This window comes from Alloyangia pacifica (assembly GCF_003111685.1).
Taxonomy (GTDB): Bacteria; Pseudomonadota; Alphaproteobacteria; order Rhodobacterales; family Rhodobacteraceae; genus Salipiger; species Salipiger pacificus_A.
The window spans coordinates 520,001-747,554 of the sequence record NZ_CP022190.1 but is presented as its reverse complement, the minus strand read 5'-3'; the positions used below and the strand labels follow the sequence as shown (position 1 = coordinate 747,554).

Here is a 227,554-nt window from a genome sequence, read left to right as displayed (position 1 = left end):
GAAGCCCTTGCCGCTGCGCCGGTCCAGGCCGAGACCCAGTTCAAGGCCTTCCCCCTTGACCAGGCGGCCCGCCAGCGCGCTGCCGAAGCGTGCTTTCCCACCTGGGGTCGACATCTCTCGGGCGGATTCCTGAGCCATGTGGCCGGCAAGCTCTTCTTCCGGCCCGGTACCGAGGGGCTCGACATCCGCATCCACAACGTGAGGCTCGGCGATCAGCTGAATCCCGGCGAGCACCCGCTGCCAGACACCGAACTCGGGCACTTCCACGCGGCCGACTGGGCGCATTTCCTCTCGGCCTACCGTTTCCGGATGGCCAGGGGCTCCTACCGCGCCGAGCTGAAGCCGCAGGCACGCGGCGAGGGTGCGGTCAGCCTCAACACGCTCTTCGCAATGATCGAGAAGGAAGGCGGCGAAGCGGCCCTGCGCAGCTTCTACAACGAGGTCTGCACCGCCACGCCCGAGCTCATCAAGAGGCTCTCGGACCACGGCCTCCTCCGCCGCCGCCACATGAACCTGCCCGCCTTGCGCGCCAGCCATTTTCCTGGCGTCCCCCAGATCTGATGCCCGCCCGACCCACGGCGCCGCAGCCCCCCAACGCGGGCGCCCCGAACGAGACCTCCCATGCTCACCATCCTCACCCATGATATCCTGCCGGTTTTCGCGCTGCTGGCGCTCGGCTTCCTCCTCGGACGCCGCGGGGTCTTCGGTCGGCAGGATGCAGCCTCGGCCAACCGCGTGGCGCTGATGGTGATGCAGCCAGGGCTGATCTTCTTGGTGATCGCGACGGTGCCCTTCGACGACTTCGAGTTGCGCACGCTGCTGACTTACGGCGCCTGCGAGGCGCTGGCCTTCGGCGCCTCCTACGCGCTCGCCCGTCGCGCCTTTGGCTGCGAGACGCTCGAGGCCTGGCTGCTGGCGATGAGCGTGGTCTTCGTCAACTCGCTGCTCTACATCCGGCCGATCGCGCTGCTGCTTTACGGCGAGGACGGAGCGCTGCCAGTGACCGCCGTGGTCGCCTGGGACACCGCCGTCGCCTTTGCCTTCTTCATCATCAGCGCGGACCTCATCGCCCGCCCCTCGGCCGGGCCGCTGCCGGCGCTGAGGCGGCTCGCGGTGAACCCCACGCTGAGCGCCATCCTGCTCGGCGTCGCGGTCAACCTCGCAGGCCTGACGCTGCCCGAGCCGATCCTCACCGCCTGCCGCTTCGCCGGGGCGGCGACCGCGCCGCTGGTGCTCTTCGCGCTCGGCGTGCTTCTCTCGGGGCAGAGCCTGCGGCCCTCGGCGGTGGTGACGACCTACGCGGCCCTGAAGCTGGTCGGCTTCCCGCTGCTGGTTGCGCTGGCGGTCTGGCTCGCCGGAGCGAGCGATCTGTGGCAGGCGCAGGTCTCGCTGCTGGCAGCCGGGCCGTCGGGTGCCATGGCCTTTGCGCTGGCGCTGCTGCATGGCATCCGCACCGACCGGATCGCGGCGGTCACGATCTGGACAAGCGCGCTGTCGCTGCTCTCGCTGGCGGCGCTGGCCTGAGAGTCAGTCCCGGGCCGGGAAGACAAAGCAGCGGTCGCGGCGCACGGTCAGCCAGAGTGGCGTGCCGGGTTTCGGCAGGAAGACATTGGGCACCGTCGCGCGGATCGTGCCGCCGTCGAAATCCATACGGAATTCGACGAGGCTCTCCGAGCCCATGAAGCGCGCCCGCTCCACCACGCCGCGCGCCGGGGTGCCGGCCATCTGCGTCGGATTGGGGCCGCGCCCGCCGCGATCGAAGTCGATGCCGACGTGCTGCGGGCGGAAAACGATGTCGACCTCGCCCCCGTCGGGCACGCCTGGAGCGAGGAAGGGACCAAAGGGCGTATCCGCCAGCGCTCCCTGAACCTTTCCACGCAGAGAGTTGATATCACTGAAGAATGCAACAGAGGCCTTGTCCGCCGGGGCGTTGTATATATTGTAGGGCGCGCCGCGCTGGACGATCTTGCCGTCGCGCATCAGGGCAATCTCGTCGGCCATGCGCATGGCCTCTTCGGGCTCGTGGGTGACAAGCAGGACCGAGGTGCCCTCTTCCTTCAGCACCGCCAGCGTCTCGTCGCGGATACCGTCACGCAGGCGGTTGTCGAGACCGGAGAAGGGCTCGTCCATCAGCATGATGCGTGGCTTGGGCGCCAGCGCGCGGGCCAACGCCACGCGCTGCTGCTCGCCGCCCGAGAGTTGATGCGGGTATTCGTCGACGAAATGCGCCAGCCCCACCCGATCGAGCAGTTCCACCGCGCGGCCCTTCTTGGCGCTGGCGGCGCCCTTGAGACCGAAGGCGACATTCTCGCCCACCGAAAGGTGCGGAAAGAGCGCGAAATCCTGGAACATCAGGCCGATGGCGCGGCGCTCGGGGGGGACGCGGAAGACCGTGTCGCAGATCAGCTTGCCGTCGACAAAGATCGCGCCGCTGTCCTGCATGTCGACCCCGGCGATCATCCGCAACGTCGTCGACTTGCCGCAGCCCGAGGGTCCCAGAAGGCAGGTCACATGTCCCGGCTCGATGGTCAGCGAGACGTCATCGACGACGGCGCGCCCCTCGAACCGCCGCACGAGGTTCCGGATCTCCAAACGGGGGTGCGCCACTGCTGCCTGCCTCGCGTTGTTCCCGAAGTAAAAGCGTCGGGGATTGAGCTTACACGTCCGACTAGCAGCCCGAAAAGCGCCAGACAAGGAGAAGGGCCCAGAGGACCGGGCCGGGTGACGGTCTCAGCCGATGCCGCGCAGGGCACATGCGGCTCGGCGGCAGGGTCCAAAGCAGAAAACCGGCCCGGAAACCACCGGAGTCGGCGCGCGCCCGGCTGCGTCAAATACGCACATAGTCCAATATACCTTAGGTTGCTCGTGTATCCGCCACTCTACCTTAAGAACTTCACGCCTATAGTAACCCCAAGTAACAATCGCAATACTTGGCTCGAATATTTCGACCTGACATTACCGTTAGAATTCGGCTAACTTTCCTGAAATTAACGTCAGTATGGCCGTTTTCGGGTTGTGATATGGTGTGAAATCGGCTGCCTTCTCTCGACGCCGCCAACGACGATCAGGGAGTTCCATGTCACTTTTCATCATTGCGCTCCTACCGTTCCTCGGAGCCCTGCTGCCCGGCCTGATGATTCAGGCCGGTCGACGCGCCTGCGGGATGACGACTCTCTTCGTCACCTTCGCCGCGCTGCTGGGGCTGGTCACCCACCTGCCCGCGATCTGGGCCGGCGAGACGGTCACCGCCTCGGTGGAATGGCTGCCCGCGATCGGGCTGAACGTGACGCTCTTCCTCGACGGGTTGGGGATGATGTTCGCAGCGCTGATCCTCGGGATCGGGGCGCTGGTGATCATCTACGCGCGCTATTACCTGACGCGCGATGACAACATGGGCGAGTTCTACACCTACCTGCTGCTCTTCCAGGGCGCGATGGTTGGGATCGTCCTGTCGAACAACATCCTCCTGCTGCTGATCTTCTGGGAGCTCACCTCGTTGTCGTCCTTCCTGCTGATCGGCTTCTGGAAGCACCTGCCCGAGGGCCGCCAGGGCGCGCGCATGGCGCTCACCGTGACCGGCATGGGCGGTCTGGCGCTGATCGGGGGCATGCTGCTGCTGGGCTCGGCGGCGGGCACCTACGAGATCACCGAGATCCTCGCGCGGCGCGACGTGATCCAGGCCTCGCCCTATTATGTCCCGGCGTTGCTGCTGATCCTGCTCGGCTGCTTCACCAAGTCGGCGCAGTTCCCCTTCCACTTCTGGTTGCCGCACGCCATGGCGGCCCCCACGCCGGTCTCGTCCTACCTGCACTCGGCGACCATGGTGAAGGCGGGCATCTTCCTGATGGCGCGGCTCTGGCCGGCACTCTCGGGCACGCAGGAGTGGTTCTGGATTGTCACCTCGGCGGGTCTGATCACCATGGTCCTTGGCGCCGTGATCGGTCTTTTCAAGCATGACCTCAAGGCTTTGCTGGCCTTCTCGACGGTCTCGCACCTTGGCCTCATCACCATGCTTCTCGGCACAGGCACGGCCTACGGTGCAATGGCAGCGGTGTTCCACATCCTCAACCATGCGGCCTTCAAGTGCTCGCTCTTCATGAGCGCGGGCATTGTCGACCACGAGGCGCACACCCGAGACATCCGCCGCCTCGGCGGGCTGCGCCACCTGATGCCGGTGACCGCGACCATCGCCATCGTCGGCGCATTGGCCATGGCGGGCATCCCTCTGTTCAATGGCTTCCTGTCCAAAGAAATGTTCCTCGAGGAAGCCTCGCACACCGTTCTTTTCGGCTCGCACTGGCTGGTGCCTGTGCTGGCGACCCTTGGGGCGATCTTCTCGGCCGCCTACAGCTTCCGCTTCATCGCGCATGCTTTCCTCGGCAAGACCCGTGACGACTATCCGCACACGCCGCACGACCCGAACTTCGGCATGTGGGGGCCGCCTGCCTTCCTCGGGCTGATCGTGGTCGTCGTGGGCTGTCTGCCCTTCCTCGCGGAACCGGTGGTCAAACTGGTGACCGCCGCGGTGATCGGAGACGTCGCCGAGGTTCCCGGCGCGCATCTCGCGCTCTGGCACGGAGTCACCCCGGCGCTGATCATGTCAATCATCGCCACCGTCGGCGGCCTGATCCTGCTCGCGCTCTTCACCCCGCTGCTCAGGGGCTGGGACGCCGCGCCGCGCCCCGAGGCCAAGCAGATCTTCGACGCCCTCATTGGTCTCTGTGCCCGCGGCGCGGAGCGCCTCACGGGCGGGCTGAACAACGGCAGCTTCTCGCGCTACGCATCGGTCTTCACCGTGACCGTGCTGGTGGTGGCCGCCCACGCCTGGTTCACCGGCACGCTGGGGCCGGTGACGCGCGAGATGCTGCCGATCCAGCCGCTGCCGCTGGCGGGCTGGATCCTCATCGTCAGCGCCACCGGGCTCATCGTGGTCTTCCATCGCAACCGCCTGACGGCGCTGATCCTGATGGGGGTCATCGGCACCATGGTGTCGATCGCCTTCAACTACCTTTCGGCGCCGGATCTTGCGCTGACGCAGATCTCGGTCGAGGTGGTGACGATCATCCTGCTGTTGCTGGCGCTGAACTTCCTGCCCAACACCACGCCCATCGAGTCTCCGATCTCGCGCCGGATGCGCGATGGGATGCTCGCGGTCGTGGCCGGCCTCGGCACCGCGGGGCTCACCTACGCCATCCTGCGCCGCGATTTCGCGATGGGGACGATCTCGGACTACATGCTCGACAACTCCTACGACGGCGGCGGCGGGACCAACGTGGTCAACGTGATCCTCGTGGACTTCCGGGGCTATGATACCTTTGGCGAAATCATCGTGCTCGGCATCGCCGCGCTGGTGATCTACGCGGTGACCGAAGCACTGCTGACCGGGCCGGTGCGCGCGCGCCTGCTCAACCGCGTGCCGGACCGGGAGCAGGCCGGAGACGCCCACCCGCTGATGATGGTGGTGGTCACCCGGCTGATCCTGCCGGTGGTGCTGATGGTCGGCGCCTATATCTTCCTGCGCGGTCACAACGAACCGGGCGGCGGCTTCGTCGCGGGTCTCGTGGTGTCGATCGCCGTGGTCATGCAGTACATGGCCTCGGGCTTCGCATGGGCCAACGAGCGCCAGCGCTACCCCTACCACGGGGTGATCGGCGCGGGCGTGCTGATCGCCGGGCTCACCGGCATCGGCGCCTGGCTCTTCGGGAAACCCTTCCTGACCTCGACCTTCGGCTACGTGACGCTGCCGGGGCTGGAGAAGTTCGAGCTTGCCTCGGCCATGGCCTTCGATCTCGGGGTCTTCCTCGCGGTGGTCGGCGCCGTACTGCTGTCGCTCGAGAGCTTCTCGCGGATGGCACGTCGCTCCGGCGACGAGCCCAGCGAGCATGCGATGGACATCGACCCCTCGCGCGATATCGAAAACGAGGGGGCCTGATCCATGGAATTTCTCATAGCGACCACCATCGGCGTGCTGACCGCCGCGGGCATCTACATGGTGATGCGGCTGCGCACCTTCCCCGTGATCATCGGCACCTCGCTGCTGACCTACGCCGTGAACCTCTTCCTCTTCGCCTCTGGACGGTTGGTGATCAACCAGCCGCCGATCCTGCGCGACGACGTGACGAGCTACACCGACCCGCTGCCGCAGGCGCTGGTGCTGACGGCCATCGTGATCTCCTTCGGCATGACCGCCGTGGTGGTGATGATCGCGCTGGCCTCCTACCTCAACGCCAATGATGACCACGTGGACGAGGCGCGGGACCTGGCCCGCGAGCGCCGCGCCGGAGAAGACCCTGACGCAAGACAGGGCGACGAGAAGGAGTCCCGCGCATGATGCACTGGATTATCGCCCCCGTGCTGCTGCCGGCCATGATGGCCGCCATCATCGTGCTTGCCGCGCGCTTCCACGAAACCCTGCAGCGGATCTTCTCGGTCGCCTCGCTGGTGGCCACGCTTGCCATCGCCATCGGTCTTTACATACAGGCCAGCGATGGCACGGTGACGATCTACCAGCTCGGCAACTGGCAGGCGCCCTTTGGCATCGTGCTGGTGGCGGACCGGCTGGCGACGACCATGGTGCTGCTGACGGCGGTGCTCGCGCTGCCGGTGCTGATCTATGCGATCGGCTCGGGGTGGGACCGCCGCGGACAGCATTTTCACGCGCTCTTCCAGTTCCAGATCATGGGCATCATGGGCGCCTTCCTCACCGGCGATGCCTTCAACCTCTTCGTCTTCTTCGAGGTCCTGCTGATTGCCTCCTACGGGCTCATGGTCCATTCGGGCGGCGCGACGCGGACCCGGGCGGGCGTGCAGTACATGCTCTACAACCTGCTGGGCTCGACGCTCTTCCTCTTCGCGCTCGGCACGCTCTACGCGCAGGCCGGCACGCTCAACATGGCGGACCTGGCGCAGCGCGTGGCCGCGGCAAACGTGGAGAACTCCGCCGGGCTGCGCGTCGCGGCCGTGCTGCTGCTGCTGGTCTTCGCGATCAAGGCGGCGCTTCTGCCGCTGCACTTCTGGCTGCCCTCGAGCTATGCCGAGGCCCCGGCCCCCGTCGCCGCGCTCTTTGCCATCATGACCAAGGTCGGTGCCTATGGCATCATCCGCGTCTATACGATGATCTTCCCGCCCTCGTTGCCTCTTATGTCGGGCGCACACGAGGAATGGCTGCTGCCGCTGGCGCTGATCACCCTCGCGATTGGCATGATCGGGGTGCTCGGCACGCGCGAGATCGGGCGGCTGGTCGCCTTTTCGGTGATCGGCTCGATGGGAATGCTGCTGGCCTCGGTGGCGCAGTTCACCCCGGCGGGTATTTCGGCGGCACTTTACTACGCGCTGCATTCGACGCTGGCGACGGCGGCGCTCTTTCTCGTCGTCGACGTGATCCGCGAGCGCCGCGGCAGCGTCGCAGGAGAGCTCACGGCAGCGCTGCCCATGGCCGGGGGCGCATTGGTCGCGGGGCTCTTCTTCATCGCCTCCATCGCCATGACGGGCCTGCCGCCGCTCTCGGGCTTCCTCGGCAAGCTGCTGATCCTCGAGGCGGCCGAGGGCGGCGCGCTGATGGGCTGGGTCTGGGCGGTGGTGCTGGGCTCGTCGCTGGTGGCCGTGGTGGGCTTTTCCCGCGCGGGCTCGACGATCTTCTGGAAGCCGCACCAGCTCGCGGTCGAGCAATGCGGCTCGGTGGACGATCCCGAGGACGCACAGGGCGCGCGTGAGATCCACGATCCCACGGGCGGCAACCAGCCGCTGCCGATGCTGGCCATCGGAGTGCTGGTAAGCCTGCTGGTGGCGCTGACCGTCTTCGCCGGCCCGGTGACCCGGCAACTCGACGCCACCGCCGCGCAACTCTTTGCGCCGCAGCCCTATATCTCCACCGTGCTCGAGACGCCGGGCAAGGAGATCGAGAAGCACGGCGACGACCACGCCGACCCCCATGAGACCAACGCCGGCGGCCACGAACTGCCCGCCGACGAGTCCCATGAGCCCGGCACCGAGGCAACCACCGACGACGCATTGGGAGGACAGTGATGGCCGCACGTTTCATGCAAAGGCTCTTTCCGCACCCGCTGCTGTCGGTTGCGCTGGTGATCATCTGGCAGTTGCTGGCGAACGAGCCCTCGATCAACAGCCTTGTTTTCGGGATCATCCTCGGCGTGCTTCTGCCCTTCGCCACAGCCGCGTACTGGCCGAACCGGCCGCAGGTGACACGGCCGTGGAGGCTCATCCCCTATGGGCTGATCGTCGCCTGGGACATCATCACGGCCAATGTCACCGTGGCGCTGATCGTGCTCTTCAAGCCCAACCGCAACATCCGCTCGGCCTGGGTGAACATCCCGCTCGACATCCGCACCCCCGAGGCGATCACCGCGCTCGCGGGGACCATCACCCTGACGCCGGGCACGGTCTCGGTCGACCTCTCGGACGAGGGCCACGCGCTGCTGGTGCACGCCCTGCATGCCGAGGACCCAGAGAAGGTCGCTCGCAAGATCAAATCCCGCTACGAACGCCGCCTGAAGGAGATTTTCGAATGATTGTCACCTATGCGCTCATCTTCGCCTTTGCCGCCGTGAGCCTGTCGTTGCTGCTGACGATGATCCGGCTGGTGAAGGGCCCGCGGAGCGGCGACCGCATCCTCGCGCTCGACACGCTGTCGATCAACGCCGTAGCGCTGATCATCCTCGTGGGCATCGCCGGGGCAACGCAGATCTACTTCGAGGCCGCTATGATCATCGCCATGCTCGGCTTCATTTCGACCGTCGCCGTGGCGCGCTTCGTGCTGAGAGGAGACATCATCGAATGAGCCACGACATCCTCGATATCGTCATTGCCGCGGCGCTGGTCATCGGCGGGCTGTTCACTTTGGTGGGCTCGATCGGCCTGCTGAAACTGCAGGCGCCCATGGCCCGGCTGCATGCGCCGACCAAGGCTTCGACGCTGGGGGTGGGTTCGATCCTGCTGGCCTCGGTGCTCTTTGCCTTTGCCTCCGGCGCGCCATCCTACCACGAGCTGTTGATCATTGCCTTCCTGTTCATGACGGCACCGGTCTCGGCCTATTTCATCGGGAAAGTGCACATCCACCTCGGCCAGAACCGCAAGCCGTTGCCGACGCCGGCGCGCGATCGGATCTGGTCCACAAAGGCCAAGCGCGAAGAAGATACGCCGAACGTGCCGGAGATGAAGGCCGACGCGTAAGCGCTCAGCCGGCGGCCTCGAGCGCCTTGCCGAGCCGCGGCAGCCGCGCCTTTTTCAGAAGCCCGCGCAGGGTCCAGTCCTCGCCCGAGAGCCGCCGCGCCTCGGCGAGGACCGCCTCGCAGGCATCTTTGACCTTGCCCGGGTTCGCCTCGCAGAGACCGCGCAGGAAGCCGTCGGCATCCACACGCGAGAGGCCCTCCTCGGCGAGGATGTTGCGCGGGAAATCCTTGGCGTTCTCGGTGACGATGAGGTCGGCGCTTGCCGAGATGGCCGCCGCCAGCACATGCAGGTCCGCCGGGTCGGGCAGCCAGAGCCGGTCTTCAAGGGCGGGCTGGTAGCGCACCTCCGCCCCCGGCCAGGCGGCGCGCACCTGGGCGATCTCACCGCGCGCCTGCATCTCGCCCATCGGGCCGAGCTTGCGCGCCGCGAGCGCCCATTCTTCCAGGATGCGCGCGGACCACAGCGGCTGGAAGAGCCCCTGCGCCGCGACGCCAAGGAGCACCTCGCGCATCACCGTGGGGTAGATGACGCAGGTGTCCAGAAGCACCTTCACAGGCGGAACACCAACGCCTTCAGGTAGCCCGATTCCGCCAGCTGCGGCAGCAGCGGGTGATCCGGCCCGGCAAAGCCGGTGTGCAAGAGCTGCGCCCGGCGCCCGGCCCGGCCGATGCCGCGCAGGCAGGCGCCGGTGAAGCTCGAGAGATCCGCCGCGTGCGAGCACGAGCAGAGCACCAGGTAGCCGCCCTCTTCGACCAGCGGTGCCGAGAGCCGCGCGACCTTCTCATACGCGCGCAGACCTGCTTCCAGCGCGGGTTTGGCCGGGGCGAAGGCGGGAGGGTCGCAGACCACGAGGCCGAAGCGCTCGCCCTCGGTCCCCAATGCCTCGAGCGTGTCGAACGCGTCGCCCTGGCGTGTGGCGAAGCGCTCTGCCGCGCCCATGCGCCTCGCGCCTTCCTCGGCCAATGCCAGCGCCGAAGCCGAGCCGTCGACCGAAAGCGCACTCGCCGCGCCGCCCGCCAGCGCCGCCAGGGCGAAGCCCCCGACGTGGGAGAAGACGTCGAGCATCCTTTGCCCGCTCGCCAGCCGCGCGGCGAAGCCGTGGTTCGGGCGCTGGTCGTAGAAAAGGCCGGTCTTCTGGCCGCCGGTGAGATCGGCCATGTAGGTCGCGCCGTTCATCTCGACCGGCAGCGGCGCCTCGGGCGCCTGGCCCAGCAGCACCGCATCCTGATCGTCGAGCCCCTCCAGCTGGCGGCCCCGGCCGCCGGCGTTCTTGAGGATGTTCGTGACGCCCGAGACCTCGGCGAGCGCCTCGGCCAACTCGGGCAGCAAGAGCTCGGCCCAGGCGGCATTCGGCTGGATCACCGCGGTGTCGCCGAAACGGTCGATGATCACGCCGGGCAGCCCGTCAGCCTCGGCGTGGACCAGCCGGTAGTAGGGCGCCGGGAACAGCCGCTCGCGCAGTTCCAGCGCACGGGTCAGCTTGGCGGCGAGCCAGGCTTTGTCGATCATGGCTTCGGGGTCGCGGTCGAGCATCCGGCAGATGATCTTCGAGCTGGGTGTCACGCCCACCAGCCCGAGCAGCTTGCGGTCGTTGTCCTCGAGCCGCGCAACGGTGCCGGCGGCAAGGTTCCGGGTCCGGCGGTCAACCACCAACTCGTTTGCATAGACCCACGGGTAACCACGGCGCAGCGCCTGCGGTTTGGCCTTGGGAAGGAGACGGACGGTGGGGAGATCGGGCTGTGTCATCTTGCCCCTTTAGCGCCGCGCGGGTGCCTTGGAAAGCATCTTCGCAGCCGCGCTTTGCAGCCCCGCCATGCAAGAGGGGTCAAGAAGACTTGCCACACACGCCGCAAGGCCCGAGAATCGTCCAACCGATCCGAGAAGAGGGCCGCCATGAGACTGACGCTCTATTCCCATCCGCTTGCCTCTTATTGCCACAAGGTCCTGATCGCGCTCTACGAAACAGGGACCGACTTGGAGACCGTCACGGTGGATCTCGGCGATCCGGCCCAGCACGCCCGACTCCACGGTCTCTGGCCGGTCGGCAAGCTGCCGGTACTGCATGACGCCGAGCGGAACCTGATCCTGCCCGAGGCGACGATCATCATCGACTACCTGGAGCGGGTCTGCCCCGGTCCGCAACGGTTGCTCCCCGCCGATCCCGACTCCTGCCTGCAGGCGCGGCTGTGGGACCGGTTCTTCGACCTCTACGTGCAGGGGCCGATGCAGAAGATCGTCTTCGACAGTTTCCGCCCCGAGGATCAGAAGGATCACCTGGGAGTCGCAGAGGCCAAAGAGCAGCTGCGTCAGGCCTACGTGATAATCGAGCAGCACATGACGGGGCGGCTCTGGGCCGCCGGGGACGACTTCTCGCTCGCCGATTGTTCCGCCGCGCCCGCGCTCTTCTTTGCGCGCATCCTGCAGCCCTTCGAGCCCGGGCAGACCGCGCTCGACGGCTACTTCGAGCGGCTCCTCATGCGCCCTTCTTTCTGCCGGGTGCTGATCGAGGCGCAGCCCTGGTTCGAGAGCTTCCCGTTCCACGACCGCATGGACGCGCGCTTCCAATCCCCCGTCCCGAACTGAGACTGGCGCAGGCGCCGCACCGACCGCCCGATAACGTCGCGCGAGGGGAACGCGGCCCGTTCTTGTCCACTGCCGCGACGCGCTGCCCCAATTTCACGCGTTCCCCTCTGCGCGGCCGTCCGCCCAACCCTAGCATCTTTACTGATAGCGCTAACTGAGCTACATGCTGCGCAAGGACGCCAGACCGGGCCGACCCCGGACAGCGAAAGGAGCCCCTCTCATGTCGCTCAACGCCACCATCGCCAAGGTCACCGCCGAGATCGAGGCGCGCTCGGAAAACCTCCGAGGCACCTATCTCGACAGGATGCGCCGCGCCGCCGAGGAAGGTCCGCGCCGCGCCCATCTCACCTGCGGCAACCAGGCGCACGCCTATGCTGCCACCGGGCAGGACCAGCAGGCCCTGGCGACGGGCCGCGCGCCGAACCTCGGCATCGTCACCGCCTACAACGACATGCTCTCGGCCCACCAACCCTATGAGCGCTACCCCGAGCTGCTGCGCACCGCGGCGCGCTCGGTCGGCGGCACGGCGCAGGTGGCGGGCGGCGTTCCGGCCATGTGCGACGGGGTCACGCAGGGCCAGGTCGGCATGGAGCTCTCGCTCTTCTCGCGCGACGTGATCGCGCTGGCCGCCGGGGTTTCGCTCTCGCACAACACCTATGACGCCGCCGTCTACCTCGGCGTCTGCGACAAGATCGTGCCCGGCCTCGTCATCGCCGCGGCCACCTTCGGCTACATCCCCGGCCTCTTCCTGCCCGCCGGCCCGATGACCAGCGGCCTGCCCAACGACGAGAAGGCCAAGGTCCGCCAGCAATACGCCACCGGCGAGGTCGGCCGCGACAAGCTGATGGAAGCCGAGATGAAGAGCTATCACGGCCCCGGCACCTGCACCTTCTACGGCACCGCAAATTCCAACCAGATGCTGATGGAGTTCATGGGTCTGCACCTGCCGGGCAGCTCCTTCATCAACCCCAACACCCCGCTGCGCGACGCGCTGACCGAGGCCGGGGCGAAACGCGCGCTGGCGATCACCGCGCTCGGCAATGAGTACCGTCCGGTCTGCGACGTTCTCGACGCCAAGGCCTTCGTCAACGGCATCGTCGGCCTCATGGCCACCGGCGGGTCGACCAACCTCGTGCTGCACCTGCCGGCCATGGCGCGCGCCGCGGGCGTGGCGCTCGAGCTGTCAGACTTCGACCAGATCTCGCAAGCGGTGCCGCTGATGGCCAAGGTCTATCCCAACGGGCTTGCGGACGTGAACCACTTCCACGCCGCGGGCGGGCTGCAGTACATGATCGGCGAGCTGCTCGACGCGGGCCTCATGCACGAGGACGTCAAGACGGTCGCGGGCGACGGCATGCACCTCTACACGCAGGAACCGAAGCTCAGGGATGGCGCCATCGTCTACGAGGACACCCCGCGCGAGAGCCAGAACGACAAGATCCTCCGCCCCGCCTCGGACCCGTTCCAGAAATCCGGCGGGCTCAAGCAGATGATCGGCAATCTCGGCCACGGCATCATGAAGATCTCGGCGGTGAAGCCCGAGCACCACGTAGTCGAGGCGCCGGTGCGCATCTTCCACGATCAGTCGCAGGTGAAAGACGCCTTCAAGGCCGGCGAGTTCACCTCGGACACCATCGTCGTCGTGCGCTTCCAGGGGCCGAAGTCGAACGGCATGCCCGAGCTGCACAGCCTGACGCCGACCCTCGCCGTGCTGCAGGATCGCGGCCTGAAGGTGGCGCTGGTCACCGACGGGCGGATGTCGGGCGCGTCAGGCAAGGTGCCCTCAGCCATCCACGTGTGCCCCGAGGCCGCAGACGGCGGCCCGCTCGCCAAGCTGCGCGATGGCGACATCGTCCGGCTCGATGCCACCACCGGCACGCTGCAATGCCTGACCGAGGGCTTCGAGGACCGCGAGGCGGTCACCGCCGACCTCACGGGCAACGGCCATGGCGTCGGCCGCGAGCTCTTCGAGGCCTTCCGCCGGAACGTCGGGCTGGCCTCGAATGGCGCGGCGGTTGTCGTCTGACCGCCTGCCGCGCTTGCCCTTCCGGCATTTCGAAAATAACCCTGACGCGACCGCTCCGGTCCCAATGACACCCAGACAAAGGCCCCGCCCATGACCCCCCAGGATGCCAGCCGCGCCAACGAAGCCCTCTGCAAGCTCGCCCCGGTGATCCCGGTTCTGGTGATCGACGATCTCGCCCATGCCCGCCCGCTGGCCGAGGCGCTGGTCGCAGGCGGACTGCCAGTCTTGGAGGTAACCCTGCGCACCCCTGTGGCGCTGGACGCGATCCGCGAGATGGCGCAGGTCGAGGGCGGCGTCGTCGGAGCGGGCACGCTGCTCACCCCTGCGGATGTCGAGGCCGCGGTCGCGGCGGGCGCCAAGTTCGGCGTCTCGCCGGGCGCCACGGACCGGCTGCTCGACGCCTGCGAGGCCGCCGAGCTGCCGCTGCTGCCCGGCGCCGCCACCGCCTCCGAGGCGATGGCCCTGCTCGAGCGCGGCTATACCGTGCAGAAATTCTTCCCCGCCGAGGCCAATGGCGGCGCCCCGGCTCTGAAGGCGATCGGCGCGCCAATTCCCCAGGTGCGCTTCTGCCCCACCGGCGGCGTCAGCATGAAGAACATCGGCGACTACCTCACTCTCAAGAACGTGCTCTGCTGCGGCGGGTCGTGGGTGGCCCCGAAAGAGCTGATGCAGGCCGGGGACTGGGACGGCATCGTCGCGCTGGCGCGCGAAGCGGCGGCGCTGCCGCGCTGAGCGCGGCGCTGCCGGGGGGCGCGCTGCCCCCGGCCTGCGGCTGCTTCTCTTTCCAGATACGCGCGCCTCAGGCGCTCCCGGGACCCCTGCGCTCACAACCGCCGTGCCGCGCGGCCTCCGCGGCGGCGCGGCAAAGCAACTGCGCGGCCCTCGGTCATGACCTGCGTCATCGGGTGCCCCGGCGTGCCATGGCGCGCGAGCAGCCTGTCGAGCGCGGCCCGCGGATCCGCTCCCTCGGGCAGCGACAGCGCCCAGTCCAGAAAGATCGTGCGGCACTCCTCGAGGCTGATGCCCTCGATCCGGTAGGCCTCGGCGATCAGCGCCTTGGGATCGAGCGCGTCGCCCTTCATTCCGCCGGCACCGGTAGGGCGGCACTGATGATCTCGGCGGCGCGGCTGGCCATCTCGTCCAGTTTCGCGCGCAGGGCCTCCGGTCCGTCGACCCCGGCGAGGCTGGTGAGGAAGCTGCAGCCGCCCGCGCCCAGTTGGCCGGGGTCGAGCCGACCCTCGGTGATCAACCGCGCGCCGATCTGCAGCGCCCAGCAGAGGCGATAGGTGGCGGCGAGGTGGTCGGCCTCGGCGCGGCTCAGCCAGCCCTCCTGCGCTGCCGCCGCAAGGCCGCGCGCCGTGCGCCGCGGTGCCTGCCCCGAGAGCAGCGCACCGGCCTGACCGACCAGCTCGATATCCTGCATCCGCCCCTGCCCGAGCTTCGGATCCCAAGGATCGCCGCTGCCCTTTGCGGCGGCAATACGGGCGCGCATCTTCGACAGCTCTCCCAGCACCTTGCCCCGGTCGTGCGGTCCGGCCAGCAGCTCGTGCCGCCACGCCTCGACCTCGGCCGCGAGATCCGCCGGGCCTGCCACCACCCGTGCGCGGGTCAGCGCCAGGTGCTCCCAGACCCAGGCGCCCGTGCGCTGGTACTCGGTGAAGGCGGCGAGCGAGGTCGCCACCGGCCCCTGGTTGCCCGAAGGGCGCAGGCGCATGTCGATCTCGTAGAGCTTGCCCTCGGCCATGGGCGCCGTCATCGCGGTGATCAGCGCCTGGGTCAGCCGGGCGTAATAGGTGCGCGAGGGCAGCGGCCGCTTGCCTTCGGAGGCATCGATGCCATCCGCGTCATAGATCACGATAAGGTCGAGGTCGGAATGCGCGTGCAGCCGCCCCGCCCCCAGACTGCCCATGCCCACCACCACCGCACCACGGCCCGGGGCGTCGCCATGCTTGCGAGCGAATTCGGCCTGCACGACCGGAGCCAGCGCGGCGAGCGTCGCCTCGGCCAGCTCGGCGTAGTGCTTGCCCGCTTCCTGCGGCTCCGAGATTCCGCGCAGCAAGTGCACGCCGATGCGGAAGTGCCACTCGTGCTGCCAGCGCCGCGCCAAATCAAGCTGGCGCTCGTAGTCCTCTTCGCGCGAGAGCACCTCTGCGAGATCGACCGTCAGCGCCGTCACCCCCGGCCAGGGGGCAAAGAAATCGCCGCCGATTACCGCGTCGAAGACCTGGGCGTTGCGCGACAGGTGCAGCGCCAGCTCGGGCGAGACCGAGACGATGTCGACCAGCAGATCGACAAGCTGCGGGTTGGCCTCGAAAAGCGAGAAGAGCTGCACCCCCGCCGGCAGCCCGGCCAGAAAGCCGTCGAAGGCGGTCAGCGCCTCCTCGGGGCGGGCGGCGCGGGCGAGGCGATTGAGGATCTCGGGGCGCAGGCGGTTGAAGATCTCCACCGCGCGGTTCGAACGCAGCGCCGGGTAGCTTGGCCAGCGCGCCACCAGCGGGCTGTCCTCCAGCGGCGAGGCGGCGACGGGCTCGCCACGGCTTTCGGGGGCAAAGAAGCCCTCGGTCAGCTCGTGCACCTCCTCGAGCCGAGCCTCCAGGTCGGACTTCAGCTCGGTCAGATCGCGCCCGCAGAGGGCGGCGAGCCGGGCAAACCCTTCCTCGCTGCCGGGCAGCGCGTGGGTCTGGGCGTCCTGCACCATCTGGATGCGGTGCTCGATCTCGCGGTGCGCGCGGTAGTGCTCCGTCAGCGTCTCGGTGACCGGCTGCGGCACCCAGCCGGTCTCGGCCAGCACCTGCAGCCCCGGCACCGTTCCGCGCACCCTGAGGCGCGGATCCCGGCCCCCGGCGATGATCTGGCGGGTCTGGGTGAAGAACTCGATCTCGCGGATGCCGCCGCGGCCCAGCTTCATGTTGTGCCCCGGCAGGGTGATCGGCCCCGAGAGCCCCTTGGTCTCGCGATAGCGCAAGCGCATGTCGTGGGCATCCTTGATCGCGGCGAAGTCGAGGTGCTTGCGCCACACGAATGGCCGCAGAGACTCAAGAAAACGCGCGCCAGCCTCCGGGTCCCCGGCGCAGGGCCGGGCCTTGATCCAGGCGGCGCGCTCCCAGGCGCGGCCAAGGCTCTCGTAATAGCGCTCGGCGGCCTCCATTGCCATGCAGACCGGGGTGACCGCGGGATCGGGGCGCAGCCGTAGGTCGGTGCGGAAGACGTAGCCCTCGCCGGTCAGGTCGTTGAGCGTGGCACTCATGCGTTTCGTGGCGCGGATGAAGGACGCGCGGGCCTCGTGGAAATCGTCACGCTCGAAGCGGGTTTCGTCGAAGAGACATATGAGATCGATGTCGGAGCTGTAGTTCAGTTCCCCCGCGCCCATCTTGCCCATGGCAAAGACCACCATGCCGCCGGCGGTGGCGACGTCGTCCTCGGTGGCGCCGGGCAGCTTGCCGCGTTTCACCTCGCGGGCGATCGCGTCACGCAGGGCAATCTGCGTTGCGAGGTCGGCGAAATCGGTCAGAGTGCCGGTAACCTGCTCCAGCGGCCAGGCGCCGCCAAGGTCCGCCAGCCCGACCAACAGCGCAACCCGGCGCTTGGCCTCGCGCAGCGGCACGCCGGGGTCGCCCTCGGTGCCGCGCAGCGCCGCGAAGAGCGCCACGAGCGCGTCCTGCGGGGCATCTACTGCGCCCTCGAGCCAGGTGCTTTCCTTGCGGATCAGGCCCGCGAGATAGGGACTGGAGCCGCCCGCCCCCTCGATCAGCTCGGCGATGGGGTTCGAGGCCCAGGGCACGGCGGCGCGGGCCTCTTCTCCGAGGGCGGGCTCGAAAGGGCGGGGCAGTCGGGTGATTGCATCGGCAAGGTTCATGGCGGCAGATGGCCACGCTTGCGCGCTTTGTGCAATGCCAACTGGCATGCGGTGGCTTGCCGCGCCGCCGCGCGGGCGGCTATGCCTCGCGGCGACAGAGACGGGAGACGATCATGAGCAAGAGCCTGAAACGGGTGCGCGCGGCGCTGGAAGAGGCCGGGCTGCCGGTGGAGATCCTCGAGGTGGAAAACGCCCGCACCGCGCGGGAGGCGGCCGACTCGGTGGGCTGCGCGCTCGACCAGATCGCCAAGTCGATCATCTTCCGCGCCGAGCAGAGCGGCGCGGCGGTGCTGTTCCTGACCGCGGGCGGCAACCGGGTCTGCGCCGAGAAAGCCTCGGCCTTGGCGGGCGAGCCGCTGGGCAAGGCGGATGCGGCGCTGATCCGCGGGCAGACCGGGTTTGCCATCGGGGGCGTTTCGCCGGTCGGGCACCTCACGCCGATCCGGGCCTGGATCGATCCGCGGCTGCTGGAGTTTGCGCAGGTCTGGGCGGCGGCGGGCACACCGCGGCACCTTTTTGCGCTCGACGCCCACGTGCTGCCGGGACTCACCGGTGCGGTGGCGGCGGAGTTCACCGAGTGACCGGCATGGCGTTCCTGATCGACGGCGATGGGCCTGACCGCCCGACCCTGCTGCTCGCCCATGGTGCTGGCGCGGCGATGGACAGCGATTTCATGGCGCGGATGGCCGCGCTTCTGGCTCGCGAGGGGCTGCGGGTCGCGCGCTTCGAGTTCGGCTACATGGCGCAGCGCCGCACGGGCGGCTCCAAGCGCCCGCCGCCCAAGATCGAGCTGCTTCAGCAGGAATACCGCGCGGCGATCGAGGCCCTAGCCTGCGATGGTCCGCTCTTCATTGGCGGCAAGTCCATGGGCGGGCGGGTCGCGAGCCTCATTGCCGACGACCTCTTCAAGGCGGGCAAGATTGCCGGGCTGGTTTGCCTCGGTTACCCGTTCCATCCCACCGGCAAGCCCGAAAGGCTGCGCACGGAACACCTTGCGGCGCTGCGCACGCCCGCGCTGATCTGCCAGGGCACCCGCGATCCCTTCGGCACGCGCGAAGAGGTGACGGGCTATGCGCTGTCGGAGAGCATCGCCCTGGACTGGCTCGACGACGGCAATCATGACCTCAAGCCGCGCAAGAGCGTGAGCGGGCAGAGCCACGAGGACAATCTCGCGCGCGCCGCGGCGGCCGTTTCGGACTGGGTGGCACGGACCGTCTAGGCTCCAAGGCCCCTCGTGGCGGACAGCGCATCAAACCGCCCCGCGCGAAAAATGTAAAAACCTTTCACATCACCCCTTGAAGGGGGCCGGGCGAATACCGATCTTCGGTAATGTGAAGACCATTCACATCACACCGAACCGAAAGGACACGACCCATGACCGCCGCCTCGCAGCACTACACCCAGCCCGCCAACCCCGGCTGGCTGCGCCGTGCCGAGTTCTGGCTCGACCAGCGGGGCAAACCCGCGTGGATCGTCGCCATGATCCTCGGTTTCATGATTTTCTGGCCCATCGGCCTCGCCCTTCTTGCCTATATGATCTGGAGCAAACGCATGTTCGGAAAGTCTTGCCGCAATCGTCACAGCAACCGTCACGCCGCGTTCCAGCAGGGCTTCAACGCCATGCGCCCGAGCGGCAACGCCGCCTTCGATGCCTACAAGGCTGACACGCTGCGCCGCCTCGAAGACGAGCAGAAGAGCTTCGAGGACTTCCTGCAGCGCCTGCGCGAAGCACGTGACAAGGCCGAGTTCGACCAGTTCATGGACGACCGCGACCGCAAGGCCCGCGAAGAGCGCGAAACGGGCGAAATCGAAAACGCCTGATCACCAGGATCACACATCGCCATGGCCCAGCACGGGCCATGGCACCGACACCCCACCGGGCTCTGCCCTCTGGATTTCTTCCGGCATCATCCCCACCTGCCCTGTAACCCCGAAACTGCACCCGCCCGAGACGGACAGCCCGAGCGAGAGAGACATGTACCCCAACGCGACTTATTCCCATCTACCCGACCCGGTGCACCAGCGTGCCTTCTACGAGAGTGTCGCGCTCAAGCGCGGCATGGCATGGGTCATCGACACGATGATCGTTGCGGTGCTGGTGTTCATCGCCCTTCTGTTCACTGCTTTCCTTGGCGTGTTCATTTTCTTCGCCATCTGGCTGGTGGTCAGCTTCGGCTACCGGGTGGCGACCCTGACGACCGGCTCGGCAACCTGGGGCATGCGCCTCATGGCGATCGAGTTCCGCGATTGGCAGGGGCAGCGCTTTGGCCTGCCTCAGGCGCTGCTGCACACGCTGGGATACACGGTTTCCGTGTCCTTCGCGCCGCTGCAGATTGTCTCGATCGTCTGCATGCTGGCGACAGAGCGCGGCCAGGGTCTGACCGACCTCGCCCTCGGCACCGTGGCGCTGAACCGACGCGCCGCCTGACACCGGGACAGCTCAAGACGCAAGGGGGCCTCGGCCCCCTTTTCTTTGTCGAAGACATGGGGGGACGGTGCCCTGCGTGCCCCTTTAAGAGCGCCCGGCATCCACGCGACGGCGTGCCCGTTGGCGATCTTTCGCGCGCACCCTTTCCCAAGATCGTGATAGCTGCATATGTAAGATGAGGTGGGGTTGGCGACCGGCCCTTTCGTTGTTACGTTTTTCTTTCAAACAGCCCGGACGGTTCCGAAATGCGCCACTCGCTGCCCCTTGCGCCGCAATTCTACGTCACGGCGCCGCAACCCTGCCCCTATCTGCCGGGCCGGATGGAGCGCAAACTGTTCACCGCGCTGCAGGGGGACAGTGCCGAGAAGCTCAATGACAGCCTCTCGAAGCAGGGATTCCGCCGCTCGCAGAACGTGCTATACCGCCCGTCCTGTTCCGAGTGTTCCGCCTGTCTTTCGGCGCGGATCGACGTGCGCAGCTTCGCCCCGTCCAAGAGCCAGCGCCGGTCGCTGAAGCGCAACGCCCACCTGCACCGCCGGGCGTCGAGCCCCTGGGCCACCGAGGACCAGTTCGAGCTCTTCCGCCGCTACCTCGACGCGCGCCATGCCGATGGCGGCATGGCCGACATGGATATCTTCGAGTTTGCCGCGATGGTCGAGGAGACGCCGATCCGCAGCCGCATCGTCGAATACACCGACGGCGCGCGCGGCGACCTCGCCGCAGTCTGTCTGACCGACGTGCTCGATGACGGGCTGTCGATGGTTTATTCCTTCTACGACCCAGATCTGCCCAAGTCCGGGCTCGGCACCTGGATGATCCTCGATCACATCGACATCGCCCGCGAGGCGGGGCTGCCTTACGTCTATTTGGGCTACTGGGTACCCGGCTCGCCGAAGATGGGCTACAAGGCGCAGTTTTCGGCGCTCGAGATCTACCGCCGCGGTCGCTGGGAGCCGATGCGCGGAGATGACGATTACGCCTCCGAGACCCATCCGCTGAGCACCGACCCGATCGCCGAGCAGGTCGCGAACATCTCGCTGCCCGACAGCCGGGGCTGAAGGCAAGAGCCTCGAGGTCCGGAGGATCGCGGCGCGATCCTGCCTCCGGCACGGATATTTTCCCCCTAGACACAACGCCGGGCGTGGCGCCCGGTCTCCCTGCCGGGTCGCGATCGCCCTTGGCGGGCGTGGGGTGCTTCCCTCGGGCCGAATGTTCTGGCAATGTTCTCACTCTGCCACCCCATATCGACTCTGCTGCACCTGACCCCATGCGTTCCCTGCCCGCCAGCGCGCCTCTTGCCGAGGCCGATCCCCTCGCCCTCTGCCCCGCCCGGGTGCATGAGGCCGAAGGGCGTGCGCGGCGCGGCTTCGCGCTTTTCCAGGCGGCGCGCCACGACGGGCCGCTGATCTGGATCCTGCCACGCCACGCGCCGCAGACCCCGCTGCTGCGCGGCCTGCCCGAGGGCCTGAACGCGCGGCTGCTCTTGGTGCGCACGCAAAGCGAGACCGATCTGCTGTGGACCGCCGAAGAGGCGCTGCGCTGCTCCGCCGTGGGGCTGGTGGTGGCCGAGCCGGGGGAGCTGCTGTCGCTCACCGCCGGGCGGCGGCTGCAGCTGGCGGCGGAGGCCGGGCGGACCACCGGGCTGATGCTCATCCAGAGCGGCCAGGGCAGCAATGCCGCCGAGACACGCTGGGCCTGCGAACAGCGTCCTTCCCCCGCGCCGGACTCGACTCTGCAGCAGTGGGACCTTATAAAGAACAAAAAGGGAACATTGAAACTTTGGACCGTGGATTGGCGTGGCGAGACGTCTGCTTTCCATCTGGTTTCCGCGGCTGGCGAGCGACACGAGCCTGCGGAAACGCCCCGTTGAGGGGCCCTTTGCCCTGACCCTGCGGTCGGGCAATTCCGATCATCTGCACTGCGTCTCGCCGCTGGCGCAGGCGCATGGGCTGGCGCGCGGCATGGCGCTGGCCGACGCCCGCGCCATCTGTCCCGATCTCGCCACCCGCCCCGCCGACCTGGCGCGCGAGGCGGCGGCGCTGGCGGGGCTGCGTCGCTGGGCCGGGCGCTACGCGCCCCTGGTGGCGCGCGACGGCGCCGACGGGCTGATCGCCGACATCACCGGAGTGCCGCATCTCTTCGGCGGCGAGCCGGCCTTGCGCGCCGATCTGCACGACCGGCTGGAGCGCACGGGGCTGGCGGCGCAGAGCGCCATCGCCGGCACCCGGGGCGCGGCGCACGCGCTGGCCCGCCACGGCGGCGGGGTGCTGCCCGAGGGCGCGCTGGCCGAGGGGCTGGGACCGCTGCCGGTCTCGGCCCTGCGCATCGACCACGAGACCGCCGCCACGCTTTGCCGCGCCGGGCTGACCCGCATCGCCGATCTCGTTCACCTGCCCCGCGCGCCGCTGGCCAAGCGCTTCGGCCCGGCGCTGATCACCCGGCTCGATCAGGCGCTCGGCACCCAGCCCGAGCCGGTGGACGCCGAGCGCGAGGCGCCGCATTTCGGCGTGCGCATGACCCTGCCCGAGCCCATCGGCCTGCAGGAGGACGTGATGGCCGGCCTCGCGCGATTGCTCGAGCGGCTCTGCGCCCAGCTCACCCACCACCAGCACGGCGCGCGGCGGGTGCTGCTAGAGCTGCGCCGCGTCGACCGCGAGACCGCCCATGTCCGGGTCGGCCTCGCCCGCCCCATGCGCGACCCCGCCCGCATCGCCGCGCTCTTCGAGAAAGGAGTGGCAGAGGTCGAGGCGGGCTTCGGCATCGACGCGCTGCGGCTCTGCGCCGAGGTGACCGAAAAGCTGCCGCCCGAGCAGCTGGGCCATGGCAGCACTCCGGGCGGCCCGAAGCTGCGCAGCGAGGATGCGCTGGCGGATCTCGTCTCGCGGCTCGGCAACCGGCTCGGCTTCGACGCCGTGCAGCGCCTGCTGCCCGCCGACAGCACCATCCCCGAGCGCAGCTTCCTCATCGCCCCCGCTGCCTACAGCCAAGCCGAAGAGGCGCCGCCCCGGCGCGGCCCGCCGCGACCGCAGGTCCTCTTTCCGCCCGAGATGGTCAGCGGCGCGCGCGGCGCGCAGCCGGGCCATCCCCCCGCGCAGTTCCGCTGGCGCAACATGCGTTTTTCCACCCTGCGCGCCACCGGGCCGGAACGCATCGCCCCTGAGTGGTGGTTCGACGATCCCGCATGGCGCGCAGGGATCCGCGACTACTGGCGGATCGAAACCCGCGAAGGGCCACGGCTCTGGCTGTTCCACACCCCGCAGGTGGCGGGCTGGAACGCCGGCGGCGCGCAGGACTGGTTCGTGCAGGGGGAGTTTGCATGACCCCCTATGCCGAGCTTTGCGTGACCAGCAACTTCACCTTCCTCACCGGGGCCTCGCACCCCGAGGAGCTGGTCACCCGTGCCGCCGAGCTGGGACTCGAGGCGATCGCCATCACCGACCGTAACTCGGTGGCGGGAGTGGTGCGCGCCTTTTCGGCGCTGAAGGAACTGGAGCGGCTGCAAGGCGAGGCCCGCGAGGCCGCCGAGGCGGCGGCGCGTGAGGCCCCGGCGATCCGCTCGCAATCGCTGACCGATCCGTCGAGCCGCCAGCGCGTGGCGCAGGTGCCGCCGGGGGCCGCGCCTCTCCTGCCACCCGAGCGCCCACTGCCCCGGCTCATCGCGGGCGCGCGGCTGGTGCTGACCGACAGCGCGCTGCACTGGATCGCCCTGCCCTGCGACATCGCCGCCTGGGCGCGGCTGACGCGGCTCTTGTCCTTGGGCAAGCGGCGGGCGGAGAAAGGCGCGTGCCACCTCACCCGCGCCGACCTGCACGCCGCCTGCGAGGGGATGATCCTCATCGCGCTGCCGCCAGACCCGCTGGAGCCCGGCGCTCCCCGTGCAAACCCAGACGCCGAGCTGCGCGAGATGCTGCGCCGCTGCCCCGGGCGTAGCTTCCTCGGGGCCGCGCCGGTTTACGACGGGCGCGATCAGATCCGGCTCGACCGGCTGGCGCACCTCTCGCAGCAGACCGGCCTGCCGCTGGTGGCGGTGGGCGATGCGCTCATGCACCGCTCGGCCCGCCGCCCGCTGGCCGACGTGCTGACCTGCCTGCGCGAGGGCTGCACCATCGACAATATCGGCACCCGGCGGCTGACCAACGGCGAGCGGCGGCTGAAGTCCGGCGACGAGATGGCCCGGCTCTTCCACCGCTACCCCGCCGCGCTGCGCCGCACGGTCGAAATCGCCGATCGCTGCGCCTTCCGCCTCGACGAACTGCGCTACCAGTACCCGGACGAGGCGCAAAACGGCGAGCCGGCGCAGGACCGGCTCGCCCGGCTCTCGCGCGAAGGGTTGCACTGGCGTTACCCTTCGGGTCCGCCGCCGAAGATCGTCCACCGGGTGGAAAAGGAACTGCGGCTGATCGGCGAGATGGGCTACGCCTCGTATTTCCTGACGGTGCACGACATCGTCGCCTTCGCCCGCTCGCGCGGCATCCTGTGCCAGGGGCGCGGCTCGGCGGCCAACTCTGTCGTGTGCTACCTGCTCGGCGTCACAGAAGTGCCCCCCGAGAGCATCACGCTGATCTTCGAGCGCTTCATCTCCAAGGAACGCGGCGAGCCGCCCGATATCGACGTCGATTTCGAGCATGAGCGGCGCGAGGAGGTGATCCAGTGGATCTACGAGCGCTACGGGCGCGAGCGCGCCGGGCTGACCGCCACGGTGATCCACTTCCGCTCGCGCGCGGCGATCCGCGAGGTCGGCAAGGTGATGGGGCTGAGCCAGGACGTGATCGCCCGGCTCTCGGGGCAGATCTGGGGCTGGTCGTCGAGCGCCCCGGACGAGGACCGCATGCGCGACGCCGGGATCGATCCCACCGATGACCGGGTGCTGATGACCGCCAAGCTGATCGAGGAGATCATCGGTTTCCCCCGGCATCTGTCGCAGCACGTCGGCGGCTTCGTCATCACCCACGGGCGGCTCGACGAGCTCTGCCCGATCGAGAACGCGGCGATGGACGACCGCACGGTGATCGAATGGGACAAGGACGACATCGACGCGCTGGGGCTTTTGAAGGTCGACATCCTCGCGCTGGGGATGCTGACCTGCATCCGCAAGGCCTTTGGCCTTCTGGTGGAGCACCGCGGCCAGCGCTGGACGCTGGCCAATGTCCCTGCCGAGGACGGCACGGTTTACGACATGCTCTGCCGCGCCGATGCTATCGGGGTATTCCAGGTGGAAAGCCGGGCGCAGCTCAACTTCCTGCCCCGGATGCTGCCCCGGTGCTTCTACGATCTGGTGTGCGAAGTGGCCATCGTGCGCCCCGGCCCCATTCAGGGCGGCATGGTGCATCCCTTCATCAACCGCCGTCAGGGCAAAGAACCGGTCGAGGATCTGGGCCCCGCGATGATGGAGGTGCTGGGCCGCACCTACGGCGTGCCGCTCTTTCAGGAACAGGCGATGCAGATCGCCGTGGTCGCCGCCGGCTTCACCCCCGCCGAGGCCGACCGGCTGCGCCGCAGCCTCGCCACCTTCAAGCGCATGGGCACCATCGGCGCCTTTCGCGACAGGTTCGTGTCTGGAATGCTGGCGCGCGGCTACGACGGGGCCTTCGCCGAGCGCTGCTTTGCCCAGATCGAGGGCTTCGGCAGCTACGGCTTTCCCGAAAGCCACGCCGCCAGCTTCGCGCGGCTGGTCTATATCTCGGCCTGGCTGAAGAAGCACCATCAGGCGATTTTCACCTGTGCGCTGCTCAACTCGCAGCCCATGGGGTTCTACGCCCCCGCCCAGCTGGTGCGCGACGCGCGTGAACATGGCGTCGAGGTGCGGCCGGTCTCGGTGAACCATTCCGAGTGGGACAACACGCTCGAACGCCGCCCCGATGGCAGCCTCGCGCTGCGGCTCGGGCTGCGCCAGATCAAGGGGCTGCGCGAGGAGGACGCGGCGTGGATCGTCGCGGCACGGGCCAACGGCTATCCGGATGTCGAAAGCCTCTGGCGCCGCGCCGGGGTGAAACCCGCCACGCTCGAGCGGCTGGCCGAGGGCGACGGCTTTGCCGCGCTCGGCCTCACCCGGCGCGACGCGCTCTGGGCCGCCAAGGCGCTGCAGGCGCCGAAACCGCTGCCGCTCTTCGGCACCGATGGCGAGGGCGGCATTGAACCCGACGTGATCCTTCCCGCGATGACGCTCGGGCAGGAGGTGGTCGAGGATTACCTCTCGCTGCGCCTGTCGCTGCGGGCACATCCGATGGAGCTGCTGCGCCCGCGCCTGCCGGAAAGCCTGCCGCACAGCGCCTTCGACAAGGTGCCCCACCGCCACCGCATCACCGTCACCGGGCTGGTGATCACCCGCCAGCGCCCCGGCACCGCCTCGGGGGTGATCTTCCTGACGCTGGAGGATGAGACCGGCACCTCGAACGTGGTGGTCTGGACGAAGATCTACGAGACCTTCCGCAAGGCGGTGATCGCCGGACGGCTGCTGCGCGTCACCGGGCGGCTCGAGCGCGAGGGCGTGGTGACCCATCTCATCGCCGAGACGGTCGAGGACCTGTCGGAGCTGCTCTTCGATCTCGGCGGGGCGGTGCCCGTGCTCGGCCCGATCCAGAGCAACGACGGCCGCGCCGATGAGACCCGTCGACCGGCAGGCGGCAGCCGCCGCGGCAGCGCCGCACATCATCCCCGCGAGCAGGCCAAGAAGCTCTTCCCCAGCCGCGACTTCCATTAACGCGCGCCAGGGGCACGCCGGAACCGGGCAGACGGCCACATCAACGACCGGAATTAACCACTGCCACAAATTCAGAATTGCACATGTGGTGCAGGATGCCATAAATTGGCGATCCAAAAATGTTAACAAACCGTAAATCTGCCCACCCAAGCCCGGATCGCGCAATGATTCTAGCCGGAACCAACCTTGAAGCCACGGCCCTCTCCACCGTGATGGACTATCTCGCCCAACGCGCGACGATCTGCGCCAAGGTCCTCGACCGCGGCGGCAAGGTGCTCGCCGTCAACAAGCGTGGACTGGAACTCCTTAACACCGACGCGACCACCATCTGCGGGCAGATCTGGACCGAGTTCTGGCACGGGGCGGAGCGCAAAAAGGCCGAGGCCACTCTAGTCAGCGCCTTCGAGGGCAAGCCCGCAAGCTTCCTCGGGACCTTCGTGCACGAGCACACGGGTGAGAGCACCTGGGACGTGGAGATCGTGCCGCTCGACTGGGAGGACGGCAAAGTCGCCCGCGTGCTCGCCCTGTCCTCCTTCATGTCGGGCACCGCGCCCGACGGGGAGCGCGCCGCCAGAGCCTTCGAGGACCGCAAGATGCTCGGATCGCTGAGCGAACTTTTCCACACGCTCAGCAATCTCACCGCCGTCTCGACCAGCGCCGCCAACATCCTGCGCCGCGGCGTGGATCAGGAGCGCGCGGAGGCGCTCGCCGAGGCGCTGACCGAGGCCGGGCTTCAGGCTGCGCAGGCGGTGGAGAGCCTGCGGCGACAGATCAACGACAGCGCAAGCGACGGTGCGGCGGCCTGAGCCGCCCCGCTCGCCAGACTGCTCGCCAGACTGCTATCCCTCTGCCCGACCCATGAGCCGACCGACTGCCTTGGACAGCGTCTCGATGGTGAAGGGCTTGCTGGTCATCGGCGCGCTGGGAAAGCGCGACAGCCAATCGGACTGCCCCGCATAGCCGCTTGCCAGAACGAAGGGCACGTCTCGCCGCGCCAGCATCTCGGCGACGGGCAGACTGGTTTCGGACCCGAGGTTCACGTCAAGCACCGCCACCGAGATCGGATGCGCGTCGATGATCCGCAGCGCCTCGGCCACAGAGGAGGCGGTGAGCACCGTCCCGGCGCCGAGGTCCGACAGGATGTCGGCCGCGTCCATGGCGATGATCATGTTGTCCTCGACCACCAGCGCGACGCCCGTCAGGCCTTCGGCTTCCCACGCCGCAACCTTCGGCTCCGGCACGCTGGCCGGCGCCTGTTCGGGGGAGTCGCTCACGTAGCGCTCGGGCAGCAGGAACTCGGCGCGTAGACCGGTCACTTCGAAATGCACCTCGGCACTTCCCTTGAGCTCGAAGGGGATGGATTTCTCGATGATCGTGGTGCCGAAGCCGCGCCGCTCGGGCGCGCGCACCACCGGGCCACCACTTTCCGCCCAGCCGATCCGCACCAGCCCGTCGGGCAGCCGCTCGACGGCCACGTCGACGCGACCCACGGGCACCGACAGCGCGCCGTATTTGACCGAGTTGGTGACCAGCTCGTGCAGCACCAGCGCCATCGTCGAGAAGGCGTCGGGCGCCAGCAGCACCGGCGTGCCAGTGACCGACACCCGGTGTTCTTCGCCCGAGATATAGGCACCAAGCTCGACCGCCAACAGCTCGCGCAGTGCCACCGGCTGCCACTGTGTCGAGGTCAGTTGGTCATGCGCCTGCGCCAGCGCGTGGATGCGCCCGTCGACCGCGGCGGTGAATTCCTCGATCGTATGCGCCGACTGCCGCGACTGGCCGACCAGCGAGCGGATCAACCCCAGCACGTTGCGCACCCGGTGATTGAGCTCGGCGATCAGCAATTCCTGTTGATCCTGCGCCCGCTTGCGCTCGGCGTTGACTTCGTCCGAGAGTTTCAGCACCACCTCGAGCAATGTCACCCGGATCGCCTCGGCCGCCTTCAGCACGGTCGGCGACCAGCTCTCGGAGCGGCCCGCCACGTCTTCCTTCCAGAGCTCGAAGCTCTTGCGCGGGGTGAGCCGCGCGCCAAGCGGTCCGACCTCGACCGGCTTGTTGGGATTGCCTGCCCAGTTCACCTGGCGCACCACCTCGGAGCGGAAGAGCACGAGGTAGTCACGCGGCGTGCGCGAGACCGGGATGGCGAGGACCCCCGCGCACTCTTCTTTCAGCGCCTCCATGGAGGGCAGCCGCGCGACGAGGCTGTCGGTGGCATAGACCCGGCTGGCGGCGGCGGTGTTGAGGAACCGCGCGATGGTTTGGAACTCTTCTTTTGAGGGCGCACTGCCCTGCATGACATAGGCCCCGTCGGAATAGAGCGCGATGCCGTCATGCGGGATCACTTTGCCGATTTCATGAGCGATGCTGGGAAAGCTCGCCACCAGCCCCTCACCCGAGCTGATCTGCATCATCAGCCGGTCGTGCAGCCGCTGTGCCCGGCCGACGGTTTCGCTCGCGGCCTTGGCCTCCTGACGTTCCAGCTCGTAGGCAAAGAACTGCGCTAAGAGTTCCACGGCGGTGCGGCGCTCGTAGTCCACGTGCCGCGGCGCGCGGTGATGGCAGGCAAAGAGGCCCCAGAGCTCTCCGCGGATGACGATGGACACCGACATCGACGCGCGCACGCTCATGTTCCGCAGGTATTCTAGATGGATCGGCGAAACCGCCCGCGACATGGCCAGCGACAGATCCAGCGGCTGCCCCTCGGGGCTCTGCGGCGGCACGATGGGAGAAACCTCATCGTCGACGTCGGCGATCAGCCGAAGCAGGCTGCGCTTGTAGAGCGCCCGCGCCTGCCGGGGGATGTCCGATGCCGGGAAATGCAGGCCGAGGTAGGATTCGGAGTCGTTGCCGTCCTTGGCCTCGGCGATCACCGTGCCGTCGCCCTCGGGGCCGAACTGGTAGACCATCACGCGGTCGAAACCGGTGAGCGCACGGAGCTGCCGCGCGGCCTCCTCCGAGGCGCCTGCAAGGTCGCCCTGCGCCGACAGCCGCCGCAGCATGGGGGTCACCTGCGCCAGCTCGTCATGCGCGCCCTCGCGGAGCTTGGGTTCGAACTCGAAGATGAAGCTCGACCCGGACTGATGCGCGCTGACATCGAAGAGCCGCCCGTCGCCGAAGACGTCGAATCCAAAGAGCCGGGCCACGGAGTTCTCGTGGCTGGTGCCACCGAGCTTCTCGCGCAGCTTCGCGACGGTCTCGCGCGGCAGCAGGTCCGAGAAGACCCGGCCGGTGATTTCCTCGGCGTCGAGCCCGAGCAGCGCCCCGGCGTTGCGCGAGACGTGCTGCACGATCCAATCCGCCGAGATCGCGACCAGCGCCGCAAAGCTCTGCACGTTGCCCAGAAGATGGATCGGCTCGCGGTCGCAGTTGGTCAGGTCAACGGGTGTATCGGTCGAGATGAAGGAATCGTTCATAGTGCTCCGTCGGCAAGCGCCGAAAGGAGCGCGCGTGCTTCGTGTTCGAATATGGAAAAGGCGCGGATGGCGTCGCGCAGCACGCGCTGCGCCTCGGGGCCATCGACCGGTTGCGTGGCAAGCCGCTGGCAGAAGGCCCGCCAGGCGCCGCGATCGCCGGTCAACGCGAAAAAGCCGCGAAGGGGCGGTTCAGGCAAGCGGCGGCGCAGCACCGCCGTGCCGAGCTGCGAGCCAAGCATCAGATAGGCCACCGCGTCGCGGTGAAGCGGCAGGTCTAGGCCCGGTCCCGACGCGGGCGCCGAGCCGAGATCGTCGTCGAGCGCCTCGAGCGTGTCGCGCAATGCGGTGGTCGCCTCGGCGGCATCCCAGCCGCAGGCCTCGGCCAGACGCGAAAAACCGCGCCTCTGCACCATGCAGAAGGCCCGGCGGTCCTGGTCGTCTGCCAGGTCCAGACGGGAAAGCTCCACGTCCAGACGCTGGTGCGGGCCGGAGGTGGCGTTGCGCAGCGCATCCCTCAGGTTGCTGTCCCGGAGCACCTCCCGGTCGTCTACAATATCCTTCACCCGGCCTGACCTACTGTCTCTGTTTTGTCCCGATCCCGTACAACGCCCGGCGAGCGGGTTGGTTCCGCGGCCCGGAGAATTTTCCGGTTGCGCCCCGCAGCGTCCTGCTGTCGCCTGCGCCAGACACAGTGCTGCCGGAGAACACCATACTAAAGACCATAGACCCGCTGATGACCGGCGAGCTTCTCGCCATCCTGAGCGACATGGGCCACGGCGACGAGATCGTCCTGGTCGACGCCAATTTCCCCGCCGCGCGGGCCGCGCAGCGGCTGGTGCGCCTGCCCGGGATCGGCATCGACTGCGCCGCAGAGGCGATCCTGTCGCTCTTCCCGCTCGACGATTTCGTCGCGGCCCCCGCCGCGGTCATGGCCTGCCCCAACGGGCGACCCGAGATCTTCGACGACTTCGACCGCCTCCTTGCCGCGGCCGAGGGCAAGCCGGTGACGGTTGCGCAGATCGACCGCTTCGACTTCTACGATCGCGCAGAGCAGGCCTATGCGGTCGTCGCCACAGGAGAAAGGCGGCACTACGCCAACCTCATCCTCAAGAAAGGCGTGCTGCGGGCCTAGCGGCCCGCGAGCCCCTCGATCCGCGTGACGATGAGGTCGTGGTCCGAAAGCGGTGTGCCGTCCGGCCCGAGCGAAGAACGGATCTCCACCGGGCCAAGGCGCAGGCCCCGCGCAAGGAACCAGTCGAGCTTCATCGCCCTTTCCGGCCAGCGGGTGATCAGGCTCGGGCGGGTGGTCGTCTGGTCCTCCCGCCCGCCGTGCACGCTGTAGCCCGCGGCGCGGGCGACGTCGAAGAGCCCCTCCGCGCGCCAATCGCCGCCGGCGTGGTTGCCGGTGTTGAGATCGCCGCCGATCAGCACCGGAAGACCGGGGAACGCGGCATTCAGCGCCGTGATCAGCCCCGCCACCTGCGCTTCGCGGTGCGCAGGGCCGCAGGCACTTTCGAGATGGGTCGAGACGGCGAGGAACGGCCCCTCGGCGGTCTCGATCCGGGCGCCCACCGCGATGCGCTCGCCGAGCCGCGGCTGTTCGTCATCGAAGAACCATTGGCGCCTGCCCCAGAGCCGCAGCGCGAAGGGCGCGTGCAGCACGCCGCGCGCCAAGAGCCCGTTGCCGTGGTAGCCAAGCGCGTTGTGCGCGTCGTCGCAGAACTGGCGCTCGATGGGCGAGCCGAGCCCCAGCTCTAGGAACTCCACCGCGTAGGCATAGGCCATGCCCCGCTCCGCCGCCATGACCGCAGTCGTGTTGCGCTGCTTGGTGCGCGCCATGCCATGGTCCATCTCGGACAGCAGCAGAAGGTCACAGTCGCCGGCATGGGCCGCCGAGGCCTCGGGGAAGAGGCAGCGCTCGAGGTTCCAGGCGCCAACGGTGAGCGGCAGCGCGAGGGGGGCGTTCGGCGCCGCCCCCCCGACCTCGATCAGACCCATACCGGGCACCGTGGCCATATGCGCATCGTGCACCGCGACCTCGCGCGGCAATGCACCGATGGCCAAGTCGTCGGGACCGGGCACCGGCAGTGCGACAGTGGTTTCGGGGATCATTGCGCAGGCTCGGCGATGAGCTCCAGCCGCTTGTCCATCCGGCGCCCGGTGCGCGCGTCGAAGAGATGCAGCTTCGAGGGATCGACCGCGATCCGCACCTCCGGGCCGAGCGGCGCGTCATGCGCGTCGGTGACCGCCAGCGCCTGATCACCGACCATGCCGTGGATGACGCGCTGCGCGCCGAGTTCCTCGACGTAGTCCACCCGCATCGGCAGGCCGGCCGCGGCGATGCGCAGATCCTCTGCGCGCAGGCCAAGCGTGACCGGTCCCGGCGCGTTGCCGAGCGTCGCCAGCGCCTGCCCCTCGAGCAGCAGTCGACCGCCCTCGATGCAGGCGTCGAGAAGGCTCATGGCGGGCGCCCCGATGAAGGAGGCGACAAAGGTCGAGGCGGGCTTGCGGTAGACCTCGAGCGGCGCGCCGATCTGCTCGACGCGGCCCCCGTTCAGCACCACCAAACGATCGGCCAGCGTCATCGCTTCGAGTTGGTCGTGGGTCACGTAGAGCGAGGTCGTCCCGAGCCGTTGCTGCAGCTTGCGAATCTCCATGCGCATCGACACCCGCAGCTTGGCGTCGAGGTTCGACAGCGGCTCGTCGAAGAGAAAGGCCGCGGGCTGGCGCACGATGGCGCGGCCCATGGCCACTCGCTGCCGCTGCCCGCCCGAGAGCGCGCGCGGCTTGCGGTCGAGGTACTGGCCAAGCTCGAGCATCCGCGCCGCCTCGGCCACGCGCTCCTCGATGACCGCCTTGCTCTCGCCGCGGTTCTTGAGCCCATAGGCCATGTTGTCGCGCACCGACATGTGCGGGTAGAGGGCATAGTTCTGGAACACCATGGCGATGTCGCGCTCGGCCGGGTCGAGGTCATTGACCCGCCGACCCCCGATATGCACGTCGCCGCAGGTCACCGTCTCGAGCCCTGCGACCATGCGCAGCAGCGTGGACTTGCCGCAGCCCGACGGGCCGACCAGAACGATGAATTCGCCGTCCGCGATGTCGATGGTCACGTCCGAGACCGCATCGACGCCGCCGGTGTAGGTCTTGCCGACCGACCTGAGAGTAAGTTCAGCCATTATTTATCGCTTTCCGTCAGGCCCTTGATGAACATGCGCTGGAAGATCACCACCACGGCAACCGGGGGGATCATGGCCAGCACCGCGAGGGCAAAGGCTTCGTTGTAATCGGGGATCTGGCTGCCGACCCAGACCTGCAGGATCGACTTGATGCCGCGCATGAGCGTGTAGAAGCTCTCGTCCGTGGTCATCAGCAGCGGCCAGAGGTACTGGTTCCAGCCGTAGATGAACATGATGATGAAGATCGCCGCCATCATGGTTTTCGACAGCGGCACAAGCACGTCGATGAAGAACTTCAACGGCCCTGCCCCGTCGATCCGCGCCGCCTCCAAGAGCTCATCCGGCACCGAGCGGAAGAACTGCCGGAAAAAGAAGGTGCCCGTGGCCGAGGCCAGCAGCGGCACGATGAGTCCGGTGTAGGTGTTGAGCAGGTGCAGTTCGGACATCACCTGATAGGAGGGCATGATCCGCACTTCCAGCGGCAGCAGCAGCGTCGCGAAGATGGCCCAGAAGAGCAGCGTCGCGAAGCGGAAGCGGAAGTAGACCAGCGCGTAGGCGGCCATCATCGACAGCGCGATCTTTCCCACCGCGAAGCCGAGCCCCATGATCAGCGAGTTGCGCAGCATCAAAAGGCCGGTGACGTCGCCGGTGAAGCCGCCCTTGTGGGTCAGCACCTTGGTGTAGGTCTCTACGCCATTGCCGCCGGGCAGCAGCGACAGGCCGTTGGAGTGGATGTCGATCGCCGCATGGGTCGAGGACATCAGCGCCATCACCACCGGTGCGCAGAGAAACAGCACGCCAAGAATGAGGATCAGGTGATCGAAGGGTTTTATCTTCTGCATGGGATCATCCGTAGTGCACGCGGCGTTCGAGGAAGCGGAACTGCAGCACGGTCAGCAGCGCCACGACGCCCATCAAGATCACCGACTGCGCCGAGCTGCCGCCGATGTCATTGCCTTTGAACCCGTCGAGATAGACCTTGTAGACCAGCGTCATCGGGTTGTTGGCGGGCTTGTCCTTCACGATGACGTCGATGATCGGAAAGGTGTCGAACATCGTGTAGGTGATGTTGATCACCAGAAGGAAGAAGGCGGTGGGCGCCAGAAGCGGCAGGGTGATGTCCCAGAACCGCCGCCAGCCCGACTGCGCGTCGATCAGCGCCGCCTCGCGCACCGAGACAGGCACCGACTGCAGCCCCGACAGGAAGAAGATGAAGTTGTAGGGGATCTGTTTCCACACGGCGATCACGATGAGCGCGGTGGCGGTGTCCCAGTAGTTGATGCCGACCTTCAGGTCGTAGCCGAACCAGGCCGCGAGATCCTTCAGCGGCCCCATGTGCATGTCGAAGAACATCATGCCGATGAGCCCGGCGACCGGCGGCGCGATGGCATAGACCGAGATCAGCAGCGTCTTGTAGCTCTCGGCGCCGCGGATCACCTTGTCGGCCTTGACCGCGAGCAAGAGGCCGATGCTCAGCGCCAGCGCGGTGACCACCACGCAGAAAAAGGCCGTGAAGGCGGCTGTGCCAAGGTATTCCGAGCTGTTCAGCGCGTCGGTGTAATTCTCCATCCCAACGAAGGTCGAGCCGAAGCCGAAAGGGTCTTCGAGGTAGAAGGAGGAGGTCACCGCCTGCACTGAAGGCCAGTAGAAGAAGATCACCACCACCGCGAGCTGCGGCAGCAGGAAGAGCCAGGGAGTGAGCGGGCGGTCGAACTGCACGCGCTTGGCGGGATTGGCGGTCTCGCCGGACCACCAGGCGCGGAGGCGCATGACCAGCGTCTGGTCGGCCTCCACCATGTTGAGCGGGGTATCGGTCACGGGCTGTGTCCTGATCGGGAAAGGCGCCGCCGCGCGGCGCGGCAATGGCATCGGGGCCCCGGGCGAATGCCCGGGACCCCGGAACTCGGCGGAGCCGGTCCTTAGTTGGCGGTCTTGGCGAAGCGCGCGAGCAGCGCGTTGCCCTCTTGCTGGATGGTGTCGAAGGCCGCCTTCACCTCGGTCTCGCCCGAGAAGATGCGGTTGAACTCGCGTTCCATCACGGTGCGGATCTGCGGGTAGAAGCCCAGGCGGTAGCCCTTCGACCACTCACCGCCCTCCAGCATCAGCTGCTGGATGCCGACCTCGGCCACCGGCTGCTCGTCGTAATAGCCCTCGCCCTTGGCCATCTCGTAGGCGGCCTCGGTGATCGGCACGTAGCCGGTGTTCTTGTGCCAGTAGACCTGCGTTTCCGGCGAGGTCAGGAAGGAGAAGAACTCAGCCGTGCAGGTGTTCTGCTCTTCCGGCTTGCCGGCCATGGCAAAGAGCGCCGCGCCGCCGATGAAGCTCTGGGTGCCGGCGCCCTCGATGCTGTCCCAATAGGGCATGAAGACCGCGCCGAAGTCGAAATCCGCCGACTTCTGCAGGCCGCCGAAGCTGCCCGAGGAGCCGATCCACATCGCCGCCTCACCCTCTTCGAAGGGCTTGAGGTTGTCGGCCCAGCCGGCGCCGTAGAAGCCGTAGAGCCCCTCGTCGGCCCATGCCTTGAGCTTTTCGAACATCATCACCTGGTTCTCGTCGTTGACGATGATCTCGGTGCCTTGCGCGGAGTCGTAGCCGTTGTTGTTCGTGGCGAACTGCTGGTTGTTCCGCGACTTGAAGTTCTCGACCATCATCCAGGTCAGCTGCGAGGCGGTCATCGGCAGGTAGCCAGCTTCCTTCAGCTTGGGTGCGACCTGCTCGAACTCTTCCCAGGTCTTCGGCGGCTGCACGCCGGCTTTTTCGAAAGCGGCCTTGTTGAAATACATGATCGGCGCCGAGGAGTTGAACGGCATGCCGATAAACTTGCCCTCGCTGTCGGCGTAGAAGTTGCGGACGCCGGCGATGAAGTGCTCGCGGTTGAACTCCTGTCCCGCGCCCTTGATCAGGTCTTCGGCGGGGATCGTCGCGCCCTTGGCGGCGATGATCGTCGCGGCGCCGGCATCGAACACCTGAAGGATGTTCGGCTGCTCGCCAGAGCGGAACGCGGCGATGCCCGAAGAAAGCGCCTCTTCGTAGGTGCCCTTCGAGATCGGGGTGAGGTGGCACTGGTCCTGCGCAGCGTTGAACTGCTGCGAGATCTCGTTGATGACCTCGCCGTTGCGGCCGCCCATGCCGTGCCACCAGGTGATGTCGGTGGCGGCGAAGGCGGTCGAGGCGAGAAGCATCGAGCCGATCGCGACTCCGGTTGTCTTGAACATGTGGTGTCCCCCGTTCTTGTTCGGCGTCGGGGTAAGCGCAATCTGTGACGGTCGTGATACCGCCCGATGACGTTTGCATGACGTTCCGCCCGGTGCGAGTGCGAGTTGCCAACGCACCGAGCCGCAGCGCCTATGCCCCGATCACCAGCGCGTCCGCGGGATTGAGCGCCAGCGAGACGGTCTCGCCCACCTTGGGCGGCGCCTGCCGCGTGGTGTTGAAGAGATCCACCGCCAGCGGCTGCCCGCCCAGATCGATGCGCAGTCGGATGACCGAGCCGAGGAAGTCGAGCTCGGTGATCCTTCCGGTGAGCGCCGCCTCGCCCGGATGCGCGCCAAGGCGCAGCATCTCGGGGCGCAGGCCCAGCAGCGCCTCGCCCGGCGGGATCGCGCGGCCCAGAGTCATCTCGTTCTCGCCCAGTTTCACCCGGCCGATGGCGGGGTCGAGCACCTTGGCATCGAGCGTGTTGAGCGTGCCGACAAAGCCGGCGACGAAGCGCGTGGCGGGCGTGTTGTAGACCTCGAAGGGGGATCCCACCTGCTCGGCCACGCCCTGGTGCATCACCACGATGCGGTCGGACATCGACAGCGCCTCTTCCTGGTCGTGGGTGACGAAGATGGTGGTGATACCAAGCTCGCGCTGGATCGTCCTGATCTCGTTGCGCAGGCTGACCCGCACCTTGGCGTCGAGCGCCGAGAGCGGCTCGTCGAGCAGCAGCACCTGCGGCTTGGGGGCGAGCGCGCGCGCCAGCGCCACGCGCTGCTGCTGCCCGCCCGAAAGCTGGAACGGGTAGCGACTGCCCAGCTCCGGCAGGCCGATCAGCGCCAGCATTTCCTCGACCCGTGCGGCGATCTCGCGCGCGGGCGCGCCCTTGACCCGCATGCCGAAGCCGACGTTCTGCGCCACGGTGAGGTTGGGAAATAGCGCATAGGCCTGGAACACCATGCCGATGTTGCGCTGGTTGGGCTTGAGGCTGGACACCTCGCGCCCCTCGATAGTGATATTCCCGGCGCTCGGGGTCTCGAAGCCCGCCACCATGCGCAGCACCGTGGTCTTGCCGCAGCCCGACGGCCCGAGCAGCGAGATGAACTCGCCCTTCTCGACCTCGAGGTTGAAGTCCTTCACGACGCGGGTGACGCCGAAGCTCTTTTCCAAGTGGGAAATCGTCAGGAAGCTCATCGGCCCGCCTTGTCGTGCTTGGTGAATCTGGTGACCAGCTGGATCAGCCCCATGCAGGCCCAGGTGATGATGAACGCGATGGTGGCGAGCGCAAACGGCTCATAAGCCTTGTTGGCCCCCATCAGCTGCAGGTAGGGCCCAAAGGCCGGTCGGTTGAGCAGCGCCGCCATGGTGAACTCGCCCATGACGATGGCGAAGGTCACGAAGGAGCCCGAGAGCACGGCGACCAGCACGTTCGGCAGGATCAGCTTGACGATGATGGTGACCCAGCCCGCCCCGAGGCTCTGCGCCGCCTCGGTCAGCGTGGCGACGTCGATGGTGCGCAGCCCGGTGTCCACGGCGCGGTACATGTAGGGCAGTGACAGCATGGCGTAGCCGAACATCAGCAGCAGGTTGGTGCCGAAGATCGAACCGGTGAGGGGCAGCCAGCTCGAGGTGTTGTAGAGCCGGATGTAACCGAAGACGGTGACGATGGCCGGGATGACCAGCGGCAACAGGGTGACGAACTCGACCAGCGGCCGCAGGCGCGGCAGTTTCAGCCGCACCCAAAAGGCGGTCGGAACCACCAACAGGATGCCGAAGACGATGGTCAGCAGCGCCATCACCACCGAATAGGAGAAGGTCTCGCGGAACTGCGGGTCGGCCAGCACGGCGGCATAGGCGTCGAAGCTGTATTCGCCCCGCCGCATCGACAGCGAGAATTCGACCATGCCGACGAGCGGCAGGATGAAATAGGTCAGGCCCAGAAGCAGGATGGCCCAGGACGCGGCTTTGGTCATTTCAGCCACCTCTCGGAGCGGATGCGCAGCATGATGTAGATGACGTTGGCGAGCCCTGTCACGAGGATCATCCCGAAGGCCATGGCATAGCCGAGGTGCGGGTTGCCCAGCACGTCGCCGCGGATCTGCGCGAACAGCATGATCGGCACGATGTTGAGCGAGCTGCCGGTGAGCGCGATGGCGGTCGCCACGGCGCCAAATGCATTGGCAAACAGCAGCGCGAAGGTGCCGAGGATGGTCGGGAAGAGGATCGGCAGCGCCACGATGCGCCAGTATTGCGGACCGCTGGCGCCGAGGCAGGACGCCGCCTCGCGCCATTCGCGCTTCAGCCCGTCGAGCGCCGGTGTGATGATCAGGATCATCAGCGGGATCTGGAAGAAGAGGTAAGTGATCGTCAGCCCCCAGAAGCTGAGGATGTTGAACCCCATGGCCCTCAGGTTGATGCCGAACTCGGTGCGCAGGAAAACGGTCACCAGCCCCAGCGGTCCAAGCGTCGCGAGGAAGGCAAAGGCCAGCGGCACCCCGGCAAAGTTGGACGCCACCCCCGAGAAGGTCATCAGCGGCGAACGGATGCCCCGCGGCAACCCGCCCAGAACCATGCCCGCCGCCATCAGGAAACCGATCAGGCAGCCGAAGGCCGAGGAGGCGACGGAGATCTTGATCGAGATCCAGTAGGACGAGAGGATCGACGGCGTGAAGAGCCCGGCGATGTTCTCGAAGGTGAAGCTGCCGTCGGCGCGCTGAAAGGCCCCGAGAACGATCTTCATCGTCGGCATCACGAGAAACAGCAGGATGAACAGCGCGAAGGGCAGCAGGCCCAGCCATGTCAGGCTCGGGCGCCAGCGGCGCTTCGGCGGGGGGGAAGTCACATCAGTCACATGGGGTCCGGACATGGGCAAAACTGGGAACGACGATCCCGTCCCGGCTCGCCCGCAGGCGCCGGGACGGGACAAGGGCCCGCGAAGGGCCCCTGACGCAGGGGTTTACTGGACGTTCGCGCCCACGACGGCATCCCAGCCGCCGACAACCGCTTCCTTGTTGCCCGCCTGCTCGTCGAGCGTCGGGAAGTAGGCGGCCTCGTAGCTCTCTGCCGGCGGCAGCGCCTCGAGCAGCTCGGCCGGGATCTTGTCGGCCGCGGCCATGGCGTTGAAGCGCGCCGGGTGGCAGTAGCCCTTGAGCCACAGGCTCTGGCCTTCGTCGGAGTAGAGATACTCCATCCACAGCTTGGCGGCGTTGGGGTGCGGCGCATGGGCCGAGATGCCCTGCACGTAGACGCCCGCGAGGACGCCCGACTTCGGCACCACCACGTCGACCGGCGGGTTGCCGTTCAGCGTGTCGCGGGCCGCGAGCGCGTTGTAGTCCCACATGATGGTGATCGGGGTCGCGCCCTGCGCCAGCGTGCCGGCCTTGCCGATCACCGGCACGAAGTTACCCGCCTCGTTCATCTGCTTGAAGAACTCGAGCCCCTTCGAGCCTGCGTCCTTGCCGGCGGCACCGCCTTCGGCCATGCCCGCGGCGAGCACCGCGAGAATCGCTTGGTTCGAGGCGCGCGGATCGCCCGCCAGCGCCACCGAGCCGGCGTATTCCGGCTTCAGCAGATCCGACCAGTCCTCGGGGGTGGTGTCGATCAGGTCCTTGTTCACCATGAAGGACATCACGCCGTAATAATCGCCGTACCAGTAGCCGTCGGCGTCCTTGACCGCGTCGGGGATCTCGTCCCAGGTAGAGACCTTGTAGGGCTGCAGCAGGCCTTCTTCCTTGGCTTGCGGGCCGAAGGAGAGGCCCACATCGAGGACGTCGGGCGCCTGCGGGCCGGTGTTGCCCTTGTTGGCGCGCACCGCTTCCAACTCGTCGGCAGACCCCGCGTCGGGGTTGAGCTCGTTGACCTCGATCTCGGGGTATTTCGCCTTGAAGCCGGCGATCACGTCGCCGTAGCCGCACCAGCTGTGCGGCAGGGCGATGGTGGTCAGCATGCCCTCTTCCTTTGCAGCGGCCTCGAGCGCGGCCAGGTCCTGCGCCTGTACCATCGACGTGGTGGCCATCAGCGCCGCGACACCCGCGAGCCAAATCTTTGTATTCGTTTTCACAATCGTATCTCCCCGTTTCCCGGTCCCGGCCGTAGCAGCCGTGACGCGCGTGTAGAATTTGTTTTTGACGGGTTCATGACAGCCAAAATTCAGGCTTACTCCGCGGCGCGAGGGTTGACCGAAAATTGACGTCGCGCAAGCCATGGTTCTCTCGATCCGCAAAGCTTCTCAGGAACGTCTCAGAGGTTTCCGCGCGGAGCGCTCATTTTTGTGCATATTTTCGCACACTTGTGGGCTGCGCAGCGAGGCGGCCCGCGTTGCCGCTGCCCCTCCCTGACATGGCTCCGCCGCACCGTTCCCCTTCCCGAGCGGAGATCGGGCCAGTGTCAAATCGCGGACGGCTCGGCGAAACTGGTCAGCGCTTTTCCTGCCTCGGGTCGCTCAAGCCCAGAGCCGGCGGGGCGGGAGTGGCCGGATACCTCCGACGTCGGGGCGACGCGAACCCGAGAGCGGCTCGACCAGCTGGGGCTGGCGATTGCCGCCGACGCCTGCGACCTCGTCCCGGGCCGGCTCGAGCGCGTCGAGGGCGCAGGTGCCTGCTCGCGCCTCAGGTCTGCCCGCAGAGCGGCCCCTGCCCGGCCCGCGCCGCGCGGCGGGCGGTGATCCACTCGTGCGATTGAACGATGATCATCCCCGCCAGCACGAGCGCCCCTCCCAGAAGGAATTCGGAGCTCAGCGCCTCGCCGAGCAGCAGCCCCCCGCTGGCCACACCGAAAACCGGGGTCATGAAGCTCAGCACCCCGAGCCGCGACGAGCGGTAGATCTGCAGCATGCGGAACCAGACGAGGAAGCTGAGGCTGCAGACGATCAGCGTCTGAAAAGACAGGCTGGCCAGCACCGGTGGCGTGGGCTCGAACGACAGCCGCCCGGTCAGCGCGCAAAAGCCGAGCGCCGCCGCGCCGGCGATGGCCAACTGGTAGAAGAGCGTCTGAGCTGGCGGCGCCTCGGAGATGCGGGTGGTGCGGATCACCACGGTGGTCATCCCCCAGCACAGGCCCGCCCCCAGACCCAGCAGGTCGCCGAGCAGCATCCCGGCGCTTGGTGCCGTGCCCGGCCTGCGCAACTCAGGCAGCACGAAGATCGCGGCGACACCGAAGAAGGTGATCGCCACACCGACCCATTGCACCGCCGCCATGCGCTCGTCCGGCTGCGCCACATGCAGACCGATCGCAGCAAAGATCGGCGCGGTATAGAGAAAGACTGCCATATGCGAGGCGGTGGTCCAGCGCAGCCCCTCGGCAACCAGCAGGAACTCGAGCGCAAAAAGCACCCCCACAAGCAGGCCCGGCCCGAGGAACAGCCCGCGATGCCAGCGGTCGCGCAGGAACACCCGGCTCAGCCCCAGGACGATCACCGCGGCCAAACCCGAGCGCAGGCCGATCTGCAGCATCGGATCGACCGAGCCGGCGACAATCTTCATGGCACTCTGCTGCAGGCCCCAGATCAGGCACAGCAGGACCATCACGGCGAAAGCGGTGGTATCAATGGAACGATTCATGGGGGCACCTGGGCAGGCAAATCATGACCCCTATCTACTCTGGCGGATGGCATATATATAGCTCGGATACGCCAAACGATCGTGACAGACCGCCAGCCATGACACCCGCCCAGAGCCCGCCTCACCTGCGCCATCCGCCATTTCACGATCAGCTGCCCGCTCCGATCTACTTCCGGCTCGAGAGCATGCCCGACAATGCCACCTATCCGGTGATGCAGCACCCGTGGGGGGAATTCGTCTATTCCTTCAGCGGGATTACCGAGCTTCGTCTCGCGGGCGAGCACCTGCTGGCACCGCCGCACATGGGCTTCTGGATCCCGCCCCGCGTGGAGCATGTCGGCTTCAATCGACGCGCCGCGGTGCATTTCTCGGCCTATATCAGCGAGGACCTCTGCGCGCCCATGCCGCAGCGCACCTGCTCGCTCCTGGTGACGCCGCTCTTGCGCGCCATCCTCGACAGCCTCACGGAAACGAGGTTCACCAATACCGAGGCGCAGTCGCGCCTGCTGCGCGTCATGGTCGACGAGATCGCGGCCTGTTCCATGGCCGACAGCTTTGTCCCGGAGACCACCGATGCGCGGCTCGCCCCCGTGCTGGAGGCATTGCGCGACGCGCCGGCCGATCCGCGCAGCACCGCCGAGCTGGCCCGGGCTTTCGGGATGAGCGAGCGGACGCTGGTGCGCCGCTGCACACAGGAACTCGGCATGTCTCTCAGCGAATGGCGCCAGCGCGTGCGCGTGGTCCGCGGCATCTCGCTTCTGCAGGACGGGGCCAGCGTCGAAAGTGTGGCGCTCGACCTTGGCTACGGCACGGCCTCGGCCTTCATCGCCATGTTTCGGCGCATCACCGGCAGCAGCCCGGCGCGGTTCATCGGACGCTAGCGCGGTCTTCTCTCCCGGAGAGCTGGCATCGCGCAAGATCGCGCCTCATTCGGAACTCCAGGTGTATGTGTCCCCCTGTCGAGCTTCGCCGCGGCTCGCTGCCCGAAGCGAAGCCTCGACGCGGGCAGTCCCATCCTTCCGCGCCGAGAGCGACGCGGTTTAGCTCGAATGGCACGGTCGCCTCGCCAGCGCGGGCTGCGACGTGACCGCGGTGATTGACCGGCAGCATGTCAAGGCGATCTATTTCAGCGAACCCGGCGGCGTGCTCTTCGCCTGCGCCACCGACCCGCCCGGTCTTGCCGCGGACGAACCGCCCGAGCGCGCGGTCACAACGGTGAAACGGTCGCGAACCTGCAGAAGGCGGAGCGCAGATCGCGCGGATCAAACTCCAGAGCCAGGAACCCGCCGGATCGGAGGCGGGTCATGACATCAACTTGGCAACGACATCCACCATTGCCTCCGGGCCCATCGCCGCACAGCCGCCATCACCAGCTTTGCACCCGCTGCCGCGAAGGCGCGCACGATGCCCTGCCCCAACAAGGTCGATGCGCCGGTGGCAATAGCCACCTTTCCACTGAACTCGGTCACTTGGAGCTCCTCCAGTCCGGTGTTTTCGCGAAGTCTTTGGGACGGCGTACGGACTTTGGGCAGGCGGAGGAGATCGCCCCGTCACGAATGGCCGCCGAACAAACCCTCGGGTAGCTCCAGAGCAACGAGGTGTAGAGCGCCTGCGCCGCGCACAGCGCGACGCTGTCCAGTCGGCAATAGCGAATGGTGATTGGACGGCTGGCCGCCCCTTCGATCCCGCGCTCGCAATGTGCGACAAAGATGTCGCTGACCAGCGCCCGCGCGCGCTCCGGGTCGCCGCCGTCGGCAAGCAATTGCCCGCTTGCGGCGCGCCCAGCGGCGCGGGATCTGTCGAATGCCGAGCGAAAGCGACCCGAAGCTACGGATTTATGAATCTTGCCAGTCGACCGTGCCAAGCACTCCTGACCTAGCCTCAAAGCAATTTCGACCCTGACTGGACCTTGGACGCCCGACAGGCGAGGGCCCACTATGCAGAACTTTGCTGCCGTGCGCTGCGGCTAGCACGCATGTCCGTGATGCGCAGTTGCCGTCGCGCAAAAAAAAACAGAAGGCAGCGCCTTGCGCTCCGAAAGGAACGCCAGGCGCGGCCCGATTGGTGGGGGGCATCGTTGCACCGCTGCAGCCTCGTCCGACAGTCCCCCGATCGACATGATCGGAGCTCCCGAGACAAGCGCTTGCGCGCGGTTTGGTCAGGAGTCCCGGAGCGCCCCACATGCGAGAAGTGCAATGCCGCGCAAAAGGGTAGGCTTGGCTGACCGGTGCGTCTTGGAAGGTCATGGACCAAGTGCCGGCGCGCGCACCGCCCGGCGCGCCCGCGCTTCGGCCCTGGGTCAGCGCAACATCTCGGTCACCGCGTAGCTGCCCCCGGCGCCCGGCAGATAGCAGGTCGCCGCCGACAGCGGGTAGAATTGCGACAGCACGGGCCGGGTCGCATAAGCTGCCGGGCATTTCGGGATCGTCGCCAACTTGTAGCCCCTGCCCGAGAGGCACTGCGCCTCCGCCCTGGCGCGCAGACTCTCGTTGGCGTCGTAGGAATAGGTTTCCCCGCCATAGATCTCGCCGCCGGTGGTCGTGCAGGTGACGGTGTTGCCCTTGGTCACGCATTGGGTCTCGGTCGGGCTCGAGCGGGTCGGCGTGGTGGTCGTCAGGATTTGTGGCGGCACCCTCTGAGCCGCTTCGATCTGGCAATCGGTCGTATCGTTCTGCAGCCGCGCCGCGGTCACGCCTGACGTGACGGGATAGACGATATCGATCGGCTTGCCCTGCGTGACCAATTGCGCTGTCGTAGGCTCGCATGCCGCGAGGACAGAAAGGGCGCATGCCCCCGCCAGGACTCTTGAAAACACCATGTCACCATTCCCAACAGTGGTTCGAACAAGCCGTAGCGGGAGGCAGGAAATCTGCCTAACGAAAAACACAACTCCCCGAAATGCAGCACGCCCTGTGACCACACTACACCGGCGTCAGGCGTTTCGGCCCCGGTGCCCTGCGGCGCAAAAACCGCGCTCCGGACCTTACGTCAGCCGCCCTGCTTGCGGAAATGGCCAAGCTCGGCGAGGCTGATCCTCCGAGCCCAAGATCCGAGGCCACAATGTTCCGGTTCCTTAGCGCCTTCTTCCTTTGCGTCTTTCTGGCGAGTTGCAGCAGCCAGCTCCCCGAGGGTCCGCGCACCACGAGCGCCGCGCTGACGGCACCGGCCTCTGCCCCGCTCTCGCAGATCACCCGCATGTGGCAGGGCCGCACCGACGGCACGTCCGGCGTGCATATCATCAGCAATGGCATCGACGCGCTGGCGCTGCGGCTGGGCCTTGCCGAGCAGGCGGTGACCAGCATCGACGCCCAATATTACCTGCTGCACAACGACGAGGCGGGCCGGCTCTTTACAGATGCGCTGCTGCGCGCTGCGGACCGCGGCGTGCGGGTGCGGCTGCTGCTCGACGACATGGACACCCGCGGCTACGACGAGGCCACCCATGCGCTCGAAACGCACCCAAACATCGAGATACGGCTGTTCAATCCCTTCGCCCGCTCGCATGGCAAGGCGCTTTCGGCGCTGCTCGAATTCCGCCGGATCAACCGTCGCATGCACAACAAGTCGATGACCTTCGACGGCCGGGTGACCATCGTCGGCGGGCGCAACATTGGCGACGAATATTTCTCGGCGCGCGAGGAATCGAACTACGACGATCTGGACCTGCTGGCCGCCGGCCCCGTGGTGGACGACGTTGGGCGCACCTTCGACAGCTACTGGAACAGCCGCTACGCCGTCCCGGCATCGCAGGTGATCACGCCAAAAGAAGACGGGGCCGACCTCGAAGCGGTGCGCACCGCGCTGGCGCAGCACAGGCAGCGGATCGCGCTGACCCCCTACGGCGGCGCGCTGCTCGATCACATCGCGTCGCTGAAGCGCCAGCCGCTGCAGCTCACCGCCGCGCGGGCGACGCTGCTCGCGGATCCGCCGGAGAAGGCTGCGGGCGAGCTGCCTGCCTCCGAGACCTTTGCCGCCTCGATGCTGCCCTACGTGACCGCGCTTGAAAGCGAGTTCCTCGTTGTCTCGGCCTATTTCGTGCCTCGCGACAGCGGCACGGCGCTGCTCCGCGCTCTCGAGGAGCGCGGAGTCGATGTGACCGTGATGACCAATTCGCTCGACGCCACCGATGTGCCGGCGGTCTACGCGCATTATGCCCACTCGCGCCGCGACCTGCTTGAGGCGGGCGTCGACCTTTGGGAGCTGCGGGCCGAGAAGGAGCGGCCGGACCGTACGTTGTCGGGGCTCGGCCTGTCACGCTCGGCGCTACACGCCAAGGCCTTCGTTCTGGACCGCAAGTTGCTCTTCATCGGCTCATTCAACTGGGACCCGCGCTCTGTGCGGATCAATTCCGAGATGGGGATCCTCGTGGACTCCCCTGCCCTCGCCACGCAGGCCGCGGTGAATTTCAAGAAGCTGCTGCCCGAGGCCGCATTCCACGTGCAAATGGGCGAGGACGGCCGGATGCAATGGCTCGAACATGACGCGGGCAACCGCTGGCGGCTCTACCGTTCCGAGCCGATCCTGTCGCAGATGCGCGCGACCACGGCCTGGCTGACGGGTCTGTTACCGATCGGCGGGCAGCTCTGAGCCTGTCCGCGTTGACTTCCCCGCCCGCATCGTCCCCACTCCGGCGACACCCGCCCGGAGGATGACATGGTGCCGATGAGGGATACGCCGTTCCAGACGCTCGTGCTGTCTACGATCTTCGTGCTGGCAGCCGGGACGCTTCTGGTGCTCGGCCGATCCATCCTGCTGCCGATCGTCACGGCGACGATCCTCGTCTATCTGCTGGAGTCGGTGGCCGGCGCCCTGCGCCGACTGCCGGTGCTTGGGTATCTGCCACTCGGCGCGCTGCGACTGCTTCTGCTGGCTTTCGCGGCGACCGTGGTCTTCGTTCTGGCGGCGGTCTTCTCGGCCACCGTGCGCGAGATCATGGCGGTCGCCCCGACCTACGAGGACAACCTTCGCGCCATGGTCGACGGGGTCGCGGGGTACTTCCATTTCGAGAATGACGAGCTCTGGGAGCGCGTCACCGCCGAGACCGTCGGGCGGATCGACCTGCGGCGCTTTTCGCTGGCGGTGCTGGGCGGTTTCACCAACCTTGGCTCGGTGGTGCTGATGGTGATCATCTACGCCGCTTTCATCACCGCCGAGCGCCGTTCCTTCCAGCGCCGCCTGACCGCCGGGCTGCGCTCGCCCGAGCAAAGCGCGCGCGTGCTCGCCGTGGTCGGCGCGATCAACGAGAAGATCAGCCGCTACCTTGCCTTCAAGACGCTGATCAACATCGTCCTGGGCACGATTTCCTATGCGATCCTCTGGGCTTTCAACGTGGACTTCGCGCTGTTCTGGGCGGTGGTCATCGGCGTGCTCAACTACATCCCCTACCTCGGCTCCCTGCTCGCCGTCGCCTTCCCGGTGGCGCTCTCGCTGGCACAATTCGGCTCGATCGGTCTCACCGTCGGGCTTGGCGCGGCGCTCACCGCGGTGCAGGTGACGCTGGGCAATATCATCGAGCCGCGGCTGATCGGCCGGCAGCTCAATCTCAGCCCGTTCGTCGTGCTGCTCGCTCTGGCGCTCTGGACGACGCTTTGGGGCATTCCCGGCGCGATCCTCGCGGTGCCGCTGACCTCGATCCTCGCCATCGTGCTGGCCAGCTTCGACAAGACCCGCTGGCTCGCCTTGCTTCTGGCCGAGCGCGTCGATGTGCCGCCTGCCGCCGAACCCACCCCCCGGCACGGCGAACTTCCCGAACGTTAACGCGAGATTGACAGAGCCCCGGGGAGGGGCGCACCTTCGAGGCACCGGCCGCGTGCCGGGTGTATTGAGGGAATTTGGAAATGCAGCATTGGCTTATGTGGATCATTCTCGGTATCGCAAGCATCCTCGGCGGGCTGTTCGCGCTTTTTAACCCCTTCGCCGCCTCGATCGCGGCGCAGACCATTGTCGCCTGGTTTTTCCTGATCATCGGCGTGGTGCAGGCCATCAGCATCTTCCGCGTGACCCGCATGAAGGAGCGCCTGCTCGCCATTCTGCTGACGATCATCTACCTCTGGCTGGGCATCAGCTTCCTGGCCAACCCGCTCGAAGGCCTGATCTCGCTGACGCTTGTCGCGGCGATCATGTTCCTCGTCGGCGGCGTCGCCAAGGTGATCTACGGCTTTTCGGTCGCAGAGGGGCGCTACAAGCTGGCGCTGCTGATCAGCGGCGCGATCTCGGTGATCCTGGCACTCATGATCTTCACCAATTTTCCGTCCTCGGCGGCGGTGGTGCTGGGCGTGCTTCTTTCGGTCGAACTGCTCTCGACGGGCGTGGCGCTGGTCGCCTTCGGGATGGTGCTGAAGCAGCACCCGGAACTGCGCAAGCGTGCGGCCTGAGCGACAACCCACTTCGAGACCGCATCCGGCCCCGCGGGGCCGGATCTACCCCTGCGGAGGAGTTTGGGCTGCGACCTCCGCCGGGAACCGCCGACGGCACTCGGCCTGCCCGGCCGCCGCATCGCGTCCGAGCTGTGGCAGCGCCGCCCCGATCTCGTCGAGCCGACGGTGCAACTCGTAGGGACGCACCGGAACGCGACGTGTCACCGGCTCAGACTCCGTCCGCCAGCAATAATGCGGGTGCTCGTAATAGATCCCACAGAGTTGCCAGCGCCGGCGGGTCTCCCATTCGGTCACATAGGTGAAGCCGCGCGCCAGATCTCGCGAGATGCGGCTCTGCTCCTGCAGCGCATCGGCATAGAACCGCGCCGCCTCGCGGTTGCAGCGCTCATAGGGCGTGCCGCAGGCCGCCAGGGCGAGACAGGATATGAGCAAAAACCGGTGCATGCGGAAAAGCCTAGCTGCGAACGCCGCGCCGGTCGAGAGCGACTTTTGCGGCCGATCGGTGCTGGACTGCACGTTGCCGTGACCTACCTGTCGGCGTAGGGAAAGCAAGGAGACAGACGATGTTGGGACGGATTGGGATCGCGCTCGGACTCTGCGCGGGCGTTGCCGGCTGCAGCGAAACCGAGAGCGCCGCCTCCAGTGGTGAAGACAGCTGCGGTGCCGCGGCCTATCAGAGCCAGATCGGCCACGCCGTCGGCGACCTCGAACTCACCCCCGGCGCCAAGCTGCGTATTGTCGGACCCGGTCAGGCGATGACCATGGACTACCGCGCAGACCGGATGAACATCGAGACTGACAGCGCCGGACAGATCCTTCGGGTGTTCTGCGGCTAATCGGAAAATCCGTCAAAACGCTCCGAACAACACATTGGTTCCGAAGAATATTTCTGGAACCATCAAGCCGCCCTCACGGTTCCTTTACCGAAACACCACGGCGCCCAAAGCGCCGGATCAAACCGGAAGGGAACTGAACATGCGTACCGGATCCATCGTTGCCCTCGTTGCCGCCGCCGCTGTCGTGATCGGCGTTGGCGCATACATGATCGATTTTGATGTCACGAAAGAGGGCAGCCTGCCCGACGTTGACGTCTCGGTTGACGGCGGCGAGATGCCCGAGGTCGATGCCGAGGTCGGCTCGGTCGAGGTTGGCACCAAGACCGAGAAAGTCACCGTCCCGGATGTCGATGTCGAGGTCGACACCAAGGAAGCCGAGGTCACCCTGCCCGACATCGATGTGACCCCGCCGGACGAGAAGAACGACGGCTGATCGCTCACGCGGTCACACGGTGAAAACGAAAGCCCCTCTCCACCCACCGTGGAGAGGGGCTTTTTCATGCCGGGGGATGGATGGCCTAGCGCTTCCGACGCTTGACGTTGCCGCCGCGCTGGCCTGGACGGCCGGCCGTCGAGCGCCCCTTCGATTTCACCGCAGCCTCCGACGCCGCCTCGACCGCCGATTGCCGCGCGAGCGGGTCGTCGTGGATCGCCAGATCGACAGCCTCGAGCCGCTTGACCTCGTCGCGCAGGCGCGCGGCCTCTTCGAACTCGAGGTTCTCCGCCGCCTTGCGCATGTCGGCGCGCAGCCCCTCCAGCACCGCCTCGAGGTTCGAGCCCTGCTGCTTGGCGTCGATCGACGCGGTCACGCGGTTCATGTCGACGTCGCCCTGATAGAGACCGGCAAGGATGTCGTCGACGTTCTTCTTGACCGTCGCCGGGGTGATGCCGTGTTCTTCGTTGTAGGCCATCTGCTTCTCGCGGCGGCGCTCGGTTTCGGCCAGCGCCCGCTCCATCGAGCCGGTGACGCGGTCGGCATACATGATCACCCGGCCGTCGGCATTCCGCGCGGCACGGCCGATGGTCTGGATCAGCGAGGTTTCGGAGCGCAGGAAGCCTTCCTTGTCGGCATCGAGAATTGCCACGAGCCCGCATTCGGGGATGTCGAGGCCCTCGCGCAGCAGGTTGATGCCGATCAGCACGTCGAAGGCGCCAAGCCGCAGGTCGCGCAAGATCTCGATCCGCTCGATGGTGTCGATATCCGAGTGCATGTAGCGCACCTTGATGCCCTGCTCATGCAGGTACTCGGTCAGATCCTCGGCCATGCGCTTGGTCAGCACGGTGCAGAGTGTCCGGTAGCCATCTGCCGTCACCTTGCGGATCTCGTCGAGCAGATCGTCCACCTGCATCTTCACCGGGCGGATCTCGACCTGCGGATCGAGAAGTCCCGTCGGGCGGATCACCTGCTCGGCAAAGACGCCGCCCGCCTGCTCAAGCTCCCAGTTCGCAGGGGTCGCCGAGACGAAGACCGACTGCGGCCGCATGGCGTCCCATTCCTCGAACTTGAGGGGTCGGTTGTCCATGCAGGACGGCAGCCGGAAGCCGTGCTCGGCAAGGGTGAACTTGCGCCGGTAGTCGCCCTTGTACATCGCGCCGATCTGCGGAACCGAGACGTGGCTCTCGTCGGCGAAGACGATGGCGTGGTCGGGGATGAACTCAAACAGCGTGGGCGGCGGCTCGCCCGGCGCGCGGCCCGTCAGGTAGCGCGAGTAGTTCTCGATGCCGTTGCAGACCCCTGTGGCCTCGAGCATCTCGATGTCGAAGTTGGTGCGCTGCTCGAGCCGCTGTGCCTCCAGGAGCTTGCCCTCTGCGACAAGCTGGTCGAGCCGCTGGCGCAGCTCCTTCTTGATCTGGATAACCGCCTGCTGCATCGTCGGCTTCGGCGTCACGTAGTGCGAATTTGCATAGACGCGTATGCGATCGAAGCTGCCGGTCTTCTCGCCGGTGAGCGGGTCGAACTCGGTAATACTCTCCAGCTCCTCGCCGAAGAACGAGAGCTTCCACGCCCGGTCTTCAAGGTGGGCGGGCCAGATCTCGAGGCTGTCCCCCCTCACCCGGAAGGCCCCGCGAGAGAAGCCCGCATCGTTGCGCCGATATTGCTGCGCCACCAGATCGGCGATGATCTTGCGCTGGTCGTACTCGCTGCCCGCGTGCAAGTCCTGGGTCATCGCGCCGTAGGTCTCGACCGAGCCGATGCCGTAGATGCAGGAGACCGAGGCGACGATGATCACGTCATCGCGCTCGAGCAGCGCCCGGGTGGCCGAGTGGCGCATCCGGTCGATCTGCTCGTTGATCTGGCTTTCCTTCTCGATGTAGGTGTCCGAGCGGGCCACGTAGGCCTCGGGCTGGTAGTAGTCGTAGTAAGACACGAAATACTCGACCGCGTTGTCCGGGAAGAACCCCTTGAACTCGCCATAGAGCTGCGCCGCCAGCGTCTTGTTGGGCGCGAGGATGATCGCCGGGCGCTGGGTCTCCTCGATGATCTTGGCCATGGTGAAGGTCTTGCCGGTGCCCGTCGCTCCAAGCAACACTTGGCTGCGTTCGCCATCGCGCACCCCCTGCGCAAGTTCGGCGATCGCCGTCGGCTGGTCGCCCGCCGGCGAGAACTCGGTCTGCATGCGGAAGCTGATGCCGCCCTCGAGCTTCTCCCGCGTCCGGACATCCGGCGCGGGGGCGTGCATCATGGGCATCGACTTGTCGGAATGGGCATAGGGCATGTGGTCATCTCCAGGCGCCTGCAAGACGTGTCGCGCCGAACGGCAATTTCAAGGGGTTTCGGGCTCGGTTGGCTGGGGGGACTCGCTCGCGGGCGCATGGCATTTTCACGGAATGTTCCTTTTCTGCGGGCAAGACGCAAGGGTTCGGGAAGATTTGCCGCACCGCCGCGCCGCGATCTCTTGCCCCGGCACTATAAATTCTCGATAACGCCAATGAATGTCAGGAGGGATTCCATGCGTGCACGGATTTACCAGCCGTCTCGGACGGCAATGTCGTCGGGACAAGCCAAGACCAGGGACTGGATTCTCGAATTCTTCCCCGCCTCCCCGCGCGAGGTCGACCCGCTGATGGGCTGGACCTCCTCGTCTGACACCCAGAGCCAGGTCCGTCTGAAGTTCGACAGCAAGGAGGCGGCCCTCGCCTATGCCGCCGAGCACGGCATCGAGGCGCAGGTGAACGAGCCCAACAAGCGCAAGCCCAACCTGCGCGCCCGCGGCTATGCCGAAAATTTCGCGGTGGATCGCCGGAGCGCCTGGACGCACTGAGTGTGTAAATCGGAGCAAAGTTGTCTCAAAATCGGGGCAAGGGTCCCGCGAAGCTAAGCATCGAACAAGATATAGGGCGCCCGCTGGGCGCCTTCTCCATATGTTGATATCGCCCCCGTCTCGGATCGATCGGGGTCAATATTCGGATGAAGAGGACACATGGGGCAGCCAAGGTCTATTTCGAAGGGCTGGGATGCATCCCACCTTCACTCGGCTTTTTAGTCATTCCTCCAGGCAGCCGGTCCAGTGAGGCGCTCGGACCGGCCATAAGATCTCGGATGGGTCCGCTTAGACGGCGCGCAACCTGCGCTTGTTGACGCCACTGGACTGAGAGGCCGATCGCTTTGGCGAGGCGAGAGTCAGAGAAAGCAGATGAATGCGCAAACGGAAGCATAAGTATGCGCAAGGGGGGCGTTGTTGCAGAACGGCGTCCTGAGGCGTGGGGGGCCCTTTCCCCGTCAGGTTCAGGTCACGCGGACGATCTCGGCTGTGCCGAGGGCGTTGAAGCGGTTCATGAGGGCGACGCGGATGTGGAATTCGGCAGTCTGGCGGTCGGGGTCTCTGGCGGCGATGCGCTCGCCGAAGGCCTTCAGGCATCGCATCCTGGCCTCGGCGCGGCTGCGGATATGGTATCCGGTCCACCGCTTCCAGAACGCCCTGCTATAGTGACGTGTGGCGCGCAGGGTTTCGTTGCGCGCCCGGGCAGCTGGGCAGTCGCCTTTCCATGGCCGACCGTTCTTGCGGATCGGGATGATCGCAGTGCCACCGCGTGCGATGATGGCGCTATGGCAGCGGCGGGTGTCGTAGGCGCCGTCTGCGGTCACGGTGCCGATGTCTTCGTCGTCCGGGATCTGGTCCAGCAGGTCTGGCAGGACGGGGCTGTCGCCTTCCCGGCTGGGGGTAAACTCGACCGCGCGGATGTCGGAAGTGGCGGTGTCCATGGCCAGATGGACCTTGCGCCATTGGCGACGGCCTTGCAAACCGTGCTTCCGGGCCTGCCATTCGCCATCGCCGAGGAACTTGATGCCGGTGCTGTCCACCAGCAGGTTCAGCGGCCCACCGGCACGGCGATAGGGGATCTGCACCTTAAGAGTCTTCTGTCGGCGGCACAGCGTGGAGAAGTCTGGAACGGGCCAGTCCAGCCCGGCGAGGCGCAGGAGGCTTGCGACCATCCCGGCAGTCTGCCTGAGCGGCAGCTTGAATAGCACCTTGATCGACAGGGGCGTTGTTGCAGAAATCTCATCGTGAAAGATTCACATCACGAATCCAAGCGGTTAGACGGGCGTCATGAGCAAGCCCGAGCCCAAGCCCGCCCGCTACCGCACGACGAACTGGTCCGCCTACAACGCTGCGCTGACGAAGCGCGGGTCTCTGCTGATCTGGCTGGACAAGGAGATGGCTTGGCACGCGCCGCATGAGGGCCGCCCCGGACGCCCGCCAGTCTTCTCGGATGCGGCGATCCAGTTCTGCCTGTCGATGGCGCTGTTGCACAAATCAGATGATTACCGCAGTTCCCCTTTCCCCGGACACACTTATCCCAGGGCCACGGTGACCGGGATGCCGAGGGCAGTGAAGCGGTTCATCACCGCCGCACGGAGCTGAACTTCGGCAACCTGGCGGTCGAAGTCGCGGGACATCAGCTTCTGTCCGAGTAGCTTTACGCAGTTCATTTTCGTCTCCACCCTGCTACGTCGGTGGTAGCCGCTCCAGTTCCGCCACAGCGCCCGGCCAAGATGCTTTGACGTCCGCAGTATCTCGTTGCGCGCTCGGGCTCCTGCCGTGTCCGGCGTCCAGGGTCTCGCGTTGCGGCGGGGCGGAATGATTGCTGCCGCACCGCGGTCAGCGATGGCGTCGTGGCAGGCGCGCGTGTCGTAGGCACCGTCTGCTGTAACGGTGGCGATCTCCTGATCCGGGGGCAGCTGGGCAAGCAGGTCCGGCAGCATCGGCGCGTCGCCGACATTGCTGGAGGTGACCTCGACCGCCCGGATCTCCAGCGTTTCCTCATCGATCCCGAGGTGGAGCTTGCGCCAGACCCTTCGTTTCGAGCCGCCATGCTTGCGCGTGTGCCACTCGCCTTCGCCTTCCACCTTGATGCCGGTGCTGTCCACGAGCAGATGCAGCGGCCCCTTGGAACCGCGATACGGGATCGTCACGCTCAAAGTCTTCTGGCGACGTGACAGAGTGCTGAAGTCCGGCACGGACCAGCCGAGCCCGGACAGTTCGAGCAGGCTCGCCACGAAACCGGTCGCTTGGCGGAGCGGCAGCCCGAGGAGTGTCTTGAGGGTGAGGCAGGCCTGGATCGCAGCGTCGCTATAGGCCTGCTGACGGCCGCGACGCCCCGACGGAATGGCTTCCCAATGCATCGAGGGATCGAACCAAACGGTCAGTGATCCGCGCTGCCTCAGCGCCTGATTGTAGCTTTGCCAGTTGGTGGTCTTGTAGGTCGTCTTCGGAGGTCTGCTCATACCTTCCGGCTACTACATTGGATTCACGAGGTGAATCCCTCGCCCCTTTGTGCAACAACGCCCCAAGCAACCCCACAGCCACTCACCGATTTAATGAAATATTTATTTTTCTAGAATTGACTCAAAACTCCGTGCGACGTCCCGTCTTTCGAATAACCGTGAAGGATATGTATACCCGATTAATAAATATTCATCCAAATACAATATATCACGCGCCGATACTAAATACCTATGGCATGGCATTGCCGAGTGTCGTCACTCCGAGCCTTGCGCCCTGCACCAGACCCTGAGCACAAGGCGCTGAAAACCATGCCCCAATGAAAGCTATGCCCGCCATGACGACATCCCTTGTCTTTATCATTCCAGTCCGTCATCCCAGATCCGTCACGGATTGGAGCGCGCTGCAGAGCTATCTTCGTCAGACGCTAGCATCTGTTTCGGCGCAGACGTCGACCAACTGGGAATGTGTCGTGGTTGCCAATGCCGGGGCTCCATTGCCGGACATGCCCCGGAACTGCCGCATCGTCAGAGTGGACCTGCCGCTGCCGGACCTGCCCGACAGGAAAGCGAACCGGCAATTGTATTACGACGCCGTTCGCCACGACAAGGGACTACGGATCTACGCCGGATTGAAGGGTATCTCAGACACGTCCTGTGTTATGGTTGTTGATCTTGACGACTTCGTACATTGCGGGTTGGCTGCGTTCGTGGATGCCCACCGCGATGCCCCAGGCTGGAACATCCACGAAGGCTATGTCTGGAGCGGGGGCGGCTGGTGTTTTGCGAAACCCGGATTTCACATGATGTGCGGCACGTCGCATATTATCCGGCGCGACCTGCTGGGTTCGTTTTCCAAGGCCAATGGAGATCCAGACATCGCGGCCATCAAACGCCGCTTGGGCAGTCATATTTTTATCCACGAAGATTTGGCAGCGCAGGGCCATCCGCTGCAGGACTTGCCCTTTGCGGGGGCAGTCTACCGCATTGGCAATCCGCAATCGACCAGCGGCAGCGGGCAATTGGCCGCGGTTATGACGCCGCTTGGCGATATGCTGGCCCATCCGGTCCGATTTTTCCGCAAAGTTCTGCGTTATCGACGTGTCACCCAAGATTTGCGTCGGAAATTCACTTTGCCGGATAATCCTTGGTCCGCCTGCCCTGAGAGATAGCTGAGATAAGCAGGCTTAAGTGTTCAGTCCCGGTGTCCTTTGGATCGGGTTGATAATGTACTCCTACGGCGTGAGGCTGTTGGGCGTTTTGAGGCGGCGGACAAAGGCGGGCCCTGCTGCACTTGTCCCTGCAGCAAAGGCAGATGGCGAGCGCCATGCCCCTAAGCGGGCTTAGGTACGCTCGTGGCGCGATCTCACTACAGACTAACGTGCCTGGCCCCTTGCACTCCACAAAAGAACATCCATATGCCATCCATGCAGATGGAGAAACGATGATGGCCGAGGTAAGACAGCTCAGGGGCAAGCAGCCCGACAACGAGAAGATCACCATCAATCTCGGCTTTGTCGACTTGGGTCGCATTGATCTGCTGGTGCAGGAGGGGTTCTACTCGAACCGCAGCGACTTCATCCGCACGGCGATCCGCAAGCAACTGGATACACATGGAGAGGCTGTCGACCGCTCCATCGAGCGCCACACCATGGAGCTCGGCCTTCGGGATTTCGGCCGGGCGGAGCTCGAACAGCTTCGTGCGGCGGGCGAGGTCCTGCATATCAAGGTCGTGGGCCTCGCCCGCATCGGCTCAGACGTCACGCCCGACCTCGCCCGGGCGACCATCGGCTCGATCACCGTTCTCGGCAGCCTCCAGGCGTCCGCGGACATCAAGAAGGCCCTCGCCGACCGCATCCTGTAGCGTCGGCTCTTACAAGGACGGACCAGATGATCAATCTCAACGCCGGCGCATGGCGCCCGGCGACCGGGCAAACGCGCGCTGCGCGGCTTGCCTCCGCCAACGACCTCGTGACCAGAACCCTCGCCCAGCACGGCCTGACGGCCGGACCGGTGGCCGGGCCGCCCGCCGGTGACGGCAATGAAACGCTGACCTCGGCGCTTTCCGGCCTGATGGCGCGCCTACACCCTGACGGCCGGCCCGCCACGCCGCCCGCCGATCTTCCGGACGGCGCACAATTCGCCGAGGACAGTTTCACCTGCGCCGCCGGAACGCGCCGCTACCGCACCTACGTGCCCGCCTCTGCGCAGGAGGGGATCACCGGCCTCGTGGTGATGCTTCACGGCTGCACCCAGACCCCGGAGAATTTTGCCGCCGGGACCGGCATGAACGCCCTCGCCGAGCAGCATGGGTTCGTTGTGGTCTACCCGCATCAATCGCGCGGCGACAACGCCCAGTCCTGCTGGAACTGGTTCAGCCGCGGTGACCAGACGCGGGATCGGGGCGAGCCAGCGATCCTTGCCGGCCTGACGCGCGAGGTCATCGCGCGCCATGCCATACCGGGGGACAAGGTCTTCGTGGCGGGTCTCTCGGCGGGCGCGGCAATGGCAGTCATCCTTGGCGGCGCCTACCCGGAGCTGTTCAAGGCAGTGGGCGCGCATTCGGGTCTGCCCGCGGGGGCCGCGAAAGATGTGCCCTCGGCCTTTTCGGCCATGGCCGGTCGTGAGGCCGGTAGCGCACCGCGCAAGGCACCCACGCGAACCATCGTCTTTCACGGGGATGCCGATGCCACCGTGCACCCGTCCAACGGCGCAGGTATCGTCCGGCAGGCTCTCGAGGGCGGCCCGGCGCAGAGCCTTCAAACCGAAGCTGCGGGCGCGGCGGGGGGTCGGTCCTATAAACTTGGCACGACCTACGACGGCGCAGGCACGGAAGCGGTCGAACACTGGGTCGTCGAGGGGCTGGGACATGCGTGGTCCGGCGGACAGCCCGCAGGCAGCTATACCGATCCGAAAGGCCCGGATGCGAGCGCCGAGATGGTCCGCTTCTTCTTCAACCTCTCCACGCGGCAGACTGGCTGAAGCGTAGGGTCGCCCCTGATATCGCGTGCAGCAATTGCCACCAGCGCAATTGCTGCAACATCGACCCAAGACATCGGCCCAACGAGCAAAAAAGCTGTCGGGAGGGGTGGGATCAGAGCACATCCTTAATAAATGAACCAATGAGCCCCGGGAACGTTGGTCCTTTATCCCGAGGAGCTCAGATGCCACTAACCGCGGAGACCCCCCGCCAGTTGCCCGCCGAAACCGCCGAGCGACCTGCTCTTATGCACGCTCTTGTTCTGCTGGCGATCTTCGGTTGCGTAGCGCTCGCCACCTCTATCTTGATCGCTGATTTCGTTGTTCCCGACCACGACTGGATTGCGGACACCATCAGTGATCTCGGCGCAGGGCGCTATGAGTTCATCGTCGATACAGGCCTCTACGCCTTTTCCGCGGCATTGATCGGTCTTGCGGTGCTGGCGGCGCATGTCCACCTCGGCGCCTGGGATTGGAGTGTCGGGATCATTGCACTCATCGTCTTTGGCCTTCTGGTTTTCCTCATTGGGGCCCGCAACGAATACGGCGACAATGACAGCGAGGGCTGGGTGATCCACACCTACCTAGTCTATGCGCTGGGTCTCGCCATGGCCACGGCCTGCTTTGCCTTGGCGCGCGGGGCAGCCCGGGTCGGCCCAAGGTATCGCACGATCCTGATTGGTACCGGCGTCGTCTGGTGTGCCTCGGCACCCACCTTCTTCTTTCTGCCCACGGCGGTCGACGGCATCTACGAGCGCTACCTTGGGGCCGTTTCCTACGTGCTGGTCCTGACCCTTGCACACCTCTTCCACCAACGCGCCAAGCAGCGGAAGGCGACCTGATGTTCACGGATATTGCTGCTCTCGATATTGTCCTTCGCGGCACGCTGCTTGCCCTGGTCGGCCTGGCGTGGGTCGTGATCTGCGTTCGGGTCATCGGTTTGCGCGCATTCTCAAAGATGACATCATTCGATTTCGTCACCACGATCGCCATCGGGTCACTTCTGGCCGGATGCGTCCAAGCGACGACCTGGAGCGGGGTCGCGCAGGCTCTCATCGCCGTTTCTGCTCTTCTCGGAATCCAGTATGGCGTCTCGCGGACGCGCGCACGGCGTGACGATTTCGAGGGATTGATCGGCAACACCCCGACCTTGCTCATGCGTGACGGTGAGTTTCAGGAGGCCTCGCTGTTGCGCACGCGAACCTCCCGCAGCGACGTCATCGCAAAACTCCGCGAAGCCAATGTTTTGGACCTCAGGGAAGTTCGTGCGGTCGTGCTCGAATCCACCGGAGACATCTCGGTTCTGCACGGTGAGAGTTTGAACGATATCCTTCTTGAGGGGGTGAGGACAGGCAGATGACGCGCGGCGTCTTCAGAAGAGCACACCACTTCTTGCAGCGCTTGGAGATCTGACAAGCGATCTGGTGCAGGGAATGACCGCTTCGTCCTCGTCCAAGGTTTGTGGCTGCTGGATGCTTGCGATCCAGCGGCGACAAATCTGACAAGGAGCAAAGCGCGGGCAGATTTCGGTGCTATGGGGATTGTGGCTCAGGTCTGGGCCTTGGATGCCTTGGGGTCTGTGCCCTGCACAGCTTCTCTGAACCAATCGGCATCGTAGCCACGATTTCCGAGCAGCCATTTCACGTTGGGCAACCCGCTAGCCAGGGCACGCGCCCCGATATAGTCGCTGACGGGTCCGGCAGTCAGGAACAGGTCGATGAGCCGGTCCTGGCTGCACCTTGGTGACGCCTCGCGCGTGCGAGCGGCCTCGGAAACGAGCCTCGACCCGGTCCTTTCTCCAGGCCCGAGCCTTTGTTCTCTCCCATCGGGCGTCATCCCCAAATGATCGCGAGCTGGCTGAAGAGCGCGGCGACGACCGGAGTCGCCTCGCGTGATTTCAGCGACAACATGACGAGACAGGCGGGAACGCTTTGGGTCTCGCACAGGCTGAGGCCGAAGGAATGCTGCTGGTCCAGAGCTATGGTTTCGCGGCACAGGCACAGGCCCACCCCTGCGCGCACCATCTCCAGCATCGACGCCTCGTGGTCCACCAGCGCGACGACGTTCTGCGTACAGCCATGGTCCGCAAAGATCCGACCCAGAAGCCGGTTGTGGACAGAGGCCGCGGTCGTTCCGATCCACGGCAATTTCGCCAAGTCGCTCCAATCGGCTGTGGCGACACGGGAATCCCAGCCGACCGGGGCGATGATGCGGTAGGTGAATGTGGCGAGCTGCTTCACGTGCATGGCGTCTTGCGACGCAAGCGCGTCAACCGCGCCAGGGTCCGTCAGGTAGAACCCGGCGTCGATCTGGCGGCGATGCAGCTTCTCGAGGATTTCGCCGCTAATGCCATGCACCAGTTCCGTGGTGATGCCGGGATGCGCCGCGCCCAACTGGCTCAGGAGGCGGCCGAGCCGGATGAACTCGGGGTCCACGATCGTCCCGATGCGGAGCGCCCCGGAGACTTGCCCGACCCGCCCGATGGCGTGTTGCCGGAAGTCTGCCATGGCGTTCAGGACGGCTTCGGCCTTCGGCAACAACGCCTTGCCGTCCGGCGTCAGGTCGAGCCCATGCGGCGCGCGCTTGAAGTAGGTGACGCCGGTTTCTTCACCGAGGCGCCTGATCTGATGGCTGATCGCGGGCTGCGTCAGGTTCAGCACTTCGGCGGCACGCGAAACGCTGCCCACCCGCGCGACAGTGACGAAGGCCAGAAGGCCATTGAGATTGAAAATCCGTTCCATATTAAGAATCTTAATATCAGTCACAGAAATTAGTCATTGGGAAAACGCATCCGGCCTTTTTAACCTCGATCCACAGAAGCGCAGGGAGGAGCCTTCGACCCAATCGTCCGCCGTCGCGGCGCGATGCAGGGCGGGGTGCATGTCCTGCCGAACGGCGAGGGACATCATGGCTAAACCTGCATCCGAATTTGATTTCATCGTGATTGGCGGCGGATCCGCAGGCTGCCTCCTGGCCAACCGCCTGTCTGCCGACCCGCAGAACCGCGTGCTGCTGCTCGAAGCGGGCAAACCTGATAATTACCACTGGATCCACGTCCCCGTGGGCTACCTCTATTGCATCGGGAACCCGCGCACCGACTGGATGTACAACACCGAAGCCGACAAGGGCCTGAACGGGCGGACCCTGCGCTACCCCCGAGGCAAGACGCTGGGCGGCTGCTCCTCGATCAACGGCATGATCTACATGCGGGGTCAGGCCCGCGACTACGACAACTGGGCTGCCCTGACTGGCGAAGAAGACTGGTCATGGGATAGCTCGCTGAACGATTTCAAGGCGCATGAGGATCACTACAAGCTGGACGGCGGTGCAGATCCGAAGACGGGCGACAACGAGCGGTTCTCCGACATGCACGGTCATGGCGGGGAGTGGCGTGTCGAAAAGCAGCGCTTGCGGTGGGATGTGCTCGACAGCTTCGCCAATGCCGCCGAAGAGGCCGGCATCGAGAAGACCGACGACTTCAACAGCGGTGACAACGCGGGGGTCGGCTATTTCGACGTCAACCAGCGGTCTGGGTGGCGGTGGAACACCTCCAAGGCGTTCCTGCGGCCCGCGCGGCAGCGCCGCAACCTGACGGTCTGGACCGAGGCCCAGGCCGAGAAGCTGACCTTCGAGACCGGACCGGATGGCGTTGCCCGGTGCACCGGCGTTCGGGTCAGCCACAAGGGCCGGACAGTGAGCGTGACCGCGCCGCGCGAGACCGTCCTGTCGGCCGGTGCAATCAACTCGCCGCAGATCCTGCAGCTTTCCGGGATCGGGCCGGCAGGTCTGCTGCGCACCCATGGCATCGAGGTCCTGCGCGATGCCCCGGTGGGAGAGAACCTGCAGGACCACCTGCAAATCCGCGCGGTCTACAAGGTCACCGGCACGCGGACGCTGAATGCCCTCGCCAGCACGCTGTTCGGCAAGGCGAACATCGGCATGGAATATGCCTTCCGGCGCTCCGGCCCGATGAGCATGGCACCCAGCCAGCTCGGCGCCTTCACCCGCTCCGACGAGACGCGGGCGCACGCCAACCTCGAGTATCACGTCCAGCCGCTCAGTCTCGACGCCTTCGGGGAACCTCTGCACGCCTTCCCCGCCATCACGGTCAGCGTCTGCAACCTCAACCCCAGCAGCCGTGGCACCGTGCGCCTCCGCTCCGCCAATTTCCGCGATGCGCCAATGATCTCGCCGAATTATCTGGACACCGAGGACGACCGCAAGGTCGCGGCGGACAGCCTTCGCCAGGTGCGGCGGATCATGGCGCAGCCTGCGATGGCGGGCTACCGCCCCGAGGAATTCAAACCCGGCATCCAGTACCAGAGCGACGACGACCTCGCGAAGCTGGCCGGGGACATCGCCAACACGATCTTTCACCCGGTCGGCACCGTGAAAATGGGCCGCGACGACGATGACACCGCCGTGCTCGACCCGCACCTGAGGGTGAAGGGCGTCAACGGCCTGCGGGTGGTCGATGCCAGCATCATGCCGGAAATCACCAGCGGCAACACCAACTCGCCGACGCTGATGATCGCGGAAAAAGCAGCACGCTGGATCCTGGCCGGCCAATGACACCTGCGTTCAACCGCGGAGGAACCATGCGCACTTCTTTCTCGAACCTGCCCCTGACCGGGGTCAAAGTGGTCGATTTCGGGCAATATATCGCGGGCCCCGCCGTGGCGATGCTGCTCGGCGATCTGGGCGCGACGGTCATCCACGTCGATCCGCTGGACGGCCCGATGTGGGACAGCCCGGCCAATGCCACGCTGATGCGCAACAAGCTGATCGTGAACCTCGACCTCAAGTCCGAACAGGGACTGGCCGAGGCGCGGGCGCTCTGTGCCGAGGCCGACATTATCGTCGAGAATTTCCGCCCCGGAAAACTTGCCGCGCTGGGGCTCGATTTTGCCGAGATGCGCAAGGAGCGCCCCGAGTTGATCACGGTTTCCCTGCCGGGCTTTGCGTCGAACGACGCAGAGCGCCGCGAGCAGCGCGCCTTCGAAAGCGTTGTCGCCGCCAGCTCGGGGGTCTTCACCGACATGGGGCTGAACCGCGTACTTATGGGTCTGAATCCCTCGTTCTCGCCGCTGCCTCTGGCTTCGGCCTATGCCTCGCAGATCGCCGCTTCGGCGACGGTTCTGGCCCTGCAGTCGCGGCAACTGACCGGCCTCGGCGACCAGATCGAAGTGCCCTTGGCGGCGGCGGTGATGGAGGGACTGTGCTACAACTCCATCAAGGTCGGCGACATGCCGGAGCGCTACCTGACCCAGCGTGAGATCGAGATCGAGCGACGCCGCATCGAAGGCCTGCCGATGAACGTCTCCTACCAGGATCTGCAGGAACTGCTCGATCCCTTCTTCCGCAGCTACATGTGCAAGGACGGGCGCGGCTTCTACGTCGTCTGCCCGAGCCACAAGCATCACGCGCGCCGCTGCCTCGAGGTTCTGGGGCTCTATGAAGAGATGGTCGCGGAGGGTCTTCAGGAAGAGGACGACACCTACAAGCCCCAGTCCGAGTGGGTCTCGGATACATCGCTCGGGGTCTATCCGATGCCGAAGTTCTGGGCCGACAAGATCGCGGCGCGGATGAAGGAGGTTTTCATGACCCGAACCTCCCACGAGTGGAAGCGGATGTTCGGCCGGGCTGGCATCCCCGGAGCGCCGCAGCGTTGGCTTCAGGAATGGATCAACGACGAATACGCCGAGACCTCGGGCCTGATGATCGACGTCTGGGATCCGGAGTACGGCGAGATGATCCAGCCCGGCCCGGTGGTCTGGATGGAAGAAAGCGGCGAGGAGGCCCTGAGCCCCGCACCGCGCCGCTGGGTGACGGTCGAGGAGGCGCTGAAGGTGCTGCGCAAGCTGCGCACCGAGATCCCGGATGCCGAAGACGGCATCGAACAGGAGGGGTGGCTCTCGGGCGTGCGCGTGCTCGACATGTGCAACGTCATCGCCGGCCCGCATTCCGCCAGCTACCTCGCGCGCTTTGGTGCCGAGGTCATCAAGATCGACCCGGCGCAACCCCTCTATGACAGTTGGAGCACGGTGATCTACGGCCTCAGCCAGGGCCGGGGCAAGAAGTCGATCCTTGCCGACGCAAAGTCGGAGCACGGGCGCAAGGTCTTCGAAGACCTCGTGAAATCCGTCGACGTGATCTTCTGGAACGCCCCGGACAGCCAGATCAGGCGCATGGGGCTGGACGCGGAAAGCCTGCGCAAGCTGAACCCCGAGGCGATCTTCTGCAAGCTCGACTGCTTCGGCGGCGTGCGGCGCGGCACGCGCACCGATTACATCGGCTATGATGACCTCGTGCAGGCCACCACCGGGATCATGCTGCGCTTCGGCGGCTCGATGGACCGCCCCGAGGAACACGCCCACGTCGGCACGATCGACGTGATGTGTGGCTTCGGCGGGGCGCTGGCCGTGGCCGCCGCGCTCTACCAGAAGAACCGCTTTGGCCGGATCGGGCGCGGCCGGACGTCGCTGTCAGCGAACAGCGGCCTGCTGCAGGTGCCCTTCGCCTATGACTTCCGCGGCAGGGGTCTCTTCGACGAGCCCTCCGGTCCGGAGGTCAACGGCTACGATTCACTGTCCCGTTTCTACAGCACGGCGTCCGGCATCTACATCCTGCTCTGCGCCTACGAACGCGACCTCCCCCGTTTCCGCAATGTCGAGGATCTGTCAGACCTGCCGGACCTGCCCGCGGACGACCGGGCGGCCTACCTGGCCGGGGCGTTCCAGATGCATCCGGCGTCAGAATGGATCACCCGGTTGCGCGCGGCGGACATCGGCTGCGCGATCTGCAACAACATCGACGCATTGCGCTCCGAGAACACGCGCGAACCGGACGGCACGCCCGGCACCGATCGCGGCAGCTATTCCTTCTCGCACTACAGCGACCATCCCAGCGGCCACGAGGTGACTCAGCTTGATCCCTACGCCGTGCGTCCGACACGCGGAAAGGTCTTCGCGCTGTCGCCCACGGAGAAGTTCGGCGCGTCCACGCGCGCCATCCTGACCGACCTCGGCTACTCCGAGGCGGCCATCGAGAAGATGTTGAAATCCGGACAGCTCAGCGAAAGCTGGAGCACGGAATACCTGCCCAGCTGAGGGCAGTTCGGGGCGGGCAGAGATGCCCGCCCCTGCCTTGCGGTGCGCCGCATTCTCCCAATGGCCCGGTCCAGTCCTGTCGCGCTGCCCTGCGCGGCAAACGGAGGAGGCTGCCCGGTCCCCATTTGTCTGAACGGAGGAGAGATGACAAACAAACCCCCTTTGATGGAACTGGATATCCCGACTGCGGACCGCGGGGTCTACTGGGGCTTCGCCAAGAGCTGTGGATCCCGCCCAAGCTGCTGGTCAGCGCGCTGATCGACTTCAGATGAAGACGTTTCGATCCATTTCGGGGTCTACACCTGTTTCTCATCGCAGACAGTGCGGCGTTGACCCGCCGCGCTTCCATGCAGACCGTTTCGAACTTCGTTCCCGGCGATAGACGGCGTCCACGGGCCGCGCAGCGCGGCCCGTGGTGGGGATCAGGGCGCGGTCAGAGGAAGGCCTGCGCCACGATGGCCGATCCGACGTAGGTGCCGGTCATCACCAGCACGGCGACCACGGCGATCTTCCAGCCCGAGGTCTTGGCGATCTCGATCTCGCGCCGGGCAATCGCGATGCCCGCATAGGCAAGGCAGGGCGTCGCCAGCGTCAGGAAATTGACGTGGCTGACCTTGTCGAGGATCCAGGCGCTGCCCGGCGTCCAGGGCATGGTGGCAAGGATGCCGACCAGCGAGATCCAGGCCACCGAGGGCAGCTTGAACGGCACCACCTTGGTCAGCACCATGCCGATCATGCACATCACCCACAGGATGATCAGCCCCACCAGCCCCTGCGGCACGGTGTTCTCGGTCGCCACAGTGTTGCCCACCAGCGCGATCACGCAGACCACCGCCAGCGCCGCGGCATGGGCGCCGAGGCCGAACTTGGGGTCTTCGGTCAGATCGATGTCGTCAGTACGGATATCGCTCATAGCTCAGGCTCCGGCTTTCGAGGGCTCTTTGCGGCCCAGCAGGTCGTAGAGTTTTTCGGTCAGCGGCAGCGCCACGAAGACGCAGAGGTAGAGACCGGTGGCATAGGTCAGCACGTTCGACGCGCCGGCGAGCGCGAGGATCTGCTCCTCCATGTCCGGCACCGCGTGCACCAGCGCCCCCGAGCAGGCCGCCATCATGCTGCCCGAACCGATGCCGCAGGCCATGGCCAGCGCCTCGACCGAGAAGGCCCCGGTGGTGGCGAGGATCGAGGCGAGGATGGCGAAGATGAAGGTGCCGAAGAGCGTGCCGATCACGTAGACACCCATGACGCCTGCACCTTCCTGGCTCTTGAGGCCGTATTTGTCGGCGATGATCGCGATATTGGGCTCGCGCGCTACCGAGAAACAGGCACCGATGGACTCGCGGCCCATGCGCAGCACCAGCACGGCGACCGGGAAGGCCAGCAGGATGGTGCCGAGGTTGCCCAGCTCCTGCAGGATGAGCGCCGGACCGGCGGCGATGATCTGCTCCATCGACGGGCCGATGATCGTGCCGAACTTGGCGATGAAGGGCATGATCGCGATGACGATCAGCGGCGAGGCGGCGTGTACCTCGCGGTCGCGGATCAGGGCGCGCGCACCCGAGATCACGTTGGGGTTGATCAGCAGCCCCAAGACGAAGGCGTAGAGCAGCGGCAAGAGCAGGATCGAGCCGATGCCGATCGGCACGGCGATGACCCCGATAAGCTCGGCAATCACGGTGATGACGAGCACGCTGCCATGCAGCCGCCAGTCCAGAAGGATGTCTTTTATTGGCATGAGGGACCTCTCTGTTGTCACCCCGTTGGGGGGCGCATTGGCCGGGACCGGGCTGCTACCCGGTCCGCGGCAGAAATTGAAGGCGAAACTCCGCCGGTCAGCCCGGCGCGTAGCCGAAGCCCTGCGCGGGGTTTTCCGCGGTCTCGACCCAGACCGATTTCGTCTGGGTGTAGGCGGCCAGCGCCTCGCGTCCCGACGAGCGGCCGTAGCCCGAGCGGCCGAAACCGCCAAAGGGCGACATGACGTTGATCGTCTTGTAGCTGTTGACCCAGAAGGTGCCCGCGCGGACCTGTGCCGCCATGCGATGCGCCCGGCCCACGTCCTGCGTCCAGACCGCGCCCGCCAGCCCGTAGGGCGTCGCATTGGCCAGCGCGATGGCCTCTTCCTCGGTGTCGAAGGGCAGCACCGAGACCACGGGGCCGAAGACTTCTTCGTTGGCGATGGTCATCTGCGGCGTCACCTGGTCGACCACCGTGGGGGCAAAGAAGAAGCCACCGCTCGCCGCCAGCGCCGCGGGTTTTGCGCCGCCGCTGGTGATCTCGGCACCCTGGCTGACCGCTTCACGCACCATCTCGTCGATCTTCGACCATTGCCGCTGGTTGTTCACCGGGCCGATCTGAGTCGCCGGGTCCATCGGCGCGCCGACGGGAATATTGCCAGCCGCAATGCTCAGCTTTTCAACCATTTGCGCATGTACGGAGCGGTGCACCAGCAGACGCGAGCCCGCCACGCAGCTCTGACCGCAGGACGCAAAGATCGCCGCCTGCGCCCCCACCACGGCGCGGTCGAGATCGGCATCGCCGAAGACGATGTTGGCAGATTTGCCGCCCAGTTCCAGCACCGAGGGCACCAGCCGCTTGGCCGCTGCGCCCGCGATCTTGGCTCCCGCCTCGGCGGAGCCGACGAAAACCACCAGCGCCGTCGCCGGGTTCTCGATCATCGCCTGACCCGAGCCCGGACCATCGCCCGCGATGACGTTGACAAGACCCTTCGGCGCGCCCGCTTTCTCGCACAGGATGCCAACCACGATCGACGACAGCGGCGTCAGCTCCGAGGGTTTGATCATCACGCCGTTGCCCGCACAAATCGCCGGGGCGACCTGCCAGCAGCAGGTGAAGAGCGGCGCGTTCCAGGGGGTGATCTGGCTGACCACGCCGAGCGGCTCGTGGCGGGTGTAGTTGAGGTGCGTCGAGGGTACCGGGATCACGTCGCCGGTGATCTTGTCGCACCAGCCCGCGTAATACTCGAACATCTCGGCCATGCGGCCCGGCTCGCCGGTGGTGTCGCGGATCGGGCGACCCGAGGAGAGGGCTTCCAGCTCCGACAGCGCGGTGGCATTGGCGCGCAGTTGCCGGCCAATCTCGAACATGATGCGGCCGCGCTCGGAGGCGGTCTTGGCGAACCATTCCTTCTGCGCGCGGGTTGCGGCGTCGGCGGCCCGCGCCACCACATTGGCGCCTGCGTCCTTGTAGCGGGCAAACACCTCCCCCGTCGCGGGGTCGGTCAGCTCCAGCGCGTGCCCGGTGCCCGGCACCAATTCGCCGCCAACCCAGGAGTGCACCTCGGACGAGCCCGTCAGCTCCTTCAGCAGCTCGGCCACGCGGGCGGCGGTATCGACGATGTCCTTGGCCATCACATCTTTTCCTTCTGGCTCAGGCGGTCCACCGCGGGATCGCCCATATGCATGAAATCATCACCGTCCTTCAGGCCCGAGGTCTCCTCGGCCCAGAGATCGGCCACGAGGTCCGCCACCGGCATGGCGCAGCCGACGCTTTGCGCCAGTTCGCGGGCAAGCCGCACGTCCTTGCGCATCAGACCGGTGCTGAAACCGCTGTCGAAGCTGCGTGGCAGCACCCAGTTGGGGAAGTGGATTTCCGAGATGGCACTGCGGCCCGTCGCTGAGTTGATCACCCGCAGCGCGTCTTCCGCGCCAACGCCCGCCGCCTCTGCGAGCCGCAGCGCCTCGAGCGTGGTGACCATATGGCTGGCCACCAGCATGTTGTTGACCAGCTTGGCGACATTGCCGGCGCCGCTCGGGCCGACGTGGAGGATCTTCGCCGCCATCGCCTCGAGCGCCGGCATCGCTGCGCCGACCCATTTCTCGTCGCCGCCGAGCATCACCGAAAGCTTTCCCGATGCCGCACCCGAGGGACCGCCGCTCACCGGCGCGTCGAGGAAGCCGTGACCCGCCGCATCGAGGGTCGCCGCCAGCTTGCGGCTGACCTCGGCCTCGGAGGTGGAGGTGTCGATGATGACCTTGGTCCCGGCTTCCGCGTCCAGCAGCCCCGCGCCCTGTGCCGCGGCGATGACGCCTTCGACATGCGCCGCCGTGGGCAGCGAAAGCACGATGACGTCCGCTTCGGCGAAGACCTCCTCTGGGCTTGCCTTGGGCGCGATGCCCGCCTCGCGGGCGCGGTCCTGCGCCGCGGGAGATGGATCGTAGCCCGCGACCTCGAACCCGGCGCGGCCAAGGCTCGACGCCATGCCGAAGCCCATCGCCCCAAGTCCGATCACCCCGGCCCGTTTGCCTGTCCCTGTCGCCATGTGATCTCCTGTCGTTGTGCGTCGCCGGCCACGTTCGGCTGGCGTTTCACACAGCTAACCGGAGGAACGGCGTTCACAGGTAGGGGGCACATTGCGCACATTGCGTTGCTCTGAGAGCAACATCAAAGGTCACGGGCGGAAGGCCACCATGCGGTCGGACAGGAAGCTCGCCACCAGGTCCACCGATTTCGGCAGGCGGCGGCGGGCGCGCACCATGAGGTGCGTGCTGACCCGGTGGAGCGCCGGCTCGTCCAGTTCGATCACCGCCAGATCGCCGCGATCCGCCTGAATGGACGCGGAAAATCGCGGCAGGAAGGTCACGCCCATGCCCGCGCTCACGTAACGGATCAACAGCGCGATGGAGGCGGTCTCCACATGCACCCGCAGCGCCAGCCCGCGGTCGGCGGCGACCTGCCCGACGAGGTGCCGGATGGCGTGGCGCGCATCGAGCATGGCGACGGGATGCTCCAGCACCTCGGCCAGCCCGACACTTTGCCGACACGCCAATGACGAATTCGCAGGCACAACCGCGCAGAGCGGCTGACGCCCCATGGCCAGCGAGCGGCTCGCCTCGGTCACCAGCGGGTTGTAGGCGATTCCGATATCGGCCTCTCCCTCGATCACGCGGCGCTGCAACTCGTCGGTGCCGGCGTGGTCGATGGCAAAGCGCAGGTCGGGCTGCAGCCGGCTCAGCTCCGACAGGCCGTTCTCCATCAGGTCGGCGGTGAACCCCTCTCCGAGCGCGATGCGCACGGTCTGCGTGCGTCCTGCGCGGTAGCGGCCGATCTGATCGAGAAGGAAGGTCTGCTCGTCCTGCAGATGCAGCGCGTGCTCGCGCAGGAGTTCCCCGGCCTCGGTCACCGTCACGCCCTTTGAACTGCGCTCGAAGAGCGTCACCCCAAGCCGGGCCTCGGCCTCGGCGATCTTGCGCGAGATCGCCGAGGGCACGACATTCAACCGATCTGCCGCACGGCGGATCGATCCCTCCTGCGCGACCGCGAGGAACTCGCGCAGGAAGCGGCTGTCGAGCGCGTCCATCAGCCCCGCGTGGCGCGGCGGGCGAGGCGCACCCAGAACTCGGCGCCGGCGGGCAGCACCGCGTCGTTGAAGTCGAACTTCGCCGAATGCAGCCCCGGGTTCTCGCCCTCGCGCGCGGCCCCGAGCCAGAGGTAGGCGCCGGGCACCTCGTTCAGCATGAAGGCGAAATCCTCCGAGGCCATGCTTGGGCCGGTCATTGCGGTATCGAGCCCCATCTCCGCCGCCACGTCGCGGGCCAGCGCGGCCTCGGGGGCGGAGTTGATCGTCGCGGGGTAGCGGCGCTGGTAGTCGATGTTGGCGGTACAGCCCTGTGCGGCGGCCTCGGCGGTGGCCACCCGGCGGACACGCTCTTCGATGATGTCACCGGCCTCGGCCCCGAACCAGCGGCAGGTGCCGCTGAGCACGGCGCGGTCGGGGCAGACGTTGTAGGCCGAGCCGCTGTGGATCTGGGTGACCGAAACGACGCCGGGCTCGAGCGGCGAGAGCGCGCGGGCCGGGATCTCTTGCAGCGCCGCGGCGGTGCGCCCGGCGGCGGCGATCACGCCGTCGGATTGCTCGGGCATGGCGCCATGGCCGCCCTTGCCGAGGATCTCGATATCAAAGACCGAGAAGGCCGCCATCATCTTGTCGTCGCGTGCTACGAAGCGCCCCGGTGCGAGGCCGGGCCAGTTGTGGATGCCGAAGACCTTGTCGACGGGAAACTGCGTGAAAAGCCCCTGTTCGACCATGACCCGCGCGCCGCCCTCGCTTTCCTCGGCGGGCTGGAAGATCAGCGTGACGGTGCCTTGCTCGACGCCCTCTGCCGCGATCTGCCGCGCGGCAAGCAGCAGCATGGCGGTGTGCCCGTCGTGGCCGCAGGCGTGCATCTTGCCGGGAATGGTCGAGGCATGGGCCGCGCCCGTCGCCTCTACGATGGGGAGCGCGTCGATGTCGGCGCGCAGACCGATCACCGGCGCGCCCTGCCCCATCTGCGCCACGACGCCGGTGCCCGCCAGACCGCGGTGTACGCGCCAACCCCACTCGGTGAGAAGCCCCGCGATCATCTCCGAGGTCCGGTGTTCCTCGAAGCCCAGCTCGGGATGGCGGTGCAGGTCGTGGCGCCAGGCAATGGCTTCGGCGATGTGGTCTTGGTCGAACATGAGGTCTCCTTGGGGACGCGCTCTCGCGACCCGTCTTAAGTCAGGGCGCCGAGGGCGCCTCCCGAAAGGTCAGCAGGATGCCGCCCAGCCGTGCGTGCTCGGTCAGGACAAGTGCGCCGCCGATCTCATGACTGGCGAACCCGCCCGAGTCCACGAAGGGGCGGACCCGATCCAGCGCCCGGCAGCCGATGTCGAGCGAGATCACCGAGGGCGCGCCGTCCGGAGCAAGGTCTTCGGGCAGCGGGCCAAAGAAGACCCGGGCCGCATCTCGGCTAAGTACCCGCCAGTGCCCCTTGCCGGTGGCGACCGTGAAGCCCCAGCCGGTTTCGGTGACTGCCTCGGGGCCATGCAGTGTGGCGAGCCAGTCCTTTACCGCAGGTTGGTCCACCGGCGCGGCGAGGATCGTGGCAGAGACAAAGCCATGCGCGCCGTTGGGGTGGTCCATCCACTCGGGGAATTCGATGAGGTCGCGCCGGTGCTGCTGGCAGGCGAACATCGACAGCCGCGGCAGGCCGGGCCGGGTGAAGATCTTCAGCGTGGTGGCGGTGCGGTCACGCGCGCCGTCATCGCGGGTCACGTCGCGGCCGAACTCGATGGTGCCCTCGCAGTGACCGCCGCGCGCGACGACGGCCGCTTCATCCGCCGCGGCGTCGCCGGAGTTGAGCGCCGTGAGGGAGACGCCTTCACGCTCGGCCAGCCAGTGCTGCACGTGTCGGCCAAAACGGAAGTCGCCCGCCGGGTGCCCGTCGAGCAGGCTCTTGTCGCCTATCCCCATGAGTTCCAGCAGTTGATTGCGGAAGATCACCAGCGCGGTCGAGGTGCCCCAGGGATGCATTCCCGGAGGCTTCATCAGGAACCCGAGCGAAAGGTAGGTCTCGCGCGCCTCGGCCAGATTGCGCACGCAGACCAACGGATGGTCGATCCCAAGAGGCGTCATTTCGCCCGGCCTTTCAACTCTGCCAGCGTTGCAAAGCCATTGAAACGCCGGGCGCCGCGATCATCGGCGCGGGGGCCGGTCACGACATGGCCGGGCGGGACATCTCTGGTCACGATTGCTCCGGCAGCCACCGTCGCCCCTGCCCCCACCTCGACCGGCCCGAGGATCATCGCGCCCGCCCCAACCACCGCGCCGCGGCGCAGCTTGGGATGCCGCCCCTCCCCCATATCGACAAAGTTCGAACCCAGCGTGACCCCGTGCCAGAGGCTCACATCGTCTTCGATCACCGTGGTCTGGCCGATCACCAGCCCGAGCCCGTGATCGAACCAGACGCCGCGACCGATGGTTGCCTGCGGCCAGATCTCGACCGAGAGCGCCCGGGTGAACTGGCTCTTGACCGCCAGCGCAAGCTCTTCGCGCCCGACCAACCAGAGCGCCCGGCTCACCCTGTAGGACAAGAGCGCGTGATAGCCGTTCGCGAAAAGCAGCACGCGCGGCGCCCCGCCGGGCTGATCGTCGCGCGCGCTGGTGACCAGCAGATCGTCGAGCGCGGTCTCCAACATCTCGGCATCGTGGCGAAACAGTTCCACCGTCAGCCCGCGCAGCCACGCCCGCGCCCTGCCCTCGGGCAGGCAGGCGGTCAGCGCGGCGGCCATCAGGTCGGGCAGATCGGTCAGCTCGCCAGCCTCGATCCCGAGCAACACTGAAAGCCCCGGCTCGTCGGCGAGCAGGCCACGGGTGTCGGGGAGAAGCGTCTGCTGCAGGGAATGTCCGCTCATGGCGCCTCACGGGTGGTCGAAGGATTCCACGAAGCTGCCCCGAGTAGAGTGCTGCGCACAAGAGCGAAAATATCCCCATCGCGTTGCCCTGGGGAGAACGCCAAGTCCGTGGCACAAGGCGCTGCGGGGCGAGGATTCACTTGAGGTCCAATCGCTGCGCGCATGTATGGCCCGCACCCCGAGATTTGCTGCCGCGCGTCGAGAAACCTTCCCCAAATTGCCGGCGTCATCGACGACAGGGTCGGCGGTCTTGATGCCTGGTAGGAGACCGCAAGCCGTGCCGCAGCGATGACAATCTTGTCGAACGGAAGGTCAGGGGCGGGAGTGACCTGGAACTGGGACGGACCAGGTGCTCGGCCCGCTGCGCCGCCCCAGGTGGGCATCGAGCCCGAAGCCGTCGTCGAAAATCTCTTTAATTTCGCAAGCGCAGCGGCGTGCCGATCGAAATGACCAGTTCTATGACCTGCAGCTGGGGGTTGCGCAGTATTCGCCCTTTGTCGATCAGTCTTACCCGAACCGTGTCTTCTGGGGCGACACCCATCTGCACACCTCCTATTCCACCGACGCCGGTATGATCGGGAAGGTCCTCGGCCCGGACGAGGCGTTCCGCTTCGCCCGCGGCGAGAAGGTCCGCGCGTCGGCAGGGACTTTCGCGCAGCTCATTCGTCCACTGGATTTCCTGGTTGTCGCCGACCACGCCGAGAACCTCGGTCTTGCGCCAATGATCTCGGAGTCAAACCCCGGCCTGCTGGCAAATATCTGGGGCCGGAAGCTCCACGATCTCGTCAAGGGCGGAGACCCCATCGGCGCCTACGTCGAGTGGGGCGCTGCCCTCAACGAGGCAACTGACATGATAAACGACGACGGCCTGCAGCGGACCATGTGGAACCGCATCGTCGAGAGCGCCGAGCGGTTCAATCAGCCCGGCACCTTTTCCGCCATCCATGGGTTCGAATGGTCGTCGGGACCGAACGCAAACAATTTGCATCGTGTTGTCATGTTTCGCGACGATGCCGACAAGGTCGAAGACCTCGTGCCCTTTTCCACTTATGACAGCAGCGACCCCGAGGACCTGTGGGACTGGCTTGAACGCTACGAAGAGAAGACCGGCGGTCAGGTCATGGCCTTTGCCCACAATGGCAACCTCTCCAATGGCCTGATGTTCGACAACGAGAAGATGAACGGTGAGCCGATCGACATCGACTACGCCGAGCGGCGCATGCGCTGGGAGCCCGTCTACGAGGTCACGCAGATGAAGGGCGACGGCGAGACGCATCCGATGCTCTCGCCCAACGACGAGTTTGCGGACTACTACACCTGGGACCGTGGGAATTTCGGAACCGAGCTGAAGACCCCCGAGATGCTGCCGCGGGAATATGCGCGGCAGGCGTTGGCGCGAGGGCTTAAGTACGAGCAGGAGATCGGCGCGAACCCTTTCAAATTCGGCATGATCGGCGCGACCGACAGCCATACCTCGCTCGCCACCACCCGCGAGGACAATTTCTTCGGTAAAGCAAGCATCGTCGAGCCGGGCACCGGCGAGAACCGCTATGAGGACTTCATTGTCCAGCCGGTCATTCTTGGCGAGGATATCGCGATCCGGCACTATGAGGCGCTCGCTTCTGGCCTGGCCGGTGTCTGGGCGCGGGAGAACACCCGGGAGGCGATATGGGACGCGTTCAAGCGCAAGGAGGTCTATGCCACCACCGGCTCGCGCATCACCGTGCGCGTTTTCGCCGGCTGGGATTTCGAAGAGGACGAGGTACACCGCCCCGATTTTGCGCAGACGGGCTATGCCCGCGGCGCGCCGATGGGGGCGGACCTCTTCGCCGGACCGGAGGGCGTGGCGCCGAGCTTCATGGTGCGCGCCCTGCGTGATCCCGATGGTGCCAATCTCGACCGCATCCAGATCGTGAAGGGCTGGGTCGATGACGCGGGCGAGCCGCAGACCAAGGTCTTTGACGTGGTCTGGTCCGGGGATCGCGAGCCGGACGCCAAGGGTCAGTTGCCTGCGGTGGGCAGCACCGTCGACGGCGCGGAGTACACCAACACCATCGGCTCGGCGGCGCTCGGAGGTTTCTGGACCGACCCGGAGTTCGATCCGGCCCATGCAGCCTACTATTATGTCCGGGTGCTGGAGATACCTACGCCGTCCTGGCTGGCGTATGACGAGGCGTTTTACGGGCCTCTCGATCTGCCTGAAGATGCGGTGATGGTGCAGCAGGACCGCGCCTATACCTCGCCCATCTGGTACACACCGGGCTGACCAGCTGGCGGCACAGCGGGGCGGCGCGGCTGAACTGGCAGCGTCGGGTTCGGTTGCGCTCACCCTTTCTGGCATCGAGGGCCCGCCTCGCGCAGCTGTGCGTCATTGGACCCGAAGGCACTTTGTCGCGCCGGGTATTTCTGATGGGCTCTACGTTGCGGGCGCCGTTCAACTCCATGCTCCGAACACCGAATGCGTGCGATGCTATCTCGGCCAGGGACGCAAGGTGGACTTGCACGCAGGCCCAAGGGGAGACGTCACTCATGACGGACACGGGATCAGCTCGCAGTCGGTGGCGCGCAGCACTTGCGGGATTTTCGGTGGTCATGGCGCTCTCAGGCTGCGAGCGCGCCGACCTGCCAGCGCCCGTTCGGCAAGCGGTCTCCGATGCGCCGATGGACGCCGCGCTGTTTTCCGGGGACGTGATGTTCAGCCTTGCTGAGCGGATCGAGGCGCAAGACCGCGCACTGCCCGTTACCGCCTATCTCGGGCTGTCCTCGCTTGGCGACACGCGGCTCGGGATCAAGGCCGCCGTCGATCTGCGAGATATCCAGCGCGATCTTCCGTCGCTGCTCTCGGGGCGGCTGGATCCGGATTGCGGGCTGGGGATCGAGCTCGGCCTCACGCAGACGCAGGCCGAGGGCGAGGGCGAGGGCGAGGGCGACGCTGTGCGTGCGCGCGGCACCGTCAAGGCCGATCTCTACCGCTGCAAGGGCCGCGACACCGAGAAGGGGGCGCGCGGCGCCCATCTCTGGACCCAATTGGTCGATTTCGACGCCGTGCTGGGCGCAGGCCTCACCGACGAATGCGTGGGCTTCGAGCTGCGTGAGCTCGCGCTCGATCCGCGTGGGTTCCTCGGTGGGCTGGGCACCGCGTTCGGGATCACCGAAAAGGTCCGCAAAGCCATTCTCGACAAGGGGAACGCGGCCCTGCGCGATACACCGATCTGCCCGGACATGCCGCCGGCGCTCGAACGTTTGTCGCCGGATTTCGGCAGCGGCGGCGCGATCGAGATCGGCGATGGTGGCCTCGGCGCGGCGCTGTCGGGAACGGTGGAAACCGACGCTGAACGTCTGGTCGGGCTCATGGCGCTCTGGCAGGAGAAAGGGTTTCTGCCGGGGGCCGCCGAGGGTTTGTCCCCCTTGCAGCAGGGCGCGGTCACGTTCCGTTTCGACCAGAGTCTCCAAACGCTCGAGCCCCCCCGTGCCCTATCGTCTCGACCTTGGGATGAGCGCCGTGGGCGCCACCCGGATCGGGCTGCGCGCAAGGCTCGACCTGAGCGCGCTGCAAGAGCGTTTGCCCGAGCTTGTCGAGGGCGCTCTGCTGGTCGACGACTGCAGCAGGCGGATCGAGCTGCGCGGTCTTGAGACCATCGCGCAGGCGAAGAGCCTCGTCGCCCTCGCGCGGCTCGAGGCGCGCAGCTTCACCTGCGAGCGCACCGGCGACAGCGCATGGCAGCGCGGCGCGCTGGAGCACTCCGAGGAGGTCGACGTGCGCGCCGAGGTCTCGGCGTCGCTGTCGGACAACTGCGCGGTGTTTGAGCTTTCGGGACCCGCCGCTCCCGGTGATCTCTGAAGGGCGTCAGGGGGCGCGGGCCCAAGCGGCCAGGACGCTGTTCATCGACGCCGTGGATGCCCTGCTCAAGGATCGCCCGCTGTGTCCCGACCTGCCCGAGGAGCTGCGCGTGCTCGACCCGCAGTTCAGCACCGGCGGGCCGGTGGAAATCGGCAACGGCGGTCTTGGCTTCGGACTGGAGGGGTCGGTCGATCTGAGCACCGGCACGATGATCGCCATCCTGACGCTGCTGCAAGAGCGGGGCGTTTTGCCGCCCCGCCCGTAATCGCCTCAGATTACGGCGCGTACCAGATGGGCGAGCTATAGGCGCGCTCCCTGGCCGAGGGTCTCCGCGGCTTTGGAGGTCTCCGCCGCCAGCCCCTCGTGGCGCTGCTGACGCCGAGGGCTTAGCTTGAGGCCGATCTCCCGCCGCTTCGAACCCCGCCCGGTGCGGGTCGCCCGGCGCATTCGAGGAAGATGCGCTTCTCGCAGCTGGCGCAGATACCCGCGTCGAGCTTCGGCACGATCTCGGCTATGGCGTCGCCTTTCGAGAGGTGCAGCCGATCGCGCGTCAAACTGCGCAGCACCTTGAAGCGTGCGAGCTTGGTCAGCGTGCGGGGGGTCTTCACCTGCAGGTGCAGCGCGCCGCCGAGGTGGTCGCGCCGGCGCGCCTCGTCGAGGATGAGGTCCGCGCCCGCCAGATCGATGTCGCCGCCTCCCTTGACGATAAAGAGCATGGTCTTCTGCAGCGGGCGTTCGCGCTCAAGTCGGCGGAACTCGCGCCGAAGGAACTCGACCGATCCGAAGAAGAGTGGCCCGTCGAGACGGCAGACCATCAGCTGCGGGCATTCCTGCAGGCCATTGGGCGCGGCGTGTTTGAAGACGCGCCCCGGGGTTGACGGATCCGGCGCCCCCTGCCCGAGGAAAGGCCGGGCCGCGCCGCGCAGGAAGAAGCCGAGCGACAACAGCACGCCGACGTAGATTGCTGTTTCCAGATCGATCAGCAGCACGGTGACGAAGGTCACCCCCGCGATGATCGTCTCGGTCGAGGAGGAGGAAACAAGGTGGCGGATCTCGCGGAAGTCGATCAGCCGCCAGGCCACCAGCATGATCACCCCGGCGATGCCGGGGATTGGCACCACCGCAAAGGCCGGGGCGACCAGCAGCAGGATCCCGAAGAGAAAGGCCGAGGAGAAGATCGCGGAGAGCGGCGTGCGCGCGCCGGCGTCGTAGTTGATGCCCGAGCGGGTGAACGATGCCGAGCTGGGGTAGCAGCGGAACAAGCTGCCGATGACGTTGGACACGCCCTGGGCGAAGAACTCGCGGTTGCCGTCGATCATCTGCCCCGACCGCAGGGCCAGCGCGCGAGAGACCGAGAGCGCCTCGAGCAGGCCGACGATGGCGATGGCCATGGCCCCGCCGCCGAACTCGCGCAGATCGCCGAGCGAGAGGTCGGGCAAGGCCATACTGGGCACGATCTCTCCCAGCGGGCCGATGGTGGCGATGCCCGCCTCGGCGCCACCGAGCACCAGGCTGAGGCCGGTGGCGAGCATCAGCGCAGCGAGGTAGTTGGGCCAGAGTGGCCGCCAGAGCTTGATCGCGAGCCCGACGCCGAAGGCCGCGCCAGAGATCGCCAGCGCGCGCCAGTCGGCCGCAAGCGCGCCCTCGGGGATGGCAGAGAGAAAGGCGCCGAGATCGCTGGTCGAAGGCAAAGCCACGCCCAGCACATGGCGGATCTGGCTCAGCGCAATGAGGATCGCGGCGCCGGTGACGAAACCGGTCATCACCGAATGCGAGACGAAATCCACCAGCGCGCCGAGCCGCGCGAGGGCAAACGCAAGCTGGATGAGCCCTACCATCAGGCACAGGGTGATCGCGGCGGTTATATACTCGGGCGAACCCGGCACGTAACGCCCAGAGAGCGTCGCGAAGAGCATGATCGACAGCGCGGTGGTGGGCCCCGAGACCGCCTGCCAGCTTGAGCCTAGCAATGCCGCGATCAGGGTCGAGACCATCGCGGTGTAAAAGCCGTATTCCGCCGGCAGCCCGGCGATGGCGGCAAAGGCCACGCCCTGCGGCAGCACAAGCGTCGCGCCGGTGAGCCCCGCCATGAGGTCGGCGCGCAACGTGTGGCGGGAGGTCAGCCCGATCCAATCTGGAACCAACGCGGAGACGCGCGCCCGCAGGGCGCGCGGCGAGGTGCTTGCGTCCATCATCGGATCAGGCGCGGGCGACCGGCGCGGGCGCGGTTTCGGTATGCGCCAGCTCGGCCTGCAGCAGCTGCTCGAGAAGCCGCGCCTTCACCGACGCCGCCTCCGGCGCTTCCCAGAGATTGCGCAGCTCGCCCGGGTCGGCCTCGAGATCGTAGAGCTCGCCCCAGCCCAGCCCCTGGAAGACCGAGAGCCGGTAGCGCGCGTCGCGCAGGCTGTGCACGTTGGGGCAGACCCCAAGCCCGTCCATCTTTGCCTGATGCGCGTATTGGATCAGCACGCCCTCGGGGGCGCTCGTCTCGGACATCAGATCGCGCCCCTGCATGCCCCAGGCCTGCTCGATCCTGGCCCGCTCAAGGATGGTGGCCCCGATGTCCAGCGTCTGGCCGAGCCTGTCACTGCGCGCGCTCTGATCGCGCTGCGGGTCGGCCCAGATGAACGGCACGCGGGTGATCTGCTCGTATTGCTCGGACCCCTTGAAGAGCAGGCGATGATCGCCGAGGTGATCGCCGTGGTCCGAGGTGAAGATGGTGACGGTCTCATCGCCGCGCCCGCTGGTCGCAAGCGCGCCCTGCACCCGGCCCACCGCGTCGTCGATCATCGTGATCATGCCGCAGGTCAGCGCCTGCGCCTCCTGCGCCTCGCGCGCCGAGCAGCCTATGGCGTTCATTCCCTGAAGATTAGCCTTGCCGTCCTCGCGCGCGCCCAGCACGCCTGCCACATGTGGCGGTGGCGTCCAGTCGTTCGAGGTGAAGGCAATGGGCACCGGCATGTCCTCGGGCTTGTACATGTCCCAATAGTCGCCCGGCGGGTTGAACGGGTGGTGCGGGTCGGGCCAGCTCACCATCAGGAAGAACGGCTTGTCGCTGTCGCGGCGCTCTTCGAGCCAGGCGCAGGCACGCTCGGCGATGTAGGAGGTGGAATAGAGCTCGGCCGGGATCGCCGTGCGCACCGCCTGCGGGCAGGTGTAGTCGTGCGGCAACTGGTTCTTGGCCCCCATCTTTGACCCCAGCTCGGGATCGCGCTCGAGCGCCCAGCGGGTGTAGTCGCCACCAACGTGATCGCCGTGGCCGGTGACCAGTTCGACGTGGTTGAAGCCGTAAAAGGGCACCGGCACCGCAGGCATTTCGCCCGACCAGAAGTCCGGCTCCTCGACGTGGTAGACCGGCGTGGCGAAATCGTTGCGCACCGCCTCGCGCAGGGCGCCGTTGGCCTTGTGATAGCCGGGCCGCGCTTCGGGCGGCGTCTGCACCGGCGGAATCCCGGTGAACGTCTGCAGGTGGCTCTTGCCGATCAGCGCCGTGTCATAGCCCGCGTCACGAAGCAGCTCGACAAAGGTCACGTTGCGCTGCGACAGCGGGATGCCGTTGAAGCGCACACCGTGGCCCGAGGGCATGCGCCCCGTCATTAGGCTGGCGCGGTTCGGCATGCAGACGGGGCTCGCCACGTAGAAGCGGTCGAAGGCGGTGCCGCGGGCCGCCATTGCGTCGATGTTCGGCGTGCGCACGATCGGGTGACCGTAGCAGCCGAGGAAATCGGCGCGGTGCTGGTCCGTGATGAACAGGATGAAGCTCGGGCGGTCGGACATCAGATTGCCTCGGCGGGTTGAAGTTTCGCGGTGCGGCGCCAGACGGCGAGCACAACGCCCAGGGCCAGCGCGGCGGTGCCGGCAAGCACGAAGGGCGACAGGAGGGTGAAGGCGCAGGCAAGGCGCAGCAGGCGCTCCCAGAGCGGCAAGCGCTGCTTGTCAAAGCCGATGAGCGCGCTCGAGGCGAGGTAGAGCGAGACCGCCAGCGTCAGCAGAGAGAAGGCGACGAAGCCAAGCGAGGCGCTGGCCGCAGCCTCGGTGCCCAGCAGCAGCGCCGGGTTGTAGACGAAGGCGAAGGGCACGAGGAAGATCATCGCGCCGATCCGCGTCGCCTCGACCGCCGTGCCGATGGGCTTGCCCTTCGAGATCGAGGCCGCCGCATAGGCCGCGATGGCCACCGGCGGGGTGATCACCGAGGCGACGCCGAAGAAGAAGACGAACATATGCGCGGTCAGCAGCTCGACGCCGAAGCCGGTGAGCGTGGGCCCCATCACGGCGACGATGGCGATATAGGCCGGAAGCGTCGGCATCCCCATGCCCAGCACGATGCAGCCGGCGGCAGCGATCAGCAGCGCGGCCATCAGCGAGCTGCTCGCGGCATTGGCCAGCAGCACGGCGAACTTCGTCGGAATGCCGGTGGCATTCAGGGTCGAGACGACGATGCCCACCATGGCGATCGCGATGGCCAGCTGCGCGACGGTCTTGCCGCCCTCGGCCAATGCTTCGATCAGCCTCCACGGCGCGCGGCGGATCTCGGGGTTGATGAAGCTCATCGGGATCAGCAGGAAGATCGCCGCGATGGAGGCCCCGGCCGGCGACAGGCCCGAGACCAGCAGCCAGACGATCAGCGCGATCGGCCCGAAGACCAGCGCGAGGTTAATCCAGTCCTGCCCGGTCGGCGGCTCGATGGCCTCGTCTTCCTCGCGCGCGGTGATGCCGAGCTTCTCGGCCTCGAAGAAGACCGCGAGGAAGAGGCTGACGTAATAGGCGATGGCGGGGATCAGCACGGCGAGGATCACCGCGAGGTAGCTGACGCCGACGATATCGGCCATGACCAGCGCGGCGGCGCCCATGATGGGGGGCAGGATCTGCCCGCCGGTGGAGGCTGCGGCCTCGACCGCGCCGGCGAAGTTGCCGGAAAAGCCGCGCCGGCGGATCATCGGGATGGTGACCACCCCGGTGCCCACGACGTTGGCCACGGCGCTGCCCGAGACCGTGCCGAAAAGCGCCGAGGCGGAGATCGCCGCATAGGCCGGTCCGCCGCGAAAGCGGCGCATCAGGTGGAAGGAGATGCGGATCATCGAGCCGCCCGCGCCGCAGCCTTCGAGCACGGCGCCGAGGATGATGAAGGGCAGCACGGTCGACAGTACGATGCCCATGATGTTGCCCAGGATACCCTGGCTGGCGTCGTACCAGATGTTCTGGGCGATGAACTCGTTCATGTCGCCGACGATGGTCTGGAACACCCCCGGCCAGTAGGGGCCGGTGGCAAGATAGGCAAAGACCACGGCACCGAGGATGGCGATGGGCGCGCCCCAGAGCCGCCAGCAGGCGATGATCGACAGCACGGCGGGGATCGCCGCCATCCAGGCCTCGCGCGCCGAGAAGAACATGAAGCTGTCCTTGAGCACCATCGAAACCTGGTAATAGTCCCAGGACACCCAGCTTATCAGCCCAAGCGCGACGGCGTAGCCGATCAGGTGGAAGACGGTGAGCTTTTCCTCGCGGGTCAGGCGCAGCGCGTCCCAGATCAGGAAGCTGAGGAAGCAGAGCCAGTAGAACAACGGCCGGAACCAGTCGAGCTCGAACGGACCGACGCGCGGCAACACGCCGTAGGTTGGCAGCACATTGGCAAGCCCGGCAAGGGCGATGACAAGTCCAACGGCAAGACCTGCCCAGTGCAAGGTCTTCACCCTGCGTGCGATCGAAACTGTCATGAGGTGTCCTCCTGGCCCGGTACGGGCCCTACGCCGGGGTTCGGCGGTGCCCCGGCCCTTGCGCAGGCCGGGGAAGGTTCAACTGGTCCGGCGGTCCGCCGGGGGCGGGTCACTCGGACTTCAGCGCGTCCGGGATGGTGATCCCCTGTTCCTCGTAGTAGCGCGCCGCGCCCGGGTGCAGCGGCATGTTGGCACCGGCAAAGGGCTCGTCGGTGTTCAGCCGCGCAAGCAAGGCGTTGGACGACTTCATGGCGTCGAGGTTGTCGAAAAACGACTTGGTGAGCGCATAGGCCGCCTCGTCCGAGAGGTCCTTGTTGGCGCCCATCATCATCACCGTCACCATGATGTTCTGGTCGGCATCGCCATTCACCTGGCCTTGGTAGGTGCCGGCCGGCACGACATCGGTGCGCACCGCCTGATCGGCGAGATAGTCGGCCCAACCGTCGCTGGCGACCACCTCGTCCGGCACGCCGAGCACTCGGATCTCGCGCTGCAGGCTCAGCTCTTGCACCGATTGCTGACCGACGGCGGCGGACATGATGAACATGTCGAACTGCCCGTCCTGAAAGGCCTGGCTCGAGGCTTCCCACGGCAGGCGGATGCCTTCGTAGTCGCCGCCATCCTCGAAGCCGCCCGTGGCCTCGCGCACCATGCCGCGGGCCTGGTTGGCGGCGGCGCCGGCGGGCGGACCAACGTAGACGCGCTTGCCCTTGATGTCGTCCCAGCTCTCGATGCCGCTGTCGGCCCAGACGATTGGGTGGAACGAGCCCCCCGGGAAGGTGAACAGCATGCGCATGTTGCCGGCGAAGGCCTGCGCCTGCTCGGCGGTCTTCTCGTAGGGGCCAACGCCGCGCTTCATTGCGCCATAGGCAGGTGGCGGAACCACGGCCAGATCCAGCTGGCCGGCGCCAACTTTCATCACCGAGCGGGTCAGCACCTGACCGAGCGAAACCTGCAGATCATAGCCCGCGTCCGCGGTGAACTGCGCCCAGGTTTGCGGCACAATGCCGGTGAGCGAGGCGCTGCCGCCGCCCTCGATACCCAGGGTCTCGGCGCTGACGGGCAGGCTGGCGCCCGCAAGCATCGCTGCCACGGTCATGAATTTCAGGGTCTTGAACATCCGCTCTCCTCCGGTTCGGATTTCTCCTCTGCGGCCCGAGACTATATCATGCGTGAGGGAATGACCTATTCCTTCTCGGCCCGTTACATACCAATTTCGGTATGAATGGGTGCGCGGGAGAGGCGCTCGCGAACCATGGTCAGCAAGGTCCGCAGCGCCGGACCCTCCTGCGTGCCCGGCACCGTCGTCAGCCCGACCGGCCCCTTCAGCGTCTCGTCCGAGATCGGCAGGATCACCACCTCGCCCGCGGCGCTGGCGTCCGCAACAAGCGCCTCGACCGTCACCACCACGTGGGTCGCGGCGCGGATGGTCTTGATGTTGAACCCCGCGTCGATGGACTCGATGGCGAAGTCGGGAGCGACAAAGCCGCTCTTGACCAAAAAGCGCTCCAGCTCCTGCCGGATGATCGTGCCGGGGATTGGCGCCAGCATGGGCTCTTTCAGCAGCGTGCCCAGATCGACCCGCGCCCCGGGCTGCGCGAGCGGATGCGCGCTGCCCACCGCGAATACGATCGACTCGTCGTAGAGATGCTGGAAGCTCAACCCGTGCATGGCCGTGGAATCCGACAGCCGCCCGATCACCACGTCGAGCGCCCCCTGCCGCAGCCGCGCCAGCAGCTCCGAGTTGGAGCCCGAGACGACGCGCACAGTGGTATGCGGGTAGAGCTGCTGGAAATCATCGACGATCCCCGGAAGCGTCAGCCCGCAGACGTTGGGCAGCGCGCCGATGCGCAAGAGTTCGCGGCTGCCGCCCATGCCCTGTGTCGCCTGCAGCCCCTCGGTCAGCAGCGCCATGGCGGCCTCTGCGGCATCGAAGAGCTTGCGGCCATGCACCGTCAGCACCGCGCCGCGCTGCGAGCGGTCGAAGAGCGTGACATCAAGCGTTGTCTCGAGCTCGCGGATCGAGCGCGAGACGGCAGGCTGGGTCAGCCCCAATACATCTGCGGCAGCCATGAAGCTGCCGCGCTGCGCGACTTCGAGAAAGCAGCGGACCTGGCGAAAGCGAAGCCGGGCGAGAAGGCGTGTGGGATTTTCGATGGTGAGCCTCGCGATACCGTTTGGGATCAGTCTATTCGTGAAAACGAAGCGCGGCCATCTGATCGGCAGGAGCAGCGCCGTCAAGCCAAGCGCAGGCAGAACTCAGGCAGCGGCACAGGGCGCTGGCGACTGGCGCGCTTCGGGACCGGCTGGCACACGCGCCGCTCAGCCCGAACCTCGGTGACCGCCCAGGCGTGAAGTCCGCGAGGATGTGCAAACCGCAGCAGAATGGCCCTCTCGCTGCCCATGGTCGAGAGCTGATCGTCGCCGATGGCGCCTATGGAGGAGCTCCCCCCACCCTCAGCCGCCCTCTCGATGCGGGCGAAAACGCCATGCCCTCCGACAGGACCGGGAGGCGGATCGTCTGGGACATCCGGCCCGAAGCCGCGCGGTGTAGAGCGGGCTGACCGAAGGACGTCAGGCCGCCCCCCGCTCCATCTCAAGCGGTCCCGCTCAGACCAGCCCGAGCATGAGCGGAATCAGCACCAGCGCCGCGAGCGCCGCGGTCTGCACCGCCAGCATCGCGATTGCCGTGCCGCCCACGTCGGCGAGCTTGGCCAGCGAGGTCTTCATGCCAACCGCGGCCACGGCGGTCACCAGCAACGCGCGCGACAGGGTCGAGGCGGGGGCGATCACCGCCTCGGGCACGAGGTGGAACGAATTGAGCGCCGCCAGCACGAGAAAGGCCGCGACGAAGGCCGGCAGCAGCGGCGGGCGTGCCTCGGTCGCGGGCACGTGGCGGCGCATGGCCAGCGCGCCGATCAGCACCACCGGGGCCAGCATGGTCACGCGGATCAGCTTGACCACCGTGGCAATGTCGCCGGTCTCGTCCGAGACCGAGTAGCCCGCTCCCACCACCTGCGCCACGTCGTGAATCGTGCCGCCGAGGAAAAGGCCGGTCAGGTGCTGGTCGAGCCCCAGCGCCTCGGCAAGGATCGGGTAGACGATCATCGCCACCGTGGAGAAGGCGGTGACAGAGATCACGGTGAACGAGAGATCCCGCTCAGCGGTCTCGCGCTGTGGGAGGATCGACGAGATCGCCATCGCCGCCGAGGCGCCGCAGATCGCCACCGAGCCGCCAGTCAGAAAGCCGAAGGCGCGGTCCTTGCCGACAAAGCGCGACAACAGGATCGAGGCGAGGATGGTCACCGCCACGCAGAGCGCGATGATCAGCACAAAGCCCCAGCCGATCTGCCGCACCATGTCGAGCGAGACCCGCAGCCCGAGCAGTGCCACACCGATCCGCAGCAGCCCCTTCGCGGCAAAGGTGATGCCGGGACCGGTGTTTTCATGCTCGGACAGGAAATGGAACGGGATGCCGAGCAGGATCGCCATGAGCATGACCGGCGCGCCGTAGTGGTTCGACAGGAACTGCGCCGCCATCGCCAGCACGATCGCCAGCGCCGTGCCGGGCGCGAGGGCCTTGGCCCGTGCGATGATGCGACGGGGGTCCGAAAGGGTGGCGGTAAGCGCGCTCATGTCCTGTCCTCGGTGTGCTCTGGATTTGTCTTGGGCCGGGCCCGGAGGCCCGCGCCGTGGCGGGCGCGCCCCTTGGAAAGGACGCGCCCGCAAGGGCTTACTGGATGTCGCTGGCGCGCTCGGCGTCAAGCTCTTCCGTCGCGGTCTGCACCGCCGCCTGCATGGCGTTGAAGATCTCTTCGCCGCCCTCGACGTTTGCAGTGAACCACTCGTAGACCGGCTGCGCGGCCTCGGCGAAGGCTTGCTTCTCTTCGGGCGTCGGCACGTAGAGATCGCCGCCGCCGTCGGTGAATTCCTTGTAGGCCGGGATCGACTTGCGCTTGGGCGACGCGAAGGTCGCCTGCTGGAGCTGGTAGAACCCGTCGACCACCACGCGGCGCATGTCCTCGGGCAGGGTCAGGAATTTCTCGTTCGACATCCACCAGAGCGCGCCCATGTAGGCGTGCCCGTCCAGCGTGACATATTGCAGGCCGGCCTCGGGGAACTTCATAGACATGATGTCGGTGATGCCGTTCTTCGTGCCCTCGACCACGCCGGTCTGCAGCGAGGTGAAGAGCTCGGGCCAGGGGATCGGCGTCGGCGCGGCATCGAGGGCGCGCACGAGTTCCTGCGGCAGGTCGGCAACGACCGTGCGGATCTTCATGCCCTTGAGATCCTCCGGGGTCTGGACGCGCTGCTTGGTGTTGGCGAAGTTGCGCCAGCCTCCGGTGTTGCCGATGGTCATCAGGCGGATCATGCCGCCGGAGTCCTCCAGCGCCATCGAGCGCATGGTGCGGGTGAAATCGCCAGAAAGCACCTTCTCGGCGACCCGGTCGTCCTGCATCAGGTAGGGCAGATCGAGCACCTGCACGTAGGGGAACAGCCCCGCCGCGCCGCCGGAGGTCGAGATGTAGACGTCGATCGAGCCATCGGCGACGCCCTGCAGGCATTCCGCCCCGTTCGAGCAGAGCTGCGTGCCCATGTAGATCTCGACCCCGATGGCGCCGTTCGAGGCGCTTTCGACATAGGACTTGAAGACCTCCAGGCCGTCGTAATCCTCGTCATTTTCGTTCGAGTTGGCGACCGCACGGATCGTGTAGTCCTGCGCCATCGCCGGAATGGCGAGGGCCGTAGTAAGGGCCAGCGATGCCGCCAGCGTAAGGGTCTTCCTGAGCATGTTATCCTCCCTGATAGCTCTGGATTTTCTTAATTCGCGAACCCGGTCAGTCGCGGGATCGTCATGGAAATCGCGGGGAAATAGGTGATCAGGAAGATCACCGCGATCTCGACCGCGAGGAATGGCAGGATGGCGCGCGCGATGGTCGTCACCCGCTCGCCCGACACGGCCGAGGCGACGAAGAGCACCAGCCCCATGGGCGGCGTCGCAAGGCCCACGGTCAGGTTCACGCACATGATGATGGCGAAATGCACCGAGTCGACGCCCATGCCGGTGAACACCGGGCCGAGGATCGGGCCAAGGATGATGATCGCCGGCCCGGCATCGAGGAACATGCCCACCGCAAAGAGCAGCAGGTTGATCAGGAACAGCAGCAGCAGCGGGTTCTCGGTCAGCGACAGGATGAAGTCGGCCATCTGCTGCGGCGCGTGCGAGAGCGACACCACGGTCTTGAACGACATCGCCGCACCGACCAGCAACAGCACCACCGCCGAGGTCAGCCCGGCCCGGCCCAGCACATCCGGCAGCTCGGCAAAGCGCAGCGTTTTTAGCACGAAGAGGCTGATGAAAAGCGCGTAGAACACCGCCACCGCCGCCGCCTCGGTCGGGGTGAAGACGCCCGCGAGGATGCCGCCGAGGATGATGACCGGCGTCAGCAGCGGGAAGAAGGCCTTGAGGCTCGCTTGCCCGCGTTCGCCCCAGCTGTATTTGCGCGAGGCGACGGGGAAGTCGTAGCGGTTGGCCATGACCTTGATGAGCAGCATCAGCCCGACGCCGACCAGCACCCCGGGCACCAGCCCGGCAAGGAAGAGCGCGGCGACGCTCTCGCCCATGACATAGGCGTAGATGATCATGATCCCCGAGGGCGGGATGATCGGCCCGATCACCGAGCTCGCGGCGGTGATCGCGGCGGCAAAGCGGCGGGTGTAGCCCTGCTTCTCCATCGCCGGGATCAGCATCGAGCCGAGCGCCGATGTGTCTGCCACCGCCGAGCCCGAGAGCCCGGCAAAGAGCATCGAGGACATCACGTTCACATGCGCCAGCCCGCCGCGCAGATGGCCCATGAAGGCCTGGCTGAATTCCACGAGGCGGTGGGTGATGCCGCCACGGTTCATGATCTCGCCCGCCAGCATGAAGAAGGGGATCGCCATCAGCGGGAAGCTGTCCATGCCGTTGTAAAGATTGCGGTAGAGCAGCGTCAGATCGCGCTCCTGCCCGTTGAGGAACAGCAGGATGCCCGGCGCGGCGAGCAGGCCGAAGAATACCGGCAAGCCGATCATCAGGAAGACGAGGAAGAGCGGAAGGAACCAAATCAGCATGTCATTCGGCTCCCTGCGTGTTCGCCTGAGGCACAATGTCCAGCGCCCGCCCCGAGCAGAGCTCGGCCAGGTTGCGCAGGATCAGCTCGATGTTGACCAGTACCAGCAGCGCCATGCCCACGAGGATCGAGGCCATCATCCAGCTGCGCGGCACCCGGTGCCACTCGCTGAAATCAAAGGCCGTGGGAATGTAGAGCGAGGCCGAGGCGAAGCGCCCGCCGAGCCCGGTGACCTCCTTCCAGCCGATCTGCAGCGCGATGATCAGAACCATCAGGCTGACTGTCAGCAACACGAGGTTGAGCAGGCTCGCCGGGCGGCGCGGCAGGAGCGAAGGCAGGATGTCGATCGCCACGAACCCACCCCGGCGAAAGGCGGTCGGCGCCATGAGCCCGGTCATCCAGAGCATGCAGAAACGCGCGGCCTCGTCCGGCCAGGGCAGCGCGTTGCCCAGCACGTAGCGGCAGAACACCTGCACGAGGGTCACCGCCACCATCACCGCGATGGCCACGACACCGATGCCGCGACCGACCTTCAGAAGGTGGTCGTTGACCCAGGACAGGGGCCGGATCAGCCCGTCGAGTAGCACCATTCTCTCCTCCCCGTCATGCCGCGCCCTCCTCCAGGGCGTCGGCGTGCCGTCAGTTGATGTCGAGCCGCGCGACCCGCCCGGCGAAGAAAGCCAGCGGATCGCCCTGTTGCATGGTGGCGCGCAGGACCTCGCCGACGACGATCGCGTGATCGCCTGCCTCGTGCACGGCGTGGCGGCGGCAGTCGAAGCGTGCAAGGCAACGCTCGAGCACCGGCACGCCGTCTGCGTTCTGCTCCAGCGCCGCGCCGATGAGCGCAGCGCCGTCCTTGGCCACGGCCCACGCCAGCTCCTGCTGGTCGGCGGCGAGCACGTGGATGGCGTAATGCTCGGCCCCGGCAAACAGATCGAAGCGGCTGGAGCTGCGCGCCGGCGACCAGAGCACCAGCGGCGGCTCCATCGAGACCGACGAGAAGCTGTTGGCAGTGATCGCGGCGCAGCCCTCGGGACCGCAGGCGGTGACGATGGTCACCCCCGTGGCAAAAAGCCCGAAGGCATCGCGCAGCGCCCGCCCGTTGCCCGGGTCGGGCACGAAGCTATGGTGCTGCGCCATCTGCATCAGGCCACCTCGCGGCCAAGAGCCGCCTCATAGAGCTGGAACCACTGCACGCGGCTCAGCGCGACCTTGCGGGCGTCCGAGATTTTCGCGATGCGCTCTAGCGAGTTGGTGCCCAGCACCGGCAAGATCGTCGCCGGGTGACGCAGAAGGAAGGCCACGGCGATGGCCGCGCGGTCGACACCGAAGTCTCCGGCCATCGCGTCCATGCGGCGGGTCAGCTCACTCTCGCCGGTCATCAGGCTGCCGCCGCCAAGCGGCGACCAAGCCATCACCGGATCCTTGCGGCGCTGGTGGAACGCCAGATCGCCATCGGTGAAGGGCTCGACGCGGGCCAGCGAGATCTCGATCTGGTTGGTGGCCAGCTTGGTGTCCATCGCGCTCTGCAGCAGCTCGACATCCCACGGCCGGAAGTTCGACACGCCGGCGGCGCGGATCTTGCCCGCCTTCACCAGCCCGTCGAGCGCCGCGCCGGTTTCCTCGTGGTCCATCAGCGGATCGGGGCGGTGGATCAGCAGCAGGTCGATGTAATCGGTGCCGAGATCGCGCAGCGAGCTTTCGACCGACGCCTCGATGTGGGCCTTCGAGGTGTCGTAATGCTTGCAGGCCACATCGGCGTATTTGCCGCAGGGCGCGACGATATCGCACTTGGTGACCACTTCCACCTTCTGGCGGAGCGCGGGGTCGGCCTTGAACGCCTGCCCCAGCACCGCCTCGGCGGTGTACTCGCCGTAGATGTCGGCCTGGTCGAGCGTGGTGATCCCCTGCGCGAGGCAGGCGTCGATCTTGGCGCGCACGTGATCCGCGGATGTGTCGGTGTCATCGCCGATGCGCCACATGCCGTAGACCAGCCTCGAGAAGCTGAGCCCCTCGGCCATGTTCACGCGATCGAGGGTGAAGTCGTTGCGAGTATCCATCAGCGGCGATCTCCTGCGCCGAGCGGCGTCTTCGGAAGGGTTTGCGGGACCCGGCCCCAGGCCTGGTTGAGCTGGCAGGTCTTGAGCTGCGGCAGCACGCGCGAGCCGAAGTGCTCGGCTTCCTCGACGTGCGGGTAGCCCGACAGGACAAAGGCGCGGATGCCCATCTTCTGCAGTTCCTCGAGCTTGCTCAGCACCTGGTCGGTCGAGCCGACGATGGCCGCGCCGCAGCCCGAGCGCGCCCGGCCAATGCCGGTCCAGAGGTTGGGCTCGATATAGCCCTCGAGGTCGGCCAGCTCGCGGTTCCGCGCCTGGTGGCTGACGCCGAGGCTGCCCGCGTCGAGCGCGCGTTCGCGGATCGCCTGCCCCAGTTCGTCGTCGAGCTTGCTGGCGATATAGCGGGCGTACTCCTTGGCCTCGGCCTCGGTGTCGCGGACGATGACATGGCTGCGGAAGCCATAGTCGAGCGTGCGGCCATATTTCTCGGCGGCAGCATTGGCAGCCTTCATGCGGTCCGCGATGTCCTCGGTCTTTTCCGGCCACATCAGGTACACGTCGCAATGCTGACCGCAAAGATCGAGCGCGGCGGGCGAATAGCCGCCGAAATACAGCATCGGCCCGCCCTGCTGGTAGGGCTTGGCGGGATCAGTGGTGAGGCCGGTGAAGTTGTAGACCTCGCCCTCGTAGTTGATCTCGTCGCGGTTCCACGCCTGCTTGAGGATCTCCACCACCTCGCGCGAGCGCTGGTAGCGGTACTGGCTGTCGGCCTTCTCGCCGGGGAAGTCGGACGAGATGATGTTCACCGTCAGCCGCCCCTGCAGCATGTGATCGAGCGTCGCGATGGTGCGCGCCAGCATGATCGGCTGCATCTCGCCGCAGCGCACGGCGGCCAGAAGGTTGATCGCGCTGGTGATCGGCGCGCAGCCCGCCACGAAGCTGAGCGTGTCCTGCCCCACTTGATAGGACGAAGGACACAGGATGTTGCCGAAGCCCTGCGCCTCGGCGGTCTTCACGATTTCCGAGCAATGGTCCCACGACGAGCGCAGGTCGCCGTCGGGCACGCCGAGGAACTGGTAGTCATCCGAGCAGAGCGCCGAGAACCAGGCCACCTCGACCGCGTCGAGATCGGCGGATGTAACGGGTACGACCGTCATGTTTTCCTCCCTGAAAACCTCCGAACTTTCCCTTTCACTACCCGCGTCCTTGATGTAGATCAATGGTGTATCAATTTTTTCGTTCGCAGCATCCGCAGGGGGAGGCGGAAACATGCAGGAAAAAAACAGGAATTCCCTTCACCGGCCCGATGCGCTGCCGATCTACATGCAGATCAGCGAGCTGGTGATCCGCGACATCGCCGCTGGCCGGCTGGTCGACGGCCAGAAGCTGCCGCCCGAGCGCGACTTCGCGAAGGCGCATGGGACAACCGTACGGACCTTGCGCAAAGCCCTGTCAGAGCTAGAGAAAAAGGGGCTTCTGGAGCGCCGGCAGGGCTCCGGCAATTACGTGCGGGCCAGTGGCGAGGTTGAGTCGGTCTACTCGATGTTCCGGCTCGAACACGCACGTGGCGGCGGCGGCTTGCCGACTGCCGATATTCTTTCGGCCGACTATCTGCCCAAGGATGCGCAGCAGCCTGCCTATGGCACGTCCGACCACGGCACCCGCTTCCGCCGCCTACGCTATCTCGACGACGTCATCATCGCGGTCGAGGAGATCTGGCTCGACGGCGGCGCGGGCCGGGTCCCGCGCGAGATGGTGCAGGATTCGCTCTACCTGACCTACAAGCGCGCCCTGCAGCTCTGGATCACCCGCGCCGAGGACCGCGTGGGGATCGGGCAAGTCCCGGACTGGGCCCCTGCGGCCTTTCCGCTAGAACCCGGCACCACCACCGCCTTCATCGAGCGCCTGTCCTGGGCGCAGGGCAGCGAGGCGGTCGAGTTCTCGCGCACCTGGTACGACACGCAAAAGGCGCTTTACGTCCAGCGCCTCATCTGAAGGGAGGAGGATTTCCCTATGACGACCCAGACCCTCGCGCGCAGCGAGACCCGGACCATCACCTACGGCATCATCGGCTGCGGCATGATGGGACAGGAGCATCTGCGCAACATCGCGCTGCTGGAAAACACCGCCGTCGGCGCAATTTTCGAGCCCAACGCCGAGATGCGCGCCCATGCCAGGCAGTTCGCACCAAACGCGCGTTTCGTGGACAGCATCGAGGCGCTGCTGGAGGTGACAGAGATCGACTGCCTGCTCATCGCCAGCCCCAATTTCCGCCATGTGGAGCAGCTGCAAGCCATTGCCGGCAAGCGCCCCCTGCCCGTCCTGGTGGAAAAGCCGCTCTTCACCGACCCGGACCATGCCGCTGCCATCGACGCTTTTGCCGAAAGCTACCCCGCGCCGGTCTGGGTGGCGATGGAATACCGCTATATGCCGCCCGTCGCGAAACTGCTGGAAGAGGCCGAGGCGGCCACCGGCGGGGTCAAGATGCTGACCATCCGCGAGCATCGCTTCCCCTTCCTCGAGAAGGTCGGCGACTGGAACCGCTTCAACCGCTACACCGGCGGCACCTTTGTCGAGAAGTGCTGCCATTTCTTCGACCTCATGCGGCTTACGTTGAAGTCCGATCCGGTGCGCGTGATGGCGATGGGCGGTCAGGCGGTGAACCACCTGGAGGAGGCCTACGCCGGCGAGACGCCGGACATCTTTGACCATGGCTACGTGATGGTCGAATTCGACAGCGGCGTGCGCGCCCTGCTTGAGCTGTGCATGTTCGCCGAGGGATCTCGCTACCAAGAAGAGATCTCGGCAGTCGGCCCCAAGGGCAAGATCGAGGCGCTGGTGCCGGGGCCGGGCCGCTTCTGGCCGGCGCATCTGGGCGCGCCGCCGGTGCCGCAGGTCATCGTCTCGCCGCGCGAGCCGAAGGGTCCCGAGGTGCGCGAGATCCCCGTCGACCCGACGATCCTCGAGGCCGGGGACCACAACGGCTCGACCTTCTACCAGCATCGCGGGTTCCTCGAGCTGGTGCGCGGCGAGCGCAACGCGCCCGAGGTCTCGCTTCAGGATGGCAAGTGGGCGGTCCTCATGGGCCTCGCCGCGCAGCGCTCGATGATAGAGGGACGCGCGGTGGATCTGAGCGAAGTGAACCCCGGCGCCTGACGCGCCACGCGGGAGGGCACCGGCGTGCTCTCCCGTCGCCAAGAAACGAGCGACGTCCTGCTTTCTGCCCGTCGCGCTCCGGGTCCCGTGATCTTGCTGGGGGCAGCACCGGCATCGAGCTCCTGGGCGACGGCGCCTTCGACACGCGCTGGTGCCATGCGGAGACATGGCCGCTCTGGAAGAAGCGACTGTCTCGCTGCACGGGCGCGCAACGACATCCTGCCGGCGACCCGACGCTGGGGCCGAGCGGCGAACATCAGGGCCGACGGGCTGACGGGTCGGGCAGCACGGGCTCCCTGGCCACCGCAAGCCTAGGGGCTCAGGGCCAGAGCAGGTAGAGATAGGCGCCGTACCCGGCGAGAAGCACCAGACCTTCCCACCTGTCGATACGGCGCCCCGTTGCGGCAAGAAGCACGAGCAAGGCACTCACGCCCACCATCAGCGGCGCATCGAAGCTGACGATTTCAGCGGGTACGGCGCTCGGGGCGATCACCGCCGTGGTGCCCCCGATGCCGAGGATGTTGTAGATGTTGGAGCCGACGATATTGCCGAAGGCCACGTCCCCCTGCCGCTTCAGCGCCGCGATGACCGAGGTCACAAGCTCCGGCATCGAGGTCCCGACGGCGACAATGGTCAGCCCGATCACCGTCTCCCCGATGCCGAAGGCACGCGCCAGCGCAACCGCTCCCTCAACCAGCAGCGCGCCGCCAAGCACGACGAGGCCGAGCCCGGCAAGGGCGAGCAGCAGGGGCAGGATCAGCCCTCGGCGACGCGAGGAACGGCGAAGGCCCGGGTCGGCCTGCAGCAATGCCGCGCTCTTGTCGTGGATCGCGCCGTGTTCGCCCGTCGTGCGCTCTTGCCGGATGACCAGCACGATATAGCCCACCAGCCCCGCGACAAAGATCGCGCCGAGAAGGCGCCCCATCGGCATCGCGAAGGCCAGTGCCGCGAAAATCGCCGCCACGCCGAGCATCAGCGCCGCGTCACGGCGGAGCGCCGCCTCTGCGACGATGACCGGGCAGATTAGTGCCGAGATGCCGCCGATAAGCAGAATATTGGCGATGTTGGACCCGACGATATTTCCATAGGCGATGCCGGGCGAGCCGCTGAGCCCGGCCTGCACGGACGTCACAAGCTCCGGCATCGAGGTCCCGAAGCCGACAAGCGTGAGGCCGATGACAAGCGGCGAGACCCCCAGCCGCTCTGCGGCCTGCACCGCCCCCCGTACCAGCAAGTCGCCGCCAGCGACCAGCAGCAGAAACCCCGCGAGGAGCGACCCCCAAGTCTCGATCATGTTGAGCTCCGACGCCGACCATCCGGCGCATTGCGGATGCAAGTGGCGACGCCTGTGACAGGCTTCAAGGTCAGGAAGCGTGCTGGTTACACAATTCTCGCTGCCCCCAAACTCTTACTGCCGAGCCCGACATGCCCCTGTGCGCCTCCGGACGCCCCCTCCGTAGAGAGCGGCGGCGTGTCCGGTTCAAAAATACGCCAACCTGGTGCACGGCGGAGACGCTCGGCATGCGCCATCGTCGGTCGGGCCGACGGCAAGATGCGGCGCATTGGACTTGTCGCGCGCAGGGTCTCGCCGCGCGCCGTGATCATTGCGCCGCTACATGGGGGACTGGCGGATTACTCCGAATAGAACGCCATCCACCGCACCCCCCGAGCCGGCCACGCGTGGCCGGGTCGTCAGTGAGCTTGTCCCGCTGGCGCGAGCACCGCGCCGGAAAGCTCGCTTGGCGACATGAGCCCCAGCAGCCCTATGTCGCGGTGCAACTCCCGCTTCAGGATGCCGATGGCCTTGGTCACGCCGGCCTCGCCTGCGATGACCGCGCCATAGAGCATTGGCCGCCCGACCCAGACGAAATCCGCACCCAGAGCCAGCGCCTTGACCACGTCGGTGCCGCGCCGGATGCCGCCGTCGACCATGAGAGCCATGCTGCCCGCCTCCTCGCGGGCCACCGATAGCGCACGCACGCCGCTGATCGCGTAGTCCAGCTGCCGCCCGCCGTGATTGGACAGGATGACCCCGTCGCAGCCGAGCTTGCGCGCCTCGGTCACATCGAGCGGCGAGAGCAGTCCCTTGATCAGCAGCCGCCCCTTCCACAGATCGCGGATCCGCGCGACGTGCTCCCAGTTCAGATGATCCTTGCGTCCGAAGTCACGTGCAGCCCGCTGCGATACGATCGGCGCGCCCCGTTCGGCAAAGGAATTCTCGAAATGCGGCATTCCGCGCGCCATCAGGCCGCGCAGGAAGGTGCCGAAAACCCAGCGTGGGTGCAGACCAAAGTCCCAGAGCAGCCTTGGGGTGACCCTCAAAGGCGTCGAGAAGCCGGAGCGAATGTTGTTCTCGCGGTTGGCCAGCACCGCGGTGTCCGCGGTGAGCACCAGCGTCTCGTGACCCGCCTTGCGGACCCGCTCGATCAGGGCACGGATACGGTCGTCTTCGCCGGGCAGATAGGCCTGGAACCAGCCTTGCGGATTGGCCTCACGCACCCGCTCGAGCGGGGTCAGAGACGAGCCACTGAGAATGTAGGGAATACCTTCGGCCGCCGCGGCCCGGGCCATCGCCACATCTCCGTCCAGCGCCATGAGCGCAGCGATTCCCATCGGAGCGATCCCGAAAGGCGCCTGCCACTCGCGGCCGAACAGAGGATGCATCAGGCTGCGGCCTTCGACGCCGCGCAGCACGCGGGGCACCAGCCGGTACTCCGAAAACACCGCGCGATTGTCGGCCCGCGCGGCGGTGGTCTCGGTGCCACCGGAAATATAGCCGAACAGCGGCCGCGGCAGGCGCCGCCGCGCCGGGGCTTCGAAATCATTGAGGCTCAGCAGCTTGGTCATCGGGTCCCTCCGTCGCCGCAGAACCTAGGCGGGTTCGAAGAGCAGGAAAACTGCAAAACCAACGTGAGGGGCCAGACTTTTCGACCTTCTGCAGGACGCCCGGCATGCGGACACATGAACTGTGGACTCCCGCCGCCGCCCCTCACGTCGCGCGGGGGCTGAGGCGGAACCTCAGCCCATCCGTTCCGATGCATGCTCCCCGGGGCTTGCCGGGAAGACGACGGTCTTGTCGCCATTGAGGAAGACCCGGCGGTGAATATGCGCGTGAATGGCGCGTGCGAGCACCTGGCTCTCGACGTCGCGGCCCAGGCTGACGTAGTCGTCGGCGCTCTGGGCATGCGTCACGCGGATCGTGTCCTGCTCGATGATCGGCCCCTCGTCGAGATCGGCGGTCACATAGTGCGAGGTGGCCCCGATCAGCTTCACACCGCGCTCGAAGGCCTGCTTGTAAGGGTTCGCGCCCTTGAAGCTGGGCAGGAAAGAATGGTGGATGTTGATGATACGGCCCGACATCTTGCGGCACATCTCGTCCGACAGGATTTGCATGTAGCGGGCGAGGACGATCAGATCCGCGCCCGTATCCTCGACCACGCGCAGGATCGCGGCTTCGGCCTCGGGCTTGTTCTGCTTGGTCACCTTGATGCAGTGGAACGGCAGGTCATGGTTCACAACGACCTTCTGATAGTCCATGTGGTTGGAGATGACCGCCACGATGTCCACCGGCAACGCGCCGATCTGCCAACGGTAGAGCAGATCGTTCAGGCAGTGTCCGAAGCGGCTGACCATGATCACCACCTTCATCTTCTCCGATGGGTCGTGGAAGGCGAAGTCGGCCCCCAGCCGTGCGGCGATCTCGGCAAAGCCATCGCTCAGCGCCTCCTGCGTCACCCCCTGCTCCGACACGAAGCTGAGGCGCATGAAGAAACGGTCATTCTCGATGTCCGAGAACTGCGAGCTGTCATGGATGTTGCAGCCCCGCTCGGCGAGATAGGTGGAGATCGCGGCCACGACGCCAGAGCGGACGGGGCAGGCAACGGTGAGGATGATCTTGGACATGTCTGTTGGACTCTGTTTGAGCATCGGCCCCGATACGGGCCCGGGCGCTTGAGGTTGCGTTCATTGGTCCCGCCCGAACGTGCGGGCGGGACAGGAGCCTTTGCCTGCGATCAGGCCGTGGTCGCGTAGATCGGGAAGTCGTCGCAGAGCGCCTGCACTTCCGCCCGCACCATGGCCTCGACCTCGGCGTTCCCCTCGGGGTCCTGCGCCAAGGCGTCGATGACCCGCAGGATCAGCCCGCCGATCAGCTCGAACTCGGCCTCGCGGAAGCCGCGCGTGGTGCCCGCCGAGGTGCCGAGTCGGATGCCCGAGGTCACGAAGGGCTTCTGCGGATCATTGGGGATCGCGTTCTTGTTGCAGGTCAGCCCTGCCCGTTCGAGCGCGATCTCGGCGACCTTGCCGGTCACCCCTTTGGGCTGAAGGTCGACCAGCACCATATGGCTGTCGGTGCCGCCCGAGACGATGCCCAGCCCGCCGACTATCAGAACGTCGGCCAGCGCCTTGGCGTTCTCGATGACCTGCCCGGCATAGTCGGCAAACTCCGGCTGCAGCGCCTCGCCGAAGGCCACCGCCTTGGCGGCGATCACATGCATCAGCGGGCCGCCCTGATTGCCGGGGAAGACGGCGGAGTTGAGCTTCTTCGCCAGCGCCTCGTCGTTGGTGAGGATGACACCGCCGCGCGGGCCGCGCAGGGTCTTGTGGGTGGTCGAGGTCACGACATGGGCATGGGGCACCGGGTTCGGATACTTGCCGCCGGCGATCAGCCCGGCGTAATGCGCCATGTCGACCATCAGGTAGGCGCCGACCTCGTCGGCGATCTTGCGGAAGCCCTCGAAGTCGATCCGGCGGGGATAGGCCGAGGCGCCCGCCACGATCAGCTTGGGCCTGGTCAACAGCGCCTTTTCGCGCACCTTCTCCATGTCGATCAGGTGGCTGTCTGCATCGACCTCGTAAGAGACCACGTCGAACCACTTGCCCGACATGGTGACCGGCGAGCCGTGCGTCAGGTGGCCGCCATGGGCCAGCGACAGCCCCATGATCCGTTCGCCCGGCTCGAGCAGCGCGAGGAACACCGCCTGGTTGGCCTGCGCGCCGGAATGCGGCTGGACGTTGACGTAGTCCGCGCCGAAGAGCTGCTTGAGACGGTCGATGGCAATCTGCTCGACCGTATCCACGTGCTCGCAGCCGCCGTAGTAGCGCTTGCCGGGATAGCCTTCGGCGTACTTGTTGGTCAGCACCGAGCCTTGCGCCGCCAGGACGTTCGCAGAGACGATGTTCTCCGAAGCGATGAGCTCGATCTGGCTTTGCTGACGGGTCAGTTCCGCGGCGACGGCGGTGGCGATAGCGGCATCCGAAATGCCGCCCTTGGGCAGTCTGTTGAACATGGGATTACCCCTTCAGGTCAGAGAGTTTCAGCGGCAAGTTCGCGTGCTCCGACCTGCAGGAGGTGGAGCAGGTGCGGAGCGAAGCTGTTCCACACGTCGATGCGGAAGCGGGTTTCGGCGTCGCGCCAGAGGATCACGGTGGCGCCGTCGAAGAGCGTGCGGCGGGCGGAGCCGACCGGGATCGCGTCGATGTCGCGGGCGCAGCCGATGGTCATCAGCTCGGCGGCGCGCGGGCCTTCGATGACGAAGCTCACCTCGCGGGCGGTGATCTCCACCAGGCTGTGCGGCAGACGCGCATAGACCCCGGCGCAGGCGTCCACGACCGGCGCGGGATCGGCGGCCAGCACCAGCCATTCGTCGGGACCGAGGCAGGCGAGCTCGACCGCGCCCTTCACGGTCTGCCCGATCGTGCGCGGCAGCGCCACGCCGAGCGCCTGTTCGAGCGGTGCAAGGTCGCCGCGGGCGCGCAGCGAGAAGCGCGGCTTGGGCAGGATCGAGCTGACCTTGGCGGCCGGTGTCTCGACCTGCGTGGCGGGCGGGAAGGCGGAAAGCGGAGCGTTCATCAAGGCCTCCTCAGATCTTCAGGCGGGCGTTTTCGGGATCGACGAAGACCGTCGAGGTGATCTTGGCGGCGATGGTGCGCTCCGGCATCGGGATATGGACGGTCTCGCCCATCCGCCCGTGACCGCCCTGCACCAGCGCCAGCGCGATGGGACGGCCCGCCGCATCGGAGTGGTAGGACGAGGTCACATGGCCGACCATGGTCATCGGGATCGCCTGCTTGGGGTCGAAGACGATCTGCGCCCCCTCCTCGAGCTTGCTGCCATCCTCGGTCAGCAGGCCGACCAGCTGCTTGCGGCCCTCGGCCACCAGGTCGGGCCGCGCCAGCCCGCGCTTGCCGACGAAGTCGGGCTTGGCCTTGCCCACCGCCCAGCCCATGCCCGCGTCGTAAGGCGTGACCGTGCCGTCGGTGTCCTGGCCGACGATGATATAGCCCTTTTCGGCGCGCAGAACGTGCATGGTTTCCGTGCCATAGGCGCAGATGTTAAAGCGCTGCCCGGCCTCCCAGAGCAGCTCCCAGAGCTTGCGGCCCATGGGCGCGGGCACGTTGACCTCGAAGCCGATCTCGCCGGTGAAGCTGACCCGGAAGAGCCGCGCCGGCATGCCCGCCACGGTGCACTCCACGCAGGACATGTGCGGGAAGGCTGCCTCGGTCAGCTCGACGCCCTCGACCAGCGGGGCGAGCAGCTTTGCGGCCTCGGGGCCATTGAGCGCGATGGTCGACCAAGCTTCCGTGGTCGAGGTCAGCCAGACGTCGAGGTCGGGCCATTCGGTCTGCAGGTAGTCCTCCATCATGTTCAGCACCCGCGCCGCGCCGCCCGTGGTGGTGGTGACGTGGAACTTGTCCTGCGCCATGCGGCCGATGACGCCGTCGTCGCGGATGAAGCCGTCGTCGCCGCAGAGCAGCCCGTAGCGGCAGCGGCCCGGGGCGAGCTTGCTCCAGGGGTTGGTGTACATGCGGTTCATGAACTCGACCGCATCGGGGCCGACCACCTCGATCTTGCCCAGCGTCGAGGCGTCGAAGATGCCGACGCCGGCGCGGGTCGCCTTGCACTCGCGGCGCACCGCGGCCTCCATGTCCTCGCCCGGCCTGGGGAAGTACCAGGCCCGGCGCCACTGGCCGACCGGCTCGAAGACCGCGCCCTGCTCCTCGGCCCAGAGGTCGATCTGGGTCTTGCGCGTCACCTCGAAGTGGCCGCCGCGGTGATAGCCCGCGAAGGCGCCGAAGCTGGTCGGCGTATAGGGCGGCCGGAAGGTGGTCAGACCGACCTGCGGCTGTTTCTTTCCAAGCGCATCCGAGGCGATGTTGAGGCCGTTGATGTTGGACATCTTGCCCTGGTCGGTGGCCATGCCGTTGGTGGTGTAGCGCTTGACGTGCTCGATCGAGCGCATGCCCTCGCGCACCGCCAGCCGCAGGTCCTTGGCGGTCACGTCGTTCTGGTAGTCGACGAAGGCCTTGGCCTTGCCGGGGCTGAGGTCGGTCGGCAGCTCCTTGTGCGACACGCCGGTGCCGGCGCGGTCCTGCGCCACGGTGTAGCTGGCCGCGTCGGCGGATGTGCCGAGCGCCAGCGCCACCTCCCGGCCCTTCTCGGCGCCGTCGTTCAGCGCCGCCGCGATGCCCCAGATCCCGCGGCTGGCGCCGGCGATGACGCAGTCCTCGGGGGTGCGCTCGGGCAGGAAGGTGGTGCGGTCCTCGTCCCAGGCCAGCGTGCCCTTGGTGTGCGAGAAAAGATGCAGCGAGGGCGTCCAGCCGCCCGACATCAGCACCGCGTCGCAGGCGATCTCCTCGCCGCTGCCCACCTTGCCGCCCGAGACCGGGTTGAGCCGGATCGAGGCGACCCGCAGGCGGCCCTTGGTGGCTGTGGCGGTGCGGCCGAGCTTGACGGGGATCCCGCGCTGGCGCGCGCCGGTCAGCAGCGCCTCGTCAACGGTTTCGCGCGTGTCGGCGATGGCCTGCACCCTAGCGCCGGCGTCGGCCAGATCGAAGGCGGCGTACCAGGCGCTGTCATGCGAGGTCAGCACCACGGGGCGCTGCCCGACCAGCACGCCGTAGCGGTTGAGGTAGCTCTGCGCCGCGCCCGCCAGCATCACGCCCGGACGGTCGTTGCCGTGGAACACCAGCGGCTTTTCCAGCGCGCCCTGCGCCAGCACCACCTGTTTCGCGCGCACCCGCCACAGCCGCTCGCGCGGGGTGTCGGCGGGCAGATTGGGCAGGTGGTCGGTCAGCCGCTCGCAAAGACCGATGAGGTTCTGGTGGTAATAGCCGATGGCGGTGGTGCGGGTCATGACCCGGACGCCCGCGTCCCGAAGCGCGGCCAGTTCCGAGGCGACCCAGTCCCAGGCGCCAGCGCCGTCGATCTGTGCCTGCGGCTCCGACAGCAGCGTGCCGCCCACTTCCGGGTTCTCGTCGACCAGCACGACCTTCAGGCCCGCCTCTGCCGCCACCCGCGCCGCGGCAAGGCCCGAGGGCCCGGCGCCGACGATCAGCACATCGCAATGCAGGTTGCGCGAGGCGTAGCTGTCGGGGTCTTCCTCGGTGGGGCTGACGCCAAGGCCCGCGGCGGCGCGGATGAAGGGCTCGTAGACCTTGTCCCAGAAGCTGCGCGGCCACATGAAGGTCTTGTAGTAAAACCCTGCCGAGAAGAGCATATAGGCGGCATCGTTCACCGCGCCGACGTCGAACTTCAGGCTCGGGTACTTGTTCTGCGAGCTGGTTTCGAGCCCGCCCCAGATCTCCTGCACCGTGGCGCGGGTGTTGGGCTCAAAGCGGCCCGGGCCGCGGCGGGTGCCGATGAGCGCGTTGGGCTCTTCCGAGCCCGCCGCCACCGGCCCGCGCGGGCGGTGGTACTTGAACGAGCGGCCCATCAGGTGCACGCCATTGGCCAGCAGCGCCGAGGCGACGGTGTCGCCCTCGTAGCCCTGGTAGGTCTTGCCGTCGAAGGTGAAGTTCACCGGGCGGCTCGGGTTGACCCGGCCCTTGCCTTCAACACGGCCGGAAACGCGATGGCTGCTCATTTCAGGCCCTCCTTCAGCGCGGCGAGATCGGGACGGGGCGCGCCCGCCTTGTAGGTGGTGAGGAACTTGTCGGTGATGGTGTTGCGCACGGCGTTGAAAAACCGCCCGCAGCCATGCAGGTGGCGCCAGCGCTCGAAATGGTCGCCCTTGACGTTGGCGCGCATGAAGAGGAACTGCTGCCAGTCCTCGTCGCTCATCTCCGAGGGGGTTTCGGGGCGGGCAATATGCGCCTCGCCGGCATAGGTGAACTCGACCTCGGGCAGCGTCTCGTCACAATAGGGGCAATGAATCAGGAGCATGGGCGTCGTCCTTAATGTGCAGACATCATCGCGCGCAGGTCAGTGCGCGACCGCGGCGGCGGCCGCTTCGTCGATCAGCCGGCCGGTGCGGAACCGGTCGAGGGTGAAGGGCGCGTTGATCGGGTGCGGCTCGTCCTTGGCGATGGTCCAGGCGAAGACATGCGCCGAGCCCGGGGTGGCCTTGAAGCCGCCCGTGCCCCAGCCGCAATTGACGTAGAGGTTCTTCACCGGCGTCTTGCCGATGATCGGCGAGCGGTCGGGGGTGTTGTCGGTGATCCCCGCCCATTTGCGCAGCATCCGCATGCGGTTGAAGATCGGGAAGACCTCGGAGATCGCGGCGATGGTATGCTCGATCAGCGGCAGCCCGCCGCGCTGGGAATAGCTCACGTATTGGTCGGTGCCGCTGCCGATCACCAGCTCGCCCTTGTCCGACTGGCTGCAATAGGCGTGCACGGCGTTGGACATCACCACGCAGGGGAAGATCGGCTTCACCGGCTCCGAGACCAGCGCCTGCAGCGGCATGCTCTCGAGCGGCAGGCGCACGTCGGCGGTGGCCATCACCTGGGTGTTGTGGCCCGAGGCCGAGACCGCGACCTTGCCCGCCTTGATGAAGCCCTTCTCGGTCTCGACGCCCGCCACCGAGCCGTCGGCATTGCGCCGGATCGCGGTCACCGCGCAGTTCTGGATGATGTCGACGCCGCGCGCCGCCGCGCCGCGGGCATAGCCCCAGGCCACGGCGTCGTGCCGTGCGGTGCCCGCCCGCTCCTGCAGCGCGCCGCCCATCACCGGGTAGCGCGCGCCGCGCGAGATGTTGATCGGCGGGCAGTATTCCTTGCACTCCTCCGGCGTCAGCCAGCGGTTGTCGACGCCGTTGAGCCGGTTGGCATGCACGTGGCGCTTGAAGCTCTGCACGTCGTGCACGGTGTGCGCCAGCATCAGCACGCCGCGGTTCGAGTACATGACGTTGTAGTTCAGTTCCTGGCTGAGATTTTGCCAAAGGTCGACCGAATGGTCGAAGAGCCGCGCGCTCTCGTCGTAGAGGTAGTTGGAGCGGATGATCGTGGTGTTGCGCCCGGTGTTGCCGCCGCCGAGCCAACCCTTGTCGATCACCGCGATATTGGTGATCCCGTGCTGGGTGGCAAGGTAATAGGCCGCGCCCAGACCGTGCCCCCCCGCCCCGACGATGACCACGTCGTACGCGGCCTTCGGCTGGCTGTCCGGCCATTGCTCTGTCCAGTCCTTGTGACCGGTCACGGCGTTCTTGAGAAGGGAAAAGGCGTTGAAGCGCGTCATCGGCGGGCCCCGGCTGTGGTGGCTTTTCCCCTTCCTAGCGAGCGCTGCCGAAGGAGGCGTGAGGTTTTGCGACAGTGTGATCGGATCTTTGCGCCGCGCCTCGGGACGCGACGGCACGGCCGGCTTTTCCTTGGGGCAAGGCGACAGGCGAGTGCGCGATTTTGCGCTGACTTCCCAGAGAGGCCGACAAGGCGATCAACCGATGGTATCGATAAATTACATTGATACACAGAGACTTAAGATCACAGGCGCCGCGCGCTGCGCCTGTGATCTCTGCGCCTGCATCCGCGCCACACCATGGCCTATGGATCGGGAACAGCCCCCTACGTCGCGAAGATCCCGGCGCTCTGTCGTTCCGGTTCTGCCCTCCGCGCGCGCTTCGCTGAATAACCTCCGGATCGCAGAGATGCCTGCCGCCTGTCCGGGTGCAGATCCGCTGTAAAGGTCCCTGTCACGCAAGAAGACGCGTCGGCTCAGTACGATTTCCCGCAGTAAGACGGGCAGAGGTCACCGGGCACATACTGGCGAAGGGCTCCTTAACCAGCAGAGGAGAACCTCATTTGACCTATCCCACCGACACCGAGGACAAGGGGCCGGACCTAGGCTCCCCGCCCGCCGAAAGCCTTATCCAGACAGAGTACACCATCGGCCGCGACAATATCGAAGGGTCTGTCGGACCGATCTATTTCGACGTGCACAATCCGGTCTTCGCGATCTCGGCGTTTGCGGTCATCGCCTTTGTGGCCTTCACGCTTGCCCTGCCAGAGCTTGCCGCCACCCTCTTCAGCACGCTCTTCACCGAGGTCACCACGGGCTTTGACTGGCTGTTCCTGGGGGCCGCCGATGTCTTCGTGCTGCTGTGCCTGGTGCTGGTCATCAGCCCCTATGGCAAGGTCCGGCTCGGCGGGCGCGACGCGCGTCCGGATTTCGGCTACCTGAGCTGGTTCTCGATGCTCTTCGCCGCCGGCATGGGCATTGGCCTGATGTTCTACGGCGTCTCAGAGCCGCTCAGCCACTTCGGCTCGTCGCTTGGCGGGACGGCCCTTGGCGACGCCGGGGCGCGCACCGACTGGGCCCCTCTGGGCGCCGCGACAACCCAGGAAGAGGCGGTGCGCCTTGGCATGGCCGCCTCGATCTTCCACTGGGCGCTGCATCCTTGGGCGATCTACGCGGTGGTCGGGCTCAGCCTGGCGCTGTTCAGCTACAACAAGGGGCTTCCGCTGACGATCCGATCCGCCTTCTACCCGATTTTCGGCGAGAAAGTCTGGGGCTGGCCGGGCCACGTCATCGACATCCTTGCGGTCTTCGCCACGCTCTTCGGGCTTGCCACCTCGCTCGGGCTCGGCGCGGCACAGGCCAACGCGGGTTTCAACAAGCTCTTCGGCGTGCCGGTGGGCGAGACGACACAGATCGTGCTGATCATCGGCATCACGGCGATCGCGCTCTTCTCGGTGATCCGCGGGCTCGAAGCCGGGGTGAAGCTGCTTTCCGAGATCAACATGGGGCTCGCGCTGCTGCTGCTGCTCTTCGTGCTCTTCGCAGGGCCGACGCTGCTGCTTCTCACCAACACCGGCGACTACCTGCTGGCCTATCTCGAATACCTGCCCGCGCTGTCCAATCCCGTCGGGCGCGAGGACGTCAACTTCATGCAGGGCTGGACCTCGTTCTACTGGGCGTGGTGGATCAGCTGGTCTCCCTTCGTGGGCATGTTCATTGCCCGTGTCAGCCGCGGCCGCACCGTGCGCGAGTTCCTGATCAGCGTACTGCTGATCCCGAGCCTTGTCTGCGTGATCTGGATGTCCATCTTCGGCGGCGCGGCGATCAGCCAGGTCGTGCGAGAAAGCTACACCGCGGTGCAGGACGCCGATCTGCCGCTGCAGCTCTTCGCCATGCTCGATGACATGCCCCTGTCGGCGATCACCTCGCTTGTCGGCATCGTGCTGGTCATCGTCTTCTTCGTGACCTCCTCCGACTCCGGCTCGCTGGTGATCGACACGATCACCTCGGGCGGCAAGGTCGATGCGCCTGTGCCGCAGCGGGTGTTCTGGTGCGTGTTCGAGGGTGTCGTCGCGGTGGTCCTGTTGCTGTCGGCGGGAGGGCTCAAATCGCTGCAATCCATGGTGATCTCGACCGGCCTGCCCTTCACCATCGTTCTGCTCGTGATGTGCGTCGCGATCTGGCGGGGGCTCGCCAGCGAGCCGCGCTGAGACACACGCCTTGCAGAGACGGAAACGCCGCGGAGGCCCCCTCCGCGGCGTTTCCTTGTCTGGCTGCCGGGATCAGGCCGCCAGGCCCTGCTCCTGCCGAAGCGCCTGCGGGGTGCAGCCAAAGCGCCGCCGGAACATCCGGCTCAGGTGCGACGAGTCGCAAAAGCCGCAATCCACCGCGACCTGCGCGATGGATTTCTCTGCGGTGAGCAGCAGGTGATGCGCCAGCGACAGGCGGATATTGAGGAACGCCGCCTGCGGAGAGATGTCGAGCGCGGTGCGGAAGTGCCGTTCCAGCTGTCGCTTGCTGTGCCCGATCCGCCGCGCGATTTCCTCGACCGAAAGCGGCGTGTCGATGGTCTGCTGCATGAGCTGCAGCGCCCGCAGCACGATCGGGTCGCGGGTCTTGAACCCGAGGGTGATCCCGGGCTGCGGTTTCTCGGGTTGCAGCGCGTCGTCGATGATCATGATGTGCAGGCTCTTGCTGGCCTGCGCCCGGCCCACGTGCTTTTCCACCAGATAGGCCCCAAGGTGCGCCGAGCTGGCACCGCCCGAGCAGGTGAGCCGGTCGCGATCGACCACGAAGATCTGGTCCGCCACGGGATTGAGCCCCTCGAACTGCTCGAGAAAATCCGCGTGATGGAACCAGCTCACGCAGCAGCGGTAGCCCTGCATCAGCCCCGCTTCGTGCAAAAGGAAGGCCCCGGTGCAGACCCCGACCAGAGGCACGCCCGCATCGGCCGCCTGCCGCAGGAACTTCGTGTAGGCCGGGCCGAGAGTCTGCATGTCGTCCATCAGCCCGCCGACCACGACGATATAGTCAAAGCGCGACGGATCGCCGAGCCGCTCCTTGGGCTGCACAGTGATGCCGCTGCTCGAGGGAACCGCGTCCATCGTGTCCGAGAGCACCGTCCATGTGCATAGAATCGGGCGGCTGCGATCGCCCTCGTCCGCCGCGAGCCGCAGAACGTCGACGAAATTGGCAAAGGCACAGAGGGTGAAGCGCTTTGCCAGGATGAAGCCCACCGACAGGCGCGCGTCCTCGGGCCTGCGCCGGATGGCCCGGGAGGAGGCCGCGCGCGAGGTGGCTTTCTGCGGAACGGAGAGAGGGGTCATGCTGGCGCTCCGGCTGCGCGGGAACTCTTGGGCGCCTGTCGTAGCCCTCATCCCCGCGTGACGCATATATCCTGTCTTTTGACAGGGGTTCGTCGCAATACTCTGCGCTACGAATTCGGCATCGACTTCGCCAAACGCGCCTCTGCAAGGCCGAAACGCGACCTCGATACCCATCGGACGAACACTGGCGGAGATTTGCGACGTCCTGACGGCCGTCGCCCCTGTTCTCGGTCATATCGCAGGACCCCCCCGCGGGCGCGGGCAAAAACCCCCGGCGACGCTCGGGTCACGGCAGAGAGGAAACACCATGAAAGTGCTGGTCCCGGTGAAGCGGGTCGTCGACTACAACGTGAAGATCCGCGTCAAGGCGGACGGCACGGGCGTCGATCTGGCCAATGTGAAAATGTCGATGAACCCGTTCGACGAGATCGCCGTCGAAGAGGCCATCCGTCTCAAGGAAGCGGGCAAGGCCGACGAAGTCATCGTCGTGTCGATCGGCCCGGCGCAGGCGCAGGATGTGCTGCGCACGGCGCTCGCCATGGGCGCGGACCGCGCGATCCTGATCACCGCCGAAGGTCCGGTCGAGCCGCTCAGCGTCGCAAAGCTGCTGAAAGCGGTGGTCGCTCAAGAAGATCCCGGCCTCGTAGTGCTGGGCAAGCAGGCCATCGATGACGACAGCAACCAGACCGGCCAGATGCTCGCGGCGCTGCTCGGCTGGAGCCAGGGCACCTTTGCCTCGGCGCTGGAGATCGGCGAGGGCCGTGCCAAGGTCACCCGCGAGGTCGACGGCGGCCTGCAGGCCATCGAGATCGCGCTTCCGGCCATCGTCACCGCCGACCTGCGCCTCAACGAGCCGCGCTACGCCTCGCTGCCGAACATCATGAAGGCCAAGAAGAAACCGCTCGACCAGAAAAGCGCCGAGGACTTCGGCGTCTCGACCGCCCCGCGTCTCAAGGTGCTGCGCGTCGAGGAGCCCGCGGCGCGGGCGGCGGGCGTGAAAGTGGGCAGCGTCGGCGAGTTGCTCGACAAGCTCAAGACCGAAGCCGGCGTCATCTGAGAGCGGGACCCTACACCATGGCAATTCTTCTTTTCGCAGACCACGACAACGGCACGCTCTCGGAGCAGACCGCCAAGGCGCTGACCGCCGCGCTGCAGATCGGCACCGAGGTGGACATCCTGATCGCCGGCAAGGGCGCCGCCCCCGCCGCCGAGGCCGCCGCGCAACTCAGCGGTGTGCGCAGCGTGCTGCAGGCCGAGAGCGAGACGCTCGAGCACCGTCTGGCCGAGGCGAGCGCGGCGCTCATCGTCGGGCTTTCGGAGGGCTACGACACCATCCTCGCCCCCGCCACGACCACCGGCAAGAACGTGCTGCCGCGCGTTGCCGCGTTGCTGGACGTGATGCAGATCTCCGAGATCACCGAGGTTGTTTCCGCCGACACCTTCAAGCGCCCGATCTACGCCGGCAACGCCATCGAGGTGGTGCAGTCGACCGAGGCCAAGAAGGTGCTCACCATCCGCACCGCGGGCTTTGCGGCCGCCGCGTCTGGCGCGGCCGCAGCCCCGGTCCGGGCCATCGAGGCCGGAAACGCGTGCGCCGAGCTGTCGCGCTTCCTCGAAAACATGCTCTCGGCCAGTGACCGCCCCGAGCTCAGTTCGGCCAAGATCATCGTCTCGGGCGGCCGCGCGCTGGGGTCGGAAGAGAAGTTCCGCGAGGTGATCAACCCGCTCGCCGACAAGCTCGGCGCGGCTGTCGGCGCTTCGCGCGCGGCGGTCGATGCGGGCTACGCGCCGAACGATTTCCAGGTCGGCCAGACCGGCAAGGTGGTTGCCCCCGATCTCTACGTCGCCTGCGGGATTTCCGGAGCGATTCAGCACCTCGCGGGGATGAAGGACAGCAAGATCATCGTCGCGATCAACACCGACGAGGACGCACCGATCTTCCAGGTTGCCGACTACGGGCTCGTTGGCGATCTTTTCGATGTCCTGCCGGAACTTGAGCGCCAGCTCTGACGCCACCACCGCGCGGGAGACGGTCGTTTTTCGCGCGGTGAATGCCGGTTCGACGCCATCAGTACGTCGTGCCAGGCCCTATCACTTCGATACTCTCCTCGAACAAGCGGACTGCACCCATGTCTTCCTTTCCTGAACGCGCGAATGTCGTCATCGTCGGTCTCGGCGGCATCGTCGGCGCCTCGGTCGCCCACCACCTGGTAGAGCGCGGCTGGGACAATATCGTCGGCATCGACAAGTCCGGCATCCCCACCGACATCGGTTCGACCGGTCACGCCTCGGACTTCTGCTACTGCACGAGCCATGATCTGCTGAGCACCTGGGCGACCATGTACTCGGTCGATTTCTACGAGAAGATGGGCCACTACTCGCGCATCGGTGGTCTCGAGGTGGCGCGCGTCGGTGACGACCAGCGCATGGAAGAGCTCAAGCGCCGTTGCGACTCGGGCCGCGCTTTCGGCACCAACGTGCGGATGATCTCGGCCGCCGAGGCCAAGGAGAAATTCCCGCTTCTCGAAGAGGATCAGATCCAGGGCGCGATGTGGGACCCGGATGCGGGCCTCGTCATTCCGCGCTCGCAGACCGTCGCCGGAAAGCTGGTCGATCAGGCGGAGAAGTCCGGCAAGCTGCGCGCCTTCGCCAACACCCCGGCGCTGGAGCTGCTCACCGAGAATGGCCGCGTCACCGGTGTGAAGACCTCGCGCGGGACCATCTTGGCCGATCACGTGGTGGTCTGCGCCGGCCTCTGGGGTCGCCTGATCGCCGCCATGGCGGGCGAAGACCTGCCGGTGATGCCGGTCGACCACCCGCTGACCTTCTTCGGACCCTATGACGAGTTTGCCGGCACCGGCCTCGAGATTGGTCGTCCGCTGCTGCGCGACCAGGGCAACTCGGCCTACATGCGCGACACCGGCGATCCCGCGACCACCGAGGGTGGCCAGATGGAATGGGGCTACTACTACGAAAAGGACGTGCGGATGGTGCATCCGCGCGACATCCTCGAGAAGGGCCAGGCGCGCCTCGGGCCGTCGATGCGCGACCTCGTGCTGGAAGACGTGATCGAGCCGCTCGAAAAGGCCATGGAGCTGACCCCGATCCTCGCCGAACTTGGCTTTAACGAGAGCCACTCGTTCAACGGCCTGTTGCAGACCACCACTGACGGCGGGCCGTCGATGGGCGAAAGCCGCAAGCTGCGCGGCCTGTGGTACGCGGTGGCGATCTGGGTCAAGGACGGCCCCGGCATGGGCAAGCTCATCGCCGACTGGATGACCGACGGGCGCACCCACATCGACCATCACGCGATCGACTATTCGCGCTTCCAGGACTTCCAACTGAAAGAAGACTTCATCTGGGGCCGCTGCGAGGAAACCGCTGCCAAGATCTACAACCCGCCCGTCCACCCGCGCGAGCCCTTCGGCAACGCCCGTGGCATCCGCCGCTCGCCCTTCTACGAACGCGAAGTCGAGCTGGGGGGCTACTTCATGGAACTCGGCGGCTGGGAGCGTGCGCATGGCTACGCGGCCAACGAGCACCTGCTCGAGAAATACGCCGACCAGGTGCCGGTGCGTGAAAACGAATGGGACAATCGCCACTTCTGGCGCGTGTCCAACGCCGAGCAGCTGGAGATGAGCGCCGATTGCGGCATCATCAACCTGTCGCACTTCCACATGACCGACATCTCGGGCCCGGACCACGTGGCGCTGATGGAATGGCTCTGCGCCGCGAAGATCGGTGGCGACAACATGGTCGGCAAGGGTATCTACACCCACATGCTCGATGACGAGGGCAACGTGCGGGCGGACTTCACCGTCTTCCGCATGGGCGACCGTTGCCGCCTGGTGAACGGGGCCGACGCCGGTCCGCGTGACCTCGAGTACATGAAGCGCACGGCGATGGACAAAGGCTTCGACGTCACCATCACCGACGTCACCGAGAAGTTCACCACCATCGGCATCTGGGGCCCGAACGCGCGCGAGAACCTCAAGAAGGTGGTCGCGGATCCGGCCGGCCTCGATGTCGAGAACTTCCCCTTCGCGGCCATCAAGCCGATCGAGATCGCCGGCAAGATCGTCACGGCCTTCCGCATCTCCTATGTGGGCGAGCAGGGCTGGGAACTGCACATGCCCTATGAGGACGGTCTTGCCGTCTGGGACGCCCTGCGCGAGGCCGGTGTCATGGCGGTGGGGGTCGAGACCTATGCCAACTCGCGGCGCCTTGAAAAGTCGCTGCGCCTGCAGAACGCCGACCTGCACACGCAGTACAACCTCTACGAGGCCGACCTCTCGCGTCCGAAGGTCAAGGAGGCCGATTTCCGCGGCAAAGAGAAGCACGTCGCGTTCCGCGCCCGCGAGCACCAGCCCGCAATGCTCTGCACGCTGGTGATGAATGACAACGTCGACAGCAAGGGGGTCGCCCGCTACCCGGTCAACACCATGCCCGTGATGGACCCCGACACCGGCGAGGTGCTGATCGACGAGCTTGGCCGCCGCTCCTACACCACCTCGCAGGCCTTCGGCCCCAGCATCGGCAAGAATATCATGCTGGCCTACCTGCCGTGGGACTACTGCGAGGTCGGGCGCAAGCTGCAGGTGACCTATTTCGACGAGCCCTTCGAGGTCGAGGTCGCGGGCGTCGGCTACGCGCCGCTCTACGATCCCGAGAACAGCAAGCCGCGCAGCTGATCTGCTGGGTCACATGAAAATGACAGCGCCGGCGGGTCATCCCCGCCGGCGCTTCGGCTTTTCGGGTTTGCTCTTGAGCCTCACGCGAAGGCCGCCCCGGCCTCCTGCTCCGCGAGCCAATCGGCAAAGAGCTGTGCGTTCGCCGAGGCTCCCGCATGGATGCGCAGGTAGAAGGGATAGGGCGAGTCCATCGCCTCGGGCACCAGCTGCACGAGGCGATGGCTTTCGAGATATCCCTGCAGCAGTCCTTCCCACCCCAGCACCGCGCCGATGCCATCCTCGGCCGCCTTGAGGCCGATAAGGTAGTTGTTCAGCGCGAACTCAGGGCCGGTCGGCGCGGGCAGACCGAGCGAGGCAAACCATTCGTGCCAGCCGGTCCATGCGTTCGCCCCCGAATGAATGCGGATCAACGGCACCTCGGCCAGGTCCGCGACCTGCGCGATCTCGTGCATCTCGGCGAATTGCGCGCTGCCGAGGGCGAGGATCCGGTCCCGGAACAGCAGTCGGGTGTCGTCGTCCTCGCGCGCCGGGTCACCGTAGCGAATGCTCAGGTCCACGCCACTCACCCGCCCGCTGTCCGCGATGACCTGCGAGATCGCGACGCCCGGATGCGCTTTCCAGAAGGCCGCCAGCCGCGGCGTCAGCCACAGGCCACTCATCGCGGTTGTCGCCGCGATCGAAACCGCAGTGCGATCCCGGCGGTTGCGGATGCGCGTTACGCTGTCGGAGATTCCCTCGAACCCGCGTTGCAGCGAGACGAACAGCAAGGCGCCCGCCTCGGTCAGCTCCACCCCGCGGTACTGGCGCGAGAACAAGGCCTGTCCCAGGTCCTGCTCGAGCGCCTTGATCCGGTGGCTGACCGCAGCGGGAGTAACGTTCATCTCGGCAGAGGCCTGCTTGAAGCTCAGGTTCCGGGCTGCCGATTCAAAACAGGCCAAATCGCCTAACGACGGTAGATCATAGGGCTTTTGCATATCGTCAGGTCGCTTTTGTCTGGCAGGAGTCGCAGGTGGAGCATCGCGACGATCAATTTAGCTAGGCTAATCTCAGTTGAGTTTTTTGCCAATTGTCATCTCGCCGACGGAATGGCTTTGTGACGCGAAGCTCACCCTTCCGCGCGAGGATACCCAAGATGGCCAGCCAGCCCGCCCGGCTTTCCGATCTGCTCCGTCAGCACCGCCGCGGCCATGGTCTCCGGCAGCCGTTTTACGGCGCCCCCGAGATCTTCGAGGCGGACCTGCAGGCGATCTTCTACCGCGACTGGCTCTGTGCCTTTCCGGCCTCCATGCCGCTGCTTGACGTCGCGCAGAGCTACACGGTGAACGGCAAGATCGCGGTTCAAAAACGTCCCGGCTATGTCCCCGTGCTCGATGCCGGTGCGCCCTTGCCGTTCAAGTCGTCCACCTGGAACCACTTCCTAACCGATCACTCGATCACCTTCCGCGTGACCCCGATCGGGCCGCAGGAAACCGAGGTGCAGACCACCTCGCTCGTCTACAAGGACGCGGTCGAGGGGGTGGACTACGATCGCGAGACCGTGACCCGGGTCTGGGAGCGCAGCAACGACGAGGACCGCCGCGTGGTCAAAGACAACCAGCAGGGCATCAATTCGCCCGCCTACGAGCCAGGCCCCTATTCGGCCACGCATGAAGACGGCGTGCCGCAATTCGTCAGCTGGTACCTTGACCTGATACGCAGCGCTTATGCCCCCATCGCCCAGGCCGCGGAGTGACGTGATATGGTAACTGCAAGCCCCTCCCCCATGGCCCATTGGACCGACGAAGAACCGCTTGAGTGCGTGTCGATCCTGCCCGAAGCGGCGGATGTCGTCACCGTCTGCTTTCAGGCCCCCTCTGGCCGGCCCTTCCAGTTCGACGCCGGCCAGTTCCTGACGCTGGAGTTGCCGGTGCCCGGCGGACCGCTCTACCGCACATTCACGATCTCCTCCTCGCCGTCGCGCCCAAAATCGCTCACGCTGACGATCAAGGCGCAGCCGGACTCCATCGGGGTGCGATGGATCATCGACGCGCTTCGGCCCGGCATGAAGGTCAAGGCAAATGGTCCCTCCGGCCATTTCACCGCGGTCGCCCACCCGGCCAAGAAGTACCTCTTCATTTCGGCCGGGACGGGCATCACGCCGATGATGTCGATGACGACCGAGATCTACGACCTTGGCAGCCATTGCGACATCGTCTTCGTGAACTGCGCGCGGCGGCCTTCGGAGATCATCTTCAAGCGCCGCCTGGAGCACATGGCGACCCGCATCGCCGGACTCGATCTGAAATGGGTGGTCAGCGCGCCGGACCGCTACCAGCCTTGGACCGGGTATCAGGGGCGTCTCAACCAGCTCATGCTCGGGCTGATGGCGCCCGACTACCTGGAGCGCGAAGTCTTCTGCTGCGGCCCGGAGAGCTTCATGCAGTCGGTGCGCGAGGCACTTGCGGGGCTCGGCTTCGATATGGACCACTACCATCAAGAGAGCTTCCACGCGCCCTCGATTCCCGGACCGCAGCACGTCGAAGCACCCGTGCCCGATGACGACCTGCCGGACGAGGATATCATGGCAGAGGTCACCTTCGGCCGCTCCGGGCTGAAGCAATCCTGCGCGGAAACGGAGACGGTCCTCGCCGTTGCCCGCCAGGCCGGGATCGCCATCCCTACAGGCTGCACTTTCGGCGTTTGCGGCACCTGCAAGACAAAGAAGATCTCGGGCGACGTCTATATGGTCCACAATGGTGGCATCACCGAAGACGAAATCGAAGAGGGCTATTTCCTCGCCTGCTGCTCGAACCCGCGTGGCAAGGTCGAGCTCGACCTCTAGAACCCATGATCGCGGAACGAGCTGACTGGGCCGGGGGCCTCGCCCCCGGAATTCTTCGTTCGAGGGTTGCGTCAGCTGGGCTGACGCCGAGCCTCAAGAAAGCGGCGAGACCACATGCGGGTCAGCGCGCTCATCTGGCGTGATGTCCACAAGACCGCGCGCCCGCGCTTAACGATCGTTGTCCATGTCGTGCAACATCGCCACCCGGCGGCGGAAGTCCTCGTCGGTGGAGAATTCGGCCGTCAGGAATGCGTCGATGAGGTCGAGCGCCAGCCAGGGTCCGACGATCTGCGCACCGATGCAGAGCACGTTCACATCGTCGTGCTCGACGCATTGATGCGCCGAATGGACATCGTGGCCGACCGCGGCGCGGATGCCCTTGACCTTGTTGGCGGCAATCGAGGCGCCGACACCTGTGCCGCACACCAACAGACCCCGCTCGGCCGAGCCGTCGTTGACCGCCCGCGTCACCGCCTGAGCGATCTCCGGGAAATCGACCGGCTTGTCGTCGTAGGAGCCCACATCCCTAACCTCGTGGCCGAGGCGCTGGAGGTGATCGAGGACGGTTGCCTTGAGCGGGAAGCCCGCATGATCGGAGCCAAGGACAAGACGCATTGCAAGAACCTTTCGAGGTGGGGGTTAGCGAAGCAGTTTCGGCAGGGCCAACACGAGCCCGTCGGCAAAAGTGATGATCGCAAGCGTCAGCAGCAAAGGCGCGTAGAAGGGCAGCAGCGCCTTCAGCAGCTGGCGTAGCGTGATCTTGGCAATCGACGACACGAGGAACAGTGACAGACCCATCGGCGGGGTCAGCAGGCCCAACATCAGGTTGAAGATCACGACGATGCCAAGGTGCACCGGATCGATCCCCGCCATGACCATCGGCGGCGCGATCACCGGGACCACCAGCAGCGTCGCGGTGGTGGAATCGAGGAACATGCCGGCGATGAAGAAGATCAGGTTGGCAATCAGCAGGAGCACGAAGGGATCGCTCGAGATTGCCAGGATCAGCTTGGAGAAATCCTGCGGGATCTGCTCGACCGCGAGGATCCAGCCGAAGAGCGAGGCCGCTGCGACGATGATCAGGATCGCGCTGGTGTTGCGCAGCGTGGTCAGCATGGCGGACCACAGGTGGTCGAGCGTCAGTTCTCGGTAGACCAGCCAGCTGATGAGGATCACGTAGACCGCCGTTACCGCGGCCGCCTCGGTCGGGGTGAAAAGCCCCAGCAGCATGCCCGAGATCATCAGCACCGGGGCCAGCAGCGCCGGAAGCGCCGGCAGCAGGCTTTCGCCCACTTCGCGCGGGCTCGCCCATCGCTCGGCGCGCGGCATGTCCTTGCGGATGGCGATGATGGCAGCGGTGACCATCAGCAGCAGGATGCAAATCAACGCGGGCACGATGCCGGCGATCAGCAGTTGGATGATCGACACGCTGGTGACCGAGCCGTAAACGATGAGCGGGATGCTCGGCGGGAAGATCGGCCCGACCACGGCCGAACTCGCGGTAACCGCCGCGGCGAAGGGGGCGTCGAAACCGCGGCGCTTCATTGCCTCGATCTCGATCTTGCCGAGCCCCCCGACATCCGCGAGCGCGGCGCCCGACATACCCGAAAAGATCAGGCTCGAGAAGATGTTGACCTGCGCCAGCCCGCCCGGGATGCGGCCCACCAGCGTGTCGGCGAAGCGGAAGATGCGGTCGGTCACCCCGGCAAGGTTCATCAGGTTGCCGACGAAGATGAAAAGCGGCACCGCGACCAGCGGGAAACTGTCGAGCGCGTAGGTCACGCGCTGCGTCAACAGGCCGAGCGGCAGCCCCTCGATGACGACGTAGAAGATCGCCGGCAGCAGGATCGAGTAGACGACCGGGAAGCCGAGCACGAAGAGCGCCAGGAACAGGACGATGAGGATCAGGCCCATGTCAGAGGCTCACCGACTTCGCCGTCTTGCGCGTGCGCAGCTGCAGCGCATGGAAGAACGCCGCCCCGGCAAAGCCGACGAAACAGGCGCCGAGGAAGATCCAGAACGGGATCCCGAGCGTCGGCGTGGCATTCTTGAGGTTGTCCGAGATGTTGAGCGCGGTCACCACCGCAATCAGCGCACAGGCTGCGAAGGACAGCAGCGTGATCGCCAGCCCGAGCCAGCGCTGTACCGGCTCGGGCAGAGCCGCGCGCAGCTCGCCCATGACGATGTTCTCCTCGGAGCGGACCACCAGCGGGTAGGCAACGAAGACGGTACAGATGAGCAGGAAGCGCGTCAGCTCCTCGGCTCCCACGATGGCGGAGCCGAAGATGTCGCGCATGATCACCTGCAGAAAGGGCAGCGCGATCAGCGCCGCGAGCATGGCCACGCAGAGAAAGCGGAGGAGCTGTGTCATGGACCGGGGAACTCCGGGTATTGAGGTCAGGAAAGCGCGGCATGGGCGCGCAGGACGCCCACGCCGCCGCGGTTCACTTCATCGAAATGATCTGCTGGATGTACGGCTCGAAGTCCGGGAAATCCTGGTTGATCTGCGCCAGAACCTTCTCGCGGAAAGCGCCGAGATCGAGTCCGGTTTCCGCGGTGGTGAAGGTCATGCCACTTCCCTTCAGCTCCTCGACCAGTTCCTGCTCGGAGTCCTGCGCCCATTGCAGCGACTCCATCGCCTTGCCGTCGAGCACTTTGGTGATCGCGGCGCGGTTCTCCTCGGACAGCCCCTGCCAGGCTTTCTCGTTGACGAAGACCGCGAGGACCGACTGCATATGCCCCGTCATGGCGACGTGGCTCTGCACTTCATAGAGCTTGTTGGCCGCGATCATGGTCAGCGGGTTCTCCTGGCCGACGACCATGCCGGTCATCAGCGCGGTGGGCAGTTCTGACACTTCGACCGGCGTCGGGGTCGCGCCGAAGCCCTTGACCATCGACACCCACAGATCGAGCGGCACCGCCCGGAAGGGCTTGCCCGCCATGTCGTCCGGCGACTTGATCTCGAAGTTGGACGAGATGTGGCGCGCGCCGCGGTAGATGCGCCCGATGATGCGCACGCCGCCCTCCTCAACAAGCCGCGCGTTGATCTCCTGCAGTGCCTCCGACTTGGCCGGGTCGGTGGCACGCATGGCGTGCTCGGCGTTCTCGTAGACGAAGGGCGCGTTGAACACGGCGACCTCGGGCACGATGCGGGCCAGTGAGGCGAAGTCGTGGTGGCCCATCTGGATGGTGCCCATGCGCACCCCGTCAACCATCTCGGCGACATTGCCGAGCTGGCTGGCGGGGAACACCTGCACCGTCACCTCGCCACCGGTCTCCTCCTCGATCGCGGTGGCGGCTTCGGCGGCGAAACGGGTCTGGAAATCCCCCTCGGCGCCCACGTGGGCGTAGCGCAGTTCAGCGGCCGCAGCCGGCAACGCGCACAAGCCGATTGTCGCGGCAGCCAGAAGCTGCCGAGCAGAAAAAGCGAACATATTCTCCTCCCTTCGCTTGTCGTCCTAAGCTTTCTTGAGACCTTTTCGGTAGCTGTCGATCAGGCTCCTGCGACGCAACTCGTCGCCAATCGCGAAATGCTCCCGCAGGCGCTTGTCCGCGGCCTCCGGGTCCTTCGCAACGATCGAGAGGAAGACCTCCCGATGCGCTTCCACAAGGTCTCCGACCACGGAGCGCTCATGGTAGACCGTCTTGCGCCGCTGCACGTGGCTGCGTCTAAGCAACTCGGACAGGGCGCCGTAAAGGGTGATCAGCGAGCTGCTGTGGCTCGCCGCCACGATCGAACGGTGGAACATGAAATCCGCGCGGCCGCCCGCCTCGGGATCGTCCAGCGTGTCGATCAGCGCGCCGAACCACTGGCCGATCCGCGCGAGATCGACCTCGTTTGCCCGCGTGCAGGCGAGCCGGATCGCCTGGCATTCGATGCCGATCCGCGCCTCCATCACGTCGTCGAGCATGTCCTGCTGCTGAGCGAGGCAGAACGTAAAGAAATCCGACACCGTCCCGAGATTGGCTTGCCGCACGTAGGTGCCACTGCCGTGCCGTACGTCGAGCATGCCGAGCATGGCGAGCGAACGGATCACCTCGCGCAGCAGCGGGCGACCGACTTCCAGCTCCCGGGCGAGATCGCGCTCGGACTTCAGCCGGTCGCCGACGCGCAGGTCACCGGTCATCAGCGCGTCCTTGAAATACGCGATGACCCGGTCGGTTCCCTTTTCCGATTGAGCTGTCTCAAGCTCGCTCATCCCTGCCGCCTCCTCCTGGCTGACCAAAGTGAACCTCTTGCCGACCGGGTTGCCAACCAATTTTTGAGCACGCTGGCTTGGCCGGGTATTGCCGCCCGAAAAGCGTCCCGGTTTTGTAGTTTAAATATCTGTTTCCATTTATTTTTCTTGAACGACTTGGGGAACAATAGAATCCTAAAGAGGTCTTACCACTTTGACCTTTTCGACGGATCATCAGTCGCGGGGTGAATGACGTTCCGTAGCGGGCTCCCCTCTCCACCCCCCCCTGGAGCCGTGGTCGCGGCACGAGCTGGCACTGCGCGCTCTGCCTTGGAAACGAAGGGCTGATCCATGGGGCTATCGGTAAGAGACGGAAGAGTGCAGGCAGGACATGGCAAGATGCGCAGTGCTCTCGCCTTCGAGCGCCGATCTGCGAGCGCTGCCATTTGCCGTTAGCCCCCGCAGTCACCTTGGACTGTCGCGATACCGCCCCTAGAGCCGAAGCCCTTGTGCCGCACCCACGTCGCAGACGAGCTCTACGCGGGGGTGCAACTGCAGGGCCGAGGCGGGGCACCCGCGCGAGGGCGGGCGATGAAAGGCCGCGTGCAGCGCCTCGCTTTTTGCCTCGCCGGTCGCGACCAGCACGATCCGCCGGGCCTCGAGAATGGTGCCGATGCCCATCGTGATCGCCTCGCGCGGGACTTCGGTGCCTTCGGGAAAGTCCTTGGCATTGGCCCTGCGGGTGCTCTCGTCGAGGGTGACGATCCGGGTCCGACTGTCGAACTCAGAGCCCGGCTCGTTGAATCCGATATGCCCGTTTCGTCCTATCCCGAGCAGTTGCAGGCCGATGCCTCCGGCCGCGGCGATCGTCGCCTCGTACGCGCGCGCCTCCAAGGCAGGATCGCCAAGCCCGGAGGGCACGTGACCATGCCCGGCCAGCATGTCTACCTGCTCGAAGAAGTGCCGCCGCATGTAGCACGCAAAGGCCCCGGGGTGCGCCGGTCCAAGGCCGAAGTACTCATCGAGGTTGAAGCTCTCGACCGCCGCAAAGCTGGTTCCGGCGCGATGCGCCGCTGCGAGACGAGCGTAGACGGCCAGCGGTGTACGGCCGGTCGCAAGACCGAGAACGGGGTGCGCCCGTGTCTCGACGAAGCGCAGGATCCGCTGGGCGACCTCGGCGGCCACCGCTTCGGGGCTTTCCAGTACGACCAGCGCCGGGCGGTACAAGGCGCGCTGGGTCATGGCCGCTCCAGCGCATCGGCCAGCGCAAGCCGCGCCGCGCGCACCGCGCCGATCGCACCGGCGCGATTGCCGAGCAGGCTGATCCGCAGCTCCGGCACCGGCGCGCCGAGACGGGCCAGCGCCTCGCCCACCCGGGCCACGATTTCCGGACGCGAGCCGATGCCACCGCCGAAAACGACAAGCGCCGGGTCGAGCACCGCGCCCACCGACAGGACCGCCAAAGCGAGCCTTTCCGCGAGAACGTTGAGCGTGGCGTCAAGCACCGGGTCCGCGACGCCAGCACGGCTCAGATCCCGCAGGCTGCCCTCGCGGGCACCGCCCCTCGCCCTGTAGTCCTCGACGAGGACCTGCCCCGCCACCACGCTTTCGAGCGTGCCAAGGCTGCGGGCGCGCGGGCTGTAAGGATCACCACCGATGGGCAGACAGGCAATCTCTCCCGCGGCGCCGCCGACGCCGCGCAGCAGCCGGTCGCCGAAGGCGAGACCCATGCCGATGCCGGTTCCGAGCGCAATGAAGGCAAGCCCAGCTTCCGCAGCGCGAGAGCCCTGCGCCCCGTGGCCAAGCCAGCTCTCGCCGAGGGCGGCCAGATTGACGTCATTCTCAACCGCGACCGGCAACCCCAGCCGGTCGGACAGGAGCGCCGGCATCGCCCGCCCCTCGAGACCGCGCAGGTTGGGCGCGCGCGCGAGCACGCCCGTCACCGGATCGATCGCACCCGGCAAGCCGACACCCGCCGCGCCGACCGTCCTGCCGCAACAGAGCGCGGCAAGATGGTCCGAGATCAACTCCAGAACAGCATCGCCGCCCACATGCGGGGTCGCATCGCGCGCCTCTGCGAGGACCGTGCCCTCGAGATCGGTGAGCACCGACTGTACCTTGGTGCCGCCGACATCCGCTCCGAACAGGCAGCATGCCCGCGGATCAAGCGCGCCCTTGGACACGTCCGCGCCGCGCAGCAGACCGGCGAGGTCCCGGCGACCGGCAGCCGGGAGGTCGCGCGTGGAGGTCAGGAAAAGATCGAAGCCCGTCACGCCCGGCCCACCGCCTTCTCGGTCGCTGGGTCGAACAGATGGACCGTGCCCGCCGCCGCCCCGGCCTGGATCCGCTGTCCAGGTGCGGCGCCGGAATGGCCCGGCGCGCTTGCGATAAAGTCGTGGCCCTGCGCGGTGAAATGCACCAGCGTCTCGTGCCCGAGCGGTTCGGTGACCGTCACGGTGCCCTCAAGAACAATGGCGGATGACCTGCTGGGCACGCCGACCCTGAGATCCTGCGGCCGGACGCCAGCCATCACCGCCGGTTCCCCTTCCGCCAGCGTCACCACGCCGCCCGACTGTTGCGCCGGGAAAATGTTCATCGAGGGGGTGCCGATGAAGCGCGCGGTGAAGATGTCGACCGGGTTGTCGTAGATCTCCATAGGAGGTGCGGCCTGCAGGATATGGCCGTCACGCATCACCACGATGCGGTCGGCCATGGTCATCGCCTCGACCTGATCGTGGGTCACGTAGGCGATGGTCGTGCCGAGCCGTTGGTGCAGCGCCTTGATCTCGATGCGCATCTGCGCGCGGAGTTGTGCGTCGAGGTTGGAAAGCGGCTCGTCGAAAAGAAAGGCCGCGGGGTCGCGCACCATGGCGCGCCCGATGGCCACGCGCTGGCGCTGCCCGCCCGACAGCGCCGATGGCCGCCGCTCGAGCAGCGGCGTCAACCCGAGCGTCGCCGCCGCCTCCTCGACGCGCTGCGCCTTTGCCGCCTTGGACAGCTTCGAGGTGTAGAGGCCAAAGGCGATATTCTGGCGCACGCTCATGTGCGGATAGATCGCGTAGTTCTGGAACACCATGGCGATGTCGCGCTGCTTGGGGTCCACCTCGTTGACCCGGCGGCCGCCGATGGAGATGTCGCCGTCCGAAACCTCCTCGAGCCCGGCGATCATCCTCAGGGTGGTGGACTTGCCGCAGCCCGAGGGGCCGACGAAGACCACGAATTCGCCGTCGGGGATGTCGAGGTCGATGCCGTGGATCACCCGGGTGCGCCCGTAGGCCTTGGTGAGCTTGCTCAGCTGGATGGTGGCCATCAGCGCGCCTCCGTCAGTTCGTTGAATGCCGCCTCGAGCGCGGCGGCGGCGCGGGTTTCCTTCGCGGCCAGTGCCTCGGCCCGCGCAGTGAACCCGGCCAGCGCCTCGCGGTAACTGGCGAGGGCCTCGGCCATGGCCGCGGGCGCGGGCCCGCCGAACCGGTCGCGCACCGACACGAAGTAACGCGGCGAGACGATCTCACGAAAGCTCGTCTCGTCGAGGGTGGAGGCACGCCCGGCATGGGCGGCGAAGGCGGCGGCGAAGGGCGCGAAGCCGCCCGCCGCGAGGCTGGTCTCTGCCGCCACAACCGCCCGCGCCGTATCGGCGGCGATCTCGTGCGCGAGCCGGAACGAGAGCCCCTCGCGCCGGACGAGCGTGTCGGCGAGCTCGGTGATGGTGATGCAGGCGCGGTCGATGTTGGCCGCGACCCGGGCCTCGTTGACCCTCAGGCTCGGGACCAGCGCCGCCAACAGGCGCAGCACCCGGCTGCCGGTGTCGAAGGCGCCGTAGCCTGCCGACTGGCTCTCGCCCTCGCTGTCGTTCATGTCGGTGAAGGGCGTGTTGTGCATGATGTCCTTCATCATCCGTGCCTTGCCCACCGTCTGCGACGCGAGGTGGCGCATGTGCTCGATGGGCACCGGGTTGCGCTTCTGTGGCATGATCGACGAGATCTGAACGAAGGCATTGGGCACGTGGATCTGCGCGACCTCGAAGCTCGACCAGACCTGAAGGTCCTGCACCAGCCGCCCGAGGTGCAGGAAGATCAGCTCGACCGCGGAATAGGTCGCCGTGGTGTAGTCCACCGCCGCGATGCAGGAATAGGAGTTGCGCTGCGGTGCGGCGAAGCCGAGCAGTTCGGCCACCAATGCGCGGTCGAGCGGGAAGCCCGAGGTGGTGATCGCCGCCGCCCCCATGGAGCACAGATCGCAGATCTCGCGAGCCGCCTCGAGCCGCGCCATGTCACGGATCAGCACCTCGATCGCCGCGCCGAGGTAATGCCCGAAGGTGGTGGGCTGGGCAGGCTGGCCGTGGGTGTAGGCGACGATCAGCGTCTCCGCCTCGCGCGCGGCGGTCTCGGTCAGGGCGGCCAGCAGCGCCCGCGCCTCGGCCAGCAGCGCATCGATCCGCGCCTTGAGGGCCATCTTGAACAGCGTGTGGTCGATGTCGTTGCGCGAGCGCGCCGTGTGCAGCCGCCCGCCGGTGTCGGGGCCGACGCGCGTCTTCAGTTCGGCCTCGCGCAGGAAGAAATAGTCCTCGACCTCGCCGGTATAGACGAGCTCGGCCGGGTCGATCTCGGCATCGATGGCGACGAGCGCCCGGGCGATCTCAGCCGCCACGGCGCGCGGCAGGATGCCGGTGCGCACGAGCATGACCAGATGCGCCCGGTCGATGCGGCGGAAGCCCTCGGCGTGATCGTCCTTGGCATGAGCGAAGAGCGGAGCGAGCACCGTGTCCTTGTAGACCGGGTCGGGGAACACCGAGGTGTCGGCGTGGCTAGGATCGGTCATGCCGGTCATCCTTTCAGGCCCGCCAGCATGACGCCGCGGACGATGTAGCGTTGCAGCAGCAGGAAGACGATCAGCGTCGGGATCGTGGCCAGCGCCGCGCCGGTCATGATCATCTCCCACTGGATCGACTGCTCCACCGCGAAGGAGGTGAGCCCCACCGGAAGCGTGTAAAGCTCGCTCGAGGTGATCGAGATCAGCGGCCAGAAGAAGGCGGTCCAGTTGCCGAGGAAGGTGAAGATCGCGAGCGCCGAGAGCGCTGGGGTGACCAGCGGCATCGCGATGCGCCACCAGATGGTGAACTCGTTGAGCCCATCGATCCGCGCCGCCTCGATGAAATCGTCGGGCACGGTCTCGAAGAACTGCTTCATCAGAAAGGTGCCGAAGGCGGTCATCATGCCGGGGAACATGATGCCCCAGTAGGTGTCGAGCCAGCCGAGGTTCGAGGCCATGAGGTACCACGGGATCACCAGCATCTCGGTCGGGATCATCAGCGTCGAGAGGATGGCGATGAACACGAACTGACGGCCGCGGAAGCGGAACTTGGCGAGCGTGTAGCCGACGAGGCTGTCGAAGAAGCAGTTCGACAGGGTGACGCAGACCGCGACGAGGCTGGAGTTCAGGAACCAGCGGAAGAATTTCCCCTCCGAGAGCACCTCGACGTAGTTGGCGAAGCTTGGATCCTGGGGGATCAGGCGCAGGTCATAGATCTGCCCGGCGCTCTTCAGAGAGGTCGAGAACATGAACAGGATCGGCGTGATCATCAGCATCCCGCCGATGAACAGCACCGTCCAGAGCAGGATGCGCGCGGGCCGGATCTTCGACATGGGCAGCCCGGCACGGGCCTCGGCGGCGGAAGTTTCCACGACGGCCATCAGCGGCTCCTCAGGATCCAGAGTTGCAGCAGCGAGATCAGCAGCAGGATGGTGAACAGCACCACGGTCTGTGCCGCGGCCGCGCCCATCTGGTAGGAATTGAAGGCGGTCTGGTAGATCATCAGCACCAGCGGCTTGGTCGTGCCCAGCGGCCCGCCCGGATCGTTGGTGGTCATGTTGTAGACCTGGTCGAAGATGCGCAGGAAGCCGATCGACGAGAAGACCACCAGAAAGACCGTTGTCGGCTTCAGCAGCGGCAGGGTGATCTTGCGCAGGATCGCCCAGTCTCCGACGCCGTCGATACGCGCCGCCTCGTAGTAGGTCTGCGGGATCGACCGCAGCCCGGCCATGAAGATGATGACCTGGAAGCCGAGCCCGGCCCAGATCGCCGTCACCATGATCGAGGGCAGCGCCCAGGTGGTCGAGCGCAGGAAGTCCATCTGCCCCATGCCGAGCGCGCCCAGCACCGAGTTGATCACGCCGGTTGGCGCGGGCTGGTAGAACCAGCGCCAGACCCAGGCCATGGCCGAGGCGGTGGTGATGTAGGGCAGGAAGTAGAGCGCCCGCAGGAAGGCATGGCCAAAGCGTATCCGGTCGAGGAAATAGGCCACGGTGAACGACAGCACGAGGCTGATCGGCGTGCCGATGACCAAATAGGCGAAGGTGTTGCGAAAGACCTGCCAGAAGTCCGCGGAGGCGAACATCTCGCGGTAGTTCTTGAGCCCGATGAACTTTGGCGGCGACATCAAGTTCCAGTCGGTAAACGACAGCCGAAAGGCGTCGAGCGTCGGGTAGAACCGGATGACCGCGTAGAAAAGGACGGGAAGGGCCAGGAAGGCCCATACCCAGAGTGCGCGGCGTGTCCGCATGCTGAGGCGCGGCGCCCTGGCCGCACGTGTGGTGTCGTCGAACGCCATGTCGGTTCCGCCCTCCGCTGCCCGTGCCTCAGTGGAAGCGATCGAGGATCGCCTGTTCCTCGGCCGCGGCCTCGGCCACCGACTCCTCGACCGACTGCCCCTGCAGGAACACACGGTTGGCCATGTCCATGGTCACCTGTCGCTGCGCCTGCTCGTCGAAGAAGGTCGTGGTGTGGGCGTATTCGAGACCCGCGAGGAACGGACCGTATACCGGATCGGCGAGGTTCTCCTCGGTGAGCGCGGCCTCGGGGCGCGCGGGAAGCTCGCCCACCACCTCGAGCCAGAGCTGCATCGCTTCGGGCGACGTCAGGTAGGTCAGGAACTTCGTCGCGGCGTCCAGCTCCTCTCCCTCGGCCCCGGCACCGATGCCGTTGGCAAAATAGGAGGCGTAGTTCGAGCGCAGCCCCTCGGCGTTCGCCGGAAGCTCGGCAACGCCCCATTCGAAATCTTCGATCGAGGAGAAGGAGCCGAGGCGGAAGGTTCCGTCGATGGTCATCCCGGCGCGCCCGGCACGGAACGCGGCTTGACCCTCGTCCATGAATCCCGTGGCGCCGACCTTATGCTCGGTCGCCAGGTCTGTGTACCATTTTGTCGCGGCGATGCCCGCCTCGCTGTCGTAGGTGACCTTGGTGTAATCGTCGTTATAGGGCTCACCACCGAACTGGCGCACGAGCACTTCGCGCCACCACTGGTGGTCCTGTCCGCCCATCTCGACCGTCATCCCGACGGTGGTGAAGTTGCCCCCCGCATCCGTTTCCGTCAACTTCACGGCGGTATCGACCAGCTCGTCGAGCGTCGCGGGCGGCTTCTCGATCCCGGCCTTCTCGAACAGCGCCTTGTTGTAGAAAAGCGCCAGCGAGCGCACCGCGGTGGGCAAGCCGTAGTAGTCGTCGCCGCGCTTCATGGCGCCGACGATCGGGAAGAACTCGGATTCGATCATCTCGTCCGGAAAGGCATCCTTCGGCAGGGGCTGCAGCACGCCGCCGTTCACGAAGTTGTCCGTCCAGCCATAGAAGAGTTGCAGCACGTCGGGCCCCTTGCGCGCCATGTTCGCGGCGATCACGCGGGTCTGGTAGTCCGCGTAGGGGAAGGTCACCTGCTTCACCGTGATGCCGGGGTTCTGCGCCTCGAATTTCTCGATGAGCTGATCCATCGCCGTCACGCGGGTCTCGTAGATATACTGCCAGTATTCGATCTCGACGTCCGCGGCCGCCGCATGGGCGCCGAAGACCGCGGCACCGGCGAGAAGGCCGGCCTTCATCAGTGCTGGTTTCATGTTTACCTCCGTTGGAGACGGCGCGTCGCCGCCCTTTGTCCGCGCTTGTCCAGTCCGACCGGAGCCGCCTGCCGCGCCGTGAGCCGTGACGCTGAGCCGCCCGACCACCCGCAGGCTGTCGCATCGCGCCCCGAGCTGTCAAATAAAATAAGTTACTTGAGTTATCTTTTGAGCCATGCCAGCGTTTACGCGACGCCGGAGGTCCGCAGAATTCCGCTCTCTGGCAACAAGAAGGACAAAACAGTGCCGCCTCCAAGCAAGACGGGAGTCCCGCGTGCTCGCACCCCGGTCAGTGTCGCCATGGGAAAGAACCCCGGCCGCAACCGCAGCCACAACCGCCGGGTCGTGCTGGAGTTGCTCCGCCGCAACGGCCCGATGGGCCGCAAGGCCATGGCAGATCTGGCGCAGATCTCGACCCAGGCGGTCGGCAATATCATCGAGGATCTGATGGCCGAAGGGCTGTTGCTCGACCTCGGCCGGCTGCGCAGCGGACGCGGACTGCCGCCCATCCAGTACGCCCTGAACCCCGACGGCGCCATCACCCTCGGCTTCGAGATTGCGGTGGGCGAATTGACCGTCACCGTTCTCGACATCGGCGGCAACCTGCGCCACGAGGCCCATATCCCGCTGCCCGACATGGCCTCCGGCCCGGTGCTTTCGCTGGTGGCCGACAGCGTCGCTCGGCTGCGCGCGGACTTTCCCGGGCAGGTCATGGGGATCGGCGTCGTGATGCCCGGCCCCTTCGGAATCGAAGGCCTGTCCGGTGTCGGGCCTACAACGCTGCACGGCTGGACCGAGCTCGCAGTGGCGCAGGATCTGGCGCAGCGCTGCGGCGTTCCGGTCTACGTCGACAACGATGCCAATGCCGCCGCCGTTGGCGAGCTGCTGTTTGGCAAGGGACAGAACGTCTCGCATTTCTGCCAGGTCTATTTCGGCGCGGGCACCGGCCTCGGCGCGATCATCGACGACCAGCCGCTGCGCGGGGCATTTGGCAACGCCGGTGAGATCGGCCACATCGTCGTCGCCCCCGGAGGGCGACCCTGCCAATGCGGACAGTCCGGCTGCCTCGAGCGCTACGCCTCGCTGCATCGGCTGCGCGAGATGCTGGAAGCCGCTGGAGAGCCCGTCACGCTGGACGACCTACGGCGACATCACCGCGACGGGCACCCGGTGCTGGACGAGTGGCTTGCCACAGCGGCTCAGCACTTGTCGGCAATGATTGGCATCGTCGAGAACATCTTTGATCCGCAGACCGTCATCATCGGGGGCAAGCTGCCGGGCGCTGTGCTCGATGCCCTGGTCGAACGCCTGACGATCCCCTCGACCGTCGCGAACCGTGCCGACCGCACACTGCCGCGGGTCCAGCGCGGGCAGACGGGGCAGGCTTCGGCCGCGCTCGGCGCCGCCGCCCTGCCCTTTTTCAACGCGATCACGCCCCGCCTCGACCGGGCCGAGGACAGTCTCGTGCCCACGACTGACTGACAGGAGACAAAGATGACGATCCAGGACCGCCTCGCCCGGCGCGAAGCACAGCCCGCGCTGATGCGACTCGATACCGCGCTCTCGCGGCTTTCCGGATGCCTGACCGTCATGAACACCGGCGCCCATCCCGACGACGAGCACAGCGGGCTCATGGCATGGCTGCGGCACGGGCTCGGGCACCGCGTGGTGATCGCCTGCTCGACGCGCGGTGAGGGCGGCCAGAACGCGCTGGGACCGGAACGCGGCGCGCTGCTCGGCGTGCTGCGCAGCCGCGAGATGGAGGAGGCCGCGCGAGTGCTTGACTGCGACGTGGCGTGGCTCGGCTTCGGCCCTTCTGATCCGGTACATGATTTCGGTTTCTCCAAGGATGGCGACGACACCTTCGCCCGCTGGGGCAAGGCGCTGATCACCGAGCGGCTGGCACTGGCCTATCGCCGCTACCGCCCCGACGTGATCCTGCCGACCTTCCTTGATGTTCCAGGGCAGCACGGCCATCACCGGGCGATGACGCGCGCGGCGCTGGCCGCCGTCGCGCTGGCCGCGGACCCCGGCGCGCTGAGAGGCAGCCCTCTCGCCCCGTGGCGGGTTTCGCATGCCTATCTTCCTGCCTGGGGCGGCGGCGGGGGCACCTACGACGACACCCTTCCGCCCCCCGCGGCGACGCTCCGCGTCGAGGCCACGCCCTGCGATCCCGCGCGCGGCGTTCCTTATCAGGAGATCGGGCAGTGGTCGCGCCGCCGACATGCCTCGCAGGGGATGGGCGGCTGGTCCGACACTCCGCAGCGGGTCTGGGAGCTGCACCTGACCAATGGTCGTGCCGAGCGCAGGCTGGCCGAAGGCATCCCCGCGACGCTGCCCGAGCTTGCCGCGCTCGCAGGCCCCGCCGCGGCAGCGCTGGGGGACGCGGCCGCCGCGATCACCAGCGCACAGGCGGCCTTTCCGCGTCGCGACGCGATCATTGCCGCGCTCGCCACTGCTGACGCGGCGCTGGAGTCCGCCGCCGCAAGCACCACCCCCGAATTCGCCGAAGCCCATAGCCACCGCCTTGCGCGCAAGCGCCGCGAGATTGCCCACGCCCTTTTCGAGGCCGCCGCCCTCACGCCGGTCTGCGCCCTCGCGCCGACCCGGCTGGCCCCGGGTGACTGCGCGTCTCTGACTCTGCATCAGCCCGCGCCGACGCTTGCCGAAGAAGTCTCCGCCCGGTCCCGCATTCCCGGCTGCGCCGACGAAGCGCAGCCACTTCAGCCCGGCCTCACGACGATCCCCGTCGCCCTGCCCCGCGACATGGCGCTGCCCAGTCAGTTCTCCGACCGTTTCGATCCGCTCGGCGGCAATGGTCCGCACGTCAAGATCGCAGCGCGGATCGGTGGGCGTGAGGTTTCGCTTGCTCGTGATTTCGAGCACCCGCCAGCGATCCTCCCGGCGCAGATCCTTGCTGCGCGCCCGGCTGCCTTTCTCCGGCGTCTTGGCACACCCAAGCCCCTCACCGCGACGCTCTCCTCCGAGGCGCCGGTGACCCTTGACACGGTCGAGGGCTGGGCTGTCGATCAGACAGGCCGTCAACTCACCCTCACGCCGCTGAGCGAAACGCCGGGGCTCGCGACTTTCACCCCGCGCATCGACGGCGCGCCTGCCTTCACCGAGAGCCGGGGCAGCTATCCGCATGTCGGCGATTTCGCGTTGCACGAAGCGGCCCAGCTTCGCGTGCTGAGCCTCGACCTCGCGCTGCCCGAGGCGGCGACAATCGCTTACATCGGCAGCGGAGATAACGTCGGCCACTGGCTGCAAGAGCTCGGAGCCGATGTGCGCATCATGGACGAGATCCCTTCCGATGAGGACTTCGCTGGCTTCACAACGGTGCTGGTCGGTGTTGTCGCCTTTGGCAACCGCGCCGACCTGCGCGCCGCGATCCCGCGGCTCCACCGGTTCGTCGAGCGCGGCGGACACCTGGTCACGCTCTACCAGCGTGCCGACCAAGGCTGGCACTCTGAGGCCACCCCGCCGCGGCCGATGCGGATCGGCACCCCCTCGCTGCGCTGGCGCGTCACCAATGCGGGCGCCCCTGTGACCGTGCTTGAGCCGCGGCACCCGCTCCTGACCACACCGAACCTTATCACTGAAAGCGACTGGACCGGCTGGGACAAGGAGCGGGGCCTCTATTTCGCCGCCGACTGGGCGCCCTGCTACGCGCCTTTGCTCTCGATGCACGATGCGGGCGAGGCGCCGCTGCTCGGCAGTCTCGTTTCAGGCCGGATCGGCAAAGGAAGGCACACCCACACCGGGCTTGTCCTGCATCACCAGCTCGACAAGCTGGTACCCGGCGCCTTCCGCCTGCTCGCCAACCTCGTCCAGCCCGCCGGAGCCTGACGCGCTCCGGCCCGGCGGCCCTTCCGCGGGCGTCGTCTGGCTCCTGACCGAAATGACCCTGTTCACCGCGGTGCCAGCGGCGCCGAGGTGGCAGGCAATCGAGCTCAGGCACTACGCGGCGATACTCGGGATCGGCGTGATGGCGCTCGGTGATATGCCCAAGACCCCGCGTCATCTCGTACCATAGCCAGCTGTCGACACGACGTTTTGCCGGTCGCGTCAAGCGGAGAGGTGCGATGCTGCGCGTCCGGCGAGGATGCAATTCTCGAAAGTGGTCACTCACCTGGGACCAGCGCCGTCTCAAATCATCACTCCGGGTCTGGAGGGGAGAGGCGCGCGGAAATTGGGGGGGGGGCGGCTCAGAAGACCGTCGCCTGCATGGGCGCCGCCGGAAGGAGATGAGGTCGAAAATTAGAAGCAAGGGTGTCAAATTCAGCCGATGTCGCAAAGCCTTCAACTGATGACGCGCATGCGCCTCGCCAGAGCCAGGATATGGTGCAAGGATCGACAGCGCTCCTGCTCACATAAGAAAGACGCCTCATGATTTCCGTTCTCGGCACCGTCTGGGCGCTGCTCCTCGGCATCCTGCTCATCATGCTCGGCAACGGCATGCAGTTCACCTTGATCGGCTTGCGCGGGGATCTCGAGGGCTTCTCGACCGCAGCGCTCGCGGTCATCACCTCGGGCTACTACATCGGCTTTCTTTCCGGGGCCCGCGTCACCCCGGTGCTGATCCGCCGCGTCGGGCACGTTCGCGTCTTTGCGGCACTGGGCAGCTTCATGTCGGCCGGCCTGATCGCCTTGCCGCTCGCGACCGAGATCTGGGCCTGGACGCTGTTGCGCCTGATCATCGGATTTTGCATGTCCGGGGTCTACGTGTCGGCGGAAAGCTGGTTGAACCACGCTGCCACCAACGACACACGCGGCAAGGTGCTTTCGGCGTACATGTTCGCCCAAACCCTGGGCGTGATCGGGGCGCAATGGCTTCTGACCCTGGGCGATGCGGCGACCTCCGGCCTGTTCATCGTCGCCTCGATCTTGGTGTCGCTCTCCTTCGGCCCAATCCTGCTCTCGGTGTCCCCAACGCCCGCGGTCAAGGTCACGCGCGCGATGTCGCTCAGGGAACTTTTTGGCCACGCGCCTCTGAGCACTGTCGGGACGTTTCTGCTGGGCAGCATCTACGCAACCCAGTCGGGGATGGGGGCTGTCTTCGGCACGCAGATCGGGCTCTCGACACCACAGATCGCGCTCTTCGTCGCCATGCTCTTTGCGGGCGCGCTGTTCCTTCAGTTCCCGATCGGCTGGCTGTCGGACATCATGGATCGGCGCAAGCTCATCTTGGGGGCCGCCGCCCTCGGCGCGGCGGCCTGCGTTTTCGGCCTGACCACGGAAGGCCGGTCGGAATTGCTTCTGATCGCGGCCTTCCTTGCCGGTGGGGTGACGACGCCGCTGTATTCGCTCTTTCTGGCCTATGCGAATGACGACCTGCCAGCCGATGACATGCCCGCCGCCTCGGGGGGGCTGGTCTTCGTCTTTGGCATCGGGGCCATCGGAGGGCCGCTTCTTGCCGGTTGGGCCATGCAGCTCTTCGGACCTCAAGGCTTTTGGTTCTTGCTGGCGGTGACCTTCGGCGCGATCGTCCTTTATGCGCTCTACCGGATGACTCAACGCCCGCCGCTCCAGGTCAAGGATACCGACAGCTACCTGAACGTTCTGCCGACGACCTCCCTCGTAGCCATCGAGGCCGCAACGAGTTGGGCGGTGGAGCACGCGGAAGGCGAGCAGGACGACAAGAACCCTGGGTAGGAACAGCGCGGCATGACAGGTCAACGCCGCACGCCCGGCACGAGAGACAAGACCCATCGAGCGAATGTCGCCTGATATGCTGGACGCCTCACCCAAATGCCGCAGCAGCCCCGCACGACGCGGGTCACCGAAAAGACGATCATAGACGATGCCCGCGAGATGCAACGCGCGAAAGGGATCACCTGATATGCCATTCACACGACGCGCCTTCTGCACGGGACTTGCCGCGCTTCCCCTGTCACGCCCCGCATGGGCGCAGGAGACGCCCCTGCTGACCGCCCGCCCTGCCACGGTCCAGCTCGCGCCCGAGGGCTATCCGGCGACCGAGGTCTGGGGCTACGACGGCCGGCTTCCCGGTCCGCAAATCCGCGTGCCGCAGGGCAGTCGCCTTTCTAGGCGCCTGGTCAACGGATTGCAGGTGCCGACCTCGGTGCATTGGCACGGCATACGCATCGACAACGCGATGGACGGCGTGGCGGGACTGACGCAGGATCCCGTGCCGCCGGGCGGGCGTTTCGACTATGCCTTCGAGTTGCCGGATGCCGGGACCTTTTGGTACCACGCCCACACCAACTCCATGGAGCAGGTGGCGCGCGGCCTCTCCGGGGCGCTGATCGTCGAGGAAAGCACGCCGCCGGACATCGACCGGGACGAGGTGCTGATGCTCGACGACTGGCTGCTCGACCCGGAGACCGGCCGCTTCGCCGGGGATTTCGGCAATCCGATGATGCGCAGTCACGCAGGGCGCCTGGGCAATTTGCTGGGGATCAACGGCCGGTACGACTTCTCCCTCGAGGCGCGGCAGAACGAGCGCCTGCGTCTGCGGCTCATCAATGCCGCCAACGCCCGCATCTTCATGCTCAGGCTCGAAGGAATGGTGGGCTGGACGGTCGCGCTCGACGGGATGCCGCTGGCACAGCCCGAGCCGGTGAGCACCGAGATCATCCTCGCCCCGGCGCAGCGCGTCGATCTGATTGTCGATGTCACCGCCGAGGCCGGCACGCCCGCGGCGCTGCTCAGCTACGCCGACGACGACAGTTGGCAGGCGCTTGCCGAGGTGACTGTGACCGGCCCAAAGAGCAGCGCGCGGCGCGCCGCACCCGCGCCGCTACCGCCCAACCCGCGCATGGATGTGCCAGGTGTCGCCGAGGCCGAACTGCGCGAGATGCGGATGGAAGGCGGTGCGATGCGTGGCATGACCTCGGGCCGGTTCGAGGGGCAGGACATGGACTTCCAGCGACTGGTGCAGCGTGGGCAATTCTGGGCGCTGTCGGGCCAGGTGGGGCGCGGCGAGGCCCCCTTTGCTCGTTACACCCTCGGCGAGACCGCGCGCATCCGATGGGTCAACGACACGGTCTTTCCCCATGCGATGCACCTGCACGGCATGCACTTCCGGACGGTCGCCGCCGATGGGTCCCAGGGGCCGATGCGCGACACGCTGCTGGTCAAGCCGCAGGAAAGCGCAGAGGTCGCCTTCGTCGCGGACAACCCCGGAAAATGGCTTCTGCATTGCCACATGCTCGGTCATGCGGCCTCGGGGATGACGACCTGGATCGAGGTGGCCTGATCCGCCCAGGCCGACAGCGAAAAACACCGGCGGCGCGAGCGTCTCGCCCGCACCGCCGGTCCTTGGCTCAGGCCGTGGCCCGCACCTGAAGCTCTGTCATCATGCCGGTCGCCAGATGCCCCATGTGATGGCAATGCATCATCCAGCGCGCCGCCTCGCCCGCGTCGAACGCGACCGTGACCGAGCCCATCGCCGGCACGAAGACCGTATCGCGCAGCGCCCCCCGCACAGGCTGGTTACCGACCGCGACGACCTGGAAGACATGGCCGTGGAGGTGCATCGGATGCGCCATCATCGACATGTTGTGGAACATCATTTCGACCCGCGCACCCTGGGGCACCGTGATTGGGCTGTGATCCTCCCAGACGGCGCCGTTGATGGTCCAGACATAGGGGGTCATCACGCCTCCGAGCATCACCATCTGCCGCGCATCCGGGGTCCGGGCTGCGAGCGGCGAGACGGCGCGCAGCGCAAGCTCCTGCCGCATGTCACCAGCGACGGGCGGGGTCTCGGTCGCGGCGCGGGTCGGCAGGCGCGGCACGGAGGCGCCCCGCGGTGCGAGAACGAGCCCGGTCTGTTCTTGCGCGCCCTCCCGCAGCGCGAGCACCGGTCGTGCAAGCCCGTCACCCGGCAGATCGAGCTCGATCTCCAGCCGTTGGCCCGAGGCGATCGGAAAGCGCGTGTCGAAAAACGGCTCGACCCTGTCCCCGTCCACCGCGAGCAGCCGGCCCCGCAGTTCCCCGGTGTCGATCCAGTAGGCGGTCATCGATGAGCCATTGATGATCCGCAGCCGCACCCGACCGTTGCGCTCGACGGTCACGACCTCCGGATCATCAAGCGTGCGATCGTTCGTGAGATAGGCGTCGAAATGGAAATCGTTGAGGTCCATCGGCATGCCAGGCCCCCCGCTCATTCCGGGCATAGGGCCATTGCCCGAACTTCCGCCCGTCGGGGCCAAAGCGTCCGACCTCGCCCCGCCGTGGTGCATGGTGGCATGATTCATCGGCGCCGGAGCCTGGGCTCCGCCATGGTGCCCGCCGGTGCTGCCGGCGGTCTCTGCCAGCACCTCTTCGGGGGATTTGAAGCTGAAGTCGTGCAGGAACATCACCACCTCCTGCCGATCCGCGGCCACGTCCTCGGCGCTGCGCACGATCAGCGGCGCGGCAAGCATGGCGATCTCCTGCTGTGGGATGTGGCTGTGCATCCAGAAGCTGCCCGGACGCGCCGTGAAGTCATAGGCGCGGCGTTCGCCGATCTTGAGCATCGGGTTGGTGTTGGGCGCGCCGTCCTGCGCATTGGGCGGGATCTGCCCGTGCCAGTGGATGATCGTCTCCACATCGAGGTCATTGGTGAGATCGACGGCGAAGCGCTGGCCGGGGTCGAGGGTCAGCCCCTGCCCCCCCGTGCGATTGGTCAGCCCCATGACGGTCGCGGCGCGGCCGTTCACTTCAAGAGTGCGGGTGCCCGCGGTGAGCGAGAGCCGATCCGTCGCAGCCCGCGCCCTTGCGGGCAGCAGCAGCGCGGCAGACATGGCGGCAGAAGCGGCGAGAAAGCCGCGGCGGGAATACTGGGTCATGATGATCTCCGGGAAATGAAGTTTCGCGAGGCGGGACCGTGTCCCGTGGAGATCAGCTTCGGGGAGGCGGCGATGTGGGCGCGAAGTCCCGGGAGGACAGCGACACATCGGCCATCGACGCAACGATGCGCGACCCATGTGCCTTGCCGGGGCTGGGCAGATCTGCGCTGCGGGCCGCGTCCAGCGGCAGGCAGTGCAGTTCGCAGATCTGGGCGTGGCTCTTGTCGTGCATCGCGCCATGGCTAAATGCGGCTTGCTGCGCGGAATGGTCCGCATGCGCCATGGCCCTATTGTCGCAGCAGAGCGCGCTGGACGCCATGGCGCGCACCGGCCCGGCCGGCAAGGCGGTCCAGACCCCTAGAAGGGTCAGCAGTAGCAGGCGAAGCACAAGCTGTGTCATGGCGCAACGCTACGCCTTTCGCGGGACGGCGTCAGATCACGTTCGCGGCACGGGGGTGCGGTTTGCGCTTAGGTCCGAAAGGTCGATGCCACCGCGATGAGAGCGTACGCGCGGCTGAGTGTGCAGCGACAGCCGTGTGCGGAGGGAGAAGGTCCATCGAGGAACCGTGTCAGGACGATGCGCGTTACCCGGGCGTCTCGGAGATCTCCGCCTGATGCGCGCGCAGCTCCTCCGGCCAAGTCGACTTGATGTGGGTGAAAATGGCCTCGATCTGCGCGTATTCAAGCTGATCACCGAAGCCCGGCATGTTGCTCTCATAGCCATTTCCGACCACGGCGGCAGTGCCCAGCTTGGTGATCCTGAAGAGCACCTCGTCGGGGTGGTGCCAGGTGTGACCGCTGGCGTCATGCGGAGGGGCAGGCAGGCGGCCGTCAGGGCCCGGGGTGCGCCAGTTCGGCTGGCCTTCGAGGCGTGCCCCGTGGCAGGCGGCGCAGGTTTCCGCGTAGAGCGTCTTGCCTTCGGCGATCTGGGCAGAGCGTGCCGGGGCACCTTCGGCCCCGACGAAGACAAACCAACCCGCGCCCGCAACAAGCACCAGCGTAACAAGACCCAGCCATTTCACAGCTTCACCCCCCGCAGTCGCAGCGCGTTTGCGATCACGGAGACCGACGAGAGGCTCATCGCCGCCGCCGCGACGATGGGCGAAAGCAGGATGCCGAAGAGCGGGTAGAGGATGCCCGCCGCCAGCGGCACGCCGGCCGAGTTGTAGACGAAGGCAAAGAACAGGTTCTGGCGGATGTTGCGCATGGTCGCCTCGGCGAGGTGGCGCGCCCGGACGATGCCGCCGAGGTCTCCCTTGACCAGCGTGATACCGGCGCTTTCCATCGCCACGTCCGCGCCGGTGCCCATGGCGATGCCGACGTCCGCAGCCGCGAGCGCCGGGGCGTCGTTCACCCCGTCTCCGGCCATGGCAACCGACAGCCCCTCGCGGCGCAATTTCTCGATCAGCGCGTGCTTGTCCTCGGGGCTGACCTCGGCATGCACCTCGTCGATATTGAGCTCCCGCGCGACCGCTTCGGCCGTGGCCTTCGCATCACCGGTGGCCATGACGATGCGCAACCCGGCCTCGTGCAGGGCGCGGATCGCCTCGGGCGTACTCTCCTTCACCCGGTCGGCGACCGCGACCAGCCCGGCGGCGCGCCCGCCCACGGCGACGAACATCGCGGTCTTGCCGTCGCGTTGAAGGTCGCTGGCGCGGTCATTCAAGGCGCCAAGGTCCACGTCTTCTTCCGCCATCAGCGCCGCATTGCCGAGAGCCACGCGCTGTCCGCCAACGCTGCCGATCACGCCTTTGCCGGTGACCGCTTCGAAGTCCGAGGACTCGCGCTCGGGTGCCTCGGCTGCTCGCGCGCCAGCGGTGATCGCTTCTGCCAACGGGTGCTCGGACCCGCGTTCCAGCGCGGCGGCAAAGGCGAGAAGTTCGATCTTGTCCGTCCCCTCGGCGGGCTCAGCGTCGGTGAGCGTCGGCTTGCCCTCGGTCAGCGTGCCGGTCTTGTCGACCACCAGCACATCGACCTTGGAGAACCGCTCCAGTGCCTCAGCGTCGCGGATCAGCACGCCCGCCTGCGCACCGCGCCCGGTCGCCACCATGATCGACATCGGCGTCGCGAGGCCAAGCGCGCAGGGGCAGGCGATGATCAGCACCGAGACCGCCGCGACGAAGGCGTAAGAAAGCGCCGGGGACGGGCCGAAGACCGTCCATGCGAGGAAAGCCAGAACCGCCACGCCCACGACCGCGGGGACGAAATAGGCCGCCACCCGGTCGGCCATCGCCTGGATCGGCGCCCGCGATCTCTGCGCCTTGGAGACCATTTCGACAATGCGCGAGAGGGTGGTCTCGGAGCCGACGCTCTCGGCCCGCATCAGGAAGCTGCCGGACTTGTTGAGCGTGCCGCCGGTGACGGGCTCGCCTTGGGTCTTCTCGACCGGCACCGGCTCGCCGGTGATCATGCTCTCGTCCACCGAAGAGCGCCCCTCGGTCACCACGCCGTCCACCGGCACGCTCTCGCCGGGGCGTACACGCAGGATATCGCCGGAGGCGACCTCGTCCAGCGGCACGTCCTCCTCCGATCCGCCCGTCACCCGCCGCGCCGTCTTGGGCGCAAGGTCGAGAAGCGCGCGGATCGCGTCGCCGGTGCGCTCGCGGGCGGCCAGTTCCATGACCTGCCCGACCAGCACCAACACGAGGATCACCGCCGCCGCCTCGAAATAGACCGGCGTCATGCCCATCCCGTCGCGCATCGCTGCGGGGAAGAGGCCGGGCGCCAGCAGCGAAACAATGGAAAAGACATAGGCCGCCCCGGTACCGAGCGCGATCAGCGTCCACATGTTGGGTGAGCGGTTGATGATCGAGGCCCAGCCCCGCTTGAAGAACGGCCAGCAGAGGATCACCACCGGCGTTGCCAGTGCGAACTGAACCCAGCCAAAGAGCCTATGTCCGATCCAGTCGGCGAAGGGGATGCCGATGTGGGCCCCCATCTCCAGCACGAAGACCAGCGCCGCCAGCGGCGCGGTGATCTTCAGGCGGCGCTTGAAGTCGACGTATTCGGGGTTCGGCCCGCTGTCCGCCGAGGGGGTCATCGGCTCCAGCGCCATGCCGCACTTGGGGCAGTCGCCGGGCGCATCGCGGATGATCTCGGGGTGCATCGGGCAGGTGTATTTCGTGCCCTCGGGCATCGGCTCGGGCGCGGGGCGGTGGCCGAGATAGGCCTCGGGCTCCGCCTCGAACTTCGACTGACAGACCTCGGAGCAGAAGTAGACCTTCTGACCGCCGTGCTTGAGCATGTGGACGGCGGTAGAGCGCTCGACCTGCATGCCGCAGACAGGGTCTGTGGCGGTGAGATAGGCGTTTGGGTCTGTGCGGAACTTCTCGCGGCAGCCCTCGGAGCAGAAGTGGTAGTGGTGGCCGTCGTGCTCGAAGCCCGGCGTGTCGGCCGTGGGATCCACGGTCATCCCGCAGACCGGATCGCGGGTCACGTCCTGGGCCGCGACTTCCGGCTCGGCATCACTTGTGTGGTCAGAATGGGCCATAAGAACCTCCGGGCGCGGGTGTCAGTGTCCCACGATGACTTGGGGGTTCCAGCAGGGGGAAGGTCAAGAAAAACTCGCACGGCGTAGGACCAGGATCTGCGCAGCCTCGGCGCTCAGCCCCTCCGGCGTGACCCGCGCGAAGGTTGCTTCCGGACGCCTGCCGGCCCTTGGCCATCGCGCCCAATGCCCTGAGCCGGGGATTGGCCGCCTTATCCCTTCCGTCCGGGCTCGGTCGCGACCACGCGCAAGGGGGCCGCCCGCGGCATGACCATGATGTTCGGCTTGATCCTTTGACTGATCGTCTTAGGGTTGGTTGTGGTCGGGGTTATAGGGCTTCGAGAGACACCAGGCCTGCGGAGACCGATCCGGCCGGGTGGCCGCTCTGTCCGCAGCGGTCGAGAAGACGGTCACCGACGCCGACCAGATCGCCATGACCGAGTTCGCGGGCGTGACAGGCGCAGCGAGGCGCGCCTGGCCGACGATGGCGTTTCCGCGCGTGCAACAGACACATGCGCAGTTCCCGGCAACGGGGTGCGGGCCTGCGAAGGTCCCCGTCCCTCGGTCAGAAGCGAGCCGCTCCGCGCCGGCAACGCCGTCATCCGCGCGCGCGCGCACCAGTCCCAGGCTCGGCGACGCGCTGCGCCGTCCCTTCGTTTGCCACGTTGAGATGCTCTTCGATTGCCGCCAGGCGGCGGATCACCTCGTCACGGTAGGTATCCGTGGCGGCGTTGGATTCCTCCGCGTGGGCGTCCTGCATCGAATTGACGATCAGGCCGACCACAAGGTTCACCACGGCAAAGGTGGTGATCAGGATGAAGGGAACGAAGAAAATCCAGGCGTGCGGGTGGACCTCCATCACGGGCCGGACGATGCCCATGGACCAGCTCTCCAGCGTCATGACCTGGAAAAGCGTATAGAGCGACCCGCCCAACGAGCCGAACCATTCGGGGAAGGTCGCGGCGAAGAGCTTGGTCGCGATCACCGCAGCGATGTAGAAGATCACCCCCATCAGGAGGAAGACCGAGGCCATGCCCGGCAGCGCTGAGATGAAGCCCTCGACCACGCGGCGCAATGTCGGCGCGACCGAGATCACGCGCAGAAGCCGCAAGATCCGCAGCGCTCGCAGCACCGACAGCGCCCCAGCGGCCGGCACCAGCGCGATGCCGACCACGAGCAGATCGAAGATGTTCCAGGCACTGCGGAAGAACCGCAGGCCGCGCGCGTAGAGCTTGGCCGCCAGTTCGGCCACGAAGATCGCGAGGCAGGCCGTATCCAGCGCGACGATCACCCCGCCCGCGGCATTCATGACCGATCCGGAGGTTTCCATGCCCAGGATGATCGCGTTGAACAGGATGACCCCCATGATCGTGTAACGCGTCGATGGTCGATCAAGGAAATCGGAAAGGCGCTGGCGCATTGCTTGTCGGCTCCTGGCTAAAGTCCAGAGCCATCTATGATCGCCGACGCCAATATACCACCCTGACGCCGACGGCCTTTTCGCGGGCCGACCTCATCAATTCCTCGGCGATGGACCTGCAGGTCGAGCTAGTGGACCGGGGGCCTGCTCGCACGCTGAGGCTGCCCAGCGCGATGCTGCTGCCGGTCTGGGCCCGCTGGGGGGCTCGATTGGTCGGCTTCACCCGGGAGCGCGCAGCGATCATCTACGACGAACGCGAATTAGACGAGGAAGACCTTCCGACCAGCCATCAAGACCTCGCTCCTTCATTCGCGAGAACGTCGGTGTGCATTTTCTTCAGGATTGCAATCTCGTGATATCCCGCGCCGTCTGGGTTCCGAAGACCGCGCGAGAGCCGGAAAAACCGCTTCCGACTCATCCAGCAATTCTGCATCCGCCATCGTCCGCACGCCGGCAGCGATTGGAAAGGGCCTGTGGCGTCGCGCGCCGCTGCTGCAAGTGCCGGGTGGCGCCCTGCCCCATTTGCGAGCGCCCTGACCGCATTGGACGCACAATAATTAAGCGCACCTGCCGAAAGTGCCGCATCCAGACCCTGAAACATTTTGACAGCCTCCGCAGGTTTGCGCAGACAAGAGGCAACATATTGGCAAAAGCGCCTCGCACCCTTCGGTCTGTCTTCGCGACACACGCTGGGTGCGGGGCGTTTTTCGTTTCAGGAGCGCCGCGTGATCCGCAGTATCGACATAGGACTTCTCTTCTCAACCTCCGGTCCCTACCGGCTCATGGGGCAGGCCAGTCGCGAAGGCGCGCTGAAGGCAATCGAGCAGGTCAATGACGATGTTGAGATAGATATGGTCTTCTGTCCGGTGGAGCGTGACCCGGGCGGCGATATCGATGCCTATGCACCGCTGTGCGAAGACATCCTGAAAAACAGCTCGGCGCGGCATGTGATCGGCTGCACAACCAGTTGGAGCCGCAAGGAAGTGATCCCCAGCCTTGAGAGGCTGGGAGGCGTGCTGTGGTATCCCACGCCCTACGAGGGGTTCGAGTCCTCTGACCGCGTGGTCTATGCCCATGCCTGCCCCAACCAGCACTTGCTGCCGCTGCTCGAGCACGCCTTCGCAGCCTATGGCAGCCGGTCCTACCTGACGGGATCGAATTATATCTGGGGCTGGGAAATGAACCGCATCGCCCGCGAGGTCAGCGCGAAGCGCGGCGCGCCTGTCCTTGGCGAACGGTACGTGCCGATCGGATCGACAGACATCGCCCGCCTTGTCGATGAAATCGCCGCATTGAAGCCGGACTTTGTCCTGAACCAGCTGATCGGTCCGTCGCAATATGCGTTTCTCGAGGCAATGGCGCAGCTGCGCGCGGACGATCCCGCCTTCGGCGACAACGCGTGCCCGGTCCTGTCGTGCAACATGACCGAGGCCGAACTGGGCGCCATGGGCGCCGCGGCAGAGGGGGTCATCGCCGCCGGTCCATGGTTCAAGGGCATGGCCCCCGCGCTGCCGGGCAACGAGGGGCGTTTCGATTTCGGATCATCTTTCGAGGCGGCGGCGCACGCCTCTGTCATGATGCTGGCCCGCCTGTTGGCGAGCGTGCCGGACGCCGAGGCCCTGAGCCTGCCCGAGCTTCTGGCCATGCCGCGCGCGGCATCGGTGGGGATCAGCCCGCGCACCCATCACGTTGCGCTGCCAGTGGCCATCGCCGCGGTGCGCAACGGCAGATTTGTCCCGATCGAGACCCACGCACCGATCGAAGGCGATCCTTACCTGACGCAGTCGACGCAGCGGCCACAACCGATGCTGCGGGTGGTACGATGAGAGGGCGTCTGAGCATTCCCGAACTGGGCGGCGCGCGCGCGGTGATCCTGCACCGGCCACATGCCAACGTGACCGCGCTGGTCCGCCAGTTGGAAGCGGTGGGGCTGCACGTCGAGTGTTGCTGGCCGGAGCTTCCGGCCTCGGTGCGCGGCGCCGACTTTCTCTTCATCGATGTGGACACCGCCTTTGACGACCAGTTTCCCTGGCGCCCGGGCGACGCGCCGCTTCCGACCATCGCGCTGATCGGGTCCGAAGCGCCCGGTCGCATCGAATGGCTGATGAACTTCGGTGTCGATGCGCAGATCCTCAAGCCTGTCGGCGACAACGGTGTCTATTCAGCGCTTCTGATCGCGCGGGCGACCTTCGATGCGCGGATCGGCTTGGCTGGCGAAATCCAAAATCTGCGCCAGCGCCTCGGCCAGCGGCAGACCGTGGTGCAGGCAGTGGCCGTGCTGGCGACGCGCGGAAAAACTGAAAACGAGGCCTACGAACAGCTGCGCGGCATGGCGATGGCGTGGCGCGTCAGCTTCGAGGAGGCCGCCGCAAGGATCGTGGCCTCGGTCAGCGATGGAAGGACGGACAAGGATCATGGCTGACACGACGGTACAAGCGACACCAACCGCCTCTCCGGCCAGCGCCCTGCGGCGGCTCTTGCGCCGCAAGCTCGCGCTCTTCGGGCTTGCGATCATCACGCTGGTGGTAGGGGGTGCGGCCCTTGCACCGTGGATCGCGCCCTACGCACCTGACGAACAGCTGTTCGAGGGGCTGACGCTCTACGGCGAGCCCATGCCGCCAGGGGGCGACTTTCTCATGGGAACGGACCTGCTGGGCCGCGACTTGTTCAGCAGGATGCTCTACGGCGCGCAGACCTCGCTCATCATCGGTGTGGTCGCCAATGGCGTCGCGCTGGTCATAGGAACACTGGTGGGCGTGCTCGCGGGGTACGTCCGCGGTTGGGTCGGGGCCGTGCTGATGCGGTTCACCGACCTGATGATGGCCTTCCCGGCCCTGTTGCTTGCGATCTGTCTCGCGGCGATCTTCCAGCCGTCGCTTTGGATCGTGGCCATGGTGATTGCGCTGGTCAACTGGGTACAGACGGCGCGGGTGGTCTATACCGAGACCACCTCGCTGGCAGAGCGCGAATTCATCGCCGCCGAAAAGACGCTGGGTGCGTCCCGGTCGCGCATCCTGTTCAAGCATATCCTCCCGCACCTCATCCCGACGCTGATCGTCTGGGGCACGCTGGGGATCTCTGTCACCGTGCTGCTCGAGGCGACCCTCAGCTTTCTCGGGGTCGGTGTTCAGCCGCCGACGCCCAGCTGGGGCAACATCATCTTCGAGAACCAGACCTATTTCCAGGCTGCACCCTGGCTGGTCTTCATCCCGGGCGCGGCGATCCTGCTGCTGGCGCTGGCCTTCAACCTCGTGGGCGACGCGCTGCGCGACGTGCTCGATCCGACCCAAAGGGGAAACGACTGATGCCCGGTTACCTGTTTCGCCGCATCATCCAATCCTTGCTGATCCTGCTGGGCGTCAGTTTCATCACCTTCGTGCTGCTCTACGTGCTGCCCGCCGACCCGGTGCGCCAGATCGCCGGGCGGTCGGCTACGGCGCAAACGGTCGAGAACATCCGCCAGCAACTGGGGCTCGACCAGCCGATGCTCGTGCAATACTGGCGCTACCTGTCGGGCCTTGTTCAAGGTGACATGGGACGCAGCTACCTGCAGAAGACCGAGGTCTCGACGCTGATCGCCGCGCGTCTGCCCGCCTCGCTGCTGTTGATGGCCGGCGGGATCTTCTGCGAGCTTCTGATCGGGCTCACGCTTGGCATCGTGGCCGCCCTCTATAGAGGCAAGCCGCTCGACCAGGGGCTGATGCTGACGTCCTTCGTCGCGGTCTCTGCGCCGCAGTTCGTGGTGGGCCTACTGTTGCTCTATGTGTTCGCGGTGCTGCTTGGATGGTTCCCCATTGGCGGGTACGGCACCTTTGCGCATCTCGTTCTGCCGGCGGTGACGCTGGGGATCATGGGGTCCGGCTGGTATTCCCGCATGATGCGCTCCAGCATGGTCGAGGTGTTGCGGCAGGACTACATCCGCACCGCACGCGCCAAAGGGCTGAAGCGCTCGAAGGTCCTGATGCGCCATGCGCTGCCCAACGCCATCCTGCCCATCATCGCCATGATCGGCATCGATATCGGCATCTTCATGGGCGGCATCGTCGTTGTCGAAAGCGTGTTCGGCTGGCCCGGCATCGGCCAGCTCGCGTGGCAGGCGATCCAGCGCGTCGACATCCCGATCATCATGGGCGTCACCATGGTGTCTGCCACGGCCATCGTGCTGGGCAACCTGCTCGCCGATCTCATTACCCCGCTCATCGACCCGCGCATCAAGTTGCGCTGATCCCTGGGCATCTTCTTCAACTTTAAACCAACAGGGAACGATCATGAAAAAACTACTTCTCTCCACTGCTTTGCTGGCGGCCTCGGCTCTGCCCGGCTTTGCCGAGGGCTACACCGCTGATCCCGATGCCACGCCGGGCGGCATGATCACCGTCACCTACAAGGACGATGTGGCCACGCTCGACCCGGCAATCGGTTACGACTGGCAGAACTGGTCGATGATCAAATCCCTTTTCGACGGGCTGATGGATTACGTTCCCGGCACGACCGAGCTGCGCCCCGGCCTCGCCGAGAGCTACGAGATCTCCGAGGATGGCACGGTCTTCACCTTCACCCTGCGCAAGGGCGTGACCTTCCACAACGGGCGCGAGATGACCGCGGAGGACGTGAAATACTCGCTCGATCGCGTGACCAACCCCGAAACCCAATCGCCCGGCGCAGGCTTCTTTGCCTCCATCGCGGGCTATGATGCCATGGCCTCGGGCGAGGCGGATACGCTGGCAGGCGTCGAAGTGGTCGACCCCTCGACGGTCAAGATCACCCTGTCGCGGCCCGACGCGACCTTCCTGCACGTGATGGCGCTGAACTTTGCCTCCGTCGTACCGCAGGAGGCCGTGGCCGAGCATGGCACCGATTTCGGCAAGCATCCCGTCGGCACCGGCGCTTTCAAGCTCGGGGAGTGGACCATCGGTCAGCGGCTCGTCTTCGAAAAGAACGAGGACTACTGGCGCGATGGCGTGCCGTATCTGGATGGCGTGACGTTTGAAGTGGGCCAGGAGCCCATCGTCGCCCTTCTGCGCCTTCAGAACGGCGAGGTAGATGTGCCCGGCGACGGCATCCCCCCGGCAAAATTCCAGGAAGTCATGGGGGACCCGGCGCAGGCCGCGCGCGTGGTCGAAGGCGGCCAGCTGCACACCGGCTACATCACGCTGAACGTCGGCATCGAGCCGCTCGACAAGCTGCCCGTGCGCGAAGCCATCAACATGGCGATCAACAAGGACCGCATCACCCAGATCATCAACGGCCGCGCCGTGCCCGCGACCCAGCCACTGCCGCCCTCGATGCCGGGCTACACAGACGGCTACGAAGGCTATGCCTTCGACGTCGAGGCCGCCAAGGCCAAACTGGCAGAGGCCGGCCTTGATGATGGCTTCTCCACCGAGCTGTTCGTGATGAACACGGACCCGAACCCGCGTATCGCGCAGGCGATCCAGCAGGACCTGAAGGCCATCGGCGTGGACGTCGAGATCCGCTCTCTCGCGCAGGCGAACGTCATCGAGGCAGGCGGCGCGGGCGAAGCGCCGATGATCTGGTCCGGTGGCATGGCATGGATCGCGGACTTCCCGGACCCGTCGAACTTCTACGGCCCGATCCTGGGGTGTGCCGGTGCGGGCGAAGGCGGCTGGAACTGGTCCAAGTTCTGCGACGAGAGCATCGACGCCATGGCCACCGCCGCCGACAGCATGACCGACCCGTCGGCCCCGGAGCGCCTGGACATGTGGTCCGACGTCTACATGAAGGTCATGGAGCAGGCCCCCTGGGTCCCGGTGTTCAACGAGCAGCGCTACACCGTCAAGTCCGAGCGCATGGGCGGCGCGGATGCGCTCTATGTCGACCCGGTCTCGATCCCGGTCAACTACGACTACGTCTACGTGACCGAGTAAGCGCATGTGCAAGGCCTGTGATTACACGATCCACGGCGCGCAGCACCATTTCGGCTGGGACAATTCCATTGCCCCGGTCGAGACGGTCGCGCCCGGAACGACGATCTGCTTCAACTGCATGGATTCTTCGGCGGGCCAGCTTGGCCCGTCGAGCACCGTTGAGGACGTCAGGACGCTTGACTTCGGCAAGATCAACCCGGTTTCCGGCCCCATTTACATCGATGGCGCAGAACCGGGCGACGCGCTGAAGATCACGCTCGAGGGTTTTGCCCCGCGCGAGCAGGAGGGGTCGGCCTGGGGCTGGACAGCCAATATACCGGGCTTCGGCCTGCTGGCGGACCAGTTTCAGGATCCGGCGCTGACGATCTGGAAGTATGACGCGCAAAGCCTCGCTCCGGCGCTTTGGGGCGACATGGGGCGCGTGCCGCTCAAGCCCTTCACCGGCACCATAGGCGTGGCGCTGGCCGAACCCGGGCTGCATTCCATCGTGCCGCCGCGGCGCACGGGCGGCAATCTCGACATCCGCGACCTGGCCGCCGGGACAGAGCTGTACCTGCCGGTTGAAGTCGCGGGCGCGCTGTTCTCCGTGGGCGATACCCACGCGGCGCAGGGCGATGGCGAGGTCTGCGGCACGGCGATCGAAAGCCCGATGGATGTGACGCTGACGCTCGATCTGGTGAAGGGGGCGAACCTCAAGATGCCGCGGTTCACCACGCCGGGGCCAGTGACCAACCACCTCGACCAGAAGGGCTACGAGGTCACGACCGGGATCGGGCCCGACCTGATGAGCGGCGCGCGCGACGCGGTAGCGGGCATGATCGACCTGCTCACGGCCAAGCACGGCATGTCGGCAGTGGATGCCTATATGCTGGTCTCGACCTGCGGCGATCTGCGCATCTCCGAAATCGTCGACATGCCCAACTGGGTCGTCTCCTTCTACTTCCCGCGAATGGTGCTCGAATGACCATGACACAAGCCGCAACCGCCCCTTCGGGGGCGACTGCACCCCTCCTGTCAGTGCGCGAGCTCACCGTCTCGGTCAGGGATCGCGGTGTGGTGCGCCCTCTGGTGGCGGGCCTGTCCTTCGACCTGCACGCCGGCGAAACGCTCGCCATCGCGGGCGAAAGCGGGTCGGGCAAGTCGATCACCTCGCTGGCGTTGATGGGCCTGCTGCCCAACAATGTCGCGGTCACCTCTGGGCAGGCGCTGCTGGACGGAACCGACCTGCCGAAGCTGCCCGAGACCGAGATGCGCAACTGGCGCGGAGCCCGGCTGGCGATGATCTTCCAGGAACCGATGACGTCGCTGAACCCGGTTCACACGATCGGCAGCCAGATGACAGAGGCGATCCGCGCGCACGCGCTGGTCGCGGCCTCCGCGGCGCGCGCGCAGGCGGTCGAGGCCCTGCGCAAGGTGCGCATTCCCGAACCCGAGCGCCGGATGAAGCAATTCCCCCATGAACTTTCGGGGGGCATGCGGCAACGGGTCATGATCGCGATGGCCCTCGCGCTGCGGCCTGCGCTGCTGATCGCGGACGAGCCGACCACCGCCCTGGACGTGACGGTGCAACAAGAAGTTCTCGAGTTGTTGCGCGACCTTCAGGCCGAGACCGGGACCGCCATCATCCTGATCACCCACGACATGGGCGTGGTCGCGGAAAGCGCCGATCGCGTCGTGGTGATGCGACAGGGCCGCATGGTCGAAAGCGCGCCGGTCGACACGCTCTTTGCCGCGCCCCAGCATGACTATACCCGCAGTCTCCTCGCCGCGGTGCCGCGCCTTGGCGCGGGTGCCGAACGGGCCAAGCCCCTGCCGCCCGTTTCAACTGCGCCTGCCGCGCGGCTGGTGGACGCCCGCGTGCATTTCGATATCGGTTCAGACTTCTTTGGACGCCCCACGCATCGCGTCCATGCCGTCGAAAAGGTGAGCTTTGACATCCGCCCCGGCGAAACCTTCGGGCTGGTCGGGGAATCCGGCTGTGGCAAGTCCACCATCGCCAAGGCGCTGTCGGGGCTCGTGCCGCACGCGGGACACATCGAGGTCGACGGCAAGGCGCTTGCCGGCCTGACCGACCGGGGACGCCGCGACATCTGCCGCGACATCCAAATGGTTTTCCAGGATCCCATGGCGGCGCTCGATCCGCGCATGACTGTCGGCGAAGCGGTCATGGAGCCGCTCTTGATCCATGGCATCGGTTCGGCCGAAGACCGGATCGCCCGCGCAACGGAGCTCTTTGAACGCGTGGGCCTGAGCGCTGGTCAGATGCAGCGCTATCCGCATGAATTCTCGGGGGGGCAACGCCAAAGGATCTGCGTGGCCCGCGCATTGGCCCTCAAACCGAAACTGATCATCTGCGACGAGAGCGTCTCCGCGCTTGATGTCTCGGTGCAGGCACAGGTGCTGGCGCTGCTCGAGGAGTTGCAGCAGGAAACGGGGGTGTCCTACCTGTTCATCAGCCATGACATGGCCGTCGTGGAAAATGTCGTGGATCGCCTCGCGGTCATGTACCTGGGGCAAATCGTGGAAATGGGCACCCGTGATCAGGTGTTCGGCAACCCGCAGCACAGCTATACCCGACGCCTTCTGGATGCCGTGCCGATCCCCGATCCATCGCGCAAGGGCCGCCCGCATGCTCGGCGGGCAACGGACCTGCCCTCGCCCATCTGGAAAATCAACGAGGGGCCTACGCCTGTCAGCCTCCTGGACATCGGCGACGGCCATCTGGTTGCCCAGGACGGGTGAAGGGACAGGGGCCTCGGGTGGTCGAGGCGCACCAGGCGCCTGGACCTCACACGGCGGCACGATCAACAGGCAGGCTGAGCCGCCGCACTCCTGGCCGGGAAACAGGTCGCCTCACTCCAGCAGCTGCATCAGCCGGTCCGTGTCCAGCGCCCGGCAGATGCCCCCGGCGGGGCGCGCCATGGGCACATCCTCCGCGGCGCAGAGCGCGTTGAGCACGGCCTCGTCCACCGCCTCGACGGCAGCCATGTAGACCGGGTCGAGAAGCTCGTCGTTCAGGCAGGTCATATGCCGCCACGGGCCCGAGAGCTGCGGCAGCGGCATCTCGTTGGCGGTCGAGAAGGCGAGGAAGATGTCCCCCGAGTTGTTGCCCCCCGGCGTCCCGGCGCGCCCGATGCCGATGGCGGCGCGGCGCGACAGCCGTTCAAGCTGGCTCGACGAAAGCGGCAGATCGGTGGCGAGGACCACGATGATCGATCCGCGCTCGGTCACCATGTCCACGACCCGGTGCTCGGGCATCTGTTCGCCGACGCGGCGCCCGGCGACGGTGAGCCAGGGCCGTAGCCCGTGGTTGGCCTGCACCAGCGCCCCGAGGGTGAAGGCTTGGCCGTCGACCTCGAGCTGCCGCGAGGCGGTGCCGGTGCCGCCCTTGAACTCGTAGCAGATCATCCCCGCGCCGCCGCCAGAGTTGCCCTCGCGCACCGGCCCGGGCCGAGCCGCGTCGAGCGCCCGGCGCGCCAGGTCCTCGGTCACATGCAGCCCGTTGATGTCGTTGAGCACGCCGTCATAGGTTTCAGCCACCACCGGCATTGCCCAGAGGTGATTGTCCTCCCAGGTCGCGCCATAGGTCTCGACCATCCAACGCACCGCCGCCGTGTGGCAGGGACCGATGGCATGCGAGTTGGAGATCATGATCGGCCCGGCCAACCAGCCGCCGTCGCGCACCCAGTGGGCGCCGGTCATCTCGCCGTTGCCATTCAGGCTGAACTGCCCGGCCCAGACCGGCTTCGGCTCGGGATCGTGGCCGCGCGGCAGGATCGCGGTGACCCCGGTCTGCACTTGGATGCCGCGGGTGGCGAGCGACGGATCGCGCGCCGAGAGCAGTTCGGTCGTGCCCACCTCGAGGCCCGGCACATCGGTGATGGCGTTCAGCAGACCGGGCGTGCCCGGAAGCGGAATCCCCAGCGCGCGGGCGCGGGGCTTGGTATTGCAGGTCATTTCTGTCGTCTCGATCTGAAGTAGAGGCCGGCGGCGGCGATCACCAGGGTGAAGAGCAGCATCAGCGTGGCGATGGCGTTGATCTCGGGCTTGATGCCGCGACGGAGCAGCCCCCAGATATGGATGGGCAGCGTGGTGTTGCCGGTGCCGGCGATGAAATAGGTGATGACGAGGTCGTCCATCGAGATGATGAAGGCCAGCAGCCAGCCCCCGAGGATGCCCGGCGCGATGCCCGGCAGGGTCACCTTGCGGAAGGTCTGCGCCGGGATGGCGCCAAGATCGGCTGAGGCCTCCTCGACCGAGGTGTCGACCTCGGCCAGCCGGGCGGAGACGGTGACGAAGACGTAGGAGATCAGGAATGTCGACTGGCCGATGATGATCGTCAGCATCGACAGGTTCATGCCAATGGTGATGAAGAAGATCAGCAGCGCGATGCCCAGCACGATATCGGGCATGATCATCGGCAGCATCATCAGCGTGCGGTAGAAGCGCGCCAGCCGGAAGCGGTAGCGCGCCACGGCGAGCGCCAGCGCGGTGCCGCAGACTGTGGAAAAGACCGAGGTCGAGAGCGCGACGATCAGGCTGGTGCGCACCGCGCCCCAGAGTTGGTCGGTGCTGTCGACATAGGTCGCGCTCTGGGTCAGCGAGGTCTCCATGCCGAAGAGCTGGCGGTACCAGTCCAGCGTGAAGCCGTCCCAGATCATCATGTTCAGCGTGTTGGCATTGAAGGAGTAGACCACCACCAGCAGGATCGGTGCGTAGACAAAGACGAAGAAGAACAGCCCGTAGAGGCTGAGCAGACGGCGCAGGATCATGACTGCGCCTCCTTCTTCGCGAGGCGGAATTGCGCGATCAGCAGAAGCAAGACCGCGCTCATCACCAGCATCGCCAGCGCCGAGCCGAAGGGCCAGTTGCGCGCCGACAGGAACTGCTGCTCGATCAGGTTGCCGATCATCAGCACCTTCGCCCCGCCCAGCACCGAGGGCACGATGAAGTTGCCCAAGGCGGGAATGAAGGTGATCACCGAGCCTCCGACGATGCCGGGCAGCGTCGCGGGCAGGATCACCTTGCGGAAGGTCTGGACGCGGGTGGCGCCAAGGTCCGACGACGCCTCGATCTGCGCCATGTCGAGTTTTTCGATCGAGCCGTAGAGCGGCAGGAACATGAAGGGGATGAAGACATAGGTCATCCCCAGGATCACTGCGAAATCGGTGTAGAGAAACTCGAGCGGCGCGCCGGTCAGCCCCAGCCCCATGAGCCCCTGATTGAGGAAGCCCGTGGGCCGAAGGATCAGCACCCAGGCAAAGAGCCGCACGATCAGGCTGACGAAGAAGGGCAGCGTGACGAGGAAGATCGCGAAGTCGCGCATCCCGGGCCGCATCCGGCTGATCCAGAAGGCGGCGGGATAGCAGACAAGCAGGCTGGCCAGCACGGTCAGCGCCGCCAGCTTCAGCGAGCGCAGGAAAATGGCGATATAGACCGGGTCGAACTTCTCGTAGCGCGTGTCGGCCCAGCCGAGGATGCGTCCGTAGTTGAGGTGCGAGAAGATCCAGTCGACCCCGCCATAGAGCCCCGGCGTCAGGAAGCTGTAGACCAGCATGATCAGCAGCGGACCGAAGAAGAAGACCAGCAGGAAGACCGTCGGCGCACCCAAGAGGCCGAAGAGCTGCAGCAGCTTGCGGTGGGCAAGGCTCATGCGGCCACCTCGTCGATCAAGTGCAGACCGTGGGCGGCGGCGTACAGCGTCATTTCCGAGCCGACGCCGGGCAGCGCGCTGCCGCTGCGCAATAGAGCGTGCAGCGTGCCGTGGGCGGACGTTTCCAGCGCGATCTGGTGGTCCGTGCCGGTGTAATAGGTCTCGCGGATGATGCCGGTGAATCTGAGCGCATGGCCCTCGGGCGGCGCGACAGAAAGCGCCTCGGGGCGCAGCAGCAGCGTCGCCGCACCGGAAGCGTGGGGTGTGGCAAAGCCCTGGCCGTCGGACAGACTGGCGCTGCCGCCGGTGACCGTCACGGGCAAAAGGTTGCTCTCCCCAAGGAAGTCGGCGGTGAAAAGGTTGGCCGGGGTCTGATACAGCTCTGTCGGCGCGCCGATCTGCTGGATCTGCCCATGCGCCAGCACGGCGATCCGATCCGACATGGTCAGCGCCTCTTCCTGGTCGTGGGTGACGAAGATGAAGCCGATGCCGAGCTCCCGCTGCAGCGCCTTCAGTTCCTGCTGCATCTTCTGTCGCAGGTTCTTGTCGAGCGCCGAGAGCGGCTCGTCGAGCAGCAGCAGCTTGGGTTTCGCCGCCAACGCCCGCGCCAGAGCGACGCGCTGCTGCTGGCCACCCGAGAGCTGCTGGATGGACCGCTTCTCCATCCCCGCAAGGCCGACCAGTTCCAGCATCTCGCCGACGCGGGCGCGGATCTCGCGCTTGTCCCGACCGGCGATCTCCAGCGCGTAGCCGACGTTGCGCGCCACGCTCATGTGGCCGAATAGCGCGTAGCGCTGGAACACGGTGTTCACCGGACGGCGATGCGCCGGCATCTGGGTGACGGCGGCACCGTCGATCAGCACCTCGCCCGCGTCCAGCGTCTCGAAGCCGCTGATGGTGCGCAGAAGCGTGGTTTTGCCGCAGCCCGAAGGGCCGAGCAGGGTGACGAACTCGGCGCTGGCGAGCCTCAGAGAGATGCGGTCGAGCGCGGTCATGCTGCCGCCCTCGGGGGTGCGGAAAGTCTTGCGGGCGTCGATGATTTCAAGCGGAGAAGGCATGGGCGTGCGGTCCTGCGTGCCGGCGGAGAAGCCCCCCGCCGGTTGGGTGTCAAAGGGCGTCATTGCGCGGTCTTGATGCGGGTCCACTCGGAATTGTAGAGCTGCAGGTCGCGGCCCAGGTCTTCGAAGATCTGCAGCTTTTCCATGACATCCTGCGACGGGTAGATCGTCTCGTTCCCGGCGATCTCTTCGGGGATCAACTCCCGTGCGGGCAGGTTGGGGGTCCCGTTCATCTGCTGCGCGACGTTCAGTGCCGCTATCTCGGGGCGCAGGTAGAATTCGAGGAACCTCTTCGCGGCCTCCTTGTTGGGCGCGGATGCCAGCACGCACATGTCCTCCTGGTACAGGGTCGCGCCTTCCTCGGGGATGATGTAGCCGATGGTGTCGGGGTTCTCGGACACGTAAAGGTTCGCGCCCACGTACCAATGCGCCGCCGCCACGTCGCCCGAGATAACCTGCGGCACCGAGTCGTAAGTGAACGCGGTGACGCCGCCAATGTGGTCGATGATGTAATCCGCCGCGGCCTCGACCTCGGCCGGATCGGTGGAGTTGACCGAGTTGCCGTTCACGATAAGCCCGATGCCGATGGTCTCGCGCAGGTCGTCTAGCAGCGTGATCTTCTTGCCCGCGGCGCCGAGCGCGAAGAAGTCCTCCCAGCTCTTGATGTCGCCGGCCAGTTCCTTGTTGTAGACGATGCCGACGTTGCCCCAAGCATAGGGCAGGCAATATTCGGCGTCCGGATCGGTCTGGGCACGGACGAACTGCGGGTCGATGTTCTCGAAGCCCGGGGCCTCGCCGATGTCCGTCTGCGCCAGCAGGCCGAGCTGGAACATGATGTCGTGCATGTGGACGGAGGGGAAGACGATGTCGTAGCCGGTCGCCCCGGCCTGGATCTTTGCCAGCATCTCCTCGTTCGAGCCGTAGCTGTCGAGCGAGACCTCGATGCCCGTCTCTTCGGTGAAGGCCTCCAGTACGGCGGGGTTGATGTAGTCGCCCCAATTATAGAGCGACAGCGTTTCGGCGGCGGCCGCCAGCGGCGCGAGGGTCAGCGCCGTCGTCGCGGCAAGATGCATCTTCTTCATGTGTTCAGTGGCTCCCTGTCAGGCGGTTTTTCGGTTTTGCCTTGAGTCGCCAAAATGGTTCGTTACTGTCATTTTCGTCAAATGTTAGTTTTCTATCATATGGAGATCCGCCATGACGCAGGGGTTTGCATCCTACGCCGAGGCTCCGATTGATGAATTCGTGAGCAAAGTCGAAGAAGGCATGGCCTCGCTGCCCAAGCAAGAGGCGAAGGTCGCGCAGTATTTCCTGCTCAACCTCAACTCGATCTCCTACGAAACAGGAAAGTCCATCGCTCAGAAGGCGGGGGTTGCCGAGATCACCGTGGGACGGATGTTGCGCCGGTTCGGCTGCGCCGGGATGAAGGAGTTCAAGGCGATGCTGCGGCACCGCTACTCGGTCACCGGCGAGAGCCTCGCCGAGGAGGGCTTCGAGCTGCCCGAGGACTGGCAGGAGCAGATGACCGCCGAGCTGCGCGCGATCAGCACCGTCTATTCCAAGATGGGAAGCCCCGCCTTCCAGGCCGCAGAACGCTACCTGCGCGAGGCCGATGAGGTCTATGTCACCGGCTTCCAGACCGTGCGCGGCCTTGCCGAGGACACCGCCCGCCGGCTCGCCCTCGCCCGCCCGCGCGTGCGGTTCCTGTCGGGCCATGACAGCATGCTGTCCGAATGGCTCGACCCCCCTGCCCCCGGGAGCAGCTGCCTGCTTGTGATCGATGTCATACCTTATGCAGCCGAATGCGAGACCATCGCGCGGCTCGCGCGCGAGCAGGGCCGGACGGTGGTGGTGGTGACTGATGAATACTGCCATTGGGCGCATGAGGTCACCAACGCGGTGATCAATACGCCGTCCAAAACGGGGCTCTTCCTGGAGTCGCTCCTCGGACTGACCGCAGCGACCGGCCTGCTCATCCACGCCACGGCCAACGCCGCAAACCACGACCTGGACCAGCGGATGCGCGACTGGAAACGGCTGGCGACGCGGATCGGGATCTTCTAGCCCTGCGGGCCCGTGCCCCGATCGGCGCGACGCGGCGGCATTGGGTCTGATGCACTTCCGGAGAGCTCGCGTCGATCATTGCGATCATCGCGGCGCAGGCGCTTCTGCGGCGGCCGTAGTCTTGCCCTGACCGCCTTGGGCAAACGTCGACCCTGCTCCCGGCCGCAGGCCTCGGACGAAGTTCCTGGCGCCCAGGTCTCGGTAGCGCCTCGCGCAGCCCTCCTGTCGAAAGGCAGTTTTGGGTGCCGTCGTGCAGCCCACCAATCTCACGCTTGATCTTGGCGGCTTGAGGTTACCCTTGTTGGATGTGCGCCAGTCTGACCTGCCGCCCCGCCGAAGCCTAAGATCACAGTTGACCCAACGTTGGTATACCATATACCGTTTGGTCATGTTGAGGAGGCATTACCGTGGATGGACCGACCCTGCGTGACGGCGCGCCGAAGCTCTCCGACCGAGCCCGCGAGGCGATCCGGGAGCAGATCATCTCTGGCGATCTGCCCATGGGCTCTGCGCTGCGGGAATCCGAGCTGGCCGCGAGTCTCGGCATGTCGAAGATTCCCCTGCGCGAGGCGCTTGTGCAGCTCGAATGCGAGGGAATGATCACCACCAGGCCCAACCGCAGCCCCCGCGTCTTCGAAATGTCGCAGGAGGACATCGGCAGTCTCGGCGAGCTGCGCGAAATGCTCGAAACCGAGGCGCTGCGGCTTGCCATCGCCCGCCGCGCCCTGCCGCTTGCCACCCGCCTTCGCGAGATCACCGCGCAAATGGCCGAGGCCCTCTCCACCCGCGACGCGCGCAGCTACAAGCTGCTCGATAACGCCTTCCACCATGCGATTTTTGCCGAATGCGGCAACGTCTACCTGGAAAAGACGCATCACATGCTGTCCTTCCGCATCCAGGCGCTGCGCAACAAGCTGAGCCGCGAGCATGAGCTGAACGAACGCTCCCTGGCCGAGCACCAGCAGCTTGCCGCACTCGTTGCCGAGGGCGATACCGCGGCGGCCGAGACCCTGATGCGCAGCCATATCCGGGACACCACGCAGAACTACCTGGCGCAGGACAGTGCCGCGAGCGCCGCGCCGCGCCCGCCCGAGCGGGTGAAGCAGGCCGAAATGGAACGCTTCGCCGACGCCGCGCTGGCCGCAGCCGGCTGCGATGATCGAACCCGGAAGGCGGTCATCAGGGCGCTCAGCCATGCCTCGTCGCTTGGGGTCGACACCCATGGTTACCGGCTGCTGCCGCATTACCTCGATGGTTTCACAAAAGGCCGGCTGAACCCCGCACCAGAACTGCGTTTCGTCCGCGAAAGCGCCGGCGCCGCGCTGCTCGACGGCGGCGATGCGCATGGCGCGCGGGCCACCTATGCTGCCGTCGACAAGGCGGTCGAACTGGCCCGCGCCAGCGGCTCGGGCGCGGTGGCGATCCGGGCCAGTTCTCACTTCGGTGCGGCGGGGGCCTACGCGCGCGCCATCGCCGAAGAGGGGCTCCTTGGGTTCTGCTTTTGCAACTCCGACAGCTTTGTTCGCCTGCACGGCGGGGCCGAGAAATTCCACGGCACCAACCCGATCTCGATGGCCGGTCCCGCCGGGATTGGCGAGGAGCCCTGGCTCTTCGACATGGCGACAAGCGCCATCCCCTTCAACAAGGTGCAACTCAGCCGCGCGCTCGGCATCGAGCTGCCCCACGACACGGCTTCGAACGGGCTTGGCGAGAACGTCACCGACCCCGAACGCGCCGAGATGCTCGCGCCGCTCGGCGGCGAGTTCGGCTACAAGGGCGCGGGGCTGGCGGGGATCTCCGAAATCCTCAGCACCGCGCTCTCGGGTGCCCCGCTCAGCTTCGAGCTGCCGGGCATGATCTCCGACGACATGTCCACCCCGCGCGGGCTGGGCGCCTTCGTCATGGCCTTTGACCCGGCGGCCTTTGCCGGGCTCGAGGTCTTCACCGCCACGCTCCGCCGCTACCGGACCGCCATTCGCGGCTCGAGCACCGCGCAGGGCGCCGAAGTCATGGCGGCGGGGGACAGGGAATGGGCGGAAGGCAGGCGCCGCGCGGTGCAGGGCATGACGCTCGATCAGACGGCTGTCGAGGCGCTGGCGCGCTTCGCAGAGGAGAAAGGCATCCCGCCATTGGAGGTGGTGGGCGGCTGAAAAGACCAAAGTTTTGGGAATTTAGGGAGGAGAACCAAATGACCCGGATTACGAAGACACTGGCATTCCTAACAACGGCGGCGATCGCTTTGGGAGCGGCGCTGCCCGCGTCGGCGCAGGCCGAGCGGGTGCTCAAGTTCGCGCATGTCTATGAGACCGCCGAGCCCTATCACACCTGCGCGGTGGCGGCGAATGACGCGCTGACGGCGGCCACCGACAACCGGCTCGGCATCGAGGTCTTCCCGGCCTCGACGCTGGGCAAGGAGTCGGACATCAACGAGGGGCTCAGCCTCGGCACCGTCGACATCATTTACACCGGCCAGCTCTTTGCCGGGCGCTACTACGGCCCGCTCGCGATCGGCGGCGCGCCCTTCATGTTCCGCGACTACGCGCATTGGGATGCCTACCGCACGTCCGATCTCTTCGACGAGCTGACCCAGGGCTACGCCGATGCCACCGGCAACCACGTGACCTCGCTTACCTATTACGGGCAGCGTCACGTGACCTCGAACAAGCCGATCCTGGCCCCGGCAGACATGAAGGGGCTGAAGATCCGCGTGCCGAACGCGCCGCTCTACATGATGTTCCCGAAAGCCACCGGCGCCAACCCGACGCCGATCGCCTTTGCCGAGGTCTATCTCGCGCTGCAGCAGGGCACCGTCGACGCGCAGGAGAACCCGCTGCCGACGATCCAGGCCAAGAAGTTCTACGAGGTGCAGTCCGACATCAACCTCACCGGCCACATCACCGACGCGCTGCTGACCATCGTCGGCGGCCCGACCTGGACGAGCCTCTCGGAAGAGGACCAGGCGGCGCTCGAGCAGGTGCTGGACGACACCGCGACCTGCGCAACCGAGCAGGTGATCGAGGCCGAGAACAACCTCAAGCAGTGGTTCGTCGACGAAGGGGTGACGGTCAACGAGGTGGATCGCGGCCCATTCATCGAGGCGGTGAAGGCGGTGCACAACGGCGACATGGCGACCTGGGATCAGGAGACCTATGACCGCCTGCAGGCCATCGGCCAGTAATCCGTCGCGCCGGGGGCGGCCGTCGCGCCGCCCCCGGCCCACCGACCCTCAGACGAGGCGCCCCCATGCATGACGATACCGACCCGGGCAAGACGCGCCCGATGTCCGGCCCCGAAACCGGCCCCGAGGATTTCACCCTGCACCTCGCCGAAGAGGACGCGCAGGAGATCGACCTTTCCGACATCCGCTGGCAGGATGCGCTTGTGCTGGCCCTGTTCTGGGTGCTGGCCGGCGTGGTCTTCCTGCAGTTCTTCACCCGCTACGTGCTGAACGACTCGCTGGGCTGGACCGAGGAGATCGCCCGCTACCTGCTGATCGCCGTGACCTTCGCCGGATCGGTGATGGCGGCGCGCAAGCACAGCCATATCGCGGTGGAGTTCCTCTACCGCTGGGTGCCCCGCCCGCTGCGCCGGCTGATGCAGGGCGTGATCGACCTCATCACCACCGGTTTCTTTGCGACGCTCGCCTGGCTCTCGGGCCAGTTGGCCACCCGCACCGGGGGCATGATGGTCTCGATCGACGTGCCCAAATCCTATGTCTACTGGTTTGTCGCGCTCTGCTTCGCGGGCATGGCGATCCATTCCGCGATCAACGGCGTGCGGCACCTGACCAGTGGCACCAGCCGGCTCATCGATCCCGAAGCCCACGCGGATGAAACCCGCGCCATCGACTAGGACCCGGACATGACAATCGCACTTCTCTTCGTCCTGCTCTTCGTGCTGATCCTCATCGGCGTGCCGGTCGCCATCGCGCTGGCGGGGGCGTCGCTCGCCTTCATCCTGTCGGGCACCGTGCCGCCGATGGTGGTGGCGCATCGCATGGTGAACGGCGTCGACAGCTTCCCGCTGCTCGCCGTGCCCTTCTTCATCCTCGCCGGCAACCTGATGAACACCGCCGGGATCACCGAGCGGATCTTCAACTTCGCGCTGTCGCTCGTGGGCTGGATGCGCGGCGGGCTCGGCCATGTGAACGTCGGCGCCTCGGTGATCTTCGCGGGCATGTCCGGCGCGGCGGTGGCCGACGCCGGTGGGCTTGGCGCGATCGAGATCAAGGCGATGCGCGATGCGGGCTACAAGACCGACTTCGCCGTCGGCATCACCGCGGCCTCGTCGACCATCGGCCCGATCATCCCGCCCTCGCTGCCGATGGTGATCTACGGCGTGGTCGCCAGCGCCTCGATCGGCCAGCTTTTCGCCGCGGGCTTCATTCCCGGGCTGGTCATGGCCGTGGCGCTGATGCTCATGGTGGCCTATTTCGCCCGCCGCGACGGCTTCAAGCGTGACCAGCCCTTCGCCATTCGCATCCTCGCCATCAGCTTCAAGCGCGCCTTCCTGTCGCTGCTGACGCCGGTGATCATCGTCGGCGGCATCCTCACCGGGGCTTTCACCCCGACCGAGGCCGCGGTGGCCGCCTGCGCCTATGCGATCTTCCTCGGGGCCGTGGTCTACCGCACGCTGACCCTGCGCCGCCTGATCCGGGTCAGCTACGACACGATCGAGACCACCTCGGTGGTGCTGCTGGTGGTGGGCGCCGCGTCGATCTTCGCGTGGATCCTCACCTCGAACCGGGTTCCGGAAATGGCCGCGAACCTGCTTCTGGGGGCGTCGGACAACCCGTGGGTGATCCTGATTCTGATCAACCTCGTGCTGCTGATCGTCGGCTGCTTCATGGAGACCGTGGCGGCGATCACCATCCTCGTGCCGGTGCTTTTGCCGGTGGCGGTTCAGCTTGGTGTCGATCCGGTGCACTTCGGGGTGATCATGGTGCTGAACCTCATGCTCGGGCTACTGACGCCGCCTGTGGGCATGGTGCTTTACGTGCTGAGCCGGGTCGCCAACATCCCCTTCGAGCGCGCGCTCGCGGGGACGGCGCCCTTCCTGATCCCGCTGGTTCTGGTGCTGCTTCTGGTGACCTTCGTGCCGGGCGTCACCATGTGGCTGCCGACCCTGATCTACCGCTGATCCCGGCAGCACGACGGCGAGGGTCGGTCTGGGCGAAACGGCTCTGAGGCCGAGCGGCATGTCCGCGTTCCGGGGCCATCGCGTACTGTGCGGCAGCCCCGGTCCAGCCGGTCTTCGCCGAGTGAGGGATACAGTTCCTAGCTCTTGCTGAAACACAGCCCCACGACCCGGGCGGCCTGTGGTGGTTTCCGATATGGCCGTACAATGCTGCCTGTCGATCAAGATCCCGTTCAACCTGCCGCTTCGCCAGACCTCTGGCATGGTGGCGGGCCTGCTGACTCAGATTCCGGAGACCGAGCCAATCGGCAAATTGACCGCGGACGGCGCAGGACGAACGCAACAGTCATCGCCAACACCGTCGCCAGAAGCCCCGAGTTGTTCGGCGGCATCCAGCGTGTTCACGCAATGCTCGGCGACCTGTCAGGACGCATGTCGAAGCATCACGCCAGACGCGCGGAGGTCAAGCACATGAACCGCGAGACGGTGTTGCTGCTACCCAGACGTCGGGAACCAGATTCCCGAAAATGGGAAGCTTAAGACCAAGAGGCTACGAAGTGATTGAAAATGGTGGGTGATGAGGGACTCGAACCCCCGACATCTTCGGTGTAAACGAGGAAACAAGCATCCTAAGCACATGAACACTCGGGAGAACCGTTTCCCAGACCCCTAGCAGAACACGCCGGACAAAAGCGAAACGAAGCGCGAACTTGGGAAACACTACCGGACAGCCTTAACGCGAGTATCACAGTCCTATTGTTGCCAGCCAGACCAAGCCGAGAACATCAATATTTAAGTTCCACACCGGCTGGCAGAAAGCCGAAATTTCTCGATAAAATCAGTCTGCAGGTGACCCATTTTTTGAGCGATGCGCGCCTAGCTGAATCAATGGTCTACAGAGGAAGTGTCCCACGTTTCGCAAGCGCCTTTATGCACCCATGTCGACCGCACCAGGCATGAAGCGCCCACCGGCCGCTCAGCGCAGGAAGCCGACATAGCGAAGGGACGACCAGTGGTCGCCATTCAAGACGTGACCGGCCCATATGTATGTGCCGGCTGCTGTTCGCAATCAAGAATTTGGCACGACTTCGGAAATCGCTCATATGTATCCGGCCTGTTGATCGGCTCGCGGGCCGTGGCCTTGATGGGGTTACGCACGCGCCGTGGTCTCATTACCGGCAAGGTCCAAAATGGCGTTGTTGCAGAACGGCGTCCTGAGGCGTGGGGGGCCCTTTCCCCGTCAGGTTCAGGTCACGCGGACGATCTCGGCTGTGCCGAGGGCGTTGAAGCGGTTCATGAGGGCGACGCGGATGTGGATTTCGGCAGTCTGGCGGTCGGGGTCTCTGGCGGCGATGCGCTCGCCGAAGGCCTTCAGGCATCGCATCCTGGCCTCGGCGCGGCTGCGGATATGGTATCCGGTCCACCGCTTCCAGAACGCCCTGCTATAGTGACGTGTGGCGCGCAGGGTTTCGTTGCGCGCCCGGGCAGCTGGGCAGTCGTCTTTCCATGGCCGACCGTTCTTGCGGATCGGGATGATCGCAGTGCCACCGTGTGCGATGATGGCGCTATGGCAGCGGCGGGTGTCGTAGGCGCCGTCTGCGGTCACGGTGCCGATGTCTTCGTCGTCCGGGATCTGGTCCAGCAGGTCTGGCAGGACGGGGCTGTCGCCTTCCCGGCTGGGGGTAAACTCGACCGCGCGGATGTCGGAAGTGGCGGTGTCCATGGCCAGATGGACCTTGCGCCATTGGCGACGGCCTTGCAAACCGTGCTTCCGGGCCTGCCATTCGCCATCGCCGAGGAACTTGATGCCGGTGCTGTCCACCAGCAGGTTCAGCGGCCCGCCGGCACGGCGATAGGGGATCTGCACCTTAAGAGTCTTCTGTCGGCGGCACAGCGTGGAGAAGTCTGGAACGGGCCAGTCCAGCCCGGCGAGGCGCAGGAGGCTTGCGACCATCCCGGCAGTCTGCCTGAGCGGCAGCTTGAATAGCACCTTGATCGACAGGCAGAACTGGATCGCCGCATCCGAGAAGACTGGCGGGCGTCCGGGGCGGCCCTCATGCGGCGCGTGCCAAGCCATCTCCTTGTCCAGCCAGATCAGCAGAGACCCGCGCTTCGTCAGCGCAGCGTTGTAGGCGGACCAGTTCGTCGTGCGGTAGCGGGCGGGCTTGGGCTTGGGCTTGCTCATGACGCCCGCCTAACCGCTTGGATTCGTGATGTGAATCTTTCACGATGAGATTTCTGCAACAACGCCGTCCAAAATGACCATTTGGGCCGTCAGACTCTGGGGGCGTATCTTCTCCGTTCCATGCTGTCGTCTCTATCGCGAACTCCTTGGTGGCTGTGGAAGGCGTTAAATCGCTTCCATCGCCGCGTCTCGTGAGGCGTCGAACCGGGTTCCGTGCCGCAGAAGGCTCCAGGCGGTCCGAGCCAGCTTGTTGGCAAGCGCGATGGCCGCCTTGTTTCGCGGCATACGGGCGACTGCCTCGGTCAGCCACGGGCCGAAACTGAAGTCGGACCATCGGTGAGGGCGCATCATGATCACTTTCGCAGCTTGCACGAACAGCATCCTCAGATAGCGGCTGCCGCGTTTGGTGATCCGGCCGAGGATCGTTCGCCCGCCGGTGCTGAACTGTCGGGGCACCAAGCCAACCCAGGCGGCGAAATCGCGCCCCCGGTCGAATGCCTCGCCTTTGCCGACGGCCGCAACCATCGCCGTCGAGATCATTGGCCCGATGCCGGGTATTGTCATGATGTTGGCGCAGTTCTCTTCGGTTCGGCTGATCCCTTCGATCTCGTCGGAGACATCCTCGATCCGTTTGTCCAGCCAGAGCCAGTCGCCGTAAAGCCCGATCAGGATACCTCGCATCCGGGGCGAGATCTCGTCCCGCCGCTGTTCGAGGATCGTCTCAAAGGAATTCTTCAGCGCCCGCAGCCCCGACCTGACGGTGATGCCCCGCTCGATCAGGAAGGCCCGGATCTGGTTGATGGTCGCCGTGCGCCGCGACACCAGCCGCGCGCACCCGGTGCAGGGCCTGAAGGTCGAGCTGGTCCTGGCTCTTCTCCGTCACCGTCCGCAGGTTCGGCCGCAGAGCGGCTTCGGCGATCGCCTCGGCGTCGTTGTAATCGTTCTTCTGACCCTTGTTGAACGGCTTCACGTAAATCGCCGGGATGATCCGTGGCTCGAACCCCATCCGCCGCAGCGTTCGGCTGACAAAATGGGCGCTGAGGCAAGCCTCCATCCCGACCACACATTGCGGCAACTTCTCGAACGTTGCCTCCAGCGCAAGCCGCTTGATCTGCTTGCGCAAAACCAGCTGACCCGAGCAGTCGAATCCGACCAGATGGAATGTATCCTTGCCGATGTCGATGCCGACAACCGCCAAGTCTTCAATGCTTCCTGTCTTCTTCGCACACATGGCTGCTTCTCCTTTGGCGCGGATGATCCCAGTGCAGGATAACCCAACGGTGGGGGAAGCAGCCGGCACATCCCATTACCGGCCGTTCGCCGGGCTGCGCTTTTCTGCGGCGCAGCTTCCCAAACCTGCCATCGGTGGCATTACGCAGTATGATCATAGGCAGTGTGGGACAAAGCTGGCGTTGACAGTATGGTGCAACCAGAAAGCATCGGGAGTATGGAAATGGCGCAATTGGATGAAGATGTGCTCAAGGAGAGAGAGGCACAAATGGCGCAGCAGTACCAGGGAATCTATCCCGTCTACGAAGCGTTCTACATCCACTCCATAATCTATGCAGCCGAGCGATCGGAGTCGGCGTTCCAGCGCTTTGATGAGGCTGTTGCCGCCTCCTGTCCGGCCGAATTGATCGTCGCCACTGTTCAGGAGGCGTTGACCCACGCGGGGGCGCTATCCCGCTTCTTCTGGCCAATGAAGAAGCAAAACCAACTTGCAGTCGCCCGTGGTGATCGGCTGCGAGGTGCCTTCGCGCTTGATGAAGCATCAGCGCTGAAATGGCGCAAGCTGCGAAATGCCTTTGAGCATTTCGACGAAGACCTTGACCGCTTCCTTCTTGAGGATCGAGCCGGGTACTTCTTCCCAAGTCCGTTAGTAGACGACCAGGCGCTCGCCGACGAAGCCATCGGGCATATTTTCAAGCTGGTCGATCCAACGCATGGCATTTGCGTGCTCCTTGGCAGAAAATTCGAATTTCAGCCCATTCGGAGCGAAGTGCGGCGCATCCTGTCTCACGCACGCGAAATGGACGAGCAAGGCGGTCGCCTCTGACAGTAGGCATTAACACGCGGCGTCGCTGTGAGAAATGCCAGGAGCGGGCACGGAGCAGACCTGCCGCGGAGCGGCGTTCTGGACGTTCTGGTGAGTGGGTCTGCCCGCTAGATCGGCCCAGACCGAACATTGGTCTGAGCGCGGGACGCTGCATTGCAGCCTTCCTTGGGCTGACATCGGCTAAACTCGCATGCTAAACTGGTTTCCAATCGATGAGTGAGTGGAGCGAACAATTGAAGAAGATTCCGGAAGGCCTGGTAGAAGACCAAATTCTCAAAAATTTGATCGACTTCAACAATGAGCTCGGTACAGGAACAACGCGTCGCGTGTATGGAGTGAAAGGTTCTCAGGACTTTGTGATCAAGCAAAGCCATCGACCTTTCCACTACAGCAACTTTGTTGAGTGGACTGTTTGGCATGCCGTTGACAAAATGGCCGAAGACATCTTGGGCAACGAAGCTAATTTGCAACTACTTGAGCTCTTTGCGCGCACCGCGGCTATTTCGCACTCGGCAGAATTCTTGATTATGGAACGGCTGCAACCTTTGAAAGACCCTGATCGCCTTCAACTAGGAGGGTTCCCGGATTGGCTAAATGACCGCAAGCCAAGCGCATTTGGTTTAACTGGTGATGGCAGGGTCAAAGTGATGGACTATGCTATGGTCAACTTCTACCAAGTGTTAAACCCTCTAAACAGATCTGGTCGGTTCTGACCTGTCCGACCCTAAGTGCTAATTTATATGGAACGCTGCCAGCGTCTTCTAGTGGACCAAAGTGGAAATTTTCTTGGGACATGTCGGTCATGAATTGCACATGCTTCTTACGTAGAAGCCGGGTAAGCCGATTTTGGTACCAATGGTGCGGGAGACACAAACATTGTGGGATGGTTTAACCAGTTGGATTCTTGGTTCCTGGGGAAGTTTTTCTCAATGGTGGGATCAAAGCTTGGTTGTTGTCGCACGTGACGACTACACCCCTTTTCTCGATATTAGCGGCTTTCTTGGCATACTTGCGTTTTCTTTAGCGGTATTCACTCTCTCCAGTCCGAAATTTCAAATCAGGCAGTCGACGGCAATCATTTCCTTCCGACCGCTGTTTTTTGGCATGCTTCTATTTTCTGCCGTCATCACATTCGCAATTGAGGCCTGTATTCTCTACGGCGTTCGAATTCCAAATTTTCTCAACCCTAACGCGATCAACTACTTCATCACCGCAGCAATCGCGGTATTGATCCTCTACTGGATGATGATATGCTTTATCAGGCCTCCTCGGTTCTCACGGTTTACCGCCAAGCATTTCTTTCAGCAGACATATGTCCACATCGCGAATGGAAGCAAAGAAGAGATGCTCGCATTGGCGCGCGAGATCATGCGTGAAGCTCCCAGACTGATCCGCCACACACCACGCATGAAACGTCATCGCGTCGAGGATGACAAATCCGTTAAACCGTCGGCGCTGCAAAGGCACGCTCACTACCTTAACTCGCTCTTGTCCGATACACGGTTCTGCGACGCTGTCGCAAAAGAGATGCCTTCATTTCCAGCTCATATGGTAACGGTCGCTGTCGAACTAGAAAGGTATGATGCACCTATTCAGCTCATGGTAAAGCGTACCGTGATAGCCATGCTCAGCAATCCGGGATCGGCATTATTTGTCGAGAACGAGTGGCTGGGCCAAGGTTTCATAGGTAATACAAAGCCCATAACACGATCGATTTTTGCGCATTGGTATTTATTGGAGGACTTCGAGTTGGGATTGGAATCGCCGCTTGACTTGGATTATCCGTATGCTCGTAGTTGGGATGCCGATACTTGGCGGGTATATTTCGGTATGGCGCGCGAGTATATTCGTGGTCTAACGTCCACCGGGAGCGCAAATTGGAATACCAGAGGCATCCATCATATCCTTCAGACGACAAAGCAAGCTTATAGCCAAATCGGCGACTTGAAGAAATATGAGGACACATTCAGTCCATACAACCCAACTTCGCATGCCATGGAGGCCAATGGGTTCCTAAAGGACCTCATCAAAGAATTCGATGACGCTAAGGGGTGGGTTGGCTTCGACAGAAAAGACGATTTCAGATACGGGCGCGACCTGTCTTCAGAGATTGCGGCGCTGCTTTTCAAGGCGATCTTTAAGGCGGCACAGGTCAATACAAAAGAATTCCGCATGTGGGATGTTCAGCGCAATACTGTTTGGGCACTCACTGAAAATCTTGGGGTCAGAGACACAGAAGTCATGAAGATGGTGCGCCGAAAGCTTCGGCGGATGATCTGGGATGAGGTCGTTCGCATGGATGACTTTCCAAATTATAAGGGAGCAGCATATATCCGTTTCTGTCTGAACGTCTTAGGATTTTACGACGAGAGCGTTCATCGAAACGACACCTTGGAAAGAGATAGTTGGCCGCTTGCGAAAGTTGTCGGAGGGTGGGTGAAGAAGAACTATCAAACGATTGCGATATCACACCCGCCTGTGGCAGAGGCGATGCTGCCAGCCAACATAGAATACGATCGTGACGCACAAACACTCGTGAGGACCCACGATGATACGTTGACTGGTGTGCCGCGCTTGAAAACCTTCACCCTTGATCCCCCGCGTGACAGTGCCTGAACTTTGCAAAATCCGCTTTTGCACCCTTTCCGAAATTGGCGCGGACTGCTGCAAATGTCCGGTATCCGCCCTTCCTGTACGTGATCCAGGGTTCCGCGGCGCGATACTGGCGGAGTGTCCGCTTCCGCGATCTGGCATAGCTCGGTTCGCGCGCGCAACGAATGTCCGCATACCGCCCTCTGTGCCGGCGCCTGGCGTGATGCTGCGGCGAGCTCGGAGGGCAGCTCTGGGCTGGCTCCAGTCGCACGCGGTGTGGTTCGGCCGGCAGTAGTGCGCAGGGAGCGGACTTCGCTCCGCTGGGCTCACTTCTCTGAAGCGGCCGTTCGGGCTGAGCGCAGCGATCGACGCCTCAGAGCCCAGATTGCCCAGTTCTGCCGCGTCCTCGAATGACGGTTATTTGTCGGTGACGCGTGCACTTGCACGTAAGACGGTTATGGTGCATTTCTCTGCATGCATGAATTGCCTTAGAGAGATAACGTGCCAGCTCCAAGCAAAGCGACATATTTTGAGCGCCGTGTGGCAAGGGTATTCGAAGCCGTGGAGAAATTGGGCGTCGAGGTTACATGGAATGCCAAGATCAAAGATCCGCACACACATCAGACACGCCAGATAGACGTAATACTAAAACATTCAAATGGCCGCACCACCTGCGTGGAGTGTCGTGATCGCGCCAGCGTTCAAGATGTCATGTGGATTGAGGAATTGTCTGGTCGTCAGCGGTCAATGAATTTTGATAACGTATTCGCCGTTTCTTCGAGCGGCTTCACACAACCTGCAATAGCTAAGGCGCAAGCCCTTGGGGTGACTCTCTTCAAGCTGTCTTCATTTGAAGTTGAGGCGACCGAGATTGCGCTTGCAGAGCCCGCCGTATACATCTTGTGTGCGGATCAGGTCAACATTCAATGTTTTGCGAAATCAGATCTGGTTTCCAAAGATGAGTTACAAAAATTGTTGAGCCAGAAATTTACGCTCGAGTTTGAAAGGTTTTACAAAGCAATAGAGGGTCTCAACAGTTCTGGCAACGGCACGATAGAAATCGGTCAGCACGCTGTCCGAACTACGTCATTCACGACAACCAACAAGTTTGATGGCGTTGATGTTGATTTCCAATATGTTCTTCAGGCAAGGTTGTTCTGGCATCGGTTCGAGCTCAAGCCATACTATTTTCGAAAGTTGAAACCCGGCGAGGTCTCAACTTCAGCAGAGATTTATGACGACGAGATGACCTCAGGAATCACTGCGGAATTTATACTCACCGAAAGGCGCTTTGATATCAATTTGGACTACCACAAAAATAACGACTGGCATGATCGATATCACTTTTGCAGCGCTCAGATTTTTCATGAAAGCCTGCTAAACAAGAAAATCCGCGTGAGGCAGAGCGGACGGACACAAATCCACTTCTCTTTCAAGTATGAGGTGCTGTAGGGTGATCAACGGTTCGCAACAGCAAGCGGTTGCACCATTCGCAGTGATTCAGTGCATTCTATTGGCTTTGCATGCCTTCAATTGACAAACGTAATTGACAGCTTTGTCCGCGCTGCTGCCGCCCCATGCTCTCGGGGTGAAGGTCCGCTTCGCCGCGTAGGCAACTCGGGGCGAAGGTCGCGGAAGGGCTGCAAGCAGCCGAACGCCCTTGTCCAGAAAACCCGGATCAGCCGACCCGCCGCCGCACCTCATCCAGCGCTGCGTCAATGCTCGTCGCATACCCGTGCCCCGTCGGCCCGACCTGGACAATCCACATCCACCGCAGCGTCGGGTCGCTGATGTGCGTGGCATAGACGCGCCCGACCGGCTGGCGGTCCCGGTAGACTGTCCAGTCGTTGTCGCCGTCGGTTCGGCCCGCGACGACCGTGCGCTTGCGTGTCCACATGGAGCGCAGATAAATCGAGAACAAATCGGGATCAAGAAACGAAAAAGCCCGGCGCGATGGCCGGGCTCTTGATTGTGATGACGGTGATGATGATCAGGCCGGGATCTGCACCCCGACCCGATCCATGGCCTCGCGGTAGTAGCGCAGCGCGAGGCGGTCGAGCACACCGTCGCCGGGCACCAGCCGCGCGATCGCATCCGGGACGGACTGCTGCGCGTGGTAGATCGCGTGTGCCTTGATCACCTCAAACCCAGCGTCCGGCCCTTCGAGCAGCGCTGCTTCGACGCCGGACTTGATGGCCGAATGCAGCGCCTCACGCGCCGCCGCCTCGATCCTGATGCCGGCGAAGGCTTCGAAGGCCGCCGCGCCGCGATTGATGATCAGCATGAGCGCGATGCCGAGCAGCCCGGCGATCGCCTGCACCAGCTCTGGGCTGGATAAGAAAGCTTTGAGGAAGTCCATCTTGGGAACCTTTCGGAAGGCGGCAGAGCGCCGCGGAGAGAACCAGCGCGAGACGCCGGTCGATGATTGGGAGAAAGGGCATCAGCAGGCGCGCCAGACGCCCGCCTGAAGCCAGCCGTGCCAGTGGCCTTGCCAATTGACCGAGGGCGCGAGCTCGGCTGCAGCGGTCGAGCCATTCCAGCACCAGCTCGGGCCTTGCTCCGGCTTGAAGCCGTTGCCGATTGTGAGGACCGACTTGTCGCCGCAGCCGCATGGGCAGAAGAAGATGAAGCTCTGCTCACCATCCTGATCCGGCCCGCCGATCCAGAAGGAGCCGGGCTCACGGTCGCCAAGGAACGCGTTGCGGTCGCGGTAGTGGACGGCGCGGGTCATGCGGCCCACCCGGTCGGTGCCCACGCGCTGTCCTCGACCTTGAAGCCCGGGCAGAGCTTGTTCGCGAATTCGTTGTGCCCTGCAATCCGGCGGATTTGCGTGGCGTTGCAGGCCTTGGCGATCACGCCTCGTATCGCCTCTAGCGTCGCGGCGGTGTAGAAATCCTCGGCCGCGCCCATGTGCGTCACGGTCTTCACTGGGACCATCGAGTAGCCGAGCGAGCCGGCGTTATGGCCGATGACATGCGCGCCAATCTCGGACCAGGCGCGGCCTTCGATCACCTCACCATCCGGGAAGATCAGCCCGTGATAGCCGATGTCGCGCCAGCCGTTGGCGAGGTGCCAGCTGCGGACCTCCTCGAACATCTGCTGGTTGGACTTGCCCTTCCACCAGGTCGCTGAGGTGGCCGTGGTATGCAGCACGAACATGCTCACCAGATAGCCGGCGCTTCCTTGCAGAACCTGCTTCTCGTGCGAAACCCAGCCGCCCCAGCCAGGCGACACCGTGACATCCTCGACAATCGCACCTGCACGCGGCATGCCATCGGCCTCGACCAGAGCGCGCAGCCCGCGGTCAAGCTCGGGCGTCCAGACGCGGCTGACCGGTCCCGCCGAGAGATAGCCTAGGTCGATGATCGCCTGATGCATCTGCTCGACCGCATCACCCCAGCGGCCCTCGTGCGCCGCCAGCAGCGCGAGCATTCCTGCCTCGGTGCGCGGCCCCCAGAGGCCGTCTTCAGGCCCGGCCGAAAAGCCGAGCGCAGTCGCCCCCGCCTGGAGGGCGCGGATATCCTGTCTCATTGCGATCTCCCATGAAAAAGCCCCGCGCGACGGCGGGGCGTGACAATGCTGAGTTCAGCGATAAGTTAAGCCCCGAGCGCGGCGCGGACCCTCTCCCTCATCCCCAAATCTCGGGAGGGTTCAGGCCTCGGAATTTCAACCCTTAGCGGTATTTTCGAGCCAAACGAGGCCGAACGCCGCGCTCACCTTCGCAGCTGGCAGGTCACGGCATCGGGGCGATCTGGCACCCACTTGAGCAAGCTCTGGAGTCGAGCACCATGTAGAGCTGGATGCGGTCCGGCGCGAAGCCGAGAGGCGGAACCATCTCGGCCCACAGACCGAAGCGTCGCGCCAGCACCAGGGTTTAGGGGATGCGCATCGGCTTTGAGATATTTCAGCAACAGAATATCTATGCGGTCTCTTTTGCCCGTACCCTCTGATTTTGCCGTAGCGTAAGCGAGGTGGTGAGTGCGGCCGTCTCTTCCCCCCTTGGCACTCTTGCTCCTGTCCCTAAGGCTGTGCCTCGAGGGCGGGCTTCCCCAGGCCCGTCGGTCGCACTCACCCCATCTGAGACCCAATCCCCATCTGCTCGTCTGAAACGGGCGCCGGAACAATCCGAGGTTCTGCCCGTTGAATGACGAGCGCGGCCCTCTGGCTGGCTTTTCTCTGCGCGGCGGCCCCTACCAGTAGCTTCAGCGGTTCGGGGAAGCTCCGCTGACAGCTGGCCGCGCTCACCTCCCCTGTTGCGATATCCGATCGAGCTTGCTGTCAATCTTCAGCAGCGTCGCCTGGATGCTGCGCAGGTCGGAGGCCTGCCCCGCCTGGGTCAGCTCGGCCGCCCTCAAGCGCGCGTCGAGGCCGCGCGAGCCCTCTTCAAGTCGTGCGATCGACATCGCCTGGCTTTCCTGCGTGTTCGTCAGCGTCACGTAGCCGGCCGTTACGGTGACCATCATCGCAAGGATCGACAGGATATTCCCGGTGCTCACGGTGCTGTCGAACTTGATGTTGGGCATTGTCTTCCTTCCCATGAAAAAGCCCGCTGGCGGCGGGGTCGTTGCAGGCTGGCCTGCAGGTCGAGTGAGCTGAATCGGTTAAGCTGGCAAGAGCGCGTCGTCTGTGATGTCGCTCGGCGCCTGCGGCATATCCTTCAGCGCGAGCCGCTAAGATGTGCGTCTGCTTGTGCGCCATTGCGCCTCGGCCTTCACCCTGCCCACGATCCACTCGCGATTGTAGGCATAGAGGCCGTAGAGAAACACCAACATCATCGGCGCGACGACGCCAACCAGGTAGAGGAAGTCACGCACAAGCCCCGCGCCCGTGCGGACGCGCGGCAGGAAGTCTTTCAAGATCATGGGACGTCCCGAACTTATTGCCTGAAGAGGTGATCTTCTAATCTCGGTCAGCCATAAGGCCGATCACAGACTATCGCTCAGCGCGGCAGCCAGACGGGCGCCGAGACGGCGAACCTCGTACGGCCCAGGGTGCAGATCGAGCGTGGCAGCGCAGTGGTCGTAGCCCGAGAGCCCCATCGCCTCTCCATCCTCATAGAGAACCTCCGTCGAGACGTAGGGAACGTCAGCTGCCAGGGCAGCCTCCCGCAGTGCGCGTTGCGTGAACCGCCAGTTGGCGTCCGTGTGCAGAGCATGCAGGTCCGCCAAGTTGGGCCTGAAGCACCCCATGACCAAAGGCAGTGTCCCTTCCGCGAGAAATGCTTCGCAGATGTCTATGACGTTGGCCCGGGTGTAGCTCTGACCTAACTCATTCTGTCCGAACCCGATGATCGCGAAGTCTGCACCAGCGCCCGTCGCCGCCGAAAGTCTCACGCTGTCGAGGCCGTGGTAGGTTAGCGCCTCCGAGCGTGTGCCGGGGATGGACCGGTTCTCATAGCTGATCGTGCTGGAATAGCCGTCTTCGAGCGCCCGGATCAGTTCCCACACAATACCGAAGCGGGTATGAACCAAGCCGGCTCCGTCACCAGTATCATATAGAGTGATACCTGCCAGAATATCCGCGCCGATAGGCTTGTCGTGGAGCAAGCCGCCACTATCCAAAGTGCGGTCATGGTAGATGGTATTCGCTTCAGATCGAACCGCGGCCAGCGAGTATCCCCCGCCGATCTGCGCAAAGTTGCTATCGCCATAGCTCAGCAGCGTGACCGGATCGCCCGCACGCAGCTTGCGCAGCACAGGACGCAGAAGGCGGCGGTTTCGAGCATCCTCTTCGGACGCATCGGCTGCAATTGCTCGACGGACCCCTGCTGGAGACACATCCCATACTGGGATTGCCTCGTTGCCCGTGCTTGCACCCAACCTCACATTGAAGAGCGGGACGTGACCGGCCGGGGCTGTGGGGATGCGCTCTTGTGCATCGCGGTCAGTGTCCACGCCCTTCGTGACAGCAATCTCCCCGGTCGCGGGCACATAGCTCACAAGGTCGTAGCGCTGCGAAGTCCAGTCGTAGCTGACCAGAACGTCGAGATTGTCCCCCGAGGTACTCTGGAGGGAAAGACACCCGAGTTCTTCGATCAACGCATAGTCGGTGTTCTTGACCAGAACGACACCATCAGAAGCCCTCTTCACCACCACGTTGCTCATCTGCGCATGCTCTGTTCGGTTGCGCAGATAGGACCAGAGGATAGCGGCCCCGCCGCGGGGGGTCAGCGTCAGCTCTTCGTCGGTGACGGTTCCCGAGGCAGGCGCGACCAAAGACAGCCGACCGGAGAAGCGCTTCTGATCGCCGCTGCGCCCGGCGATCCCTTCGACGATGATCGCATTTCCAATGATCTCCGCGCTGGCTGCCGCGATCTTGTCGGAAATGCTTGGCGCTTGAGCAGTCTCGTAGCCATCAATCACGAGATCGAAGGGGTATCGATAAGTCGTCGAGGTGACACCAGCAGACCAAGCAACGGCGGCTCCGCTGCGCCACCATTTCCTAAGCTGATGAGTCGTAAAACCGCCATCGGTGCGGTGGGGAATGGCAGAAAGGATGCGGTTCCCAGCATCATCCTGCGCCTCCAACTCCCAGATGTGAAGCCAACCATCTTCAAACACCAACCTCGGGAATCGGAATACTACCTCTGCCATCGCGGTATCACCTGCGACCAGACCAAGTTCGGCCAGCGTGGACGTCACATCCGCGTCAAGCCGATCAAAGGTATTGCCCGGCGCCTGGGACAGCCACCATGCCCCCACAGGGCGCGACCAAATTCTAAACCGAACGCGGGTTGCTCCAGCCGCTGCCTTGAAAGGAATGCGGAAACCCGTGGCAGGCATGCCCCCAGGCGTGTCCACGCCACCGACAATTGCCTGCGCCCACGCATAGATTCCCGACGTGAACCCGAACTCGCCCTGCCCCAGCGTTGCGGCTTGCCGGAACAAGCCGACCTCAAGTGCGCCGTCAAGGCCGGTCCGCGCGTCTCGAAGCGCGTCGATATCCGAGGCCGTCGCGGAAGCCGTGGCTGGCACCGACCGGGCAAGCGTGATCCCGAGGGCCGAGCCGGTGCTCAGGTTGGCCCAGGTGGCTGGGTTTCCAGATGAACGAAAGTAGCCGCTGCGCCGCTGCGAGCCGGTTTCCGTCAACCATCCCATGCCAAGTGCATCACGCTCATCTCCTGCAGTCCGAGCGTCGATCTCGACAAGATAGCAAACGTCCTCCTCGGCCTCGAAATACTCGAGCGGAAATTCAACGGTGCGCGCAATCCCCGGAACGAGCTTGGTGTCAGACACTGCGAGGTCTCGGGTTTGGAGCAGCACGTCGCCCGCTTGTCCTGGCCCTGCGCCCTGTGTGCCTGTATCGGAAAGTGCGCGCTTCCACACCTTTACCCGAATGACTTGGGTCGTCGCCGTGACATCTATCAGCGCGCGCACCACATCAATCGCGTCCCCGACCGCAAGGTCGTTGCCGACGTCGAAACCCAGAGACCAATCGGAATAGCCCTCGCTCGCGGCGAAGAAGGAGGTAGGAGAATTTTCTGCCACCGCTATCGAGGCCACCGCCGCCGCATGCCCGAGTTCGGAGGTGCGCCTGACGGTCTGCCGGACCTTCCCCGAAATCTCTGCGTCGAGGTAGTCCTTGAGCGACTTGGGGTCATCGACTTTCACCGCCGCAATAGCGTCCGAGCCGAGCGTAAATGTATCTGGGTCAGCTACCCAGAACTTCCAGCTCTCGGCGCCATGCGTCTCCCCACCCTCTACAAGGACAGTGGTCAGATTGACCTTGGCGCTCGTGTCCATGTCAGTTGCACGGGTCCATGCGCCGGACGCGGTGACATAGATGCCGTTCTGCTGCGCACTAGACTGATTGGTCACCGCAACGCGTGATGCGCTGGTCAGTACCCCGTCGATGGTCTGCTCGCCGCTAAGCGTCACGTTTGCCGGCGCTACGAGCTCAACAGGCGCCTTCGAGATTTGACCAGCCGTGACGGTACCTTCCATAGCATCGAGACGGTCTTCAATGTCGAGCGCCTCAAGTGCCTCGACGTTCGCTCCGATCGCCAGATACTCCTCGCGGATTTCCTCGGAAAGCCTCCGCGCATCCGCCGGAACCACTCTGTGGTTCGGATCAACAGGGCTGCCTTCATAGACCTGCTGTGGGGTCTTGGTCAGTGCCATGATCTACCTCAATCTTCATCGCCCGAGATGGGCACATCAACTTGCTTGCGCGGCTTAGGGGTGACGGGCATCAGGTGACCGTCGCGGCAAAGGGACCGTCATCGTTCCCGGGCACGCCGGAGCCGTTGATCGGAGTGAACCAGTAGTAGTAGGTGTCCGCACTGAGCCCGGCGTCGGTGGCGCCGCCTTCCGTATTGGCCGGGGTGATCACAGTGCTGATGAGCGTGGCAGCGGCAAAGGTCGCCGTGGTGCCGCGCCGGACTTGCACAGCGTGCTGGTTCGGATCGTTGGCGGTGGTCCACGCCAGAACCGCCTCGCCAACGTCGCCGGTGGCGCTTGCCGAGCTCAGGTCATCTGGCGGCGTTGCATTCGCCGTGACGGTGATCTGCTCGACATCACTCCAATCTGTGCCGCGATCGCCGTTCACCGTCTTCCACTGCACGTCGAACGTGGCGCCATCCGAGACCAGCGCCGAGTTGCCGTAGAGCCGATCCATGTCGACGCTGAAATACTCGTATTCGATCGTGCCGGCAGGCGCGTAGCGGAAGCGGAACACGTCTCCGCCCCGCGCCGGGGCGTCGAAGGTCGCCGCAATCCGAACCGATGCGCCGTTGTCGGTCGCCACGGATTCAGAGGTCAGCACCACGTTTTGCGGCGGGGTCAGGCTGTTGTCGATGTTCAGCGTCGGCGTGGGCACCGGAGGGGCGCCTTCCTCTCCCTCACCTAGGGTCCAACGATCCTCGGCCAGGGGAACCACGGCGAAGGCGCAAGCCATGCCGTCAGCCTGCTGGGTGACCGGCGTGGCGATCTCATGGACCCCTGTGAATACGGCGTCATACTCGAGCTGGATGGCGCGCTCGCGCGTGGCCAAGATGCCCTTGATCGTCGCCCCAAGCGCTGCCTTCCGCAGCGCCTGCTCCCGGCCGCCGATTGCCTTTGCCAGCCGCACTGCCTGGTTGTGGTTTTGGCACCCCAGGATGTCGACGAAGAGATAGTTCGGCTCACGGCTTTCGTCGTAGAAATCCGGGTTCTTCCAAGGCGCGCAGGGCTGCTTGGTATAGTCGTGGTCCGGGCTGATGTAGCGCACCACCACGCCATCCATCGGCTGCTCGCCATCGTCGACGCTTTGCGTGGCCACCGTGAACAGATCGCGCTCGGCGGTGAAGGTCAGCGTCGGCGCCTCATACCATCCAGGAACCGGATAGGCGCGCCCTTCGTCGTCGTAGGCCACGAAGGCATCCATCGACTTCAGGATTTCCGCCTCACCTTCCTGCCGCGTCATGCTGTCGGGGATGGCCACACCGCAGCGGTAGAGCGTCACAGGATCGCCGCTCCGGTCGGTCACGGTCAAATCGCAAATGTCCGCCGCCTCAGCCACTTTCGTCCAGTTGATGTCACCGGCCGAGCGCGCGCGCCCGAACTGATTGAGCCGCCACCACGCCCAGAGGATCGCCGGATTTCCATCGCCCGCCACCCAGGTCGAGGGGTCCGCCGGATCGACGCCCTCGACGCGCACGTCAGGCACCCGAGAGAAGTTGGCGTAGACCGTGACGCCGGGCTCACCAATGCCGATCGGACCCTGCCGCCAGCGCCAGACGACCGGCTTGGCCTCGGTGGATACATCGCGGACTTTGACGATCGTGTAGCACACTCCCGCAAGGAAGAAGTCTTCCGGCAGGTCAGGGAACGCGCTGGTGAACTGGCTCGGCAGAGCGCCAGAGACCTGCCCCGCCGTCGGCGTCACCGGGAAAACGTAGGTGGACTCGCGCTTGTCCGAGCCGCCGGTGTAGACCTCTTTGTCGCCGTTGAAGCAGAAGATGTCCGTCGTGACCGATCCAACGGGAAAGCCGTCCGACCCATCCGAGATCTCGATCGGGATACCGTCGAGGAAATACTGCGGCTCGCCGAGCATCTCGGCATCGCCATGCACGACGATATACCAAAAGCTACCCTCGCCGTCGTATTCGGCGAATATGCCACCGGCGCCGCCGATCTTGACCGGTCCGCCGAGTTGATACCGCGGCGCGTCTGGCAACCGCACGTTCACCTGCGCGCGCTCAATTTCCGGCGCCTCGACCTCTGGGCGCATGAGATAGGCGAGACCGACATTCAGAAGGAGCGATCCGAGCAGCGTCTGCCCGAAGAACGATCCGATCGCAAATGCGGCGCCCGTCAGGCCACCAATGGTGCCCGCGACCGTCGCACTGACCCCAGCCGCACCCGAAGCGGTGAAGCCCGCGACAAATGCCGACACAGGGTCAGCCTGCACCAACGTCGGACTGACGACCAGCGTCGTGCAGAGCAGCACCGTTCGCATCACGCGCATTTCCAAGCCCCCAGAACCGGAGCCGGCCAATCGACCAGCCCGCGCCGCTCAAGTCGCAGCATCGTTCGTCCTCTCCCAAGGTGAATTCCCGTGATTTCATGGCCGAAGAAATCGACCACGACAGGTGCGCCGAGCACCGGGCGGTCTGGATCGAAGCCCGCCAATGTCATGCCGTGACGCATGAGCCCCAAGGCGCCGCCGTGCGAATTGCAGATGGCGTCAGCCCCTTCCCGCGTGCAATAGCTCCCGCGCCAGGGCCGCGCCGGATCAGTGCCGGTCTGATCAAGCAGGTAGTCGCACACGCTGATGATGCAGTCTGCGGTGCCCCACGCGAACGCCTCGCGCCGCCACCGCGCCCGGGCCCGCTCGACCGCGGGCGGAAGATCAGAAAACACGTTTGAAGGTCCGCTGAGCGTTCTTAGCGACGAAGGCGCAGCCGCTGTCCGAGGTCACGCCAAGACGCCGCGCACGGTCGCGCTGGATCGGGTCGGTGTAGGTGCCGCCAGGGGAGCGCGACCGCCCCGCCTCGCCGGACCGGGCAGAAACCGAGGCGGAATAGATGCGCTTGATCGTGCCGCCCTCGACTTCCTCCAGCCCCTCTGAGAAGTCCACGTTCTGCATTTTCAGGCGCCACGCGAAGCGCAGAGGGGTCGCCGGCAGCAGGCCTTCGTGCGGCAAGAAGATCGCGTGGTAGCAGGTCAGGTCCCGCCCCGTGGCCTTCGCCTGATCGGCCTTGATCGCATCGAAGGCCTCACGGTTCAGAAACGGCAGGCCAAACGTATAATTTGGCGCGGTGCCATCTCTATCATCCGAGACATCAGGCGCCTGATGCACATTGCCGCCCTCGCCATCGCGCGTGCCCAGCCATTCCGTCGGCGCGATCACCTGGCCGTCCGGCAGCGTCAACGGACCGCCCACGCCGATGGCGGTCTTCATCACGCCGACGCCGTCCCAGAGGCGGACGGGCGCTCCGTCGAAGTCATAGAAGAAGCACCGGCGGACCGAGGCGCGGATATCCCAGGCATCGTCCGCGCGCCCGAGGGCCGTGAGAAGCTCTGACTCGAAACTCACAGCAGCGCCTCCACAAATTGGAGCTCGGCGAGCGCGATCCGGTTCCGGCGGGTCAACGCGGCCAGCGCCGAAGACGCGTTCCGACAAACCGCCATGACACGCGGGCGGAACTGCATGGCATCATCCGTGGTCAGAGCGCGGCGAAGCGGTGGGCTCACCGTCACCGTCGCCACGTTGCCGGAGGCGTAGCTGACATCCATGACCTTGTGCGCGAAATCGAGCCCGTCTTGGCTGAAGCCGATCACATCCCCGATCACCAGCACCTGACCGAAAGCCGAAAGATCGGCCTGGAAGGACGTGCCGGACCGCTCGGCCGCAGACACTACCGGAGCGGTCGGGCGCCAGCCCCAGTTTTCACCGGTAGACCATGGCTCGTCATTCGACCATGGCTGACCGGCATCTGTTCCCCCGAGGTCGGAGGCGGCGACCAGCTGCACTGAGGGCAGAAGCGGAATGCGCATGATGCTACCAGCGGACAGGCGCGTGATCGTCCAGCTCGCATCCTTGTTGCGCGCACGATCCTTCCAGAACGCCGGAAAGCTCATACGCAGGTGATACCGGCCACCCGGCTCGGGATTCTCCGACAAGAACCCGCCCAGCGTCATGCCGCCCATGTCAGACGCGCCCGGAGCGTAGAAGGCCTGCCCGACATTGCAGAGCCGCGATCTCCAATCATAGATGGGGGGCATCAGGGCGCTCCGTAGATCATGTTGTTGCGGTTCCACGCTGAAAGGTTGCGCTTCACCGTGTTGACGGCAGACGCCTCGGCGGCCCGCGCGCCCTGGATAACAGCCCGTTTCACATAGGCCTGCACCATGCCGTCGTCGTCGACGCTGACGCCGATCTCACCCATGAGCACGCCCGCGGCGCCCGCCGGAATGTCGGAACGTCGCGCCATCGGGATCTGCGGCGTCGCGCCCGGCAGGACCGGCCCGCCATCGGCATAGCCCGGCATCCCCCCGCCGCTGCGGCGCATGGCCTCGACCATGCCGACGCCGCCAGCGCGGCGCACGTCGCGCTGCGACCAGACGACCTCGCCCTTGTGCACGAACCCTGCCGGCACGTGCTTCCCACCGGGGCCCGTGTAACCGCCGTCATCGTAGCCGATGCCCTTCAGGAACGCCCCGACGGGGCCGCCTAGGCCTCCGCTGGAGCCGGCACCTTCCCAGATGCGTTCGAAGTTCTTGCTAAGCGCGAGTTCCGCCAGCTTGCCCAGCACCATCCCGAGCGCGTCGTTGAAGCTATATGCGCCCGTGACCAGGCCGCTGAAGGCATCGCTCATTGTCGAACGGAAATCCTCGAGCGCAGCCTGGAATTCCTCGTGCCGCTCCTGCGCCACCGCGAGCGCAACATCCGCTTCTTTCCATTTGTCGGTGAGAGTTCGGACCTGCGTGGCCATCTCGGCCGTGATCGGCACACCCTTGTTCTGCAGCTGCTGCAGCAGTTCGGCCTCTTTCCGCGCCGCTGCAACCGCGCTGCCGTATTCATCCTGCCCGAGCGCGAGTTCATTCAGCGCGCCAGCCTCGGCCCGCATGCCCTCGATTTCTTTCAGGATTGCGTCGTCATAGCGCTCCGTCGCTTTGTCGGCGCTGGACTTGCCGCCGGTCTTCCCGGAGGCGGCGCGCCGATCATCCGCAGCGATATTCGCCGCCGCGATGCCGCGAATCTGCTCTTCGGTGAGCGTCGCGCCGGCCTTCTGCGCATCCTTGCGGACCGACGCCATTTCCTTCTCGAGCGCGAGCTGGTCTTTGGTCAGCCCCTGAAGCCGCTCCTGCTCGGCAATGAATTCCGAGCCCGCCTTCGCCGCCGCCGCATCTGCGCGCCGCCGCGCAACCTCGGCGGCGCCATCCCCGCGCCCGGGCCGGTCACCACCTTCTGCGGCGACTGCGGACGCTGTCTCCACTGCCTTCGCGCGCAGAGTGTCGAGCACACCGATCGCGTTCAGCACGTTCGCAATTAACCCCGCGAAGCCGGGCGCCGTCTTGCCGAGTTCATCGATAGCCGACTTCGCGTCATCCGCCGAGCGCTCACCCTTCTCGAATTCGTCGATGATGTCGACAATCTGGCCGATAACCGGCGGCGCGAACTGGGCCTGCGAGATGTTGTCGAGGTGATCCCGATAGCCCTGCAGCTGGTCATTCGCATCGCGCAGTGCCGGGCTGTCGCCGAGTGCTTCCTGTTCTCTCGCGAGGGCGCCAGAAAAAGAGCTCGCATCTCGGAGGCGGTCGACAAGCTTCCTCGCCTCGTCGCTGATATCCATTTGGCTGAGCGCCGTCAGCCTGGCTTGCAGCTCCTGTGCGCCAACTTCACCATCCCTAAACGCCTTTGCGATGTCCTGAACCTCGAGAAGCGCGGGAACATCTCTGGCCTCAAGGTCATTCCCCGGCCGCCAATAGCGCGCAACGCCATTGCCTGCATCTTCTCCGATTTTCCGCAGGTTATCGCCAGTATCGATGACACGATCGAGTAACTGCCCACCCCGGAGACGATCCAACTCTTCCCGGATATCCTTGACACGACGAAGCCTCTCTTCACTCGACATATCGTCGATCGACTGCGCGACTTGATCGATTGCACCCGCCGCCTGCGGTGCGTACAGACCCAGGTCTTCCATCTCGGACTTCAAGCGACTTGTCTTGTCCTCAGCATCCCGGCTCGCGTCCGCATAGAGGACCATGGCGGTTGCCGCGGTCGAACCCAAGAGAATTCCTAGCGGGCCCGCCGCAGCGGAGAGGCCACCGATCGCCGTGGCGATGCCGGAGATGCTGCTGGCCGCGCGCGCCGCTGCGACAAACTTCGTCAACGCGGCGCCCGCGAGGCCCAGCTTGGCGATCATGCCGCCGATCGAGCGGCCCAGCAGCCCCGCCGCGAAGATGCTGGCCACCTTCAGCGTCACATCCGCGACCTGGTCGAAATTGTCCGCGAGCGCTGTGAGGCCAGCGACCAGACGCTGTGAGGCAGAGAGTCCTTCGTCCGTCTCCCCGATGTACTTCGTGAACGCATTGTTCACGCGTGTGATGCCCTGATCGATTGTGGTTGCCGCGTTGGCCGCCATTGTCATGATCTTCGGCAAACCACGCAGGAAAGCTTGGAAGAAATCCTGCCCGCTAACCTTTCCTTCGGTAACCAGCTGCTTCAGCTTCGAGACCGACCCTCCCGCCTCATCAAGCCCGGCAGCGACTGCCATCAAGATCGGACGAGCACCCTCATTGATCGAATTGAACTCTTCGGCTTGGACACGCGAGCTCCCCAAAAGTTGGCCCAATTGAGTGAGCGCGCCGGAGGCCTCTGTCGCAGAGACACCGGCGACCCGCAGCGAAACCGCAACGCCATCGGAGAACTTGATGAGGTCCTGCTCGGAAGCCCTCAGATTATCGTTCGCCTGAGCGGCCTTGCCATAGAGATCAATGAGGGCGGTCACCGGCGCCGCATTGTCCTGCGAAGCCCGATAGAGTTCGTCGAGAACCCTCACTTGAGCCTGCCCCGTCACGCCCGCAACAGCTAGGGAGTTCCGAGCGCCAGTCCAAGCGTCAGCATACCGCGCGACCTCACGCACAGAGAGAGCCGCGCCGATACCGGCCAACGGAGTGATGATTGACTGCGCCGCGCTGCGACCGATCGCACCCAGACGGTTGTCCATTTGCTGGTAGCGCTTCTCGATCGCTCTCGCCTGCTTTTGCGAGACGCCAACCGCCTTGCGCATCTCGCGCTCGTACTGCTTGATGTCCGCCGAAAGCTGAACGACCAGCTTTTCTAGATCAGTTGCCATCTTTTATCCCTGGGAGGGTTCATGAAATTACGATCGCGCTTCTCCACCACCGGGTCAGCCGGCGCGGTGTTTTTCATCGGCTCAGTCGCGTTGAGCGGGTATTTCTACGTCTCGATGATGGAAGGGGTCGCCCGCGGGCGCTTTGAGCCCGGGCTAGCGACCCAGCCCATGCTCTACGTCGCGCTGACGACCATCGGGGCCCTCGGGATTGCAATGATGCTCGGCGGACGTGAGATCGTCTCTGACGACGTCATCGAGCAAGAACGTCTCGAAGCCGCCGCCAAACGGAAACCCTAACCCGTCCGCTCGATGATCCCCTTCCACAGATCATCCTCTTCCTGAGCCGAGATGCCGCCACCCTCGTCGCCGCCGTGGACCGCGTTCCAGCCCGCCACGGCGGCGCCGAACTTCCAGAGCGAGCAGGACGCGACCTGATCGGGGCTTAGGCCGACGGCTGCGCCGGTTCCGTATATTTGCGCGAACCTGAGCTTTCCTCGGGGGAGCGGTTCGCGCTCATCTCGCTTTCCCCCTCCGGCTTTTCCGGCTCATCCTCCGGCACGCCTTGGATCGCCACGCTGATGATCGAGAAGGCGAACGGTAGATTTTCGGCCAGCTGCCCGGGCCCGACATAGGCGCGGACCTTCTTCAGCGCCGGGATCGCATCCATGCCCCCGCCGATGAGCCCGAGGCGGATCACCTCGGAAACATAGGCCGGCGAAATGTCCTTCGGCGGCTGCGAGCCCATGCCGCTGGCCAGCATGGCCGACTGCAGCGCCCACTGGATGTACCATGGCCCCGCGTCGCATTTCTCTTGCAACTCTTCGAGCTGCCCGATGCCGAGGGCGAACGGGTATGTCCCGTCCGCCCAATCCAGCGTTACGCGCCCACCGCGGCTCACGGTGCGGTGGTCCGTTCGTAGGTGATCTCACCATCGGACTGCATCGAGACCGACACCGTGACCCGCTCGCCACGTGTGCCCGCCGTCTCGAAGGATTCCACGTGGAAGCTGCCGGTGTAGATGTCGGAGTCGCCGTCCGGATAGACGAACTCGACCTCGCATTCGATGCTGTCCGAGCTCGCGAGCGCGGCTTCCCACTCCGGGATCGCCGACTTGGCCAGCACACCTTCACCGCTGATCGAGCCGGACATGCTCTGTACGTCGCGCTCGATCCACGACGGCGCATCGGGATCGTCGCAGTCCGGCACGTTGGTCTCGCCGAACGTCTTGCTGCGGTTGAACGACTTCGAGGTGAACCCGCAGGGCGCGGTGAACGTCGACGTCTCAGCGCCGTCGGAAAGCCGGACAAAGAACTGCCCGAACTTGACTGTGGTGGGTTTTGCCATCGCTGGGCTCCATCAAAACAAATGGCCCACCGGAATGGTGAGCCCCACGGCTTGCCGAAGGCCATTTCTCAGCACCCTGCCGAAGCAGAAATCTATCCGTGACGGCGCGGCTACGAGCCGCGGGCTGCAGCCTTCGCCGACTCGCGGACCGCTTTGCGAACCTCTCGGCGCGCCTCTTTCCGGTTGGCGCGCCAGCTGACGTAGAAATACGGGCTAGCGGGCATCTTCACCGTGCCGAACTCCTGCCAGCGCGCGTAGAAGGCCTCTTTGTTCCCAGCGTAAATCGTGAGGATGAGGTCACCCCCAACTCCCGCTCCCTTCAGCGCGGCGAGGACGAACGAGCCCTTCGGCGCGGCACCCCAAGTCCAACCGATGCTATCGCGAAGCGTGCCGGGCGGCTTGCCGTGGGAGCCGTCGCCACTGTCGGGCGCCAGGTTCTTCATCATGGCGACGACTTTGTCTGCCGCCTCTTCCATCGCCTTCCGGACCCGCTTCTTTGTCTCGGGCGGCAGGCGCTTCAGCTTCTTATCCAGCTTTGCCAGATTGAGGATCTTCGACGGCATCCGCGCCCCCTTTGTCCGCGCCGCCGGCCTTGACCGCATAGCCCTTCGCGATCGCGGCCTCGGCGCAGGCACGGGTGACGGACCCTTCATGGCCCTCCGGGTAGCGGATCGATACGCTGGGCTTTGGTTTCCAGCGGAATGGCTTCGTGAACTTGACCGTGGGCATAGCTTCTCCCCTTCGGCGCCTTGTCAGGCGTAGGTTTCGATGATGGCACGCACGGAAACGACACCGTGGACCGTGATGCCGTCCGGGTCATCGAGGATCCGGACGCGAGAAACTTCGATCAGCGCGAGCGCATAGGGATCGGGCATGTCGAGCTCTGCCTTGTGCAGCACCGAGCGGACAGCATCGGCGACCCGCTTGAGCCGGGACTTCCGCCCGTAGTTCCGATCCCAAATGTCGATCTGCAGGACGTGCTCTTCGCCGTTGATGCAGTCGGCGTCTTCGTCGGTGCCGTCAGAAGGGCCGAAGGTGACATCCGGGTATTTTCGGCGGTCGGCCGGCGGCGCGACCTCGTAGACCCTGTCGCCCACCAGGGCGGCGACACCCGGCGCGGCGAGCAGCGTCGCCTCGACAAGGTTCTGGAAGGCCTCGGACGAACTCATGTCGCCACCCCGCTCTCGGCGGTGATTTCAAGCCAGGCCCGATCTTCCGTCGGGACGATGGCACGGACGTTAAAGATCGTGCCGCGGCGAGCGTCCTTCATCTTCCAATCCGAGGTGATCATGTCGGCGACATCGCTGCGCCTGATGGTCACGACCGCCGGCTGTTTGCCATCCAGCCGTGCGGCCTGCACAGCTTCGCCCCCGCGCAGGTACCGAATTTGCGCCCGGCAGCTATACGCCCCCTCTGACCACCCGGTCTGGAGGCCGCGCGCGTCATAAATCGGCGCATCGAAGGACAGACTGTCGACCAGCTTTGGCGCGTTCATACCGGCACAAACCTGTATTTATCGAGCATGACCATCTGAGGTGGCAGCCCCTCTTGGCCGTCGAACCAGTGCCGGGCGAGCGCGGTGACCACGAGCGTGATGTCGTCGGGCACGTCGCCTGGCGCGCCGTACCCAGCCTCGAAGCTGATCTTGATCGGCAGCGCCGCGTCATCGCTCAGGCTCGGCTCCGAGAAATCATCCTTGAAGACCACCTCTGCACCCATCGGCCCCTCGACGATCTCGAAGAGCGACCCCGCAACGCTTTTCTCGGCGCCATCAGCATCGACATATGCGATCGTCGCCGAAGCCACGTCAGGAAACGGAAGCCGCAGCCTGTAGCACCAATCGACGAACCCTTGCTCCCAGGTCTGGGTCACAAGACAGCGGCCCAGAATCCCGGCGTAGCCGTCGAGGTGCGCAATCGCCGCATTGAGATACGACTGAAGGAGAGCGTCGTCGTCATCGAAGCCGATGCGCGCATTCACCTTCAACTCCTCCAGCGTCACCAGGGGCAACGCCGGAGGGACCTTGAGCGAAGGCCGGATCATCGGATCAGGCCTGGTCTGCCTGCGGGTTGTCGTGACCCTCTCCAGCCAGCACCACAGCCGCAATGGGCGTGCCGGTACCGTGTGTGCCGGAGAAGTCCGCCAGCAGCTTGAGGTAGCGCTTACCGCCTACGTAACCGAAGCGATAGGCCGCAGCCGCGGCGTGCTCGGCGGTCAGCGCCTTGACGATCCCGCCATCGGCAACCGCATCGACGCCAAGAACGTCGGCGGCGGTCACAGCCTCATAGGTTGCGTCGTCATCGGAATGGGTGAGCTTGAACTCAACCTTGTTGGCGCCCGTGAAGGTGATGCCGCCAACCCCGACAGCAAGAACGACCTCTGCTGCGTTGTAGCCCTGAAGATCGATGGTGGGAGGCGTGTTGTCGTCGGAGAGCGTAGCGGCCGCAATCGCCACCAGCGCCGTCATTCCTGAATGCAGGTCTTTCATGGGACGAACCCCCTATGTGAAAGGTGAAGGAAGAAGGGCGGCGCGAAGCCGCCCTGCCGAGATCAGGTGGAAATCTTGAGGTGCTTGATCGCCTCGAAGTTCTGCACCCCGCCACCAACGCGCTTCGTGGTGTAGAAGTGCACGTAGGGCTTGTTGGTGTAGGGATCGCGCAGAACACGGATGCCGAACCGATCGATGATCAGGTAGCCGCGCTTGAAGTTGCCGAAGGAGATCGGGAACTTGTTCGCCGCCACGGCGTCCATGTTGTCGTCGGTGCTGACCGGCTTGCCCAGGATCGTCGGGACGTCGGCGGTACCGGCCGGAGGTGCCCAGATGAAGTTGCCTTCGGCATCCTTGAACTTGCGGACCTTACCCATGGTGGCGTCCGACATCAGCCAGCTCGCACCGTTCCGGTACTGCTGCTTCAGCGCGTAGTAGAGGTCGATCAGGCAATCTGCCGGGCTCACCGAAGAGGTGGGAGCGGCGAAACCGCCGGCATTCCCCGAGGCGACAAACCCGATCTTGCCCCAAGCGTAGCTGGCATTCGCGACGGTGTCGTAAGCCATGACGCCGCGGGGCTTGTTCACGCCATCGCCGGAGATGAAGGCGAGACCCTCCTGCTCGGCGAATTCGGTGGAGACCTCATTGGCGAGCCACTGGGCGATATCGAGGCGACTGTCGTCGAGCGCCTTCTGCGTCGCCGCGGGGTTCGCGTAGAGTTCCTGCGTGTTGAAGATCAGCTCACGGAGGGTCGGCGTGCCGGTCTCATCCCGCTTCTCCTTCTCGCCAACCCAGCCGGAGCCCGCGCCGCCCATGCTGACCAGTTTCTTGTAGGTGTCGGTGCCGATCGACATGACCGTCGCCAGCTCTCGCATGGCCGAGATCGTCCCGACCACACGGTCAATCTCAGTCGACATCTCTTCGGGCACCAGGTAGCCGCCGTCCGGATCACTCTCGGTGGTCAGCGCGGCCTTGACCTCGAGGTCGTGCAGATTTGCATCGATCGCGCGCTCGCCGCGGCGGAACCACGAATTGAAAGCGGTGGAATGCGCCGCCACGTCCGGGTCCACGCCCGCGCCGCCGTTCCCGCCGGTCCGCAGCGCCGCCAGAGTCGAGTTCGCCTCGTCGAGCGATGTCTGAAGCGCGCTGATCTCGGTGTTGATCTTGTCGATTTTCTCCGAGCGGACAACGTCCTGCTGACCTTTCTTGAGGTCTGCGATTTCGGCCTCGCGCTCGGCCTTGAATTCCTCGAAGGCGCGCTTCATGTCCGCGAGCACTTGAGTGGGGTTCGATGCGTCCGCACGCACCATGACGATCCCGCGCGCCTTCGGCGCCGGGGTGAAATGCTTGGTCATCGGAATGCTCCTTTACGACCGAATGAGGTTGATCAGCTGCTGAGCAGCGGGGGTCCAATCGCCAGCGTCGTGCGTGACGTTGGGGGCAGCGTCGCGCGTACCCCCCTTTAGATCGCCCAGAAGCGCACGGCGTTCTGAGCGAGGCAGGCCAGCTTTCGCCAGCAGCGTATCCACCTTCTTGGTGGAATTCTGAGTGCGGCTCTTCGGCTCGCCTTCGGCAATGGCATCGGCCGGCAGAAGGCCGTGCGCGAGCCCGAGCTCGACGGCCTGCTCGCCGTTGAACCAACTCTCGCGATCCATCCATTCGGCGACCTTCGTCTTCTCGGCGCCGCACTGCGCGGCATAGACCGAGGCCATCGCGTCGTCGAAGGGCTCCAACACCGCAGCCGCATCGCTCATGTCGTGCCGGTTGCCGATCGCGACCACCCACGCATTGTGGATCATCAGGAACCCGGCCCGGCCAATCTGGATGTCGTCGCCAGCCATGGCGATGACCGACGCGGCGGAGGCGGCCAGACCGAGGATCCGCACATGGACCTTCTGGGAGTGCTGGCGCAGCATGTTGTAGATCGCGACGCCCTCGAAGAAATTGCCGCCCGGCGAGTTGATGTCGACGTAGACCTCCTGGTCACCGATGCGCCGCAGCGCCGCGGAAACCCGGCGCGAGGTGACGCCCTCCCCGTAGTAGTCTTCCCCGATCACATCGAGGATCGAGATGGTGTTTTCTGGCGCCTGTGCGGCGGATATGCCCGAACTCCAGCGGTCGAACGCCTCGGGGTCCGCCTCGAAGGCGAAGGTGTCGGGCATGCGCCCGGCCCGAATTTCAGGCAGGCTCTTTAGGGTCATCGAGATCACCTTCTTTCTTGTCGGTTTGGCCAGCGGTGTTCGGCGGGTCATAGTAAACGCCACCCTTGCCATCCTGGCGGGGGTTCTCGTCTTCGCGGGCCCGCACCTCGTCCGGGCTGTAGACACCCCACTGGAGCATCTTCACGTAGTGTTCGGTGCGGGTCTTGATGTCGCCCCGGACAAGCGCCCGCCGGTTGAAACGGGTGTAGACGTTCGGCTCGCGGATCAGATCGCGATTGGAGGTCTCCTCCCAGGTCGTGAGGTGGTCCTCGAGCGTGTACGTCACGAACCCGATCGACTGCTGTTCGATGCCGCTGCCCCAGCTGGTGCTCTTCTCGGTGTCGCCAATCATATGCGGCGGCACACCGAAGAACATCGCGATGTCGGTGCGCGAGAACTTCCGGCTCTCGATCCACTGGGCGTCTTCGGCGGTCATCGACAGCTGGTTGGTGTCCATTCCCTCTTCGAGGATCAGGGCCTTCCCCTCGCTCTCTCCGCCCTGACGGTATTCGTCGAGGCTGGCGCGCAGGAATTCCAAGCCTTCTTTCCCGAGCTTGCCCGGGTGCTTGAGCACGATGCTCGGGCGGGCCGAGTTCTTGAAGGTGGTCGCGCCGTGGCGCTCTTGAGCCATGCTGAGGCCGATGGTCTCGCGGGCATAGGTAATTGCCGAGACGCCGGTCACACCGTCCAGGGTCAGGCCCACGAGGTGGAAAACCTCTTCCTGTTTCAGCGGTACTTCGCGTCCATCGCGCCGGGTATAGGTGTAGCGCAGCGACAGGTCATCGGCCTGCTTCACCTTCATCCGGTCTGGGTCAAGCGGCAGAAGCGCGATGACCCGGTTCCGCGACCAGACGATCTGGGCGTAGGCGTTTCCCCGCAGCAGGATGTGCGCCTGCATCATCCGCTTGAACTGCGACGGTGTTTGCCAGCCGTTCGGCTTGCGCCTCAGAACTGACCAAAGCAACAGATCGGGACGGTTCGTCCTGGTATCGTCGTTGATCCGCTCCTTCACATCGATCGGCAGGTTCGCCACGGCGCCCGAAATGAGCCGGACGCAGGCATAGACCGCCGCCACGCGCATCGCTGTATTCGCCGTCACCGGCATCCCGGCCGCATTCGACATGCTCTGATGCCGGATGGCATCGGCAAGCTCGTCGGGCGTATTCACTTGGCGCCCGCCGTCTTTCCTCTGTGTCGCTACCCGGGGGCCGCGAAACCAGTTCATGAAACCCATGTCGGCCCCTTCAGATTACCAGAGCACCGCGGCTGGCGTAGACACTGGGCCCGCCACTCGCGACCGGGTTCCAGCTCATGAGCATCACGGCGTTGAACATCGCCATAAGCGGGTCGATCTTCGCCGATCCGCTCTGCGCCTTGGTCACGATCACCGCGTTGCCCCGCGCCTCGACCTTCGCGTTGCCGACGCACCAATCCATGATGCGCTGACCGCAGTGGGTCATTGACCCATTCTTTAGCTTGACGGGCGCGCTTTTGATCGCCGCGTTCAGCTTGTATCCTTGGCTGATCGGGCGGATATCCTCGATGCGGAACCCCGCCTCTATCAGCGCGTCGATGATGCTTCCGACCCCTTCGGGGTCCATCCCGATCGAGTCATCTTCGGGCAGCAGGCCCGCCGCTTTCAGCTGGCCGCAGATCTCGACAATCTCCGGGTTCGCCTCAGCCTCGATGTTGTCGACCAGAACCAGCTCCCCCGCTGCATCCAAGTCTTCGAGCTCCGGCGCGATGCTCTTGCGAAGCTGCAGAACATCCCGATCTGCCCAAGCCTTCACCCATACCTGCCAGACCTTCGTCTCGGCATGGCGCCCCATGACGCACAGGCCGAGAAGGTCATCGAGACCGCCGCCGTCGACGCCGACGACACAAACGTCGGAAGTGGCCATGACTTCGGCCAAGGTTAGATCGGACCGCCCCGCCTTGGGCCAATAATCAGCGCCGACCCACCGGTCATCGTGAAGGCCCAAGCCGATCTCGATATTGAGGTGCTGGGAAACCCAGACCTGCTCGGCCTCCGGCGAAACCGAGCCGTTGTTCGTGTAGTCGTCTTCGAGGCGCTGCCGACTGATCGACCGCCCGAGGTTGGGCAGCAGGAGCGTCCAGTTCTCCCGCTTCCGCCAGAAAGCCTCAAGTTTCTGGAGCTTCTCCGGGAACTCGTAGAGCACCGGCAACATGATCGGCGCCCTGCCCGCCTTGCCGTCCCGGATCGCCCGAGCCTTCTGTAGCTCGGACTTCCAGATGCCCGCCGGCCGCTTGTCCGACTGGGTGGTGATCATCATGAGCTGTCCGCCGTTCATGGTGATGCCGCCACCCCTGATCTGCTGCATCACCTGAATCGCCGCCGACTTTTTCCCAAGCTCGTGCAACTCGTCGATGATCGTCATGACCGGGATTTCCCCCGTGACGATCGAGGTGTCGAAGGTCTTGACCTCCAGCTTCGCCCCCGTCTTCCGGCGGCTGATCGTCTTGATGTGATCCTGCACCTTGAAGATCAGCGCCAGGTCTTCGTCTAGCCGGATCATCGCCTGTGCCTGGTCGAAACACCGGGACGAGATGTTCTGCGACGGCCCGATGAGCAGCATCTGACCGTTCGGTACCTCGCAGAGGTAAAGGGCCGTCAGAGCAAGCGCCGCCGTGTAGGTCGACTTGCTATTCTTCTTCGGCACCATGCACAGGCATTCCCAGACAAGGCGTTCCTGCGTTCCCGGGTCCTCGCTGGCAAGGAAAGCCGCGAGGATATCCTTGAACCAATCTCCGCAGGCCTCGCGCATCGGCGGGTTGCCTGGCACGTCCGGCAGGCGAAGGCGGTTGAAGAAGGCCAGGGCCTTCGCCGCTTTGGCCTGGTTCAGCGGAACATCCGCCATCGGCGTCTCGCCGGCCTTCAGCTTCGCCCACCAGTCCGGGCAGGCGAACCGCGGGGAAACCTCAGTGGCGTTTTCCACTGGTGGCCTCCTGCTCGAGCTCAGCCATCAGCAACGCGTCGGCCTCCTCTGCGGCGATGGCATCGGTCTGCTTCTTCCCGAGCTTCTCTTCCTTCTTCGGCTCGTCGCGATCGAGGCGCCCCATGCGCTCCTCGGCCCGCATCGTGTCATTCTTCTCGACCAGCGTCTGAAGAAACCGCATTGCGCCGACGTTGCCGCCGTCGAAGGCCGCGGTCGCCGCGACCTCAAGCTGCCGCGCCACCAGGCGATCTCGCTGGAAGTCCCGCTCCTGAAGCTCGGATCTAAAATACCGCTTCAGCGTCGGCTCCGAGATGTGTTTTCCGGTCCGCGGATCGATGATGCAACGCGCGATCCGGGAGTTGGACCAACCCATAGCCAGCAACATACTGACTTTACGTGCATTTTCTTCGGTCCGTTCGAAGGGCGGTCGGCCCCTCTTGCCTTTGCGGCTGAAGATGCGATTGCCCCAGAGGTCGACCTCGCAGGAATTTTCATCGTCAGACACAAAAAATCTCCGAATGAGGGGGACGCGGGTCTAGGCCGAGAAGGCCCCCTGAAGTTTCGAGGTACCCCCCCACCTGATCTGAAAATAAGAGAATTAAGCTAAGAGAATTAGGCTCTTGCGCCGTCCGACCTCAGGCCAGACCGCGCCGCTCAAGGCTCTGCTTCTCCGCGTCGTGCCATTCCTTGCTGACCGACTGCAGGTTCTCTTCATCCCAGAACAGATCAGGGTTGCCGCGATGCGGCTTGATGTGGTCGACGACCGGGCTGTTCGGCGCAGGATACTTGCCGATCAGCATGACGCCGGTCTGCCGACAGATGAATTGGTCGCGCTCGAGCACCTTCATCCGGAGCCGCTGCCATCGCGCCGTGTTCAGCCAGTCCTTCGAGCGCCGCGCCTTGTCGTCGCCCTTCGGCGGCGCCGACTTCCGCAGCCGAGAGGCAGGCGCGCCAAGCCGCGACGGCAGGCCGCGTCCGCTCAATCGTCCCATGCTGTCTCCGGTGGATAGGCCAGCCCACCGCCGCTCAAGCGGACCCGCGCAAGCGCAGGCCCTCACGGCGGCAGGCTGAACGAGAAGCGCCCGGCAGCGGGGTCTCCGCTCCGGGCGCACTTCGGTTCGCAGGCAAGATGTCAACAGAGTGACTTTGAAGTCAAGATACTTTCTGCGAGCCAGCAGGCTACGTGACAGTGGGCCGAGTTCCTGAAACGCTCCAAGCCGTTGGAATCACTATTCACGAGTTGCTCAAGTCGACATGCTTAAGAAGTTGCAACAAGGCCATTTCGCGATAGCACTACTCGTATTGATCATAGCGCTAGCTATGGCTGTCTTGATCTGGGACCTATCCGCGAGGCTAACCGAGCAGCGAGTACGCAATGAAGAAGGCGCCAAAGCCTCCCGCGAACAGACCACAGAACGGATAGAGCTCCACTGCGGGGCCAACCTTTCTCCGACGCTCCTCCGTCGCTGCTTGGAGGATGAAATAGAAGCCGGCGAGGATGCAAAGCGCGCCGAGCGCAACCTTCAGTCCCAGGAAGAGGTGGCTCTGTTCACACGTATAATGGGATACACCGGGGTCGCAGGCAGTGCCGTCGGCTTGCTGTCCGTATTTTTGGTCTACTTCACGCTGCGCGAGACCCAGAGAATGGCGAGAGACACCAGACAGATTGGTGAGGCTCAGGCCCAGGCTTACGTAACCGCGAGCGAGGCAGAGTTTGTCTGGGGAGGGCCGTTTCGGACCGCACCGGAGATCTTGATCTTCTTCGAGAACTCCGGGCAGACGCCAGTCAAATGGTTCCAATTCAGGGCGTTTCCCATGGTTTATGCCCACGATTCCGCTGGCACCGACGGATTTCCGAAAGATTGGCCTTCCGACGCCGATCTTGGAACGTTTTCGAACAAATGGAGCAACCTGGGCCGCTCGGAGAAGAGCAGATCGGTGAAGATGTACTTGCGGCAGTATGGGATTTCTGCGGAAGATTTGGCTACCCTCCGACACGTAGGCTCCAATGTACCGACTCATGGGATCGCCGTGTTTGGTGAGGTCAGGTATTGCACCTTCTTCGGCGACGTTTTTACCAGCCAGTTTGTTTTCGGGCGCCGTGTTCTGGAAGAGTTCGTACCAGACACCGCATCTGCCGCTGATGGCGAAGAACCACTTGCACGCCGAGGTCGACCCCAGCGCATGAGCGCTGTTGCCTTCGACCTGAAAGCTTACCATCGCGAGAACTAGGAGAAACACGTTGGTCATCCGCCTTCCCTCCAGGGCGCCAACGGCGGCAGGTCATCGTTCACCTCGAACGCTGTCAGCCCCCTGATCTGAAAGGTGCTGCGCAGCTCGAGAAGCGCACCACGCCATTCCAGCCACGCCCGCCTCTGTGAGGCGACATCTCGGGCTGTCCCGGTGTACCGAACCAGGCAGACGTAGCCGTCGTTCTTGCCGAGCTGGCTCTGCGGCCAGCGATGCATGTTGCCGTCCCCGGCCCAGAACGTCCGCTCGGCATAGACGCCGTGCTTGCACCGGCGGACCGCCGCGGGCTCGCACTTGGCATGAGGCTGGCAATCGACCTCAGGCCACTGGCCGGACTGAGCTAGGCTTGCGATCCAGACCGCCATGCGCCGGCCACCCACCGCTTCCGGAAGCGCGGCGAGCGCCGAAGAGACGAGGTCAGCGTCCGGATGCGGCTCGGACCGTCCGCCGCCATCGACAGAGCAGCCGAGATTGTGCCGCTGCATGAGGGTGTATTCCATGCCGACACCGGGCCGCTCGCCCGCCAGCCGGGAGAGTTCATCAAACTCGATGCTTATCTTCTCTCGCTGGAAGGCCCAAACCAGAAGCTCCCAGATGCTTACCGAGCGCTTCACCGCGCGCCCGGGACGAACCGCGCCAGCCGAAAGAGGAGCCATCATCATGCCCCTCCCTCCGGAAGCAGGGCTATCGCGCGCCGCTCCATGCCTTCGTACCAGCGCAACCATTTCAGATCGTCGTCGCGCGTCATGCCCCGCCTCACCCGATCCTGACAAAGCTCGCGCTGCCGTTCCCATTCGTGTGCCCGCTCGCGGATGATCCGCCGATCGCCATCGCTCAGCGGCGGGCGCTTGCGTTTCTCGAGGAAGGCGAACTCCGCGACCAAGACGCCCTCGGCCAACGCCGCGGGCCCGCGCGCCGAGCCGAACCAGCTGATGATCGTCGGATGCTCCTCAACAGGGCGCGGTGCGACAGCCTCGGCCAGTGCCGTGATCGTCGCCATCGACGGCCAAGCATCCCGCGTCTTGCCCTCGCCGCGATACCGCAGCATGTCGCGCAGCGTCCCGAGCTGCTCATCCGACATGTAGGTCAGCGCGTCCGCCAGCTTCACCAGGAAGGCGTCGTGCTGCTCGAGCTTCACGTTCCCCGGCTTCCGGAACCCGTGCTCGGTCAGCGGCTCGATAAGCAGGCGCCTCGCCCTGCCCCGTTTCGTTTCGGTGGTGGTCTGCTCTTCCGTCATGGCCATCGCCTTCTCTCTGCCTGCTCTGCGTTCGTCCTCGCCACCGCTGCCTGTCGCGGTATCAAGGTGTTTTTTAGTGTTCGGTATTTTGTTGTTTTGTCCTGTAGGGCAGTCACACCCATGGGCCCAAAAAAGTGGGCACGAAGCCCATGCATCACTGTGCCGTCACTGCGATATCACTGTGATCGTCACAGCGCGTCACACCGCATCACACGCCTCCGGGAGACCCCCGGAGGCCGTTTATTCTTGGAACCTCGCGCGGTATTCCGACCGCTTCCTGCATCGCCACGGACACGTTCTCGTCCGTGCAGTAGAGGTTCGCCTGATCGAGGAAGATGGAGACAGCCTCGACCACCGTGCGGCTCTCCCAGGTCGACTGAGGCCAGCCCATCGCCTTGAGTTTGATCCGCACCCGATTTCGCAGCGAGGACAGTCGGCTTGCCTCGCGGGCCTGATCACGCCCCCTCTTGCGTCGATGCATGTCATGAGCGATCTCGGCGATGACCGGGTGCGCGAGGCGCTGCTTGCGACCGGGCGCTGCACCAGAAATCTCGACCGGAACGAAACCGTAGAGCGCCCCAGGTCGCACCGCGCGCCAACCGGCGACGTCCGGGCCAAATCCGGCGATCTGGGCGAGGCGCACATCATCATCAGGAAGCGTGCCCGCTGGATCCTCTTTGAAGCTTCCGACCCAAAGCAGGAGCGCGGTCCCGATATCACCCCGGCGCCCCTCGGCAATCGCGTGCGCAACGAAGTCGGAGGCCATCAGGCGGTTGATGTAGAGCGGAATCCACTCATGGTTGGAGAGCGTGTCGCCGTATTGCAGTGGGTACCACCACGTCTCGCTGAGAACATCCATCAGAACTTTCCTTTGCTGGGCAGTGCCCGCGCCCGGAGCGCCCAATAGGCCGCCATCTCGAGTTCGAGCGCATATTTCGCTGTCGCAAATCTGGACTCGTCACTCGCAAGCCGGGCATCAATGACCACGCGAGCGCGGCCATGAGCCGGGCCGAGATCGTCGCCCGGAGCTGCACGCGGATAGCTGTCGAGCGCGTCGCTGAGCGCGATGATGCTGTCGGCGCAGGCTGTCATGCCGCCCTTGCGCAGGGCGAGAGCGGTGGCAGCGCTTTCGAAGCATTCACGAGGGCTGCGATTCATCGACCCGCCCTCCGCGCTACGCCGCCGGTCATTCCGGCCCGATGAAGCATCCGCCAAACGGTTGTTCGCCCGACGCCCAAGGCGGTCGCGATGTCATCCAGCTTTGCGCCGGACAGCCGCATCTTCAACGCGCGGGCATCGCCGCCCTTGCGAACACGGGGCCGAGCGCCGTTGGGAAGAGGATCACCCTCTCGCTTGAGGGCGCGCAAGAGGCGCGCCCGACTGCATCCGACCCGATCCGCGACATGCTCGAGCGACAGTCCGGAGCGCCGCAGCTGGCGGGCCTCCCGCATGTCGATCGACGTGGCTTCTGCATTGCGCATCCCTGTCACCAATAGGCAGCGGACAGGTCCGCCCCCCCCTCAGCCGCTTCATCCGCCTCTTTGACGCGGTTGGTGCGGACCCGAACCTGGTGGCTCGCGAGGCCGCTGGACTTGGCAATGTCTCCGCTGGATGTGCCGCCGGCCCGGCTATTTACGAGCGCGAGGAGAGCTTCATCGTCGGAACGTGTCGGGATGCGATAGGCCATGGGCGTTCCTCAGAAGAAGGCCGGGGCCGAAGCCCCGGCAGTTCCAACAGGGAAACGCGGGGCATTCAGCCGCACGCGGCCCCGCTTCGCGCCTTGCAACGGGCGGAGGAGCGCCCGCGCTACTGAATTGCGGTGCGGGCCAGGACCCACCCTTGCGATGCCGGGCGGCGTCATGCCGCCCTCCGCTCGCCTATTTCCGCCTGAAGCGCCGACGACAGGGCCGCGCCGTGCTCGACCATGGCGATCAGAACCTTGTCCGCCGACGGGCGATTGGTGGCGTTCCACCAGTTGCAGGCGGTGGAGAACCGGACCTCGAAATGCGCAGCGACTTCTTCCGGGTTCCGGAATTCCGCGTGCAAGAACCGGCACCAGACCTCGGGCGCAGTCACCCGGACGGCGAACCGGTCCAGAATCTTGGGGCGGGACTGGCGCGGCGTCCGCGCGGCAGGTTGGGCGCCTGTATTGTCTACAGCGAGATGGAGTTTTGGCATGAACATGTCCTCAGGCGGCGGACCTTCCCCGAACCGCAACACGCGCCCGGGCAAGTTCCTCGAATGTCAGGGAGTGGCCACGCCTCTTTGCCGCTTCCACGATCTCAAAATCGTACTTCGCGGGTATGCTGCCGCGATGCTTCCATGCGGCGACCGTCGAGTACGGCTTGCCGAGGTCCAAAGCGAGCTCTGCCATGTTCGGCCAAATGTGGGAGATGTGATCCATAACCGCCATGGCTACGCATCTTGCGTAGTTTAGTCAATACGCACTTCAATAAATGCGATCCGCAATCTGTTTATCTACGATGGAGCATCATGAAATGAGGCTCACCGTGCTCGAAGACCAAGGCGACTCCCGAGACGCAGTTGCGGCTCGCATCTCTCGCATCCGCGAACTCAGCGGACTCAACAAGAAAGACTTTTCGTCTCGCCTGGACATGTCTCCTCAAGCGTGGGGTGATTATGAAAACGGCAAGCGCGACCTTCCGCTATCAATCGCAAAGAAGCTTCGCAGCGTCTACTCTGTGCCACTTGAGTTCACATACTTTGGTATCAGGTCCGACCTGCCGCACAGGATCGCGACTGAACTGTAAGGCAGCCCTTCAGTAAAATCGGCCCAAAAATCCAGAGGCAGCCCGGACGATTTCCGCGCCGCCTTCAGCAGCTTTAGCAAGCATTCCTCGGCTTTTTCTGAAGAATTCGACACGCCTCACCCCGTAAAATGTTCTCATTCCGTTCACGTTAGGCACCCGACTCACGCTAGGTCAAGAGGCGCTGACGTGAACCGGCATCAGCGCTTAACGATAGAAAGGCGCCGGTAGTAGCGAACCCGATAACTACGCATATTGCGCATTTTAATGGTTGACACTACGCATTTTGCGTAGCTATTTGTAGGCACATCTGCCGAAGGCGCACCAGCCGATCGCGGACAAACCTTCATTTGGAGACGCTATTATGCCGGACCAATCGAACCAACAGTTCAGCGCCATCGCCGCTGGGCTTACAAACCCAGAACTCCCCCAATCCCTCCCTTCCGCCGCGCACCAGCTTTGGCTGACTGCCAAGGAACTCCACGGCGCGCCGATTGACGGCGAACGCCTGCAGCGCTTGGAAGCAATGCCCTCCCATTACCCGACGGCTCCCGCTGGCGAGGCCGCGCTCGGCGAGGTCGCAGCCGGCCTTGAGCGGGCGCGCCCTGCGATAAGCAAGGCCGTCGAGGAAGCCCGCCCAAAGCACGACGCGCGGCGCGCAGGCTTCCTGACCCGTTTTCTTCCCCACCATCCGGGCGGCGACGCGGCGTGAGCCGCGTCCATCGCTCGACATCACCCCCGCGACCCCATGGCAGGCGGCATCCCGATGCAGGCACGTTCATCCTCCCTCCCATCGCCTGAGCGCGGAGAGGCAGCGAGAGCAGAAGCCACCACTCACGGACACCACGCCCTCTGTCTCTCACAGGCCCGCGCAGTCGTCGCGGATTTCGCCTGCCATGGGATCGCCGAGATCACCCGCGCCTGCGCGGTGATCGCGGATCGCACAGACGATCCCAGCGAAGCGCATTCGGCCCGCGCGCTGCGCGGCATTCTGGAAGGAGAGTAGACGTGATCAGCAACGCCATCCGCCACCGCGAGCGGTATCTCGACGATTTTTGCAGAGGCATGTGCTGGGGCCTCGGCTTCGCGCTCGGCGCGGCCTGCGTCGGAATCTTCGCGGTCGTGGTGCCCTTTCTCTGATGGGGGATCATCCGAACCCCGATGATGTCTTCCGCGCCAACTCGAAGATCGCGCGGGACGCTTTGGACAAGCTGGCGAGAGAACTGCGCACGGAAGACCAGCACGACCGCGCGGCGATCTGCGAGAGTGCCAGCCGGGTGATCGACACCACCAGCCGGGGCTACATGCTCGCGACCGAAGAGATCAGGCGGCTCAGCCCGATCGAGGATCCTTTTTGGATGGTCTGCCGCAAGCCTCGACACCTTGACGCGAAGACTGAGCCGAAGCGCCGGTTTCCCCGCATCGAGGCTGCACGTGATGAAGCGCGCCGACTGGCATGCGCCCTCGGCGTTTCCTTCGTCATCCTGGTCGCGATCGAGGAGATCGCACCGCAGGACACCAAACCGGGGCGCCTGCCCCACTGAATGCAGGGCATCCCGCCCGCATCCCCTGCCGCAACCCGAATTGCCTCGCTTTCCCCCAAGCGCCAGCGGCAGGGGCCACAACTCCCGCTCGAGGATCGAAGATGCTCATGACCCAGACGACCGACTTCCAGAAGGACTTCGCGAAGGCCAGTCCAGAGCAGATCGTGGCCGCTGCCGCGGTTGTCGTGGATGAGCTTTCGCACCAGGCCGCAAAACTCGTCATCGAAACCCAGAAGGCCTCGACCAGCTACCTGCAGCGCAGCCTCTCGATTGGCTATAACCGCGCAGCTCGCCTGATGGAGCACCTCGAAGCCCTCGGGATCGTCACCAGCGCCGACCATGTGGGTCAGCGCGAGGTTGTCATGACCGAACTGCCGGAGGAACTGCGCGCCGCCGAGATGGCGCGCACGGGGATGAACAAGCGCGCTCCGATGAAGGAGACCGCCGAAGACGTCGAGGTGAAGAACAACGCCTACGGCGTCGCTGCCGGCGAACTGAAGCAGTTCATCGAACGCTTCGAGCGGCTCGAGATCGAGAAGAAAGAGATCGCCGACCAGCAGAAGGAGGTCATGGCCGAGGCCAAGGGGCGCGGCTACGACACCAAGGTCATGCGTAAGGTGATCGCCCTGCGCAAGCGGGACCCGGATGACGTCGCCGAGGAAGAGGCGGTGCTCGAGATGTACAAAGCCGCGCTGGGGATGGACTGATGGAGACGTTCAACCATCTCCCGCCCGAACATCTGGAAGCCGTCGGACAAGCGCGGCTTGGCGCCAGCGCGCCCCGGAAATCCGCAGCCTTTCCGCCCCTCAGAGATCAAGAGGGCCAGGTCTTCGGCGAGGGCTCGCAGAGGCAGCCCCGCGCCGCGCGCGCGCCGTTGCCGTCGGGCTGGTGGGCAGCGGTCCTGATCTTCGGCATCATCGTGACCGGCGGCATGTGGGTGATCTGCGCCGCGGTCGAGCAGCTTGGCGTGACGATCCGCGCGATGGCGGCGTTCCTTGAGGCGCTCTTCTGATGCGCGACACCTTCGACTTTCCCGAACTGCCCGACCGCGCCTTCACCGGCCTGCCGCTGATCGTCGACAGCTTCGCCGGCGGCGGCGGGGCCAGCACCGGCATCGAGATGGCCCTTGGCCGCGGGCCCGACATCGCGATCAACCACAACCCGGCGGCGCTGGCGCTGCACGCGGCGAACCACCCCGACACGCTGCACCTGTCCGAGAACGTCTACCGCGTCGATCCGCTCGACCACCTCGCAGGCAAACACATCGGCCTGATGTGGTTCAGCCCGGACTGCAAGCACTTCAGCAAGGCCAAGGGCGGCAAGCCGGTGGCGCGCAACATCCGCGATCTCGCGTGGATCATCCCCGGGTGGATCGAGCGCATCCAGAAGAGCGGTGGGCGCGTCGACGTGGTGCTGATGGAGAACGTCGAGGAGTTCGCGGGCTGGGGGCCGCTGATCGAGACCGAGCGCGGGCTGGTGCCCTGCCCGGCGCGCAAGGGCGAGACCTTCGCCGCTTGGTGCAAGGCGATCCGCAAGCTCGGCGGGAAGATCGAGCGCCGCGAGCTGCGCGCCTGCGACTACGGCGCCCCGACGATCCGCAAGCGGCTGTTCGTCGCCATCCGCTTCGGCGGCAAGCGCATCGTTTGGCCCGCGCCGACGCATGGCGCGCCGGACTCGGAAGAGGTGAAGGCGGGAAAGCTGCTGCCGTGGCGCACCGCTGCGGAATGCATCGACTGGTCGCTGCCCTGCCCGAGCATCTTCGACAGCAAGGCCGAGATCATGGCCAAGCATGGGCTGCGCGCCGTACGCCCGCTGGCCGTCAACACGCTCGCCCGGGTCGCCAAGGGGCTGCGCCGCTACGTGCTGGACGCCGAGCGCCCCTTCCTGGTCAACCTGACCCATGGCGCGCGCACCGAGGTTCTCGACGATCCGCTGCGCACCGTAACCGGCGCGAACCGCGGCGAGAAGGCACTGGTCACCCCGACGCTGGTGAACGTTGCGAACGGGAAGACCACCGGGCGCGCGCCGAACACATGGCCAGCAACCGAGCCAGTCCGGACCATCACAACCGCAAGCGGCTACGCTCTCACGGCCCCAACCCTTATGCGCCACTTCGGTGCATCGGTGGCCGCCGACATCGGCGCCCCGGTACCGACGATTGTGGCCGGCGGTGGCGGCAAGACAGCACTCGTTACGCCCTCGATCGCCAAATTCATGACGGGCGCCACCGGCAGCGACATCGCGGCCCCGCTCCCAACGGTCACCGCCAACAGCTTCCTCAAGCGCCCGGGCGGCGCCGCTCCGCTCGGCATCCTCGCGCCCCTGCTGGCCAGCCTGAAGGGCACCACGCGCCGCATGGGCCCCGTGGCGCAGCCTCACCCCACCGTCTGCGCCGAAGGCAACCACAGCGCCGTCGTAGCGCCAATGCTGACCTATGCGCAGCAGGGCGGGCGCTGCCGGTCGATCGAGGATCCGCATCACACGATCTGCGCAAGCAAGAAGGATCAGAACAGCATGATCGCCGCGACGATGGTGCATGTCGGGAACGGCGAACGGAAAGGACAGGCACCCCGCGCGCTCGACATCACCGCGCCGCTGAACACCGTCGTCGCCGGCGGAGTGAAGCAATACCCGGTCGCCGCCTACCTCGCCCAGCAGAACAACGACCTGCTGGGCGTGCACCCGGGCCGTCCCGTCAGCGAGCCGATCTCGACCGTCACGAGTTCCGGCAGCCACCAGACGCCCGTCGCCGCATGGCTGGCCAAATACTACGGCACCGGCGACGGCGCCCCGGCACATGAGCCGATGCACACGGTCACCACCAAAGACAGCATGGGCCCGATGCAGGCCGCGCTCGCGGCCCCGCCCTTCGACGAGGCGCACGCGCCGCGGGCCCGCCAGGTCGCCGAACTGCTGCGTCAGCACGGGCTCTGGGATGATCGCGAGTTCGTCACCCTCGAGATCGGTGGCACGTCCTTCGTCATCGTTGACGTGGGCATGCGGATGCTCACCCCGCGCGAGCTCTTCAACGCGCAAGGCTTCCCAGCCGACTACGTGATCGAGGGCGTCTGGCACCAGCGGGACGGCGAGTGGGAGTTCGAGGCCTTCCCGAAGGACGTGCAGGTTTCCTGCGTCGGGAACAGTGTCTGCCCGCCGCTGGCCGAAGCGCTGGTGCGGTCGAATTGCGCGCACCTGGTCGAAGCTCGGGAGGTAGCGGCGTGAGCGTTTTTGCCACCAAAAGCCCCGGAATGGGGCAAGTGTCCAAACCGGGGCGACTGGTAAAACATAATCAATGGCTTCAATTCAATGCCCTCCCTCTCAGCACCGGGGAAATTCCGGCGTTCGTGACCAAGATCTCTGCGGGCGCGTCAGTCCACTCACGGACCTCGGCTACCCTTCGACAACTTGTCATCCCAATCCACAAGACTCAGCCGCCGGTTGCCGAGATTTCTGAGGACGACAACCTGCGGAAACCAGAGCCACAATTGGTTGCGGGTGGGGCAGAAATGCGACCGATGAAATTTAGGGCACCGCCAAGTCCAGCGCTCCTTCACGCCTTTTCCTTAGCATGACCGACCTCCTCACCGCTTTCGTCATCATCTGCGTGCCGATCCGCGTCGCGCACATGCTGATAGGGCTCCCCGCCGCCAGAGCGCGCCGCCGGCGCATCCAGCAGTTCTACCAGCCCAACTAACCCCAATAGAAGGAGCCAGAGGCATGCCCCCCGTTCGCATGGCCCATGTGCAGCCCGCCGAGTTCGCCGTCGAGGCCAGACCACTGGCATACGTCAGCGCAAAGACGCTTAGCATCTTGATGGACATATCTGAGAGCACGATCTGGGACTGGACGCGCAAGGGCCACTTGCCCAAGCCACGGAAGATGCCGAGCGGTGCGACCCGATGGAAGTGGTCGGAGGTTGAAAAATTCATCGATGGCGCGGCAGAGTCGCCCGACGATGCCGATCCAATCCTGAGGGCAAGCCGTGGCCGGTGACATCCGCCTTGAGAAGTATGTTCAGCGCAAGGTTGCGCGGGGGAGGGAGTACTTCTTCTTCCGCGTGGTGCGTCATAGCCAGGAGCTCCGCCGCCCGCTCCCGCATCCGTTCGATGCTGAATACCGCGCAGCTTATAACGCGGCGCACCACGAGGCATTCGGCACCGTCCCGGGAGAGTTCGAGAGCCCAAAGGCCATCGCCCGCCTCATCAGAGACCACAAGGACAGCGCGAGATATGCAAAGCTGCCCAAGGCCAGCCGCCTCCTTCGGGACTACGCCCTAGACTTAATGGCCGACCGCTGGGGCGCCTTCGACGCTGACCAAATCCGACCCATACATGTGCAGGCGGTCTACGACAGCCTTTCCGATCGCCCCGCAACTGCGAACCGCCGCCTTGACGACATGAGCGCAGTGTTCAGCTGGGGCAGGACGAGAGGCTTTGCAGACGACAACCCCTGCCGCCGGATCGAGCGTGTGCAAAGCGAAGAGAGCTACGAGCCATGGCCTGATGACCGGCTCGAAATCCTGATCGGACAAGGCAAGCGACACATCGTGAAGGTCGCCCTAGTCGCGCTCTACACCGGGCAACGCCGCGCTGATGTGATCGGCATGTGCGAGACCCAGATTCGAGACGGCATCTGGACCATCGAGCAGGGCAAGACCGGCAACCCGGTGACTGTCCCGCTGCACCCAGTTGTTCTGGCGATCATCGAGGAAGAACGTGCATCACGGCGCAAGGCTCAGATCGTCGCACCCGCTCTCCCACTCTTGACCAACAGCCGCGGCAAACCGTGGGGAAAAGGCTTCGGCGCCTCTTGGACTAAAGAGCTGATCCGTCTGAAGCTGAGGCCACAGTCCGTCGAGGAAATCGAAGCCGGGCAGTTCCGCCCGACCTTCCACGGGCTGCGCACGACGAACGCAACAGTCATCGCCAACACCGTCGCCAGAAGCCCCGAGCTGTTCGGAGGCATCCAGCGTGTTCAGGCAATGCTCGGGCACCTGTCTGAGCGCATGTCGAAGCACTACGCTAGACGCGCGGAGGTTGAGCACATGAACCGCGAGACGGTGCTACTACTACCAGACTTTGGGAAACAGAATCCCGAAATTGGGAAACATGAAGACGGTGAAGCCGCTAAGTTATTGAAAATGGTGGGTGATGAGGGACTCGAACCCCCGACATCTTCGGTGTAAACGAAGCGCTCTACCAACTGAGCTAATCACCCGTGAAGCGCGGTTTAGACAAGCTTCGGGCGGCTTTCAAGCCTGATCCTTCGTCATCGCATCAATCCAGACGCGCGGCCCCGGGCCCTCTCGACCGCGGCGGTCCGAGGGATTGTAAAGCGGGCAGGTCTCCAGCGACAGGCAGCCGCAGCCGATGCAGCCATCGAGCTCGTCGCGGAGTTGTTCGAGCTGGGCAATCCGTTCGTCGAGCTGCGCTCGCCAGCCGCGTGAGACCGCCTGCCAGTCAGCCTTGGAGACCGCCCTGTCGCGCGGCAGGGCGGCCAGCCTATCACGAATTTCCGCCAGCGGGATCCCGAGCTGCTGTGCCATGCGGATCACCGCGATCCGGCGCAGCTCGCGGCGATCGTAGCGGCGATGGTTCGCCTCGGTACGCCAGCTTTCGATGAGTCCCTCGGATTCGTAAAAATGGAGCGTCGAGACAGCGATCCCGGCGCGGGCGGCAACCTCGCCGACGCTGAGGTCATTGTGGCGCGAACGGCCGGCGGCTCGGGACATAGATATCTCCTCCTGGATGAGAATGGCGCTTGACCTCAAGTGGACTTGAGGATGCAGGATCGCAGGCGTTCCGCGACTCTGCAAGGAGAGAGACAGTGACCGCACTCAGACCAAAGACGACGCAGCCCCGCCCGAGACCTCGGATTATCGAGCTGTTCCAGCGCTGGAGGACAGCGCGCCGGATTGCACGGCGCAGCGCCGAGCTGCGCAGTGATCCCTGGCTCGCGCGCGACGCGGGGCTGGCCGACGGTGGCCCGCCGCCCCCGCCGCCGCAGCGCTACCGCGGTTGAACCGCTGTGCTGAAACGAGAAGAGGCGCACCTCGGGAAAACCGGACAGTGCGCCTCTTGGAAGAATGGTGGGTGATAAGAGATTTGAACTCCTGACATCTTCGATGTGAACGAAGCGCTCTACCACTGAGCTAATCACCCGGTAGGCGGGCTTTTACTCATATGACTTGGGGGGCGCAAGAGGGATCGGGGCAAAAAACCCACAAATTTTTGGGCCTGCCGCCACGACATCCATGGCAGCTTCGGCGCTGCGGCGCACCGCCCCGGCTGGCAGGGATTTCAAGAACCCTTTCGCCGTGTTGCTGATGCGAAGCCACACGGAATACGTTGTCCCAGAAGAAGCGCGCAGCGGCGGGCGCGGCCGGCATGGCGCGTGTTCGTGCTGGCGGAGGCAGCGGGTGAAACGCGAAGGGGCGGACCCGAAGGTCCGCCCCTGATGCTCTGTGCGGTCGCGCCGGTTAGTGCGCCGTGGCGCCGGTGGCCTTGTCTTCGTTGGCGCGCAGGGCGGCTGCGGCCTCTTCGGCCTCCTCGTCCCACTCGATGGGTTCGGGCTTGCCGATGAGCGCCATCTCCAGCACCTCGGAGACGTGCTTGACCGGGATGATTTCGAGACCAGTCTTCACGTTCTCCGGCAGCTCGGCGAGGTCCTTCTCGTTCTCCTCGGGGATGAACACCGTCTTGATGCCCCCCCGCAGGGCCGCGAGCAGTTTCTCCTTGAGCCCGCCGATGGCGGAGGCATTGCCGCGCAGGGTCACTTCGCCCGTCATGGCAATGTCCTTGCGCACCGGAAGCCCGGTCAGCACCGAAACGATCGCCGTCACCATCGCGAGGCCGGCCGAGGGGCCGTCCTTGGGTGTGGCACCGTCCGGCACGTGCACGTGGATGTCCATCTTGTCAAACTTCGGCGGCTTCACCCCGAGCTGCGGCGAGATGGACCGGACGTAGCTGGACGCTGCCTCGATCGACTCCTTCATCACGTCGCCGAGCTTGCCGGTGGTCTTCATCCGGCCCTTGCCCGGCAGGCGCAGCGCCTCGATCTGCAAGAGGTCGCCGCCCACCGAGGTATAGGCAAGGCCGGTGACCACACCCACCTGGTTCTCGTCCTCGGCAAGACCGTAACGGAACTTCTTCACGCCAAGGAAGTCGTCGAGGTTCTCGCGCGTGACTTCCACGTGCTTGGTCTCGCCCTTGACGATCTTGGTCACGGCCTTCCGCGCGATCTTCGCCACCTCGCGCTCGAGGTTCCGCACACCGGCCTCGCGCGTGTAGTAGCGCAGGATGTCGGTGAGCGCCTCGTCGGTGATGGTGAACTCGCCCTTCTTCAGGCCATGCGCCTTGATCTGCTTGTCGAGCAGGTGACGCTTGGCGATCTCGAGCTTCTCGTCCTCGGTGTAGCCCGAAAGCGGGATGATCTCCATCCGGTCAAGCAGCGGGCCGGGCATGTTGTACGAGTTCGAGGTCGTCACGAACATGACGTTCGACAGATCGTATTCCACTTCGAGGTAGTGGTCGACGAAGGTGCCGTTCTGTTCGGGGTCGAGCACCTCGAGCATCGCCGAAGCCGGATCGCCACGGAAGTCCTGACCCATCTTGTCGATCTCGTCGAGCAGGATGAGCGGGTTGGTGGTCTTCGCCTTCTTCAACGCCTGGATGATCTTGCCCGGCATCGAGCCGATGTAGGTCCGGCGGTGGCCGCGGATCTCGGACTCGTCACGCACCCCGCCCAGCGAGATGCGGATGAACTCGCGCCCGGTGGCCTTGGCCATCGACTTGCCAAGCGAGGTCTTGCCCACGCCCGGAGGGCCGACGAGGCAGAGGATCGGCCCCTTCAGCTTCTGGCTGCGCGCCTGCACCGCGAGATACTCGACGATACGTTCCTTGACCTTGTCGAGGCTGTAGTGGTCGTGATCGAGGATTTCTTGGGCGCGACCCAGGTCCTTTTTCACGCGGCTCTTCACACCCCACGGAATGGACAGCATCCAATCGAGGTAGTTCCGCACCACGGTGGCCTCGGCGGACATCGGGCTCATGTTGCGCAACTTCTTGAGCTCGGCCTCGGCCTTTTCCTTGGCCTCTTTCGAGAGCTTGGTGGCCTCGATCTTCTCAGCCAGCTCGTTGATCTCGTTCTGGCCGTCCTCGCCGTCGCCGAGCTCCTTCTGAATGGCCTTCATCTGCTCGTTCAGATAGTACTCGCGCTGGGTCTTCTCCATCTGCGACTTGACGCGGGTCTTGATCTTCTTCTCGACTTGCAGGACCGAAAGCTCGCCCTGCATCAGGCCGTAGACCTTCTCGAGCCGCTCGCTGACCGGCAGGGTTTCCAGAAGCTCCTGCTTCTGTTCCACCTCAATGCCGAGATGGCCCGCGACGAGGTCGGCGAGCTTGGCCGGATCGGTGGTTTCCGAGACCGCCGAGAGCGCCTCTTCGGGGATGTTCTTCTTGACCTTGGCGTAGCGCTCGAACTCCTCGCCGACGGTGCGCACCAGCGCGGTGATCGCGGCGGGGTCGCCCGGCATCTCGGACAGATATTCGGCCTTGGCTTCGAAGAAGCGATCGTTCTCAAGGTATTCGGTGATCTTGACGCGCGCCTGCCCCTCGACCAGCACCTTCACGGTACCGTCGGGCAGCTTCAACAGCTGCAGCACGTTGGCGAGCACGCCGGTCTTGTAAATGCCGTCGGAATCGGGGTCGTCGACGGCAGGGTCGATCTGGGCGGCAAGCAGGATCTGCTTGTCGTCCGCCATCACCTCTTCCAGCGCGTGCACCGATTTCTCGCGCCCTACGAAGAGCGGCACGATCATGTGCGGGAACACGACGATGTCCCGCAGCGGCAGCACCGGATAGGATGTGTTGAGAGGCTGTTGCATACGCATTCCTTGCTACTGGCAGGACGGTCCGGCCCCGGATATCGGCGACCTCTGCCGTCCCCTGTCGAGGTATTCAGGTGGGGCGCATCCGTTAACTTTTCAAGCGCGCCAGACCCGTTTCCCACCAATGTGACGCTCCGCTGCGCCGGGTGCAAGCGGGCAATTCGTGGAAGGCGGGAGATTGCGGGGGGCGCGGTGCCAAAACCTTGAAACAGCCTTAACGGCAACACAGGAAAGCACCGGGGCCGCCCCCGCCCCCCCCCCGGCCTCAGGCGGCCTCGGTCAGCGTCGGGTAGTCGGTATAGCCTTCCGCCCCACCGCCGTAGAAGGTGTCCTGATCGCCCTCGTTGAGCGGCGCCGCCTTTTCAAGGCGCGTCACGAGGTCGGGGTTCGAGATGAAGGGCCGGCCGAAGGCGACAAGGTCCGCCTTGCCCGAGGCAACGGCCTCGATGGCCATCTCGCGGTCGTAACCGTTGTTGCCCATCCAGACCCCCTCGTAGAGCGCCTGCAGCGTGTCGAGGCTCTCGCCCTCGTTCAGTGCGCGCGGGCCACCGGTGGTGCCTTCGACCACATGCAGATAGGCCAGCTTGTAGGCGTTGAGCTTGCCCACGACATACTCGAAGAGCGGCTGCGGATCGGCGTCGGTGATGCCGTTCGCGGGCGAGAAGGGCGACAGACGCAGGCCGGTGCGATCGGCGCCGATCTCGTCCGTGACCGCGTCCAGCACTTCGAAGAGGAAGCGCGCACGGTTCTCGATAGAGCCGCCGTACTGGTCCTCGCGCTGGTTGGCCCCGGTCTTGAGGAACTGGTCGATCAGATACCCGTTGGCGCCATGCACCTCGACGCCGTCGAAGCCCGCCTCGATGGCGGCTCGGGCGGCGTGGCGGTAGTCGGCGACGATGCCGGCGATCTCATCCGTCTCCAGCGCGCGGGGCGTCGAGGTCTCTTCGAAACCGTTCAGCGTGAAAGTCTTGCCGCCTGCCGCAATGGCCGAGGGCGCGACGGGCGCCTGCCCATTGGGCTGCAGCGATGTGTGGCTGATCCGACCGACATGCCAGAGCTGGATGACGATCTTGCCGCCTTCGGCGTGTACGGCGTCAGTCACCTTCTTCCAGGCTTCCACCTGCCCCGGCGAGTAGATGCCCGGGGTCTGGATATACCCCTTGCCCTGCGGCGAGATCTGCGACGCCTCGGTGACGATGAGGCCGGCGCCGGCGCGCTGGCGGTAGTATTCGACGTGCAGCTCGTTCACCTCGGCCGTGTCATTGTCTGCGCGATTGCGGGTGAGCGGAGCCATCACCACGCGGTTCGCCATCTTGATGGCACCGGCGGTGAAGGCGGTAAACAGGGCCTCGGTCATGGAGCGTCTCCCTTGCTTTGGGCCTAGGTAGCGCCGGGCTGACCCGGCATCGGAGTGCAAAGATAGGAACCTGCTGCGCCGCGGCAACCGCGCAGTGAGCTGTGCGGAAATGCACGGAGGACATGGCTGGGTGCGGTTGGACGCGAACGCAGAGACGGCGCCACGTTCCCGCGGCGCCGCCTTTTGATCGGTCCGGCCCCCTTGCTTGGGGTGTCGCTTCAGAGCGGGGGAATGTCACCCTCGGCGCGCTGCGCGTGGAACTGCTCTTCGAAGGCGGCGAAGGTGCCGCCCGCGATGGCGTCGCGCATCCCCTGCATAAGCTCCTGGTAGTAATGCAGGTTGTGCCAGGTCAGCAGCATGCCCGAGATCATCTCCCCGGCGCGGTAGACGTGGTGCAGGTAGGCGCGCGAATAGCTGCGGCAGGCCGGGCAGCTGCAATCTTCGTCGAGCGGGCGCGGGTCGTCCTGGTGGCGGGCGTTCTTGATGTTGACCATGCCGTGCCGGGTCCACGCCTGGCCGGTCCGACCCGAGCGCGAGGGCAACACGCAATCCATCATGTCGATGCCGCGCTTCACTGCGCCGACGATGTCGTCGGGCTTGCCGACGCCCATCAGGTAGCGCGGCTTGTCCTCGGGCAGTTGGCCGGGCGCGAAATCGAGCACCTTGAACATCGCCTCCTGCCCTTCGCCGACGGCGAGGCCGCCCACCGCGTAGCCGTCAAACCCGATGGAGGTCAGCGCCTCGGCGCTTTCGCCGCGCAGGTCTTCCTCGAGGCCGCCCTGCTGGATGCCGAAGAGCATGTGGCCGGGCCGGTCGCCGAAAGCGTCGCGCGAGCGCTGTGCCCACCGCATCGACAGGCGCATGCTCTGCTCGATGCGCTTGCGGTCGGCGGGCAGCGCCGGGCATTCATCGAAGCACATGACGATATCCGAGCCGAGCAGCCGCTGGATCTCCATCGAGCTTTCCGGTGAGAGCATGTGCTTGGAGCCATCGATATGGCTTTTGAACGTGACCCCTTCCTCGGTCAGCTTGCGCAGCCCCGAAAGGCTCATCACCTGGAAGCCCCCGGAGTCGGTCAGGATCGGCCGCTCCCAGTTCATGAACTTGTGCAGCCCGCCAAGCCGCGCCACCCGCTCCGCGCCGGGGCGCAGCATCAGGTGATAGGTATTGCCGAGCAGGATGTCGGCGCCGGTGGCGCGCACGTTCTCGGGCAGCATCGCCTTGACGGTGGCGGCGGTGCCGACGGGCATGAAGGCGGGGGTGCGGATCTCGCCGCGCGGGGTAGAGATCACCCCGGTGCGTGCGGCCCCGTCCCGGCCATGAAGGGTAAAGGAAGTCAGGCTCATGCGGTTCCTCTGCCCCAAAGCGGGGGATTTGCCAAGGGGCCAGCCCACCTGCGCGGCGCAAACCAGCCCGCGCGGAGCGTATTCGGCCGTCTCGGATCCGGCCCGCGCACCTTTCGACCTCAGGCGCGCTGCACGGCCTCAACACGCGAGCCGCGGAGCAGCCAGAGCCCGTAGATCAAGTTCGGCAGGACAATCAGCAGCGGCAGCACCAGAAGCCCTGGCGTCAGCTCAAGACCGCCCGCCGCCTGCAACTCCTTCAGGTCTCTCATAGCCCCCGCGCTCACCACCACGAGGAAGGTCGCGCAGTCCCAGAGCGCATGAACGAGGATGGCGACCCAGAGCGAGCCGGTGCGCAACAGGATCGCCATCAGCATGAGCCCAGTGCAGAAGGCCGCCAGCGCCTGCATCACCGCGAGGACGAAGCTGCCGGTCAGAAAGCCGTTGAGCACATGCACCAGGCCGAAGGCGCCGGTGGTCCAAAGGATCGCCGGCCAGGGTCGCATCCGCTCGCGCAGCGCGCCGAAGAGCACGCCGCGGAACATCACTTCCTCCGAGAATCCGACAAGCAGCGTATTGACCAGCACCAGAAGCATCACACCTGGGTCGGGCAGCCCCAGCGCCGCCGCCAGTCCGAACATCGCGAGCACGATCAGCGCCGGAAGCCAGAGCAGCTTCAGCGTGGCGGGTGCCGGGGCGCGGAATCCCAGGTCGCGCCATCCGCGCCAGACAATCACGCAGACCAGCAGCACGCCCGCTAGCGCGATCTGCCAGGCGATGCCCTGCGTCGCGATGTCCTCGAGTTCGACCGGCTCGCCCAAGACCCCTGCCCCGAAGACCGTCACCGCCACCCATGCGATCAGCGTGCCAAACGCGATGCCGGTCCGATGTCCGCCGCCTGAGGAGTGCGCCAAGTCCGTCATGCTCGGTACTCCGTCCCACGACCCCGGCTCATTCAATCGTTACCACCAGCTCGAAATCCTGTGCCGTGCTCTGTGAGTTGACCACCTCGAGGTTGATGTCGCCGGACTGAGGCAACTGGCCCTTGAAGGGAACCGCGGCATCGGTGCCTGCAAGCAGGATCGAGCCGTCCGGGTTGCGCAAGATATAGTACATCTTTCCTCCCTTCGGATCGAGGCGCAGGTCGAGCACCTGCCCCGCCCGAGCGCCGAGCGCGAATTGCTTCGCACCCCCGGGCTCGAGCGCCCCGCTCAAGGCGGCGCCGCTGGTGCCCGGAGCGAAGCTGATGCGCTCGGGCGCAAACGCCGCCTTCTCCGCCGCGCGAGCGAAGGCGCCTTCGGCCTCATCTGCGTCGGCCAGTTCGAGCGACTCGACGGTCCCGTCCCGGTAGCCGAAACACTGCCAGATGCGCCCGTCGCCATCCTTCAGGAAGACCATCGTACCGGCCTCGGAGTACAGGGTGTCGATCACCTCGCCGCCGGGCTGCGTGGCGGCACCGCTTGCAATCAACCTGTCTATGCACCCGTCGATCACCGGCTGGACAAGCGGGTCCTCTGCGCGGGCGGCATGGCCAAGGCAGAGCGCCATAAGAGCCAAGGGCAGTGTCTTCATGCTCATTCCTCCTCGGGGTCTATCCATCCTTACCACAGAGACTTGGCGCAACCTACGGAACTTGCGGGCGAGTCGGGTGCCACGCGCGCGACGCGAGCAGGTCGGCCCACCCCGCATGGCGCTACCTGCAGCGCTCCGCACGAGGAGGGACGGCTTCGACGCCAGTCCCCGCACGCGCAGCCGAAACAGGCACAGTCATGCGGTCACGGGAACCTGGTTTGTTGCCTGGGAGCTGCTCCTCGCGGCAGGGGTGACGATCCTTCAGCAAAGCCAGCGGCTCTACCTGACGCCTCGTGCCTTTGGCCCCGCGCGCTGATAATCACGAGCGCGGGCCGGGCCGCCGGTCGCAAAGCGCCCCGGGGGCCTCGGCCCGCGCCTTGGTATCAGGTCTTGATCAGCATCTTGCGCGGGATGTCGCAGAAGACCTCGGGTGCGCCGTCAGCGGTGATGGCGATGGACTCGGTGGTCTCGTACCCCCAGTTTTCCATCCACAGGCCGGTCATGAAGTGAAAGGTCATCCCCGGCTGCAGCACCGTCTTGTCGCCCCGCCGGATCGACATGGTACGCTCGCCCCAGTCCGGCGGGTAGCTCAGACCGATGGAATAGCCCGCGCGGTTGTCCTTCTCGATGCCGTGCTTTTCCAGCGTGCCGAAGAAGGCCTTGGCGATGTCCTCGCAGAGGTTGCCCGCCCGCGCGGCTTCGAGGCCGGCGTCCATCCCTTCGAGCACCGCCTTCTCGGCATCGAGGATCTCTTGCGGCGGCGTGCCGAGGTAGATCGTGCGCGACAGCGGCACATGGTAGCGCTGGTAGCAGCCGGCGATCTCGAAGAAGGTGCCCTCGTCCGGCTTCATCGGCAGGTCATCCCAGGTCAGATGCGGCGCAGCGGCGTCCGGGCCCGAGGGCAGCAGCGGCACGATGGCCGGATAGTCGCCGCCATGGCCGTACCATTCGTCGTAGCGCAGCCCGGCGTCGTAGATTTCCGCCACGAGGTCGCACTTGCGGATGCCCACTTCGACCTTGTCGGCGATGCGGTGGTGCATGCGCTCGACGATGCGCGCAGCCTGCCGCATGTACTCGAGTTCCTTGTCGGATTTCACCGCGCGCTGCCAGTTGATGAATCCGGTGGTGTCCTTGAACTTCGCGTTGGGCAGCCCGCTTTGCAGCCGCTCGTAGGCGCGGGCCGAGAACCAGTAGTTGTCCATCTCGACGCCGATGGTGCCCTTGTCCCAGCCACGCTCGGCGAGCTTGGCGCAGAGATAGTCCATCGGGTGGCGCTCGGTGGACTGCACGTAGTGGTCCGGATAGCCGATGACATGCTCGGGCTCCATCCAGACCGTGCGGTAGGCACCGTTGGCATCCTGCCCGCGCCCGTACCAGACCGGCGGGCCGTCGGGGCCAACGAGCACGCATTGGTGCACGTAGAAGGACCAGCCGCCGTAGCCCGCGACCCAGGCCATGTTGGAGGGATCGCTGAGGATCAGCAGATCGAGCCCCTCGCGCTCCATCCGGGCTCGGATCTTCTCGAGCCGAGCCTCGTATTCTTCGGTCGTGTATCGCTCTGGCGTTCTTTGGAGTTCGGGCATTCAGACCTCTGTTGAAGATGCGGCGAGCGCATGGGTTGCGATGGCGGTGTCCTGCACACCGGTCCCGGTCAGATCGGCGATGGTGATCTGATCGGGGTTCGTGCGGCCGGGGTGGCGGCCGAGGACGATGTCTCCCAGCTCGGGAATGCTGTCGGGGTCCGGCGCGCTGCCGGCGTCGAGCGCGGCGCGCAGTTCACCCATGAGCCGGGTCTGGCTCACCCTGTCAGCGACGTAGAGGTCGGCGCGGGCGAGGCACTCCGGCTCAAGTTCGCCCTTGCCGGGCTGGTCGCTGCCCATTGCGGTGACGTGATGGCCGGGGCGCAGCCAGTCGGCGCGCAAAATGGGCTCGCTCGCCGGCGTTGTGGTGACGATCACCTCGGCAAACCCGGCTGCCTCCTCTGGGTCGGCGCTGGCACGGACTTTCAGATCACCCGTGGACAGCTCCGCCGCCAGCGCCTGCGCCTTGGCCGCGTCGCGCGCCCAGATCACCGCCTCGGAGATGGGGCGCACGAGGCAGAGCGCACGCAATTGCATCCGCGCCTGCAGCCCGGCGCCGAAGATCGCGGCGCGGCTGGCGTCTTCTCGCGCCAGGTGCCGGGCCGCCACGCCGCCAGCGGCAGCGGTACGCACGTCGGTGAGATAGCCATTGTCGAGCAGCACCGCCTGCACGCGGCCGGTTTCCGACGACAGCACCACCATCAGGCCGGAGGTCGAGGGCAGACCTTTGGCGGGGTTATCGAAAAACCCCGGCGAGAGCTTTACCGCAAAGCCGGGCAACCCCGGCACATAGGCCGTCTTCACGTCAAGTTCGCCGTTCACCTCGGGCATGTGCATCGACAGAATGGGAGGCATCTCGACCCCACCCCTTGCCAGCGTGGCGAAGGTGCTCTCCACCACGTCGATCGCGGCGGGATCGAGTGCGACGCAGGCGCGCAGCTCGGCTTCGTGCAAGATCCGAATGTCGCTCATGTTTCCTCCCCGACAATGGCGGCGTGGCGTGCCGGGTCGATATTGCCGCCCGAAAGCAGCAGAACCAAGGGGCCGTCTTCGGCGCGCAGCTTGCCCGCGAGGATCGCCGCCGCGCCGACCGCCGCCGCGCCCTCGACGGTTTCGCCGTCCTCGCGGGCGAGGTGCCTCAGGCCCGCGGCGATCTCGGCCTCGGTGAGCAGGATCAACGCGTCCATCAATTCGCGGCACATTCCAAAGGTCAGGCGGTTGTCCAGCCCGATGCCGCCGCCGAGAGAATCGGCCAGCGTCTCGAGCTCTTCGACCTCGACCGGCTGCCCGGCGGCAAGGCTTGCAGCCATCGCCGCGCCGCGCTCCATCGAGAGGCCGATGATGCGGATATCCGGCCGCAGCGATTTTGCCGCCAGCGCCACCCCTGCCAGCAGGCCGCCGCCGGAAAGCGGGATGGCCAGCGCCGCGGCCTCGGGAAGTTGCGACAGGATCTCCAGCCCCAGCGTCCCCTGCCCCGCGATCACGTCGGGATGGTCGAACGGCGGCACCAGCGCGAAGCCTTCGTCACGCTCCAGCCGCCGCGCCTCCTCGAAAGCCTCGTCCTGGCTGGCGCCGATCACCCGCACCTCGGCGCCAAGGGCCTCGATGGCCTCGAGCTTGTTCTGGGGCACCAGCCGCGAGACGCAGATCACCGCGGGCAAACCAAGCTGCCGCGCCGCATGGGCCAGTGCGCGCCCATGGTTGCCGGTCGATGCGGTGGTGACACCGGCCACTTTGCCAAGCCGGGCGGCGGCATTGGACGCGCCGCGCAGCTTGAAGGCTCCGGTCTGCTGCTGGTGCTCGCACTTCAGCCAGACCGCGCCGCCCGCGCGCTCGGACAGGCTGGGCGAGCGCTTCACCGGCGTCTCGCGAACCATGCCGCGAATGCGACCCGCCGCCGCCTCTATGTCGTCGCGCGTCACCATCTGTGCACCTTGAACAACCTTCCCGGACCGTCGCCCGAGATCCCCGCCGTGTCCAGCATCGACCAGAATGAAACCTGGTTGGAGCTGAGCACCGGTTTTCCGAGCATCATTTCAAGGCGGTCGATCACCGGGACCGCCGGAAGTGCGGTGCAGGAGAGAAACAGCGCGTCGGCGCGCGGGTGGTCGGCCGCCAGTGCCGCCTCGATGACCGCCTCGGGCGTCAGCATCCCCATGTCGCGATCGTCCGCATGGCCCATCGAGCTTTGCGCCACCACCTCGACGCCATGGCGCGCCAGATGCCCGGCGACGAGCGTGGTGGTTTCCGTCCTATAAGGGGCGAGCAGCGACAGCCGCCCGACCCCCAGCGCCTCGCAGGCCCGCAGCGCGGCACTGAGCGGCGTGGTGACCGAGGCGCGCGGGCCGATCAGCGCGGTCACCTCGTCCCCCAGCACGGCGCTGGCCGATGTACAGCCGAAAAGCATCCCCTCGAGCGCCACGCCGGGCAGGATCAGCTCGGCGGCGTTTCGTAGGCGCGGGCCGGTGCGGCGCAGGCTCTCGGGGGTGGTCGGATTCTCGAAGGCGATGCGCGTGACATGCAGCTGCGTGCCCGGCAGCATCAGCCGCGCGGCATCGCCCTCGATCGTCAGGTCAGTGGCGAGGGCGATCATCCCGAAGCGCCGCAGATGGTCCCTGCGCAGGTCAGGGGCGGACATGGCTCAGACCACCAGCACCGGCGTGTCGGTCAGGCTGGTCACCTTGTGGCTCACCGAGCCCAGCATGTAGCCCTCGGACGACCCGAGCCCGCGCGAGCCGACGACGATCAGATCGCAGCCCCTCTCCCGCGCGAAACTGACGATGGTGCGGGCATAGTTGCCGCCCTTGATGAAGGCTTGCACCTTCTCGGCGCCCAGCTCTTTCGCCTTTGCCTTGGCTTCCTCGGCCGCCTCGCGGGCGACGGCGCGCATAGTGTCGTCGAGGCTACCGCCCTCGCGGTCGCTGCCGCGCACCATCGACAGCGACGCCTCGAGCATCGAGTGGTGCCGGTAGACCGTCAGTACGAGGATCTCTGCGCCGGTGATCTTCGCCAGTTCCGCAGCCTTTTCGATCGCCTCCCAGGCGCCGTTCGAGCCGTCGTAGGCCACGAGCATCCGTTTGAACATATCGGCCCCCTTCACTTCGCAAAGGCAAGGTCGCGCAGGAAGAGCGCGATCTGCGGGAAGAAGATCAGCAACACCGCCACCGCCAGCAGCATGAGAATGAAGGGCGGCGTGCCCTTGACCACTTCCGCGTAAGGTCGCTTGAACACCGCGATGGCGGTGAAGATGTCGCAGCCGAAGGGCGGTGTCGCGCTGCCGATGGCCACCTGGAGCGTGATGATCGTGCCAACCAGCACCGGGTCGAGCCCAACGCTTTGGACCACCGGCGCGAAGATCGGCACGAGGATCAGGATCACCACGATCGGGTCGACAAACATGCAGCCGACAAAAAAGGCGATGGAGATGGTGAAGAGCACGCCATATTGGCCCATCTCGTCGATGCCGATGCTGCCCAGCACCTGCTGCGGGATTTGCGCAAAGCTGATGACGTAGGAAAACGCCGCACCCGCGCCCACGAGGATGAAGACCACCGCGGTGATCAGCCCGGTCGACTTGGCGGTGGCGTAGAGCTGCTTGACGCTCATCTCGCGGAACACGCCCATCTCGAGGATGAGCGCGTAGAGCACGCAGGCAGCGGCCGCCTCGGTGGGCGAGAAGATACCCCCGTAGATGCCGCCGACGATGATCACCGGAAAGCCGAGCGGCCAGAGCGCCCGGCGGATGGCCCGGCCGCGCTCGGACCAGCTCGTTTTCGGCTCGGTAGGCACGTCGTTCCGGACGGCGTAGATGTAGGAGTAGATCGAGAAAAGCACGAGGATCAGCAGCCCGGGCCCGATGCCCGCGATGAACAACTCCGAAATCGAAGTCCCCGAGACCACGCCGTAAATGATCATGCCGATAGAGGGCGGGATCAGAAAAGCGATGTCCGAGGAATTGACGATCAGCGCCAGCGCAAAGCTGTCCTTGTAGCCGGCCTTGAGCATGCGCGGGCGCAGCGGCCCGCCGACCGCGACCACCGTCGCTTGCGTCGAACCCGAGACCGCGCCGAAGAGCGTGCAAGCTGCGGCGGTCGAGACCGCCAGCCCGCCTTTGAGATGGCCGACGAAGGCCATGACCAGATCGATCAACCGGTTGGCAGACTGGCCGCGGGTCATGATATCGGCCGCGAAGATGAACATCGGCACGGCGATCAGGCTCGCCGGCCGGATGCCGCCGAGGATCTGCTGCACCATCGTGTCGAGCTGGCTGACCCCGCCGAACAGCGCGACAAAGCCGATCAACGAGCCGGCGATCAGCGGGATCATCATCGGAAAGCCCAGCAGCAGCAGCACAATCATCGTGCCGAAGATGGCAAGGGACATGTCTCAGACCTCCTCTTCGCCGGTGTCGTCATAGCCTTCGAGCGTGCTGGTCGAGAGCCAGATATCGTCTTGCAGCAGGTTCTTGATCGCGGTGAGCGTGTATTGCAGCCCGGTCAGGAAGAACCCCAGCGGCGCCCAGACGATGATCCACCAGACCGGGACCTGCAGTGCCGGCAGCAAGCGCCCGCGCGAGGCCTGCGCCCTCACGTAGTCGAGCGCGTACCAGGCAAGCAGGAACATTGCCGCGGCGGTCACCGCCGCGATCAGCACCATCAGCGCCTTGCGCAGCTTTGGCGGGGCGGCGTCGAAGAAGGCCGACATCCGGATGTGGCGGCCATGGCGCGCGGCATAGGATATACCTGCGAAGGTGATCAGGATGATCAGCGCCTGGTTCACTTCCTCGGAAAAGAACAGGCTTTGCGAGAACAGGTAGCGGCCCACAACGTTGGCGATGGTGTTGAGCGCCATGAGCAGCACGCCGAGTGCCAGAAGCACCGCCTCAATGCGCGCGACGGCCCCGTCGATCACCCCAAGAATGCCAGGGAGGCCCGAAACATAGCCAGAATCGTCGATGTCATCGTCCACAGCCGAGGTTTGGACCTCGGCGAGAATGTCAGGGTCGAGCTCGGGCGCGCCGTGTCGGTCAGTCTTCATGCCGCTGTCCTTGTTGCTGTCGCGAAACCGCTCATGGCCGCGCCGACCGACCCTCTCGGGCAGCCGGCGCGACCTTTGGCTCTGCTGCGTTGGCGGGCCTTCAGCCCTCGGCCGCCGCGGCGAGGTCGGCCTTGAGCTGGTCGAGGATTTCCTGCGCCTGCGGCCCGCCGATCTCGAGGAACTCCTGCTCGACCGACTCCGCCGTGTCCATGAAGGGCTGGCGCTGCTCTTCGGTGAGGTCGGTGATGGTCATCGAGGGTTTGGCCGCCATGATCTTCTCCAGCGACTCCTCGGTCAGGCCCTTCTGGTAGTCGATGATGTAGTCGAAGGCGGCGCTGATCGCGTTGTCGATCATCGTCTGGTCTTCTTCCGAGAGCCCGTCATAGAACTCCTTGTTGGCCATCACCGCGGTGGTGAAATTGTTGTGGCCGCTGCGGGTGATGTAATCGGTCACCTCGTACATCTTGGTCGACTCGATGAAGAAGGCCGGGTTCTCCTGCCCTTGGATGATGCCGGTCTGCAACGATCCATAGACCTCGCCCCAGGGCAGCGGCGTCGGCGTGGCGCCGAAGGCCTGGTAGCTTTCCACCAGCAGCGGGTTGGTCATCACCCGGAACTTCACCTCGTCGAGGTCGGCGGGGGACTCCACCGGCTCGGTGGTGGTCATCATCACCTCGCCCTCGGGGAACATGGTCAGCAGCTCGAGCCCCTGCTCGGCGTAGAGCGGCGGGAACATCTCGTTGATTGCCTTGGAATTCTTGAAGAAGGAGGCAAGCTGTGCGTCGTCCTGCGGCAGCAGGTAGGGCACGAAGAAGACCTGGGCCTCGGGGATCAGCGCCCCGGTGAAGCCCGGCGACTGGTCGACGAACTGCAGGATGCCGGACTGGGCCTGCTCCATCGTGTCGGCGGACTCGCCCAGCGTGCCGAAGGGAAAGAGCTGGATCTCATGGTCGGAATTGGCCTCGACCTCTTCCTTGAATTTCTGGGCGAACTTGCCCTGCACCTCGTCCATCGCCTCTTCGAACGCATAGCGCCAGGTGTCGGCCAGAGCGGCGCCCGAGCCGAGAAGGAGCGCCGCGGCGCTCGTTGCGAGAACTGTCTTGTAGGTCATGTCGTACCCCCTGTCGGTCTGCCCCGTCGCCTGCGGCGTCAGGGCTTGGTTTCAGGTCGCGGATCACGGTCCGCGCGGATGCGCCCAACCTCGGAGTCGAAAATACTCAAGTCAATGTCTATATTAAATCATGACAATTCGAGGAGAATCGCAAATCGGCTGTCAACCCTGGGGTTGTCCGGGCGCTGGCAGCAGCGCCGCGAGAGCGCCCAAGGCCTGTTCCAAATCGCCTCTCCCCAATTCTCCGAGGCAGACCCGCACCGCCGGTCGACGGTCTGTCACGGCGAAGTTTGCGCCCGCCGCTACGGCCACGCCATTGCGCAGCGCCTGGCGCTGAAAGGCCCGTTCCGAAAGGCCTTCCGGCAGCAGAAGCCAGCGGTGCAGCGCGTAGGCAAATCCGCCGTTTCCCGGCCCGAGGTGGCGCTGCGCCAGTCGGTTGCGCGCGACAAGTTCCTTTCGGTGTAGCTGCAGTAGCGCGTCGGCGACGCCACTCTCCATCCAGTCGGTGGCGATCTCGGCAATGATCGGCGTCGCCATCCACGACACCGACAGATGCCTGTTGACCGTGCGCTCCGATAGGTGATCAGGCATCGCGAGAATACCGAAGCGCAGCCCGGGCGACAGGCATTTGGTCAGCCCGGTGAAGTAGAAGCTCCGCTCGGGAGCGAAGCTTGCGAGCGGCGGCGGACGACGCGGCACAAGCGGCCCGAGCGGGTCGCACTCCAGGATGAAGAGCCCCGCAGAGCGCGCTGCCCGGGCCAGATCCGCGCGGCGCTCGCGATCCATCAATTTTGCGTAGGGCCCGGCCCCCGATGGCAGCAGATAAACCGCCTTCATCTGCCCCGCCGAGGCGGCGGCGGCCTCGCTCAGCGCCTCGGGGAGCATCCCGCGCGCGTCCTGCGCGATGCCCTGCAGGCGCAAGCCGAGCTGGCGCGCGGCGGGTTTCAGCGCGTGGCTTGTCGCCGCCTCGCAGGCGACGACATCGCCATGCCGCGCGACGGTCATCAGCGCGACGAACATCGCGGGCGTGACACCGTTGGTCACCAGCGTGCGCCCGGGCCGGGCGAGCAGCCCGCAGCGCGCCAGCCAGCCCGAGGCGGCGGCATCGTAGCGCGCCAGCGTCTCGCCCGGCCGCAGGGCGAACATCGTCTCATGCGGCGGGTTCTCTGCAATGCGCCGCATCGAACAGCGCCAGGCCTCGGCGACCTGCGGCAGGTGCACCGGGCTCATGAGCGACAGGTCGAACCGCGGCCGGCTTTCCTTTGTGCGGTGCCAGGGAAGGTTGACCGTCTCGCGCATCCCAGACTTCACGAAGCTGCCGCGCCCGACCTCGCCCGAGATCATGTCGGCGCGGATCAGCTCCTCGTAGGCGCGGCTCACCGTCTGTACCGAGATGCCGAGCTGCCAGGCCAGTTCGCGATGCGCCGGCAGCCGGTCGCCGGGTCTGAGCTGGCCCGAGCTGATGGCGGCGAAAATCCCCTGCGCGACGCTGCGATAGGCGGGGCGGGTGACATCCTCGGAGGTGAGCGGCCAATGTGACATGGCTGGCAGAGTCCTGCACGATCTGGGACTTGTCCAGATTGACATGACGGGTTTTCACCGGAACAAGCGTGTCATGGACACCACCCGCCTCGACAGCAGAGACATCGCGATACTCGCCACGCTGAGCCGCGAGGGCCGCATCGCCAAGACCGAGCTCGCGGCCCGCGTGAACCTCTCGCCGACCCCCTGCTGGGAGCGGATGAAGCGGCTCGAGAAGGCCGGGCTGATCACCGGCTACCGCGCCGAGATCGACCTCGCGACGCTCGGCCCGCACGTGCAGGTCTTCGTCACCGTCGAGCTCGACAGCCACCGGGCCGAGAGCTTCCAGCTCTTCGAGCGCACCGTGGCACGGATCGACGAGATCACCGGCTGCTGGGCCATCGGCGGCGGCTACGACTACCTGATGCAGGTCGTGAGCAGCGATGTCGCGGCCTTCCAGGCGCTGATGGACGGTCTGTTGGAAAGCCGCGCGGGGGTGCGCCGCTATTACAGCTACATCGTCACCAAGCCGGTGAAGAACGACCCGCCCGCGCTAGGACTGCTGCGGCGCTAGGAAAGCGCTGCGGGGGCCAGAGAGTTTCTCTCAGCCAGCCCGCAAGCGCGGAGAAAATTTCTGCCGCCTGACCGAAGTCCCGGAGAACTCTCTGCCCGCCCTGCCCCATGCTTGAGCCATCCAAGGAGGTGCGCAGGCATGAGCGATCTTTCGAACAAACCGACGTTTGGACTGTCCGACCCGGAGCTGCTGCCGGGGGTCGGTGATTTCGCCGGGAACGGGCGTCTCGCCGTGCGCGATCCGGCCAGCGGCGCGCTGATTGCACAGGTTGCGATCAGCGATGCCCATGGCGCGCGCGCCGCGGTCGATGCCGCAGATGCCGCCTTCGGGGGCTGGGCGAGCACCCTGCCGCAGGACCGCGCCGAGATCCTGCACCGCTGGCACGCGCTGATCGTCGCGGCCAAGGAAGACCTCGCCCGCATCATGGTCGCCGAGCAGGGCAAGCCGATCAGCGAGGCGCGCGGCGAGATCGATTACGCCGCCAGCTTCGTGCAGTTCTACGCCGAGGAAGCGCTGCGCCCGAATATCGAGGGGGTCACCAGCCACCTGCCCGACGCCGAGATGGAGCTCTGGCGCGAGCCGGTGGGGGTTGCCGCGCTGATCACGCCATGGAACTTCCCCTCGGCGATGATCACCCGCAAGGCCGCCGCGGCGCTCGCTGCCGGGTGCACCGTGGTCATCCACCCCTCGGCTGAAACCCCGCTCTCGGCTTTGGCACTGTCGGTGCTCGCGCGCCGCGCGGGCTTTCCGCCGGGCGTGATCAACACAGTGATCGGCGACGCCGCCGCCATCGTCGGCGAATGGACCTCGGACAAGCGTGTGCGGGCGCTGTCGTTCACCGGCTCGACCGAGGTCGGTCGCCTGCTCTACCGCCAGTCGGCCGACACGGTGAAGCGGCTGGTGATGGAGCTTGGCGGCCACGCCCCCTTTATCGTCTTCAAGGGCGCCGATCTGGACCGCGCAGTGATCGAGGCGATCAAGGCCAAGTTCGCCACCTCGGGTCAGGACTGCCTCGGCGCCAACCGCTTCTACATCCAGCGCCCGATCTACGAGGAGTTCTGCACCAGGTTCACCCGGGCCGTCGAAGCGCTGTCCCTCGGCCGCGGCATGGATGACCCGGACATCGGACCGCTGATCCATGAGCGCGCGATCGCCAAGCAGCAAGCGCATGTGGACGACGCGGTTGCCAAGGGCGCCCGACTGCTCACCGGCGGCTCCATCGACGAAGGTCTCGGCAAGCTGTTCTACAGGCCCACAGTGCTGGCCGATGTGCCGGGTGAGGCCGCCATCATGTCCGAGGAAACCTTCGGCCCGGTCGCGCCGCTTTCGGTCTTCGACACCGAGGAGGAGGTGATCGCCCGCGCCAACGCCACCGAATACGGGCTCATCGCCTACGTCCACAGCCTCGACCCGCGCCGCATCTACAGGCTCACCCGGGCGCTGCAGTTCGGCATGGTCGCGGTCAACCGCACCAAGGTCACCGGCGCGCCGATCCCGTTCGGCGGCAGCAAGCAATCCGGGCTGGGCCGCGAGGGCGCCCGCCAGGGCCTCGAGGCCTTCACCGACATCAAATACGTCTGCCGCGATTGGGGGTGATCCCTCCCGCAGACCCGAATGACTACCGAAGGAGACGACATGCTGACCAACGACCAACTCGCCAAGTGGGACCGCGAGAACTTCTTCCACCCGTCGACCAACCTCGGCCAGTTCGCCCGGGGCGAGGGCGCGCAGCGCATCGTCACCGGCGGCGACGGGGTGCATATCAGCGACCGCGACGGCACCCGCTTGCTCGACGCCTTCGCCGGGCTCTACTGCGTCAATGTCGGCTACGGCCGCACCGAGATCTCTGAGGCGATCGCCAATCAGGCCCATGAGCTGGCCTACTACCACGCCTATGCCGGACACGGCTCAGAGGCCTCGATCACCCTGTCGAAGATGGTCATGGACCGCGCGCCGAAGAACATGGCACGCGTCTACTTCGGTCTCGGCGGGTCGGACGCCAACGAGACCAACATCAAGCTGATCTGGTACTACAACAACATCCTCGGCCGCCCCGAGAAGAAGAAGATCATCTCGCGCTGGCGCGGCTATCACGGCTCGGGTCTGATGACCGGCTCGCTGACCGGGCTGGAGCTCTTCCACAAGAAGTTCGACCTGCCGCTGGCACAGGTGATCCACACCGAGGCGCCCTACTACTTCCGCCGCCCCGACCTGACCATGTCCGAGGCGGACTTCACCGCCCATTGCGTTGCGGAACTGGAAGCGTTGATCGAGCGCGAGGGCGCGGACACCATCGCCGCCTTCATCGGCGAGCCGGTGCTCGGCACCGGTGGCATCGTACCCCCGCCCGAGGGCTACTGGCCGGCGATCCAGAAGGTGCTCGACAAGCACGACATCCTGCTGGTGGTCGACGAGGTGGTGACCGGCTTCGGACGTCTCGGCTCGATGTTCGGCTCGGACCACTACGGGATGACGCCTGACCTGATCACTTCGGCCAAGGGGCTGACCTCGGCCTATGCGCCGCTCTCGGCCTCGATCGTCGGCCAGCGCATGTGGGACGTGCTGTGCCGGGGCACCGATGAATACGGCGTGCTCGGCCATGGCTGGACCTATTCCGCCCATCCCATCGGTGCCGCTGCGGGCATTGCCAACCTCGAGTTGATCGACAAGCTTGGGCTGGTTGAGAACGCCGCAAAGACAGGTGCTTACCTGATTGACACCATGCGCGACGCGCTCGGCGAGCACCCCAATGTCGGCGAGGTCCGCGGCGAGGGCATGCTCTGCGCGGTCGAGCTCGTCGCCGAGCGCGAGGGTCGCAGGTTCTTCGATCCGTCCGAGGGCAAGGGCGCCAAGGTCGTCGCCGCGATGCTTGAGCGCGGCGTGATTGCAAGGGCCATGCCGCAGGGCGACATTCTCGGCTTCGCCCCGCCGCTGTGCCTGACCTCTGAGGAGGCCGACAAGATCGTCTCGGTGACCCGCGATGCGGTCGACGCAATCCTGGGCTGAGCAAAATCTGCGGCACGGGCCGGATCTGCCCAAATTGCAGGTCCGGCTCCAAGCGCCCCTTACGCGCCGCTCAAACGCAAGAAACGCCCGCGGCATGCACCGTGGGCGTCAAACGCTTGAGACTTTGGAGCGTCCCTGCCCACGGCTTGGAAACGGCGCGTGGCTTGGGTCATCGTTTAGGAGAGATACTGTGGGTTTTACTAGGTTTGGCGGTGACCTACTCTCCCACGTCTTGAGACGCAGTACCATTGGCGCGGCAGCACTTAACGGCCGGGTTCGGAATGGAGCCGGGTGTTTTGCTTGCGCTATGACCACCAAACCGAGAAAAACCCACGTTGTCGCGCTGTTTTGAGCGCGACGTGGACCAAGTCAGGTATTTTGTAGGGGTTGTATGCTTCGTCTGATCTGGAACAGCCTTGCTGTTCCTGGATCGGATCAAGCCTATCGGGCCATTAGTACCGGTCAGCTGAACGCATTGCTGCGCTTACACCTCCGGCCTATCGACGTGGTGGTCTTCCACGGCCCTCAGGGATACCTTGTTTTGAGGGGGGCTTCCCGCTTAGATGCCTTCAGCGGTTATCCTGTCCGATCATAGCTACCCAGCACTGCCGTTGGCACGACAACTGGTCCACCAGTGGATCGTTCACCCCGGTCCTCTCGTACTAGGGGCAACTCCTCTCAAGTATCCTACACCCACGGCAGATAGGGACCGAACTGTCTCACGACGTTCTAAACCCAGCTCACGTACCTCTTTAAATGGCGAACAGCCATACCCTTGGGACCTGCTCCAGCCCCAGGATGAGATGAGCCGACATCGAGGTGCCAAACACTGCCGTCGATATGGACTCTTGGGCAGTATCAGCCTGTTATCCCCGGCGTACCTTTTATCCGTTGAGCGATGGCCCTCCCACTTGGGACCACCGGATCACTATGGCCGTCTTTCGACTCTGCTCGACTTGTCAGTCTTGCAGTCAGGCTGGCTTCTGCCATTGCACTCAACGAGCGATTTCCGACCGCTCTGAGCCAACCTTCGCGCGCCTCCGTTACGCTTTAGGAGGCGACCGCCCCAGTCAAACTACCCGCCACACAGGGTCCCGGAACCCGATAAGGGATCGCGGTTAGACATCAAGCAATGCAAGGGTGGTATCTCAAGGGAGGCTCCACAGACACTGGCGTGTCTGCTTCGAAGCCTACCACCTATCCTGCACATGCATGGCCTGATGCCAGTGTGAAGCTGTAGTAAAGGTGCACGGGGTCTTTCCGTCTAACCGCGGGAAGCCTGCATCTTGACAGGCAATTCAATTTCGCTGAGTCGATGTTGGAGACAGCGGGGAAGTCGTTACGCCATTCGTGCAGGTCGGAACTTACCCGACAAGGAATTTCGCTACCTTAGGACCGTTATAGTTACGGCCGCCGTTTACCTGGGCTTCAATTCAGAGCTCTCACCCCTCCTTTTAACCTTCAGGCACCGGGCAGGCGTCAGACCCTATACGTCGTCTTGCGACTTCGCAGAGCCCTGTGTTTTTAGTAAACAGTCGCCACCCCCTGGTTTGTGCCCCCAGCCAAAACTTGCGTTGAAACTGGGCCTCCTTCTCGCGAACT

208 protein-coding genes, 2 tRNA genes, 2 rRNA genes and 7 pseudogenes (2 of these 219 cut by a window edge) are annotated in these 227,554 nt (G+C 65.5%); 87 read left to right on the top strand and 132 right to left on the bottom strand.

Annotated elements, in window-relative coordinates; translation table 11 throughout:
• Window positions 1-561 carry the 3' portion of a glycosyltransferase family 2 protein gene (locus CEW88_RS16435; RefSeq protein WP_108968945.1) on the top strand. 384 nt of this gene lie to the left of the window's left edge, so only the last 561 of its 945 coding nucleotides appear in the window; the start codon falls outside the window, past its left edge; it ends in the stop codon at window positions 559-561.
• A 357-nt stretch (window positions 562-918) separates the two neighbouring features.
• A complete protein-coding gene (locus tag CEW88_RS16430) occupies window positions 919-1,524 on the top strand; it encodes an AEC family transporter (protein WP_438839483.1) in 606 nt (201 codons plus the stop codon).
• Between the two features lie 3 nt (window positions 1,525-1,527).
• Here CEW88_RS16430 and CEW88_RS16425 read toward each other — a convergent pair whose 3' ends face one another.
• A complete protein-coding gene (locus CEW88_RS16425; RefSeq protein ID WP_108968941.1) occupies window positions 1,528-2,607 on the bottom strand; it encodes an ABC transporter ATP-binding protein in 1,080 nt (359 codons plus the stop codon).
• 469 nt (window positions 2,608-3,076) lie between these two features.
• Between CEW88_RS16425 and CEW88_RS16420 the strand changes: the two genes are divergently transcribed.
• Genes CEW88_RS16420 through CEW88_RS16395 form a run of 6 tightly spaced genes read left to right on the top strand, consistent with a single transcriptional unit; the run spans window position 3,077 to window position 9,189 of the window.
• Complete coding sequence (locus tag CEW88_RS16420) at window positions 3,077-5,932, top strand: monovalent cation/H+ antiporter subunit A (protein WP_108968939.1); 2,856 nt, start codon at window positions 3,077-3,079, stop codon at window positions 5,930-5,932.
• A 3-nt stretch (window positions 5,933-5,935) separates the two neighbouring features.
• Window positions 5,936-6,331, top strand: a complete 396-nt coding sequence (locus tag CEW88_RS16415) for a Na+/H+ antiporter subunit C (protein ID WP_108968937.1) — start codon at window positions 5,936-5,938, stop codon at window positions 6,329-6,331.
• On the top strand, window positions 6,328-8,025 hold the full coding sequence (locus CEW88_RS16410) for a monovalent cation/H+ antiporter subunit D (RefSeq protein WP_108968935.1): 1,698 nt from the start codon (window positions 6,328-6,330) through the stop codon (window positions 8,023-8,025). The genes CEW88_RS16415 and CEW88_RS16410 overlap by 4 nt, the downstream gene beginning before the upstream one ends.
• A complete protein-coding gene (locus CEW88_RS16405; protein WP_108968933.1) occupies window positions 8,025-8,528 on the top strand; it encodes a Na+/H+ antiporter subunit E in 504 nt (167 codons plus the stop codon). The genes CEW88_RS16410 and CEW88_RS16405 overlap by 1 nt, the downstream gene beginning before the upstream one ends.
• Window positions 8,525-8,797: a K+/H+ antiporter subunit F gene (locus tag CEW88_RS16400; protein ID WP_203595158.1), complete on the top strand. Its 273-nt coding sequence runs from the start codon at window positions 8,525-8,527 to the stop codon at window positions 8,795-8,797. The genes CEW88_RS16405 and CEW88_RS16400 overlap by 4 nt, the downstream gene beginning before the upstream one ends.
• Window positions 8,794-9,189, top strand: coding sequence for a Na+/H+ antiporter subunit G (locus CEW88_RS16395; protein WP_108968931.1), 396 nt, complete (start codon window positions 8,794-8,796; stop codon window positions 9,187-9,189). Before CEW88_RS16400 ends, CEW88_RS16395 begins: the two co-directional genes overlap by 4 nt.
• A 4-nt stretch (window positions 9,190-9,193) precedes the next feature.
• On the opposite strand, the gene CEW88_RS16390 is transcribed toward CEW88_RS16395, so the two are convergent.
• Together CEW88_RS16390 and CEW88_RS16385 are read right to left on the bottom strand one after the other, a co-directional pair.
• Window positions 9,194-9,742, bottom strand: a complete 549-nt coding sequence (locus tag CEW88_RS16390) for an RSP_2648 family PIN domain-containing protein (RefSeq protein ID WP_108968929.1) — start codon at window positions 9,740-9,742, stop codon at window positions 9,194-9,196.
• A complete protein-coding gene (locus CEW88_RS16385) occupies window positions 9,739-10,935 on the bottom strand; it encodes an RSP_2647 family RNA methyltransferase (RefSeq protein ID WP_108968927.1) in 1,197 nt (398 codons plus the stop codon). Before CEW88_RS16385 ends, CEW88_RS16390 begins: the two co-directional genes overlap by 4 nt.
• Window positions 10,936-11,082: 147 nt before the next feature.
• Between CEW88_RS16385 and CEW88_RS16380 the strand changes: the two genes are divergently transcribed.
• From CEW88_RS16380 to CEW88_RS16370, 3 genes are all read left to right on the top strand, one after another.
• Entirely contained in the window at window positions 11,083-11,772 is a 690-nt protein-coding gene (locus tag CEW88_RS16380) for a glutathione S-transferase family protein (protein WP_108968925.1), read from the top strand.
• Between the two features lie 220 nt (window positions 11,773-11,992).
• Window positions 11,993-13,798 carry a phosphogluconate dehydratase gene (edd, locus tag CEW88_RS16375; RefSeq protein ID WP_108968923.1) on the top strand — a complete coding sequence of 602 codons (1,806 nt, stop codon included), beginning with the start codon at window positions 11,993-11,995 and terminating at the stop codon, window positions 13,796-13,798.
• A 90-nt stretch (window positions 13,799-13,888) separates the two neighbouring features.
• Complete coding sequence (locus CEW88_RS16370) at window positions 13,889-14,530, top strand: bifunctional 4-hydroxy-2-oxoglutarate aldolase/2-dehydro-3-deoxy-phosphogluconate aldolase (protein WP_108968921.1); 642 nt, start codon at window positions 13,889-13,891, stop codon at window positions 14,528-14,530.
• Between the two features lie 92 nt (window positions 14,531-14,622).
• On the opposite strand, the gene CEW88_RS16365 is transcribed toward CEW88_RS16370, so the two are convergent.
• Both CEW88_RS16365 and CEW88_RS16360 read right to left on the bottom strand, forming a co-directional pair.
• Window positions 14,623-14,880 carry a hypothetical protein gene (locus CEW88_RS16365; protein WP_108968919.1) on the bottom strand — a complete coding sequence of 86 codons (258 nt, stop codon included), beginning with the start codon at window positions 14,878-14,880 and terminating at the stop codon, window positions 14,623-14,625.
• A complete protein-coding gene (locus tag CEW88_RS16360; RefSeq protein WP_108968918.1) occupies window positions 14,877-17,654 on the bottom strand; it encodes a glutamine-synthetase adenylyltransferase in 2,778 nt (925 codons plus the stop codon). The genes CEW88_RS16365 and CEW88_RS16360 overlap by 4 nt, the downstream gene beginning before the upstream one ends.
• Before the next feature lie 113 nt (window positions 17,655-17,767).
• Here CEW88_RS16360 and CEW88_RS16355 point away from each other — a divergent pair, with 113 nt between their 5' ends.
• The 9 genes from CEW88_RS16355 to CEW88_RS16315 all read left to right on the top strand — a co-directional run bounded on the left by CEW88_RS16355 (window position 17,768) and on the right by CEW88_RS16315 (window position 27,588).
• Window positions 17,768-18,235 (top strand): YbaK/EbsC family protein, encoded by a 468-nt coding sequence (locus CEW88_RS16355; protein WP_108968916.1) that lies wholly within the window; start codon window positions 17,768-17,770, stop codon window positions 18,233-18,235.
• Between the two features lie 5 nt (window positions 18,236-18,240).
• Complete coding sequence (locus CEW88_RS16350) at window positions 18,241-18,873, top strand: alpha/beta fold hydrolase (RefSeq protein WP_217626476.1); 633 nt, start codon at window positions 18,241-18,243, stop codon at window positions 18,871-18,873.
• A 155-nt stretch (window positions 18,874-19,028) separates the two neighbouring features.
• Window positions 19,029-19,475: a DUF2852 domain-containing protein gene (locus tag CEW88_RS16345; RefSeq protein ID WP_108968912.1), complete on the top strand. Its 447-nt coding sequence runs from the start codon at window positions 19,029-19,031 to the stop codon at window positions 19,473-19,475.
• Window positions 19,476-19,629: 154 nt separating this feature from the next.
• Window positions 19,630-20,082: an RDD family protein gene (locus CEW88_RS16340; protein ID WP_108968910.1), complete on the top strand. Its 453-nt coding sequence runs from the start codon at window positions 19,630-19,632 to the stop codon at window positions 20,080-20,082.
• Between the two features lie 245 nt (window positions 20,083-20,327).
• Window positions 20,328-21,140 carry an arginyltransferase gene (locus CEW88_RS16335; RefSeq protein WP_108968909.1) on the top strand — a complete coding sequence of 271 codons (813 nt, stop codon included), beginning with the start codon at window positions 20,328-20,330 and terminating at the stop codon, window positions 21,138-21,140.
• 209 nt (window positions 21,141-21,349) lie between these two features.
• Complete coding sequence (locus CEW88_RS16330) at window positions 21,350-21,952, top strand: ImuA family protein (RefSeq protein WP_254694467.1); 603 nt, start codon at window positions 21,350-21,352, stop codon at window positions 21,950-21,952.
• Window positions 21,879-23,402, top strand: coding sequence for a Y-family DNA polymerase (locus CEW88_RS16325; RefSeq protein ID WP_108968907.1), 1,524 nt, complete (start codon window positions 21,879-21,881; stop codon window positions 23,400-23,402). Before CEW88_RS16330 ends, CEW88_RS16325 begins: the two co-directional genes overlap by 74 nt.
• Window positions 23,399-26,782 carry an error-prone DNA polymerase gene (locus CEW88_RS16320; RefSeq protein WP_108968905.1) on the top strand — a complete coding sequence of 1,128 codons (3,384 nt, stop codon included), beginning with the start codon at window positions 23,399-23,401 and terminating at the stop codon, window positions 26,780-26,782. The genes CEW88_RS16325 and CEW88_RS16320 overlap by 4 nt, the downstream gene beginning before the upstream one ends.
• Before the next feature lie 164 nt (window positions 26,783-26,946).
• Window positions 26,947-27,588: a PAS domain-containing protein gene (locus CEW88_RS16315; protein ID WP_159099645.1), complete on the top strand. Its 642-nt coding sequence runs from the start codon at window positions 26,947-26,949 to the stop codon at window positions 27,586-27,588.
• A 33-nt stretch (window positions 27,589-27,621) separates the two neighbouring features.
• Here CEW88_RS16315 and CEW88_RS16310 read toward each other — a convergent pair whose 3' ends face one another.
• Complete coding sequence (locus CEW88_RS16310) at window positions 27,622-30,195, bottom strand: HWE histidine kinase domain-containing protein (RefSeq protein WP_108968901.1); 2,574 nt, start codon at window positions 30,193-30,195, stop codon at window positions 27,622-27,624.
• Window positions 30,192-30,758, bottom strand: coding sequence for a hypothetical protein (locus tag CEW88_RS16305; protein ID WP_159099644.1), 567 nt, complete (start codon window positions 30,756-30,758; stop codon window positions 30,192-30,194). Before CEW88_RS16305 ends, CEW88_RS16310 begins: the two co-directional genes overlap by 4 nt.
• Window positions 30,759-30,886: 128 nt before the next feature.
• Between CEW88_RS16305 and CEW88_RS16300 the strand changes: the two genes are divergently transcribed.
• Window positions 30,887-31,327, top strand: coding sequence for an RbsD/FucU family protein (locus tag CEW88_RS16300; protein WP_438839473.1), 441 nt, complete (start codon window positions 30,887-30,889; stop codon window positions 31,325-31,327).
• On the opposite strand, the gene CEW88_RS16295 is transcribed toward CEW88_RS16300, so the two are convergent.
• The 10 genes from CEW88_RS16295 to CEW88_RS16250 form a co-directional block, all read right to left on the bottom strand.
• Entirely contained in the window at window positions 31,324-32,307 is a 984-nt protein-coding gene (locus CEW88_RS16295) for an endonuclease/exonuclease/phosphatase family protein (protein ID WP_108968897.1), read from the bottom strand. The two genes, CEW88_RS16300 and CEW88_RS16295, sit on opposite strands and share 4 nt — an antisense overlap.
• Window positions 32,304-33,374 carry a sn-glycerol-3-phosphate import ATP-binding protein UgpC gene (locus CEW88_RS16290; protein WP_108968895.1) on the bottom strand — a complete coding sequence of 357 codons (1,071 nt, stop codon included), beginning with the start codon at window positions 33,372-33,374 and terminating at the stop codon, window positions 32,304-32,306. Before CEW88_RS16290 ends, CEW88_RS16295 begins: the two co-directional genes overlap by 4 nt.
• On the bottom strand, window positions 33,374-34,216 hold the full coding sequence (ugpE, locus tag CEW88_RS16285; RefSeq protein WP_108968894.1) for a sn-glycerol-3-phosphate ABC transporter permease UgpE: 843 nt from the start codon (window positions 34,214-34,216) through the stop codon (window positions 33,374-33,376). The genes CEW88_RS16290 and ugpE overlap by 1 nt, the downstream gene beginning before the upstream one ends.
• Window positions 34,217-34,220: 4 nt before the next feature.
• Window positions 34,221-35,192, bottom strand: a complete 972-nt coding sequence (locus CEW88_RS16280; RefSeq protein ID WP_108968892.1) for an ABC transporter permease subunit — start codon at window positions 35,190-35,192, stop codon at window positions 34,221-34,223.
• A 101-nt stretch (window positions 35,193-35,293) separates the two neighbouring features.
• Window positions 35,294-36,589 carry an extracellular solute-binding protein gene (locus tag CEW88_RS16275; protein WP_108968890.1) on the bottom strand — a complete coding sequence of 432 codons (1,296 nt, stop codon included), beginning with the start codon at window positions 36,587-36,589 and terminating at the stop codon, window positions 35,294-35,296.
• Window positions 36,590-36,719: 130 nt separating this feature from the next.
• Complete coding sequence (locus CEW88_RS16270) at window positions 36,720-37,766, bottom strand: ABC transporter ATP-binding protein (protein ID WP_108968889.1); 1,047 nt, start codon at window positions 37,764-37,766, stop codon at window positions 36,720-36,722.
• Complete coding sequence (locus CEW88_RS16265; RefSeq protein ID WP_108968887.1) at window positions 37,763-38,545, bottom strand: ABC transporter permease; 783 nt, start codon at window positions 38,543-38,545, stop codon at window positions 37,763-37,765. Before CEW88_RS16265 ends, CEW88_RS16270 begins: the two co-directional genes overlap by 4 nt.
• Window positions 38,542-39,423 carry an ABC transporter permease gene (locus tag CEW88_RS16260; RefSeq protein ID WP_108969879.1) on the bottom strand — a complete coding sequence of 294 codons (882 nt, stop codon included), beginning with the start codon at window positions 39,421-39,423 and terminating at the stop codon, window positions 38,542-38,544. Before CEW88_RS16260 ends, CEW88_RS16265 begins: the two co-directional genes overlap by 4 nt.
• 105 nt (window positions 39,424-39,528) lie before the next feature.
• Complete coding sequence (locus CEW88_RS16255; protein WP_108968885.1) at window positions 39,529-40,587, bottom strand: ABC transporter substrate-binding protein; 1,059 nt, start codon at window positions 40,585-40,587, stop codon at window positions 39,529-39,531.
• A 592-nt stretch (window positions 40,588-41,179) separates the two neighbouring features.
• Window positions 41,180-42,130, bottom strand: a complete 951-nt coding sequence (locus CEW88_RS16250; protein WP_108968883.1) for a DMT family transporter — start codon at window positions 42,128-42,130, stop codon at window positions 41,180-41,182.
• A 98-nt stretch (window positions 42,131-42,228) separates the two neighbouring features.
• Between CEW88_RS16250 and CEW88_RS16245 the strand changes: the two genes are divergently transcribed.
• Window positions 42,229-43,011: an AraC family transcriptional regulator gene (locus CEW88_RS16245; protein ID WP_108968882.1), complete on the top strand. Its 783-nt coding sequence runs from the start codon at window positions 42,229-42,231 to the stop codon at window positions 43,009-43,011.
• Between the two features lie 429 nt (window positions 43,012-43,440).
• On the opposite strand, the gene CEW88_RS24540 is transcribed toward CEW88_RS16245, so the two are convergent.
• The 3 genes from CEW88_RS24540 to CEW88_RS16230 form a co-directional block, all read right to left on the bottom strand.
• Window positions 43,441-43,599, bottom strand: coding sequence for a hypothetical protein (locus CEW88_RS24540; protein WP_159099643.1), 159 nt, complete (start codon window positions 43,597-43,599; stop codon window positions 43,441-43,443).
• Window positions 43,596-43,994: a hypothetical protein gene (locus CEW88_RS16235; protein WP_159099642.1), complete on the bottom strand. Its 399-nt coding sequence runs from the start codon at window positions 43,992-43,994 to the stop codon at window positions 43,596-43,598. The genes CEW88_RS24540 and CEW88_RS16235 overlap by 4 nt, the downstream gene beginning before the upstream one ends.
• A 435-nt stretch (window positions 43,995-44,429) precedes the next feature.
• A complete protein-coding gene (locus CEW88_RS16230) occupies window positions 44,430-44,873 on the bottom strand; it encodes a hypothetical protein (protein WP_108968878.1) in 444 nt (147 codons plus the stop codon).
• A 317-nt stretch (window positions 44,874-45,190) separates the two neighbouring features.
• Here CEW88_RS16230 and CEW88_RS16225 point away from each other — a divergent pair, with 317 nt between their 5' ends.
• The 3 genes from CEW88_RS16225 to CEW88_RS16215 all read left to right on the top strand — a co-directional run bounded on the left by CEW88_RS16225 (window position 45,191) and on the right by CEW88_RS16215 (window position 48,504).
• Window positions 45,191-46,717, top strand: coding sequence for a phospholipase D family protein (locus CEW88_RS16225; RefSeq protein WP_159099641.1), 1,527 nt, complete (start codon window positions 45,191-45,193; stop codon window positions 46,715-46,717).
• 66 nt (window positions 46,718-46,783) lie between these two features.
• Window positions 46,784-47,887, top strand: coding sequence for an AI-2E family transporter (locus CEW88_RS16220; protein WP_108968875.1), 1,104 nt, complete (start codon window positions 46,784-46,786; stop codon window positions 47,885-47,887).
• A gap of 80 nt (window positions 47,888-47,967) precedes the next feature.
• Window positions 47,968-48,504 (top strand): HdeD family acid-resistance protein, encoded by a 537-nt coding sequence (locus CEW88_RS16215; RefSeq protein ID WP_108968873.1) that lies wholly within the window; start codon window positions 47,968-47,970, stop codon window positions 48,502-48,504.
• Window positions 48,505-48,549: 45 nt separating this feature from the next.
• Here CEW88_RS16215 and CEW88_RS16210 read toward each other — a convergent pair whose 3' ends face one another.
• Window positions 48,550-48,951, bottom strand: a complete 402-nt coding sequence (locus CEW88_RS16210) for an excinuclease ABC subunit B (protein WP_108968871.1) — start codon at window positions 48,949-48,951, stop codon at window positions 48,550-48,552.
• Window positions 48,952-49,070: 119 nt separating this feature from the next.
• Between CEW88_RS16210 and CEW88_RS16205 the strand changes: the two genes are divergently transcribed.
• A complete protein-coding gene (locus CEW88_RS16205; protein WP_108968869.1) occupies window positions 49,071-49,343 on the top strand; it encodes an I78 family peptidase inhibitor in 273 nt (90 codons plus the stop codon).
• Window positions 49,344-49,482: 139 nt separating this feature from the next.
• A complete protein-coding gene (locus CEW88_RS16200) occupies window positions 49,483-49,776 on the top strand; it encodes a hypothetical protein (RefSeq protein WP_108968868.1) in 294 nt (97 codons plus the stop codon).
• A gap of 85 nt (window positions 49,777-49,861) precedes the next feature.
• Here CEW88_RS16200 and uvrB read toward each other — a convergent pair whose 3' ends face one another.
• Window positions 49,862-52,060, bottom strand: a complete 2,199-nt coding sequence (gene uvrB, locus CEW88_RS16195) for an excinuclease ABC subunit UvrB (protein ID WP_108968866.1) — start codon at window positions 52,058-52,060, stop codon at window positions 49,862-49,864.
• A 234-nt stretch (window positions 52,061-52,294) separates the two neighbouring features.
• On the opposite strand from uvrB, the gene CEW88_RS16190 reads away from it, so the two are divergent.
• Window positions 52,295-52,606 (top strand): ETC complex I subunit, encoded by a 312-nt coding sequence (locus CEW88_RS16190; RefSeq protein WP_095881673.1) that lies wholly within the window; start codon window positions 52,295-52,297, stop codon window positions 52,604-52,606.
• 464 nt (window positions 52,607-53,070) lie between these two features.
• Here CEW88_RS16190 and CEW88_RS16185 read toward each other — a convergent pair.
• A pseudogene (locus CEW88_RS16185) lies at window positions 53,071-53,832 on the bottom strand (IS5 family transposase); the annotation flags it as partial.
• A 61-nt stretch (window positions 53,833-53,893) separates the two neighbouring features.
• Here CEW88_RS16185 and CEW88_RS16180 point away from each other — a divergent pair.
• Window positions 53,894-54,094, top strand: a pseudogene (locus CEW88_RS16180) (transposase); the annotation flags it as partial.
• A gap of 44 nt (window positions 54,095-54,138) precedes the next feature.
• Here the strand turns inward: CEW88_RS16180 and CEW88_RS16175 are convergent.
• Window positions 54,139-55,071, bottom strand: a complete 933-nt coding sequence (locus tag CEW88_RS16175) for an IS5 family transposase (RefSeq protein WP_108968864.1) — start codon at window positions 55,069-55,071, stop codon at window positions 54,139-54,141.
• A 335-nt stretch (window positions 55,072-55,406) separates the two neighbouring features.
• Here CEW88_RS16175 and CEW88_RS16170 point away from each other — a divergent pair, with 335 nt between their 5' ends.
• The 5 genes from CEW88_RS16170 to CEW88_RS16150 all read left to right on the top strand — a co-directional run bounded on the left by CEW88_RS16170 (window position 55,407) and on the right by CEW88_RS16150 (window position 59,407).
• Complete coding sequence (locus CEW88_RS16170) at window positions 55,407-56,240, top strand: glycosyltransferase family A protein (RefSeq protein WP_159099640.1); 834 nt, start codon at window positions 55,407-55,409, stop codon at window positions 56,238-56,240.
• Between the two features lie 275 nt (window positions 56,241-56,515).
• The gene (locus CEW88_RS16165) at window positions 56,516-56,932 is read left to right on the top strand and encodes a CopG family transcriptional regulator (RefSeq protein WP_108969877.1); all 417 of its coding nucleotides are present in this window, start codon (window positions 56,516-56,518) and stop codon (window positions 56,930-56,932) included.
• Window positions 56,933-56,958: 26 nt separating this feature from the next.
• The gene (locus tag CEW88_RS16160; RefSeq protein WP_108968860.1) at window positions 56,959-58,050 is read left to right on the top strand and encodes an extracellular catalytic domain type 1 short-chain-length polyhydroxyalkanoate depolymerase; all 1,092 of its coding nucleotides are present in this window, start codon (window positions 56,959-56,961) and stop codon (window positions 58,048-58,050) included.
• A gap of 182 nt (window positions 58,051-58,232) precedes the next feature.
• A complete protein-coding gene (locus CEW88_RS16155; protein WP_108968858.1) occupies window positions 58,233-58,889 on the top strand; it encodes a DUF998 domain-containing protein in 657 nt (218 codons plus the stop codon).
• Window positions 58,889-59,407 carry a DUF421 domain-containing protein gene (locus tag CEW88_RS16150; protein WP_108968856.1) on the top strand — a complete coding sequence of 173 codons (519 nt, stop codon included), beginning with the start codon at window positions 58,889-58,891 and terminating at the stop codon, window positions 59,405-59,407. Before CEW88_RS16155 ends, CEW88_RS16150 begins: the two co-directional genes overlap by 1 nt.
• 224 nt (window positions 59,408-59,631) lie before the next feature.
• Here the strand turns inward: CEW88_RS16150 and CEW88_RS16145 are convergent.
• Window positions 59,632-59,781, bottom strand: a pseudogene (locus tag CEW88_RS16145) (IS5/IS1182 family transposase); the annotation flags it as partial.
• A gap of 98 nt (window positions 59,782-59,879) precedes the next feature.
• Window positions 59,880-60,788, bottom strand: coding sequence for a LysR family transcriptional regulator (locus tag CEW88_RS16140; protein WP_108968855.1), 909 nt, complete (start codon window positions 60,786-60,788; stop codon window positions 59,880-59,882).
• A gap of 166 nt (window positions 60,789-60,954) precedes the next feature.
• Between CEW88_RS16140 and CEW88_RS16135 the strand changes: the two genes are divergently transcribed.
• Both CEW88_RS16135 and CEW88_RS16130 read left to right on the top strand, forming a co-directional pair.
• Window positions 60,955-62,619, top strand: coding sequence for a GMC family oxidoreductase (locus tag CEW88_RS16135; RefSeq protein ID WP_108968853.1), 1,665 nt, complete (start codon window positions 60,955-60,957; stop codon window positions 62,617-62,619).
• A 26-nt stretch (window positions 62,620-62,645) separates the two neighbouring features.
• Window positions 62,646-65,156: a CoA transferase gene (locus CEW88_RS16130; protein WP_108968851.1), complete on the top strand. Its 2,511-nt coding sequence runs from the start codon at window positions 62,646-62,648 to the stop codon at window positions 65,154-65,156.
• A gap of 433 nt (window positions 65,157-65,589) precedes the next feature.
• Here the strand turns inward: CEW88_RS16130 and CEW88_RS16125 are convergent, their stop codons facing one another.
• From CEW88_RS16125 to CEW88_RS16090, 8 genes are all read right to left on the bottom strand, one after another.
• Window positions 65,590-66,069 carry a hypothetical protein gene (locus CEW88_RS16125; RefSeq protein WP_108968849.1) on the bottom strand — a complete coding sequence of 160 codons (480 nt, stop codon included), beginning with the start codon at window positions 66,067-66,069 and terminating at the stop codon, window positions 65,590-65,592.
• A 3-nt stretch (window positions 66,070-66,072) separates the two neighbouring features.
• Window positions 66,073-66,888: a DUF3100 domain-containing protein gene (locus tag CEW88_RS16120; RefSeq protein WP_108968847.1), complete on the bottom strand. Its 816-nt coding sequence runs from the start codon at window positions 66,886-66,888 to the stop codon at window positions 66,073-66,075.
• A 97-nt stretch (window positions 66,889-66,985) separates the two neighbouring features.
• Entirely contained in the window at window positions 66,986-68,521 is a 1,536-nt protein-coding gene (locus CEW88_RS16115) for an aldehyde dehydrogenase family protein (protein ID WP_108968845.1), read from the bottom strand.
• A complete protein-coding gene (locus CEW88_RS16110) occupies window positions 68,521-69,432 on the bottom strand; it encodes an NAD(P)-dependent oxidoreductase (RefSeq protein ID WP_108968843.1) in 912 nt (303 codons plus the stop codon). The genes CEW88_RS16115 and CEW88_RS16110 overlap by 1 nt, the downstream gene beginning before the upstream one ends.
• Before the next feature lie 129 nt (window positions 69,433-69,561).
• Complete coding sequence (locus tag CEW88_RS16105) at window positions 69,562-70,470, bottom strand: LysR family transcriptional regulator (RefSeq protein WP_108968840.1); 909 nt, start codon at window positions 70,468-70,470, stop codon at window positions 69,562-69,564.
• Window positions 70,470-71,609: a M20 aminoacylase family protein gene (locus CEW88_RS16100; protein ID WP_108968838.1), complete on the bottom strand. Its 1,140-nt coding sequence runs from the start codon at window positions 71,607-71,609 to the stop codon at window positions 70,470-70,472. The genes CEW88_RS16105 and CEW88_RS16100 overlap by 1 nt, the downstream gene beginning before the upstream one ends.
• Window positions 71,610-71,649: 40 nt before the next feature.
• Window positions 71,650-72,546, bottom strand: coding sequence for a VOC family protein (locus tag CEW88_RS16095; RefSeq protein ID WP_108968836.1), 897 nt, complete (start codon window positions 72,544-72,546; stop codon window positions 71,650-71,652).
• A complete protein-coding gene (locus tag CEW88_RS16090) occupies window positions 72,543-73,325 on the bottom strand; it encodes a serine O-acetyltransferase (protein WP_108968834.1) in 783 nt (260 codons plus the stop codon). Before CEW88_RS16090 ends, CEW88_RS16095 begins: the two co-directional genes overlap by 4 nt.
• 349 nt (window positions 73,326-73,674) lie before the next feature.
• Between CEW88_RS16090 and CEW88_RS16085 the strand changes: the two genes are divergently transcribed.
• From CEW88_RS16085 to CEW88_RS16070, 4 genes are all read left to right on the top strand, one after another.
• A complete protein-coding gene (locus tag CEW88_RS16085; protein ID WP_254694532.1) occupies window positions 73,675-75,591 on the top strand; it encodes a DUF3604 domain-containing protein in 1,917 nt (638 codons plus the stop codon).
• Between the two features lie 263 nt (window positions 75,592-75,854).
• Complete coding sequence (locus CEW88_RS16080) at window positions 75,855-76,958, top strand: hypothetical protein (protein WP_159099639.1); 1,104 nt, start codon at window positions 75,855-75,857, stop codon at window positions 76,956-76,958.
• Complete coding sequence (locus tag CEW88_RS16075; RefSeq protein ID WP_108968830.1) at window positions 76,888-77,166, top strand: hypothetical protein; 279 nt, start codon at window positions 76,888-76,890, stop codon at window positions 77,164-77,166. Before CEW88_RS16080 ends, CEW88_RS16075 begins: the two co-directional genes overlap by 71 nt.
• Window positions 77,156-77,431, top strand: coding sequence for a hypothetical protein (locus tag CEW88_RS16070; protein ID WP_159099638.1), 276 nt, complete (start codon window positions 77,156-77,158; stop codon window positions 77,429-77,431). Before CEW88_RS16075 ends, CEW88_RS16070 begins: the two co-directional genes overlap by 11 nt.
• 121 nt (window positions 77,432-77,552) lie before the next feature.
• On the opposite strand, the gene CEW88_RS16065 is transcribed toward CEW88_RS16070, so the two are convergent.
• The 12 genes from CEW88_RS16065 to CEW88_RS16010 form a co-directional block, all read right to left on the bottom strand.
• Complete coding sequence (locus CEW88_RS16065; RefSeq protein WP_254694531.1) at window positions 77,553-79,358, bottom strand: SulP family inorganic anion transporter; 1,806 nt, start codon at window positions 79,356-79,358, stop codon at window positions 77,553-77,555.
• Window positions 79,359-79,365: 7 nt separating this feature from the next.
• Window positions 79,366-80,943 (bottom strand): sulfatase family protein, encoded by a 1,578-nt coding sequence (locus CEW88_RS16060; protein WP_108968824.1) that lies wholly within the window; start codon window positions 80,941-80,943, stop codon window positions 79,366-79,368.
• Window positions 80,943-82,880, bottom strand: a complete 1,938-nt coding sequence (locus CEW88_RS16055) for a TRAP transporter permease (RefSeq protein ID WP_108968822.1) — start codon at window positions 82,878-82,880, stop codon at window positions 80,943-80,945. The genes CEW88_RS16060 and CEW88_RS16055 overlap by 1 nt, the downstream gene beginning before the upstream one ends.
• Window positions 82,881-82,989: 109 nt before the next feature.
• Window positions 82,990-84,000: a TAXI family TRAP transporter solute-binding subunit gene (locus tag CEW88_RS16050; protein WP_108968820.1), complete on the bottom strand. Its 1,011-nt coding sequence runs from the start codon at window positions 83,998-84,000 to the stop codon at window positions 82,990-82,992.
• A gap of 83 nt (window positions 84,001-84,083) precedes the next feature.
• Entirely contained in the window at window positions 84,084-85,121 is a 1,038-nt protein-coding gene (locus CEW88_RS16045) for a LysR substrate-binding domain-containing protein (protein ID WP_108968819.1), read from the bottom strand.
• A gap of 369 nt (window positions 85,122-85,490) precedes the next feature.
• A complete protein-coding gene (locus CEW88_RS16040) occupies window positions 85,491-86,516 on the bottom strand; it encodes a YeiH family protein (protein ID WP_108968817.1) in 1,026 nt (341 codons plus the stop codon).
• A gap of 97 nt (window positions 86,517-86,613) precedes the next feature.
• Entirely contained in the window at window positions 86,614-87,672 is a 1,059-nt protein-coding gene (locus CEW88_RS16035) for a TRAP transporter substrate-binding protein (protein WP_108968815.1), read from the bottom strand.
• A gap of 29 nt (window positions 87,673-87,701) precedes the next feature.
• Window positions 87,702-88,991: a TRAP transporter large permease gene (locus tag CEW88_RS16030; RefSeq protein ID WP_108968813.1), complete on the bottom strand. Its 1,290-nt coding sequence runs from the start codon at window positions 88,989-88,991 to the stop codon at window positions 87,702-87,704.
• A 1-nt stretch (window position 88,992) separates the two neighbouring features.
• Entirely contained in the window at window positions 88,993-89,580 is a 588-nt protein-coding gene (locus CEW88_RS16025) for a TRAP transporter small permease (RefSeq protein WP_108968811.1), read from the bottom strand.
• Between the two features lie 49 nt (window positions 89,581-89,629).
• On the bottom strand, window positions 89,630-90,130 hold the full coding sequence (locus CEW88_RS16020; protein WP_217626469.1) for a flavin reductase family protein: 501 nt from the start codon (window positions 90,128-90,130) through the stop codon (window positions 89,630-89,632).
• A gap of 5 nt (window positions 90,131-90,135) precedes the next feature.
• Entirely contained in the window at window positions 90,136-91,050 is a 915-nt protein-coding gene (locus CEW88_RS16015; protein WP_108968807.1) for an aldo/keto reductase, read from the bottom strand.
• The gene (locus CEW88_RS16010) at window positions 91,050-92,204 is read right to left on the bottom strand and encodes an LLM class flavin-dependent oxidoreductase (protein WP_108968805.1); all 1,155 of its coding nucleotides are present in this window, start codon (window positions 92,202-92,204) and stop codon (window positions 91,050-91,052) included. Before CEW88_RS16010 ends, CEW88_RS16015 begins: the two co-directional genes overlap by 1 nt.
• Before the next feature lie 112 nt (window positions 92,205-92,316).
• Here CEW88_RS16010 and CEW88_RS16005 point away from each other — a divergent pair, with 112 nt between their 5' ends.
• Both CEW88_RS16005 and CEW88_RS16000 read left to right on the top strand, forming a co-directional pair.
• Window positions 92,317-93,042 (top strand): GntR family transcriptional regulator, encoded by a 726-nt coding sequence (locus tag CEW88_RS16005; protein WP_108968803.1) that lies wholly within the window; start codon window positions 92,317-92,319, stop codon window positions 93,040-93,042.
• 18 nt (window positions 93,043-93,060) lie between these two features.
• Window positions 93,061-94,203 (top strand): Gfo/Idh/MocA family protein, encoded by a 1,143-nt coding sequence (locus CEW88_RS16000; protein WP_108968801.1) that lies wholly within the window; start codon window positions 93,061-93,063, stop codon window positions 94,201-94,203.
• Window positions 94,204-94,522: 319 nt separating this feature from the next.
• Here the strand turns inward: CEW88_RS16000 and CEW88_RS15995 are convergent, their stop codons facing one another.
• The 8 genes from CEW88_RS15995 to CEW88_RS15960 all read right to left on the bottom strand — a co-directional run bounded on the left by CEW88_RS15995 (window position 94,523) and on the right by CEW88_RS15960 (window position 104,659).
• On the bottom strand, window positions 94,523-95,497 hold the full coding sequence (locus CEW88_RS15995; protein ID WP_108969874.1) for a calcium/sodium antiporter: 975 nt from the start codon (window positions 95,495-95,497) through the stop codon (window positions 94,523-94,525).
• A 398-nt stretch (window positions 95,498-95,895) separates the two neighbouring features.
• On the bottom strand, window positions 95,896-97,050 hold the full coding sequence (locus tag CEW88_RS15990; RefSeq protein WP_108968799.1) for an alpha-hydroxy acid oxidase: 1,155 nt from the start codon (window positions 97,048-97,050) through the stop codon (window positions 95,896-95,898).
• Between the two features lie 171 nt (window positions 97,051-97,221).
• Window positions 97,222-98,106 carry a formyltetrahydrofolate deformylase gene (purU, locus tag CEW88_RS15985; protein WP_108968797.1) on the bottom strand — a complete coding sequence of 295 codons (885 nt, stop codon included), beginning with the start codon at window positions 98,104-98,106 and terminating at the stop codon, window positions 97,222-97,224.
• A 110-nt stretch (window positions 98,107-98,216) separates the two neighbouring features.
• Window positions 98,217-99,491 (bottom strand): serine hydroxymethyltransferase, encoded by a 1,275-nt coding sequence (gene glyA, locus CEW88_RS15980; protein ID WP_108968796.1) that lies wholly within the window; start codon window positions 99,489-99,491, stop codon window positions 98,217-98,219.
• Window positions 99,492-99,508: 17 nt separating this feature from the next.
• Window positions 99,509-100,054, bottom strand: coding sequence for a sarcosine oxidase subunit gamma (locus tag CEW88_RS15975; RefSeq protein ID WP_108968793.1), 546 nt, complete (start codon window positions 100,052-100,054; stop codon window positions 99,509-99,511).
• 10 nt (window positions 100,055-100,064) lie between these two features.
• Window positions 100,065-103,067 (bottom strand): sarcosine oxidase subunit alpha, encoded by a 3,003-nt coding sequence (locus CEW88_RS15970; protein ID WP_108968791.1) that lies wholly within the window; start codon window positions 103,065-103,067, stop codon window positions 100,065-100,067.
• Window positions 103,064-103,366 carry a sarcosine oxidase subunit delta gene (locus CEW88_RS15965; protein ID WP_108968789.1) on the bottom strand — a complete coding sequence of 101 codons (303 nt, stop codon included), beginning with the start codon at window positions 103,364-103,366 and terminating at the stop codon, window positions 103,064-103,066. Before CEW88_RS15965 ends, CEW88_RS15970 begins: the two co-directional genes overlap by 4 nt.
• A gap of 39 nt (window positions 103,367-103,405) precedes the next feature.
• Complete coding sequence (locus tag CEW88_RS15960) at window positions 103,406-104,659, bottom strand: sarcosine oxidase subunit beta family protein (protein ID WP_108968787.1); 1,254 nt, start codon at window positions 104,657-104,659, stop codon at window positions 103,406-103,408.
• 560 nt (window positions 104,660-105,219) lie between these two features.
• On the opposite strand from CEW88_RS15960, the gene CEW88_RS15955 reads away from it, so the two are divergent.
• Window positions 105,220-106,866 carry a BCCT family transporter gene (locus CEW88_RS15955; protein ID WP_108968785.1) on the top strand — a complete coding sequence of 549 codons (1,647 nt, stop codon included), beginning with the start codon at window positions 105,220-105,222 and terminating at the stop codon, window positions 106,864-106,866.
• 72 nt (window positions 106,867-106,938) lie between these two features.
• Here the strand turns inward: CEW88_RS15955 and CEW88_RS15950 are convergent, their stop codons facing one another.
• Window positions 106,939-107,982: a GlxA family transcriptional regulator gene (locus tag CEW88_RS15950; RefSeq protein ID WP_108968783.1), complete on the bottom strand. Its 1,044-nt coding sequence runs from the start codon at window positions 107,980-107,982 to the stop codon at window positions 106,939-106,941.
• A 307-nt stretch (window positions 107,983-108,289) separates the two neighbouring features.
• Between CEW88_RS15950 and CEW88_RS15945 the strand changes: the two genes are divergently transcribed.
• The 3 genes from CEW88_RS15945 (at window position 108,290) to CEW88_RS15935 (ending at window position 112,673) form a co-directional block, all read left to right on the top strand.
• A complete protein-coding gene (locus tag CEW88_RS15945) occupies window positions 108,290-109,039 on the top strand; it encodes an electron transfer flavoprotein subunit beta/FixA family protein (RefSeq protein ID WP_108968781.1) in 750 nt (249 codons plus the stop codon).
• Between the two features lie 17 nt (window positions 109,040-109,056).
• Window positions 109,057-109,992 (top strand): electron transfer flavoprotein subunit alpha/FixB family protein, encoded by a 936-nt coding sequence (locus tag CEW88_RS15940; protein ID WP_108968779.1) that lies wholly within the window; start codon window positions 109,057-109,059, stop codon window positions 109,990-109,992.
• 119 nt (window positions 109,993-110,111) lie between these two features.
• Window positions 110,112-112,673 (top strand): GcvT family protein, encoded by a 2,562-nt coding sequence (locus tag CEW88_RS15935; protein WP_108968777.1) that lies wholly within the window; start codon window positions 110,112-110,114, stop codon window positions 112,671-112,673.
• 80 nt (window positions 112,674-112,753) lie between these two features.
• Here the strand turns inward: CEW88_RS15935 and CEW88_RS15930 are convergent, their stop codons facing one another.
• Entirely contained in the window at window positions 112,754-113,647 is an 894-nt protein-coding gene (locus CEW88_RS15930) for a LysR substrate-binding domain-containing protein (RefSeq protein WP_108968775.1), read from the bottom strand.
• Window positions 113,648-113,952: 305 nt separating this feature from the next.
• Here CEW88_RS15930 and CEW88_RS15925 point away from each other — a divergent pair.
• Both CEW88_RS15925 and CEW88_RS15920 read left to right on the top strand, forming a co-directional pair.
• A pseudogene (locus CEW88_RS15925) lies at window positions 113,953-114,405 on the top strand (SRPBCC family protein); the annotation flags it as partial.
• A 30-nt stretch (window positions 114,406-114,435) separates the two neighbouring features.
• Window positions 114,436-115,494: a hybrid-cluster NAD(P)-dependent oxidoreductase gene (locus CEW88_RS15920; protein WP_108968772.1), complete on the top strand. Its 1,059-nt coding sequence runs from the start codon at window positions 114,436-114,438 to the stop codon at window positions 115,492-115,494.
• 168 nt (window positions 115,495-115,662) lie between these two features.
• Here CEW88_RS15920 and rpiB read toward each other — a convergent pair whose 3' ends face one another.
• From rpiB to CEW88_RS15860, 12 genes are all read right to left on the bottom strand, one after another.
• Window positions 115,663-116,109, bottom strand: a complete 447-nt coding sequence (rpiB, locus tag CEW88_RS15915) for a ribose 5-phosphate isomerase B (protein ID WP_108968770.1) — start codon at window positions 116,107-116,109, stop codon at window positions 115,663-115,665.
• Between the two features lie 24 nt (window positions 116,110-116,133).
• Complete coding sequence (locus CEW88_RS15910) at window positions 116,134-117,408, bottom strand: TRAP transporter large permease (RefSeq protein ID WP_108968768.1); 1,275 nt, start codon at window positions 117,406-117,408, stop codon at window positions 116,134-116,136.
• Window position 117,409: 1 nt separating this feature from the next.
• A complete protein-coding gene (locus CEW88_RS15905; protein WP_108968766.1) occupies window positions 117,410-117,865 on the bottom strand; it encodes a TRAP transporter small permease in 456 nt (151 codons plus the stop codon).
• A gap of 73 nt (window positions 117,866-117,938) precedes the next feature.
• On the bottom strand, window positions 117,939-118,928 hold the full coding sequence (locus tag CEW88_RS15900) for a TRAP transporter substrate-binding protein (protein ID WP_108968764.1): 990 nt from the start codon (window positions 118,926-118,928) through the stop codon (window positions 117,939-117,941).
• 24 nt (window positions 118,929-118,952) lie between these two features.
• The gene (locus CEW88_RS15895; protein ID WP_108968762.1) at window positions 118,953-119,693 is read right to left on the bottom strand and encodes a FadR/GntR family transcriptional regulator; all 741 of its coding nucleotides are present in this window, start codon (window positions 119,691-119,693) and stop codon (window positions 118,953-118,955) included.
• A 471-nt stretch (window positions 119,694-120,164) separates the two neighbouring features.
• Complete coding sequence (locus CEW88_RS15890; RefSeq protein WP_108968760.1) at window positions 120,165-120,914, bottom strand: glucosamine-6-phosphate deaminase; 750 nt, start codon at window positions 120,912-120,914, stop codon at window positions 120,165-120,167.
• Window positions 120,911-121,945 (bottom strand): ROK family protein, encoded by a 1,035-nt coding sequence (locus CEW88_RS15885; RefSeq protein ID WP_108968758.1) that lies wholly within the window; start codon window positions 121,943-121,945, stop codon window positions 120,911-120,913. Before CEW88_RS15885 ends, CEW88_RS15890 begins: the two co-directional genes overlap by 4 nt.
• The gene (locus CEW88_RS15880; RefSeq protein WP_108968756.1) at window positions 121,942-122,982 is read right to left on the bottom strand and encodes an ABC transporter ATP-binding protein; all 1,041 of its coding nucleotides are present in this window, start codon (window positions 122,980-122,982) and stop codon (window positions 121,942-121,944) included. The genes CEW88_RS15885 and CEW88_RS15880 overlap by 4 nt, the downstream gene beginning before the upstream one ends.
• The gene (gene argH / locus CEW88_RS15875; protein WP_368074608.1) at window positions 122,982-124,490 is read right to left on the bottom strand and encodes an argininosuccinate lyase; all 1,509 of its coding nucleotides are present in this window, start codon (window positions 124,488-124,490) and stop codon (window positions 122,982-122,984) included. Before argH ends, CEW88_RS15880 begins: the two co-directional genes overlap by 1 nt.
• 5 nt (window positions 124,491-124,495) lie before the next feature.
• Entirely contained in the window at window positions 124,496-125,362 is an 867-nt protein-coding gene (locus CEW88_RS15870) for a carbohydrate ABC transporter permease (RefSeq protein ID WP_108968752.1), read from the bottom strand.
• Complete coding sequence (locus tag CEW88_RS15865; protein WP_108968750.1) at window positions 125,362-126,279, bottom strand: carbohydrate ABC transporter permease; 918 nt, start codon at window positions 126,277-126,279, stop codon at window positions 125,362-125,364. Before CEW88_RS15865 ends, CEW88_RS15870 begins: the two co-directional genes overlap by 1 nt.
• A gap of 28 nt (window positions 126,280-126,307) precedes the next feature.
• The gene (locus tag CEW88_RS15860; protein ID WP_108968748.1) at window positions 126,308-127,555 is read right to left on the bottom strand and encodes an extracellular solute-binding protein; all 1,248 of its coding nucleotides are present in this window, start codon (window positions 127,553-127,555) and stop codon (window positions 126,308-126,310) included.
• Window positions 127,556-127,855: 300 nt separating this feature from the next.
• On the opposite strand from CEW88_RS15860, the gene CEW88_RS15855 reads away from it, so the two are divergent.
• The 4 genes from CEW88_RS15855 to CEW88_RS15835 all read left to right on the top strand — a co-directional run bounded on the left by CEW88_RS15855 (window position 127,856) and on the right by CEW88_RS15835 (window position 134,777).
• Window positions 127,856-129,037 carry an ROK family protein gene (locus CEW88_RS15855; protein WP_193989087.1) on the top strand — a complete coding sequence of 394 codons (1,182 nt, stop codon included), beginning with the start codon at window positions 127,856-127,858 and terminating at the stop codon, window positions 129,035-129,037.
• Window positions 129,038-129,049: 12 nt separating this feature from the next.
• Window positions 129,050-131,404: a PIG-L family deacetylase gene (locus CEW88_RS15850; protein WP_108968745.1), complete on the top strand. Its 2,355-nt coding sequence runs from the start codon at window positions 129,050-129,052 to the stop codon at window positions 131,402-131,404.
• 540 nt (window positions 131,405-131,944) lie between these two features.
• Window positions 131,945-133,210 (top strand): MFS transporter, encoded by a 1,266-nt coding sequence (locus tag CEW88_RS15840; RefSeq protein ID WP_108968741.1) that lies wholly within the window; start codon window positions 131,945-131,947, stop codon window positions 133,208-133,210.
• Window positions 133,211-133,397: 187 nt separating this feature from the next.
• On the top strand, window positions 133,398-134,777 hold the full coding sequence (locus tag CEW88_RS15835) for a multicopper oxidase family protein (RefSeq protein WP_108968739.1): 1,380 nt from the start codon (window positions 133,398-133,400) through the stop codon (window positions 134,775-134,777).
• 67 nt (window positions 134,778-134,844) lie between these two features.
• Here CEW88_RS15835 and CEW88_RS15830 read toward each other — a convergent pair whose 3' ends face one another.
• The 5 genes from CEW88_RS15830 to CEW88_RS15810 form a co-directional block, all read right to left on the bottom strand.
• Entirely contained in the window at window positions 134,845-136,353 is a 1,509-nt protein-coding gene (locus CEW88_RS15830) for a multicopper oxidase family protein (protein WP_108968737.1), read from the bottom strand.
• Between the two features lie 52 nt (window positions 136,354-136,405).
• Window positions 136,406-136,753, bottom strand: coding sequence for a hypothetical protein (locus CEW88_RS15825; RefSeq protein WP_108968735.1), 348 nt, complete (start codon window positions 136,751-136,753; stop codon window positions 136,406-136,408).
• 184 nt (window positions 136,754-136,937) lie between these two features.
• Window positions 136,938-137,375 carry a c-type cytochrome gene (locus CEW88_RS15820; protein ID WP_159099637.1) on the bottom strand — a complete coding sequence of 146 codons (438 nt, stop codon included), beginning with the start codon at window positions 137,373-137,375 and terminating at the stop codon, window positions 136,938-136,940.
• Window positions 137,372-139,843, bottom strand: a complete 2,472-nt coding sequence (locus CEW88_RS15815) for a heavy metal translocating P-type ATPase (RefSeq protein WP_108968733.1) — start codon at window positions 139,841-139,843, stop codon at window positions 137,372-137,374. The genes CEW88_RS15820 and CEW88_RS15815 overlap by 4 nt, the downstream gene beginning before the upstream one ends.
• Window positions 139,844-140,438: 595 nt before the next feature.
• Window positions 140,439-141,260 carry an ion transporter gene (locus tag CEW88_RS15810; protein ID WP_108968732.1) on the bottom strand — a complete coding sequence of 274 codons (822 nt, stop codon included), beginning with the start codon at window positions 141,258-141,260 and terminating at the stop codon, window positions 140,439-140,441.
• Between CEW88_RS15810 and CEW88_RS15805 the strand changes: the two genes are divergently transcribed.
• The 8 genes from CEW88_RS15805 to CEW88_RS15770 all read left to right on the top strand — a co-directional run bounded on the left by CEW88_RS15805 (window position 141,260) and on the right by CEW88_RS15770 (window position 149,890).
• A complete protein-coding gene (locus tag CEW88_RS15805) occupies window positions 141,260-141,616 on the top strand; it encodes a hypothetical protein (protein ID WP_108968730.1) in 357 nt (118 codons plus the stop codon). The genes CEW88_RS15810 and CEW88_RS15805 overlap by 1 nt on opposite strands.
• Before the next feature lie 369 nt (window positions 141,617-141,985).
• A complete protein-coding gene (locus CEW88_RS15800) occupies window positions 141,986-143,086 on the top strand; it encodes a transporter substrate-binding protein (protein ID WP_108968728.1) in 1,101 nt (366 codons plus the stop codon).
• Complete coding sequence (locus CEW88_RS15795; protein WP_108968726.1) at window positions 143,083-143,682, top strand: ANTAR domain-containing response regulator; 600 nt, start codon at window positions 143,083-143,085, stop codon at window positions 143,680-143,682. Before CEW88_RS15800 ends, CEW88_RS15795 begins: the two co-directional genes overlap by 4 nt.
• On the top strand, window positions 143,675-144,565 hold the full coding sequence (locus CEW88_RS15790) for an ABC transporter permease (protein ID WP_108968724.1): 891 nt from the start codon (window positions 143,675-143,677) through the stop codon (window positions 144,563-144,565). Before CEW88_RS15795 ends, CEW88_RS15790 begins: the two co-directional genes overlap by 8 nt.
• Window positions 144,565-145,485 carry an ABC transporter permease gene (locus tag CEW88_RS15785; protein WP_108968722.1) on the top strand — a complete coding sequence of 307 codons (921 nt, stop codon included), beginning with the start codon at window positions 144,565-144,567 and terminating at the stop codon, window positions 145,483-145,485. The genes CEW88_RS15790 and CEW88_RS15785 overlap by 1 nt, the downstream gene beginning before the upstream one ends.
• Before the next feature lie 43 nt (window positions 145,486-145,528).
• Window positions 145,529-147,148 (top strand): ABC transporter substrate-binding protein, encoded by a 1,620-nt coding sequence (locus tag CEW88_RS15780; protein WP_108968720.1) that lies wholly within the window; start codon window positions 145,529-145,531, stop codon window positions 147,146-147,148.
• Window positions 147,149-147,152: 4 nt separating this feature from the next.
• Entirely contained in the window at window positions 147,153-148,112 is a 960-nt protein-coding gene (locus tag CEW88_RS15775; RefSeq protein ID WP_108968719.1) for an acetamidase/formamidase family protein, read from the top strand.
• Entirely contained in the window at window positions 148,109-149,890 is a 1,782-nt protein-coding gene (locus CEW88_RS15770) for an ABC transporter ATP-binding protein (protein WP_108968717.1), read from the top strand. Before CEW88_RS15775 ends, CEW88_RS15770 begins: the two co-directional genes overlap by 4 nt.
• A 111-nt stretch (window positions 149,891-150,001) precedes the next feature.
• Here CEW88_RS15770 and CEW88_RS15765 read toward each other — a convergent pair whose 3' ends face one another.
• Genes CEW88_RS15765 through CEW88_RS15745 form a run of 5 tightly spaced genes read right to left on the bottom strand, consistent with a single transcriptional unit; the run spans window position 150,002 to window position 154,941 of the window.
• Complete coding sequence (locus tag CEW88_RS15765) at window positions 150,002-151,105, bottom strand: DmpA family aminopeptidase (protein WP_108968715.1); 1,104 nt, start codon at window positions 151,103-151,105, stop codon at window positions 150,002-150,004.
• Window positions 151,102-151,920, bottom strand: coding sequence for an ABC transporter permease (locus tag CEW88_RS15760; protein ID WP_108968713.1), 819 nt, complete (start codon window positions 151,918-151,920; stop codon window positions 151,102-151,104). The genes CEW88_RS15765 and CEW88_RS15760 overlap by 4 nt, the downstream gene beginning before the upstream one ends.
• Complete coding sequence (locus CEW88_RS15755) at window positions 151,917-152,801, bottom strand: ABC transporter permease (RefSeq protein WP_108968711.1); 885 nt, start codon at window positions 152,799-152,801, stop codon at window positions 151,917-151,919. The genes CEW88_RS15760 and CEW88_RS15755 overlap by 4 nt, the downstream gene beginning before the upstream one ends.
• Entirely contained in the window at window positions 152,798-153,859 is a 1,062-nt protein-coding gene (locus tag CEW88_RS15750) for an ABC transporter ATP-binding protein (protein WP_254694540.1), read from the bottom strand. The genes CEW88_RS15755 and CEW88_RS15750 overlap by 4 nt, the downstream gene beginning before the upstream one ends.
• A 59-nt stretch (window positions 153,860-153,918) precedes the next feature.
• Window positions 153,919-154,941 (bottom strand): ABC transporter substrate-binding protein, encoded by a 1,023-nt coding sequence (locus tag CEW88_RS15745; RefSeq protein ID WP_108968707.1) that lies wholly within the window; start codon window positions 154,939-154,941, stop codon window positions 153,919-153,921.
• A 112-nt stretch (window positions 154,942-155,053) separates the two neighbouring features.
• Between CEW88_RS15745 and CEW88_RS15740 the strand changes: the two genes are divergently transcribed.
• The 6 genes and pseudogenes from CEW88_RS15740 to CEW88_RS15715 all read left to right on the top strand — a co-directional run.
• The gene (locus tag CEW88_RS15740; protein ID WP_108968705.1) at window positions 155,054-155,920 is read left to right on the top strand and encodes a MurR/RpiR family transcriptional regulator; all 867 of its coding nucleotides are present in this window, start codon (window positions 155,054-155,056) and stop codon (window positions 155,918-155,920) included.
• A gap of 407 nt (window positions 155,921-156,327) precedes the next feature.
• Window positions 156,328-158,070, top strand: a complete 1,743-nt coding sequence (locus CEW88_RS15735) for an Ldh family oxidoreductase (protein ID WP_254694529.1) — start codon at window positions 156,328-156,330, stop codon at window positions 158,068-158,070.
• 38 nt (window positions 158,071-158,108) lie between these two features.
• The gene (locus tag CEW88_RS15730) at window positions 158,109-159,098 is read left to right on the top strand and encodes a sialic acid TRAP transporter substrate-binding protein SiaP (RefSeq protein WP_108968703.1); all 990 of its coding nucleotides are present in this window, start codon (window positions 158,109-158,111) and stop codon (window positions 159,096-159,098) included.
• 65 nt (window positions 159,099-159,163) lie between these two features.
• Entirely contained in the window at window positions 159,164-159,772 is a 609-nt protein-coding gene (locus CEW88_RS15725; RefSeq protein ID WP_235940086.1) for a TRAP transporter small permease, read from the top strand.
• 9 nt (window positions 159,773-159,781) lie between these two features.
• Window positions 159,782-161,059 (top strand): TRAP transporter large permease, encoded by a 1,278-nt coding sequence (locus tag CEW88_RS15720; RefSeq protein ID WP_108968701.1) that lies wholly within the window; start codon window positions 159,782-159,784, stop codon window positions 161,057-161,059.
• A gap of 169 nt (window positions 161,060-161,228) precedes the next feature.
• Window positions 161,229-161,336 (top strand): annotated as a pseudogene (locus tag CEW88_RS15715) (transposase); the annotation flags it as partial.
• A gap of 966 nt (window positions 161,337-162,302) precedes the next feature.
• On the opposite strand, the gene CEW88_RS15710 reads toward CEW88_RS15715, so the two are convergent.
• The gene (locus CEW88_RS15710; RefSeq protein WP_108968699.1) at window positions 162,303-163,241 is read right to left on the bottom strand and encodes an IS5 family transposase; all 939 of its coding nucleotides are present in this window, start codon (window positions 163,239-163,241) and stop codon (window positions 162,303-162,305) included.
• A 165-nt stretch (window positions 163,242-163,406) separates the two neighbouring features.
• Window positions 163,407-164,472, bottom strand: a pseudogene (locus CEW88_RS15705) (IS110 family transposase).
• 222 nt (window positions 164,473-164,694) lie between these two features.
• Here CEW88_RS15705 and CEW88_RS15700 point away from each other — a divergent pair.
• The 4 genes from CEW88_RS15700 (at window position 164,695) to CEW88_RS15690 (ending at window position 169,341) form a co-directional block, all read left to right on the top strand.
• Window positions 164,695-165,297 carry a hypothetical protein gene (locus CEW88_RS15700; RefSeq protein WP_108969869.1) on the top strand — a complete coding sequence of 201 codons (603 nt, stop codon included), beginning with the start codon at window positions 164,695-164,697 and terminating at the stop codon, window positions 165,295-165,297.
• A gap of 233 nt (window positions 165,298-165,530) precedes the next feature.
• On the top strand, window positions 165,531-166,010 hold the full coding sequence (locus CEW88_RS24535; protein WP_159099636.1) for a hypothetical protein: 480 nt from the start codon (window positions 165,531-165,533) through the stop codon (window positions 166,008-166,010).
• Between the two features lie 142 nt (window positions 166,011-166,152).
• Complete coding sequence (locus CEW88_RS24530) at window positions 166,153-167,913, top strand: hypothetical protein (RefSeq protein WP_159099635.1); 1,761 nt, start codon at window positions 166,153-166,155, stop codon at window positions 167,911-167,913.
• Window positions 167,914-168,390: 477 nt separating this feature from the next.
• Window positions 168,391-169,341, top strand: coding sequence for a restriction endonuclease (locus tag CEW88_RS15690; RefSeq protein ID WP_108968695.1), 951 nt, complete (start codon window positions 168,391-168,393; stop codon window positions 169,339-169,341).
• A gap of 226 nt (window positions 169,342-169,567) precedes the next feature.
• Here CEW88_RS15690 and CEW88_RS15685 read toward each other — a convergent pair whose 3' ends face one another.
• The 12 genes from CEW88_RS15685 to CEW88_RS15630 form a co-directional block, all read right to left on the bottom strand.
• A complete protein-coding gene (locus tag CEW88_RS15685) occupies window positions 169,568-169,810 on the bottom strand; it encodes a hypothetical protein (protein WP_108968693.1) in 243 nt (80 codons plus the stop codon).
• 69 nt (window positions 169,811-169,879) lie between these two features.
• The gene (locus CEW88_RS15680) at window positions 169,880-170,248 is read right to left on the bottom strand and encodes a hypothetical protein (RefSeq protein WP_254694528.1); all 369 of its coding nucleotides are present in this window, start codon (window positions 170,246-170,248) and stop codon (window positions 169,880-169,882) included.
• An 81-nt stretch (window positions 170,249-170,329) separates the two neighbouring features.
• On the bottom strand, window positions 170,330-170,620 hold the full coding sequence (locus tag CEW88_RS15675; protein WP_108969866.1) for a DUF6527 family protein: 291 nt from the start codon (window positions 170,618-170,620) through the stop codon (window positions 170,330-170,332).
• Window positions 170,617-171,420 carry an N-acetylmuramoyl-L-alanine amidase gene (locus CEW88_RS15670; RefSeq protein ID WP_108968691.1) on the bottom strand — a complete coding sequence of 268 codons (804 nt, stop codon included), beginning with the start codon at window positions 171,418-171,420 and terminating at the stop codon, window positions 170,617-170,619. Before CEW88_RS15670 ends, CEW88_RS15675 begins: the two co-directional genes overlap by 4 nt.
• 710 nt (window positions 171,421-172,130) lie before the next feature.
• Complete coding sequence (locus CEW88_RS15665; protein ID WP_108968689.1) at window positions 172,131-172,412, bottom strand: hypothetical protein; 282 nt, start codon at window positions 172,410-172,412, stop codon at window positions 172,131-172,133.
• 147 nt (window positions 172,413-172,559) lie between these two features.
• Window positions 172,560-172,751: a hypothetical protein gene (locus CEW88_RS15660; RefSeq protein WP_108968688.1), complete on the bottom strand. Its 192-nt coding sequence runs from the start codon at window positions 172,749-172,751 to the stop codon at window positions 172,560-172,562.
• 63 nt (window positions 172,752-172,814) lie between these two features.
• On the bottom strand, window positions 172,815-176,009 hold the full coding sequence (locus tag CEW88_RS15655; protein WP_108968686.1) for a hypothetical protein: 3,195 nt from the start codon (window positions 176,007-176,009) through the stop codon (window positions 172,815-172,817).
• 70 nt (window positions 176,010-176,079) lie between these two features.
• Window positions 176,080-178,335 carry a hypothetical protein gene (locus tag CEW88_RS15650; RefSeq protein WP_108968684.1) on the bottom strand — a complete coding sequence of 752 codons (2,256 nt, stop codon included), beginning with the start codon at window positions 178,333-178,335 and terminating at the stop codon, window positions 176,080-176,082.
• Window positions 178,326-178,730, bottom strand: coding sequence for a DUF6950 family protein (locus tag CEW88_RS15645; RefSeq protein WP_108968682.1), 405 nt, complete (start codon window positions 178,728-178,730; stop codon window positions 178,326-178,328). The genes CEW88_RS15650 and CEW88_RS15645 overlap by 10 nt, the downstream gene beginning before the upstream one ends.
• Complete coding sequence (locus CEW88_RS15640) at window positions 178,720-179,271, bottom strand: hypothetical protein (protein WP_159099634.1); 552 nt, start codon at window positions 179,269-179,271, stop codon at window positions 178,720-178,722. Before CEW88_RS15640 ends, CEW88_RS15645 begins: the two co-directional genes overlap by 11 nt.
• Window positions 179,272-179,402: 131 nt before the next feature.
• Entirely contained in the window at window positions 179,403-180,095 is a 693-nt protein-coding gene (locus tag CEW88_RS15635) for a hypothetical protein (RefSeq protein WP_108968678.1), read from the bottom strand.
• Window positions 180,095-183,175 carry a tape measure protein gene (locus CEW88_RS15630; protein ID WP_108968677.1) on the bottom strand — a complete coding sequence of 1,027 codons (3,081 nt, stop codon included), beginning with the start codon at window positions 183,173-183,175 and terminating at the stop codon, window positions 180,095-180,097. The genes CEW88_RS15635 and CEW88_RS15630 overlap by 1 nt, the downstream gene beginning before the upstream one ends.
• Window positions 183,176-183,196: 21 nt before the next feature.
• Between CEW88_RS15630 and CEW88_RS15625 the strand changes: the two genes are divergently transcribed.
• Entirely contained in the window at window positions 183,197-183,472 is a 276-nt protein-coding gene (locus CEW88_RS15625; RefSeq protein ID WP_108968675.1) for a hypothetical protein, read from the top strand.
• A gap of 145 nt (window positions 183,473-183,617) precedes the next feature.
• Here CEW88_RS15625 and CEW88_RS15620 read toward each other — a convergent pair whose 3' ends face one another.
• From CEW88_RS15620 to CEW88_RS15560, 14 genes are all read right to left on the bottom strand, one after another.
• On the bottom strand, window positions 183,618-184,073 hold the full coding sequence (locus tag CEW88_RS15620) for a gene transfer agent family protein (RefSeq protein ID WP_108968673.1): 456 nt from the start codon (window positions 184,071-184,073) through the stop codon (window positions 183,618-183,620).
• Window positions 184,070-184,519, bottom strand: coding sequence for a phage tail protein (locus CEW88_RS15615; protein ID WP_108968671.1), 450 nt, complete (start codon window positions 184,517-184,519; stop codon window positions 184,070-184,072). The genes CEW88_RS15620 and CEW88_RS15615 overlap by 4 nt, the downstream gene beginning before the upstream one ends.
• 110 nt (window positions 184,520-184,629) lie before the next feature.
• Window positions 184,630-185,082 (bottom strand): HK97-gp10 family putative phage morphogenesis protein, encoded by a 453-nt coding sequence (locus tag CEW88_RS15610; protein WP_108968669.1) that lies wholly within the window; start codon window positions 185,080-185,082, stop codon window positions 184,630-184,632.
• Window positions 185,045-185,248 (bottom strand): hypothetical protein, encoded by a 204-nt coding sequence (locus CEW88_RS24525; protein ID WP_159099633.1) that lies wholly within the window; start codon window positions 185,246-185,248, stop codon window positions 185,045-185,047. Before CEW88_RS24525 ends, CEW88_RS15610 begins: the two co-directional genes overlap by 38 nt.
• Before the next feature lie 23 nt (window positions 185,249-185,271).
• Window positions 185,272-185,688: a DUF3168 domain-containing protein gene (locus CEW88_RS15605; RefSeq protein WP_108968667.1), complete on the bottom strand. Its 417-nt coding sequence runs from the start codon at window positions 185,686-185,688 to the stop codon at window positions 185,272-185,274.
• Window positions 185,685-186,014 (bottom strand): head-tail adaptor protein, encoded by a 330-nt coding sequence (locus tag CEW88_RS15600; protein ID WP_108968665.1) that lies wholly within the window; start codon window positions 186,012-186,014, stop codon window positions 185,685-185,687. The genes CEW88_RS15605 and CEW88_RS15600 overlap by 4 nt, the downstream gene beginning before the upstream one ends.
• Window positions 186,011-186,562: a head-tail connector protein gene (locus CEW88_RS15595; RefSeq protein WP_108968663.1), complete on the bottom strand. Its 552-nt coding sequence runs from the start codon at window positions 186,560-186,562 to the stop codon at window positions 186,011-186,013. The genes CEW88_RS15600 and CEW88_RS15595 overlap by 4 nt, the downstream gene beginning before the upstream one ends.
• 4 nt (window positions 186,563-186,566) lie before the next feature.
• Window positions 186,567-187,007 (bottom strand): hypothetical protein, encoded by a 441-nt coding sequence (locus CEW88_RS15590; protein ID WP_108968661.1) that lies wholly within the window; start codon window positions 187,005-187,007, stop codon window positions 186,567-186,569.
• A 62-nt stretch (window positions 187,008-187,069) separates the two neighbouring features.
• Window positions 187,070-188,362, bottom strand: coding sequence for a phage major capsid protein (locus tag CEW88_RS15585; protein WP_108968660.1), 1,293 nt, complete (start codon window positions 188,360-188,362; stop codon window positions 187,070-187,072).
• Between the two features lie 12 nt (window positions 188,363-188,374).
• Window positions 188,375-189,208 (bottom strand): head maturation protease, ClpP-related, encoded by an 834-nt coding sequence (locus CEW88_RS15580; protein ID WP_108968658.1) that lies wholly within the window; start codon window positions 189,206-189,208, stop codon window positions 188,375-188,377.
• A complete protein-coding gene (locus CEW88_RS15575) occupies window positions 189,186-190,442 on the bottom strand; it encodes a phage portal protein (protein WP_254694527.1) in 1,257 nt (418 codons plus the stop codon). Before CEW88_RS15575 ends, CEW88_RS15580 begins: the two co-directional genes overlap by 23 nt.
• A 10-nt stretch (window positions 190,443-190,452) precedes the next feature.
• The gene (locus tag CEW88_RS15570) at window positions 190,453-192,165 is read right to left on the bottom strand and encodes a terminase large subunit domain-containing protein (RefSeq protein WP_254694526.1); all 1,713 of its coding nucleotides are present in this window, start codon (window positions 192,163-192,165) and stop codon (window positions 190,453-190,455) included.
• Entirely contained in the window at window positions 192,149-192,670 is a 522-nt protein-coding gene (locus CEW88_RS15565) for a hypothetical protein (protein WP_108968657.1), read from the bottom strand. Before CEW88_RS15565 ends, CEW88_RS15570 begins: the two co-directional genes overlap by 17 nt.
• Before the next feature lie 130 nt (window positions 192,671-192,800).
• Window positions 192,801-193,157, bottom strand: a complete 357-nt coding sequence (locus CEW88_RS15560) for an HNH endonuclease (RefSeq protein WP_108968656.1) — start codon at window positions 193,155-193,157, stop codon at window positions 192,801-192,803.
• 328 nt (window positions 193,158-193,485) lie between these two features.
• Between CEW88_RS15560 and CEW88_RS15555 the strand changes: the two genes are divergently transcribed.
• The gene (locus CEW88_RS15555; RefSeq protein ID WP_159099632.1) at window positions 193,486-194,397 is read left to right on the top strand and encodes a hypothetical protein; all 912 of its coding nucleotides are present in this window, start codon (window positions 193,486-193,488) and stop codon (window positions 194,395-194,397) included.
• Between the two features lie 14 nt (window positions 194,398-194,411).
• Here the strand turns inward: CEW88_RS15555 and CEW88_RS15550 are convergent, their stop codons facing one another.
• The 7 genes from CEW88_RS15550 to CEW88_RS15520 all read right to left on the bottom strand — a co-directional run bounded on the left by CEW88_RS15550 (window position 194,412) and on the right by CEW88_RS15520 (window position 197,830).
• Window positions 194,412-195,074 (bottom strand): hypothetical protein, encoded by a 663-nt coding sequence (locus CEW88_RS15550; RefSeq protein ID WP_254694525.1) that lies wholly within the window; start codon window positions 195,072-195,074, stop codon window positions 194,412-194,414.
• A complete protein-coding gene (locus CEW88_RS15545; RefSeq protein WP_108968650.1) occupies window positions 195,074-195,658 on the bottom strand; it encodes a hypothetical protein in 585 nt (194 codons plus the stop codon). The genes CEW88_RS15550 and CEW88_RS15545 overlap by 1 nt, the downstream gene beginning before the upstream one ends.
• 202 nt (window positions 195,659-195,860) lie before the next feature.
• A complete protein-coding gene (locus CEW88_RS15540) occupies window positions 195,861-196,511 on the bottom strand; it encodes a DUF1376 domain-containing protein (protein WP_254694524.1) in 651 nt (216 codons plus the stop codon).
• The gene (locus CEW88_RS15535) at window positions 196,511-196,810 is read right to left on the bottom strand and encodes a hypothetical protein (RefSeq protein WP_108968648.1); all 300 of its coding nucleotides are present in this window, start codon (window positions 196,808-196,810) and stop codon (window positions 196,511-196,513) included. Before CEW88_RS15535 ends, CEW88_RS15540 begins: the two co-directional genes overlap by 1 nt.
• Window positions 196,807-197,103, bottom strand: coding sequence for a helix-turn-helix domain-containing protein (locus tag CEW88_RS25315; protein ID WP_438839482.1), 297 nt, complete (start codon window positions 197,101-197,103; stop codon window positions 196,807-196,809). The genes CEW88_RS15535 and CEW88_RS25315 overlap by 4 nt, the downstream gene beginning before the upstream one ends.
• Before the next feature lie 35 nt (window positions 197,104-197,138).
• Complete coding sequence (locus CEW88_RS15525; protein WP_108968645.1) at window positions 197,139-197,339, bottom strand: hypothetical protein; 201 nt, start codon at window positions 197,337-197,339, stop codon at window positions 197,139-197,141.
• 170 nt (window positions 197,340-197,509) lie between these two features.
• Window positions 197,510-197,830 carry a hypothetical protein gene (locus CEW88_RS15520; RefSeq protein WP_159099631.1) on the bottom strand — a complete coding sequence of 107 codons (321 nt, stop codon included), beginning with the start codon at window positions 197,828-197,830 and terminating at the stop codon, window positions 197,510-197,512.
• Window positions 197,831-198,108: 278 nt separating this feature from the next.
• Between CEW88_RS15520 and CEW88_RS25225 the strand changes: the two genes are divergently transcribed.
• The 11 genes and pseudogenes from CEW88_RS25225 (at window position 198,109) to CEW88_RS25215 (ending at window position 205,149) form a co-directional block, all read left to right on the top strand.
• Window positions 198,109-198,423, top strand: coding sequence for a helix-turn-helix domain-containing protein (locus CEW88_RS25225; RefSeq protein ID WP_108968641.1), 315 nt, complete (start codon window positions 198,109-198,111; stop codon window positions 198,421-198,423).
• Between the two features lie 361 nt (window positions 198,424-198,784).
• Window positions 198,785-199,132: a hypothetical protein gene (locus tag CEW88_RS24520; RefSeq protein ID WP_159099630.1), complete on the top strand. Its 348-nt coding sequence runs from the start codon at window positions 198,785-198,787 to the stop codon at window positions 199,130-199,132.
• Between the two features lie 296 nt (window positions 199,133-199,428).
• Window positions 199,429-199,560, top strand: coding sequence for a hypothetical protein (locus CEW88_RS25120; RefSeq protein WP_302664674.1), 132 nt, complete (start codon window positions 199,429-199,431; stop codon window positions 199,558-199,560).
• Window positions 199,560-199,964, top strand: a complete 405-nt coding sequence (locus CEW88_RS15500; RefSeq protein WP_108968637.1) for a hypothetical protein — start codon at window positions 199,560-199,562, stop codon at window positions 199,962-199,964. The genes CEW88_RS25120 and CEW88_RS15500 overlap by 1 nt, the downstream gene beginning before the upstream one ends.
• A pseudogene (locus CEW88_RS25220) lies at window positions 199,877-200,320 on the top strand (DNA translocase FtsK); the annotation flags it as partial. The gene CEW88_RS15500 and the pseudogene CEW88_RS25220, both read left to right, overlap by 88 nt.
• Before the next feature lie 57 nt (window positions 200,321-200,377).
• Complete coding sequence (locus tag CEW88_RS24925) at window positions 200,378-200,671, top strand: DUF2312 domain-containing protein (protein WP_438839481.1); 294 nt, start codon at window positions 200,378-200,380, stop codon at window positions 200,669-200,671.
• The gene (locus CEW88_RS15490) at window positions 200,671-200,976 is read left to right on the top strand and encodes a hypothetical protein (RefSeq protein ID WP_108968634.1); all 306 of its coding nucleotides are present in this window, start codon (window positions 200,671-200,673) and stop codon (window positions 200,974-200,976) included. The genes CEW88_RS24925 and CEW88_RS15490 overlap by 1 nt, the downstream gene beginning before the upstream one ends.
• Window positions 200,976-203,186 carry a DNA cytosine methyltransferase gene (locus CEW88_RS15485; protein ID WP_108968632.1) on the top strand — a complete coding sequence of 737 codons (2,211 nt, stop codon included), beginning with the start codon at window positions 200,976-200,978 and terminating at the stop codon, window positions 203,184-203,186. Before CEW88_RS15490 ends, CEW88_RS15485 begins: the two co-directional genes overlap by 1 nt.
• Before the next feature lie 346 nt (window positions 203,187-203,532).
• Window positions 203,533-203,658, top strand: coding sequence for a hypothetical protein (locus tag CEW88_RS25115; RefSeq protein WP_302664673.1), 126 nt, complete (start codon window positions 203,533-203,535; stop codon window positions 203,656-203,658).
• Between the two features lie 23 nt (window positions 203,659-203,681).
• Window positions 203,682-203,957, top strand: a complete 276-nt coding sequence (locus CEW88_RS15480) for a helix-turn-helix transcriptional regulator (protein ID WP_108968630.1) — start codon at window positions 203,682-203,684, stop codon at window positions 203,955-203,957.
• 289 nt (window positions 203,958-204,246) lie between these two features.
• On the top strand, window positions 204,247-205,149 hold the full coding sequence (locus CEW88_RS25215; protein WP_108969862.1) for a tyrosine-type recombinase/integrase: 903 nt from the start codon (window positions 204,247-204,249) through the stop codon (window positions 205,147-205,149).
• On the opposite strand, the gene CEW88_RS15470 is transcribed toward CEW88_RS25215, so the two are convergent.
• Window positions 205,106-205,181: transfer RNA gene (locus CEW88_RS15470), tRNA-Val, on the bottom strand. The two genes, CEW88_RS25215 and CEW88_RS15470, sit on opposite strands and share 44 nt — an antisense overlap.
• Before the next feature lie 34 nt (window positions 205,182-205,215).
• Window positions 205,216-205,695 (bottom strand): redox-sensitive transcriptional activator SoxR, encoded by a 480-nt coding sequence (gene soxR / locus CEW88_RS15465; RefSeq protein WP_108968628.1) that lies wholly within the window; start codon window positions 205,693-205,695, stop codon window positions 205,216-205,218.
• A 95-nt stretch (window positions 205,696-205,790) separates the two neighbouring features.
• On the opposite strand from soxR, the gene CEW88_RS24515 reads away from it, so the two are divergent.
• Complete coding sequence (locus CEW88_RS24515) at window positions 205,791-205,985, top strand: hypothetical protein (protein WP_159099628.1); 195 nt, start codon at window positions 205,791-205,793, stop codon at window positions 205,983-205,985.
• A gap of 65 nt (window positions 205,986-206,050) precedes the next feature.
• On the opposite strand, the gene CEW88_RS15460 is transcribed toward CEW88_RS24515, so the two are convergent.
• The 15 genes from CEW88_RS15460 to CEW88_RS15385 all read right to left on the bottom strand — a co-directional run bounded on the left by CEW88_RS15460 (window position 206,051) and on the right by CEW88_RS15385 (window position 222,393).
• Window positions 206,051-206,125 (bottom strand) — tRNA-Val (locus CEW88_RS15460).
• A gap of 317 nt (window positions 206,126-206,442) precedes the next feature.
• Entirely contained in the window at window positions 206,443-208,848 is a 2,406-nt protein-coding gene (lon, locus tag CEW88_RS15455; RefSeq protein ID WP_108968626.1) for an endopeptidase La, read from the bottom strand.
• A 268-nt stretch (window positions 208,849-209,116) separates the two neighbouring features.
• Window positions 209,117-210,208, bottom strand: coding sequence for an alkene reductase (locus tag CEW88_RS15450; protein WP_108968625.1), 1,092 nt, complete (start codon window positions 210,206-210,208; stop codon window positions 209,117-209,119).
• Between the two features lie 218 nt (window positions 210,209-210,426).
• A complete protein-coding gene (tgt, locus tag CEW88_RS15445; RefSeq protein WP_108968623.1) occupies window positions 210,427-211,554 on the bottom strand; it encodes a tRNA guanosine(34) transglycosylase Tgt in 1,128 nt (375 codons plus the stop codon).
• 119 nt (window positions 211,555-211,673) lie between these two features.
• Window positions 211,674-212,474: a CPBP family intramembrane glutamic endopeptidase gene (locus CEW88_RS15440; protein WP_159099627.1), complete on the bottom strand. Its 801-nt coding sequence runs from the start codon at window positions 212,472-212,474 to the stop codon at window positions 211,674-211,676.
• A gap of 28 nt (window positions 212,475-212,502) precedes the next feature.
• Window positions 212,503-213,123: a hypothetical protein gene (locus CEW88_RS15430; protein WP_159099626.1), complete on the bottom strand. Its 621-nt coding sequence runs from the start codon at window positions 213,121-213,123 to the stop codon at window positions 212,503-212,505.
• A 383-nt stretch (window positions 213,124-213,506) separates the two neighbouring features.
• Window positions 213,507-214,706, bottom strand: a complete 1,200-nt coding sequence (doeA, locus tag CEW88_RS15425; RefSeq protein ID WP_108968616.1) for an ectoine hydrolase DoeA — start codon at window positions 214,704-214,706, stop codon at window positions 213,507-213,509.
• Complete coding sequence (eutC, locus tag CEW88_RS15420; RefSeq protein WP_108968614.1) at window positions 214,707-215,675, bottom strand: ectoine utilization protein EutC; 969 nt, start codon at window positions 215,673-215,675, stop codon at window positions 214,707-214,709.
• Complete coding sequence (gene eutB, locus CEW88_RS15415) at window positions 215,672-216,628, bottom strand: hydroxyectoine utilization dehydratase EutB (RefSeq protein ID WP_108968612.1); 957 nt, start codon at window positions 216,626-216,628, stop codon at window positions 215,672-215,674. The genes eutC and eutB overlap by 4 nt, the downstream gene beginning before the upstream one ends.
• Window positions 216,622-217,341 carry a maleate cis-trans isomerase family protein gene (locus CEW88_RS15410; RefSeq protein ID WP_108968610.1) on the bottom strand — a complete coding sequence of 240 codons (720 nt, stop codon included), beginning with the start codon at window positions 217,339-217,341 and terminating at the stop codon, window positions 216,622-216,624. The genes eutB and CEW88_RS15410 overlap by 7 nt, the downstream gene beginning before the upstream one ends.
• Before the next feature lie 3 nt (window positions 217,342-217,344).
• The gene (locus CEW88_RS15405; RefSeq protein WP_108968608.1) at window positions 217,345-217,788 is read right to left on the bottom strand and encodes a universal stress protein; all 444 of its coding nucleotides are present in this window, start codon (window positions 217,786-217,788) and stop codon (window positions 217,345-217,347) included.
• An 11-nt stretch (window positions 217,789-217,799) separates the two neighbouring features.
• Window positions 217,800-219,086 (bottom strand): TRAP transporter large permease, encoded by a 1,287-nt coding sequence (locus CEW88_RS15400; protein ID WP_108968606.1) that lies wholly within the window; start codon window positions 219,084-219,086, stop codon window positions 217,800-217,802.
• A 3-nt stretch (window positions 219,087-219,089) separates the two neighbouring features.
• Window positions 219,090-219,740, bottom strand: a complete 651-nt coding sequence (locus CEW88_RS15395) for a TRAP transporter small permease (RefSeq protein WP_108968605.1) — start codon at window positions 219,738-219,740, stop codon at window positions 219,090-219,092.
• 100 nt (window positions 219,741-219,840) lie between these two features.
• Entirely contained in the window at window positions 219,841-220,851 is a 1,011-nt protein-coding gene (locus CEW88_RS15390; RefSeq protein WP_108968603.1) for a TRAP transporter substrate-binding protein, read from the bottom strand.
• Between the two features lie 162 nt (window positions 220,852-221,013).
• Window positions 221,014-222,393, bottom strand: a complete 1,380-nt coding sequence (locus CEW88_RS15385) for a PLP-dependent aminotransferase family protein (RefSeq protein WP_159099625.1) — start codon at window positions 222,391-222,393, stop codon at window positions 221,014-221,016.
• A gap of 73 nt (window positions 222,394-222,466) precedes the next feature.
• On the opposite strand from CEW88_RS15385, the gene CEW88_RS15380 reads away from it, so the two are divergent.
• From CEW88_RS15380 to CEW88_RS15370, 3 genes are all read left to right on the top strand, one after another.
• Window positions 222,467-222,946 (top strand): Lrp/AsnC family transcriptional regulator, encoded by a 480-nt coding sequence (locus tag CEW88_RS15380; RefSeq protein ID WP_108968599.1) that lies wholly within the window; start codon window positions 222,467-222,469, stop codon window positions 222,944-222,946.
• A gap of 138 nt (window positions 222,947-223,084) precedes the next feature.
• Entirely contained in the window at window positions 223,085-224,542 is a 1,458-nt protein-coding gene (locus CEW88_RS15375; RefSeq protein WP_108968597.1) for an NAD-dependent succinate-semialdehyde dehydrogenase, read from the top strand.
• A 39-nt stretch (window positions 224,543-224,581) separates the two neighbouring features.
• Window positions 224,582-225,952 (top strand): aspartate aminotransferase family protein, encoded by a 1,371-nt coding sequence (locus tag CEW88_RS15370; protein WP_108968595.1) that lies wholly within the window; start codon window positions 224,582-224,584, stop codon window positions 225,950-225,952.
• Window positions 225,953-226,156: 204 nt separating this feature from the next.
• Here the strand turns inward: CEW88_RS15370 and rrf are convergent.
• Both rrf and CEW88_RS15360 read right to left on the bottom strand, forming a co-directional pair.
• A 5S ribosomal RNA gene (gene rrf, locus CEW88_RS15365) occupies window positions 226,157-226,271 on the bottom strand.
• A gap of 112 nt (window positions 226,272-226,383) precedes the next feature.
• Window positions 226,384-227,554, bottom strand: a 23S ribosomal RNA gene (locus tag CEW88_RS15360); it runs 1,661 nt beyond the window's last position.

Bases quoted from the DNA above. Each gene is read 5' to 3' on its own strand.
- CEW88_RS16430 (WP_438839483.1), top strand. From the start codon at position 919: ATGAGCGTGGTCTTCGTCAACTCGCTGCTCTACATCCGGCCGATCGCG.
- CEW88_RS16420 (WP_108968939.1), top strand. From the start codon at position 3,077: ATGTCACTTTTCATCATTGCGCTCCTACCGTTCCTCGGAGCCCTGCTG.
- CEW88_RS16415 (WP_108968937.1), top strand. From the start codon at position 5,936: ATGGAATTTCTCATAGCGACCACCATCGGCGTGCTGACCGCCGCGGGC.
- CEW88_RS16410 (WP_108968935.1), top strand. From the start codon at position 6,328: ATGATGCACTGGATTATCGCCCCCGTGCTGCTGCCGGCCATGATGGCC.
- CEW88_RS16405 (WP_108968933.1), top strand. From the start codon at position 8,025: ATGGCCGCACGTTTCATGCAAAGGCTCTTTCCGCACCCGCTGCTGTCG.
- CEW88_RS16400 (WP_203595158.1), top strand. From the start codon at position 8,525: ATGATTGTCACCTATGCGCTCATCTTCGCCTTTGCCGCCGTGAGCCTG.
- CEW88_RS16395 (WP_108968931.1), top strand. From the start codon at position 8,794: ATGAGCCACGACATCCTCGATATCGTCATTGCCGCGGCGCTGGTCATC.
- CEW88_RS16385 (WP_108968927.1), bottom strand. From the start codon at position 10,935: ATGACACAGCCCGATCTCCCCACCGTCCGTCTCCTTCCCAAGGCCAAA.
- CEW88_RS16380 (WP_108968925.1), top strand. From the start codon at position 11,083: ATGAGACTGACGCTCTATTCCCATCCGCTTGCCTCTTATTGCCACAAG.
- edd (WP_108968923.1), top strand. From the start codon at position 11,993: ATGTCGCTCAACGCCACCATCGCCAAGGTCACCGCCGAGATCGAGGCG.
- CEW88_RS16370 (WP_108968921.1), top strand. From the start codon at position 13,889: ATGACCCCCCAGGATGCCAGCCGCGCCAACGAAGCCCTCTGCAAGCTC.
- CEW88_RS16365 (WP_108968919.1), bottom strand. From the start codon at position 14,880: ATGAAGGGCGACGCGCTCGATCCCAAGGCGCTGATCGCCGAGGCCTAC.
- CEW88_RS16360 (WP_108968918.1), bottom strand. From the start codon at position 17,654: ATGAACCTTGCCGATGCAATCACCCGACTGCCCCGCCCTTTCGAGCCC.
- CEW88_RS16355 (WP_108968916.1), top strand. From the start codon at position 17,768: ATGAGCAAGAGCCTGAAACGGGTGCGCGCGGCGCTGGAAGAGGCCGGG.
- CEW88_RS16350 (WP_217626476.1), top strand. From the start codon at position 18,241: ATGGCGTTCCTGATCGACGGCGATGGGCCTGACCGCCCGACCCTGCTG.
- CEW88_RS16345 (WP_108968912.1), top strand. From the start codon at position 19,029: ATGACCGCCGCCTCGCAGCACTACACCCAGCCCGCCAACCCCGGCTGG.
- CEW88_RS16340 (WP_108968910.1), top strand. From the start codon at position 19,630: ATGTACCCCAACGCGACTTATTCCCATCTACCCGACCCGGTGCACCAG.
- CEW88_RS16335 (WP_108968909.1), top strand. From the start codon at position 20,328: ATGCGCCACTCGCTGCCCCTTGCGCCGCAATTCTACGTCACGGCGCCG.
- CEW88_RS16330 (WP_254694467.1), top strand. From the start codon at position 21,350: ATGCGTTCCCTGCCCGCCAGCGCGCCTCTTGCCGAGGCCGATCCCCTC.
- CEW88_RS16320 (WP_108968905.1), top strand. From the start codon at position 23,399: ATGACCCCCTATGCCGAGCTTTGCGTGACCAGCAACTTCACCTTCCTC.
- CEW88_RS16315 (WP_159099645.1), top strand. From the start codon at position 26,947: ATGATTCTAGCCGGAACCAACCTTGAAGCCACGGCCCTCTCCACCGTG.
- CEW88_RS16310 (WP_108968901.1), bottom strand. From the start codon at position 30,195: ATGAACGATTCCTTCATCTCGACCGATACACCCGTTGACCTGACCAAC.
- CEW88_RS16295 (WP_108968897.1), bottom strand. From the start codon at position 32,307: ATGATCCCCGAAACCACTGTCGCACTGCCGGTGCCCGGTCCCGACGAC.
- CEW88_RS16290 (WP_108968895.1), bottom strand. From the start codon at position 33,374: ATGGCTGAACTTACTCTCAGGTCGGTCGGCAAGACCTACACCGGCGGC.
- ugpE (WP_108968894.1), bottom strand. From the start codon at position 34,216: ATGCAGAAGATAAAACCCTTCGATCACCTGATCCTCATTCTTGGCGTG.
- CEW88_RS16275 (WP_108968890.1), bottom strand. From the start codon at position 36,589: ATGTTCAAGACAACCGGAGTCGCGATCGGCTCGATGCTTCTCGCCTCG.
- CEW88_RS16270 (WP_108968889.1), bottom strand. From the start codon at position 37,766: ATGAGCTTCCTGACGATTTCCCACTTGGAAAAGAGCTTCGGCGTCACC.
- CEW88_RS16265 (WP_108968887.1), bottom strand. From the start codon at position 38,545: ATGACCAAAGCCGCGTCCTGGGCCATCCTGCTTCTGGGCCTGACCTAT.
- CEW88_RS16255 (WP_108968885.1), bottom strand. From the start codon at position 40,587: ATGGCCACCACGTCGATGGTACAGGCGCAGGACCTGGCCGCGCTCGAG.
- CEW88_RS16250 (WP_108968883.1), bottom strand. From the start codon at position 42,130: ATGAATCGTTCCATTGATACCACCGCTTTCGCCGTGATGGTCCTGCTG.
- CEW88_RS16245 (WP_108968882.1), top strand. From the start codon at position 42,229: ATGACACCCGCCCAGAGCCCGCCTCACCTGCGCCATCCGCCATTTCAC.
- CEW88_RS16225 (WP_159099641.1), top strand. From the start codon at position 45,191: ATGTTCCGGTTCCTTAGCGCCTTCTTCCTTTGCGTCTTTCTGGCGAGT.
- CEW88_RS16220 (WP_108968875.1), top strand. From the start codon at position 46,784: ATGGTGCCGATGAGGGATACGCCGTTCCAGACGCTCGTGCTGTCTACG.
- CEW88_RS16215 (WP_108968873.1), top strand. From the start codon at position 47,968: ATGCAGCATTGGCTTATGTGGATCATTCTCGGTATCGCAAGCATCCTC.
- CEW88_RS16210 (WP_108968871.1), bottom strand. From the start codon at position 48,951: ATGCACCGGTTTTTGCTCATATCCTGTCTCGCCCTGGCGGCCTGCGGC.
- CEW88_RS16205 (WP_108968869.1), top strand. From the start codon at position 49,071: ATGTTGGGACGGATTGGGATCGCGCTCGGACTCTGCGCGGGCGTTGCC.
- CEW88_RS16200 (WP_108968868.1), top strand. From the start codon at position 49,483: ATGCGTACCGGATCCATCGTTGCCCTCGTTGCCGCCGCCGCTGTCGTG.
- uvrB (WP_108968866.1), bottom strand. From the start codon at position 52,060: ATGCCCTATGCCCATTCCGACAAGTCGATGCCCATGATGCACGCCCCC.
- CEW88_RS16190 (WP_095881673.1), top strand. From the start codon at position 52,295: ATGCGTGCACGGATTTACCAGCCGTCTCGGACGGCAATGTCGTCGGGA.
- CEW88_RS16175 (WP_108968864.1), bottom strand. From the start codon at position 55,071: ATGAGCAGACCTCCGAAGACGACCTACAAGACCACCAACTGGCAAAGC.
- CEW88_RS16170 (WP_159099640.1), top strand. From the start codon at position 55,407: ATGACGACATCCCTTGTCTTTATCATTCCAGTCCGTCATCCCAGATCC.
- CEW88_RS16165 (WP_108969877.1), top strand. From the start codon at position 56,516: ATGGCCGAGGTAAGACAGCTCAGGGGCAAGCAGCCCGACAACGAGAAG.
- CEW88_RS16160 (WP_108968860.1), top strand. From the start codon at position 56,959: ATGATCAATCTCAACGCCGGCGCATGGCGCCCGGCGACCGGGCAAACG.
- CEW88_RS16155 (WP_108968858.1), top strand. From the start codon at position 58,233: ATGCCACTAACCGCGGAGACCCCCCGCCAGTTGCCCGCCGAAACCGCC.
- CEW88_RS16150 (WP_108968856.1), top strand. From the start codon at position 58,889: ATGTTCACGGATATTGCTGCTCTCGATATTGTCCTTCGCGGCACGCTG.
- CEW88_RS16140 (WP_108968855.1), bottom strand. From the start codon at position 60,788: ATGGAACGGATTTTCAATCTCAATGGCCTTCTGGCCTTCGTCACTGTC.
- CEW88_RS16135 (WP_108968853.1), top strand. From the start codon at position 60,955: ATGGCTAAACCTGCATCCGAATTTGATTTCATCGTGATTGGCGGCGGA.
- CEW88_RS16130 (WP_108968851.1), top strand. From the start codon at position 62,646: ATGCGCACTTCTTTCTCGAACCTGCCCCTGACCGGGGTCAAAGTGGTC.
- CEW88_RS16125 (WP_108968849.1), bottom strand. From the start codon at position 66,069: ATGAGCGATATCCGTACTGACGACATCGATCTGACCGAAGACCCCAAG.
- CEW88_RS16120 (WP_108968847.1), bottom strand. From the start codon at position 66,888: ATGCCAATAAAAGACATCCTTCTGGACTGGCGGCTGCATGGCAGCGTG.
- CEW88_RS16115 (WP_108968845.1), bottom strand. From the start codon at position 68,521: ATGGCCAAGGACATCGTCGATACCGCCGCCCGCGTGGCCGAGCTGCTG.
- CEW88_RS16110 (WP_108968843.1), bottom strand. From the start codon at position 69,432: ATGGCGACAGGGACAGGCAAACGGGCCGGGGTGATCGGACTTGGGGCG.
- CEW88_RS16105 (WP_108968840.1), bottom strand. From the start codon at position 70,470: ATGGACGCGCTCGACAGCCGCTTCCTGCGCGAGTTCCTCGCGGTCGCG.
- CEW88_RS16100 (WP_108968838.1), bottom strand. From the start codon at position 71,609: ATGTTCGACCAAGACCACATCGCCGAAGCCATTGCCTGGCGCCACGAC.
- CEW88_RS16095 (WP_108968836.1), bottom strand. From the start codon at position 72,546: ATGACGCCTCTTGGGATCGACCATCCGTTGGTCTGCGTGCGCAATCTG.
- CEW88_RS16090 (WP_108968834.1), bottom strand. From the start codon at position 73,325: ATGAGCGGACATTCCCTGCAGCAGACGCTTCTCCCCGACACCCGTGGC.
- CEW88_RS16080 (WP_159099639.1), top strand. From the start codon at position 75,855: ATGACGGACACGGGATCAGCTCGCAGTCGGTGGCGCGCAGCACTTGCG.
- CEW88_RS16065 (WP_254694531.1), bottom strand. From the start codon at position 79,358: ATGGACGCAAGCACCTCGCCGCGCGCCCTGCGGGCGCGCGTCTCCGCG.
- CEW88_RS16060 (WP_108968824.1), bottom strand. From the start codon at position 80,943: ATGTCCGACCGCCCGAGCTTCATCCTGTTCATCACGGACCAGCACCGC.
- CEW88_RS16055 (WP_108968822.1), bottom strand. From the start codon at position 82,880: ATGACAGTTTCGATCGCACGCAGGGTGAAGACCTTGCACTGGGCAGGT.
- CEW88_RS16050 (WP_108968820.1), bottom strand. From the start codon at position 84,000: ATGTTCAAGACCCTGAAATTCATGACCGTGGCAGCGATGCTTGCGGGC.
- CEW88_RS16040 (WP_108968817.1), bottom strand. From the start codon at position 86,516: ATGAGCGCGCTTACCGCCACCCTTTCGGACCCCCGTCGCATCATCGCA.
- CEW88_RS16035 (WP_108968815.1), bottom strand. From the start codon at position 87,672: ATGCTCAGGAAGACCCTTACGCTGGCGGCATCGCTGGCCCTTACTACG.
- CEW88_RS16030 (WP_108968813.1), bottom strand. From the start codon at position 88,991: ATGCTGATTTGGTTCCTTCCGCTCTTCCTCGTCTTCCTGATGATCGGC.
- CEW88_RS16025 (WP_108968811.1), bottom strand. From the start codon at position 89,580: ATGGTGCTACTCGACGGGCTGATCCGGCCCCTGTCCTGGGTCAACGAC.
- CEW88_RS16020 (WP_217626469.1), bottom strand. From the start codon at position 90,130: ATGGCGCAGCACCATAGCTTCGTGCCCGACCCGGGCAACGGGCGGGCG.
- CEW88_RS16015 (WP_108968807.1), bottom strand. From the start codon at position 91,050: ATGGATACTCGCAACGACTTCACCCTCGATCGCGTGAACATGGCCGAG.
- CEW88_RS16010 (WP_108968805.1), bottom strand. From the start codon at position 92,204: ATGACGGTCGTACCCGTTACATCCGCCGATCTCGACGCGGTCGAGGTG.
- CEW88_RS16005 (WP_108968803.1), top strand. From the start codon at position 92,317: ATGCAGGAAAAAAACAGGAATTCCCTTCACCGGCCCGATGCGCTGCCG.
- CEW88_RS16000 (WP_108968801.1), top strand. From the start codon at position 93,061: ATGACGACCCAGACCCTCGCGCGCAGCGAGACCCGGACCATCACCTAC.
- CEW88_RS15995 (WP_108969874.1), bottom strand. From the start codon at position 95,497: ATGATCGAGACTTGGGGGTCGCTCCTCGCGGGGTTTCTGCTGCTGGTC.
- CEW88_RS15990 (WP_108968799.1), bottom strand. From the start codon at position 97,050: ATGACCAAGCTGCTGAGCCTCAATGATTTCGAAGCCCCGGCGCGGCGG.
- purU (WP_108968797.1), bottom strand. From the start codon at position 98,106: ATGTCCAAGATCATCCTCACCGTTGCCTGCCCCGTCCGCTCTGGCGTC.
- glyA (WP_108968796.1), bottom strand. From the start codon at position 99,491: ATGTTCAACAGACTGCCCAAGGGCGGCATTTCGGATGCCGCTATCGCC.
- CEW88_RS15975 (WP_108968793.1), bottom strand. From the start codon at position 100,054: ATGAACGCTCCGCTTTCCGCCTTCCCGCCCGCCACGCAGGTCGAGACA.
- CEW88_RS15970 (WP_108968791.1), bottom strand. From the start codon at position 103,067: ATGAGCAGCCATCGCGTTTCCGGCCGTGTTGAAGGCAAGGGCCGGGTC.
- CEW88_RS15965 (WP_108968789.1), bottom strand. From the start codon at position 103,366: ATGCTCCTGATTCATTGCCCCTATTGTGACGAGACGCTGCCCGAGGTC.
- CEW88_RS15960 (WP_108968787.1), bottom strand. From the start codon at position 104,659: ATGACGCGCTTCAACGCCTTTTCCCTTCTCAAGAACGCCGTGACCGGT.
- CEW88_RS15950 (WP_108968783.1), bottom strand. From the start codon at position 107,982: ATGACCCCTCTCTCCGTTCCGCAGAAAGCCACCTCGCGCGCGGCCTCC.
- CEW88_RS15945 (WP_108968781.1), top strand. From the start codon at position 108,290: ATGAAAGTGCTGGTCCCGGTGAAGCGGGTCGTCGACTACAACGTGAAG.
- CEW88_RS15940 (WP_108968779.1), top strand. From the start codon at position 109,057: ATGGCAATTCTTCTTTTCGCAGACCACGACAACGGCACGCTCTCGGAG.
- CEW88_RS15935 (WP_108968777.1), top strand. From the start codon at position 110,112: ATGTCTTCCTTTCCTGAACGCGCGAATGTCGTCATCGTCGGTCTCGGC.
- CEW88_RS15930 (WP_108968775.1), bottom strand. From the start codon at position 113,647: ATGCAAAAGCCCTATGATCTACCGTCGTTAGGCGATTTGGCCTGTTTT.
- CEW88_RS15920 (WP_108968772.1), top strand. From the start codon at position 114,436: ATGGCCCATTGGACCGACGAAGAACCGCTTGAGTGCGTGTCGATCCTG.
- rpiB (WP_108968770.1), bottom strand. From the start codon at position 116,109: ATGCGTCTTGTCCTTGGCTCCGATCATGCGGGCTTCCCGCTCAAGGCA.
- CEW88_RS15910 (WP_108968768.1), bottom strand. From the start codon at position 117,408: ATGGGCCTGATCCTCATCGTCCTGTTCCTGGCGCTCTTCGTGCTCGGC.
- CEW88_RS15905 (WP_108968766.1), bottom strand. From the start codon at position 117,865: ATGACACAGCTCCTCCGCTTTCTCTGCGTGGCCATGCTCGCGGCGCTG.
- CEW88_RS15900 (WP_108968764.1), bottom strand. From the start codon at position 118,928: ATGTTCGCTTTTTCTGCTCGGCAGCTTCTGGCTGCCGCGACAATCGGC.
- CEW88_RS15895 (WP_108968762.1), bottom strand. From the start codon at position 119,693: ATGAGCGAGCTTGAGACAGCTCAATCGGAAAAGGGAACCGACCGGGTC.
- CEW88_RS15890 (WP_108968760.1), bottom strand. From the start codon at position 120,914: ATGACCCAGCGCGCCTTGTACCGCCCGGCGCTGGTCGTACTGGAAAGC.
- CEW88_RS15880 (WP_108968756.1), bottom strand. From the start codon at position 122,982: ATGGCCACCATCCAGCTGAGCAAGCTCACCAAGGCCTACGGGCGCACC.
- argH (WP_368074608.1), bottom strand. From the start codon at position 124,490: ATGACCGATCCTAGCCACGCCGACACCTCGGTGTTCCCCGACCCGGTC.
- CEW88_RS15870 (WP_108968752.1), bottom strand. From the start codon at position 125,362: ATGGCCGTCGTGGAAACTTCCGCCGCCGAGGCCCGTGCCGGGCTGCCC.
- CEW88_RS15865 (WP_108968750.1), bottom strand. From the start codon at position 126,279: ATGGCGTTCGACGACACCACACGTGCGGCCAGGGCGCCGCGCCTCAGC.
- CEW88_RS15860 (WP_108968748.1), bottom strand. From the start codon at position 127,555: ATGAAACCAGCACTGATGAAGGCCGGCCTTCTCGCCGGTGCCGCGGTC.
- CEW88_RS15855 (WP_193989087.1), top strand. From the start codon at position 127,856: ATGGGAAAGAACCCCGGCCGCAACCGCAGCCACAACCGCCGGGTCGTG.
- CEW88_RS15850 (WP_108968745.1), top strand. From the start codon at position 129,050: ATGACGATCCAGGACCGCCTCGCCCGGCGCGAAGCACAGCCCGCGCTG.
- CEW88_RS15840 (WP_108968741.1), top strand. From the start codon at position 131,945: ATGATTTCCGTTCTCGGCACCGTCTGGGCGCTGCTCCTCGGCATCCTG.
- CEW88_RS15835 (WP_108968739.1), top strand. From the start codon at position 133,398: ATGCCATTCACACGACGCGCCTTCTGCACGGGACTTGCCGCGCTTCCC.
- CEW88_RS15830 (WP_108968737.1), bottom strand. From the start codon at position 136,353: ATGACCCAGTATTCCCGCCGCGGCTTTCTCGCCGCTTCTGCCGCCATG.
- CEW88_RS15825 (WP_108968735.1), bottom strand. From the start codon at position 136,753: ATGACACAGCTTGTGCTTCGCCTGCTACTGCTGACCCTTCTAGGGGTC.
- CEW88_RS15815 (WP_108968733.1), bottom strand. From the start codon at position 139,843: ATGGCCCATTCTGACCACACAAGTGATGCCGAGCCGGAAGTCGCGGCC.
- CEW88_RS15810 (WP_108968732.1), bottom strand. From the start codon at position 141,260: ATGCGCCAGCGCCTTTCCGATTTCCTTGATCGACCATCGACGCGTTAC.
- CEW88_RS15795 (WP_108968726.1), top strand. From the start codon at position 143,083: ATGAGAGGGCGTCTGAGCATTCCCGAACTGGGCGGCGCGCGCGCGGTG.
- CEW88_RS15790 (WP_108968724.1), top strand. From the start codon at position 143,675: ATGGCTGACACGACGGTACAAGCGACACCAACCGCCTCTCCGGCCAGC.
- CEW88_RS15785 (WP_108968722.1), top strand. From the start codon at position 144,565: ATGCCCGGTTACCTGTTTCGCCGCATCATCCAATCCTTGCTGATCCTG.
- CEW88_RS15780 (WP_108968720.1), top strand. From the start codon at position 145,529: ATGAAAAAACTACTTCTCTCCACTGCTTTGCTGGCGGCCTCGGCTCTG.
- CEW88_RS15775 (WP_108968719.1), top strand. From the start codon at position 147,153: ATGTGCAAGGCCTGTGATTACACGATCCACGGCGCGCAGCACCATTTC.
- CEW88_RS15770 (WP_108968717.1), top strand. From the start codon at position 148,109: ATGACCATGACACAAGCCGCAACCGCCCCTTCGGGGGCGACTGCACCC.
- CEW88_RS15765 (WP_108968715.1), bottom strand. From the start codon at position 151,105: ATGACCTGCAATACCAAGCCCCGCGCCCGCGCGCTGGGGATTCCGCTT.
- CEW88_RS15760 (WP_108968713.1), bottom strand. From the start codon at position 151,920: ATGATCCTGCGCCGTCTGCTCAGCCTCTACGGGCTGTTCTTCTTCGTC.
- CEW88_RS15755 (WP_108968711.1), bottom strand. From the start codon at position 152,801: ATGAGCCTTGCCCACCGCAAGCTGCTGCAGCTCTTCGGCCTCTTGGGT.
- CEW88_RS15750 (WP_254694540.1), bottom strand. From the start codon at position 153,859: ATGCCTTCTCCGCTTGAAATCATCGACGCCCGCAAGACTTTCCGCACC.
- CEW88_RS15745 (WP_108968707.1), bottom strand. From the start codon at position 154,941: ATGAAGAAGATGCATCTTGCCGCGACGACGGCGCTGACCCTCGCGCCG.
- CEW88_RS15740 (WP_108968705.1), top strand. From the start codon at position 155,054: ATGACGCAGGGGTTTGCATCCTACGCCGAGGCTCCGATTGATGAATTC.
- CEW88_RS15730 (WP_108968703.1), top strand. From the start codon at position 158,109: ATGACCCGGATTACGAAGACACTGGCATTCCTAACAACGGCGGCGATC.
- CEW88_RS15725 (WP_235940086.1), top strand. From the start codon at position 159,164: ATGCATGACGATACCGACCCGGGCAAGACGCGCCCGATGTCCGGCCCC.
- CEW88_RS15720 (WP_108968701.1), top strand. From the start codon at position 159,782: ATGACAATCGCACTTCTCTTCGTCCTGCTCTTCGTGCTGATCCTCATC.
- CEW88_RS15710 (WP_108968699.1), bottom strand. From the start codon at position 163,241: ATGAGCAAGCCCAAGCCCAAGCCCGCCCGCTACCGCACGACGAACTGG.
- CEW88_RS15700 (WP_108969869.1), top strand. From the start codon at position 164,695: ATGGCGCAATTGGATGAAGATGTGCTCAAGGAGAGAGAGGCACAAATG.
- CEW88_RS24530 (WP_159099635.1), top strand. From the start codon at position 166,153: ATGGTGCGGGAGACACAAACATTGTGGGATGGTTTAACCAGTTGGATT.
- CEW88_RS15680 (WP_254694528.1), bottom strand. From the start codon at position 170,248: ATGGACTTCCTCAAAGCTTTCTTATCCAGCCCAGAGCTGGTGCAGGCG.
- CEW88_RS15675 (WP_108969866.1), bottom strand. From the start codon at position 170,620: ATGACCCGCGCCGTCCACTACCGCGACCGCAACGCGTTCCTTGGCGAC.
- CEW88_RS15670 (WP_108968691.1), bottom strand. From the start codon at position 171,420: ATGAGACAGGATATCCGCGCCCTCCAGGCGGGGGCGACTGCGCTCGGC.
- CEW88_RS15665 (WP_108968689.1), bottom strand. From the start codon at position 172,412: ATGCCCAACATCAAGTTCGACAGCACCGTGAGCACCGGGAATATCCTG.
- CEW88_RS15660 (WP_108968688.1), bottom strand. From the start codon at position 172,751: ATGATCTTGAAAGACTTCCTGCCGCGCGTCCGCACGGGCGCGGGGCTT.
- CEW88_RS15655 (WP_108968686.1), bottom strand. From the start codon at position 176,009: ATGGCACTGACCAAGACCCCACAGCAGGTCTATGAAGGCAGCCCTGTT.
- CEW88_RS15650 (WP_108968684.1), bottom strand. From the start codon at position 178,335: ATGCGCGTGATGCGAACGGTGCTGCTCTGCACGACGCTGGTCGTCAGT.
- CEW88_RS15640 (WP_159099634.1), bottom strand. From the start codon at position 179,271: ATGAAGACCGCCATCGGCGTGGGCGGTCCGTTGACGCTGCCGGACGGC.
- CEW88_RS15635 (WP_108968678.1), bottom strand. From the start codon at position 180,095: ATGCCCCCCATCTATGATTGGAGATCGCGGCTCTGCAATGTCGGGCAG.
- CEW88_RS15630 (WP_108968677.1), bottom strand. From the start codon at position 183,175: ATGGCAACTGATCTAGAAAAGCTGGTCGTTCAGCTTTCGGCGGACATC.
- CEW88_RS15625 (WP_108968675.1), top strand. From the start codon at position 183,197: ATGAAATTACGATCGCGCTTCTCCACCACCGGGTCAGCCGGCGCGGTG.
- CEW88_RS15615 (WP_108968671.1), bottom strand. From the start codon at position 184,519: ATGGCAAAACCCACCACAGTCAAGTTCGGGCAGTTCTTTGTCCGGCTT.
- CEW88_RS15610 (WP_108968669.1), bottom strand. From the start codon at position 185,082: ATGCCGTCGAAGATCCTCAATCTGGCAAAGCTGGATAAGAAGCTGAAG.
- CEW88_RS24525 (WP_159099633.1), bottom strand. From the start codon at position 185,248: ATGCCCACGGTCAAGTTCACGAAGCCATTCCGCTGGAAACCAAAGCCC.
- CEW88_RS15605 (WP_108968667.1), bottom strand. From the start codon at position 185,688: ATGAGTTCGTCCGAGGCCTTCCAGAACCTTGTCGAGGCGACGCTGCTC.
- CEW88_RS15600 (WP_108968665.1), bottom strand. From the start codon at position 186,014: ATGAACGCGCCAAAGCTGGTCGACAGTCTGTCCTTCGATGCGCCGATT.
- CEW88_RS15595 (WP_108968663.1), bottom strand. From the start codon at position 186,562: ATGATCCGGCCTTCGCTCAAGGTCCCTCCGGCGTTGCCCCTGGTGACG.
- CEW88_RS15590 (WP_108968661.1), bottom strand. From the start codon at position 187,007: ATGAAAGACCTGCATTCAGGAATGACGGCGCTGGTGGCGATTGCGGCC.
- CEW88_RS15585 (WP_108968660.1), bottom strand. From the start codon at position 188,362: ATGACCAAGCATTTCACCCCGGCGCCGAAGGCGCGCGGGATCGTCATG.
- CEW88_RS15580 (WP_108968658.1), bottom strand. From the start codon at position 189,208: ATGACCCTAAAGAGCCTGCCTGAAATTCGGGCCGGGCGCATGCCCGAC.
- CEW88_RS15575 (WP_254694527.1), bottom strand. From the start codon at position 190,442: ATGGGTTTCATGAACTGGTTTCGCGGCCCCCGGGTAGCGACACAGAGG.
- CEW88_RS15560 (WP_108968656.1), bottom strand. From the start codon at position 193,157: ATGGGACGATTGAGCGGACGCGGCCTGCCGTCGCGGCTTGGCGCGCCT.
- CEW88_RS15555 (WP_159099632.1), top strand. From the start codon at position 193,486: ATGGCTGTCTTGATCTGGGACCTATCCGCGAGGCTAACCGAGCAGCGA.
- CEW88_RS15550 (WP_254694525.1), bottom strand. From the start codon at position 195,074: ATGATGGCTCCTCTTTCGGCTGGCGCGGTTCGTCCCGGGCGCGCGGTG.
- CEW88_RS15545 (WP_108968650.1), bottom strand. From the start codon at position 195,658: ATGGCCATGACGGAAGAGCAGACCACCACCGAAACGAAACGGGGCAGG.
- CEW88_RS15540 (WP_254694524.1), bottom strand. From the start codon at position 196,511: ATGGATGTTCTCAGCGAGACGTGGTGGTACCCACTGCAATACGGCGAC.
- CEW88_RS15535 (WP_108968648.1), bottom strand. From the start codon at position 196,810: ATGAATCGCAGCCCTCGTGAATGCTTCGAAAGCGCTGCCACCGCTCTC.
- CEW88_RS25315 (WP_438839482.1), bottom strand. From the start codon at position 197,103: ATGCGGGAGGCCCGCCAGCTGCGGCGCTCCGGACTGTCGCTCGAGCAT.
- CEW88_RS15525 (WP_108968645.1), bottom strand. From the start codon at position 197,339: ATGGCCTATCGCATCCCGACACGTTCCGACGATGAAGCTCTCCTCGCG.
- CEW88_RS15520 (WP_159099631.1), bottom strand. From the start codon at position 197,830: ATGCCAAAACTCCATCTCGCTGTAGACAATACAGGCGCCCAACCTGCC.
- CEW88_RS25225 (WP_108968641.1), top strand. From the start codon at position 198,109: ATGCGATCCGCAATCTGTTTATCTACGATGGAGCATCATGAAATGAGG.
- CEW88_RS24520 (WP_159099630.1), top strand. From the start codon at position 198,785: ATGCCGGACCAATCGAACCAACAGTTCAGCGCCATCGCCGCTGGGCTT.
- CEW88_RS15500 (WP_108968637.1), top strand. From the start codon at position 199,560: ATGGGGGATCATCCGAACCCCGATGATGTCTTCCGCGCCAACTCGAAG.
- CEW88_RS24925 (WP_438839481.1), top strand. From the start codon at position 200,378: ATGAACAAGCGCGCTCCGATGAAGGAGACCGCCGAAGACGTCGAGGTG.
- CEW88_RS15490 (WP_108968634.1), top strand. From the start codon at position 200,671: ATGGAGACGTTCAACCATCTCCCGCCCGAACATCTGGAAGCCGTCGGA.
- CEW88_RS15485 (WP_108968632.1), top strand. From the start codon at position 200,976: ATGCGCGACACCTTCGACTTTCCCGAACTGCCCGACCGCGCCTTCACC.
- CEW88_RS25115 (WP_302664673.1), top strand. From the start codon at position 203,533: ATGACCGACCTCCTCACCGCTTTCGTCATCATCTGCGTGCCGATCCGC.
- CEW88_RS15480 (WP_108968630.1), top strand. From the start codon at position 203,682: ATGCCCCCCGTTCGCATGGCCCATGTGCAGCCCGCCGAGTTCGCCGTC.
- CEW88_RS25215 (WP_108969862.1), top strand. From the start codon at position 204,247: ATGGCCGACCGCTGGGGCGCCTTCGACGCTGACCAAATCCGACCCATA.
- soxR (WP_108968628.1), bottom strand. From the start codon at position 205,695: ATGTCCCGAGCCGCCGGCCGTTCGCGCCACAATGACCTCAGCGTCGGC.
- lon (WP_108968626.1), bottom strand. From the start codon at position 208,848: ATGCAACAGCCTCTCAACACATCCTATCCGGTGCTGCCGCTGCGGGAC.
- CEW88_RS15450 (WP_108968625.1), bottom strand. From the start codon at position 210,208: ATGACCGAGGCCCTGTTTACCGCCTTCACCGCCGGTGCCATCAAGATG.
- tgt (WP_108968623.1), bottom strand. From the start codon at position 211,554: ATGAGCCTGACTTCCTTTACCCTTCATGGCCGGGACGGGGCCGCACGC.
- CEW88_RS15440 (WP_159099627.1), bottom strand. From the start codon at position 212,474: ATGACGGACTTGGCGCACTCCTCAGGCGGCGGACATCGGACCGGCATC.
- CEW88_RS15430 (WP_159099626.1), bottom strand. From the start codon at position 213,123: ATGAAGACACTGCCCTTGGCTCTTATGGCGCTCTGCCTTGGCCATGCC.
- doeA (WP_108968616.1), bottom strand. From the start codon at position 214,706: ATGCCCGAACTCCAAAGAACGCCAGAGCGATACACGACCGAAGAATAC.
- eutC (WP_108968614.1), bottom strand. From the start codon at position 215,675: ATGAGCGACATTCGGATCTTGCACGAAGCCGAGCTGCGCGCCTGCGTC.
- eutB (WP_108968612.1), bottom strand. From the start codon at position 216,628: ATGGTGACGCGCGACGACATAGAGGCGGCGGCGGGTCGCATTCGCGGC.
- CEW88_RS15410 (WP_108968610.1), bottom strand. From the start codon at position 217,341: ATGTCCGCCCCTGACCTGCGCAGGGACCATCTGCGGCGCTTCGGGATG.
- CEW88_RS15405 (WP_108968608.1), bottom strand. From the start codon at position 217,788: ATGTTCAAACGGATGCTCGTGGCCTACGACGGCTCGAACGGCGCCTGG.
- CEW88_RS15400 (WP_108968606.1), bottom strand. From the start codon at position 219,086: ATGTCCCTTGCCATCTTCGGCACGATGATTGTGCTGCTGCTGCTGGGC.
- CEW88_RS15395 (WP_108968605.1), bottom strand. From the start codon at position 219,740: ATGAAGACTGACCGACACGGCGCGCCCGAGCTCGACCCTGACATTCTC.
- CEW88_RS15390 (WP_108968603.1), bottom strand. From the start codon at position 220,851: ATGACCTACAAGACAGTTCTCGCAACGAGCGCCGCGGCGCTCCTTCTC.
- CEW88_RS15385 (WP_159099625.1), bottom strand. From the start codon at position 222,393: ATGTCACATTGGCCGCTCACCTCCGAGGATGTCACCCGCCCCGCCTAT.
- CEW88_RS15380 (WP_108968599.1), top strand. From the start codon at position 222,467: ATGGACACCACCCGCCTCGACAGCAGAGACATCGCGATACTCGCCACG.
- CEW88_RS15375 (WP_108968597.1), top strand. From the start codon at position 223,085: ATGAGCGATCTTTCGAACAAACCGACGTTTGGACTGTCCGACCCGGAG.
- CEW88_RS15370 (WP_108968595.1), top strand. From the start codon at position 224,582: ATGCTGACCAACGACCAACTCGCCAAGTGGGACCGCGAGAACTTCTTC.